Annotated in this window: 192 protein-coding genes, 11 tRNA genes, 1 pseudogene and 1 riboswitch (1 of these 205 only partly in view); of the genes and pseudogenes, 126 read left to right on the top strand and 78 right to left on the bottom strand. The window is 35.8% G+C overall.

Annotation, left to right across the window (positions count from 1 at the left end):
* The first annotated feature begins 83 nt into the window (after positions 1-83).
* The 30 genes from plsX to pyrD all read left to right on the top strand — a co-directional run bounded on the left by plsX (position 84) and on the right by pyrD (position 41,414).
* Positions 84-1,115 carry a phosphate acyltransferase PlsX gene (plsX, locus tag ACPUVN_RS09225; protein ID WP_426356907.1) on the top strand — a complete coding sequence of 344 codons (1,032 nt, stop codon included), beginning with the start codon at positions 84-86 and terminating at the stop codon, positions 1,113-1,115.
* Between the two features lie 61 nt (positions 1,116-1,176).
* The gene (gene fabD, locus ACPUVN_RS09220; RefSeq protein ID WP_426356908.1) at positions 1,177-2,112 is read left to right on the top strand and encodes an ACP S-malonyltransferase; all 936 of its coding nucleotides are present in this window, start codon (positions 1,177-1,179) and stop codon (positions 2,110-2,112) included.
* Positions 2,113-2,121: 9 nt separating this feature from the next.
* Complete coding sequence (fabG, locus tag ACPUVN_RS09215; RefSeq protein WP_426356909.1) at positions 2,122-2,856, top strand: 3-oxoacyl-ACP reductase FabG; 735 nt, start codon at positions 2,122-2,124, stop codon at positions 2,854-2,856.
* A gap of 152 nt (positions 2,857-3,008) precedes the next feature.
* Complete coding sequence (gene acpP, locus ACPUVN_RS09210) at positions 3,009-3,242, top strand: acyl carrier protein (RefSeq protein ID WP_426356910.1); 234 nt, start codon at positions 3,009-3,011, stop codon at positions 3,240-3,242.
* Positions 3,243-3,372: 130 nt separating this feature from the next.
* Positions 3,373-4,605, top strand: coding sequence for a beta-ketoacyl-ACP synthase II (gene fabF / locus ACPUVN_RS09205; RefSeq protein WP_426370502.1), 1,233 nt, complete (start codon positions 3,373-3,375; stop codon positions 4,603-4,605).
* 478 nt (positions 4,606-5,083) lie between these two features.
* Complete coding sequence (gene pabC / locus ACPUVN_RS09200) at positions 5,084-5,884, top strand: aminodeoxychorismate lyase (protein ID WP_426356912.1); 801 nt, start codon at positions 5,084-5,086, stop codon at positions 5,882-5,884.
* On the top strand, positions 5,884-6,888 hold the full coding sequence (gene mltG / locus ACPUVN_RS09195) for an endolytic transglycosylase MltG (RefSeq protein ID WP_426356913.1): 1,005 nt from the start codon (positions 5,884-5,886) through the stop codon (positions 6,886-6,888). Before pabC ends, mltG begins: the two co-directional genes overlap by 1 nt.
* 102 nt (positions 6,889-6,990) lie before the next feature.
* Positions 6,991-7,632, top strand: a complete 642-nt coding sequence (gene tmk, locus ACPUVN_RS09190) for a dTMP kinase (protein ID WP_426356914.1) — start codon at positions 6,991-6,993, stop codon at positions 7,630-7,632.
* A gap of 136 nt (positions 7,633-7,768) precedes the next feature.
* On the top strand, positions 7,769-8,737 hold the full coding sequence (locus ACPUVN_RS09185; protein ID WP_426356915.1) for a hypothetical protein: 969 nt from the start codon (positions 7,769-7,771) through the stop codon (positions 8,735-8,737).
* Positions 8,738-8,740: 3 nt separating this feature from the next.
* On the top strand, positions 8,741-9,067 hold the full coding sequence (locus ACPUVN_RS09180) for a PilZ domain-containing protein (protein WP_426356916.1): 327 nt from the start codon (positions 8,741-8,743) through the stop codon (positions 9,065-9,067).
* Positions 9,068-9,140: 73 nt separating this feature from the next.
* Positions 9,141-9,914, top strand: a complete 774-nt coding sequence (locus ACPUVN_RS09175) for a TatD family hydrolase (RefSeq protein WP_426370501.1) — start codon at positions 9,141-9,143, stop codon at positions 9,912-9,914.
* Positions 9,915-10,647: 733 nt separating this feature from the next.
* Positions 10,648-11,877 (top strand): nucleoside recognition domain-containing protein, encoded by a 1,230-nt coding sequence (locus tag ACPUVN_RS09170; RefSeq protein WP_426370500.1) that lies wholly within the window; start codon positions 10,648-10,650, stop codon positions 11,875-11,877.
* Between the two features lie 299 nt (positions 11,878-12,176).
* Complete coding sequence (locus tag ACPUVN_RS09165; protein ID WP_426370499.1) at positions 12,177-12,872, top strand: GntR family transcriptional regulator; 696 nt, start codon at positions 12,177-12,179, stop codon at positions 12,870-12,872.
* A 25-nt stretch (positions 12,873-12,897) separates the two neighbouring features.
* On the top strand, positions 12,898-13,788 hold the full coding sequence (gene prpB / locus ACPUVN_RS09160) for a methylisocitrate lyase (protein ID WP_426370498.1): 891 nt from the start codon (positions 12,898-12,900) through the stop codon (positions 13,786-13,788).
* Positions 13,789-13,888: 100 nt separating this feature from the next.
* Positions 13,889-15,013 carry a bifunctional 2-methylcitrate synthase/citrate synthase gene (prpC, locus tag ACPUVN_RS09155; RefSeq protein ID WP_426356921.1) on the top strand — a complete coding sequence of 375 codons (1,125 nt, stop codon included), beginning with the start codon at positions 13,889-13,891 and terminating at the stop codon, positions 15,011-15,013.
* A gap of 184 nt (positions 15,014-15,197) precedes the next feature.
* Positions 15,198-17,813 carry a Fe/S-dependent 2-methylisocitrate dehydratase AcnD gene (acnD, locus tag ACPUVN_RS09150; RefSeq protein WP_426370497.1) on the top strand — a complete coding sequence of 872 codons (2,616 nt, stop codon included), beginning with the start codon at positions 15,198-15,200 and terminating at the stop codon, positions 17,811-17,813.
* 309 nt (positions 17,814-18,122) lie between these two features.
* A complete protein-coding gene (gene prpF / locus ACPUVN_RS09145; RefSeq protein ID WP_426370496.1) occupies positions 18,123-19,301 on the top strand; it encodes a 2-methylaconitate cis-trans isomerase PrpF in 1,179 nt (392 codons plus the stop codon).
* Between the two features lie 162 nt (positions 19,302-19,463).
* Positions 19,464-19,940, top strand: coding sequence for a GAF domain-containing protein (locus ACPUVN_RS09140; protein WP_426356923.1), 477 nt, complete (start codon positions 19,464-19,466; stop codon positions 19,938-19,940).
* Positions 19,940-20,221, top strand: coding sequence for a hypothetical protein (locus ACPUVN_RS09135; RefSeq protein WP_426356924.1), 282 nt, complete (start codon positions 19,940-19,942; stop codon positions 20,219-20,221). The genes ACPUVN_RS09140 and ACPUVN_RS09135 overlap by 1 nt, the downstream gene beginning before the upstream one ends.
* 22 nt (positions 20,222-20,243) lie before the next feature.
* A complete protein-coding gene (gene proQ, locus ACPUVN_RS09130; protein WP_426356925.1) occupies positions 20,244-20,885 on the top strand; it encodes an RNA chaperone ProQ in 642 nt (213 codons plus the stop codon).
* A 14-nt stretch (positions 20,886-20,899) separates the two neighbouring features.
* Positions 20,900-22,942: a carboxy terminal-processing peptidase gene (gene prc, locus ACPUVN_RS09125; protein ID WP_426356926.1), complete on the top strand. Its 2,043-nt coding sequence runs from the start codon at positions 20,900-20,902 to the stop codon at positions 22,940-22,942.
* Positions 22,943-23,175: 233 nt separating this feature from the next.
* Complete coding sequence (gene nhaC / locus ACPUVN_RS09120; protein ID WP_426356927.1) at positions 23,176-24,624, top strand: Na+/H+ antiporter NhaC; 1,449 nt, start codon at positions 23,176-23,178, stop codon at positions 24,622-24,624.
* Positions 24,625-24,802: 178 nt separating this feature from the next.
* On the top strand, positions 24,803-27,376 hold the full coding sequence (gene pepN / locus ACPUVN_RS09115; RefSeq protein ID WP_426370495.1) for an aminopeptidase N: 2,574 nt from the start codon (positions 24,803-24,805) through the stop codon (positions 27,374-27,376).
* 12 nt (positions 27,377-27,388) lie between these two features.
* The gene (locus ACPUVN_RS09110) at positions 27,389-27,604 is read left to right on the top strand and encodes a DUF2835 domain-containing protein (protein ID WP_426356929.1); all 216 of its coding nucleotides are present in this window, start codon (positions 27,389-27,391) and stop codon (positions 27,602-27,604) included.
* A gap of 318 nt (positions 27,605-27,922) precedes the next feature.
* Positions 27,923-29,962 (top strand): DUF1302 domain-containing protein, encoded by a 2,040-nt coding sequence (locus ACPUVN_RS09105; protein WP_426370494.1) that lies wholly within the window; start codon positions 27,923-27,925, stop codon positions 29,960-29,962.
* Positions 29,963-29,973: 11 nt separating this feature from the next.
* Complete coding sequence (locus ACPUVN_RS09100; protein ID WP_426356931.1) at positions 29,974-31,347, top strand: DUF1329 domain-containing protein; 1,374 nt, start codon at positions 29,974-29,976, stop codon at positions 31,345-31,347.
* Between the two features lie 318 nt (positions 31,348-31,665).
* Complete coding sequence (locus ACPUVN_RS09095) at positions 31,666-32,691, top strand: WD40/YVTN/BNR-like repeat-containing protein (RefSeq protein ID WP_426356932.1); 1,026 nt, start codon at positions 31,666-31,668, stop codon at positions 32,689-32,691.
* Position 32,692: 1 nt separating this feature from the next.
* A complete protein-coding gene (locus ACPUVN_RS09090; protein WP_426356933.1) occupies positions 32,693-35,032 on the top strand; it encodes an efflux RND transporter permease subunit in 2,340 nt (779 codons plus the stop codon).
* Between the two features lie 332 nt (positions 35,033-35,364).
* Positions 35,365-40,206, top strand: coding sequence for an NAD-glutamate dehydrogenase (locus tag ACPUVN_RS09085; RefSeq protein WP_426370493.1), 4,842 nt, complete (start codon positions 35,365-35,367; stop codon positions 40,204-40,206).
* 197 nt (positions 40,207-40,403) lie between these two features.
* Positions 40,404-41,414: a quinone-dependent dihydroorotate dehydrogenase gene (pyrD, locus tag ACPUVN_RS09080; protein WP_426370492.1), complete on the top strand. Its 1,011-nt coding sequence runs from the start codon at positions 40,404-40,406 to the stop codon at positions 41,412-41,414.
* A 71-nt stretch (positions 41,415-41,485) separates the two neighbouring features.
* Here the strand turns inward: pyrD and ACPUVN_RS09075 are convergent, their stop codons facing one another.
* Positions 41,486-42,322, bottom strand: coding sequence for a glycosyltransferase (locus ACPUVN_RS09075; RefSeq protein ID WP_426356936.1), 837 nt, complete (start codon positions 42,320-42,322; stop codon positions 41,486-41,488).
* Between the two features lie 93 nt (positions 42,323-42,415).
* Entirely contained in the window at positions 42,416-43,075 is a 660-nt protein-coding gene (queC, locus tag ACPUVN_RS09070) for a 7-cyano-7-deazaguanine synthase QueC (RefSeq protein WP_426356937.1), read from the bottom strand.
* Between the two features lie 86 nt (positions 43,076-43,161).
* Between queC and queE the strand changes: the two genes are divergently transcribed.
* Complete coding sequence (gene queE / locus ACPUVN_RS09065; RefSeq protein ID WP_426370491.1) at positions 43,162-43,839, top strand: 7-carboxy-7-deazaguanine synthase QueE; 678 nt, start codon at positions 43,162-43,164, stop codon at positions 43,837-43,839.
* A 337-nt stretch (positions 43,840-44,176) separates the two neighbouring features.
* Complete coding sequence (locus tag ACPUVN_RS09060) at positions 44,177-45,586, top strand: TonB-dependent receptor (protein ID WP_426356939.1); 1,410 nt, start codon at positions 44,177-44,179, stop codon at positions 45,584-45,586.
* Between the two features lie 128 nt (positions 45,587-45,714).
* Here ACPUVN_RS09060 and ACPUVN_RS09055 read toward each other — a convergent pair whose 3' ends face one another.
* The 3 genes from ACPUVN_RS09055 to ACPUVN_RS09045 all read right to left on the bottom strand — a co-directional run bounded on the left by ACPUVN_RS09055 (position 45,715) and on the right by ACPUVN_RS09045 (position 50,401).
* Positions 45,715-47,349: a methyl-accepting chemotaxis protein gene (locus ACPUVN_RS09055; protein ID WP_426356940.1), complete on the bottom strand. Its 1,635-nt coding sequence runs from the start codon at positions 47,347-47,349 to the stop codon at positions 45,715-45,717.
* Positions 47,350-47,731: 382 nt separating this feature from the next.
* The gene (locus tag ACPUVN_RS09050) at positions 47,732-49,366 is read right to left on the bottom strand and encodes a methyl-accepting chemotaxis protein (RefSeq protein ID WP_426356941.1); all 1,635 of its coding nucleotides are present in this window, start codon (positions 49,364-49,366) and stop codon (positions 47,732-47,734) included.
* Between the two features lie 174 nt (positions 49,367-49,540).
* On the bottom strand, positions 49,541-50,401 hold the full coding sequence (locus tag ACPUVN_RS09045; RefSeq protein ID WP_426356942.1) for an NAD(P)-dependent oxidoreductase: 861 nt from the start codon (positions 50,399-50,401) through the stop codon (positions 49,541-49,543).
* A 202-nt stretch (positions 50,402-50,603) separates the two neighbouring features.
* Here ACPUVN_RS09045 and ACPUVN_RS09040 point away from each other — a divergent pair, with 202 nt between their 5' ends.
* Together ACPUVN_RS09040 and ACPUVN_RS09035 are read left to right on the top strand one after the other, a co-directional pair.
* On the top strand, positions 50,604-52,025 hold the full coding sequence (locus ACPUVN_RS09040) for a PLP-dependent aminotransferase family protein (protein WP_426356943.1): 1,422 nt from the start codon (positions 50,604-50,606) through the stop codon (positions 52,023-52,025).
* Between the two features lie 77 nt (positions 52,026-52,102).
* Positions 52,103-52,936, top strand: a complete 834-nt coding sequence (locus ACPUVN_RS09035; RefSeq protein WP_426356944.1) for a M48 family metallopeptidase — start codon at positions 52,103-52,105, stop codon at positions 52,934-52,936.
* Between the two features lie 127 nt (positions 52,937-53,063).
* Here ACPUVN_RS09035 and ACPUVN_RS09030 read toward each other — a convergent pair whose 3' ends face one another.
* Positions 53,064-54,392: a Na+/H+ antiporter NhaC family protein gene (locus tag ACPUVN_RS09030; RefSeq protein ID WP_426356945.1), complete on the bottom strand. Its 1,329-nt coding sequence runs from the start codon at positions 54,390-54,392 to the stop codon at positions 53,064-53,066.
* A gap of 453 nt (positions 54,393-54,845) precedes the next feature.
* Between ACPUVN_RS09030 and ACPUVN_RS09025 the strand changes: the two genes are divergently transcribed.
* From ACPUVN_RS09025 to greA, 6 genes are all read left to right on the top strand, one after another.
* Positions 54,846-55,469 (top strand): FKBP-type peptidyl-prolyl cis-trans isomerase, encoded by a 624-nt coding sequence (locus tag ACPUVN_RS09025; protein ID WP_426356946.1) that lies wholly within the window; start codon positions 54,846-54,848, stop codon positions 55,467-55,469.
* 95 nt (positions 55,470-55,564) lie between these two features.
* A complete protein-coding gene (locus ACPUVN_RS09020; RefSeq protein WP_426356947.1) occupies positions 55,565-55,996 on the top strand; it encodes a hypothetical protein in 432 nt (143 codons plus the stop codon).
* Between the two features lie 42 nt (positions 55,997-56,038).
* Positions 56,039-56,842 (top strand): 4-hydroxy-tetrahydrodipicolinate reductase, encoded by an 804-nt coding sequence (gene dapB / locus ACPUVN_RS09015; protein WP_426356948.1) that lies wholly within the window; start codon positions 56,039-56,041, stop codon positions 56,840-56,842.
* A gap of 272 nt (positions 56,843-57,114) precedes the next feature.
* On the top strand, positions 57,115-58,260 hold the full coding sequence (gene carA, locus ACPUVN_RS09010) for a glutamine-hydrolyzing carbamoyl-phosphate synthase small subunit (RefSeq protein ID WP_426356949.1): 1,146 nt from the start codon (positions 57,115-57,117) through the stop codon (positions 58,258-58,260).
* Between the two features lie 25 nt (positions 58,261-58,285).
* Positions 58,286-61,504, top strand: coding sequence for a carbamoyl-phosphate synthase large subunit (carB, locus tag ACPUVN_RS09005; protein WP_426356950.1), 3,219 nt, complete (start codon positions 58,286-58,288; stop codon positions 61,502-61,504).
* Positions 61,505-61,761: 257 nt separating this feature from the next.
* Positions 61,762-62,238 (top strand): transcription elongation factor GreA, encoded by a 477-nt coding sequence (greA, locus tag ACPUVN_RS09000; protein ID WP_426356951.1) that lies wholly within the window; start codon positions 61,762-61,764, stop codon positions 62,236-62,238.
* Positions 62,239-62,376: 138 nt separating this feature from the next.
* Here greA and ACPUVN_RS08995 read toward each other — a convergent pair whose 3' ends face one another.
* Complete coding sequence (locus tag ACPUVN_RS08995; RefSeq protein WP_426356952.1) at positions 62,377-62,643, bottom strand: hypothetical protein; 267 nt, start codon at positions 62,641-62,643, stop codon at positions 62,377-62,379.
* A gap of 302 nt (positions 62,644-62,945) precedes the next feature.
* Between ACPUVN_RS08995 and ACPUVN_RS08990 the strand changes: the two genes are divergently transcribed.
* From ACPUVN_RS08990 to rlmM, 4 genes are all read left to right on the top strand, one after another.
* A complete protein-coding gene (locus ACPUVN_RS08990) occupies positions 62,946-63,857 on the top strand; it encodes a transcriptional regulator GcvA (RefSeq protein ID WP_426356953.1) in 912 nt (303 codons plus the stop codon).
* A complete protein-coding gene (locus tag ACPUVN_RS08985; RefSeq protein WP_426370490.1) occupies positions 63,847-64,527 on the top strand; it encodes an alpha/beta family hydrolase in 681 nt (226 codons plus the stop codon). The genes ACPUVN_RS08990 and ACPUVN_RS08985 overlap by 11 nt, the downstream gene beginning before the upstream one ends.
* Complete coding sequence (locus ACPUVN_RS08980) at positions 64,514-64,921, top strand: DUF423 domain-containing protein (protein WP_426356955.1); 408 nt, start codon at positions 64,514-64,516, stop codon at positions 64,919-64,921. The genes ACPUVN_RS08985 and ACPUVN_RS08980 overlap by 14 nt, the downstream gene beginning before the upstream one ends.
* 70 nt (positions 64,922-64,991) lie before the next feature.
* Positions 64,992-66,077, top strand: a complete 1,086-nt coding sequence (rlmM, locus tag ACPUVN_RS08975) for a 23S rRNA (cytidine(2498)-2'-O)-methyltransferase RlmM (RefSeq protein ID WP_426370489.1) — start codon at positions 64,992-64,994, stop codon at positions 66,075-66,077.
* Positions 66,078-66,584: 507 nt separating this feature from the next.
* Here the strand turns inward: rlmM and ACPUVN_RS08970 are convergent.
* The 5 genes from ACPUVN_RS08970 to queF form a co-directional block, all read right to left on the bottom strand.
* On the bottom strand, positions 66,585-67,118 hold the full coding sequence (locus ACPUVN_RS08970; RefSeq protein ID WP_426370488.1) for a 5'-3' exonuclease H3TH domain-containing protein: 534 nt from the start codon (positions 67,116-67,118) through the stop codon (positions 66,585-66,587).
* Positions 67,111-67,383, bottom strand: a complete 273-nt coding sequence (locus tag ACPUVN_RS08965; RefSeq protein WP_426370487.1) for a hypothetical protein — start codon at positions 67,381-67,383, stop codon at positions 67,111-67,113. Before ACPUVN_RS08965 ends, ACPUVN_RS08970 begins: the two co-directional genes overlap by 8 nt.
* A gap of 3 nt (positions 67,384-67,386) precedes the next feature.
* Entirely contained in the window at positions 67,387-68,733 is a 1,347-nt protein-coding gene (gene ppnN, locus ACPUVN_RS08960) for a nucleotide 5'-monophosphate nucleosidase PpnN (protein WP_426356958.1), read from the bottom strand.
* 107 nt (positions 68,734-68,840) lie between these two features.
* The gene (locus ACPUVN_RS08955; protein WP_426370486.1) at positions 68,841-70,445 is read right to left on the bottom strand and encodes a GGDEF domain-containing protein; all 1,605 of its coding nucleotides are present in this window, start codon (positions 70,443-70,445) and stop codon (positions 68,841-68,843) included.
* Positions 70,446-70,679: 234 nt separating this feature from the next.
* Entirely contained in the window at positions 70,680-71,528 is an 849-nt protein-coding gene (gene queF, locus ACPUVN_RS08950) for an NADPH-dependent 7-cyano-7-deazaguanine reductase QueF (RefSeq protein WP_426356960.1), read from the bottom strand.
* Positions 71,529-71,607: 79 nt separating this feature from the next.
* Here queF and syd point away from each other — a divergent pair, with 79 nt between their 5' ends.
* Positions 71,608-72,186, top strand: coding sequence for a SecY-interacting protein (syd, locus tag ACPUVN_RS08945; RefSeq protein WP_426356961.1), 579 nt, complete (start codon positions 71,608-71,610; stop codon positions 72,184-72,186).
* A gap of 31 nt (positions 72,187-72,217) precedes the next feature.
* On the opposite strand, the gene ACPUVN_RS08940 is transcribed toward syd, so the two are convergent.
* The gene (locus ACPUVN_RS08940; protein ID WP_426370485.1) at positions 72,218-72,559 is read right to left on the bottom strand and encodes a hypothetical protein; all 342 of its coding nucleotides are present in this window, start codon (positions 72,557-72,559) and stop codon (positions 72,218-72,220) included.
* A gap of 255 nt (positions 72,560-72,814) precedes the next feature.
* Between ACPUVN_RS08940 and tnpA (ACPUVN_RS08935) the strand changes: the two genes are divergently transcribed.
* From tnpA (ACPUVN_RS08935) to ACPUVN_RS08895, 9 genes are all read left to right on the top strand, one after another.
* On the top strand, positions 72,815-73,273 hold the full coding sequence (tnpA, locus tag ACPUVN_RS08935) for an IS200/IS605 family transposase (RefSeq protein ID WP_426370012.1): 459 nt from the start codon (positions 72,815-72,817) through the stop codon (positions 73,271-73,273).
* Positions 73,274-73,385: 112 nt separating this feature from the next.
* Entirely contained in the window at positions 73,386-73,766 is a 381-nt protein-coding gene (locus tag ACPUVN_RS08930) for a DUF3192 domain-containing protein (RefSeq protein WP_426370484.1), read from the top strand.
* Positions 73,767-73,939: 173 nt separating this feature from the next.
* Positions 73,940-74,575: a GNAT family N-acetyltransferase gene (locus tag ACPUVN_RS08925; RefSeq protein WP_426356964.1), complete on the top strand. Its 636-nt coding sequence runs from the start codon at positions 73,940-73,942 to the stop codon at positions 74,573-74,575.
* A gap of 197 nt (positions 74,576-74,772) precedes the next feature.
* Positions 74,773-75,216: an IS200/IS605 family transposase gene (gene tnpA, locus ACPUVN_RS08920; RefSeq protein WP_426357338.1), complete on the top strand. Its 444-nt coding sequence runs from the start codon at positions 74,773-74,775 to the stop codon at positions 75,214-75,216.
* A 343-nt stretch (positions 75,217-75,559) separates the two neighbouring features.
* On the top strand, positions 75,560-77,077 hold the full coding sequence (locus ACPUVN_RS08915; protein WP_426356965.1) for an FMN-binding glutamate synthase family protein: 1,518 nt from the start codon (positions 75,560-75,562) through the stop codon (positions 77,075-77,077).
* A gap of 161 nt (positions 77,078-77,238) precedes the next feature.
* Positions 77,239-78,147, top strand: a complete 909-nt coding sequence (locus ACPUVN_RS08910; RefSeq protein ID WP_426356966.1) for a YeeE/YedE thiosulfate transporter family protein — start codon at positions 77,239-77,241, stop codon at positions 78,145-78,147.
* A 236-nt stretch (positions 78,148-78,383) separates the two neighbouring features.
* Positions 78,384-79,706: an exonuclease subunit SbcD gene (sbcD, locus tag ACPUVN_RS08905; RefSeq protein WP_426356967.1), complete on the top strand. Its 1,323-nt coding sequence runs from the start codon at positions 78,384-78,386 to the stop codon at positions 79,704-79,706.
* A complete protein-coding gene (locus ACPUVN_RS08900; RefSeq protein WP_426370483.1) occupies positions 79,703-83,446 on the top strand; it encodes an AAA family ATPase in 3,744 nt (1,247 codons plus the stop codon). Before sbcD ends, ACPUVN_RS08900 begins: the two co-directional genes overlap by 4 nt.
* A gap of 218 nt (positions 83,447-83,664) precedes the next feature.
* Positions 83,665-84,237, top strand: coding sequence for a glutathione S-transferase family protein (locus ACPUVN_RS08895; RefSeq protein ID WP_426356970.1), 573 nt, complete (start codon positions 83,665-83,667; stop codon positions 84,235-84,237).
* Positions 84,238-84,382: 145 nt separating this feature from the next.
* On the opposite strand, the gene ACPUVN_RS08890 is transcribed toward ACPUVN_RS08895, so the two are convergent.
* Complete coding sequence (locus tag ACPUVN_RS08890) at positions 84,383-84,931, bottom strand: acyloxyacyl hydrolase (protein ID WP_426370482.1); 549 nt, start codon at positions 84,929-84,931, stop codon at positions 84,383-84,385.
* Positions 84,932-85,253: 322 nt separating this feature from the next.
* On the opposite strand from ACPUVN_RS08890, the gene ACPUVN_RS08885 reads away from it, so the two are divergent.
* Together ACPUVN_RS08885 and ACPUVN_RS08880 are read left to right on the top strand one after the other, a co-directional pair.
* On the top strand, positions 85,254-85,583 hold the full coding sequence (locus tag ACPUVN_RS08885; protein ID WP_426370481.1) for a hypothetical protein: 330 nt from the start codon (positions 85,254-85,256) through the stop codon (positions 85,581-85,583).
* A 243-nt stretch (positions 85,584-85,826) separates the two neighbouring features.
* Entirely contained in the window at positions 85,827-88,226 is a 2,400-nt protein-coding gene (locus ACPUVN_RS08880) for a TonB-dependent receptor (RefSeq protein WP_426370480.1), read from the top strand.
* Positions 88,227-88,377: 151 nt separating this feature from the next.
* Here ACPUVN_RS08880 and ACPUVN_RS08875 read toward each other — a convergent pair whose 3' ends face one another.
* The 4 genes from ACPUVN_RS08875 to ACPUVN_RS08860 form a co-directional block, all read right to left on the bottom strand.
* The gene (locus tag ACPUVN_RS08875; protein ID WP_426370479.1) at positions 88,378-89,649 is read right to left on the bottom strand and encodes an O-acetylhomoserine aminocarboxypropyltransferase/cysteine synthase family protein; all 1,272 of its coding nucleotides are present in this window, start codon (positions 89,647-89,649) and stop codon (positions 88,378-88,380) included.
* 136 nt (positions 89,650-89,785) lie between these two features.
* Complete coding sequence (locus ACPUVN_RS08870) at positions 89,786-90,460, bottom strand: DUF2982 domain-containing protein (RefSeq protein ID WP_426370478.1); 675 nt, start codon at positions 90,458-90,460, stop codon at positions 89,786-89,788.
* 138 nt (positions 90,461-90,598) lie between these two features.
* On the bottom strand, positions 90,599-90,895 hold the full coding sequence (locus ACPUVN_RS08865) for a hypothetical protein (RefSeq protein ID WP_426356975.1): 297 nt from the start codon (positions 90,893-90,895) through the stop codon (positions 90,599-90,601).
* An 84-nt stretch (positions 90,896-90,979) separates the two neighbouring features.
* Positions 90,980-91,195: a DUF6500 family protein gene (locus tag ACPUVN_RS08860; protein WP_426356976.1), complete on the bottom strand. Its 216-nt coding sequence runs from the start codon at positions 91,193-91,195 to the stop codon at positions 90,980-90,982.
* A 443-nt stretch (positions 91,196-91,638) separates the two neighbouring features.
* Here ACPUVN_RS08860 and gnd point away from each other — a divergent pair, with 443 nt between their 5' ends.
* The 3 genes from gnd (at position 91,639) to ACPUVN_RS08845 (ending at position 94,942) form a co-directional block, all read left to right on the top strand.
* The gene (gnd, locus tag ACPUVN_RS08855) at positions 91,639-93,105 is read left to right on the top strand and encodes a decarboxylating NADP(+)-dependent phosphogluconate dehydrogenase (protein ID WP_426370477.1); all 1,467 of its coding nucleotides are present in this window, start codon (positions 91,639-91,641) and stop codon (positions 93,103-93,105) included.
* A gap of 558 nt (positions 93,106-93,663) precedes the next feature.
* A complete protein-coding gene (gene yfbV / locus ACPUVN_RS08850; protein ID WP_426356978.1) occupies positions 93,664-94,092 on the top strand; it encodes a terminus macrodomain insulation protein YfbV in 429 nt (142 codons plus the stop codon).
* 343 nt (positions 94,093-94,435) lie between these two features.
* On the top strand, positions 94,436-94,942 hold the full coding sequence (locus ACPUVN_RS08845; RefSeq protein ID WP_426370476.1) for a YdcF family protein: 507 nt from the start codon (positions 94,436-94,438) through the stop codon (positions 94,940-94,942).
* Positions 94,943-94,976: 34 nt separating this feature from the next.
* Here the strand turns inward: ACPUVN_RS08845 and rlmA are convergent, their stop codons facing one another.
* The 4 genes from rlmA to ACPUVN_RS08825 all read right to left on the bottom strand — a co-directional run bounded on the left by rlmA (position 94,977) and on the right by ACPUVN_RS08825 (position 99,139).
* Complete coding sequence (gene rlmA / locus ACPUVN_RS08840; protein ID WP_426356980.1) at positions 94,977-95,798, bottom strand: 23S rRNA (guanine(745)-N(1))-methyltransferase; 822 nt, start codon at positions 95,796-95,798, stop codon at positions 94,977-94,979.
* 12 nt (positions 95,799-95,810) lie between these two features.
* A complete protein-coding gene (gene xthA / locus ACPUVN_RS08835) occupies positions 95,811-96,617 on the bottom strand; it encodes an exodeoxyribonuclease III (protein ID WP_426356981.1) in 807 nt (268 codons plus the stop codon).
* 294 nt (positions 96,618-96,911) lie between these two features.
* A complete protein-coding gene (ilvN, locus tag ACPUVN_RS08830; protein ID WP_426370475.1) occupies positions 96,912-97,409 on the bottom strand; it encodes an acetolactate synthase small subunit in 498 nt (165 codons plus the stop codon).
* Entirely contained in the window at positions 97,409-99,139 is a 1,731-nt protein-coding gene (locus ACPUVN_RS08825) for an acetolactate synthase 3 large subunit (protein ID WP_426356985.1), read from the bottom strand. Before ACPUVN_RS08825 ends, ilvN begins: the two co-directional genes overlap by 1 nt.
* A gap of 556 nt (positions 99,140-99,695) precedes the next feature.
* Here ACPUVN_RS08825 and ACPUVN_RS08820 point away from each other — a divergent pair.
* Entirely contained in the window at positions 99,696-100,193 is a 498-nt protein-coding gene (locus tag ACPUVN_RS08820) for a hypothetical protein (RefSeq protein WP_426356986.1), read from the top strand.
* 64 nt (positions 100,194-100,257) lie between these two features.
* Here the strand turns inward: ACPUVN_RS08820 and yfbR are convergent, their stop codons facing one another.
* The 3 genes from yfbR to ACPUVN_RS08805 form a co-directional block, all read right to left on the bottom strand.
* A complete protein-coding gene (yfbR, locus tag ACPUVN_RS08815; protein ID WP_426356987.1) occupies positions 100,258-100,854 on the bottom strand; it encodes a 5'-deoxynucleotidase in 597 nt (198 codons plus the stop codon).
* Positions 100,855-100,861: 7 nt separating this feature from the next.
* Entirely contained in the window at positions 100,862-102,079 is a 1,218-nt protein-coding gene (locus tag ACPUVN_RS08810) for a pyridoxal phosphate-dependent aminotransferase (RefSeq protein WP_426356988.1), read from the bottom strand.
* 275 nt (positions 102,080-102,354) lie between these two features.
* Complete coding sequence (locus ACPUVN_RS08805; protein WP_426356989.1) at positions 102,355-103,248, bottom strand: gluconeogenesis factor YvcK family protein; 894 nt, start codon at positions 103,246-103,248, stop codon at positions 102,355-102,357.
* A 378-nt stretch (positions 103,249-103,626) separates the two neighbouring features.
* Between ACPUVN_RS08805 and ACPUVN_RS08800 the strand changes: the two genes are divergently transcribed.
* The 6 genes and pseudogenes from ACPUVN_RS08800 to ACPUVN_RS08775 all read left to right on the top strand — a co-directional run bounded on the left by ACPUVN_RS08800 (position 103,627) and on the right by ACPUVN_RS08775 (position 106,098).
* Positions 103,627-103,702 (top strand) — tRNA-Ala (locus ACPUVN_RS08800).
* Positions 103,703-103,824: 122 nt separating this feature from the next.
* Positions 103,825-103,900 (top strand) — tRNA-Glu (locus ACPUVN_RS08795).
* A gap of 123 nt (positions 103,901-104,023) precedes the next feature.
* Positions 104,024-104,099 (top strand) — tRNA-Glu (locus ACPUVN_RS08790).
* Between the two features lie 139 nt (positions 104,100-104,238).
* Positions 104,239-104,314, top strand: a tRNA-Glu gene (locus ACPUVN_RS08785).
* 89 nt (positions 104,315-104,403) lie between these two features.
* Positions 104,404-104,479 (top strand) — tRNA-Glu (locus ACPUVN_RS08780).
* A gap of 666 nt (positions 104,480-105,145) precedes the next feature.
* Positions 105,146-106,098 (top strand): annotated as a pseudogene (locus tag ACPUVN_RS08775) (IS30 family transposase).
* A gap of 516 nt (positions 106,099-106,614) precedes the next feature.
* On the opposite strand, the gene ACPUVN_RS08770 reads toward ACPUVN_RS08775, so the two are convergent.
* Positions 106,615-107,232 (bottom strand): arylesterase, encoded by a 618-nt coding sequence (locus ACPUVN_RS08770; protein ID WP_426356991.1) that lies wholly within the window; start codon positions 107,230-107,232, stop codon positions 106,615-106,617.
* Here ACPUVN_RS08770 and ACPUVN_RS08765 point away from each other — a divergent pair.
* The 3 genes from ACPUVN_RS08765 (at position 107,231) to ACPUVN_RS08755 (ending at position 111,745) form a co-directional block, all read left to right on the top strand.
* Positions 107,231-108,019: an ABC transporter ATP-binding protein gene (locus tag ACPUVN_RS08765; protein ID WP_426356992.1), complete on the top strand. Its 789-nt coding sequence runs from the start codon at positions 107,231-107,233 to the stop codon at positions 108,017-108,019. The genes ACPUVN_RS08770 and ACPUVN_RS08765 overlap by 2 nt on opposite strands.
* On the top strand, positions 108,007-110,535 hold the full coding sequence (locus tag ACPUVN_RS08760; protein WP_426370474.1) for an ABC transporter permease: 2,529 nt from the start codon (positions 108,007-108,009) through the stop codon (positions 110,533-110,535). Before ACPUVN_RS08765 ends, ACPUVN_RS08760 begins: the two co-directional genes overlap by 13 nt.
* A 166-nt stretch (positions 110,536-110,701) precedes the next feature.
* Positions 110,702-111,745 (top strand): AI-2E family transporter, encoded by a 1,044-nt coding sequence (locus ACPUVN_RS08755; protein WP_426356994.1) that lies wholly within the window; start codon positions 110,702-110,704, stop codon positions 111,743-111,745.
* A 101-nt stretch (positions 111,746-111,846) separates the two neighbouring features.
* Here the strand turns inward: ACPUVN_RS08755 and ACPUVN_RS08750 are convergent, their stop codons facing one another.
* The 6 genes from ACPUVN_RS08750 to ACPUVN_RS08725 form a co-directional block, all read right to left on the bottom strand.
* The gene (locus tag ACPUVN_RS08750) at positions 111,847-112,287 is read right to left on the bottom strand and encodes a hypothetical protein (protein ID WP_426356995.1); all 441 of its coding nucleotides are present in this window, start codon (positions 112,285-112,287) and stop codon (positions 111,847-111,849) included.
* A gap of 146 nt (positions 112,288-112,433) precedes the next feature.
* The gene (gene rlmF, locus ACPUVN_RS08745; RefSeq protein WP_426356996.1) at positions 112,434-113,426 is read right to left on the bottom strand and encodes a 23S rRNA (adenine(1618)-N(6))-methyltransferase RlmF; all 993 of its coding nucleotides are present in this window, start codon (positions 113,424-113,426) and stop codon (positions 112,434-112,436) included.
* 15 nt (positions 113,427-113,441) lie between these two features.
* The gene (locus ACPUVN_RS08740) at positions 113,442-113,915 is read right to left on the bottom strand and encodes a DUF2947 family protein (protein WP_426356997.1); all 474 of its coding nucleotides are present in this window, start codon (positions 113,913-113,915) and stop codon (positions 113,442-113,444) included.
* A gap of 160 nt (positions 113,916-114,075) precedes the next feature.
* Positions 114,076-115,167, bottom strand: a complete 1,092-nt coding sequence (gene ychF, locus ACPUVN_RS08735; protein ID WP_426356998.1) for a redox-regulated ATPase YchF — start codon at positions 115,165-115,167, stop codon at positions 114,076-114,078.
* 81 nt (positions 115,168-115,248) lie between these two features.
* Positions 115,249-115,833 carry an aminoacyl-tRNA hydrolase gene (gene pth, locus ACPUVN_RS08730; protein WP_426356999.1) on the bottom strand — a complete coding sequence of 195 codons (585 nt, stop codon included), beginning with the start codon at positions 115,831-115,833 and terminating at the stop codon, positions 115,249-115,251.
* 20 nt (positions 115,834-115,853) lie between these two features.
* Positions 115,854-116,480: a 50S ribosomal protein L25/general stress protein Ctc gene (locus tag ACPUVN_RS08725; RefSeq protein ID WP_426370473.1), complete on the bottom strand. Its 627-nt coding sequence runs from the start codon at positions 116,478-116,480 to the stop codon at positions 115,854-115,856.
* A gap of 476 nt (positions 116,481-116,956) precedes the next feature.
* Here ACPUVN_RS08725 and tnpA (ACPUVN_RS08720) point away from each other — a divergent pair, with 476 nt between their 5' ends.
* A complete protein-coding gene (tnpA, locus tag ACPUVN_RS08720) occupies positions 116,957-117,400 on the top strand; it encodes an IS200/IS605 family transposase (RefSeq protein WP_426370472.1) in 444 nt (147 codons plus the stop codon).
* A 292-nt stretch (positions 117,401-117,692) separates the two neighbouring features.
* Here the strand turns inward: tnpA (ACPUVN_RS08720) and ACPUVN_RS08715 are convergent, their stop codons facing one another.
* From ACPUVN_RS08715 to lolB, 3 genes are all read right to left on the bottom strand, one after another.
* On the bottom strand, positions 117,693-118,643 hold the full coding sequence (locus tag ACPUVN_RS08715; RefSeq protein ID WP_426370471.1) for a ribose-phosphate pyrophosphokinase: 951 nt from the start codon (positions 118,641-118,643) through the stop codon (positions 117,693-117,695).
* Positions 118,644-118,741: 98 nt separating this feature from the next.
* Complete coding sequence (gene ispE, locus ACPUVN_RS08710; protein WP_426370470.1) at positions 118,742-119,641, bottom strand: 4-(cytidine 5'-diphospho)-2-C-methyl-D-erythritol kinase; 900 nt, start codon at positions 119,639-119,641, stop codon at positions 118,742-118,744.
* A gap of 10 nt (positions 119,642-119,651) precedes the next feature.
* On the bottom strand, positions 119,652-120,341 hold the full coding sequence (lolB, locus tag ACPUVN_RS08705; protein ID WP_426370563.1) for a lipoprotein insertase outer membrane protein LolB: 690 nt from the start codon (positions 120,339-120,341) through the stop codon (positions 119,652-119,654).
* 439 nt (positions 120,342-120,780) lie between these two features.
* Here lolB and hemA point away from each other — a divergent pair, with 439 nt between their 5' ends.
* The 7 genes from hemA to kdsA all read left to right on the top strand — a co-directional run bounded on the left by hemA (position 120,781) and on the right by kdsA (position 127,827).
* Positions 120,781-122,049, top strand: a complete 1,269-nt coding sequence (hemA, locus tag ACPUVN_RS08700) for a glutamyl-tRNA reductase (protein ID WP_426370469.1) — start codon at positions 120,781-120,783, stop codon at positions 122,047-122,049.
* 157 nt (positions 122,050-122,206) lie between these two features.
* Entirely contained in the window at positions 122,207-123,289 is a 1,083-nt protein-coding gene (prfA, locus tag ACPUVN_RS08695; protein ID WP_426370468.1) for a peptide chain release factor 1, read from the top strand.
* A gap of 35 nt (positions 123,290-123,324) precedes the next feature.
* Entirely contained in the window at positions 123,325-124,212 is an 888-nt protein-coding gene (gene prmC, locus ACPUVN_RS08690; protein WP_426370467.1) for a peptide chain release factor N(5)-glutamine methyltransferase, read from the top strand.
* A 101-nt stretch (positions 124,213-124,313) separates the two neighbouring features.
* On the top strand, positions 124,314-124,676 hold the full coding sequence (locus ACPUVN_RS08685) for a SirB2 family protein (protein ID WP_426370466.1): 363 nt from the start codon (positions 124,314-124,316) through the stop codon (positions 124,674-124,676).
* 127 nt (positions 124,677-124,803) lie between these two features.
* Positions 124,804-125,607 (top strand): tetratricopeptide repeat protein, encoded by an 804-nt coding sequence (locus ACPUVN_RS08680; protein WP_426370465.1) that lies wholly within the window; start codon positions 124,804-124,806, stop codon positions 125,605-125,607.
* Between the two features lie 42 nt (positions 125,608-125,649).
* Positions 125,650-126,924 carry a DUF819 domain-containing protein gene (locus tag ACPUVN_RS08675; RefSeq protein WP_426370464.1) on the top strand — a complete coding sequence of 425 codons (1,275 nt, stop codon included), beginning with the start codon at positions 125,650-125,652 and terminating at the stop codon, positions 126,922-126,924.
* Between the two features lie 60 nt (positions 126,925-126,984).
* The gene (gene kdsA / locus ACPUVN_RS08670; RefSeq protein ID WP_426370463.1) at positions 126,985-127,827 is read left to right on the top strand and encodes a 3-deoxy-8-phosphooctulonate synthase; all 843 of its coding nucleotides are present in this window, start codon (positions 126,985-126,987) and stop codon (positions 127,825-127,827) included.
* A 139-nt stretch (positions 127,828-127,966) separates the two neighbouring features.
* Here kdsA and ACPUVN_RS08665 read toward each other — a convergent pair whose 3' ends face one another.
* Positions 127,967-128,812, bottom strand: coding sequence for a spondin domain-containing protein (locus ACPUVN_RS08665; RefSeq protein WP_426357011.1), 846 nt, complete (start codon positions 128,810-128,812; stop codon positions 127,967-127,969).
* A gap of 270 nt (positions 128,813-129,082) precedes the next feature.
* Here ACPUVN_RS08665 and ACPUVN_RS08660 point away from each other — a divergent pair, with 270 nt between their 5' ends.
* Together ACPUVN_RS08660 and ACPUVN_RS08655 are read left to right on the top strand one after the other, a co-directional pair.
* Positions 129,083-129,793: a ZIP family metal transporter gene (locus ACPUVN_RS08660; protein ID WP_426357012.1), complete on the top strand. Its 711-nt coding sequence runs from the start codon at positions 129,083-129,085 to the stop codon at positions 129,791-129,793.
* Between the two features lie 37 nt (positions 129,794-129,830).
* Positions 129,831-130,247 carry a GFA family protein gene (locus ACPUVN_RS08655; RefSeq protein ID WP_426357013.1) on the top strand — a complete coding sequence of 139 codons (417 nt, stop codon included), beginning with the start codon at positions 129,831-129,833 and terminating at the stop codon, positions 130,245-130,247.
* Positions 130,248-130,361: 114 nt separating this feature from the next.
* Here the strand turns inward: ACPUVN_RS08655 and ACPUVN_RS08650 are convergent, their stop codons facing one another.
* Positions 130,362-131,642: a leucine-rich repeat-containing protein kinase family protein gene (locus ACPUVN_RS08650; protein ID WP_426370462.1), complete on the bottom strand. Its 1,281-nt coding sequence runs from the start codon at positions 131,640-131,642 to the stop codon at positions 130,362-130,364.
* Between the two features lie 189 nt (positions 131,643-131,831).
* On the opposite strand from ACPUVN_RS08650, the gene ACPUVN_RS08645 reads away from it, so the two are divergent.
* Positions 131,832-132,374, top strand: coding sequence for a TrmH family RNA methyltransferase (locus ACPUVN_RS08645; RefSeq protein WP_426357015.1), 543 nt, complete (start codon positions 131,832-131,834; stop codon positions 132,372-132,374).
* A gap of 134 nt (positions 132,375-132,508) precedes the next feature.
* Here ACPUVN_RS08645 and ACPUVN_RS08640 read toward each other — a convergent pair whose 3' ends face one another.
* The 8 genes from ACPUVN_RS08640 to ACPUVN_RS08605 form a co-directional block, all read right to left on the bottom strand.
* Positions 132,509-133,366 carry a spondin domain-containing protein gene (locus ACPUVN_RS08640; protein ID WP_426357016.1) on the bottom strand — a complete coding sequence of 286 codons (858 nt, stop codon included), beginning with the start codon at positions 133,364-133,366 and terminating at the stop codon, positions 132,509-132,511.
* Positions 133,367-133,382: 16 nt separating this feature from the next.
* The gene (locus tag ACPUVN_RS08635; protein ID WP_426370461.1) at positions 133,383-134,192 is read right to left on the bottom strand and encodes a spondin domain-containing protein; all 810 of its coding nucleotides are present in this window, start codon (positions 134,190-134,192) and stop codon (positions 133,383-133,385) included.
* 484 nt (positions 134,193-134,676) lie between these two features.
* The gene (locus ACPUVN_RS08630) at positions 134,677-135,579 is read right to left on the bottom strand and encodes a radical SAM protein (RefSeq protein ID WP_426370460.1); all 903 of its coding nucleotides are present in this window, start codon (positions 135,577-135,579) and stop codon (positions 134,677-134,679) included.
* A 112-nt stretch (positions 135,580-135,691) separates the two neighbouring features.
* Positions 135,692-136,609 carry a DUF6178 family protein gene (locus ACPUVN_RS08625; RefSeq protein WP_426370459.1) on the bottom strand — a complete coding sequence of 306 codons (918 nt, stop codon included), beginning with the start codon at positions 136,607-136,609 and terminating at the stop codon, positions 135,692-135,694.
* 79 nt (positions 136,610-136,688) lie between these two features.
* Positions 136,689-137,336 carry a hypothetical protein gene (locus tag ACPUVN_RS08620; protein WP_426357020.1) on the bottom strand — a complete coding sequence of 216 codons (648 nt, stop codon included), beginning with the start codon at positions 137,334-137,336 and terminating at the stop codon, positions 136,689-136,691.
* 388 nt (positions 137,337-137,724) lie between these two features.
* Positions 137,725-138,195 (bottom strand): hypothetical protein, encoded by a 471-nt coding sequence (locus ACPUVN_RS08615; protein ID WP_426357021.1) that lies wholly within the window; start codon positions 138,193-138,195, stop codon positions 137,725-137,727.
* Between the two features lie 60 nt (positions 138,196-138,255).
* Positions 138,256-138,516, bottom strand: a complete 261-nt coding sequence (locus ACPUVN_RS08610) for a DnaJ domain-containing protein (protein ID WP_426357022.1) — start codon at positions 138,514-138,516, stop codon at positions 138,256-138,258.
* 238 nt (positions 138,517-138,754) lie between these two features.
* Entirely contained in the window at positions 138,755-141,142 is a 2,388-nt protein-coding gene (locus ACPUVN_RS08605) for a TonB-dependent receptor (RefSeq protein WP_426370458.1), read from the bottom strand.
* Positions 141,143-141,505: 363 nt separating this feature from the next.
* Between ACPUVN_RS08605 and ACPUVN_RS08600 the strand changes: the two genes are divergently transcribed.
* Positions 141,506-143,068 carry an amidohydrolase family protein gene (locus ACPUVN_RS08600; RefSeq protein ID WP_426370457.1) on the top strand — a complete coding sequence of 521 codons (1,563 nt, stop codon included), beginning with the start codon at positions 141,506-141,508 and terminating at the stop codon, positions 143,066-143,068.
* Between the two features lie 138 nt (positions 143,069-143,206).
* Complete coding sequence (locus ACPUVN_RS08595; protein ID WP_426357025.1) at positions 143,207-143,668, top strand: RidA family protein; 462 nt, start codon at positions 143,207-143,209, stop codon at positions 143,666-143,668.
* Positions 143,669-143,777: 109 nt separating this feature from the next.
* On the opposite strand, the gene ACPUVN_RS08590 is transcribed toward ACPUVN_RS08595, so the two are convergent.
* A complete protein-coding gene (locus ACPUVN_RS08590; protein WP_426357026.1) occupies positions 143,778-145,034 on the bottom strand; it encodes a Y-family DNA polymerase in 1,257 nt (418 codons plus the stop codon).
* Positions 145,022-145,435 carry a LexA family protein gene (locus tag ACPUVN_RS08585; protein ID WP_426357027.1) on the bottom strand — a complete coding sequence of 138 codons (414 nt, stop codon included), beginning with the start codon at positions 145,433-145,435 and terminating at the stop codon, positions 145,022-145,024. The genes ACPUVN_RS08590 and ACPUVN_RS08585 overlap by 13 nt, the downstream gene beginning before the upstream one ends.
* Before the next feature lie 251 nt (positions 145,436-145,686).
* On the opposite strand from ACPUVN_RS08585, the gene ACPUVN_RS08580 reads away from it, so the two are divergent.
* Both ACPUVN_RS08580 and ACPUVN_RS08575 read left to right on the top strand, forming a co-directional pair.
* Positions 145,687-146,766, top strand: a complete 1,080-nt coding sequence (locus tag ACPUVN_RS08580; protein WP_426357028.1) for a site-2 protease family protein — start codon at positions 145,687-145,689, stop codon at positions 146,764-146,766.
* Positions 146,767-146,845: 79 nt separating this feature from the next.
* Complete coding sequence (locus tag ACPUVN_RS08575; RefSeq protein WP_426357029.1) at positions 146,846-147,271, top strand: hypothetical protein; 426 nt, start codon at positions 146,846-146,848, stop codon at positions 147,269-147,271.
* Between the two features lie 182 nt (positions 147,272-147,453).
* On the opposite strand, the gene ACPUVN_RS08570 is transcribed toward ACPUVN_RS08575, so the two are convergent.
* From ACPUVN_RS08570 to ACPUVN_RS08560, 3 genes are all read right to left on the bottom strand, one after another.
* Positions 147,454-147,978 carry a RidA family protein gene (locus ACPUVN_RS08570; protein ID WP_426357030.1) on the bottom strand — a complete coding sequence of 175 codons (525 nt, stop codon included), beginning with the start codon at positions 147,976-147,978 and terminating at the stop codon, positions 147,454-147,456.
* 63 nt (positions 147,979-148,041) lie between these two features.
* A complete protein-coding gene (locus ACPUVN_RS08565; protein WP_426370456.1) occupies positions 148,042-149,376 on the bottom strand; it encodes an aminotransferase class V-fold PLP-dependent enzyme in 1,335 nt (444 codons plus the stop codon).
* A 369-nt stretch (positions 149,377-149,745) separates the two neighbouring features.
* Entirely contained in the window at positions 149,746-152,937 is a 3,192-nt protein-coding gene (locus ACPUVN_RS08560; RefSeq protein ID WP_426357032.1) for a TonB-dependent receptor, read from the bottom strand.
* A gap of 326 nt (positions 152,938-153,263) precedes the next feature.
* On the opposite strand from ACPUVN_RS08560, the gene ACPUVN_RS08555 reads away from it, so the two are divergent.
* The 13 genes from ACPUVN_RS08555 (at position 153,264) to ACPUVN_RS08495 (ending at position 169,701) form a co-directional block, all read left to right on the top strand.
* A complete protein-coding gene (locus tag ACPUVN_RS08555; RefSeq protein WP_426370455.1) occupies positions 153,264-154,775 on the top strand; it encodes a tryptophan halogenase family protein in 1,512 nt (503 codons plus the stop codon).
* Between the two features lie 181 nt (positions 154,776-154,956).
* Positions 154,957-156,471 carry a tryptophan 7-halogenase gene (locus tag ACPUVN_RS08550; RefSeq protein ID WP_426370454.1) on the top strand — a complete coding sequence of 505 codons (1,515 nt, stop codon included), beginning with the start codon at positions 154,957-154,959 and terminating at the stop codon, positions 156,469-156,471.
* Positions 156,468-157,985 (top strand): tryptophan halogenase family protein, encoded by a 1,518-nt coding sequence (locus ACPUVN_RS08545; RefSeq protein ID WP_426370453.1) that lies wholly within the window; start codon positions 156,468-156,470, stop codon positions 157,983-157,985. The genes ACPUVN_RS08550 and ACPUVN_RS08545 overlap by 4 nt, the downstream gene beginning before the upstream one ends.
* Positions 157,986-158,010: 25 nt before the next feature.
* On the top strand, positions 158,011-159,510 hold the full coding sequence (locus ACPUVN_RS08540) for a tryptophan halogenase family protein (protein ID WP_426357036.1): 1,500 nt from the start codon (positions 158,011-158,013) through the stop codon (positions 159,508-159,510).
* Positions 159,511-160,202: 692 nt separating this feature from the next.
* A complete protein-coding gene (locus tag ACPUVN_RS08535; RefSeq protein WP_426370452.1) occupies positions 160,203-161,342 on the top strand; it encodes an SIR2 family protein in 1,140 nt (379 codons plus the stop codon).
* On the top strand, positions 161,339-163,162 hold the full coding sequence (locus ACPUVN_RS08530) for an ATP-binding protein (protein WP_426370451.1): 1,824 nt from the start codon (positions 161,339-161,341) through the stop codon (positions 163,160-163,162). Before ACPUVN_RS08535 ends, ACPUVN_RS08530 begins: the two co-directional genes overlap by 4 nt.
* Positions 163,163-163,262: 100 nt before the next feature.
* Positions 163,263-164,447 (top strand): hypothetical protein, encoded by a 1,185-nt coding sequence (locus ACPUVN_RS08525; RefSeq protein WP_426370450.1) that lies wholly within the window; start codon positions 163,263-163,265, stop codon positions 164,445-164,447.
* The gene (locus ACPUVN_RS08520) at positions 164,438-165,247 is read left to right on the top strand and encodes a hypothetical protein (protein ID WP_426370449.1); all 810 of its coding nucleotides are present in this window, start codon (positions 164,438-164,440) and stop codon (positions 165,245-165,247) included. Before ACPUVN_RS08525 ends, ACPUVN_RS08520 begins: the two co-directional genes overlap by 10 nt.
* 202 nt (positions 165,248-165,449) lie before the next feature.
* The gene (locus ACPUVN_RS08515; RefSeq protein WP_426370448.1) at positions 165,450-165,647 is read left to right on the top strand and encodes a helix-turn-helix transcriptional regulator; all 198 of its coding nucleotides are present in this window, start codon (positions 165,450-165,452) and stop codon (positions 165,645-165,647) included.
* A 333-nt stretch (positions 165,648-165,980) separates the two neighbouring features.
* Positions 165,981-166,178 carry a hypothetical protein gene (locus ACPUVN_RS08510; RefSeq protein WP_426370447.1) on the top strand — a complete coding sequence of 66 codons (198 nt, stop codon included), beginning with the start codon at positions 165,981-165,983 and terminating at the stop codon, positions 166,176-166,178.
* A 48-nt stretch (positions 166,179-166,226) separates the two neighbouring features.
* Positions 166,227-167,318 (top strand): tyrosine-type recombinase/integrase, encoded by a 1,092-nt coding sequence (locus ACPUVN_RS08505; protein WP_426370446.1) that lies wholly within the window; start codon positions 166,227-166,229, stop codon positions 167,316-167,318.
* Positions 167,319-167,655: 337 nt separating this feature from the next.
* A complete protein-coding gene (locus ACPUVN_RS08500; RefSeq protein WP_426370445.1) occupies positions 167,656-168,339 on the top strand; it encodes a hypothetical protein in 684 nt (227 codons plus the stop codon).
* 213 nt (positions 168,340-168,552) lie between these two features.
* Positions 168,553-169,701 (top strand): hypothetical protein, encoded by a 1,149-nt coding sequence (locus tag ACPUVN_RS08495; protein ID WP_426370444.1) that lies wholly within the window; start codon positions 168,553-168,555, stop codon positions 169,699-169,701.
* A 139-nt stretch (positions 169,702-169,840) separates the two neighbouring features.
* Here the strand turns inward: ACPUVN_RS08495 and ACPUVN_RS08490 are convergent, their stop codons facing one another.
* From ACPUVN_RS08490 to ACPUVN_RS08480, 3 genes are all read right to left on the bottom strand, one after another.
* A complete protein-coding gene (locus ACPUVN_RS08490; protein WP_426370562.1) occupies positions 169,841-171,082 on the bottom strand; it encodes an integrase domain-containing protein in 1,242 nt (413 codons plus the stop codon).
* 166 nt (positions 171,083-171,248) lie between these two features.
* Positions 171,249-171,325: transfer RNA gene (locus ACPUVN_RS08485), tRNA-Val, on the bottom strand.
* A gap of 127 nt (positions 171,326-171,452) precedes the next feature.
* A complete protein-coding gene (locus tag ACPUVN_RS08480; protein ID WP_426370443.1) occupies positions 171,453-172,784 on the bottom strand; it encodes an MATE family efflux transporter in 1,332 nt (443 codons plus the stop codon).
* A 242-nt stretch (positions 172,785-173,026) separates the two neighbouring features.
* On the opposite strand from ACPUVN_RS08480, the gene ACPUVN_RS08475 reads away from it, so the two are divergent.
* Positions 173,027-173,686: a riboflavin synthase subunit alpha gene (locus ACPUVN_RS08475; RefSeq protein WP_426357038.1), complete on the top strand. Its 660-nt coding sequence runs from the start codon at positions 173,027-173,029 to the stop codon at positions 173,684-173,686.
* A 14-nt stretch (positions 173,687-173,700) separates the two neighbouring features.
* The gene (locus ACPUVN_RS08470; RefSeq protein WP_426370442.1) at positions 173,701-176,277 is read left to right on the top strand and encodes a prolyl oligopeptidase family serine peptidase; all 2,577 of its coding nucleotides are present in this window, start codon (positions 173,701-173,703) and stop codon (positions 176,275-176,277) included.
* Positions 176,278-176,442: 165 nt separating this feature from the next.
* Here ACPUVN_RS08470 and rrtA read toward each other — a convergent pair whose 3' ends face one another.
* Positions 176,443-177,036 (bottom strand): rhombosortase, encoded by a 594-nt coding sequence (gene rrtA, locus ACPUVN_RS08465; RefSeq protein WP_426357040.1) that lies wholly within the window; start codon positions 177,034-177,036, stop codon positions 176,443-176,445.
* 141 nt (positions 177,037-177,177) lie between these two features.
* Here rrtA and ACPUVN_RS08460 point away from each other — a divergent pair, with 141 nt between their 5' ends.
* Together ACPUVN_RS08460 and ggt are read left to right on the top strand one after the other, a co-directional pair.
* On the top strand, positions 177,178-177,855 hold the full coding sequence (locus tag ACPUVN_RS08460; RefSeq protein ID WP_426370441.1) for a tRNA-uridine aminocarboxypropyltransferase: 678 nt from the start codon (positions 177,178-177,180) through the stop codon (positions 177,853-177,855).
* An 80-nt stretch (positions 177,856-177,935) separates the two neighbouring features.
* Positions 177,936-179,705 carry a gamma-glutamyltransferase gene (gene ggt, locus ACPUVN_RS08455; protein WP_426370561.1) on the top strand — a complete coding sequence of 590 codons (1,770 nt, stop codon included), beginning with the start codon at positions 177,936-177,938 and terminating at the stop codon, positions 179,703-179,705.
* Positions 179,706-179,812: 107 nt separating this feature from the next.
* Here the strand turns inward: ggt and ACPUVN_RS08450 are convergent, their stop codons facing one another.
* The 9 genes from ACPUVN_RS08450 to ACPUVN_RS08410 form a co-directional block, all read right to left on the bottom strand.
* Entirely contained in the window at positions 179,813-180,244 is a 432-nt protein-coding gene (locus tag ACPUVN_RS08450; protein ID WP_426357043.1) for a hypothetical protein, read from the bottom strand.
* A gap of 108 nt (positions 180,245-180,352) precedes the next feature.
* Positions 180,353-181,321, bottom strand: a complete 969-nt coding sequence (gene cysK / locus ACPUVN_RS08445; RefSeq protein WP_426357044.1) for a cysteine synthase A — start codon at positions 181,319-181,321, stop codon at positions 180,353-180,355.
* Positions 181,322-181,832: 511 nt separating this feature from the next.
* Complete coding sequence (locus ACPUVN_RS08440; protein ID WP_426370440.1) at positions 181,833-183,470, bottom strand: HD domain-containing phosphohydrolase; 1,638 nt, start codon at positions 183,468-183,470, stop codon at positions 181,833-181,835.
* A 6-nt stretch (positions 183,471-183,476) separates the two neighbouring features.
* Positions 183,477-185,690 carry a CHASE2 domain-containing protein gene (locus tag ACPUVN_RS08435; protein WP_426357046.1) on the bottom strand — a complete coding sequence of 738 codons (2,214 nt, stop codon included), beginning with the start codon at positions 185,688-185,690 and terminating at the stop codon, positions 183,477-183,479.
* A 34-nt stretch (positions 185,691-185,724) separates the two neighbouring features.
* Complete coding sequence (locus ACPUVN_RS08430) at positions 185,725-186,597, bottom strand: MBL fold metallo-hydrolase (protein WP_426370439.1); 873 nt, start codon at positions 186,595-186,597, stop codon at positions 185,725-185,727.
* A gap of 168 nt (positions 186,598-186,765) precedes the next feature.
* A complete protein-coding gene (locus ACPUVN_RS08425) occupies positions 186,766-191,517 on the bottom strand; it encodes an Ig-like domain-containing protein (protein WP_426370438.1) in 4,752 nt (1,583 codons plus the stop codon).
* A 65-nt stretch (positions 191,518-191,582) separates the two neighbouring features.
* Positions 191,583-192,860: a FecR family protein gene (locus tag ACPUVN_RS08420; protein ID WP_426357049.1), complete on the bottom strand. Its 1,278-nt coding sequence runs from the start codon at positions 192,858-192,860 to the stop codon at positions 191,583-191,585.
* A gap of 11 nt (positions 192,861-192,871) precedes the next feature.
* The gene (locus tag ACPUVN_RS08415) at positions 192,872-194,197 is read right to left on the bottom strand and encodes a hypothetical protein (protein WP_426370437.1); all 1,326 of its coding nucleotides are present in this window, start codon (positions 194,195-194,197) and stop codon (positions 192,872-192,874) included.
* A gap of 300 nt (positions 194,198-194,497) precedes the next feature.
* The gene (locus ACPUVN_RS08410; RefSeq protein ID WP_426370436.1) at positions 194,498-196,873 is read right to left on the bottom strand and encodes a sugar-binding protein; all 2,376 of its coding nucleotides are present in this window, start codon (positions 196,871-196,873) and stop codon (positions 194,498-194,500) included.
* Positions 196,874-197,336: 463 nt separating this feature from the next.
* Here ACPUVN_RS08410 and ACPUVN_RS08405 point away from each other — a divergent pair, with 463 nt between their 5' ends.
* From ACPUVN_RS08405 to ACPUVN_RS08330, 16 genes are all read left to right on the top strand, one after another.
* Positions 197,337-198,062, top strand: coding sequence for a DUF599 domain-containing protein (locus tag ACPUVN_RS08405; protein WP_426357052.1), 726 nt, complete (start codon positions 197,337-197,339; stop codon positions 198,060-198,062).
* The gene (locus tag ACPUVN_RS08400; protein WP_426370435.1) at positions 198,055-198,543 is read left to right on the top strand and encodes a DUF2919 family protein; all 489 of its coding nucleotides are present in this window, start codon (positions 198,055-198,057) and stop codon (positions 198,541-198,543) included. Before ACPUVN_RS08405 ends, ACPUVN_RS08400 begins: the two co-directional genes overlap by 8 nt.
* A gap of 25 nt (positions 198,544-198,568) precedes the next feature.
* Positions 198,569-199,291, top strand: a complete 723-nt coding sequence (gene dnaQ, locus ACPUVN_RS08395; protein WP_426357054.1) for a DNA polymerase III subunit epsilon — start codon at positions 198,569-198,571, stop codon at positions 199,289-199,291.
* A 20-nt stretch (positions 199,292-199,311) separates the two neighbouring features.
* Positions 199,312-200,634, top strand: coding sequence for a TIGR03503 family protein (locus ACPUVN_RS08390; RefSeq protein ID WP_426370434.1), 1,323 nt, complete (start codon positions 199,312-199,314; stop codon positions 200,632-200,634).
* A 153-nt stretch (positions 200,635-200,787) separates the two neighbouring features.
* Positions 200,788-200,864 (top strand) — tRNA-Asp (locus tag ACPUVN_RS08385).
* Positions 200,865-200,913: 49 nt separating this feature from the next.
* Positions 200,914-200,990: transfer RNA gene (locus ACPUVN_RS08380), tRNA-Asp, on the top strand.
* 57 nt (positions 200,991-201,047) lie between these two features.
* Positions 201,048-201,124 (top strand) — tRNA-Asp (locus ACPUVN_RS08375).
* A 46-nt stretch (positions 201,125-201,170) separates the two neighbouring features.
* A tRNA-Asp gene (locus ACPUVN_RS08370) sits at positions 201,171-201,247 on the top strand.
* A gap of 810 nt (positions 201,248-202,057) precedes the next feature.
* A complete protein-coding gene (locus ACPUVN_RS08365) occupies positions 202,058-203,878 on the top strand; it encodes an acyl-CoA dehydrogenase C-terminal domain-containing protein (RefSeq protein ID WP_426370433.1) in 1,821 nt (606 codons plus the stop codon).
* 347 nt (positions 203,879-204,225) lie between these two features.
* Entirely contained in the window at positions 204,226-205,239 is a 1,014-nt protein-coding gene (gene galE, locus ACPUVN_RS08360; RefSeq protein ID WP_426370432.1) for a UDP-glucose 4-epimerase GalE, read from the top strand.
* Between the two features lie 227 nt (positions 205,240-205,466).
* Complete coding sequence (locus ACPUVN_RS08355) at positions 205,467-205,817, top strand: HIT domain-containing protein (RefSeq protein ID WP_426357058.1); 351 nt, start codon at positions 205,467-205,469, stop codon at positions 205,815-205,817.
* 286 nt (positions 205,818-206,103) lie between these two features.
* A riboswitch (TPP riboswitch) is annotated at positions 206,104-206,227 on the top strand.
* Positions 206,228-206,272: 45 nt separating this feature from the next.
* Positions 206,273-208,399, top strand: a complete 2,127-nt coding sequence (locus tag ACPUVN_RS08350) for a TonB-dependent receptor (RefSeq protein ID WP_426370431.1) — start codon at positions 206,273-206,275, stop codon at positions 208,397-208,399.
* A gap of 149 nt (positions 208,400-208,548) precedes the next feature.
* Positions 208,549-208,815 carry a hypothetical protein gene (locus ACPUVN_RS08345; RefSeq protein ID WP_426357060.1) on the top strand — a complete coding sequence of 89 codons (267 nt, stop codon included), beginning with the start codon at positions 208,549-208,551 and terminating at the stop codon, positions 208,813-208,815.
* A 23-nt stretch (positions 208,816-208,838) separates the two neighbouring features.
* On the top strand, positions 208,839-209,108 hold the full coding sequence (locus tag ACPUVN_RS08340; RefSeq protein ID WP_426370430.1) for a nicotinamide mononucleotide transporter family protein: 270 nt from the start codon (positions 208,839-208,841) through the stop codon (positions 209,106-209,108).
* On the top strand, positions 209,053-209,463 hold the full coding sequence (pnuC, locus tag ACPUVN_RS08335) for a nicotinamide riboside transporter PnuC (RefSeq protein ID WP_426370429.1): 411 nt from the start codon (positions 209,053-209,055) through the stop codon (positions 209,461-209,463). The genes ACPUVN_RS08340 and pnuC overlap by 56 nt, the downstream gene beginning before the upstream one ends.
* Positions 209,464-209,468: 5 nt before the next feature.
* Positions 209,469-210,425, top strand: coding sequence for a phosphotransferase (locus tag ACPUVN_RS08330; RefSeq protein WP_426357062.1), 957 nt, complete (start codon positions 209,469-209,471; stop codon positions 210,423-210,425).
* Between the two features lie 200 nt (positions 210,426-210,625).
* Here ACPUVN_RS08330 and pyk read toward each other — a convergent pair whose 3' ends face one another.
* Both pyk and ACPUVN_RS08320 read right to left on the bottom strand, forming a co-directional pair.
* Positions 210,626-212,077, bottom strand: a complete 1,452-nt coding sequence (gene pyk, locus ACPUVN_RS08325; RefSeq protein ID WP_426357063.1) for a pyruvate kinase — start codon at positions 212,075-212,077, stop codon at positions 210,626-210,628.
* Between the two features lie 50 nt (positions 212,078-212,127).
* The gene (locus ACPUVN_RS08320) at positions 212,128-212,976 is read right to left on the bottom strand and encodes a MurR/RpiR family transcriptional regulator (protein WP_426357064.1); all 849 of its coding nucleotides are present in this window, start codon (positions 212,974-212,976) and stop codon (positions 212,128-212,130) included.
* A 327-nt stretch (positions 212,977-213,303) separates the two neighbouring features.
* Between ACPUVN_RS08320 and zwf the strand changes: the two genes are divergently transcribed.
* The 5 genes from zwf to ACPUVN_RS08295 are packed head-to-tail and all read left to right on the top strand — an operon-like array spanning position 213,304 to position 218,931.
* Positions 213,304-214,773, top strand: a complete 1,470-nt coding sequence (gene zwf, locus ACPUVN_RS08315) for a glucose-6-phosphate dehydrogenase (protein ID WP_426357065.1) — start codon at positions 213,304-213,306, stop codon at positions 214,771-214,773.
* Complete coding sequence (pgl, locus tag ACPUVN_RS08310; protein ID WP_426357066.1) at positions 214,773-215,465, top strand: 6-phosphogluconolactonase; 693 nt, start codon at positions 214,773-214,775, stop codon at positions 215,463-215,465. The genes zwf and pgl overlap by 1 nt, the downstream gene beginning before the upstream one ends.
* A gap of 2 nt (positions 215,466-215,467) precedes the next feature.
* On the top strand, positions 215,468-217,291 hold the full coding sequence (gene edd, locus ACPUVN_RS08305; RefSeq protein WP_426370428.1) for a phosphogluconate dehydratase: 1,824 nt from the start codon (positions 215,468-215,470) through the stop codon (positions 217,289-217,291).
* Between the two features lie 2 nt (positions 217,292-217,293).
* A complete protein-coding gene (locus ACPUVN_RS08300; protein ID WP_426370427.1) occupies positions 217,294-218,268 on the top strand; it encodes a glucokinase in 975 nt (324 codons plus the stop codon).
* 9 nt (positions 218,269-218,277) lie between these two features.
* A complete protein-coding gene (locus tag ACPUVN_RS08295) occupies positions 218,278-218,931 on the top strand; it encodes a bifunctional 4-hydroxy-2-oxoglutarate aldolase/2-dehydro-3-deoxy-phosphogluconate aldolase (protein WP_426357069.1) in 654 nt (217 codons plus the stop codon).
* Between the two features lie 60 nt (positions 218,932-218,991).
* Here the strand turns inward: ACPUVN_RS08295 and ACPUVN_RS08290 are convergent, their stop codons facing one another.
* The 4 genes from ACPUVN_RS08290 to gap form a co-directional block, all read right to left on the bottom strand.
* Entirely contained in the window at positions 218,992-219,249 is a 258-nt protein-coding gene (locus ACPUVN_RS08290; RefSeq protein ID WP_426357070.1) for a glutaredoxin family protein, read from the bottom strand.
* 9 nt (positions 219,250-219,258) lie between these two features.
* A complete protein-coding gene (locus tag ACPUVN_RS08285; protein ID WP_426357071.1) occupies positions 219,259-219,927 on the bottom strand; it encodes a cupin domain-containing protein in 669 nt (222 codons plus the stop codon).
* A 119-nt stretch (positions 219,928-220,046) separates the two neighbouring features.
* A complete protein-coding gene (locus tag ACPUVN_RS08280; protein WP_426357072.1) occupies positions 220,047-220,619 on the bottom strand; it encodes a TetR/AcrR family transcriptional regulator in 573 nt (190 codons plus the stop codon).
* 254 nt (positions 220,620-220,873) lie between these two features.
* Positions 220,874-221,878, bottom strand: a complete 1,005-nt coding sequence (gene gap / locus ACPUVN_RS08275) for a type I glyceraldehyde-3-phosphate dehydrogenase (protein WP_426357073.1) — start codon at positions 221,876-221,878, stop codon at positions 220,874-220,876.
* Between the two features lie 289 nt (positions 221,879-222,167).
* Here gap and msrB point away from each other — a divergent pair, with 289 nt between their 5' ends.
* Positions 222,168-222,545, top strand: coding sequence for a peptide-methionine (R)-S-oxide reductase MsrB (msrB, locus tag ACPUVN_RS08270; protein ID WP_426357074.1), 378 nt, complete (start codon positions 222,168-222,170; stop codon positions 222,543-222,545).
* Positions 222,546-222,642: 97 nt separating this feature from the next.
* Here msrB and ACPUVN_RS08265 read toward each other — a convergent pair whose 3' ends face one another.
* Entirely contained in the window at positions 222,643-223,452 is an 810-nt protein-coding gene (locus ACPUVN_RS08265) for a DUF2989 domain-containing protein (protein ID WP_426357075.1), read from the bottom strand.
* A 156-nt stretch (positions 223,453-223,608) separates the two neighbouring features.
* Here ACPUVN_RS08265 and ACPUVN_RS08260 point away from each other — a divergent pair, with 156 nt between their 5' ends.
* Positions 223,609-225,057 (top strand): glyceraldehyde-3-phosphate dehydrogenase, encoded by a 1,449-nt coding sequence (locus tag ACPUVN_RS08260; protein ID WP_426357076.1) that lies wholly within the window; start codon positions 223,609-223,611, stop codon positions 225,055-225,057.
* A 156-nt stretch (positions 225,058-225,213) separates the two neighbouring features.
* Positions 225,214-225,420, top strand: a complete 207-nt coding sequence (locus tag ACPUVN_RS08255; RefSeq protein ID WP_304368061.1) for a hypothetical protein — start codon at positions 225,214-225,216, stop codon at positions 225,418-225,420.
* Positions 225,421-225,657: 237 nt separating this feature from the next.
* Here ACPUVN_RS08255 and ACPUVN_RS08250 read toward each other — a convergent pair whose 3' ends face one another.
* The 6 genes from ACPUVN_RS08250 to ACPUVN_RS08225 all read right to left on the bottom strand — a co-directional run bounded on the left by ACPUVN_RS08250 (position 225,658) and on the right by ACPUVN_RS08225 (position 228,574).
* The gene (locus ACPUVN_RS08250; protein WP_426357077.1) at positions 225,658-225,996 is read right to left on the bottom strand and encodes a TusE/DsrC/DsvC family sulfur relay protein; all 339 of its coding nucleotides are present in this window, start codon (positions 225,994-225,996) and stop codon (positions 225,658-225,660) included.
* Positions 225,997-225,998: 2 nt separating this feature from the next.
* Positions 225,999-226,295, bottom strand: a complete 297-nt coding sequence (gene tusB / locus ACPUVN_RS08245; protein ID WP_426370426.1) for a sulfurtransferase complex subunit TusB — start codon at positions 226,293-226,295, stop codon at positions 225,999-226,001.
* Between the two features lie 25 nt (positions 226,296-226,320).
* Complete coding sequence (gene tusC, locus ACPUVN_RS08240; RefSeq protein ID WP_426357079.1) at positions 226,321-226,686, bottom strand: sulfurtransferase complex subunit TusC; 366 nt, start codon at positions 226,684-226,686, stop codon at positions 226,321-226,323.
* Positions 226,686-227,075, bottom strand: a complete 390-nt coding sequence (tusD, locus tag ACPUVN_RS08235; RefSeq protein ID WP_426370425.1) for a sulfurtransferase complex subunit TusD — start codon at positions 227,073-227,075, stop codon at positions 226,686-226,688. The genes tusC and tusD overlap by 1 nt, the downstream gene beginning before the upstream one ends.
* Positions 227,076-227,179: 104 nt before the next feature.
* A complete protein-coding gene (locus ACPUVN_RS08230; protein WP_426357081.1) occupies positions 227,180-227,845 on the bottom strand; it encodes a Bax inhibitor-1/YccA family protein in 666 nt (221 codons plus the stop codon).
* Between the two features lie 132 nt (positions 227,846-227,977).
* Positions 227,978-228,574, bottom strand: coding sequence for a DNA-3-methyladenine glycosylase I (locus tag ACPUVN_RS08225; RefSeq protein ID WP_426370424.1), 597 nt, complete (start codon positions 228,572-228,574; stop codon positions 227,978-227,980).
* 147 nt (positions 228,575-228,721) lie between these two features.
* Between ACPUVN_RS08225 and ACPUVN_RS08220 the strand changes: the two genes are divergently transcribed.
* Positions 228,722-228,812 (top strand) — tRNA-Ser (locus tag ACPUVN_RS08220).
* A gap of 271 nt (positions 228,813-229,083) precedes the next feature.
* Here the strand turns inward: ACPUVN_RS08220 and ACPUVN_RS08215 are convergent.
* Both ACPUVN_RS08215 and ACPUVN_RS08210 read right to left on the bottom strand, forming a co-directional pair.
* Complete coding sequence (locus tag ACPUVN_RS08215; RefSeq protein ID WP_426370423.1) at positions 229,084-230,502, bottom strand: sulfatase family protein; 1,419 nt, start codon at positions 230,500-230,502, stop codon at positions 229,084-229,086.
* A gap of 31 nt (positions 230,503-230,533) precedes the next feature.
* Positions 230,534-230,686, bottom strand: partial view of a hypothetical protein gene (locus ACPUVN_RS08210; RefSeq protein WP_426370422.1) — the 3' portion only. Its footprint extends 66 nt past the window's final position; the window shows 153 of its 219 coding nt (coding positions 67-219); its start codon lies beyond the right edge, outside the window — the gene reads right to left on this strand; its stop codon occupies positions 230,534-230,536.

Raw genomic sequence — 230,686 nt, 5'->3', positions numbered from 1 at the left:
TTTGGAATGTTCTAGTGTTTCTAACTTTTCCATATAAAAAGTAATGAGTACTCTAATGTTTAAATTAAACAAAATAGCATCTTATGAATAGTGATTTTAATCTAACTATATCGTTAGATATTATGGGGGGCGATAAAGGCCCCTTAATAACAATTCCTGCTGCAATTATGGCTGTTCAAAAAATGCCTAATTTGCATCTTATACTTTGTGGTGATGAATCCTTCATTACGCAACAACTCGCTAAACATAATCAAAAACATAATCCACAACTCTCTATTTGTCATTCAACTGAAATTGTTGCAATGGACGAACTTCCTGCAAGCGCTTTAAGAAACAAAAAAGACTCATCAATGCGTAAAGCTATTGATCTCGTTAAGAGTAATACGTCTCAAGCTTGTGTGAGTGCGGGAAATACAGGTGCATTATTTGCAACTGCTCACTATGTTTTGAAAATGTTACCAGGCGTTGAACGTCCTGCACTTATTTCTGCTTTACCTACCCATGACGAAAATAAACACGTTTTCATGTTAGATCTTGGCGCAAATGTTTTTTGTGACTCAAACGTGCTTTATCAATTCGCTATTATGGGTTCTGTATTAGCAGAAGAAGTGGATGGTATAGAAAGCCCCAAAGTTGCACTCCTTAATATGGGGACCGAAAATATTAAAGGTAGCGATCATATTAAATATACTGCGGCTCAGCTTACTGAGAACCCTTATATTAATTATATTGGTTTTGTTGAAGGCAATGATATTTTGTCTAATAAAGCTGACGTTATCGTATGTGACGGTTTTGTGGGAAATGTTGCACTCAAAACATGTGAGGGGGTAGCATTAATGGTTTATAGCAAATTTAAAACAGTTTTATCTAAACGTTTATTAACACGTTTATTAGGAAAGTTTTTTGCTGCACCCATTAAAAAATTATTCAAGTCATTGAACCCTGACCAGTATAACGGCGCAAGTCTGATAGGATTACGCGGCATTGTCGTTAAAAGTCATGGAAATGCGAGTTCATTGGCATTTTTAGCCGCTATTATGGAAGCGGCTAGAGAAGTGGAGCGACAAGTTCCAGATAAAATTAGAAAAAAACTTGAGCAAAGTTTAGCTGATTAATTTTTTATAATGTTATATATAAAATAAAAACATTCAAATAGAACATAAATAGGTATTAATAATGCAAAATAATTTAGCGTTTGTTTTCCCAGGGCAAGGATCTCAAACTGTATCTATGCTTGCCGACTTTTCAGAAGAAAGTGTTGTACAAGAAACCTTTAAAGAAGCCTCTGAAGCTTTAGGTTACGATGTATGGCAACTAGTATCTGAAGGTCCTGCTGAGAAATTAAATCAAACCAATTTTACCCAACCAGCTTTATTAACAGCCAGTGTTGCTTTATGGCGATTACTTGCTTCAAAAACAGATAATAAGCCTGCTACATTAGCAGGTCATAGTTTAGGTGAATATTCAGCTTTAGTTTGTGCTGAGATTATTAGCCTTGGCGATGCAGTGAAACTTGTTCAAAAGCGTGGCGAACTTATGCAAGCTTCAGTTCCTGAAGGTGTTGGTGCTATGGCTGCTGTTATAGGTTTAGCTGATGACGCTATTATAGCTGCATGTGAACAAGCTAAAGAAAACGAAGTGGTATCAGCTGTTAACTTTAATTCTCCTGGTCAAGTTGTTATTGCAGGTAATAAAGCGGCAGTAGAACGTGCAGGCGCTTTATGTAAAGAAGCTGGCGCAAAGCGTGTTTTACCTCTTCCTGTTAGTGTTCCTTCTCATTGTGCATTAATGAAAGGTGCTGCAGATGAGTTAGCCAAAGAATTGGAAAAAATTACATTTAATACACCAAGTATTCCTGTTATTAATAATGTTGATGTTGCTATTGAAACCTCTGAAGAAAAAATTAAATATGCATTAGTAAGACAGTTATACTCTCCAGTACGCTGGACAGAAACTATTGAATTATTAGCTAAAAATGGTTGTACACAGGTTTTAGAAGTAGGGCCAGGTAAAGTATTACAAGGCTTATTAAAAAGAATTGATAAATCAATTTCATGTGAATCGGTTAATGATAATGTATCATTAACTAAAGCATTAGAATTAATTAAGTAAGGTTTAAATATGTTTTCATTAGAAGGTAAAGTTGTTTTAGTTACTGGCGCTAGCCGTGGTATCGGTAAAGCAATAGCGAGTCAATTACAAAGTTTAGGTGCAACGGTTGTTGGTACTGCTACATCTGCAAGTGGCGCTGATAAAATCAGTGAATACTTAGGCGAAGGTAATGGCATGGTATTGAACGTAACAGACAACGACTCAATCGCTGCTTTATTTGAAGCAATTAAAGAAAAATATGTTGCTGTAGATGTACTTGTAAATAACGCAGGTATCACTAAAGACAACATCTTTATGCGAATGAAAGATGAAGAATGGCAAGATATTATCGATACAAACCTTTCATCGGTATTTAAGCTAAGTAAAGCGGCTATACGACCTATGATGAAGAAACGCAACGGTAGAATTATTAACATTGGTTCTGTTGTGGGTAGCATGGGTAATGCAGGTCAAGTAAACTATGCAACAGCTAAAGCAGGTCTATTAGGCTTTACTAAATCTTTAGCTCGAGAAGTTGCTTCTCGTGGTATAACTGTTAATACAGTTGCACCTGGTTTTATCGATACAGATATGACACAAACGTTAACTGATGAACAAAAAGAAGGCATTTTTTCACAAGTACCAGCAAATCGTTTAGGAAAACCTGACGAAATTGCTAGTGCAGTTGCTTTTTTAGCATCAGATAATGCGGCATATATTACTGGTGAAACATTGCACGTTAATGGCGGTATGTACATGTTATAGTTGATTTTATAATTTATAAAATCTAATATTTTTATACAATAGCAACAGGTTTGACCAGTAATAAAAATAAAATTAGTTACTTGCAAGCTAAGCTTTTGACGAATACACTACATACAATTTGAAAAATAGCATTTTCTAGTAAAGGAAAAAAAATGAGTACTATCGAAGAACGCGTAAAAAAAATCACTATAGAGCAGTTAGGTGTAAGTGAAGCAGAAGTTAAAATTGAATCATCATTTGTTGACGATTTAGGTGCTGACTCACTTGACACTGTAGAATTAGTTATGGCGTTAGAAGAAGAATTTGATACTGAAATTCCTGACGAAGAAGCAGAAAAAATTACTACAGTTCAAGCAGCTATTGATTACGTTAACGCTAATCAGTAATTGTTAATATATTTAAGGCGGTTTTTACACCGCCTTAAATATTTTTAAATCAGTGTTCGTAATCTTATAGATTCACTATTTACGAATAACCCCCTTTCAAAATTCTTTTCTATCGGAGGCAACTCATCCTATGCGGCGTGTTGTAGTTACCGGTCTTGGTATGTTAAGCCCTTTGGGTAACAATCCAGAAACAACTTGGCAAAATTTACTACTTGGTAAAAGTGGTATTAGCGATATTCAACATTTTGACACAACTGAATATACAACTAAGTTTGCAGGATTGATCAAAGATTTTAGTGCTGAAGACTATATGGCTCGTAAAGAAGCCAAAAAAATGGATCTCTTTATTCAATATGGCGTAGCTGCAGGTGTGCAAGCAATTAAAGATTCAGGTTTAGAAATAACTGATGAAAATGCTATGCGTGTTGGTGTTGCAGTTGGTGCTGGTATTGGTGGTTTAGGTCTCATTGAAGAGAATTTCGAGAAAATGCTTAAAACAAGCCCTCGAAAACTATCTCCTTTCTTTGTGCCTTCTACAATCATTAATATGATTGCTGGTCATTTATCTATTATGCATGGTCTGAAAGGTCCTAATATTTCTATTGTTACTGCTTGTACAAGTGGTGTGCATAATATTGGACATGCAGCTCGAATGATAGCTTACGGCGATGCAGATGCTATGCTTGCTGGCGGTGCAGAAAAAGCCTCAACTAAAATGGGTATGGGCGGATTCGGTGCAGCAAGAGCATTATCTACACGTAATGATGACCCTCAAGCAGCTTCAAGACCTTGGGATAAAGATCGAGACGGTTTTGTATTAGGCGATGGTGCTGGTGTTATTATGCTTGAAGAGTATGAACAAGCTAAAGCACGTGGCGCTAACATATATGCTGAATTAGTAGGTTTTGGTATGAGTGGAGATGCTTATCATATGACATCTCCTCCTGCTGATGGTGCTGGTGGTGCTTTAGCAATGGGTAATGCAATTAATGATGCGAAAGTTGATGTATCAAAAATTGGTTATATCAATGCTCATGGTACTTCTACTCCTGCAGGTGATATTGCTGAAACTAATGCTGTTAAGTCGGTTTTTGGACAACATGCTGATAAAGTAATGATGGGTTCAACTAAATCGATGACAGGGCACTTATTAGGTGCTGCTGGAGCGGTTGAAGCAATATTCAGTATTCAAGCTTTAGTTAATAATGCTGTTCCACCGACAATTAATTTAGACAACCCTGATGAAGGGTGTGATTTAGATTATATTGCGAATACTGCTAGAGATGTATCTTTAGAATATACTTTATGTAATTCGTTTGGTTTTGGCGGAACAAACGGTTCATTGATTTTCAAAAAAATGTAAATTGATGTAGCGTAGCATTAAGTGTTATTAACGCTTAAATCAAAACAATAAAACCTGAATACTTGTTTACAATTATTCAGGTTTTTTATTTTACGCCATTTAATTTTAGCGCTGCATTTCAACTAAACCTATTTTTAGTGTTATACCAAACGGATTAATTTATTGAGCAACTTAGAGCTACATTAGCAAGCTTAGAACAAGCAAAATTGATTAAACATAGTTATTCTATATTTTTTTAATTTTGTGATGTTATCAGTTTACTAATGAGCTCCCGAAGGGCGAGAATTTAAAGGCTCATATGCCGCGTTATTGATTTTGACAAGGGAATAACCATTCTCTTCAATCAATGCCTTGCCTCTAAGCCTTTAAATTCTCGCTAAGTGAGCAATAAATAAATCCGTTTGGTATTATTAATTTCTAATAAATAATAAACTACACCCTTTATCTATATTCGACCAAGCTAAGTGTTTAAATAACTATGTATTTTCAATCTGTTAATGGACAACAAGTTAATCACATATCTATTAATGATAGAGGTTTAGCGTATGGCGATGGTATCTTTACAACAGCTAAGGTCAGTCAAGGTCAAATAGAGCTATTACATCTTCATATAAAACGTTTACAAACAGGCTGTCGTTTATTTAAGATTTTAGATGTTGATTTTTCTGCCTTACAAAATGATCTGATTGAATGCTGCAAAGGTTATAAGTTAGCAGTACTTAAAGTCGTTATCACATCAGGTGAAGGCGGTAGAGGTTATTCTCGAGTAGGTGTTAGTCGTCCAAACATTATCATCAAAATTTCTGAATTTCCGAACAAATATCTTGAATGGCAAGCTGCAGGAATCACCTTAGCAAACTCATCTATTAAGTTAGGTATTAATCCACTATTTGCTGGTGTTAAACATTTAAACAGATTAGAGCAAGTATTGATCAGAGATGAGTTAGATCAAACGAATTACCATGATTTGCTTGTATTGAATCTATTTGATGAAATTATAGAAACCACATGCGCAAACATTTTTTGGTTTGATAATGACGAGCTTTTTACACCAGAAATAAAAGATAGTGGTGTAGCAGGTATTCAACGCTCTGAAATTTTAAGAAAATACCCTGCTACCAAAATAGTTAAAGCAAAGATCTCTGATATTCAAAGAGCGCAGTCAATTTTCATCACAAACTCTATAATGGAAATAGTGCCAGTAATAAATTATGCGGGTAATGAACTTGATATTAAACAAGTTCATCAATTTAAAGCACACATAGCGAACATTAATTAATGTTAAAAAAGTTACTCTTCTCTGCCATTTTAATTGCTGTATTATTTATTGTTACTTTATATGGCTATATGAATCAGCAAGTAAATAAGAAAATCCCTCTGATTGAACCTGAACTGATTACGATTAATAAAGGCGCAACTGTAAGCTCATTTTCCCGAGAACTTGTAAAAAGAGGCTGGATAAATACTAATGTTTGGTTAAAAGCTTATATAAAATTAACACCAGAACTTAGTGCTTTAAAGCAAGGTTCATTTCTTATCCCTACAGATATAACCTACGTTGAACTAATCAATTTACTTGTTAATGGTAAAGAGCATCAATTTGCCATTACCTTTATTGAAGGTAGTACACTAAAAGACTGGTTGATTGCTCTGTCGAACGATATAAATTTAGCGCAAAAAGTACCTGATCTTACTGTGGATAATGTTGCCGAGTATTTAGGCCTACAGCATGTAAACCCTGAAGGACTCTTTTTCCCTGATACTTACTTTTTTACTTCAGGTACGTCGACAATAGATATATTGCGCCGAGCAAATAATCGAATGAATAAAGAGCTAAGCTCTCTTTGGAATAATAGAGACGCAGACTTACCTTATGAAAATGAATACCAAGCCTTGATCATGGCTTCAATTATTGAAAAAGAAAGTGCCTTACAAAGTGAGCATCCCGTTATAAGCTCAGTGTTTGTTAATCGATTAAATAAAAAGATGCGTTTACAAACAGACCCTACTGTTATTTATGGATTAGGTGAAAGGTACAAAGGCGATATTAAGCGTAAGCATTTACGTGAAAAAACAGCTTATAATACGTATCGTATCGATGGTTTACCGCCTACACCTATAGCTATGCCTGGGAAACTTGCGATTACTGCAGCAATGCATCCTGATACAACAGACTATTTATATTTTGTTAGTGACGGTTTTGGAAAACATGTATTTTCAAAAACATTAAAAGAACATAACAGAGCAGTAGCAGACTATTTGTCAGCGACTAAAAGTAAATAGGTAGTAAAGCTATAGAGTTCAACCGCTGGCTTAGTTATGATGTACCAGACTTTAGAAGTAAATTTTAATAATAGATAAAACAATGTACTGCGAGATAATTTAATGAATAAAGGCTTTATGCTTGTTTGCGATGGAAGTAATGGCGCAGGCAAAACAACCGTAATAAAAACAATTGAGCAGTATCTAAAAAATAAAGGTTTAGATGTTATTGTAACTAGAGAGCCTGGTGGCACACCTATAGGTGAAAAAATCAGAGAAGTTATACTCGATCCAACAACACCTGAAATGTGTAACCTTACTGAGCTTATGTTATTTGGAGCAGGTAGAGCACAGCATATTAATGAAAAGATACTGCCAGCATTAGCGGCAGGTAAAGTTGTTATTTCAGATCGTTTTGATGCAGCCACATTCAGTTTTCAACATTATGCTAGAGGCATAGATTTAGACACCATCTGTAAAATTAATAATATGGCATTGAATGGTTTTTCTCCTGATATGAATATTATTTTAGATCTTGATCCTAAAATAGGACTTGAACGTGTAATGCAGCGTGGTGAAGGTTTAGATCGAATGGAAGATGAAAAAATGGAGTTTTTAGAAAGAGCAAGAAACGGCTATTTAATTCAAGCAGAACAAAATCCGAGTAAATTTACAGTAATTGATGCATCACAAACGCAATCAGAAGTTGCTGATCAAGTTATCGCTGTTATCGATAAGCTTATTGAAAATCAATCAACATCTTAATTTTGGTAGTAATATTTATGACTTAACTTGATAGATTCAGGTCTTAATTATAGCTTATAGTTAATAATCGAGCCTGAAAGCACTAACTCAAGCAACAACACATAGCATTAATTTACAGTATGAATAGGTTATTTACATGAAAAGCTGGTTAGCTAAAGAACAAGCCTTATTTTCTCAACATATCACTGCAGGTAATTTACCGCATGCTATTTTAATTAGTGGTGTTAAAGGTAGTGGCAAAGAGGAACTCGCTAACTGGTTGATTCAAGTGATCCAATGTAACCAAGTTGTTCAAGACAATTCACCAGACCAATCACAAGGCAATATTCTTCAACCTTGTCATCAGTGTAAGCATTGTAAATTATTATTAAAAAATAACTATCCAGACCATTCTACTGTTGTAGCTGAAAAAAACTTATTAGGTGTTGATAGCGTTAGAAAAGTCAGTGCTTTTTTCGAAAGAACAGCCCAGATAGGGACTATTAAAACAGTCTTAATTCCACAAGCCGACATAATGACAGTGGCTGCTGCTAATGCTTTATTAAAAACACTAGAAGAGCCAAGTGATAATAGTATTATCGTTTTACTTTCTGGTGAGCGAGATACACTTCTACCGACTATAATTAGCCGATGTCGTTTATTTGAAATACGACCTCCTTCAGGTGATATTTTAGCGCAGCATATTAACGTGAGTGCTAATAACACAAATGCGTTTACTAATTTAAGCCATTTACCTGAATTGAGTAGTGCAGACGTCGCACAAGAATACGAAACATTTGAACGAACTTTCTTTAATTACATCACTAAAGGTGAAGGTCGCTCTCAAATTGTTAAAATGTCACTCGCTTCTCCTTACGGGCTACGTTGGTTAGAAAAAGCGACGACACATGCAATGCGAGGTGCTAATGGATGGAGTAATCAAGCTGATTCAACAGAAAGTTTCTCTACTTTATTAAATAAAGATACTTTATGGCATATTTACAATAAAATAACGGCTACAATAAATAAAAGTAAAACATTAAGTCAGGTGAATATTCAATTTATACTTGAAAAACTTATTGTTGATATCGATAATATTTTAATTCACGAGAAATCTCAGGAGTAAGCATTGAAAAGCATATATGTAGAATTTTTTTCAGAAAGAGACTTATACCAAGCTTACATGCCTTTTTTGAAAAACGGCGGACTTTTCTATAAAACCAATTCTCGTTTCGAATTAGGTACAGAAGTTATGCTTGAAGTATCGCTTCCTGATGCTTTAGAACATGCCGAAGTAAAAGGTGAAGTTTGTTGGTTAACGCCTATTGGCTCTCAAAGTGGTACACCTGCAGGTGTTGGTGTTAGCTTTGTTGATGATCCTGAATTAGTAAAAAATCAAATAGAGAAATATATTGCACGTTTCTTAAATTCTTCAGATCCTACCTTAACTATGTAAATTAAAGGCTTATGCCAATAGTTTAACGCTTTTCTTTTTATTTAATAATATTCACATTTTGTTGGAGTTACCTTTGTTTATAGATTCACATTGTCATCTAGACCGTTTAAAACTTGAAGAATTTGACAATAATTTAGATAACGTAATAAATGCTGCGAAAGAAGTACAAGTAGATCATATGCTTTGTGTCAGTGTTACGTTGAAAGACTTTCCTGCAATGGCAGCTTCCACTGAAAAATATAAAAACGTTTCCTTATCATGCGGAATGCATCCTTTAAATCAGGAGGATGAAGTCGATGAAGATGAATTACTTCAACTATCGCAGCATGAGCGTGTTATCGCAGTAGGGGAAACGGGTCTTGATTACTTTTATGCACCAGAAACTAAAGAGGTTCAATTAGACTCTTTTATTAAACATGTTCGAGTTGCAAACAAAATCAATAAGCCACTGATTATTCATACGCGTGCTGCCCAAGAAGATACTTTAAAAGTATTGCGCGACGAGAATGCTCAAAATGTTGGTGGTATTTTACATTGCTTTACTGAAGGCTGGGAAATGGCAGAGCAAGCCATCGAGTTAGGCTTTTATATTTCTTTCTCAGGTATCGTAACTTTTAAAAATGCTGCTGAGCTAAGAGAAGTCGCGAAGAAAATCCCTGACGATAGAATACTGATAGAAACAGATTCCCCATATTTAGCGCCTGTTCCTCATCGAGGTAAACAGAATCAACCTGCTTATGTTGTTGAAGTTGCAAAACATCTTGCCAGTATTAGAGGGCAATCGGTTGAGCACATAGCTGCAATATCAACGCAAAATTTCAATACATTATTTAAGCTTAATAAATAACCTGAAAACTGGATAAGCAATTATGCCTAATATTGTTATTTAACCGTCTATCTGCGTTGATTTTATTACTAATAGCCAGCTATTAGTACATAAAACCGTCTTGTTATACCGGCTAAATCTCAACATTAGGAGAAAAACAAATGATATTTTTGGTAAAATCATCTAACCTTAACCTTGGTTTTAGATTTTATTAATCAATGAGTTAAAAAATTCATTATCCAGAGTTCAGGTTAAATAAGCCTATTAAGGTGTTATTTCGTTTTAATGTAATATTCTGTTCGAACTGACACTTTTTGAATAGTTGAAGGTAGTGTTATTCATTTTTCTGGTGAGATAATAAATAATAGGCAAAAAAATAGCCCTAAACTATTACTAGTAAAGGGCTTAGGGGTTGGTTCAAATGAACCAGTGCTAATAAAACTAACCTAGAGAAATAACAAAGCAGCGAGCAAGTATTTTTCTGTTTTTAAAGTAAACTAAACTTTATATTAATTAAGTGTAGTGCAAGATTTTAGCAATGCTAATTTATTTTTCTTTATTTTTGACTTTTTTTATAATTATTTGATAAACAAAGGCTAATGGATTTATTTTTATCTTTCTTTATAAATGTTAAACCCTATTTTCTTATGTTTCATGCACACCTTATCAACCGCTTGTGGAATAGCTAAGTGAACTGTTATTGTCACCTTAATTATGCCATCATCTTTTTACTCACTTTAATGAAAGTATACTTGTGTTAAATCGCCTCTGGATCAGCTTCTTTTTTATTGCCTTTATTTCTTCAATATACCAATGGGGAGTGATGGGTGATGCGCTCGTTTTTGAAAAAATCATACAATCCCTTTTTAAAATGTCTTCAGTCACTGTCGATATAGCGATTGGTTTAATCGGTGTTTTAGCTTTTTGGTTAGGTATGATGAAAATAGCTGAGAATGCTGGTCTTATTAATAAATTAGCTATAGCTATTTCTCCTTTATTTTCAAAGTTAATGCCGGAAGTACCAAAAGGTCATCCTGCCATTGGTTCAATGACGATGAACTTATCGGCTAATTTTTTAGGTATCGATAATGCTGCAACACCTTTAGGTTTAAAGGCGATGCAAGATCTACAAACATTAAATCCAAAAAAAGATACAGCAACAAACGCGCAAATCTTATTTCTTGTTTTAAATACTTCATCGGTGACTTTATTTCCTGTTGCTGTTTTTGTTTACCGAGCGCAGCAAGGCGCTGTAAATCCTACCGATGTTTTTATCCCTATAATGCTTGCAACTTTTGCCTCAACATTCGCTGGCTTATTAGCTGTCGCGAGTGTACAAAAAATTAAATTACATCATCCTATTGTTTTATTATATTTATCAGCGGCTATCGCATTTATTGGTGGAATAACCGTATATTTTGCGACTTTAACTTCTCAAGCGTTAGCAGAGCAATCCTCACTATTCGGTAATATATTGATCTTTACCACCTTGATTATTTTTATCGCGGCAGCAGTACGTAAAAAAATTGATGTATACGACAGTTTTATAGAAGGTGCTAAACAAGGCTTCGAAACCAGTATTAAGCTTATCCCATATTTATTAGCTATGTTATGCGCCATTGGTGTGTTCCGAGCTAGTGGCGCTTTAGATGTAGTTGTCGACATATTTAGACAATCAGCTGTATTTTTAGGTATGGATACACGTTTTATTGATGCATTACCTACCGCTATGATGAAACCATTGAGTGGTTCAGGTTCAAGAGCCATGATGATTGAAACTATGAACGCCCACGGTGCAGATTCATTCGCTGGTAGATTAGCATCAATTTTTCAAGGCTCTACCGAAACAACATTCTACGTGCTTGCTGTTTACTTTGGCTCTGTAGGTATTAAATACAGTAGGCATGCCGTTAGCTGTGGTTTAATTGCTGATGCTGCAGGCATTGTTGCTGCTATAGGTGTTTGTTATTGGTTCTTTGGTTAATCTTTACCGTCCACTTTTAATTACTACTCATGCCTTTCGGATTATTTATTCACTTCTCTAATAGAGCCTGAAGGGCAATTTAAAACTAATCTCTAACTTCTCTACTACTTAATTACCAAATAAAAATCTATTTGACGCTCTTCTGCAAAAAAACTCTACCTACTATCTACAAAATAGCCTTATTTTTCATACATCCGTATCAATAAAATTAATATTGTCGACAATTTATTGTGTTTACTGTTGAAATATTATTAATAGTGCTTATAATCTTTGCATGTTTTTAAATTTGTCGACAATATATGCCTTTAGAGCTTAATACTTTAAATAACCCAACTCACTTAGCGGCAGTCACTACTGCAGATAAAGTTTATGAGCAACTGCTTCAGCAAATTGTGAACGGAACTATCGCTCCTGGTAGTAAGATTAGTGAACCTGAATTATCTAAAAAATTTGAAATTAGTCGCTCTACCTTGCGTGAAGCTTTAAATAGATTAGAAAAATGTCACTTAATAGAACGTAAAGCTAATGTAGGCTCTCGTGTTGTAGATTGTTCAATAGAAGGTTTGTTAGAGCTATACATTACACGTGAAGCGTTAGAAGGTATGGCGTGTAGACAAGCTGCAATGAACATGACTGATGATGAAATTTTAAGCATGAAACAAATGCTTAAAGATCACAGTAATCAACAAGATTTAAAAGACGGTATTTCATATTACCAAGAAGAAGGCGATGTAGATTTTCATTACAAAGTTATTCTAGGTAGCCATAACCAACAGCTTATCAATATTATTTGCGGGCAGCTTTATCATCTTGTGCGCATGTATCGAATTCAATTTGGTATGAAAAGCTCTCGAGCTAAACGTGCCTTTCAAGAACATTCTCAAATTATTCAAGCAATCGCAGACCGAGATGGTGAATTAGCGGAGCTATTAATGCGTCGTCATATTGCAGCATCTCGTAAAAATATAGAAAGAAAAATAACTGAACAAACTTAATTTATTCATTCAGATGGAGATAAACGTGGCTTCAATACAATCACCTGGCAAAAAATTTAGACAGGCATTAGAAAACAACAAACCCCTTCAAGTGGTAGGAACTATAAACGCTTACTGCGCAATGATGGCTGAAAAGTTAGGACATCAAGCTATCTATCTTTCAGGTGGCGGTGTGGCTAATGCTTCTTACGGGTTACCTGACTTAGGCATGACATCGTTAAATGATGTAGTTGCTGATGTGCAACGTATAACGTCAGCATCAAGCTTACCTTTACTTGTTGATATTGATACAGGCTGGGGCGGGGCGTTTAATATTGCTAAAACCATTCGTGATATGGAAAAAGCAGGTGCTGCTGCGGTTCATCTTGAAGATCAAGTAGCTCAAAAGCGTTGTGGTCATCGTCCTAATAAAGAAATTGTTTCTATTGAAGAAATGGTTGATCGCATTAAAGCTGCTGTTGATGCGCGCACAGATAAAGACTTTTTTATTATGGCTCGCACAGATTCTTTTGCTCAAGAAGGGTTAGAAGCTGCTATTGCTAGAGCGAAGGCTTATGTTGCTGCAGGTGCTGATGGTATTTTTGCTGAAGCTATTAAAACGGAAGAACATTATCGTGCTTTTTCAGAAGCTTTAGATGTTCCTATTCTTGCCAATATTACCGAGTTTGGACAAACAGAACTTTGGAATAAAGAGCAATTAGGTGAGTGGGGCTGTGCCATGGTGCTTTATCCTTTATCAGCATTTAGAGCCATGAATAAAGCCGCAGAGTCGGTTTATAAAACATTGTTAGCAGATGGTGACCAAAAAGCTGAAATAGATAATATGCAAACGCGTATGGATTTATACGACTACCTTGGTTATCACGATTACGAACAAAAGCTAGATAGCTTATTTGCTGAAGGCAAAAATAAATAAAAATAATAATAAAAAATAAAATTACAATTTTAAATAATTACTAATAATAAAACTTTTAAAGATTACTAATACATACAACGAGTTAGTTAAGGAACATATTATGGTTGATAAAAAATTAAGTGGTGCAGGTTTACGTGGTCAAAGTGCAGGCGAAACAAAGTTATGTACAGTTGGCAAGTCAGGTAGTGGTTTAACGTATTGTGGTTACGATGTTTCTGATTTAGCCGATAACGCGACGTTTGAAGAAGTTGCTTACCTTTTATTTAATGGCGAATTACCAAACCAAGAACAACTTGGTGCTTACAAAATTGAATTGGAAGCAATGCGTGATTTACCACAAGCATTAAAAGAAGTTTTACAGCGCATTCCAGCAGAAGCTCATCCTATGGATGTTATGCGCACTGGTGCCTCTTTTCTTGGTAACTTAGAGCCAGAAGCTGATTTTTCACAAGAACGCCAAGCCGCAAACCGTTTATTGTCAGCTTTCCCAGCAATCATGTGTTACTGGTACAAATACTCACACGATGGCGTTGAGATTGACTGTATGACAGATGAAGACTCTTTAGGCGGCCATTTCTTACGTTTATTAAACCAAGAAGAGCCTTCAGAGCAGCATAAACGTGTGATGGATGTATCATTAATCTTATACGCAGAACATGAATTTAATGCTTCTACTTTTACTGCGCGTGTTTGTGCATCTACATTATCAGATATGTTTTCATGTATTACAGGCGCTATCGGTACTTTACGTGGTCCACTGCATGGTGGTGCAAACGAAGCCGCTATGGATATGATCCTTAAATTCAAATCTCCTGCAGACGCTAAAGAACAAATGGCAGGTATGTTAGAGCGTAAAGAAAAAATTATGGGATTTGGTCATGCTATTTACCGCACTTCTGATCCACGTAATGTTGTGATCAAAGAATGGTCTGAAAAACTTGCAGCAGAAAATGGCGATACGTCACTATATGATATTTCTGTAGCTTGTGAAGAGTTTATGTGGGACACCAAAAAACTATTTTGTAATGCTGATTTCTTCCACGCGTCTACTTATAACTATATGGGTATACCAACAAAACTATTTACACCTATTTTTGTGTGTTCACGATTAACAGGCTGGGCTGCACATGTAATGGAACAGCGCGTAAATAACCGTATTATTCGTCCAAGTGCTGATTATACAGGTGCTGAACCGCGTAAGGTTGTTGCTATCTCTGAAAGGTAGTTTGACTGGTTATTTTTAATTATTTCTTCGTTAGAATGTTCTCGCATAGGAAAACTATGCGCCCAACATTCTGCCTTGAATTAATAAAAAACTCCTGTGTCAATAACTCGAATATATTAATAAGGGATCGCATTAAGTGAATAATTGGTTTCACTTCTTCTCCCTTATAAAAGTGGAATAAATTATGAATTACGATTACCGAAAACCATTGCCTGGAGCAAATATAGATTTCTTTGATACGCGTGCAGCGGTTGAAGCTATTACTCCAGGTAGCTATGCAAAATTACCTTATACCTCTCGCGTATTAGCCGAGCAGCTTGTACGTAAATGTGCTCCTGCAATGCTGACTGATTCGTTAAAGCAGCTTATCTACCGTAAGCAAGAACTCGATTTTCCTTGGTATCCTGCTCGTGTGGTATGTCATGATATTTTAGGGCAAACCGCCTTAGTTGATTTAGCTGGCTTACGTGATGCTATTGCCGAACAAGGTGGTGATCCTGCAAAAGTGAATCCTGTTGTACCTACACAATTAATTGTTGATCACTCATTAGCAGTGGAACATGGTGGTGCGGATTCAGAAGCTTTCGATAAAAACCGCGCGATTGAAGATCGTCGCAATAAAGACCGTTTTAAATTTATTGAGTGGAGCAAAACCGCCTTTAAAAATGTTGATGTTATTCCTGCTGGTAATGGCATTATGCATCAAATCAATTTAGAAAAGATGTCTCCAGTTATTCAGTCACGTGATGGGGTGGCTTTTCCTGATACTTGTGTTGGTACTGACAGCCATACACCTCATGTAGATGCTTTAGGTGTTATCGCAATTGGTGTAGGTGGTCTTGAAGCTGAAACTGTTATGTTGGGTCGTCCATCTATGATGCGCTTACCTAATATTGTTGGTGTAAAACTAACAGGCAAAAGACAAGAGGGCATTACAGCTACCGATATCGTATTAGCGATTACTGAATTTTTACGTAATGCTAAAGTGGTTTCTGCTTATTTAGAATTTTATGGTGAAGGTACAAAAGACTTAACCATAGGTGACAGAGCAACCATTTCAAATATGACACCTGAATATGGTGCTTCTGCTGGTATGTTTTATATCGATCAGCAAACCATCGATTATTTAAATTTAACGGGGCGTGAGCCAGAGCAAGTTGCGTTAGTTGAAACCTACGCTAAACATACAGGTTTATGGGCAGACGATTTAGTTGATGCTGAATATGAACGTGTACTTGAGTTTGATTTATCCAGTGTTTGTCGCAACATGGCTGGACCTTCAAATCCGCATCGTCGTTTAGCTACATCTGCTCTTACTTCTAGTGGAATAGCTAAAGAACTTTCTGCATGTAATGAACAAGAAAGCAAAGGTCAAATGCCAGATGGGGCTGTAATTATTGCAGCTATTACCAGTTGTACAAATACATCTAATCCACGAAATGTTGTAGCTGCAGGACTTGTAGCTAAAAAAGCAAACAAATTAGGCTTAATTCGTAAACCTTGGGTTAAGTCGTCATTTGCTCCAGGTTCTAAGGTCGCTAAACTTTACCTAGAAGAGTCGGGTTTATTGCCTGAGATGGAAAAACTAGGTTTTGGTATTGTCGGATATGCTTGTACAACCTGTAATGGTATGTCGGGCGCACTTGATCCTGAAATACAAAAAGAAGTGATTGAACGTGACTTATATTCAACAGCTGTATTATCAGGTAACCGCAACTTTGACGGACGTATTCATCCTCACGCGAAACAAGCTTTCTTAGCATCACCACCATTAGTTGTGGCTTATGCAATTGCGGGAACAATACGTTTTGATATTGAGCGAGACATTTTAGGTACCGATAATCAAGGTAATCAAATAACCCTAAAAGATATCTGGCCATCAGATAAAGAAATTGATGACATAGTAAATACCTTTGTTAAACCTGAGCAATTTATAAAAATATACACACCTATGTTTGATTTAGGTGCATTCGAACCTGCTGAAAGTCCATTATATGATTGGGACCTAACGAGTACTTATATTCGTCGACCCCCTTATTGGGAAGGTGCTTTAGCGGGTAAGCGTACCATGAAAGGTATGCGTCCTTTGGCTGTGCTGGGTGACAATATCACGACAGATCATTTATCACCGTCTAATGCTATCCAACTTAATAGTGCGTCGGGTGCCTATCTAGAAAAGATGGGCTTACCTGTAGAAGATTTTAACTCGTACGCAACACATCGTGGTGATCATGAAACAACACAACGCGCAACGTTCGCTAATCCTAAACTGTTTAATGAAATGTGTCGTGACGAAAATGGCGCAGTTAAACAAGGCTCATTAGCACGTATTGAGCCTGAAGGTACTGAGTCACGTATGTGGGAAGCTATTGAAACCTACATGAAGCGCAAACAGCCATTAATTATTATTGCTGGCGCCGATTACGGTCAAGGTTCATCACGCGACTGGGCTGCAAAAGGTGTTCGCTTAGCGGGTGTTGAAGTTATTGTCGCACAAGGGTTTGAACGTATTCATCGTACTAATTTAGTTGGTATGGGCGTGTTACCGTTGGAGTTTATTAATGGTGAAACACGACAAACTTACAATATTGACGGTAGCGAAACATACGACGTAGTGGGAACTACTTCTCCAAGTGCATTGATGACTGTTGTAATGACACGTCAAAAAGGTGAAAACAGCGGAGAGGTTATTGAAATACCTGTGAAGTGTCGTTTAGATACCGCAGAAGAAGTTTCCGTATACAACGGTGGTGGAGTTTTACAAAAGTTTGCTACTGACTTCTTGAAGTCGAATTCATAATTGATTTTTAGTATTTTATCTACGTTGAAAGTGCTCATTGACGTTCGTCAACTCCGCGCTTCAGCCTTGTTAAAACACTAAAACTCTTTTTATGAAAATCGACTTTGTATGATGAGATAATACAAAGCAGCAAAAGAGTAATCTAATGCTGCTTTTTTAGATTAGAAACGATTAATTAACTCTTAGAAAACCGCGAATAAAAAATGTGTATTAATAAGGCGAATAAAAGAAACACAGACTTTTAGGTAACGTTATTCAAACCCTTAAAAACACATTTTAGCAAGCGGAACTAATAGTATGGAGATAAACATGTCGAATGTTCCACAAGTGAAAATTCCCGCAGTGTATATGCGTGGTGGTACATCAAAAGGTGTATTTTTCAATTTAACCGATTTACCTGAATCTTGTCAGGTAGCAGGTGAAGCACGTGACAATATGCTTTTACGCGTTATCGGTAGTCCTGATCCTTACGGTAAACAAACCGATGGTATGGGTGGAGCAACATCTAGTACGAGTAAAACCGTAATTTTAGCGAAAAGTGATGTTGAAAATCACGACGTAGACTACCTATTTGGACAAGTAGCTATTGATAAAGCCTTTCTTGATTGGAGTGGTAACTGCGGAAACTTAACGGCAGCAGTTGGTTCATTCGCTATTTATTCAGGCTTAGTTGAGCAAGAAAGAATCCCTAAAAACGGTGTTTGTACCGTGCGTATTTGGCAAGCTAATATAAAGAAAACGATCATAGCTCAAGTGCCTATCGTAAATGGTGAAGTGCAAGAAACTGGTGACTTTGAATTAGATGGTGTGACTTTCCCCGCAGCAGAAGTTCCTGTTGAATTTATTGAACCTGTTGATCCATCTGAAGCCATGTTTCCTACAGGTAATGTTATTGATGAACTTGAAGTGCCTGATATTGGAACCTTTAAAGTGACTATAATAACTGCTGGCATTCCTACTATATTTTTAAATGCTGAAGATATTGGTTTTATAGGTACAGAACTTCAAGATGATATTAATAATGACGATGAAGTTTTAGCTAAGTTTGAAAAAATCAGAGCTTATGGCGCATTAAAAATGGGGCTTATTAAAGAGCTTTCAGAAGCTGAAGCTAGACAACACACGCCTAAAGTTGCGTTTGTTTCTCCAGCTAAAAGTTATCAAGCATCAAGTGGCAAGAAAATTGAATCAAGTGATATCGATTTAAATGTTAGAGCTCTTTCTATGGGCAAACTACATCATGCAATGATGGGTACTGCCGCTGTTGCTATAGGTGCAGCTTCAGCTATTCCTGGTACTTTAGTTAATTTAGCTGCTGGCGGTGGTCATTGCGCATCGGTGACTTTTGGTCACCCGTCAGGTACATTAAAAGTAGGTGCTGACGCCAGTTTAGTAGATGGGAAATGGACGGTAAACAAAGCAATAATGAGCCGTAGTGCACGCATATTAATGGAAGGTAATGTGCGAGTACCTGGTGATTGTTTTTAGTTTTTTATAAATAAATCTCTATAAACACTAAGTCGGCATTTATGTCGGCTTTTTTTATGCCTTAACAAATATAGATAAAAATCGTCTATTTACATCGATATTCCTTTAAATTGAAGCACTATACCTGTATGTTATGCGTTTTTTACGCATTCGATGTTTATTATGAACAAACTTGAAGAATATAGTCTTACACTAAAGCAAATTGAAGCTATTATTAGTGATGAGTCTGATATTATTGCCAACATGGCTAATATTAGTGCTTTATTATTTGAAAGTTTACACGATGTGAATTGGGTTGGTTTTTATCGCGTTCTTTCAGAAGATCTTGTATTAGGACCTTTTCAAGGTAAAGTTGCTTGTATACGTATTCCTTTTGACAAAGGTGTTTGTGGCGCAGCAGCAAAGCAAAACAAAACGATGCGAATCGCTAATGTTCATGATTTTTCTGGGCATATAGCATGTGATTCAAACAGTAACTCAGAAATTGTTATTCCATTGTTTGTTAATGGTAAAGTGATCGCTGTTTTAGATATAGATAGTCCTTCTTATGATCGTTTTGATGAAAATGATCAAACAGGATTAGAAAATATAATAAATGTATTTGAAAATATCATCATCAAGCATGGCGTGTTAAACTAATGAAAGAAATTGTTGTTATTCATGATTATTTGGTCTCTGAAGCAGTAGTTGGAGACTGGGATGGTGATGAGGAACTCGTCGCTGAGCGTATTAATGAAATTTATCATTTAATATACGACTTAGCAGAAGAAGATATTGCACCAGAGATTTTAGAAGGCTTATTAGATTTGGTGTGGGATACTTGGATCGGGCAAGATGCTTTGCCTGAATTAGAAAGTGAAGATATTTATGACTGGTGCCGACATTTGTTGGAAAACCGTGAACAGTATCTAGAAAATTAGATTATTTGTGAAAAGTTGATTTATGGAAACTAAACGTACTAGTACTAAAGAAATTATTGCTTATTTAGCTGAGAAATTTCCAGCTTGTTTTTCTATTGAAGGACCAGCTAAACCATTAAAAATAGGTATATTTCAAGATTTAGCCGAAAAGCTAACCGATGATGAAACCGTTAGTAAAACACGTTTAAGACAAGCGCTTAGACATTACACAAGTAGTTGGAGATACTTGAAATCGGTTAAAGTTGGTAGCATTCGTGTGGATATCGACGGTAACGATGCTGCAGAGATTGATCAGGTACAAGCTGATTATGCAAGCAAAACGTTAAAAGAAAGCCAAGAAAAATTTGGTAACAATAAACCTAAAGAAAACAACACGAAAAAGCAGTATAAAGATCGTAAGCCAGCTAAAGATCAAAATGCTAAACCAGATCAAAAAGCTAAATTTAAGGCTGTTAAGTCAACCAAACGATCAAGTGTTAAGACTGAAGTTAAACTTCAACCAGTTTCAGCAGAGTCTATAATTGTAGGTAAGAAAGTTAAAGTACAATTAAGTAACTCTCCAATGAACGCTACTATTACCGAAGTATCAGGTAAAGATATTACTGTTCAACTTGATTCTGGGATGGTTGTTAAAACTCAAGTTAAAAACATATTTACTGAATAATCGGAGTTTAATGCATGCAAAAGTTTTGTCGTGTCGCACTTGCTGTGTCTATTTCTTTATCAAGTTTACTTGTTAATGCAAATGAGAAAAAAGTAGAAGAACTTTCTTTACCTATTTTAGCCCCAGAAGAGCAACATGCAACATCCAGTAAACGGATAACGGCGCAATTTACGCGTGCACATTACAAGCAAGTTAAAATGGATGATGATCTGTCGATGCAAATCTATGACAGATATATCAAACAATTAGATTATGCTCGTAATATATTTACTCAAGCCGATGTTGATGGCTTTGCTAAATATAGACTCGATTTCGATACCGTGATTTCTCGCGGTAAATTAGATAAAGCTTATGAAATTTATAACCTAAACCTGCAAAGACGTTTAGAACGTTATGAACATGCTTTAACTCTTCTAGAAACAGAAAAACCTTTTGATTTCACTTTAGATGAATCATATAACTTTGACCGTGAAGATGCTGCTTGGCCTAAAGATAAGGCTGAACTAGACGAATTATGGCGTTTAAAAGTTAAATATGATGCACTTAACTTAACCCTAGCGAGCAAAAAATGGGAAAAAGTTACTGAAGTTTTAGGTAAAAGATATCGCTACGCCATCAAACGTTTAAAGCAAAGTGAAAGTGAAGATGTATTTCAAATTGTAATGAACAGTTTTGCACGAGTTGTAGAGCCTCATACCTCTTATTTATCTCCAAGAAATGCTGAACGTTTCCAAATGGAAATGAATCTTTCATTAGAAGGTATTGGTGCTGTTTTGCGTGCAGAAGAAGATTACACCGTTATTCAAAGTGTTGTATCTGGTGGTCCTGCAGATAAATCTAAAGAACTTAAGCCTAAAGACAGAATTGTAGGTGTTGCTCAAGCTGAAGAAGACTTTGTCGATGTAATTGGCTGGCGTTTAGATGACGTAGTTGAATTGATCAAAGGTCCTAAAGGCACACAAGTTCGTTTACAAGTGCTGAGTGGCGAATCTGATGATGATGCTAATGCAAAAATAGTTTCTATTATACGCGATACTATTAAGCTAGAAGATAGAGCAGCTAAATCTGAAGTTTATTATGAAATTCAAGATGATAAGACAAGTAAAAAACTTGGTGTTATCACTATTCCAAGTTTTTATAACAACCTTTCTCGTGATGTTAAAGTTGAATTAAAAAAACTTGAAGATGAAAACGTAGAAGGCGTTATTGTTGATTTACGTGGTAATGGTGGTGGTTCTTTAACTGAATCCACTTTACTAACGGGATTATTTATCGACAAAGGACCTGTTTCTCAAGTACGTAATGGTGCTAATCGTATAGAAGTTAATAGCGATAGAGATGGTGTTAGTTTTTATAATGGTCCGTTAACCGTAATGGTTGATCGTTACAGTGCTTCTGCTTCAGAGATCTTTTCTGCAGCTATTCAAGATTATGGTCGTGGTGTTATTATAGGCGAGCATACTTTTGGTAAAGGTACGGTTCAACAGCACAGAGGTTTAGGTCGTGTTTACGATTTATACGAAAAGCCTTTAGGTAGTATTCAATTTACTATTGCTAAGTTTTACCGCATTAACGGTGGCAGTACTCAACATCGTGGTGTTTTACCTGATATCTCTTTTCCATCTGCAATAGACCCAGAAGACTGGGGCGAAAGTAAAGAAGAGAACGCACTACCTTGGGACAAAGTCCCTAAAGCTGAATACAAAAAATTAAAAGAACTAACCAGTGATTTTGCTAACTTACAGTTGTTGCATGACGAACGTATTAAAGAAAACACTGAATTCAATTATTTACTTGATGATATTGAAATTTACAAAGCTGAGAAAGACGACAAAACTGTTTCTTTAAACTTAGCTATTCGTAAAGCAAAACGTGAAGAGCGTAAAGCAAAGCAATTAATCAGAGTAAATGAAAGATTAGTTAAATTAGGTAAAGAGAAAATAGAAACACTTGAAGACGATTTACCTGATGAATTAGATGAATTAGACCCGTTTTTAGATGAAGCGGCTAAAATTACATTTGATTTAGCTTCTTCTGGTCGAATGGCAAAAAAATAAATAATTTAATTATTTATAAAAAAAAACCGCTTAATCAGCGGTTTTTTTATGCCTTGTAAATAGTGAATAACCATTAAGTATTTAATCAGTATAAGTGAATAGTTATTTTGCAAATGGTTGTTTTTAAAGAGCTGTAGGCGATATTTTATTAACAAAAAACTTGCACTATTTTTTAATAGAGGGCATGTTATCAGCATAAAAAGTAATATGAATAATAATAAGGCACAATTTCTATGACTGAACAGTCAGAACATAAAACCCCTAGTATGCTTGATGCGTTAATACCTCTAATAGCGCTTATATTCATGCTATCTGGCGCAGTATTCTATTTTGGTGATAATTCAACAGGTGGACCTAACCAAATCGCATTATTGATAGCGACAGGTATCGCTATTGTTATTGGCCTTAAAAATAATTATAACTGGGCTGACATAGAAAAAGCCATGATCAACGGTATCTCTATATCAATGGGGGCTATTTTTATTCTTTTAGCTGTTGGTTCTCTTATCGGTTCATGGATGTTGTCGGGTACTGTACCTAGTATGATTTACTATGGTTTAAAAATACTCGACCCAAGTTGGTTTTATGCTGCTACTTGTATTATCTGTTGTATTGTTGCCTTAAGTATTGGTAGCTCGTGGACCACAGCAGCTACAATCGGTGTTGCTTTAATGGGAATATCGACTGGTTTACAGTTAGATCCAGCAATTACCGCAGGTGCAATTATTTCGGGCGCATACTGTGGAGATAAAATTTCACCTCTTTCAGAAACAACCAACTTAGCGCCTGTCGTTGCAGGCTCGGAATTGTTTGCTCATATACGTTACATGATGTGGACGACTATCCCATCAATCTCAATTAGTTTGGTTATCTTCACCTTTTTAGGTTTATCAGCTGAAACTACAGTAACACTTGAAGCCGTCGAAAATATTAACAAGCAGTTAGATGCTAATTTCAATATTACTCCGTTAAATCTTATTCCTGTATTTTTATTATTAGCCATGGCGATTAAAAAAGTGCCAGCATTTCCAGCTGTTGCTATTGGTGCCTTGTTTGGTGCTGTTTGGGCTGTATTTTTTCAACCAGACTTAATTAAATCTTTAGCTGATAACGGTATTGATACATTAACAGCAAATATTACCGTGGTTTGGGGCGCTTTATTTGATGGTGTTACTATCAGCTCTGGTGATTCTGACTTAGATAGCTTGTTAAGCGGTGGTGGCATGAAGAGCATGTTAAACATTGTTTGGTTAATTATGTGTGCCTTAATGTTCGGAGCTGTTTTAGAGCACTTCGGTATGTTGAAAAAGTTTGTTCAAGCCATTTTAGGTTCTGTGAAATCTGTTGGTGGTTTGATCACAAGTACAGTTGCAACATGTATCGGTACTAACTTAGTTACAGCAGACCAATATATTTCTATCGTAATGCCTGGTCGCATGTATAAAGAAGAATATAAAAGACGTAATTTAGACCCACTTGTATTGAGTAGAACGCTGGAAGATTCAGGTACCTTATCTTCACCACTTATTCCTTGGAATACTTGTGGTGCATTTATGTTTGGTGTTTTAGCGTTAACCAATTATGAATACATTTTTTACTGCTTCTTTAACTTCATTAATCCTGTATTAGCTATTGCTTATGGTTACACAGGATTTAAAATTAAAAAGTTAGTTGCTGAATAAATTATCTCGCTAATTTTTATCATTAAAGCCTGTTTCTACAGGCTTTTTTTTTTTAAATCTGTTAAACTTTTATAAAATATTTGAGCTGTTTTATTTTTACTTTGGTAGCGAATAAAACTCCAACAAAAGCAGCAATATATTATATATACTTTATTTTCATCGAATTGTAGGAACCTCCATGACTGAATTTACTGCCCGTTATTTATCTGATTATAAAAAATCTGCATTTAATATTTCTACTATCGATTTAACATTTCAGTTGGACGATACACAAACGCTTGTAACTAACGTGATGTCAATTACTCGCACAAGTGACGAAGTTGAACCTTTAATATTACAAGGTGAAGAACTAGAGCTCGTTTCAATAACTGTTAATGGACAAGCATTACCAACAGAATCTTATGTTCAAACAGCAACGCAATTAGAAATAAATGTAGCAGAAACAGATTTTGAATTGGTCATTGAAACCCAAGTTAACCCTGTTAAAAATACATCGTTAGAAGGCTTATTTAAATCAGGTGGTGCTTTTTGTACGCAATGTGAAGCTGAAGGTTTTAGACGTATTACTTACTACCTTGATCGCCCAGATGTTATGTCTATTTTCTCAACTAAAGTGATTGCCGACAAAGCTAGTTATCCATTCTTACTATCTAATGGTAATAAAGTTGACTCAGGTGACTTACCTAACGGATCTCACTTTGCAAAATGGCAAGACCCATTTCCAAAACCTTGTTACTTGTTTGCACTTGTAGCAGGAAGTTTTGATTTGTTAAGTGATACTTTTACTACCTGTTCAGGTAGAGAAGTTGTATTAGAGATTTTTGTTGATAAAGGAAACTTATCTAAAGCCCATCATGCTATGGCATCTTTGAAACATTCAATGAAATGGGACGAAGAAACCTTTGGCTTAGAATACGATTTAGACATTTACATGATAGTAGCCGTCGACTTTTTTAATATGGGCGCAATGGAAAACAAAGGTCTAAACGTATTTAATAGTAAGTTTGTATTAGCTGACGAAACTACAGCAACCGATGTTGATTATTTTAATATTGAAGCGGTTATTGCACACGAATATTTCCACAACTGGACAGGTAACCGCGTTACTTGTCGAGATTGGTTTCAGCTAAGTCTTAAAGAAGGTTTAACTGTTTTTAGAGATCAGCAATTTAGTGCTGACCTTAACTCAGCAAGTGTTACCCGTATTCAAAATGTAAGAGTATTAAGATCATTACAGTTTGCTGAAGATGCAGGTCCAATGGCACATCCAATTCGTCCTGAAAAAGTAATGGAGATGAATAATTTCTATACTTTGACTGTATATGAAAAGGGTGCTGAAGTGATAAGAATGTTGCATACCTTATTGGGGAAAGACAATTTCAGAAAAGGTATGGATCTTTACTTTAAGCGTTTTGATGGCATGGCAGTAACTTGTGATGACTTTGTTAACGCTATGGCTGACGCATCAGGTATTTCTTTAGAGCAATTTAAATTATGGTATATACAAACAGGCACGCCTGTTTTAACTGTAACTGAAGAGTATAACCAAGAAGATAAAACTTATACTGTTCATCTTAAGCAAAAAAATAGCAGAGTAGAGCATGCAACTCACGCTTTACATGTGCCTGTGAATGTTGAGTTAATTTCAGCTCAACCAAATAATGTAATAAGCTCTCAAAGCCATTTAGTCGAATTAACGCAATTAGAGCAAAGTTTTAGTTTTAATGGTTTTGATGAAAAACCCGTACTTGCCTTTTTAGGTAACTTTAGTGCGCCAGTAAAAGTTGATTTTGAACAAGCTGATCATGATTTAGAAAAAATTATGGTTAACGCTCAAGACGAATTTTGTCGTTGGGATGCAGGGCAACAACTTTTAAAGAATACGATTAAAAAATTAATAAATAACCCATCAGAAGTGTTATCTGAAAATGTAATAGCCTCTTTTAATCACATATTAACAAGCTCTATCGATCCAGCATTAAAAGCTGAGCAATTAACGTTACCTACATTTGATGAAGTTGCAGACTCTATTGAAAATGTTGATGCCGCAGCATTAGTTGACGCAATAGACACGATTAAAAAGCAATTAGCACAAGGTTTAGCCGATACATTTAAATCGCTTTATACACAATTGAATAAAGGTGTGTTCGCCATTGATGGTGCAAGTGTTGCTAATCGTTCATTGAAAAACGTATGTTTATCTTACTTAGCCTTAATTCCAAGTGAAACTGACCTTGTTGATGCTCAATTTACTGCTTCTGACAACATGACCGACACACTTGCTGCGCTTTCATGTAGTGCCGATAATAATATGGCAGAATTTGATACTCAGATGAAAACATTCGAAACTCAATGGAGCGATACCGTTTTAGTAATGGATAAATGGTTTGTCTTAGCGGCATCTATAAAAAGTGATGATATTTTTGAACGTTTAGAAAGGTTGTCAGCACACCCGTTATTTAGCCTAAATAATCCTAACAGAGCGCGTTCGTTAATTGCTGCTTTTGCGGCTAAAAATCCAAAGTATTTCCATTGCTTGAGTGGTAAAGGTTATCAATTCTTGTCTGATCAAATCATTAAATTAAATGAAATCAATCCGCAAATTGCTTCACGCTTAATTACGCCTTTGATCCAATTTAAAGGGTTTGACCAAACCAGACAAAAATTGATGAGAGCAGAATTAGATAAATTAAGTCAGTTACCTAACTTATCTAAAGACTTAAAAGAAAAACTGGATGCGGCACTTAAATAAAAACCTACTATAATGAAATATTATTTCAACATTAATATATCGTACGATGATTTCCTACCTTATTACCAAGGTAAAGTTACAACTATCGTGGTAATGAGTACGGAAGGGCAGCGTATACAGTTTCCAGCAATGCATATAAGGAAGTACTTATTATCAACAGGTATTAAAGGACTTTTTTGTATGCAGACAGAAAATAATAAATTTTTATTATTAGAAAAAATTCGTTGATTAGAGTTTCTGCTTTAAACGGTGGTCTGACCATCTCTGTTCAAGGTTCGCCTTCTCAGAGTAGATACAAGCTACTGAAAGTAAGGCGCTAATAGTTAATATGAATGATGTTTTAAACAAGTGTTTTAAACGTTAGTTTTTAAGTGGTCTGATCTTCTTTATAAGTCACTAAAAACAAGAGGAATAATTAGGTTTCTTAACGCTTGATAGTTTTCAGAAATGATGCAATTATTGTTTTATCCCGTTTAAGGGAACATAACAATAAACGTATTATTATAATAAGTAAGCACTCTATTTTTAGATCTGGGGAGAACATAAATGAAAAATAGCTCTCGCGGCTGGGTTCAATTGAAACCTGTAGCTGCAAGTATAAGTATTGCTTTATTATCATTATCTGCACCACCGATACACGCCAAGAATTTTCAATTGGGTGATTTTGATATAAGTTTTGACTCTACATTCTCAGCTGGAGGCAGCTGGAGAGTAGAAAATCGTGATTGGAATGCGAGCGTAGGTAAGTCAAACAATGTAAATAATGGTTTTGATTTCTCTGGATATCATCCAAGCTTAAACGTTAGTCCTGATGCGGCTACAGTTTGGAATGGTGCTGGTAACTATTCAACCAACAGTGATAATGGAGATTTGAATTTCGATTCTGGCGAAAGTTTCTCAAAAATTATCAAAGGTACCCATGATCTTGAAATTAGATATGAAAACATCGGGCTATTTGCTCGTGGTACATATTTTTACGATTTTGAGATGATGGACAGTGACCGAGCTTGGACTAATCCTTCTTCAAATACAGTAAACAATCCTTGTCGTGATGACGAAGCTCGTGAACAAGTTTGTCGTGATATTCGCTTATTAGATGCTTTTGTATATGGTGATTTTGATTTAGGTGAAATGCCTTTATCTGTTCGTATTGGTCAACAGGTTATCAGTTGGGGTGAAAGTACCTTAATTTCACATGGTATTAGTGAATTAAATCCAGTAGATATTGCACGCTTAAAAGCGCCAGGTGCTGAACTTAAAGAAGCCTTTATTCCTTTTGGCGCTGTTTGGGCTTCAATTGGTATTACAGACAACTTTGACGTAGAAATGTTCTATCAATACAGCTGGGAAAAAACAGTATTACCAGCGCCAGGAAGTTATTTTTCAACGAATGATTTTGCAGGCGATGGTGGGCACTTTAATAATGTTCAGCTAAATTTCGCTAGTAATCCTGATATGGATTTAGATTCATTAATTACTAACTTAAATATTCTAGGTGACACTATTCGTTCTGGTGCTATTACCGTAGAGCAAGGTGCAGCTGCCTACTTAGGTGGTTTCCCTACTAAGCTAACCCTTAGACAAGAAGATGCAGAAAATGATCCAGAAGATGGTGGCCAATATGGTATACGTTTATCTTGGTATTTACCTGCACTTAATGAAACTGAAGTCAGTTTGTACTACATGAACTACCACAGCAGACGTCCTGTATTTTCAGGTGTAACGGCTGACTTTTCACAAGTAGGTACTGATGTAGCAAAAATAGCATCGGGCGAAATAACCTATGAAAATTATACTGATTTAGCTTCTTTCTCACGTGTTGAAATTGATTACGCTGAAGACATTCAATTATACGCGTTTAGTTTTAATACTACTGTAGGTGAAACTTCAGTAGCGGGTGAAGTCACTTATCGTCAAGATGAACCATTGCAAATAGATGATGTTGAGTTACTTTATTTAGCTATGCCACAACAGTTAGCTAATGCAGGAATTCGACCTGATTTAGATGGTGTTTCGCAAATACCGAATGTAGGTTTAGGTGAAAGAGTAGATGGTTTTATATTATCAGATACTTTACAAGCCCAAATGACATTAACGCATTTATGGGGACCATCATTTGGTGCCAATCAATTCACTACTTTGTTTGAAATCGGTGGTATTGATATCAGAGATATGCCATCTCAAGATGTGTTACGTTTGAATGGACCAGGTACAGCTAGAAATGGAGGTATTGCGGTTAGTCCAGGTTTAGAGCTTGCCTTACAAGATGGTGTAGAAGCTAATCCTTTCCCTGATGATTTCGCTTGGGGTTATCGTGCAGTTGCAAAACTTGATTACAGTAACGTATTTGCTGGAATTAATATTTCGCCAAAAATTGTATTTTCTCATGATGTAGAAGGTATTACACCAGATCCATTATTCTTGTTTATAGAAGATAGAAAGTCTGTAGCCTTAGGTGTTGGATTCGACTACCAAAGTCGTTGGACAGCTGATGTTAGCTACAACAGTTTCTTTGACGGTGTAGGCACTACTAACCAATTATCTGATCGAGATTATATTTCTTTCAGTATTTCGTATTCAATTTAGGAGCTGTTTTGATGAGAAAATTCACAAAAACAACTATGATATCGTTAGCCGTGTCTCTAGTGTTAACTAGTGGTAGCGCGTTAGCAAAAATTACAGCAGAAGAAGCTAAAAAGTTAGGTAATGAATTAACTCCTATGGGAGCAGAACAAAAAGCCAATGCCGATGGTTCTATCCCAGAATGGACAGGTGGTATAACTAAAGCGCCTGAAGGTTATGTTGTAGGAGAACATCACGTAGATCCTTTTGCTTCTGATAAAAGCTTATTTACCATAACGTCAAAAAATTTAAATGAGTACAAAAGCAATCTAACACCAGGTCAAGTTAAGTTATTTGAAACTTATCCTGATACTTACACAATGAATGTTTACCAAACGCGACGTTCAGCATCGTTTCCTGCACATGTATATGATGCAGTAAAAGAAAACTCGACGCGCGCAGAACTTGTTGAAGAAGGTAATGGTATTACACAAGCTTCAGTAGGTATTCCATTTCCAATGCCTAAAACGGGATTAGAAGCAATCTGGAATCATATTCTTAGGTATCGTGGTGAGCAGGTTAAGCGTGAAGGTGGTCAAGTGTCACCAACAGCGAGTGGTGATTATACTTACTTAGGTTTTGAAGAAAGTTTAATACTTCCATATAACGTACAAGGTGCTAAGCCTGAAGACTTGCAAGAAACAAATATTTTATTCAAGTTTAAGCAAAAAGTTACTGAACCAGCACGTTTAGCTGGTACCGCGTTACTTGTGCATGAAACAATGGATCAAATAAAAACACCTCGTCAAGCTTGGACTTACAACACAGGTCAACGCCGAGTTCGTAGAGCACCAAACGTTGCTTATGATACGCCAGGTACAGCGTCAGATGGCTTAAGAACAACAGATGACTTTGATATGTACAACGGTGCTCCTGAACGATATACATGGGAATTAAAAGGCAAACAAGAATTATATATCCCATATAATGATTATCGCTTACATAGCAATGAGTTAAAGTACGAACAAATTTTACAACCAGGTCATATTAATCCACAATATGTACGATATGAAAAACATCGTGTATGGGTTGTTGAAGCGAAGCTTAAATCGTCTACTCGACACATTTATAAGAAACGTGTGTTTTTTATTGATGAAGATAGCTGGCAAGTTGCTGTAACTGATATTTATGATAATCGTGATGAATTATACCGTGTAGGTGTAGCGCATGGCTTAAATTACTATGAAGTTCCAACGCAATGGTCTACGCTTGAAGTCTTTCATGATTTACAGTCACGTCGTTATATCGCGATGGGGTTAGATAATGAAGCAAACATGTATGACTTTATGACTGAACAGAGTGATTCTGACTTTACTCCATCAGCATTAAGAAGAGAAGGACGTCGTTAATCTTAATTACATGATGAGACGGCTGGCTTTTGCCAGCCGTTTTTGTTTGAAACAAAGGCGTTTGAGCTTTTAATTTATAGTTTTATTTACTTAAATACGTGCTAAATCAGATTTAAATGAATAGCGTTGATGACTGTTTAATATAGTTAAAGTACTATTGTACTCAAGTATAAATGAGGTTCTTACATAAAGGCTCAAGCCAAGAACACCAAAACAATTTTCTTCACTTTGTTATTTTAAATTTAGTTGTAGTCAAAACTTAAATTAAAAACAACAGACCCTAATATAAAATTAAATAAATTGGAGTTTTAATTTTTTATGTTACGTATTTTAATCATTTTATTCAGCTGTATTTGTATCACTAATACAAGTGTGGCTAATGAAACCTCTGCTTCCGTTCTTGCACCTTTAGCTGAAAAGTCATTGTTGCTTGATATCGTCAATATTCAGCAAAAAAAATTGGTCGCTGTAGGTGAAAGAGGTCATATATTACTTTCAACTGATGGTAATAACTGGCAACAAGTTATCGCGCCGACTCAGGCAACATTAACAAGTGTTTTTTTTATTAATAATCTTGTTGGTTGGGCTGTCGGACATGACGCTACTATTTTAAAAACTACAAATGGTGGTAATAATTGGCATATCCAATATTCAAATCCTGCGTTAGAAAAACCTTTATTAGATATCGTTTTTAAAGACCCGTTTCATGGTGTTGCTGTTGGTGCATACGGACAATTCCTTAGAACTATTGATGGTGGTAAAACCTGGTTATCAGAATTTCATGAAGAATTTTTACATGAAGAAGATAAAGAGTTTTTAGAAGAGCTTAGAGTTGATGATGAAGAAGCTTATTTTGATGAAAGAGAAAGCATACTTCCTCATTTTAACCGTATTGTTTCTGATGGTAGAACAACTTACTTAGTTGGTGAAGTCGGCTTAATTGCTAAAAGTAATGATTTTGGTCTTACTTGGGAATCTTTTGATGAAATATACCGAGGTTCATTCTTCGACTTATCAAGAACCAATGAAGGTAACTTGCTTGTTGTTGGGCTTCGCGGACATGTTTTTAGAAGCTTAAAAAACGGTACACCTTGGATGGTAAGAGAAACAGGCACTACAGCCTTACTTAATTCAATCGTATTATCAGATGAAGGTAGAATTTTTATTTTAGGTAACAATGGTGTTGTTCTTGAGAGTAAAGATGATGGTCATACGTATACGTTAAAAATGCAACCTGATGGCAAGTCTTTAATTGCAGGTGTATGGTTTAACAACAAAATAGTAGCGGTTTCAGACGTTGGAATTAAAAACATTTCTATGGATTCTTCAGGGTTTAATTATTAATATGGCTAATAACTCATCAGTGAACCGTCTTGTAAGTAGCTTATTTAAAGTGCGTTCTGCAGTACTTATGGTATTCGCGATTGTAACGGCATTTCTACTTTTTCAAGCAACTCAAATCAAATTAGACGCATCGTTTACTAAGAATATTCCACTTAAACATAGTTACATGCAAACCTATTTAAAACATCAAGAAAACTTTGGTGGCGCAAACAATATCTTAATTTCTGTTTGTGATACTGAAGGTAATATCTTCAACGAACCTTTTTTCAATGCTTTAAAAGGTGTGCATGACCAGCTGTTTTTTATCCCGGGCATTGAACGAACGCAAGTAAAGTCATTGTTTTCACCTAGTACTCGATTCGTTGAAATAGTTGAAGATGGTTTTGCTGGTGGTCCAGTAATACCAGCAAGCTTTGTTCCAGATAAAGCGGGTTTGAATACGGTTAAAGGTAATATTGAAAAAGCAGGTATTGTTGGTCGTACTGTTGCTGATGATTATAGTTGTGCCATGGTTAACGCATCATTAATGGAAGTTAATCCTGATACAGGCGAAAAGCTTGATACTATTCACATTGCTGAACAGCTTGAAACACAAATTCGTGAAAAATTCGAAAATGCTAATACCAGTATTCATATCATTGGTTTTGCTAAAATGGTGGGCGACGTTGCAGACGGCGCAAAAAGCGTTGTAACCTTTTTTGCTATGGCAATTGCGATAACAGCCATCATGGTTTATTTCTTTTGTTATTCAATTAAATTAACGGTATTACCTATTTTATGTTCTTTTGTTGCTGTTATTTGGCAAATGGGAATGCTGTCTACTTTAGGTTTTGGTTTAGACCCTATGTCTATTCTTATCCCGTTTCTTATTTTCGCCATTGGTGTAAGCCACGGCGTTCAAATGATCAATTCAGTTAAAAAATTAGTCTCTAAAGGTAATACAAGCTTACAAGCCGCGAAGATCAGTTTTGCCGCTTTGCTTATTCCTGGTGGCGTAGCTTTGCTCTCTGACACAGTTGGCTTTTTAACTCTACTTTCAATTGATATAGGCATTATTAGAGAACTTGCTATCGCTGCTTCTTTGGGTGTAGCTATGATCATATTAACTAACTTAGTGTTATTGCCTTTGCTAGTGTCTTTAATTACTATTTCTGTAAAACCAGAAAGCGATGAAGTCAAAAAAGTTAGAGGTAGAGACTTTAAGTATCATCAAAAATTAACGGTATGGGATTACATCGCAAACTTTGCGACTAAAGGTCCTGCAACCATTATTCTTATTGTTACAGCATTTATCTTTGCATTAGGTTATGTCAATTCACAAGATATGAAAATAGGTGAGTTACATGCTGGTGCACCTGCATTACATGAAACCTCCCGTTATAATCAAGACACAGCGTTAATTACTAGTCGTTACGCCATCAGTGTTGATTACATGTCGGTGATTGTTGAAACAGTGCCTGATGCTTGTACCCGTCATGAAATTATGGATGTTATTGATAATTTTCAGTGGCGTATGGAAAACATACCAAGTGTACAATCTGCTATTAGTTTGGCTTCAGTCGCAAAAGTTGTTAATGCAGGTTATAACGAAGGTAATGCTAAATGGCGCGTACTTTCTAAAAACCAACAAACCTTAGTTCAATCAATTGCACGTGTACCTTCTTCAAGTGGTTTATTGAATAATAACTGTAGTGTAATGCCTGTTATTTTATTCTTAGACGACCATAAAGCAGAAACTATCACGCGTGTGGTAGACGCTGTTAAATTAGCGGCAAGTGAATTGAATAACGAGAACCTAACCTTTAAATTAGCTTCAGGCCCTGTAGGTGTTATGGCTGCTACTAATGAAGCAGTTAAAGAAGCACAGTTACCTATGATGCTTTATGTATATAGTGCAGTGATCATATTATGTTTACTAAGCTTTAGAAGCATAAAAGCCACTATAGCCGTTGTTGTACCACTTTATATTGTATCAACACTAGCTCAATGGTTGATGACCAGCTTAAATATTGGTTTAACTGTATCTACCTTACCTGTAATCGCATTAGGTGTAGGTATAGGTGTCGATTATGGTATTTATATATTATCCACTATGAATGCAGAATTGAAGAAAGGACGAAACGTTAAAGAGGCATACCATGCTGCATTAACGGAAAGAGGTAGTGCTGTTATTATTACAGGTATTACTTTAGCCATTGGTGTTTCTACTTGGTTATTCTCTGATTTGAAGTTTCAAGTTGATATGGGAATTGTATTAACCTTTATGTTTTTAGTTAATATGTTAGCTGCGGTTGTTATTTTACCTGCAATAGCTGCATTTCTCTGGAAAGACAAAAAATAAATGTAATTATTTTTAAATTGAATATTTGAATAATTAATTAAAAAAATGACCGAAAGGTCATTTTTTATTTATAGAAAGTGAATAAAGCTTTTCATTAAATTCAGTATTATTTGTAACCAAGTATAAAACCTTTCACTCCTCATAAAATTATCTCGCAATTCCCTAAAATTACTAATAAAATTCTAAATATCATCTATTATAAATATAGATATAAAAAATATAGAGCGTAATTAAACTGCATCACTTTAATAATGGTTTAAGAAAGCGTCGTAATAATTATAAAAAATAAAATTACATTCAATAAAATGTTTGACTCAAAAGGAAAGAAAGTCATGGCGTTAGTCAATGGTTTACCATCAGTTATACTTGATAATGTAGCTGAATTAATACATCAAAAAGTTCCTAAAGCTTTAGCTCCGTTGGTACACAAATTTTCTCAATTACTTTATGGCAATATATCGACATTAGATTTAAATAATCGTAATGACAGCGATATGTATGGCGCGACGCTAAGTTTATGGAATACCCTTAACGAGCACAAAGATCAGCATCCTATCATTAAAGTATTCAATCCGCAGGTATCGAAGCACGGGTGGAAATCAAGCCATACGGTTATCGAAGTTATTGTGCGTGATATGCCATTCTTAGTTGATTCATTAAGGATCGCTTTAGGTCGCTTAGGCCTAACGCCTCATTTAATGTTGAATAGCCCGATTAAAATCATCAGAGATAAATCGAATAAAATAATCGACTTGTCAGCCGCTTCAGATACGAAGTTTAAAGAAACAATTATCGAAACTGCTTTTTTTATCGAAGTTGATCGTATTACAGAGCAAAGCTTACTTAAAAATATTGTTAAAGAATTAGATTCAGTTGTAAGCGATATTTCATTAACGGTTACCGACTGGAAACCAATGAAAGACAAGCTTAGTGAAACCATCAAAAGTATTAAAAAAGCATCGTTTGCTTGTTCTAAAGAAGAGCATGCCGAAACGTTAGAATTTTTGAGCTGGCTTCAAAACGACAATTTCACTTTTATGGGGTATCGTTCTTACGATATGGACTCTATTAAAGGTGATGTTGTATTAAGTGCTAAAAACGATACTAGCCTTGGTTTAATGAAGCAGTCTACAGGCACTAAAGAAAGACTGATGTCTGAATTAGGTGAAGAAGCAAGAGAAGTGGCTTTAGGTAAAAACATATTAGTTTTAACCAAGTCAAACTCTCGTTCTCGTGTACATCGTCCTGCGCTATTAGATTATATCGGCGTAAAACGTTTTGACGATAAAGGCAATGTGCTAGGTGAAGAGCGCTTTATTGGCTTATTTGGTTCTGCTTATTACACTAACAGCGCATTAGATTTACCACTCATTAAATCGAAAGTAGCAGCAGTTTTATCAACGTCAGGGTTTGCACAAAATACCCATGCTTATAAAACCTTAATTAACATTCTTGAAACGTATCCAAGAGACGAGTTACTGCAATCGAACACCACCACATTATTAAATAATGTTTTAGGTGTATTTCAAATGCAAGAACGTGATTACTCAGGTTTGTTTGTTCGCAGAGACACCTTTGATCGTTTCTATTCTTGTATGGTTTATGTGCCAAGAGAGCGTTATAACACCAAGTTAAGAATACAAACTCAAGCGCTTTTAAAAGAAGCCTTTGGAAGTGACGAAAATGTTGAATTTACAACATATTTCTCTGAATCAGCGCAAGCTCGAACTCACTATATTGTAAGAGTTAAATCCACTAAAGCGGATATTAATGTGAAAGAAATTGAACGTAACCTAAATGAAGCAGCTTGTAGCTGGGACGATAAACTTGCTGGCGCACTTAATTCTAATAAAGGTGAAGCGTTAGGAAAAACCCTTGCTAGAAAGTACGTGCACTTTCCTCAGTCTTACAAAGATGAAGTTTTACCTGGCACTGCTTTAGTTGATATTGATAAATTTGAACGCTTAACACCTGATAATGACTTAGAAATGTTGTTCTATCAGCCACAAGAAGAAAGTGCTGAAAGTCGCTTAGTTAAACTAAAACTATTCCACTCAGGCGAGCCAATTCACTTATCTGATGTTTTACCTATTTTAGAAAACTTTGGGCTAAAAGTTATTGGTGAAAGCCCGTATGCAATTAAAACAGCTAACGGCGAAGTTTACTGGATACTTGATTTCTCAATGTTGCTTACTGGTAAAGGCAAATTCAACTTAGAAAAAGTACAAAACTTATTCCAAGACGCTTTTGCTAAAGTATGGTCAGGAAAGCTTGAAGACGATGGTTTCAACCGACTTATTTTAGGTGCTGAACTTGGTGGTCGTGAAGTTTCTATTTTAAGAGCCTTTGCTAAATACGAGCGCCAAATAGGTGGTACGTTTAGTCAAAGTTATATTGAAGATACTTTCTCGCGTTACCCAAGCATTGCCAAATTAATTATTAAATTATTTAATTTAAAATTCGATCCTAAAAAGAAAACGTCTGAAAAAGCTATCACTAAAGTTGAAAGCGATATTGAAACGTCTTTAGATAATGTTGCTAACTTAGATGACGACAGAATTATTCGTCGTGTTGTTGAAATGATTGCTGCAACTATTCGTACTAACTATTTCCAAGCAGATACGAATAACGAAGAAAAACCGTATATTTCTTTTAAGATTCAACCTAAATTAATTAGTGATATTCCTAAACCTGTTCCAGCATTTGAAATATTTGTTTATTCGCCTCAAGTTGAAGGTGTGCATTTACGTGGTGGTAAAGTCGCTCGTGGTGGCTTACGTTGGTCTGACAGACGTGAAGACTTTAGAACAGAAGTGCTAGGTTTAGTTAAAGCTCAACAAGTAAAAAATACCGTAATTGTTCCTGTAGGCGCTAAAGGTGGTTTTGTTTGTAAACAACTTCCTCAAGGTACAAGACAAGAAATCTTTGAAGCAGGTAAAGAATGCTACAAAACCTTTATTCGCGGTTTATTAGACATTACAGATAACATAGTTGCTGGCGAAATCGTTCCGCCGCCAAGTGTTGTAAGACTTGATGAAGACGACCCATATTTAGTGGTTGCAGCAGATAAAGGTACCGCAACTTTCTCTGATATCGCTAACGGAATTTCAGAAGAATATAACTTCTGGATGGGAGATGCTTTTGCTTCCGGTGGTAGTGTAGGTTACGACCATAAAGGTATGGGTATTACCGCTAAAGGTGGGTGGGAATCTGTTAAACGTCACTTCAGAGAAATGGATATCGACTGTCAAACCACCGACTTTACCTGTGTTGCTATTGGTGACATGGCGGGTGATGTATTTGGTAACGGCATGCTGTTATCTAAGCATATTCGTTTACAAGCCGCTTTCAACCATTTACACATTTTTGTAGATCCAAATCCAGATGCTGCGACTACCTATGTAGAGCGTGAGAGACTATTTAATTTACCTGGTTGTAGCTGGGAAGATTACAATAAGTCGCTTATGTCTGAAGGTGGAGAAATCTACAGCCGTTCAGCTAAGTCTTTAAAGCTTACACCGCAAATTATGAAAATGCTGGGTACTAAAAAGCAAAGCATGGCACCAATCGAGTTGATTCAAGCGCTATTAAGTATGCCGGTAGATTTGTTATGGAACGGTGGTATAGGAACTTACGTTAAAGGCTCTTCTGAAACGCATTTAGAGGTAGGTGACAGAGCTAACGATGCATTACGAATTAATGGTAAAGATCTAAAAGCCAAAATTGTAGGCGAGGGTGGTAACTTAGGTTTTACTCAACTAGGCCGTATTGAATATGCGGCTCACGGTGGACGTATTAATACCGATGCTATTGATAATGCAGGCGGTGTAGATTGTTCAGATAAAGAAGTAAATATTAAAATTTTACTTAACACTTTAGTTCAAAACGGTGATTTAACGGTTAAGCAGCGTAACAAATTACTTTACGATATGACCGACGATGTATCTGTTAAAGTGCTAGAAGATTGTTACCGTCAAACACATTCATTGTCTATTACCGCAATGCGTGGTGGTAGTCAGTTAAAAGAGCAGTCACGTTTTATTCATGAACTTGAACGCACAGGTAAGCTTGATCGCGCACTAGAGTTTATTCCTAATGATGACGAAATTGCAGACCGTTTAGTTAAAGGTGTTGGCTTAACTCGACCTGAGTTATCGGTATTACTTGCCTACAACAAAATGGTATTGAAAGACGATTTAGTTTGTCCTGAAATCACGGGTAATTCATATTACGATAAGTTTTTAGTTGAATATTTCCCTCAAATGCTTCAACAAAAATACTTAACTGAAATGCAGAGCCATCCGCTACGTGCCGAAATTATTGCGACACAACTTGCTAATGCAATTGGCAACGACATGGGCTTTAACTTTGTTAATCGTATGTTTGAAGAAACAGGCGAAACAGTGGCTGAGATAGCTAACTGTTATACAGTGGCAAGTAATGTGTTTGGTATGGCTGATATGTGGAAGAGAATTGAAGCTTTAGATAATCAAATACCAACAGCTGTTCAAACAGAAATGTTATTTCAAATACGTCGAACAGTAAGACGAGCAACACGTTGGTTCTTACGTCATCGTAATAAAGCTTTAGATGTTGCAGAATCAATTAAATTCTATCGCTCAACCTTTATTGATTTAACAACAAACTTATACAGCTACATGACTGAAGACGATTGTGAACAGTTAAAAAGTGCTGAAGCTGAATTAATTAATTCGAATGTACCTGAAGATGTTGCAAGCTACGTTGCTAAACTTAGCTCTATTTTCTCAACCATGGATATTGCCGAGTTAACTGCTGAAGACAGTCGAGATGTTAGCATAGTAGCGACTGCCTATTTTGAGCTTGGTGCTCGATTAGACTTACATTGGTTTTTAGATCAAATAACACGTCAGCCTGTTGCTAATCATTGGCAAGCACTTGCTAGATCTTCTTACAGAGAAGAATTAGATTGGCAGCAACGTTCTCTTACCAGCGTAATTTTACGTGCAGATTGTAAGAGTAAGAAAACAGACGAGTTATTAGATCATTGGTTTAAAGAAAATAAACAGTCACTTGGACGTTGGAAACATATCTTATCTGAGTTTAGAATTGGTGAGACTCATGAGTTTGCTAAATTCTCAGTCGCGTTACGTGAATTAATGCTACTTAGCTTAAAGTGTGATCCAGATAAGTAGAATATTTAGGGTCTGTTGATCTTTCAGGGTTAAATTAATTAAAGTGCCTTTATTGGTTAATCTTTAACTGATAAAATCCCCACCATTGTGTGGGGATTTTTTATTTCAGTAACATTAAAAAGTCAGCTACTTTCTGAAAACTAATAAATACCAAACTAATTAACCCAATAATTTTTTTGCTAAAACCCTGAGGTATTATGTTTTATTCTGCAATTCGTAAAGTGTTTTTTAAGTTTGACGCTGAAACTATTCATGAAATGACTATAAAAGCGTTAAAAAGCACAGGTACTACACCTTTAAGAGCGTTATATTGTCAAAACGTACCTTCTAAACCCGTTACGGTAATGGGGATCGACTTTCCTAATCCCATTGGTTTAGCTGCAGGGTTAGATAAAAATGGCGAATGTATTCCTGCTTTTGGTGCTATGGGGTTTGGTTTTGTAGAAGTCGGTACAGTAACTCCTCGCCCACAACCAGGTAACGAAAAACCACGTATTTTTAGATTACCTGAAGCTAATGCAGTCATTAACCGTATGGGCTTCAATAACAAAGGTGTTGATTACCTAGTAGATGAAGTACGTAAAGCACAGTTCAAAGGTGTTTTAGGCATTAACATAGGTAAAAATAAAGACACACCTGAAAAAAATGCAAAAGATGATTACATTATTTGTATGCAAAAAGTGTATAACTTTGCATCGTACATCACGATTAATATCTCTTCACCGAACACCCCTGGTTTACGTTCATTACAATATGGTGATGCATTAAACGAGTTACTTTCATCACTTAAAGCTGAGCAAACTGTTCTTGCTGAAAAGTATGGTAAATATGTACCACTCGCTGTGAAAATTGCACCAGACTTAACAGAACCAGAAGTTGAATCTATCGCAGAATGTTTAATTGCTAATAACATCGATGGTGTAATCGCAACGAATACGACACTTTCTCGTGAAGGCGTTGAAGGTTTAGAACATGGCGAAGAGATGGGTGGATTAAGTGGTGCGCCAGTAAAAGAAAAAAGTACACAAATTATCAAGTTATTGGCAAAAGCGTTAGATAATAAATTACCTATTATTGGTGTAGGTGGTATTTCAAATGGTGCTGACGCGAAAGAGAAAATAGATGCAGGAGCTAAATTAGTACAAGTTTACACAGGCTTTATTTATCAAGGACCTGATTTAATTAAAGACGTGGTTAAAGCGCTTTAGTTTAATTTTAACGTTGGATTAAGCTGCCTACTTATTTTTAATTTAATTAGGCAATTTAATTATAGTATAGATTAAAGGCTTAACTTTCGTTTTAGTAGTTTAGAGCCTACCTTCCATGAAGTCTTAATTTGATTTTGAAAGCTTGATTTTTTCCAACTTTCAAATGAAACCATTTCAGCCTTTAGATCATCTAACACATTCTTATTTATATTGAATTTAGATGCTTCTTGCCAATCTACATTCCCAAAGCCATGAAAATCATTTACTTTGTTCTCCATGTGGATCACAGACATCCACATAGGTTTATTTCTAATCGGTGTCACTTTTTTTGTTTTCGACCAAGCACCATGTCTATCATTTGCCCAAATTGTTTTAAAACCTTCACTTTTTTCAATCAAACTTAAAAATGGGTTATGCACATGTGAGCGTTTAGCGAATCTAACTTGAGGTGCTATTTGCAAAGTAAACCCATCAATAAAATCAACAGCCATAAAATCTTGTTGATTAAAATTAGCCTGAACTTCTTTTACATAATCTTGGTGTAAAGCATCATCGTTATCAAGTCTTGATGTAATAAGGTACGGCTGAGTAAGACTAGCTTGTATTTCCTTTTTTATAGATGGATAAAAAGCGTTCATACCATCGATATATATAGGAGTGAATGCCGTAAATTCTGCATCTAATCGACTAATTATTTGGCGAAATTCTTCTGGTGTACTTGTATCAAAGAAAACTAACCACGTAAAGTTTTTCTCACTTTGATGCTTAAGAGATGAAAAACAATAATTCTCAAATAATTCAAGACGATTCCTCATCCACTCATCAGTTAATACTTTTGTATTTGTTTTGGTGGTATTCCAGTCTTCTTTACGCAAATTAAAGCGTGTTAATATGTAATGTTGAAACATAATATCCTTAATAGTAATGCTATAATAGCTGCTTTGTCACATAGTGCTTTACTTGTGACATAACACTATTGTCCATTTGAATTATTTGATTATTTAAGCTTCATAAGCAATAGGGTCAGTTACGTTGTTTTCTTCAAATGCTTCTAACCTTTCTTGGCAAGCACCACATTTTCCACAGGCTTTTTCACGACCGTTATAACAAGTCCATGTGTGGCTGTAGTCTAAGTTCATGCTGATGCCGTCAGTTAAAATAGCCGTTTTGTTAACATTTAAGTACGGGCTAAATATTTCAACTGCTTCGTAGTTTGCAATTTGACAAACGTCATTCATCTTCATCACAAATTCAGGTCTACAATCAGGGTAAATTGCATGGTCACCAGAATGTGCGCCGTAATAAACTTGCTCAGCACCTACTGAAACTGCATAGCCAACGGCTAATGAAAGTAAAATCATGTTGCGATTTGGCACAATAGTCGACTTCATGTTTTCAGCTTCGTAGTGACCTTCAGGAATATCTATATCATCAGTTAATGATGAACCTGCTAATAACTGGTTGATAGCTGAAATATCAATAACTTTATGATGTACATTAAGTTCTCCACAAACATGGCTTGCACACTCAAGCTCTTTTACATGTCGTTGTCCGTAATCGAAAGAAAGTGCAAACACTTCTTTTCCATCTTTTAAAGCGCGATTAAGTACGGTGAATGAATCCATGCCGCCTGAATAAATAACAACAACTTTGTTAGCCATTTCTAATGTCTCTTGAGGTATAATAATGATTGGAATAGTAATCGCGCGCATTTTACTAGAAAATCAACACAGGCTAAAGCATAAAAGTGAAAACAACTTGCTATAAAATTAATGAGTTCTTCGAAACCATTCAAGGTGAAGGGTCTTTTACAGGTCAACCTTCTATTTTTATTCGTCTACAGGGCTGTCCTGTAGCGTGTTCTTGGTGTGATACTAAACACACATGGGACATAAATCTTGACGATTCAGTTAGCACTGAAATTATGGCAAGTAAAAATGAAGAAACGACACAATGGGCAAACATGTCTGTTGAACAGATCCTCGCTTGGGTAAAAACCAAAGGCTATCAAGCTAAGCATATAGTTATTACTGGTGGTGAACCTTGTATGGTTGATTTAACACCTTTATGTGAAGGTTTTGAAGTACAAGGTTATAGTTGTCAGGTTGAAACATCAGGTACTTTTGAAATACAAGTGACGGATAAGTGCTGGGTTACGGTGTCACCGAAGATTAATATGAAAGGCGGATATAAAATTCTACGTAGCGCTTTAGATCGTGCTAACGAAATTAAACATCCTGTCGCGACGGAACATCATGTTGAAGAGTTAACTAACTTATTAGCTGAACATGAAGTAACTGATACACCTATTTATTTACAGCCTATTAGCCAAAAACAACGCGCGACTGAATTAGCCATTGAAACTTGTATTAAAAACAACTGGCGTTTGTCTATTCAAGTGCATAAATATATTGGTATTGAGTAGATTCAATTAGTTTTACTTGATTTTTTTGAAACAGAAAAATAACTCAACAAGGTAAGTTTCATTATTTTGTCCATTCTTACATCCCTTTTATGGGAAATCTAACAGATAAAATTTGCCTTTAAAGTTCTTATTATCCCAGTTTTGAGCCTTATTTATACTATTCCCTTTTATATAGTTGTTAAGGAAAATAATATTTAATAACAAAGTCCTAAGAAGTCGTTATAATATATATAATTAATAAAAACTATATCCTTACATGTTGCTTATTTTTAACCTTACTTAATTGAGTTTAGTTAGATAAGCTATTGTGAACCTCTTGATGAAGTTTGGAGAACTCATGGACAAAAAAGTTAGCTCGCGCAGTACTAGTAACAAAGCCTTACGTCTAAACCTTGATGAAAAAAAGTACGGTACTATTGTTGAAATTGGTGCAGGTCAAGAAGTTGCTAGGCAATTCTTTTTAGCTGGAGCAGCTGCAGGTACTATCGCTAAAACGATGTCTGCTTACGATATGAAGTTTTCTGACGCTATTTATGGTGTACAAGAAGATAGGCGTTATGTAAGTAAAGCTCGTGTAAAAGCAATGATGACTCAAGAGTTTGACTTGGTTGTTGACCGAGTAGGGGACATACGCTCTAAATCGTCACGCTATTTCTCTTATGCAGCAACTGTTGCAGCAAAAAGTTTTAACCGTAAAAATGAATGTCATGCTTGGTGTGGTGTTCGAGTTCAAATGTATCCAGGCGCTGAGCCATCAAATATCACTATTCATGTACGTATGCATGATGAAAATGCTGAGTTACAACAAGCTGCATTAGGTGATTTAGGTGTAAATTTAATATATGCCGCTTATTATTATTTTGAAAATCCTAAAAATATTATTGATTCGTTAACAGACAATATTGGTAAAGATCGTATAGAAATTGATGCGATTGAGTTCGAAGGACCTTATTTTGAAGATATCGATAACCGTGCCATCAACCTTCACTTAATTCGTAGCTGGAAAACGCGTGCCATTATGTTCAAACCTGATGGCTCAGTTACTGTTCCAGCTGATATGTTATACAAGAAGAATGTATTAACAATTCGTGGTTCGTTTAAGCCTGTAACTAAATTGAATGTTGATATGATTGAGCAAGGTAAAAAATCTTTCAATGCACTTAATAATTTAGATGGGAAGAGCACTATAGCGATAGCTGAAATATCGCTAAATGACCCTCACGGTAACGACGCTAAAGTACCTGAGGCGGATATTATTGCTCGAGTACGACTACTTAACTCATTAGGCTATAGCGTAATGATTTCAGATTATACTCGTTACTTCTCTCTTCGTGCTTACTTCCGCCAATATACACAATTACAAATTGGTATTGTTGTGGGTATGATGAATATGCGACAAATATTTGATGAACAATATTATCGTGGCGTAGAAGGTGGAATTCTTGAAGCTTTTGGTAAGTTGTTCCCAGATAATACTCGTATGTTTGTTTATCCTGAACTTGATGATGTAGGTGAGCTCACTGATTTTTCAAAAGTAAGAGTGCCTGATCACTTACGTTACTTATATAAGCATTTATTAGAGAATAACTTTATTTCAGGTATTGAATGTAGCGATACTAACTTATGTCGTATCTACTCAAGAGAAGTATTAAAACAGCTAGCGTCTGGTTCTGATGGTTGGGAAAGTTCTGTTCCTGAAGCAGCAGTAGAAGAAATTAAAACGAACAAATTGTTTGGTTGTAAATAAATATTTTTAGCTTTTATTACAATGCTGTAATTTAATTTATAAGTTAACTTACTATGAAAAAAATGCTCAACTACTAAGTAGTTGAGCATTTTTTATTTCATCTATTTAAGTTAAAGAACCTAACTGTATTAACTCACTTTGAAAGAGCTGAGCTTCTGCAATAAGTTTTCCCCCATATCATTCAACTCTGAAGAACGTTGAGCTGCAGATTCAGTTCCTTCTAAAGACTCATGCGATAAGGTTGAAATACGCTGTACACTTTCGTTAATTTCATTGGCTGATAACGATTGCTCCTCAGCTGCGGTGGCTATTTGCATATTCATGTCATTAATTCGTTGTATAACTTCTGAAATTTTATATAACGCATCATTGGCTTGGTTAACATGAGAGGTTGTTTCAATAGCTTTTACCGCACTTGATTCAATAACTGCTACGGCAGAGCTACTGCCTTGTTGCAGTTTATAAATCATTTTTTGTATTTCTTCGGTAGATTGTCCCGTTCTACTCGCTAAAGTTCTTACTTCATCAGCGACTACGGCAAAACCTCTGCCATGCTCTCCAGCTCTAGCAGCTTCAATAGCTGCGTTAAGTGCGAGTAGATTCGTTTGGTCAGCTATACTTCTTATCACATCTAATACTGTGCCTATGCTTTCAGTTTCATCAGCAAGGGTTTTAATCACTTCAGAAGCTTCTTGAACATTTACCGATAAGGCTTCAATTTCTTTTACGGTGTTAAGTACAATATTTTGTCCTTCATTTGCTAAATCTTTCCCATCATTTGTTTCATGTGCAGCACATTCTGCATTCTTAGCTATTTCATTAATTGTGGTTTGCATTTCTTGCATTGAATGTTCAAGTTGACCTGTTTGATCATTTTGTTGTTCAGCCAATGATTTAGCTTTTTGGTTTAAGTTATCTAAAAATTTTGCATTATCTTTAACTTGAACCGCACTTGAATCTACATCCGTCACTAAGCGACCTATTTTTTCAGAAAACATATTAAAGCCACGGGTTAAACTCGTAAGTTCATCGTTTCCTTTAACTTCTAAACGTCTAGTGAGATCTCCTTCACCTTCACTAATATCTGTGATCATTTCAACAGTTTCATTCAATGGTTTAAGGATAGAACGTTGAATAAATACAGTGAAGACTGCAAAAACAAAGAATGCAATTGATCCAATACTTGAAGTTAAAATAGCCATAGAAGAAAATTCAGCATCAACATCATCAAGATAAATACCTGAACCTACAATCCAACCCCATTGGTTGAAGCCTTTAACATAACTAATTTTAGCTACCGGTTTTTCGCCTGTATTTTTAGCCCAGTAATAAGGAACAAAACCTTCATTTTGTTTTTTTACAATATTTACCATTTCTTGAAATAACATTAAGCCGTTTGGATCTTCAAATTTAGATAGGTCTTTACCATTTAATGCGGGTTTGATCGGATGCATTATCATGGTTGCTGAATAATCATTTATCCAGTAATAATTTGTTTTATCGTATCGCAGAGCATTTATGGCACTTTTAGCTAATTTTTGTGCTTCAAGTGAACTTATACCTTCAGATTTTATTAAGCTAAAGTTATGCTCAATAATTTCATAAGCGACTTCAACTAGGTTTTGAGTTTTTTCATATTTTTGCTCTAAAAGTGATGATTTGAATGCATTTAGGGTCAAAAATATGAAGGTAATGAAAGAGATAAATACAATAACTAAATTAAGCTGTAAACGACGTTTTATTTTGAGGTTTCTAATATTCATATTAAGCCTTAATTATTTAGATCAGCTTTTTTAGCTGATTATATATAAATATAAGCTATGGATTGATTTTTTTCCATTTTGTATATCATTTGAAATCTACTTTTCTTATTAACAAGCAAGTATTACCTTAGAGTCAAGCTGTTAGATTTTCTGGGTCTAATCATTCAAAATAGATACACAGTAGATTAGTGTTTAAAACCAGATAAACTTTATAAGGAAAGGGGTGTGTGTCGAGTAATAAAAAGTTGATTGATACATTTTATATGTAGGATCTAAGTCAATTTTGTTATTTGATAATTATACGCTGAAAATGAATTTATTTAAGGAAGCGAGTTATTAGCTTACTGCAATAACTCGCTTTTACTTACTGTAATATAGGCTATTAATTGACTTTAAAAGAGCTGAGCTTTTGTAATAAATTTTCTCCCATATCATTTAACTCTGAAGAACGTTGAGCTGCAGACTCTGTACCTTCCAAAGACTCATGCGATAAAGTTGAAATACGTTGCACACTTTCGTTAATTTCATTAGCTGATAATGATTGCTCTTCTGCCGCTGTCGCTATTTGCATATTCATGTCGTTAATTCGTTGTATAACTTCTGAAATTTTATATAACGCGTCATTGGCTTGATTAACATGAGTGGTTGTTTCAATAGCTTTTACCGCACTTGATTCAATAACGGCTACGGCAGAGCTACTGCCTTGTTGTAGCTTATAAATCATTTTTTGTATTTCTTCGGTGGATTGTCCCGTTCTACTCGCCAAAGTTCTTACTTCATCAGCGACTACGGCAAAACCTCTGCCATGCTCTCCAGCCCTAGCGGCTTCAATAGCTGCGTTAAGTGCGAGTAGGTTAGTTTGGTCAGCTATGCTTCTTATTACATCGAGTACTGTACCTATGTTCTCTGTTTCATCAGCCAGTGTTTTAATAACTTCAGAAGCTTCTTGAACATTTACTGATAAGGCTTCAATTTCTTTTACGGTATTAAGTACAATATTTTGTCCTTCATAAGCTAAATCTTTACCTTGATTTGTTTCAAGCGCAGCATATTCAGCATTTTTAGCTATTTCATTAATCGTAGCCTGCATTTCTTGCATTGAATGTTCAAGTTGACCTGTTTGATCGTTTTGTTGTTCAGCTAATGATTTAGCTTTTTGGTTTAAGTTATCTAAAGATTTGGCATTATCTTTAACTTGAACCGCACTTGAATCTACATCCGTCACTAAGCGAGCTATTTTTTCAGAAAACATATTAAAACCACGAGTTAAACTTGTAAGTTCATCGTTTCCTTTAACCTGTAAGCGTCTGGTGAGATCACCTTCTCCTTCACTAATATCTGTGATCATTTCAACAGTTTCATTCAATGGTTTAAGGATAGAACGTTGAATAAATACAGTGAAAATTGTAAAAATAATAAAGGCAATACCACCAATACTAGAGGTAAGTATTGCCATGGAAGCAAATTCAGCATCCACATCATCAAGATAAATACCTGAACCTACAATCCAGCCCCATTCCTTAAAGCCTTTAACATAACCGACTTTTTCTATAGGTTCTTCTCCTGTTTGCTTAGCCCAGTAGAATGATAAGAAACCTTCATTTTGCCTCTTAGCAACATTTACTATTTCTTGAAATAATTTTAAGCCGTTAGGATCTTTAAACTCTGATAAATCTTTTCCAATTAATGCCGGTTTAATTGGGTGCATTATCATGGTTGCTGAATAATCATTAATCCAATAATAATTTATTTTATCGTAGCGTAATGAATTAATAGTACTTTTAGCTGCTTCTTGTGCTTCTTCTGTGCTTATTCCTTCTAGCTTTATTCGAGAAAAGTTATATTCAATAACATCATATGCAACGCCAACTAAATTTTCAGTCTTCTCATATTTTTGCTCTAAGAGTGATGATTTAAATGCATTTAGGGTTAAAAGAATGAAAATGACGAAAGAGATAAATACAATGACTAGATTAAGCTGTAAACGACGTTTTATTTTTAGGTTTCTAATGTTCATATAAAGCCTTAATTATTCTGAGCAGCTCTTTTAGCTGATTACATGTAAATATAAGCTATAGATTGTTTTTTTCCATTTTGTATACACTTTTGAAGAGCATTCGATTTTACTTTTTACCTGATCATATTACTTTCGAGTTAAGTTTAGATCAGGTATAGCATAGATTAGTATTTATTACTTAATATCTTTAATCAATACAGAAGTATCGCAACGGTTAAAGCCTTGTTGCTGTAGACGTTCGTAAGAGGCATCTACCATTTTTGCGACAGGTAAATTTACATGCAGTTTTTCGGCTTGTTCAAGACATATGGCTAGATCTTTTCTCATCCAATCTATAGCAAAACCAAAATCAAATTCATCTGCTGCCATGGTATGGGTGCGTTGCTCTAGCTGCCATGATTGCGCGGCGCCATGTTTAAGAACATCTCTTACCGTGACTAAATCTAGCCCTGACTTTTGTGCTAATGTTAAACCTTCTGATAGCCCTTGTAATATACCAGCGATACAAAGTTGATTAACCATTTTACATGTTTGACCTGCACCTACTTCACCTAATCGTGTTACTTGTTTAGCGTAGATATTAAGCGTGCTTTCTATTTGTGTAAATTTTGCTTCATCACCGCCTACCATTATGGTTAATGCGCCGTTTTGTGCGCCAATTTCACCACCTGATACAGGTGCATCTAAAAATTCATTGTTTTGCTTGAGGCAAGCAATAGATATTTCTTTAGCAACTTCAGCTGATGTGGTTGTGTGGTCAACTAAAATAGCTCCAGCTTTTAATCCTGCTAATATGCCATTTTCACTGAAGCAAACATCACGTAAATCATTGTCGTTACCTACACAGCACATAACTAGTTCAGCATCTTTTACTGCTTCTTTAGGTGTAAGGGCAATAGCACCGTTATATTCACTTTGCCATGCAAGTGCTTTCGTTTGTGTTCTATTGAATACGGTAACGTTTAAGCCACTATTTTGTAAGTGACCCGCCATAGAATATCCCATTGTACCTAAACCAATAAATGCTACTTTCATTTAAAATACTCCGCTAAAAATATGCTACTAAAATAAGATAATTATTTAATCAGTAATTAGCGAAAGAAGCGATTTATTGTGAAGGTATTCAGCGTTTTTATGAGCATTAACGTGAAAAAATTTAAGCTTTTATCACTGCGAGTAGTACAATGTGTAGATTGTACTACTGTTGCTTGTTTTACTTATTCATTAAGGGAGAGGAATGTCTGAATCATTACATTGGCTTGATGGCATTGATCACAAGAAAAGTAAGTTAACGTTACATCAAACGCTCCTTTTACAGCTAAGTTCAGCCATTGAACAAGGCGTATTAAAAGCAGGTGACAAACTGCCTACTCACAGAGAGCTCGCTTCAATATTATCAATTGCTATTGCTACGGTTACTAAAGTCTATAAAGAAGCTGAACGCAAAGGGTTAATTAGTAGCAAAGTTGGCAAGGGGAGTTTTGTTTCATCATGTCCTGTTTTACCTCAAGCGATTAAAGCGAATGATCTTAAAAGTATTAATCTTTCTATCATCAAGCCACAAGTTAATATTGCTAATCAGCAAATTACCGAGCAAATAAAACAGCTTAGTGAACAATCTCAGTTATCTGATTTAATGGACTATAACGTTGCTGGAGGTAGTTTAACGGATCACCAAGCTGCGCATCATTGGCTTAGCACTCAAGGTATATTATTGGATGATAAAGGTGTTTCGTTATGTAGTGGTGCTCAACATGGTCTGATGGTACTGATTAATACGCTCACTGAATATGGCGATAGTATTGCTGTAGAAGCGCTTTGTTACCCAGGTATTATCTCGTTAGCTAAACAGTTTGGTAGGAAACTTATTCCTATAAGTATGGACGAAGAAGGAATGAGTCCTCAGTCATTAGAAGCTGCTATTGAACAGCACGACATTAAGCTAATAATTGTGGTTGCTTCTCATCAAAATCCAACGGCATCTGTTATGCCCATTAGCCGCAGGCAAGCTATTGCTGACATAGTGATAAAAAACAATATTTGGATGATTGATGACGATGTGTATGGTTTTTTGAGTCCTGAACTACCAGCCATATCTAACTTTGCACCTAAGCATGGTTTTTATTTAAGTAGTTTATCTAAATGTATCTTTCCTGGATTACGCGTTGGTTTTATTGTGTTTCCCGAAGCGTTTAAACAGCGAATCGAGGCGACTATACGTAATACAATATGGATGCCTGTGCCAATGACTTTAGCTATAGCCGCTAAACTCATATTTTCAGGACAAGCATTAGCTATTCAACATCAACAAAGTGATATTGCTCGTAAGCGTCAAACTATTGCCCGACAAATACTCAAAGCTGAGGAGCTATCGGTAAAAGTTATCTCACAGATAAATAGTTTTCATTTATGGTTAACTTTACCTGATAAATGGACAAGTGAAGCTTTCAGTAAAGCGCTAGAGAAAAGAGGTGTATTAGTCTCAAGTGCTGATTATTTTATGGCGGATGAAAATATTATTAAAAGGAAACCTGCTAAGGTTAAAGCTTGTGATAGTTTTGCTAGTCAATCGGCTGTAAGAATATCTTTAATGGCTGCAAAGTCTGAAGATGAGTTAAAATTCGCATTACATATTATTAAAGAACTTTTAAAAGACTGAATTGAAAGGTCGATCTCACGCTAAAATTTGAATATTATAAACATATCTTCAATTAGATGATTGAATTAGGAATTTTCATGAAAAAATTATTACTGAGTGCTGTAGTCGCTCAATTATTACTAAGTGCTTGTAGTACATCTTCTTCAGGAAGAAACCAAATTATGCTTTATTCAAATACAGAATTAAGCAAAATGGGAGCAACATCTTTCGAACAAATGAAAGCAGAAGTTAAAATTAGTAAAGATCCTGCGACAAACCAATTTGTACAATGTGTGGCTGATACTATTACAGTTAACGTTCCTAAATCAGCACATGATGGTGATTGGGAAGTGGTAGTATTTGATTCACCACAAATTAATGCTTTTGCTTTACCGGGTGGGAAAATTGGGGTTTATACTGGCATTTTAAATGTTACTGAAAACCAAGACCAGCTTGCTGCAATTATGGGACACGAAGTAGGGCATGTTATAGAACATCACTCTAATGAACGTTTATCTTCAAACCAAGTGGCGCAAGGTGGATTAGCATTAGCGGGTGTGGCACTTGCTATTCAGCAAAATCAAAATCAAGCACTTTGGATGGCTGGCTTAGGTTTGGGTGTTCAATACGGCGTATTAATGCCATATGGCAGAACCCATGAAAGTGAAGCTGATATTGTAGGCCAAGACCTTATGGCTAAATCAGGTTTTGAACCAAGTGCAAGTATTAGACTATGGGAAAATATGGCGAAAAACTCTACCTCATCTCAGCCTGAATTTTTATCAACGCATCCTTCAAATACAACCCGTATAAAGCAACTAACTGATCATTTAGCCGAATCTAAAAAGTTAATGGCAGGCACTAAAGCACCAACTTGTGTAAAGCCTAGTTATATACCTATTTCTGAAGTAGCAGAAACACCAAAAAGTTAACTTGTCGTTAATACGAGTTAAAATTAGCTAATCTATACATTCTTAGATGCAAAAAGGGCGTAAAACTTAAGGTTTTACGCCCTTTTTTATGTATTCATTTTAGTTGATAGCAGGTGATGTAATGGAGTTACTTTGTTGCTCGCCAAAAAGCATAACCACCGACAAAAAATAATACCATAGGATAGAAGGAACTTAGCACCACTTCAACGGGCGATATTTTAAGAGTAGCACCTAATAACAGGGCTTGAGCGCCATAAGGTAAAAGTCCTTGGCTGATACAAGCATATATATCTAAAATACTGGCGGAGTGAGCTGGCGGTAAATCACCATCAGTGGCTAAGTTTTTAGCTGCTTCACCCGTCACTATAATAGATACGGTATTATTTGCAGTGAAGAAGTTACAAGCAAAAGCTAAACCCGCAATACCAATACCCGCTGATCGCTTTTTATTGTTTGGGCAAAGTTTATTAGCTAAAGATTTTACACCCGAAGTTAATGCGGCTAATCCACCTTGCTGTTTAATTAATTCACTTAAACCACCAATAAATAAAGCTAATATCATAGTATCTTGCATGCCCGAGAAGCCCGCGTTTATATCATTAACCCAAGTGGATAATTGATAATCATTACTCAGCATACCTATAGCGGCAGCTAAAATAATTCCGACAATTAACACAACAAACACATTAACACCTGATAAAGCTAATATTAGAATTACTATATAAGGAATAAGACCAATCAAAGAAATGTCTGTAGCTTGTTCAAATGGAATATCTTCACCAATAATAAAGAATATAACTAAACAAATGAGTGCGGCGGGAATGGCAAATTTAAAGTTAACCTTAAACTTATCGCTCATTTTAGCGCCCTGACTTCGGGTGGAGGCTATTGTTGTGTCAGAAATAAAAGATAAATTATCACCGAATATAGCACCTGAGATAATACAACCTGCCACTATACCTGCGTCTAAATTGGCGGTTTCTATAAAGCCTAAAGCAATAGGTGCAATCGCTGCGATGGTACCCATTGACGTGCCCATGGCAGTAGATAAACAGGCCGCAACAATAAATAAACCAGGTAATAGTAGGTAATCAGGAAATACTGATAAGCCAAGCTGCACACTTGCATCAACACTCCCTGTAGATTTAGCAACTGTGGCAAAAGCTCCTGCTAGTAAGTAAATAACACACATGGTAATAATGTTGTTATGACCTGCACCATCAATAAATTGGTTAATTTGCGTGTTTATTGAAGCTTTACCTAAAAATATAGCAAAAAGAATTGCTGGAATTATCGCTATGCTTGCTGGTAATTGATAAAAAGCAAAATCGACACCATTTAAGGTTAAAACAATACCTGTACCTAAAAATAATCCTAAAAACACACCAAAGGGTAATAAACTGATTAAGCTTTTTTCTTCTGATGTTTGTGTATGTGAATTGCTGTTTGACGTCATAATCTAATCTAATAAGAATGCAGGACAGTATTATTAACTTTATTGCCCAAAGGCTCAAGCTTTAGGAAATCTAATCAAGCCAGCTTAGCTCACCAATATCACTGTACTGGCTCTGTCTTTGGCCTATGCTTATCTGTTTTTTAAATAACGCAGAACTTTTAAGTCTAACGGTAAACTGTCGAGTGAACATAACACCGCTATATAATGATTGAACTGGGCGTTGAATTATTCATTAACAATATCACTCAACATTCGTCCCATATTCAAAGCTAAAACGTCTATCTTGAAGTGGCTTGAATATATGTTTTGTGCTATTATTTCGCGCGAAATTTATTTAAAGCGGATCTGTGTTTAAAAGTTGAACAATTAGCCTCAATGTTTATATAAACGAGTTAATTGTGAGTAAGTTATTTAAATACAGAAAAGCAAAGCTGATATAAAAGAGACCCAATAATGTCTGAAAACAAATTTGATTCAATCGAAGCACGTGTAAGTTACGGTGTAGGTCGTCAATTAGGTGACCAATTACGTAACAACCCATTTAAAGATTTCGACGTAACAGCAGTACAAGCTGGTATAGCTGACGCTATTGCAGACGTTGCAAGCCAAGTAAGCGAAGAAGACTTAAATGAAGCTTTTGGTATTATCTCTAAAAAATTACAAGAGCAAGAGCAAGAAGCAGCTAAAGAATTAGCAGCTGAAGGCGAAGCATTTTTATTAGAAAATGCAAAGCGTGATGAAGTATCTGTTACAGAATCAGGTTTACAATACGAAGTAATCGCAACAGGCGAAGGCGAAAAGCCATCAGCTGAAAGCACTGTTCGTGTTCATTACCACGGTTCATTAGTTAGCGGCGATGTTTTTGATAGCTCTGTTGATCGCGGTCAACCTGCTGAGTTTCCAGTAGGCGGTGTTATCGCTGGTTGGACTGAAGCATTACAACTAATGACTGAAGGTTCTAAATGGCGTTTATTCATTCCATTTAACTTAGCATACGGCGAGCGTGGTTCTCAAGGAGCTATTCCTCCATACGCAACCTTGATATTTGAAGTTGAATTATTAACTATCGTTAGTTAGTTATTATTTTAAAGCCCTCCGTTGAGGGCTTTTTTATATCTGCACAATTTACAGTACGTACATTGCTAACAGGCATCTATTAGGTAAACAGATTAATGAATGTAGAACACGAGTTGAATGAATTATTTACCCGCTACATTAATGCATTCAAAGCATACGATATGGCAGCCGCATTAAGTTGTTATCATTTACCTTGTACATTACATACACCTGAAAAGATTGCTTACTTACAAAATGAAGAACAATTTAAACAAGAATTTATAGATATATTTACTATTTTAAAGCATGCCAATATTTCTCGTATAGTTGCAGATAAATCCAGCTATCAATATTGTCAAAAGAACACTTTAGATGTATGTATAAATTGGTTGTTTTATGATGAAAATAACGAGTTGTTTACCGATTTTTCTGCGTTTTATCATATCGCGAATGATGAAAGCTCAGAAAGTATAGGGAAAATAGTGAGTGTTGTTTCACACGAAATAGAAAATGCTATTGAATTAGCTCAGCCTTTCAAAATAACGTAAAACATTTTAGATATTTGATTTTAAGAAATAAAGAGACAAAGAATGAAAGTAAAAGTAGCTATATTAGGATGTAGTGGTCGAATGGGCCGCAATTTAATTCAAGCAGCAATCGAGCATGAATCAATTGAATTAGTAGGCGGTAGCGTTAGAGCATCGTCTTCATTTGTTGATTTTGATTTAGGTGAGCTAGCTGGTATTGGTGCTATAGGTTCTAAAACCTCTGTTGATCTAAATGAACTACTTGAAGCTGATGTATTTATTGATTTTACCTCAATAGAAACCACACTAGAGAACATAAAATGGTGTCAGCAACATAATAAAGCCTTAGTTATTGGTACTACAGGCTTTAATGACCAACAAGTCGATGAAATTAAACAATCTGGTGAAACTATCCCAGTGATACTTGCGCCTAATACAAGCGTCGGTGTTAACTTATTATTTAAGCTATTAGAGATCACCGCGAAAGCGATTGGTGAACATACTGATATTGAAATATTTGAAGCTCATCATAGATTTAAGAAAGACGCACCGTCTGGAACCGCTGTAAAAATGGGACAAGTGATTGCAGACACCCTAGGCAGAGACTTAAATAAGTGTGCTGTTTATGGTCGAGAAGGCATCACAGGTGAGCGCGATAAAGAAACCATAGGTTTTGCTACTGTAAGAGCTGGCGACATAGTAGGGGAGCATACTGCATTTTTTGCTGATATTGGCGAACGTTTAGAAATCACCCACAAAGCCAGTTCACGTATGACATTTGCTTTAGGTGCTATGCGCGCCGCATTTTGGTTGAGTGAAGCTGATAATGGCTATTACGATATGCAGGATGTTTTAGGTTTGAAATAAAAGTTTTTTTAAGATAACTGCTACTTTTGGCAGTTTTGAATAAAAATTCAAATAAACACTTGTTTTTTTACATTTTTGACTAGACGAATATACAATACAAGCGTAAAATAAGTGGATTTTGTCAAAAATTCAGGTCTTTTAGTACTCAGGACGATTTTTTGGCATTTTTTATATCTAACATTTAGTAAATATATTAGATGTTACTTTTATACTTAATAATAAAGTTTTAGTTATTTATTGTTAAGTTTGTTTTCTTCTTTACGGAGGTTAAATTGACTAAATCTGCCATTTTAGTGCTTGAAGACGGCACTGTATTTAAAGGCACCGCTATTGGTGCAGATGGGGCGGCTGTTGGAGAAGTAGTATTTAATACTTCAATGACTGGTTACCAAGAAATTCTTACTGATCCATCATATGCAGAACAAATTGTTACGCTTACTTACCCACATATTGGTAATACCGGTACAAATTCAGAAGATGAAGAGTCGGGTGATATTGTAGCAAAAGGTTTAGTTATTAGAGATTTACCTTTATTAGCAAGTAACTTCAGAAATGAAGAAAACCTAAGTGATTACTTAGCTCGCAATAATATTCTAGGTATTGCTGACATTGATACACGTAAGCTCACACGTATATTACGTGAAAAAGGTGCTCAAAACGGTTGTATCATTGCTGGCGACCTTGCTGAAGGCGAAACACTTGATGAAGCAAGTGCATTAGCTCAAGCAAAAGCATTTCCAGGGCTTAAAGGTATGGATTTAGCAAAAGTTGTTTCTACTAAAGAAAAATACGAATGGACAGAAGGCAGCTGGGTTTTAGGTGAAGGCTTTGTAACGCCAACTGAAAAACCATTTCATGTTGTTGCATACGATTTTGGTGCTAAACGTAACATCTTACGTATGTTAGTTGACCGTGGTTGTAGATTAACTGTTGTACCAGCCGAAACTCCTGCATCAGAAGTTTTAGCTATGAACCCAGATGGCGTATTTTTATCTAATGGCCCAGGTGATCCAGAGCCATGTACTTACGCAATTGAAGCGATTAAAGAAATTTTAGCCACTAACTTACCTGTATTTGGTATTTGTTTAGGGCATCAGTTACTTGGCTTAGCCAATGGCGCTTCAACAATTAAAATGAGTCTTGGTCATCACGGTGCTAACCACCCGGTTAAAGATTTTAAACGTGATGTTGTGATGATAACTTCACAAAACCACGGTTTTGCTATTGATGAATCAGGTATGCCAGCAAACATTGAAGTAACGCATAAGTCGTTATTTGATGGAACTATTCAAGGCATTCATTTAACTGATAAGCCTGCATTTAGTTTCCAAGGCCATCCTGAAGCGAGTCCAGGGCCACATGATGCGGCACCTTTGTTTGACCACTTTATTGATTTAATCAAAGCTGCTAAAGCTTAAGCTAAGACAAGAGAGAGAAAAGAGAATGCCAAAACGTACCGATTTAAAAAGTATCTTGATCTTAGGCGCTGGACCAATTGTTATTGGTCAAGCATGTGAATTTGATTATTCAGGTGCACAAGCTTGTAAAGCGTTACGCGAAGAAGGTTACCGAGTTATTCTAGTTAACTCTAACCCAGCAACGATAATGACTGACCCTGAAATGGCTGATGCAACTTATATCGAGCCAATTCACTGGGAAGTTGTTCGCAAAATTATTGAAAAAGAACGTCCTTGTGCTGTATTACCAACAATGGGCGGTCAAACTGCACTTAACTGTGCATTAGAATTAGAAGCTAAAGGTGTATTAGCTGAATTTAATGTTGAAATGATTGGCGCAACTGCTGATGCAATCGACAAAGCTGAAGACCGTAGCCGTTTTGATAAAGCAATGAAAGCGATTGGCTTAGATACGCCACGCGCTGAAATTGTTCACACCATTGACGAAGCACATGCTGCAAGTAAAAACTTAGGTTTCCCTTGTATCATTCGCCCATCTTTTACTATGGGTGGCACAGGTGGCGGTATTGCATATAACATCGAAGAATTTGATGAGATTTGTACACGTGGCTTAGATCTTTCTCCAACATCTGAATTATTGATTGATGAATCATTAATTGGTTGGAAAGAGTATGAAATGGAAGTAGTTCGCGACAAAAATGATAACTGTATCATTATTTGTTCGATTGAAAACTTTGACCCTATGGGTATTCATACGGGTGACTCAATCACTGTAGCACCAGCACAAACACTTACAGATAAAGAATACCAAATCATGCGTAACGCTTCTATTGCGGTACTTCGTGAAATTGGTGTTGAAACAGGTGGTTCAAACGTACAATTTGGGATATGCCCTGATACAGGTCGTATGGTTATCATTGAAATGAACCCACGTGTTTCGCGTTCATCAGCATTAGCCTCTAAAGCAACAGGTTTCCCCATTGCTAAAATTGCAGCCAAGCTTGCTGTAGGTTATACCCTTGATGAATTACAAAATGATATTACAGGTGGTGCAACTCCAGCATCATTCGAACCAACAATTGATTATGTTGTTACTAAAATCCCACGTTTTAACTTTGAAAAGTTTGCGGGCTGTGAAGACCGTTTAACAACGCAAATGAAATCTGTTGGTGAAGTTATGGCTATCGGTCGTAACCAACAAGAATCAATGCAAAAAGCATTACGTGGCTTAGAAGTTGGCGTGAATGGTTTTGACTCTATCGTTGATGTTACTAAGAAAGGCGCTAAAACTAAAATTATGCATGAGCTTCAAGAAGCTGGTGCAGACCGTATTTGGTATATCGCTGATGCATTTCGTTTAGGTTTAACTCTTGATGATGTTTTCAATGCAACTAAGGTTGATCGTTGGTTCTTAGTACAAATTCAAGATTTAGTACTTGAAGAGAAGGAAGTAGCTACAGGTGGTATGAAGTCATTAACACCTGAACGCTTACGTCAGCTTAAACGTAAAGGTTTTGCTGATTCTCGTCTTGCTGATGTTATTGGGGTTAACGAATCTGAAATCCGTAAGAAACGTCATGCAGCTAAAATATTCCCAGTGTACAAACGTGTAGATACTTGTGCTGCTGAATTTAGTTCAGACACAGCTTACATGTACTCAACGTACGATGAAGAATGTGAAGCTAACCCTACTGATAATGACAAGATCATGATCTTAGGTGGCGGACCAAACAGAATTGGACAAGGTATTGAATTTGATTACTGTTGTGTTCACGCGGCATTAGCGCTACGTGAAGATGGCTACGAAACTATCATGGTTAACTGTAACCCTGAAACTGTTTCAACAGATTATGATACATCTGACCGTTTATACTTTGAATCAATTACTTTCGAAGATGTACTTGAAATTGTACGTGTTGAAAAGCCAAAAGGCGTAATTGTTCAATACGGTGGTCAAACACCTCTTAAACTAGCTCGTGCATTAGAAGCTGCAGGCGTACCAATTATTGGTACATCTCCAGACGCGATTGACCGTGCAGAAGACAGAGAACGCTTTCAACAAGCGGTTGACCGTTTAGGTTTATTACAACCTGAAAATGCTACTGTAACTTCAATTGATGAAGCGATGGCTAAAGCTGAAGCGATTGGTTTCCCTCTTGTTGTACGTCCTTCATATGTATTAGGTGGACGTGCAATGGAAATTGTATACGACCTAGATGATTTACGTCGTTACATGACTGAAGCTGTAAGCGTTTCTAACGATTCTCCTGTATTACTTGATCACTTCTTAGATGATGCGATTGAAGTAGATATTGATGTGATTTGTGACGGTACTGATGTTGTTATTGGCGGCATCATGCAGCACATTGAACAAGCGGGTGTTCATTCAGGTGACTCAGCATGTTCATTACCTGTTTATAGCTTGAGCCAAGAAGTTCAAGACGTTATGCGTAAGCAAGTAACAGATTTAGCGTTTGAGCTAGGTGTTATTGGTTTAATGAATACGCAAATGGCTGTTAAAGATAACGAAGTTTACCTTATTGAAGTAAACCCTCGTGCTGCTCGTACGGTTCCATTCGTATCAAAAGCAACAGGTGTTCCTCTAGCTAAAATTGGCGCACAAGTTATGGCAGGTAAAACCTTAAAAGAATTAGGTATTACTGAAGAAATTATTCCACCATACTTTTCTGTTAAAGAAGTTGTTATACCATTTAACAAGTTCCACGGCAGTGACCCATTAGTTGGACCAGAAATGCGTTCAACAGGTGAAGTTATGGGCGTAGGCGATACATTTGAAGAAGCTTTTGCTAAAGCTAACTTAGGTGCTGGCGTTTCTGTTCCTAAAGATGGTCGTGCATTAATCTCTGTTCGTAACAGTGATAAAGGTCGTGTACTTGATTTAGCTAAGAAAATGGTTGAATTAGGTTACGAGCTCGATGCTACTCACGGTACTGAAATTATTTTACGCGAAGCAGGTGTTCCTGTTCGTCGTGTAAATAAAGTACAAGAAGGGCGTCCACATATTCTTGATAGAATTAAGAACAGTGAATATAGCTACATCATTAACACCACTGAAGGTCGTAAAGCGATTGAAGATTCTAAAGTGTTACGTGGTGGCGCATTACGTTATAAAGTAGCATACACAACAACATTGAATGCCGCTTTTGCAGCTTGCCAAGCTCATGCAGCCGATGATAGAAACACGGTTACCTCTATTCAAGAGTTACACCTTCGTTGTAAGTAGTTATTGCTAAGATAATATCTAGCTAGCTTTATGTAGAGTAGTGATTTACTATGTTAAATTACTACTCTACATGTCTTTTCTCAAATAAAGCCATTGCGATTATTATTATCCATAGAGTAAAATTTATTTTAAAAGTGGTGTTTCTAACGAAAGACCACTTTTTTATTTTTTGCTAAACAGTTTAATTAATCAACCCAAAATAAGTGAAAGCTTAACCAAGTTGATTAATATTAATAAGAGATTTAAGAAGAAATAAAATGACTAAATACCCAATGACACTTCTTGGTGCTGACCAGTTAAAAGAAGAGCTTAGAGTTTTAAAAATGGAAAAGCGCCCACGCATAGTAAAAGATATTGCTGATGCGCGTGAACATGGCGATTTAAAAGAAAATGCTGAATACCATGCAGCGAAAGAAGAGCAAGGTTTTTGTGAAGGTCGTATTCAAGACATTGAAGGTCGTCTTTGTAATGCTCAAGTTATTGATGTTACAAAAATACCTAACCACGGCAAAGTGATCTTTGGTGTTACAGTAACTTTATTGAATATTGATACTGAAGTAGAAGTTAAATACCAAATTGTTGGTGATGATGAAGCTGACTTTAAAACAGGTCGTATCTCATTAAACTCTCCAATAGCGCGTGGCTTAATTGGTAAAGAAGTTGATACAGAGATTGAAATAACAACTCCTGGTGGCGTTGTAGAGTATGAAATTATTGCTGTCGAACATATCTAATATTGTTAATAGCAATTTTAGATACTAAAAAAGGTGCTTAAAGCACCTTTTTTTATGGTTGGGATTTAATCTTTTACACAAATAACATTCGCGTTGTTTATTAGTTATTAGCCCTAGAGAAGCCAATAGATAATAGTATTACTCAGCTACTGCTACTAATGTGTCTAATTCAATTGAATTGAACTGTTCGTCGCTTTGAGTAATAAGAATTTCTTGAGCAGATTTTTCAACATTTAACGTTAATGTGTTCATGCTTTTTAATGATTGAGCTAACTCAGTATTTACGTTGATTGCTAAACCATTGCTATTAAAATCTTCTACTTGTACTAACTCGATGGCTTGAACTGAAGCTGATGCAGCTAAAGTAAGTGCTATTGTTGTTATAAACATTTTTACGTTTTTCATTTTTGGACCCTCTAAAAAATAATACATTAATTTACGTATAGATTTTTTAGGACCTATTTTCTCAATACTAATTGTAATCTGTACTTTACAATTTTTCTATAACCCATCCAATTATGGGGTTGAGATGAAGTCCTTCATCTATATTGCATATAATAAGGTAATACCTTCAACATTAAAAACGACTATAATTAATGTTAATCATTAGAAAAACTAATGGATACTTGTGGTTGCTTTAGTTACTATGCTTACATTAAAAATAAGTTTATTAACTTAACAATTATCAATTTAAGTGAAATGTTATAATGGCAAGTAAATTACCGCCTCTAAACGCATTGCGGGTGTTTGAAGCGTCTGCAAGACGTCTAAGTTTTACTCGTGCGGCAGAAGAGCTTTTTGTTACGCAAGCTGCGGTTAGTCATCAAATAAAAGCATTAGAAGAATTTATTGGTCTTAAACTATTCATGCGTAAAAATAGAGCACTTCTATTAACCGAGGAAGGGCAGTCTTACTATTTAGATATTAAAGATGTTTTTAACAATATTCAGGAAGCCACCGAAAAACTATTCGCCCGAGGCGACAAGGGTGCAATAACGGTTAGTTTACAGCCGAGTTTTGCTATTCAATGGTTAATTCCTCGACTGAATGCTTTTAGTCTTGAACACCCTGATATTGATGTAAGAATAAAAGCTGTAGAACAAACTGATAACTTGTTAACTGAAGATGTTGATGTCGCTATTAACTACGGACGTGGTGACTGGGGCGATTTACATACTGAAAAACTTCATCAAGAATATTTAATTCCTGTTTGTTCTCCACTTATTTTTACACAAGGTAAACCTCTGAAAAAGATCGAAGACTTAGCCAATCACACTTTATTACATGATACTTCTCGTAAAGATTGGACCTTATGGTTTAAAAAAGTGAAAGTTAAAGGTGTGAACGTAAACCACGGACCTATCTTTAGTCATTCGGCGATGGTTGTTCAAGCGGCTATCCACGGACAAGGTGTCGCATTAGCGAATAGTGCATTTGCTAAGCCAGATATCGATTCAGGACGTTTAATCTGTCCATTCCATGAAGTTTTGGTGAGTAAGAATGCTCACTATATGGTTTGCCGCGAACATCAACGTGATTTAGGTAAAATAGCCGCCTTTAGAGAGTGGGTATTAGAAACTGTAGCGTTAGAGCAGGAAGAAGATTTATATGACGATTAATATAGAAAATAAAATAGCTCCAGCAGAAGCTAGCCAGTCTTCAGTTATTGAAAATTTTGTTAAGCAACCAAAAGCTTTATTTATATTTGCCCATGGTGCAGGAGCTGATAAAAGTCACCATTTTATGGAAAACTTTTCTACCGCATTAAATAACAAAAATATTAACGTAGTGCGTTTTAACTTTCCGTATATGGATAAGCGTTTAGTGGATGGCAGAAAATATCCGCCAAACAGAATGCCATTGCTGCTTGAGTGCTACCAAGAGGTGGTTGATAAATACTTACAAGATAACTCAAATGGATTACCTGTTTTTATTGGCGGTAAATCGATGGGAGGGCGCGTAGCTGCAACTCTCTCTTCTTCGGGAGTTGCTGTAAAAGGTACTGTTTGTATTGGTTACCCTTTTCATCCTCAAAAAAAGCCAGAGAAACTACGTTTAGAGCCCTTACAAGAAACCCTTTTACCTATACTTATTTTGCAAGGCGATAGAGATACTCTAGGAGATAAAAGTGAAATAGAAAACTATGATATTTCCCCCTTATGCGAAGTGTTTTATTTTGAAGATGGCGATCACAATTTAAAGCCTAGAGTTAAATCAGGCTATACTCATGCCCAACACTTAAAAACCGCTGTTGAACAGCTAGTCAGGTTTATTCATGAACAATCTTAAATTGATACGCTTATTATTGTTTTTTGTTGGTATAAGTGGCGCTTTTTCAGTATTATTCGGCGCTTGGTTTGCTCATGCTGGGCAAACATTATCTGTTATTGATAAAATGCGAATCGAGAATGCGCAGTTTTATCAGTTTATTCATACACTTGCTTTGTTTGTGTCGATTGTTTGGTACACAAAGTCAGCCTCTAAATGGTTGCTAAGTTCAGCAGTATGTTTCAGTTTAGGTATTTTGTGCTTTAGTGGTAGCTTATATGTGAAAACATTTTTTGCGCTGACAAGTATCGGAGCTGTTATCGGAAAATTAGCACCTGTTGGTGGTATGTTATTAGCTTTAGCTTGGTTGTGTCTTATATTTGTAAGCAAAAAATCGCTTGAATCAAACAACTAAAATACTGTGTTCATGATCCCTTTTAGGTAAATCACTAATTCATTAAAAGTAAATAAGAAAGTAAATAAATATGGCCTCTATTATATTATATTGTCGCCCAGGCTTTGAAAAAGAGTGTGGTGCAGAAATTCAAGAAAAAGCAGCGTGGAATGAAGTTTACGGCTACTTAGAATTGAAAAAAAATCAGGGGCTCGTTTACTTTCACTTAAATGTGGCAGAAGAGGGCGATAAGCTGTTAAATGAAATGCCTTTACGTCGTTTGATCTTTGCTCGTCAATGGTTTTTATCAGTAACAGATAAGCTTGACTTACCTGACTACAATCGTGTTGAAGCGATTACTGAAGCGCTTGGTAGTGATTTTCAATATGCTGACTTGCGCATGGAAATGCCTGATACCAATGATGGTAAAGAGCTTTCTAAGTTTTGTCGTAAACTAGCGGTTCCATTAAGACAGTCGCTAAGAAAGTTAGGTTCTTTAACTGAGAAAGGTGATAACGAAGGCGCTATTTTACATGCTTTATTTTTAAGTGGTAACGAAGTTATTTTAGGTTATTCGTACGCACATAACAGTTCTGTGCATGTAATGGGTATTCCGCGTTTAAAATTCCCAAGTGCTTCACCGAGTCGTTCTACCCTTAAACTTGATGAAGCGTTTTTACACTTTATTCCAAGAGATGAGTGGGATGAACGTTTAACGTCAGGTTTGAAAGCTGTTGATTTAGGTTCTGCTCCTGGTGGTTGGACTTATCAGCTTGTTAGACGTGGCATGATGGTTACTGCTATCGATAATGGTCCAATGGCTGAGTCTTTGATGGAATCAGGTCAAGTTAAACACAAAATGATGGATGGCTTTAAATACACACCAATGAAACAGAATAACTATTGGTTAGTGTGCGACATGATAGAAAAGCCTCAACGTGTAGCTAAACTAATGGCTGAGTGGTTATTAAAAGGCTACTGTAAAGAAGCTATGTTTAACTTAAAACTTCCTATGAAAGGGCGTTACCAACAAGTTAATGACGATCTGCAAACAATGAAAGATATGTTTAGTCACTACAATGTTAAATATGAGTTGTTCGCTAAGCATTTATATTACGATCGTGAAGAAATTACAGTACACGCAAGATTATTATCTCCGTTACCCTTAATTGAATAACAGATTGAGTAATTAACTAAATCTCTAACTGATAATACGGTAAGTGATGTCAACGTATAAAAACATTAAACCCTGAGCTTTTTGCTTGGGGTTTTTTATTTATAAATCTGAGGTATGAGGTTATACCAAACGGATTAATGTATTGAGCAACTTAGAACTACATTAGCAAGCTTAGAACAAGCAAAATTGATTAAACATAGTTATTCTATATTTTTTTAATTTTGTGATGTTATCAGTTTGCTAATGAGCTCCCGAAGGGCGAGAATTTAAAGGCTCATATGCCGCGTTATTGATTTTGACAAGGTTCCTACATGGATGTAGGACATTAGGGTAACGCAGGAGCAGTTACCGAGAATAACCATTCTCTTCAATCAATGCCTCGCCTACATGGATGTAGGTGCTTAGGTTCAGTCTGGAACTATGAACCTGTGCCTCTAAGCCTTTAAATTCTCGCTAAGTGAGCAATAAATTAATCCGTTTGGTATTATATTTTAGGGCTTTCTAATCTTACTGATAACGAATATCTTTTAAGTTGAAGCCCAATGGGATGTCATCTTTTAAGGTGAGTAGCTTACTGCTTAACTCAATAGTATCGGTATGCTCTTCTAACTTTTTAGCCATACTAGCTTTCAAATCTTCAGCTGCTGTAATTGCTGATAATGTTCCATACTCATTTAATAAACTAGCTGCTGTTACTTGGCCTATACCTGCAACGCCTGGTATTTTATTGGTGCTATCGCCTGTCAGCGTCCAAAAGTCGACAAGTTGTTCTGGTGCGACATTAAACTTCTCTAAAACATAAGCTTTGTCTAAATAACGTTTATTGAAATAATCGTAAACATTAATGTGTTCGTTCAACATCGACAAGAAGCCTTTGTCTGTTGAAACTATGGTGACATTTTTACCTTTAAGCGCGACTTTTTGAGTGAGGGTAGCGATAAGATCGTCAGCTTCATCTGTTTCAGATATTAACGAGTCAACTTTCATCATCATTAACTCGTCTTGAATATAAGATAATTGCTGCGCTAAGTGCTCAGGCATTTTTTTTTCTTCCCTTTTTATAATCAGGGAAGATGTCATAGCGCCAACAAGAATTTTTACTATCGAACACCGTTAATATATGGGTAGGTTGTAGTAGGTCTATTATTTTTTTGATGGCGTTAACTGTAGCTTGTTGGGTATTGAATAATACTTGTTGTTTTGTGCTTTCTGCTAATTCATTATTCAGCAAAAACGGGCGCTCTTGTACCGCATAAATTCTTCTAATTAAGTTTAAAGCATCTATAAGTACAAGATGTGCGCTCATTCGTTATTCTCCGATAACTCTGTAACAAGGTTGATATTTGGTGCCAGGTAACTTCATACGTTCTTGTTCAACAAAAGATTTTAAGAGTTTGTCCATCAGCGCCATTATCTTTGGATCGCCTTTTATATCAAATGGTCCATTTTCTCTTACTTCTTTTATACCTGAAGCTTTAACATTACCCGCAACAATACCTGAAAATATTCGTCGTAAATTTGCAGCAAGCGTTGACGTTTCTTGATCAAAGCTTATGTTTTGATTTGCCATGCTTTCATGATCTGGCTCAAAAGGGCGTTGAAAGTCAGGCTCTATCACTAAAGACCAATTAAAATGATAAGAATCACCCACTTCTTTTCTATAGGTAAGAACATCTTCTAATTTTACTTTGAGTGTTTTGGCTACTTTTTCAGAGTCACCAATAATTATTTCATACAATGCTTGAGCTTTCTCACCTAATGTAGCACCAATGAAGGCATCAATCTCTTCAAAATACGCTTTACTTTCAACAGGACCCGTTAAAATGATAGGTAATTTTTGTGCTTGGTTTTTAGTGTTAAGCATTATGCCTAATAAATAAAGCAGTTCTTCAGAAGTTCCTGCGCCACCAGGGAAAATAATAATGCCGTGAGATATTCGAACAAATGCTTCTAATCTTTTCTCAATATCAGGCATTATTACTAGTTCGTTAACTATTGGGTTTGGTGGCTCAGCAGCAATAATACTCGGCTCAGTTAAACCAATATAACGGCCAAAGTTGTTACGTTGTTTAGCATGGCTAATCGTGGCACCTTTCATCGGCCCTTTCATTGCACCAGGTCCACAACCTGTACAAATGTTAAATCCACGTAAACCTAATTGATACCCTACTTCTTTGGTATATTTATATTCAATTTGGTTGATTGAATGACCACCCCAACAAGTAATTAAATTAGGATCTGTTTCGGGTTTTATCACATTAGCATTACGTAAAATATCAAAGGTTACATGTGTTATTTCACTAGAGTCGTCACTAATGTTTTGGTATTTGGTATTCGTGAACAATATATCTCGTAACACGGCCGATAAATGTTCTTGAATCCCTTTAATAATAACACCGTCGACAAAGGCATGTTGAGGAGGGTTTTGTAAATCTAATTTAATACCACGTTCGCGGCGGAGTATTTTTATTTGAAAGTCTGGCGATAATTGGTAAATTTCTTCGGCATTATCCGTATGGCTACCCGCATTTAATACAGCCAAAGAACAATTACGGTAAAGCTTATATAAATCACTAGTGGCCGATTGTTGAAGTTTGTCTACTTCCATAGGAGAAAGTAGCTTCATGTTTCCTACAGGGTCGAGTTGTGTATGCATATTAAATCCTTTTCGGGAATGAGGGAGGTATCCTGACATAACGGTAATAATAGATAGTTCTTATGTCAGGATATTGGAAGTTAAAAGATTATTGTTCGAAGAAAAAACTATACATATATTACTTGGTTTTTACCTTCAGCCTTGGCTTTGTATAAAGCTTCGTCAGCACGTTCAAATGCGGTATGAGTGTTATCATGAGGATTAACATGTGTTGCACCTACTGAAACGGTAATACTCACTTTGTCGTTTTTAAATTTAAAAGGTAATCGAGATATATGTTGTCTTAATGTATTTAATCGTTGTTTAAGTTGTTCTTCGTTTACATGAGACATAATCAATACAAATTCTTCACCACCGTAGCGAGCTACAAATGCATTTTCGCCAATGTGTTTTTGTAACGTATTTGCTATAACTTGTAATGTCTTATCGCCAGCAGTATGTCCGTAAGTATCATTGATACGTTTAAAGTCGTCTAAGTCGAGAACCACTATGACTAATTCAAAATTTTTGCTGTGATATTTCATTAATGATTTTGCATAGTAATCATCAAAGCAGGCTCTATTAGCTAACTTAGTTAACGCATCTTGCATACTACGAGCTTGTTGCTCTTGAATACGCTTTTCAAAGGTTCTGCTTTCTTCTTGAAGCGCTTCAACTTTAGATGCCATATCTTTCATTTGAGATTGTAATAAACTATTTTGTTCAACTTCAAATTCAGACTTTTTCTGTAATGTGCTAGCAATGCGTTTTAATTTCTCATTAATGTCATTCTTTATGCTTGATAGGGAAGTAGCGTTGCTAATTTCTGTCGCCATTTCACCCACTTGCTTTTGTAGAATAATATTGAGTTTTTCGTGTTTCGAGCCTGATTCTGCGCTAACAGCTAATGTGGTTTTGACTGCAGATTGAACTGTAGATAAGGTTTCACTTAGCGTTGATAAAAATACTTTTGCTGTGTTTCGTTCATTTTTTAAATCTTCAACAATCACATCAAACACTTCAAAGAAGCGGTCTAATAAATTGTCGTTAGACATATCAGGTTTTATCTTAGCTTTTACGGTTGATAGCTGTTTCGTATTAATATCTGATAAGGCTAATTCATTCAATATAATGGAAAATTTATCGATGAAGGCTTTATTTACAGGCTGTATCGTTGAAGTTTCGGCAGTAGGAATTGGTAACTCTTGAGTCGATTTATTCGTGCTTTTATCGGTGTTTGCATTAACTTTACTGGCTAGCGCCATGGTATAAAAAGCAATTAATTTATTTAAAATAGGGACGTATTGAACAACGGCATCTTTTTCATCTTCAGCGCTTTCTATTAACGCGCGTAAATCTCGTCTTAAGTCTCCAGGTAAACCATTAATTTTTTGTAAGGCTTTTCCTGCAGATAAAAAATCTGTATGTAGTGATTTTATATTGGCAGCATTGGTGCTTGAATGTTTTTGTAAAAGCTGTGAAACGAAGGTTATTTGTTTTTCTATATCTGTTAATGGGGCCGACTTTTTAAGTAAAGAGCGTAAGTTTGCTAATTTATTATCAAGTGTTTTATCTTGACCTTTACAGGTTTGAGTTAACTTTCCAATAAATTCGATTAACATGGAAGATTGTGTTTTTAAATCATTTTCCAATAAGGCACGTGAAGAAATAGCAGCTTCTAATTTCTGTTTTAATTGAATAACTTGCGCATCAGATGAAGATTTATCGCTCATAAAAGTAATTACGTCCTACAGATATAATAATTAACTCTTTAATATTATTTTGGAAGATATATTAAAGTGATTTTTAAATTAAGATGAATGTTTTAACTTATATTAATTTGAGTATATATCAAAGTTCGGCATATCGCCGAATTTTTCAATCGAATTATATAAAGCTAAGTATCTAGTAAATATTAATATTTACTAGATACTTACAAATTTAATAATGTCGCAATCAGAAATTATTTATTGGCGTAGGGTACGTAATGCAGGAGCGTGACTATTGTCAGTAGATCGGTATGGGTTTATGTCTAAACCGCCTCGGCGTGTGTAGCGAGCAAAAACACTGAGTTGAGTTGGTTTACAGTTAGCCATTATATCGGTAAAAATCCTTTCTACACATTGCTCGTGAAACTCATTATGTTGTCTAAATGATATCAAGTAGCGTAATAATGCAGCTTCATCGATTTTAGATCCTGAATAAGTAATATATACACTTGCCCAGTCAGGCTGATTAGTGATCAAACAATTAGATTTTAACAAATGGCTGATTAATGTTTTATTTTCAACTTGTTGATTTGTATTTGAAAGGGCTAATAAGCTTGAATCAATCTCGTATGTTTCAATCGATACATCTAATTCATCAATACAGCTTGCTGAAATTGGCGCAATAGCCAAAGGTGCACATTCATCAACACGGAATAAACTTACTTTTGCTTGTGTACCCGATGTTTGAGAAAGATCGTGCGTTAAGTGTTGTTCTACTTCATCCCAAGTTGAGAATTTACTTTGATTAAAGCTATTTAAATATAGCTTAAAAGATTTAGATTCAACAATATTAGGGCTTGTACAATCAAACCTGAATTCAGCCACTGCAACAACAGGTTTTCCTTTGCTATTAAGCCAGGATAACTCGTAGCCATACCAAACATCTTCACCTTTAAATTTAAGGTCATTCGCTTTTATTCCTAAACCATCACGGTTTAAAGAACGCGGTACAGCTTGTAATAAATTAGGATTGTATTCACTACAGTATTCGGTTGGTTTACCAAGAGATAAATCATTTAGTTCGATAGAATTTTTGTATAAAGTCATAAAGGGCTTGTTATCAAGTTTATGTTAACGTAATTTGCACGCTGAATATTTTAGCCATTTTAAAGGATCTTTCTCTGATATGACATTACCAAATAACTTAGTAAAGAATACATTACTTGCTTTTACCGCTTCATACATTGAAAACTATCAGAGTACTCATCAACATTTACCTCACGTTGACGTCGATAAAGACTGGATCTCACCTTGTGAGGTTGGGAAGTTTAATGATGACAAAATTCATTGGCAACCTGTAGAAATTGATGAGCAATTAAATTTTGAGAACGTAGGGCAAGCATTAGGCCTAAGCATTCATCAAGACATACAAGATTACTTTTCTTGTGTTTATAGTGAATCGATTGATGCTGAATCTGAAGACGGTAAGTTGTCGTTATTATTACCTTGGAATAAAGATGATTTTGAAAGGCTGCAACAAAACCTAATTGGTCATATCATGATGAAACAAAAGCTAAAACAAAGTATTACGTTGTTTTTTGCTGTTACTGATGAAGACGATATGATTATCTCACTTGATAATGAGTCAGGTGAGGTATGGGTAGAGCAGGTGGGTTGTGTACCTCATAAAAAGTTAGCGAATAATTTAGTTGAGTTTTTAGAGAGTTTAACACCAATAGCTAACTCTCTAAATGAAGAGGCTTAATTTAGTTTAGGTCAATTATTGTAGACTGGCCTTACTTAATACTCGCCTGTTTAAGTTGTTGTAACTGAGCTTTAACCTCAGCCAATTCAGCTTTAATAGGCGCCAATGCACTTTCTATAGCTGCATTTATCTGTTCAACAGACAATGTTACATCTGCCTCCATTTTATCTTCACTCGTTTTAATATTTTCAACGATCTTCGGTTCTGGAAATACACAGTTTTCTGGCTCATGACTCCAGCTTTTTAAAGCACCTATCATTTGTGGGAGTGGAACAGGGTTTGGAAGCTTCGCTTTAATTAATGCTACGGTCGGTTTTTTTCCGTCATTCGCTAATTGATTAGCAATAATTGTGATTTTTTCAAAGTTAGTCATTTATCTAAACCTAATAATTTATTCACTAAATTTTAGTGCATTTTACTAATTAAAAATATGTTTTTCTATTTATTTAAATATTAAGTAAACAAAATCAATTAATTAGATTTCTGGTTTGGTATTTGCTAAATAATTAAGATGTAATACCAAGTTGAGCGATTAATTATTCAAATTGGTACGAAATATCTTTTAATCTCTTTGGGGTTTAATTCCCCGCAGCTTGCTGCGATTTGGGATAAGCGCTAAAGTATTAGGATGAGTATATTTCTCCATAAAAGTCATAATGTTTCAGTTCTAATGTATCATCTTGTTTGTCCAGCTAAATATCGCAAAGTGATATTTACTGATGAAGTTGATCAGGTACTGAAAGGTGTTTGTGAAGAAATATCTAAAAGGTATGAAATTGCGTTCATAGAAATAGGAACAGATAAAAATCATGTTCATTTTTTGATTCAATCAGTCCCGATGTATAGCCCTAAAAAAATAGCGCAAATAGTTAAAAGTATTACGGCAAGAGAGATTTTTAAGAAATGCCCATTTGTTAAAAAGGAATTATGGGGAGGGGAGTTTTGGTCAGATGGATACTTTATTACCAGCGTAGGTAAGCATGGAAATGAGTCAATAATAAAAGATTATGTGAAGAATCAAGGAGATGATTCTTATAAAAAACTTAAGCGAGAATCAATAACAGATGATCAATTCCAACTATGGTGATAGAGGGTTAATTAATACCCCGCTTTCACGTAGTGAAAGACGAGCCTAAGCGAGACAGCTTGCTGCGGGGTTTTTTACTTAAAAATACATTTATAACTCTTTAAGGATAATTATGAGAAAATCATTACTGGCATTATTTATTGTCGCTCCTATCACATTTGGATTAACAGGTTGTGTTATTGCTATTGATGGGGATAAGGATGAGCATAGCTTTCAAAAGAAACATAGCAATGAGTTTGAAAATCGCAAAAATATTGAGAGTTTAGCCTTAAATAGTGAATATACTCAGGCATCTACTTTACTTGGTGTTGCAGACTTTACTGAGTCTTACCAAGTAAAAGGTAAAGAGATAAAAGTAATATATTATAGAACTCAACGTTTACACAAAGATGGTGTTACTAGTAAAGATGAATGCACATATTTACAATTTGAGAATAGTATTCTCACTGAAGTAGGTGCTGGTGGAAGTTATAAACGTATTGAAGCGATTTAATCTGATCTCGTTCTTTCATGCTTAATATTTGCTCACTATAAAATATGCTGATATTGTATATAATCGATAATTATATGGGTCTTATAAGAATAAATAAGCGCTAAATCTTAGTTATTTTAAAAATTAAACCTATAATAAATAAAATATATATAAGTCAAAATGAGGGAATTTGGATGAATGATACAATATCTGCAAAAACTGATTTAGAAGTAAGGGCTGAGTATTTAGCGCCTGAAGATTTAAAACTTGCGGCTTCTTTATTGTATCAAGCCTATCATGACGACCCTGTATTTTTAGATATTTTTAACGGTGACAAACCTGATTACGAGCAAAGACTAAGAACTTCAATTCGTGAAGAACTTAATGGCTTCTGGAAAGCTCAACAACCTATGGTTGGGCTTTATTTAGGTGAAAGTATTGTTGGTGTCGCGTGCCTAAATAAACCCGATGTAGGCATGGGCTCAGAACGTTTTTGGCATTGGCGTTTAAAAATGTTGTTAGGTGCTGGTTATTACAGTACTAAGCAAATGATTGAGAAAGAAGAAAAAATACTGGCAGCAGTGCCTTTAAAAAAATTCCACATGCTGTCATTCATCGCTATACATCCACTCCATCAGCATCATGGCTTTGGTCATTATTTAGTTGCCGCAATTAATACTATTTTAGAGGAAGACGCTGAAAGTGAAGGTGTTGTGGTTTATGTCACCACTAAAAAATATCAAGACTTTTTCAATGACGTTGATTATCAAACATTCTCTGAAGTAAGTGTGGGTAATGTTTCTGGAACGTTAATGGTTCATCGTCGTTAATTTTTAGTTTAAAAATCAAATTTTTATTCGAATAAAGTCTTTAATTTAGATTCAAAATAGTAAGGCAGTTTATCTGCCTTTACTCAAAACTTCTTAATATCCCTTTCTTGCTTTAACTAGCGAAGCGTAAATCTCGGGGGCTTGCCCCGTGCTGGATAGTGTATACTGGGGGGACCCCAGTAAATGCTATTCTTCATATGGAACTTCAAAGAAATACACATCATGTCTTTAGATTAATGTACCACTTTGTGTGGATACCAAAGTATCGACACAAAGTCTTCATTGAACCTTATCGTTCAACAATGAAAGCAATTATTCAAAAAGTAGGATATGACTACGATATTGATATCGTAGAGTTAGAAATTCCGAGTGACCATATTCATATGGTTATTAGAGGGATCCCTAAACAGTCGCCAAGCGATGTTATGCAAATAATTAAAAGTATAACTGCTCGTGAGTTTTTTAGAATTTATCCTGAAATTAAAAAGCAGTATTTCTGGGGCGGTAAATTATGGACACAAAGCTTTTTTGTTGAAACGATTGGTAACGCAACAGAAGAAGTTATCAGGAAATATGTTCAAGAACAGTTAATCGAATTAGATGGTAAAGAAATTAATAGCGATCAACTGAACTTGTTTTGAAACTCGGTTGCTTGCGGCCGAGAATTTTATACGTTTTTTAACGTAAATAAACCTTTTAAAATTATTTTCATAGTATTTAACAAATATTTAATCTCGATATTATGAGTTTATAATTTCTTGATTTGTATGTCGTATTCAATTTCCTTTTATCGTTAATCATTAATAAAGCCTATCAATTCTCTTTTTGTCATGAAATTTAATCATCTAAGACCGTGTCTTATTCCTCGAAAATAAAAACAATAAATAGAATTAAATTTACAAAGAGGAATATTACTTTATGACTATGCGTCAAATTTTCATAGTATTCATGATTACATCGATTATATTAATTCTCGGTTTATCCATGTTATCTATTACTTGGTTGTGGGCTTTTGCTATTTTAGGACCTGTGATCTTAATTGGTTTGTATGACATCTTACAAACTAAACATTCTATCCGTCGTTTATATCCAGTATTCGGACGATTCAGGTATTTACTAGAAGCTGTTAGACCTGAAATTCAGCAATATTTTGTTGAATCTGATACCAGTGGAACTCCTATTTCTAGAGAATTTAGATCTTTAGTTTATCAACGTGCGAAAGGTGATCGAGATACTCGACCTTTTGGTACTATTTTTGATGTTAACCGTGCTGGCTATGAGTGGATTAATCATTCAATGCAACCTAAACATCTTACTGATTTTGATCCTCGTATTAAGTTTGGTGGTCCTGACTGTACAAAACCTTATATGTCAGCATTATTGAACATTTCAGCCATGAGTTATGGCGCATTAAGTAAGAATGCCATTATGTCACTTAACCGTGGCGCTAAACTTGGTGGTTTTTCACATAATACGGGCGAAGGTAGTATGAGTCCTTATCATTTGGAGCACGGTGGTGACATCGTATGGCAAATAGGTACGGGGTATTTTGGTTGTCGTAATGACCAAGGAAACTTTAATCCTGAAACATTCAAGGAAAATGCGACTAAAGATGTTGTGAAAATGATAGAAATTAAACTATCTCAAGGTGCTAAACCAGGCCATGGTGGTATTTTACCTGCTGCTAAGTTAACTGAAGAAATTGCCGCTATTCGTCATGTTCCTATGGGAGCTGATGTTGTTTCACCTCCATCACACAGTGCCTTTTCAACACCAACAGAATTATTACTTTTTGTTAAGCAGCTAAGAGAATTATCTGGAGGAAAACCTATTGGGTTCAAACTTTGTATAGGTCGTCATGATGAGTTTTTAGGGATTTGTAAAGCGATGATAGAAACAGGTATTACACCTGATTTTATTACTGTTGACGGCGGTGAAGGCGGAACAGGTGCTGCACCAACTGAGATGACAAACTCTGTAGGAACCCCAATAAAAGACGCATTGATTTTTGTTAATAATGCTCTGATTGGATTCGGTCTTCGAGATAAAATGCGTATTATTGCATCAGGAAAAATGTTTTCAGCATTCCATATCTTAAGAGCCATGGCTTTAGGTGCTGATACGGTTAACTCGGCGCGAGGAATGATGCTTTCATTAGGTTGTATTCAAGCACGTACTTGTAATACGGACCACTGTCCTACAGGTATCGCTACTCAGAATCCATCACGAAATAAAGCGATTATCGTTACAGATAAATCACAACGTGTTGCTAACTTTCAACGTGAAACTGTTAAAAACCTAGTGGAGTTAGTTGGCGCTGCTGGTTTAAATAGTGTTGAAGAACTTGAACCTAAGCATTTGAATCGTAGAGTTGAAGGTATAAATATTAAAACCTATGAACAACTTTACCCGACAATAAATGTCAATGTTTTGTTAGATGAAGTTGTTATACCTGAAAGTTGGCGTTATGACATGGCACAAGCTAATGCTGCCTCTTGGTAATAAATAGCTAAACCAAACTAGAATTAAAAGGGGCTAATTGCCCCTTTTGTGAATATAAAAAACAATATCATTTTAATCATCCCTTAAAGCTGTGTATACAGAATGAATAAAAGGGGTTATACGTTTATAAATGATATTTATGTTAGACGACAGGAAAAAACATGTTGTTTTTTGGCGTTGCTATATGTGTTTTCTTTTTAGGGTATTTAGCCCAAACAACTGGCTTATGTATGGTCAGGGGTGTAAACGAGTGGAAGGCAGGCAATAAAGAGTTTTTATTAGCTATTATTTTCAGTGGCGTTCTGGCTTGGGTTGCCGCTTATTTCTCTCACCTTATAGATATAAAATTTAATTTTTGGACACACGCGTTAAGTGCTTGGTTTGTCTTAGGTGGTTTTATATTCGGTTTAGGCGCAGCACTAAATAAAAGTTGTGGAGTTTCTACATTAAGTCGATTATCTCGTGGTGATCTTCGAATGCTCGCTACTATTTTAGGCTGGTTAGTGGGATGGGTTATTCTTGCTTGTTGGCCTCCAAAAATAGAAGTGGTTAGAAGTTCTTTACCAGGCGAAATTAGTTACTTACCACTTATTATTATCACCTTAGCTATTTCTGTATGGGCATTATTAGGCGATAAAAAAAGAAAGAAACTCTGGTTTGGTATGATGGGTATTGGACTTCTGTCTGGGTTTATTTACTTATATCAACCTCGATGGCCACCCAGTACTTTATTGCAACAAATTAGTACAGCCCTGATTGAAGGAGGTGCAAGTAGTTGGCCTTCGTTAGAACAATATCTGTTTTTTGTTGCTCTGTTGTTAGGTATGTTTTTAGCCGCATGGAGAACAAAAAGGTTTAGTTTTATTCCGGCTAATTTTAAATACCTAGCGGAACATTTATTTGCTGGAACATTAATGGGGATAGGAGCATCTATAGCGATGGGAGGAAATAGCGTTCAGTTATTACTTGCATTACCGACATTATCACCTTCGGGATTTGGTGCTGTGGCTGGAATGTTATTAGGCATTTGGGGCGGGCACTATATAATAAAATGTTTTAAATGGAATTGATGAGTAGGAGTGATTTCTTACTACATTAAGCTTAATTTAATAGACTATTGATCTAAATAGTCATCTGTTTCTTTAGAACTTTCTCGAACGATTTATTAGTACATCGTTCGAGAAAACATATCATGTTTTTCTTCACATTATTTTTTCATTAGATTATGTTTGAAACCTGCATTATTTCTCAATGAAATCGGGTAGAATCAACAACCTAGTTCATCTTAATCACTCGCTATAATTTTATGAAAATACTGCACACCTCCGATTGGCATTTAGGGCAACACTTTTACGGAAAAAGTCGAGCTAAAGAACATCAACATTTTCTTCATTGGTTACTCAAACAAGTTAAAGACAATGAGATAGATGCCGTGATTGTGGCTGGTGATATTTTCGATACAGGCACTCCGCCAAGTTATGCGCGTGAAATGTATTTCGACTTTATTAGTCAAATGCATATTTTAAAATGTCAGCTTGTTATTTTAGCGGGTAATCACGATTCAGTTGCTATGTTAGGTGAATCTAAAACCTTACTAAAAAGTTTATCAACCACTGTTATACCAGCCGTTAGCGATAATATCGACGAGCAAGTTTTTACATTAAATAACAAACAGGGTGAAGCACAAGCCGTTATATGTGCTATTCCTTTTATTCGTCCGCGCGATGTTATTAAAAGTAGTGCAGGGCAATCAGCTTCTGAAAAACAGCAATCATTGCAACAAGCTATCAGTGGTCATTACCAAACCTTATTCGATCAAGCTCAAACATTATCGCAAGGTAAATATCCTATTATAGCGACAGGGCATTTAACTACCGTGGGTGTAACTACGTCTGAATCTGTGCGTGATATTTATATTGGTACACTCGAAGCCTTTCCAGCAAATGCTTTTCCTGATGCCGACTATATTGCTTTAGGGCATATTCATCGAGCACAAAAAGTCGCGAAAACCGAACATATTCGTTATTGCGGATCTCCTATTCCTTTAAGTTTTGATGAAACTAGTCAAACTAAACGCATTGTTATGGTTGAGTTTCTAACTTCTGATAAAGCTGATGGTTTTGAACGTGTTATTAATGAAATTGAAATACCATGCTTTCAGCCTTTAGTGACTTTAAAAACAAATTTAGAATCGTTGAACAAAGATATCGCTCCGTATTTATCTCTCGCCGAAACAAAAAATCCGACTGACAATACACAAGACTTAACCCCTGAACAAACCCTCAACCCAATAAAAATCTGGTTAGATATCGAAGTTAACAGCGCAGAATATTTACAAGATTTATCGGCTCGTATTGAAACCCTTATTGAAGATTTTCCAGTAGAAGTACTTCTGATCAGACGCAGTAAAAAATCGCGTGAATCAATGCCAAGTCATCAAAAGAAAATCACTCTAAATGAACTCTCGTTAGATGAAGTGTTTGAAAGTCGTTTAGCGAATGAAAACTGGGAAACAGAAGAACAAAAAGAACGTAAAACCCGTATTACCCATTTATTTCAACACGCCGTTGAACTAGCCAAAGAAGAACTGAATAGTAAAGTTGTGAAAAGTGTGGAGAAAGCGCAATGAGAATTTTAAGTTTACGCTTTCAAAATATTAACTCGTTAAAAGGCGAGTGGAAAATTGATTTCACCCAAAGCCCTTTTAAAGACAATGCTTTATTTGCTATTACAGGTCAAACTGGTGCAGGTAAAACTACGATTTTAGACGCGATATGTTTAGCCCTTTATCACCGAACTCCACGCTTAACGGTCTCTGATAATCAAAATCAATTAATGACGCGACATACAGCAACTTGTTTGGCTGAAGTTGAGTTTGAAGTAAAGGGTAAAGGTTACCGTGCTTTTTGGAGCCAACGTAAAGCCAAAGGTAAAGTCGATGGTAATTTACAAGCCGCGAAAGCTGAGTTAGCCACACTAGATGGCGAAATATTAGCTGAAAAACTACAAACCGTACGAACTGAAATTGCAAATATAACAGGTTTAGATTTCCCTCGATTTACAAAATCTATGATGTTATCGCAAGGAGACTTTGCTGCATTTTTAAATGCTCCAGCGAAAGACCGAGCTGAACTATTAGAAGAACTAACGGGCACAGAGATTTACGGTATTGTTTCTCAAAAAGTATTCGAACAACACAAAGCTGAAAACGATGCATTAAAGCTATTACAAGCACAGAGTAAGGGCGTTACGTTACTATCAGACGATGAAATATCGGCGATTGAAAAAGACATTCAAACCAGTAACAACAAAGAGTTTGTGCTTCAACAAGAATTCGCTTTGTCTCAACAAGCTAAAACGTGGGCAACTAGCTTTAACGAAACCACATTAAAATTAACAAAAGCCACTGATCTTTTTACTCAAAGTGAAGCAAAAGAAAAAAGCTCACAGCATGAATTAGCACAATTAAAAGCCTCAGAGCCTGCAGAGCGTTTACGCACATATCATGAATTAAAAGAACGTACTGTTAAACAATTTGTTGCGCAAAAAGCGGCTAGAGAAAAGCTAAAGCATCAACTCGCTTTTGCACAAAAAGACGCTAAGCATACTGAAAGCCAACTTGAGGATTTAAAAACACTTCAACAAAAAACAGAAGCTGAGCGAGTAGCAACTGAAAGTTTGATTGTTGAAAAAATTATCCCTCTTGATGGTGAAATAGCGCAAATTACTAAACAAGGTGAAAGTGTAAGTAAAAAGCTTGAAGAATTTGCTTTAACCCTTAATAAACAAAATAACGAACGTCAAACACATGAAAATCAAGTAACAGCTTTTAAAGAAAGTATTAGTGTTTCGTCACAGTTTATTGAAGAAAACTCATCATTAAGTACCTTGCCTGAAAAGCTTCCGTTATGGAAAAATCAATTTCAGCATATTAATAGCGTAAACAAAGCCATTGCAGAATTGACTCAACAGCAGAAAAATAATGTTGAGCAAGCAGAACTGTTTTTAGTACAAAAAGACAACCAAGTACAAACTAACCAGCAAGCGAATAATAAATACAATGAGGTTAGAACGAAGCTTGAACAAGTAATACAAAACAAATTCGAGTTACTACAACAAAACCCGAAAACACAAGAAGCGGTTACTAACAGCAATAATCCGATTGAAGAGGGTGAACAGCTTTTAAATGAAAGATTAGGTTTTTTACAAAACAACCAAAATGTTCAAGCGCAAATTATGCAATGTGCACAACGTTTTTCGGTGTTGCAACAAACTATTGAACAAGTACTTCAAAGCAAGCAAGGCTTTAAACAATCTATAAGTAATTTTGATGTTCAGTTAGTGCAATTAAGAATTGAATATAAAAATAAAAACCGACAATTTAAAGATGTTGAAACCATTTTAAATCAACAGAAAAAAATTGTAGAACTAACCGAACATCGTAATAATTTACAAGCAGGTGAAGCTTGTCCGTTATGTGGCTCGTTTGAACATCCAGCCATTGAACAGTATAAAAGTATTGAGCAAAACGAAACGCAAGCACGCTTTAATCAATTAAAAATCGCGGTAGAACAAGTTAAAGACAGTGGAACACAACTTAATTTAGAAAAAGCCAAAATCGAAACTAACTTATCCTCAGCTGAAAAAGATCTTGCTGATAAAGTAACAGAGCAAAATGCATTAATCGATCAATGGTCTAAACAACGCATGGCTATTGGCCTGATGTGTGAGCTAAAAGATTATCAAGTGATTGAGCAAACCCTTAATAATAACGATGCTGAATTACAACAAATAAGTCAGTTAGTTAATCAGCTTAATCAACTTACTCAGTCATTCAATTCAATTCAGAACGAATTACATACGTTAGAAAAACAGCAGCTTGAAGGTACGGGTGCGTTAACGGCTTTAGATAAAAAAATAGCTGATCACAGCGAAAATAAATCAGTACTTAATCAACAAATATCTCAACAAAACGACAACGTAAATCAAAGCTTACAAGCCTTGAGTGTCGACTTTAATTCAATAGGGTTAACATTGCCTGCGATTGAACAAGTAGAAGCTTGGTTAATCACACAATCAGAACAAGTATCTGTTTATCAACAACATGTGTTGCAAGTAAATCAAACAAAAGAACAACTGAGTGAATGCGAAAAGCAAATCGCTATAGTGAACGGCCAACAGCAGCAAACACAGCAAGAACTTACTCAGTTAACCACTCAAAAAGAAGCCTTGCTAGAAGAGTTTACAAAAGCTTCAGAGCAGAGAATATCTTTATTTGCAAAGCAAGCGGTTAGCCAAGTTAGAGGCGAGATCGCAGAGCAACGTAAGCTTGAGCAAGTTGCTTTTACTGAGTTACAAACTAAATATAATGACTTCGTTAAAAAGTTCCAGAGTATTGAAGGTGAATACAAAGCCAGTAATGAGCAATATGCGCTATTAGACATTGAACAAAAAGCAGCGATAGAAACCTTTGTATTAGCCCTTGAAAAAAGTATGTTTGAAGATGAAACCGCCTTCAAAAATGCGTTAATGACAGAAGAACAACGTAATACTTTAGTTGAGCTTAAAGAAATTTTACAGCGAGATAAGCAGCAGTCACAAATTTTAATGAGTCAACATAACGAAACATTAGAAGAGTTGAATAAACAAAAAGCTGAATTGCTAGAAAAAGGCATTAAAGACTTTGATAGTGAAAAAGTAGAACAAGAACTTGCACTATTAACTGAACAGTTGAAGCAAACCCAATTGTTACTGGGCCAAAAAACTGAGCATTTAACACAAGACAAAAAACTTAAAATTCAGCAACAAGCTTTATTAGACGAAATTATAGAGAAACAAAAAACTGTTGATGATTTAGCTCACTTAAATGGTTTAGTTGGTTCAAGAGATGGTGGTAAATTCAGAAGTTTCGCTCAAGGATTAACTCTTGCTCACTTGGTGTACTTAGCTAATCAACAACTCGTTAAGCTTCACGGACGTTATCAGTTACAGCGACAAGAGCAAGATACCTTAGCACTTGAAGTTATTGATACATGGCAAGCTGATACAGTGCGTGATACTAAAACGTTATCAGGCGGTGAAAGCTTCTTAGTAAGCTTAGCTTTAGCCTTAGCTTTGTCTGACTTAGTTAGCGCTAAAACAAGTATCGATTCACTGTTTTTAGATGAAGGTTTTGGCACGTTAGATAACGATACGTTAGAAATGGCGTTAGATGCTTTAGATAACTTAAATGCTAGTGGAAAAACCATAGGTGTTATCAGTCATATTGAAACACTTAAACAACGTATTGCCGTACAAATTGAAGTGAAGAAAGTTAGTGGTTTAGGTATCAGCGAATTAGATGATCAATTTAAGTTTTTACCCAATTAATATTACCAGAGGATTAATTGAGAGATTATTAATCGATGGACTATTAACTGATTTTGTTGAACAATCAATCAAGGTCAAATCGACATATAAACTAACGTACTTTACATGTCGATTTGAACCCGATTTTAATTGAGCTTAACTGAGTTAAGCTCAAATTAACTAAAGAAGCATAACTTCTTATTCATTCTTCTATCTCATTCTATAATTAAGGTAAAAATATGATCTTGTATGGCAGCTACACATCACCGTTTGTAAGACATTGTCGCATTGCTTTATTAAGCGCTAACATCGATTTTGAATTTGTTGATACCGACTATGCAAGTAGTAGTGAAAAGTCACCGGCAAAGAAAGTGCCTTTTTTACAAGATGGTGATTTAACGTTATCTGACTCAAGCAGTATTTTACTGCATATTAAACAAAAGAGTGGTCAAGCGGGCTTTGTTGATGTTGCAGACTTTGATTTATTTGCGCTAGCTAATACAGCGCTTGATTCCGAAATTAATTTATTTATTCTTGGCAACAGTGGTGTTACGCCTGAAAATAACGACTACATGTTACGCCAAAAAAACCGTGTAAATGCGTGTTTAGAAGAACTTAATACAATCATAAGTTCAACAACTATTGCTGAGCACAAATACTCTGACGGACAACTTCGCTTAGCGTGTTTCTTAGCTTGGGGTGTATTTCGTAAGCGTTTCTCACTAGAAGCGTTTTCAGCTTTAAATGAGTTTTTATCGACGATTCATACTTGGGAATTGTTTGATGCAACAAGCCCCGATAAAACTAGCTAGTTAAGTTGTAAGCTACACTTTAAAAACCTAAAAATCTAAAAAACGAATACAAGTTAATCTTGTGTTCGTTTTTTTGTATTTACCTAATGACTTACTGAGACAGGTGATCACTGCAATCAAATATGACTTTAACAGCTTACGTGACTTATATTGTTGTACTATATGAAAAGCTTATAAAATCCAATCCTGGGTTAGGGCTTTTAAAGCACGCATTTGAGTAATGTAAATAACGTAAGGCAATACTGTCTTTTCTACTTTTACCAAATTTATAAACTAAACCTAACCTGTCTTCAAATTGATAATGGGTACTTACATTTTTTCCTGCAAATTGCGTATCGTCGAGTAAAGATATACCTATACCAAACTCAGCATAAAGTGGATTGTTATAAGTGCTACTTATTTGATAACGTACTACTGGCGACATAGCTAAAACGAAGTTTGTATCATGTTTGTTTTCAGCACCATATTCCCAAAAGTTTATACTCGTTTCGAAGTAAAGATTTAGCTTTGAAGAAAACTGCTTTAAATAGTCGATATGTCGTTGATAAGCGATTTTAATACCGTCTACATCGCTTTCGCCATGAATATAATTCACAGCAATGACATTGCTATTTGCTTGTACTGTAGGTGATTGCAAACCTGTTGCTATAAGTAATGCCAAGATTGTTAATTTTATTGCTTTTAAGGTGTTCATTTTCTTTTTCTAATATGTAGGTAATTTCATTGTGGAAATTATATAAAGAGATATGAGTTTAAATACGTCTAAACGTCTCCATTTTGGAGCTAATCGTCCAGCAATACATGAAGGCTATAAATTATTAGTAGATATTTTTAGTAAATTTTTTTTAATATGTAAACAAGAGGGGAAATGACTAAAACTATATCAAAAACTGAAGTGCTTAATAATCGCCTATGAGTGTTCACATTATTGTAATAAAAGGCACACAGTACTTGTGATATTATAACGTATGTTATAGTATCACATTCAAATTATAGACCTTAAATTTACTGCTTTGATGAACCAATTCCTAAACTCATTAAATAAGATACAACGCATTAATACGCGTCAGGTTTTTGTACCTGCGTTATTAGTTTTTGCGATGCTATTTTCATTTATTAGTCATGGAGAGCATTACAATTTAGCTAAAGGTGATGTATCGAATATTGCTGCGGAACAACATTGTAGTTTATGCCAACAATATATCGACGATATTGATAATAATATAGGAATAAGCCAACAGTTTATCTCTCGTTATTCTGCATATGTACCACATGTTTACCCGGTTACCTTTCATGCAAACAATTCAGTAACACCTCCCTTAAGAGCACCTCCTGTTTACTCGTAGTTTCACTGTATAACTACAGTGACCATCATGTTTTTTTATATTTTCCATGTCAGTTTATGTGACATGTTAATACTAATTTTATAATTATTTGAGCAGTAATACGTGTTAAATCACGTAGTTCAAATTGAGCTTTAATGCCTATGGCTTTTGCTATTGTGTATTTCATCTCAGTTTTTATTTTAACAAACACAAAATATTATGAATTTGGTGCATTATTAATTTTCGAGTTCACAGGAACATCCAATGACATTTTTTAATAAACGTAGCGCAGCTTTTAAGTTGTCGTGTTGTACTATCGGTATGCTAGTTATACCTCAAACTTTCGCACAAACAATTTCAGGTAAAGTCATTAACTCGCGTGGCAAACCTGTGATTAATACTGAAATTAGTATTAATCACACTAACAAAAAAGTACTTACCGATGAACAAGGTGGCTTTGAGTTATTAAGTGTTGATGCGGGTGAATATGAGCTACATATTGCAGCCAAAAACTACAGTCATTCTTCAGAATATGTAAGTGTTAAAAGCGACAACGTATCTGACTTAGTTTTTACTTTAAATAATAGCGTTATGGAAAATATAGATGTTTATGCAACACCATTACATGCATCTTCCATTGAATCAGCACTGCCTATTAATGTTTTATCAAGTGATGAACTGCGATTAAAACAAGCTTCAACACTTGGCGATACTTTGAAAGGTGAGTTAGGTATTCATTCTAGCTATTATGGTCCAGTTTCAAGTAGTCCTATTATTCGTGGTTTAGATGGACCCCGTGTAATGATCACACAAAATGGTTTAGATGTAGGTGATGCATCACGTGTAGGACCAGACCATGTTGTTTCGGCTGATGCCAGTACCGCAACACAAATTGAAGTATTACGTGGTCCTGCGACCTTATTTTATGGAAGTGGAGCTATTGGTGGTGTAGTGAATGTTGTTGATAACAGAATACCAACAAACACTGACAATCAAGTAGATTACTTTGTTAAACATAATGATGTGGCTGACGAAAATGAAGCTTCTATTAACATTAATACAGGTGTTGATCTTGATAATGATGCAGCCGTTGCTTTTCATGTAGATGCTTTTTATCGTGAATCTAATGATTATAATCTACCTTCTTCTTTCAGTAATGAAGAAGAACATGAAGAAGAGGAAGATCACGAAGAAGAGCAATCTGATACTTTAGATAATTCATCTTCAAGAGCTAAAGGCTTCACTGTTGGCTCTAGCTATATTGTTGATAATGGCTTTATTGGGTTCTCTTACGGTTATTTAGATCGTAAATATGGAATACCTGGCCATGAACACCATGAAGAAGAAGGTGAAGACGATCACGAAGAAGAAGAGCATGAGGAAGAAGAAGTTTTTAGCCAGGTTGAACAAGACAGATACCAAATTCTTAGTGATTTAACTTTTGATAATAAATGGGTACATCGTCTTACAAGTAAATTAGCTTATACCGACTATATGCATCAAGAAATTGAAGATGGTGAAATAGGCACTACCTTTAAAAATAAAATGTTTGAATCGCGTTTCGACCTTTACCATTCACCAATCAATGATTGGAAAGGTGCTCTGACTTTTCATTATAAAACATCAGATTTTGAAGCCATTGGCGAAGAAGCATTCACACCTCCTTCCGATACAACTATGTTGGCTTTAGCTTGGTTAGAAGAAAAACATTTTGATGATGTATTAATACAAGTGGGAGCAAGAGTAGAGCATGTTAATCTTGAAGCTGGTTCATTAGACAATACTCTTGAACTAACAGATGATTTGAGTGATCAATCTTTTACACCTGTAAGTACTTCTTTAGGCGTAGTGTGGAATTATACGCAAGGGTATAACCTAGGTGTATCTTTTGGTTATTCTCAACGCGCACCTTCAGCGAGCGAAGTCTTCTCAAATGGCGCACATATAGGAACAAGTACTTATGAACTTGGCGCTTTATATCAAGTAAATGAAGCAAGTGGTCAAGTTGAATTATCTGGCAATGACATTGACCTTGAAACAAGCTTAAGCGCTGATTTAACCTTCAGAAAATTTGAAGGAAACTTAGGTATTGTTGTTAGTGCTTTTTATAATCGTATAGATGATTACTACTATCAACGTAATACAGGTTTGACTAGTGAGATCTTTGAAGAAGATGATCATGATGAAGAGGGACATGATCATGAAGATGATGCCTACCCAATCTATGCATACGAGCAGTCAGACGTAGATTTATACGGAATTGAATCAGAATTGATTTATCAAGTAACGCCTAACTTTACAGCTAAAGTTTTTGGTGATTATATTCGCGCTAAGTTAACTTCAGGTGACAACTTACCAAGAATCCCACCACTACGTTTAGGTTCTGAATTTAGTTATACGGGTGAGAAATTCTCAGCAACACTAACTGCACAGCGTTATTTTGATCAAAACAAAATTGCTGAAAATGAAACATCTACTGACGGTTACAGCATGATAGATGCAAACGTTAATTATTATGTAGATGGTATAGGTAATGATTTTGTTGTGTTCTTAAAAGCCGATAACATTACAGATGAAGATGCGAGAGTGCATTCATCATTCCTAAAAGATAGTGTTCCTTTGCCAGGCAGAGGTTTTAGCTTTGGGGTAAGAGGAAGCTTTTAACTTTTAATTGTTAGCATTGAATTTGAGTTTAAGAATTGGATTAATGTAAACGAATATAAATACGATATAAAAAAGCTCAAAACCATAAAGTTATTATGTGTTTTGAGCCTTTTTTGTTTCTAATTAAATAACTGTCTTGTAAAAATAACGATTAAGCTTTTTCTAGCGCCTGTTCAATATCGGCGATAATGTCGTCAATATCTTCAATACCAACGGAAATACGCACTAAGTCTTCAGAAACTCCTGCAGACTTAAGCTCTTCAGCATTTAATTGACGATGTGTTGTTGATGCAGGGTGACAAGCTAAAGATTTAGCATCACCAATGTTTACTAAACGTAAGATCATTTCTAGTGCATCAATAAAACGACCGCCAGCCTCGCTACCACCTTTAATACCAAAACTTAAAATACCTGAAGATTTCCCGCTTGTGATCTTATGACATAAGTCGTTATATGGGCTGGTAGGTAATGCTGCGTAATTTACCCAATTTATTTTGTCATGATTTTTTAAATAGTTAGCTACTTTTAAAGCGTTCTCACAATGACGTTCCATACGTAAACAGAGGGTTTCTAAACCTTGCATAATTAAAAATGCACTGTGCGGAGAAAGAGCTGCACCAGTATTTCTTAGAGGTACAACACGACAACGACCAATATAAGCTGCTGCGCCTAAAGCTTCGGTGTAAACCACGTTATGATATGAAGGATCAGGTTCATTCAACATAGGAAAACGTTCTTTGTTAGCAACCCAATCGAATTTACCTGAATCGACAATAATGCCGCCAATACTTGTACCATGGCCGCCAATATATTTAGTTAGAGAATGAATAACAATATGAGCACCAAGCTCAATAGGACGACACAATACAGGGCTAGCAACCGTGTTATCAACAATAAGCGGTACGCCATGTTTATTCGCTATTTTAGCTAAAGCTTCTAAATCAACAATGTTACCTGCAGGATTACCAATTGATTCACAGAAAATAGCACGCGTGTTGTCGTCAATTAAGTTTTCAAATGCAGCTAAATCGTCAGCAGAAGCAAATTTAACATTTACCCCTTGTCTAGGAAGTGTATGAGCAAAAAGGTTATAAGTACCGCCGTATAGCTGGCTAGTACTTATAATGTTATCGCCCACTGAAGTAATCGCCTGAATAGCATAAGTAATCGCCGCCATGCCTGAAGCTACAGCTAATCCTGCTAAACCACCTTCCATCGCTGATACACGTTGTTCGAGTACATCCGTTGTCGGATTCATAATGCGTGTATAAATATTGCCTGGTACTTTTAAATCAAACAAATCAGCGCCATGCTGAGTGTTATCAAAAGTGTAAGAGGTGGTTTGATAAATAGGAGTAGTGGCTGCTTTTGTAGTGGCTTCAGACTCATATCCATGATGTAAAGCTAAGGAGGCTAACTTCATTATATATTCCATTTTTAGTTATAATAAATAGGGGATATATTTATAGCACTTATTCAAAGCTTGTTAAATTATTGTTCTATTTTTATGAAGATGTTTTTGGAATATATTAAGAACAATATCTGAGCTGAATTTTATTCTATATCGTATTGGCGTATTCTTTACATTGTTTTAGTAACGTCAAAAAGTCACCTAATTTTCTGTCAAATCCACTATCAGGTAGAAACAGGTGGTAGCCATAAACCTGATGTAATTGTTCGGTTCTAAAAAGCCAAGCGGCGATAGGGCCTTTGTAAACTTTATTATTTAAGGTGAAAGGTTCAAAGCTAATAAGACCGCTTTCTAGTTTTATCTCGTTATTTCTTACTGCTAGTATCAATAACTCTCGTTGCTCATGGATTAATTTATTTGCTAATCGAGGTGAAATGTTATCAGCGATGAGAGCCATATCTTTAAGCTTTATGCCGATGTAAGGTAAGTTGATGTTTTCGAAAATAGTATTGGCACTCGGTTGACCAAGGCGAACAATACTTTCCCAGTTTAGCTGCCAGTTTCCATTTCTATGATAAAGGCAGAGTTGCTGGCGTGTTAGTTTATAACTAACTTCAGGCTCAGAATATTTTAATATGCCTGTTAATAACACAATACTGCAGGTTAAAAATAACAACATTAATTGAATTTTATATTCGTCCCAGAACAGCAAGTTAATAAACATACTGATAAAAATTAATAACACGCCTAAAAAGATAAGAAAAAGTCCGTTATTCTTAGTTTTAGGTTTAATGGTTATTTGTTCTTCTACTGGGTTTTGCAAAAAACTAACCTCATACGTTAATCATAAAACATTGCTACAGTGTGTTATTCACAGAGTATTTGTTACGGGTATTAGTCATACAACATGAGTTACGGAATGTTAATTTCACAATCAGAGTATTCATACTTTATGTTAAGTTTATAACTCTTGAATAAATACTAAGTTGTGGCTTGAATTTTTTAGCACAATACCTTGTTTAAAAAGCAGTCGATGAAGCTTTTTTTGATAAGTTACTTCCTGGCTTTTCGCTTGAACTAAGTTTGTATCTTTATCAAAAGTACAATGCATTAATAAGCTGTTAGGAAAATTATCATATTTAACGACATAGTTAATATCAACGAAGCCCGCTAATTCTTCTGCCAACAATATTTTCATTTTTTCAATCGTCGCAATTAATCTATTTTCAAGCTTTTGAGTTGTTTTAGAGTGTTTCATTATTTAGGTTCTTCGAGTTATTTGATATTAATTTATAAATGATGTGTATCAGGAGATATAACCATAAGTTTATAGGTTAAGTTGTTATAAAGCTTGAATCATTTTCTTTATTTTAACGGCTTTTTCAAAGTGATCTAGTTTCTCTGTCATAATCCACCAAGTTGCGACTTCCATGAGTAATTGTGGCTCTGAATTTTTATTTTTGAAAAAAGCATAGAATGACAAGCCGACATTATCACCTTTTTGTTTGATTTTTTGATCACACACATCAATAATTTTTTCTTTAATAGATTCATTCATAAGGGTTATTTTCTCGATATAGTGTTTGTAAAAGGTTTTATTTTTTCATCATCACCGCTAATAATAATATATTCAATAAAAACAATTGTATTTAAAAGAATATGTATTTATTCGTGATAAATACTTTTAAAAAAGCAGCAATAACATGTAAATACTGGTAAACTCCGATGCCATATTTAGACCTAAATACGTCAGAAATACTATCTGTAAAAGGTTTGAAGTAAACCGTTTTAGTTTAATGCTAATTCATATATTCCTAAAAGCCATAAGAAATGTATTAATATAATTATCCGTTATATTTTTATCTGGTATCTTAGTGGGTAAATATGTGTAGTTAGTTTATGTGACAGTTATTCCATTTACATCCCATTATATTCACTCGCGGTATATTCGGATGTAAGAAATGTAATGAAACTCGATAAAATTATTTCTCTGGAGAAAACATGAAATCAAAATCAGATATAGGTGTTGTTGGCCTAGCAGTTATGGGCGAAAACTTAATCCTTAATATGGCAAGTAAAGGGTTTACTGTAACAGCATTTAACCGTTCATATAATAAAGTGGAAAACTTTATTAATGGTCGTGCTAAAGATAAAAGTATTCGCGGTGCTGATTCAGTTGAAAGCTTAGTTGCTTCATTAGAAACTCCTCGTAAAGTTATGCTTATGGTTAAGTCTGGGCAACCAGTAGATGATTTTATTGAAACACTTATTCCTCTTTTAGATAAAGGCGACATCATCATTGATGGCGGTAACAGCCAATTTGAAGATTCAAACCGTCGTACACATTACTTACGTGAAAAAGGTCTTCTTTACATCGGAACAGGTGTTTCTGGTGGTGAAGAAGGTGCTTTATTAGGCCCATCAATTATGCCTGGTGGCGCTAAAGAAGCATGGGAACATGTTAAGCCTATCTTCCAAGGTATATCAGCTAAAGTTGCAGACGAAAATGGCGACTTAACGGTTCCATGTTGTGATTGGGTTGGTGATGACGGTGCAGGCCATTTTGTGAAAATGGTTCATAACGGTATCGAATACGGCGATATGCAACTTATTTGTGAAGCTTACATTTTAATGCGTGACTTACTTGGTATGTCTGCTGATGAAATGCAAGCCGTGTTTGCTGATTGGAACAAAACAGAATTAAGCAGCTACTTAGTAGAAATTACTGCTGACATTTTAGCGTATAAAGAAGACGGTAAAGCATTAGTTGAAAGCATTCTTGATACTGCTGGCCAAAAAGGTACAGGTAAGTGGACAGGTGTTACAGCCTTACATTTAGGTGTTCCATTAACATTAATTGGCGAAGCAGTATTTGCTCGTTGTTTATCAGCAATTAAAGAAGAACGTGTTCAAGCATCTTCTGTTATTTCTGGCCCAACGCCAGTATTTAATGGTGATAAAACCGCATTTATTGAAAGCTTAAAACAAGCATTATTAGCATCTAAAATTGTTTCTTATGCTCAAGGTTATGCAGTAATGCGTGAAGCAGCTAAAGAATACAAGTGGGAATTAGATTGTGGCGCTATCGCTCTTATGTGGCGTGGTGGTTGTATTATCCGTTCAGTATTCTTAGATAACATCAAAACAGCTTTTGATAAAAACGAAAACTTATCAAACTTATTGCTTGATGATTACTTCAACGGCGTTGTAAGTAATGCACAGCAAGGCTGGCGTGAAGTTGTAGCTACGGCTGCAATGCAAGGTATTTCAGTACCTTGTTTGTCATCAGCACTTAGCTACTTTGATGGTTACCGTACGGCTAACTCTCCTGCGAACTTATTACAAGCGCAACGTGATTACTTTGGTGCTCACACTTACGAGCGTACAGATAAGGCACGTGGTGAATTTTTCCATACAAACTGGACAGGTAGAGGTGGTGACACTTCTTCAACAACTTACGACGTATAATTACCTTGCTAATCGTTGAAATCTGTTTGTATAAAAGCTGAGTTTATCTCAGCTTTTTTGTGCCTAAAAGTTATTTATATAGGTGTTTTAATCAAACAGAATTGAATGTTATCTTATACAAAACGGATTAATTTATTGCTCACTTAGCGAGAATTTAAAGGCTTAGAGGCACAGGTTCATAGTTCCAGACTGAACCTAAGCACCTACATCCATGTAGGCGAGGCATTGATTGAAGAGAATGGTTATTCTCGGTAACTGCTCCTGCGTTACCCTAATGTCCTACATCCATGTAGGAACCTTGTCAAAATCAATAACGCGGCATATGAGCCTTTAAATTCTCGCCCTTCGGGAGCTCATTAGCAAACTGATAACATCACAAAATTAAAAAAATATAGAATAACTATGTTTAATCAATTTTTCTTGTTCTAAGCTTGCTAATGTAGCTCTAAGTTGCTCAATAAATTAATCCGCTTGGTATTACAATTAAAAGCTTAAATTACATTCGATAAAATGAATTTTATGCTATATTCAATTTATGGTACTTAGAGTATTTTACCCATGGAATTAAACCTTTTAGACATCATTAAGCTAGGTCGAAAATACATCAGCCTTTGGCCTGAGCGTATTGAACTCGCCCAATACTTTAAAGATTATCGAACCGTTCAAATAGCACGTTTTACTTGTAAGTATTTACCTGCAATGGCGGTTTTCGTTTTTATTATGCAATTGTATTTTGGCGGTTATGAATTATTACCGCAGGCTTTAGTGTACGGATTATTTATTTTAAGCATGCCTGTACAAGCTTTGGTTGTTTCAGGTGTAAAAGCCGATAAATTTTTACCTCCTGCTTTAGCTTCTTGGTATAAAGAGGGTGTAGCTAAGTTTAATCAAAGTGGTGGCGACATTAAGCTTTCGGTGAACAAACCTCGTTATATTGACTTAGCTCAACTACTCAATATTACCTATCGAAGTATGCCAATAAAGTAGCTAGTTTTTATTAAGATATTAAAATCTATTGAATGAGCCCATAATCCGTTATGGGCTTTTTTGTTTTTATAAATGTATTTAATAATCTACTAACTAATCTGAGCTCGACTTAATATATTCTTCTCTAACAGCTACTTTTACTTGCTTCATCGTTAAATTTATTTGCAGTAGGCTAGCTATTGACGCGAAACTTACCTCGAAGAAAGAAAAACTATCAAGCTAGAGTATAAGTTAAATTTTATTAGTAATAATTTCAATGAATTAAAAACATCTTAAACCGTGTTCAGGTTAACTAAACCTGAAATAGCAATAATGCTAACAATAGACTAGAAGATAAGGACATATGAGCACTGTAATCGTTATTTTAGGGCACCTAAATGATGAACAGGGAAACTTGTCGGCTATCGCAAAGTTAAGGTGTGATATGGCTTTGACTGCTTCGTGTTTGTTGAAGAAAATACATGACGTTAAAATATTATGTACAGGTGGGTTCGGTGAAAGTTTCAATACAACGCGAACTTCACATGGTCAGCATCTTAAAAATTATCTCAGGAATAAAGGTGTGTCAAAATCAGTATTTATAGATGTGGCGTTAAGTACTTATACGTTTGAAGATGCGCTTTTGTCTAAACCCCTACTAGAAAAAAACCTAATAAATCAAGTGGTGTTAGTGACGTCTGATTTTCATATGGAACGTGCGAAGTTAGTATTTGAACATGTTATGCCTAATAGTAAGTTCGCATACGCTGAAGCGATAACATGTATTGGTGAGTCGGTATCACAACAAGAACTAACACGTTTAATAGAACATGAAAAACAGGCAATTAAACGTGATAGGAATTGTTGTTAAAATAGTTTATGACTTAACATGTAGAATCTACAGATTAGATCTTTTGATATAACCTAATTTGAAAATCTGCTTGGCAAGAAAAGCTTTGTTTGCTTTTAAGCTCTTCAATAACGTCAGTTGAAGCTTTGAACGCAAATGGCGTCATGGACAGTAAGTTAAGAATGTCGTCAGACTGAGTGAAGTCCATCGTGTAATTTAACTTTTCTTCACTCACTAAGGTCAAATGTTCAATAGGATCTTTTGACGTATCGTGTTCTTTAGCATCAATATAAATTAACGACTTCAATTCTATCAAATGCTTTTCTGCAGGCGTTACTGTAAGTAAATAACCTCCATTTTGTAACACACGACTAAATTCATTTTCTAAAATCGGTGCATAAATAGAATTTATAAACCCTATCGAACTATCAGCAAAAGGTAAGTGAGACAGAGTTCCTACACTGAAGTTACAATCTTTATAACGCTTAGCTGCAATTTTTACTGCCGATTTAGAAATATCGATACCGTAAACTTGATTTTTGTCGCTTTTATATTGATGAGTATAAAAACCTTCACCACAGCCAGCATCAAACACGGGTAGGGTGCTTGTTGCATATTGATGATACAAAGCCATTAACTTGTCGATTAACGGCTGGTAATAACCATTATCTAAAAATGATCTACGTGCATTTACCATATCAGCATTATCGCCTGGCGATTTAGAGTGCTTATGCTGAACAGGTAAAAGGTTTACGTAACCTTCTTTCGCTTCATCAAAACAATGGTTTTTACTGCATCGATAGGTTTTGCCCGTTAGTAATAAGTTTTCATTACATAAAGGGCAAAGGTAATCCGCTGTGGGTTTGTTATGGGTCATGTTTATTTATAGTTACTCGAATGTTGACCAAATAGGCGCATGATCAGATGGTTTTTCTATGCCACGTAATTCGTAATCTATATCAGATTCAACACAAGTTTTAGCTAGCTCAGGTGTTGCTAAAACAACATCTATGCGTAAACCTCGGTTATCAGGAAAACCTTTTGAGCGGTAATCAAACCACGAGTATCTTTCTTCACGCGTAGGATGTAGTTCTCTAAAGGTGTCTTTAAAGCCCCAATCCATTAATGTTTTAAGCCATTCACGCTCTTCTGGTTGGAAGCTACATTTACCTGTTTGTAACCAACGTTTTTGATTTGGCGCGCCTATACCAATATCTAAATCGGTAGGTGATATATTAATATCGCCCATCACTACAACATTTTCATCAGGCGTGTGATGTTCATTTAGGTAAGTCATTAAATCTTTATAAAATTGACGTTTGTACGGGTATTTAGTTTCGTGCGAAATGTTGTCGCCTTGTGGGAAATAACCATTTAGTACAGTTACTTTCTCACCTTTTTCATTGGTGGTAGTCACCATGATCATTCTTTTTTGCGCTTCTTCGTCATCAGTAGGAAAACCTTTTTGCACGCTATCTGCAGGTTTTTTACATAACATAGCAACGCCGTAATGGGCTTTTTGACCATGAAAATAAACTGAATATCCCATGGCTTCTACATCGGCTAACGGAAAAGCTTCATCATGAACTTTAATTTCTTGTAAACCGATAATGTCAGGTTGATGCTTGTCGATAATAGCTTGTAATTGATGTAAACGCGCGCGAAGGCCATTGATATTAAAAGAGATGATTTTCATGAATTTTACCCATAGTTAACTTGGCGATAATGCTAACAGAAGTGGCAAATAGAGTGAATGTAAAAGTGCCTGTTTATAGATAATTATTGTAAATAGTCATTTAAGCGAAAAGGGGAGTTACATGATGAACGCCCCTTTATTTATATAATGTAATACTTAATGATTAAAGATAATTTAACCTGAACTAGGTTTAAGATGTTTTTAATTCATTGAAATTATTACTCATAAAATTTAACGATGAAGCAAGTAAAAGTAGCTGTTAGAGAATAATATATTAAGCCGATCTCAGGTTATTTAAACTCTTAGGGCTTTCTCGCCACGAGCGATACCCACACAGCCTGAACGAACAGATTCTATGATTTCAGTTTCGTTGCCTAAAGTCTCAATAAAAGCATTAATCTTGTCTGCGTTACCTGTTAACTGAATAGTATAAGTTTGCTTACCGATATCAATAATAGAACCTCTAAAAATATCAGTAATACGTTTAACTTCAGTTCGCGACTTATCGTTCATAGCTAATACTTTTATTAATATTAGTTCGCGCTCAACGTGTTCACGATCTGTTAAGTCAGTCACTTTTATTACGTCAATAAGCTTATTGACTTGTTTAAGTATTTGCTCAAGCACTTTATCATCGCCACGTGTAGCTATGGTGATACGTGATAGTGAAGCATCTTCAGTTGGAGCAACGGTTAAGCTTTCAATGTTAAAAGCACGTTGTGAAAAAAGGCCAACAATTCGTGATAATGAACCTGGTTCGTTTTCTAATAATATTGCTAGGATACGACGCATTATGCTTTAACTCCTTTTTTCAGCCACATTTCATCTATTGCACCTGTTTTAATTTGCATTGGGTAAACATGCTCTAGTTCATCAACTAATACATCAACAAACACTAAACGATTTTTGATAGCAAAAGCTTCTTCAAGTTTTAAATCAAGCTCAGCTAATTCATTAATTTCGATGCCTACGTGACCATAAGCTTCAGCTATTTTAATAAAGTTAGGTAGTGACTCCATGTAAGATGATGAATGTCGACCGCCATAAACCATGTCTTGCCATTGTCTTACCATACCTAATGAACGATTATTTAAAGTAACAATGACTACAGGTAAGTTGTACTGCAAACAGGTTGAAAGCTCTTGAATGTTCATTTGAATAGAACCATCACCTGTGATGCAGATTACGTGCTTATCTGGAAAGGCTAATTTAACACCCATAGCTGCAGGTAAACCAAAGCCCATGGTGCCTAAGCCACCTGAGTTGATCCATTGTCGTGGTTTTGCAAACGGGTAATATTGCGCGGCAAACATTTGATGTTGACCTACATCAGAACATACATAAGCTTCACCATTAGTTATGCGGTACATAGATTCAACCACATGTTGCGGTTTGATCTTTGCGCCTTTTTCTTCAGGTACATAACTAAAGCTTTTCGCGGCACGCCATTCGTTTATTTGTGCCCACCATGCTTTTAAAGCGTCTTCATCAGGTTGGTAATTGGTTTCTTTTAATTCATCAAGTAACTGTTGAATAACAATATCCACTAAACCAACAATAGGTACATGAGCGTTTATAGTTTTAGAGATTGACGTTGGGTCTATATCAACATGAATTATTTTTGCATTTGGGCAGAATTTTTTAACATTATTCGTAACGCGATCATCAAAGCGAGCTCCTAACGCTAAAATAACATCAGCATTCGCCATGGTTTTGTTAGCTTCTAAGCTACCGTGCATACCTAACATACCGATAAAGTTCTCATGAACGCCTGAAATGCCGCCCAAACCCATTAAGGTATTTGTGATAGGAGCTTTTAAGGTTTCTACTAACTCGGTAAGTAGGTCGGCAGCATTCGCTATAACAATTCCTCCACCTGAATAAACGACTAATTTTTTAGCTTCTGAAATCAGTTTAGCGGCTTTTTTTATTTGTTTAGGATGACCTGTAACCGTAGGGTTATATGAACGCATGTCGACGTTAATATTGATTGAGTATTTCGCTTTCTTTTCAGGAATTAATAAGTCTTTAGGTAATTCAATAACAACAGGGCCAGGGCGACCTGAATTAGCAATATAAAAGGCTTTAGCAATAATATTAGGGATTTCTTCAATCTTACGACAGTTAAAGCTATGTTTAACGATAGGTCGCGAACAACCAATAATATCGGTTTCTTGGAATGCATCATCGCCAATTAATGTTGTAGCAACTTGACCCGCTAAAACAACCATAGGGATTGAATCCATATAAGCCGTCGCAATACCTGTAACACAGTTGGTAGCGCCAGGTCCTGATGTTGCTAGTACCACACCAACTTCACCTGTTGCTCGTGTGTAACCGTCTGCCATATGTGTTGCGGCTTGTTCATGGCGTACTAGGATATGTTCGAAGTCATCTTGTTGAAAGATAGCATCGTAAATATCGAGTACTGAGCCACCTGGATAACCAAATACATATTTAACATCAAGTGCAGATAGCGCTTTAACTACCATTTCAGCACCTGTATATAGCTCTGTTGTCATATTATTGCCCTTTGTCTGATGTTACATTTGAAAAGTTATAAATAATAAAAAACCCTCGGTCTAAGTAAGAGCGAGGGTTTAATAATAGTGTGGTTTATTCATTATATTTTTTACACTAAAAATCCTCGCGATGGTCTGACAACCATAACGACTACGAGGACAACATTGTGTAATTTTTTTAATAACATAATTGTGTTTTTTTATTTGGCGTTAATTATTTTAAACGCGTGTTATTGGAATAAACTATGACTGTATTTTTAAAGGGTTTGTATTAAAGTGTCAATAGTTAATTATTATTTTAAGCGCTTTAATTAAAATTAAATCATTTGAGGTAAAAATAACTATTTATGAACCATACTGATTGATATTACTTGTTGTGATTTAAGTTCATTAATTTGAATTTATTATTATTAATTTTTAAAACCTTTGTTTTAAAAGATTTTGTTTTAAAACAATTATGAATGAAACAACTATGATGAACGGTCTAGTAAGAATGTTAGGCGTTATGCTTATCTCGAACTTAGGTTATAAATATAAAACATATTGAGGAATTGAATTGAATAGTCGACTTATATTATCTGGCGTTGTGTCATTTGTTTTTTACTTTGGTTGGGCATATTGGGCGAATAGTGCAGATAATATTCCTGAGTCAGTAACGCTTCAGGCTGCTTTGGTTCAAGGCTTATATAGTGGTTTTGTTACTTTGTTTTTTACTTTTATTTTAGAAAGGGTGGTTAATAAGTATCGAGCTAGTTGTTTGTCTTTAGCTTTTGTAACGCCTATTTTATGTATGTTTCACTCTAAAACACCTCAGAATGTTGCTATACGCCAAAGTTTTAATAATGCCATTAATTTATCAGCGTCTTATTTCAAAGGTAAAAAGGTAGCGGGAACTTTGTTTGCTCCTATTATGCCTATTGCGGTGCAATCAAGTTTAGTGCTTTTGGTGAATGTGATTAATCAAACACCTAATTTATTCTTAACCGTTGCACCGAGTATTGTTTTTACAACTTTATACGCCTACACGTATATGTTTGCTCTACTTAAAAAATAAGTGCTGATACTCGCATGAGATGGGGTCTTAGGCTTAATACTAAGGAATAAGCCTAAGGGGTTATTTATTTTTGCGTGGAAAGTTTATCTACAGTTGCAGAACATGCTTGTAAAAACATATCCATAAAGTATTTAACTTCTGGCATGTCTTGTTGTATTTGTTCTATCTTTTTACCTAAACGCTCTTCAACGTGATCAAATTCATGATTCTGATGATTTAACTCATCCAGCGCTTTGATATAAGCCACGAGAATATCTGCCGCTTTTACGATGCTTTTATATTCTGCTTCAACATTATCTTGCACGATAAGATCAGCAAAAATATCTTGAAACTCTTCAGGTAAAGACGCTAAACATTCTTGCTCAGCAAGGTATTCTATCTTTTTAAATTCACGTGCAATTTCAGGGTTAGCATACTTAGTTGGACTCACTATATCACCGTAACGAGTCTCGCTGGCTTCATGATACAAGGCGACTGTTGCTACTCGGTCTGCATTTACACTGCCATTAAATTTTTTGTTTTTAATAACTGCCAATAAATGAGCAACAATAGCCACTTGGTGTGAGTGCTCTGCTACGTTTTCAGGTTTGACACAAAACATTAATGCCCATCGTTTGATGAGGGGCATTCTAAACATCCAAGCTAAAAACGTACTTTGCATAATTTTCCTATAATTGACTGTAGGTACTAAAGAAATTCTTTAACTTAGCCATTGCCTGAATTAATTCATCAGTATGTGGAAGGAAAACGAGCCTAAAGTAATTTTTTTCTACGATGTTAAAAGCGCTACCGTGAACAAGCAGTATTTTCTCTTGTTTAAGTAGGTCTAATATCATTTTCTCATCGTTTGTAATATTGAACTTTTCAGCATCAACTTTTACGAATAAATACAAGGCACCCATCGCAGGGTTACACGATAAACCATCAATCTCGTTAATCAATTTGTGAGCTAGATTTCGTTGTTTGATAAAACGTCCGTCATCTTTAATCAACTCATTAATACTTTGATAGCCGCCTAAAGCTGTTTGAATAGCATGTTGGCAAGGTACATTGGCACAGAGGCGCATTGAAGAGAGTATATTTAAACCTTCTAAATAATCTTCTGCGTGGAGTTTAGGCCCTGTGATCACCATCCAGCCAGCTCTAAAGCCAGCAATGCGATAGTTTTTAGATAAACCACCCATGGTAATAATTAACACGTCTTGCGCTAAACTCGCTGTAGGAATATGCACAGCGTCGTCATATAAAATTTTGTCGTAAATCTCATCACTAAAAACAATTAAACTATGTTTTCTAGCGAGTTCTAAAATATCGAGGAGTAGTTCTTTTGAATAAACAGCACCTGTAGGGTTGTTAGGGTTTATTAATACAATCGCACGGGTATTTTCATTAATCTTACTTTCCATATCAGCAATATTAGGAAACCACTGATTTTCTTCATCACATTTGTAATGAACAGGTACACCACCTGATAATGCGACAGAGGCTGTCCATAATGGATAATCAGGCGCAGGAATTAATACTTCGTCTTCATTGTTAAGCAAACCTTGCATCGACATAACGATAAGTTCACTTACGCCATTACCAATGTAAATATCATCAACGTTAACGTCTTTAATATTGTTTTGCTGAAAGTACTGCATAACAGCAACACGTGCCGAATATATACCTTTTGAATCGCTATAGCCTTGGGCTGTTGGTAAGTTACGAATTACATCTTTCAAAATATCATCAGGGGCTTCAAAACCAAATGGGGCAGGGTTACCAATATTCAGTTTTAAAATTTTATGACCATCGTCTTCTAATCGACGAGCTTCTGCTGCTATTTGTCCGCGTATTTCGTAACAGACGTTTTTTAGCTTTGATGATTTATTGATCTTTTTCATTAATACGATTCTTCTCGATATTTGATGTTATAGATAAGTGCGATTCATACATTTTTTCGTTTTACATAGCTAGTAAATTTGGAGATATTTATAGATAAACTATCTGTAAAAATTAGTTTTGTTATAAAAATCTCTTAAGTTAGATAATCTAATTATTAGTAGCGTTTGTACAGTAAAACATAAGATTAGTTTTATAACATTAAATAAGCACTTATGTATTTAATGTTATTAGTATGTTTGATTGCTTATAGGAGGTAAATTTAGGAAGGTAAAATCTAAAAAAGATTGTTTTGTTTCGCGCAAGCTTCAATCGCTTTGATGAGTTTTTCTTGATCGTGATAATGTTTTACATCACTGCTTTCTAAATCATTATAACAAACGTTTACTTTCTCTGAAGTAACTGACTTATCTTGGCAAATAACACTATCAATAGGTAAGCTACCTAAGTTTTCTTCAATCCAATCAAGTTTTTCATCTAATGTTAAACTCGCTGACGGACTTTTTTCGGCAACAAGGTTTTCAATAAAAATACAGTGACCTTTACGATCTCTTAATGCATTAGATATATCTCTAACAAGTAGAGGAGGGATGATACTTGTTAAAAAGCTACCAGGACCTAAAATAATTAAATCGGCATCCTCTATCGCTTTAATACATGCGGGTAATGTTTTAACTAAAGGCGCTAACATTAAGTTTTTTGGCATAATTGGCATTTCATCAACTGAAAGTTCACCAACACGACATCTGCCTTCAGGATAAAAAGCCATTAAGTCTGTAGGGGTTTCAGACATAGGTAATACAGCTGTTTTTACACCGAGTATGCGTCTAACTAATTTTATTGATTCAATTGGACGTGTTTGAATTTGACCTAATGAATATAAAATAAGGTTACCGAGGTTGTGGCCTCCTAATTCATCTGCACCATTAAATCTAAAATCGAATAATTGGCTACCTATAGAATCTTTATCGACTAATTGCGTTAAACAGTTGCGTAGGTCTCCCCATGCAATAGAGCTGCTACGCTTTCTTAAACGGCCAGTAGAACCACCATTATCTGTAGTGGCAACAATACCTGTTAATTGATTACCTAAGAAAGAGAAGGTTGAAAGCACTCTGCCTAAGCCGTGACCTCCACCAATAGCAACTACATTCAGATTTTTTAACGACATAGAATATTTCTATAAATATAAGTACAAAAAGATTACCTGCAATTATACTAAAAAGAAAGCAGAATTACTGTCAGGGCAAGCTATATAAGCTGTATCGTTCATTTTTAAGACTTTATTCATACTTCACTCTATAATGTATTTTAAAAGAGGGCGATAATTAACCAGTGTAAATCTTATTATATTCAAAATTTGAGCAAGTTGTTTGTTAAGTAAACACTTAGCGCAAATACTTATAAAAATACGCTTTTTTTATTAAAAAAGTGTTGACAGTATCGGGGTCGCTGCTTAGAATGCGCCTCGCTTTCAACAAGTCCTTAACGTTCTTGTTAGATGCGTAAAGTTATAAGGTATTAGGCCACTTTATAGTTTTACAAAAGCGGGGCTATAGCTCAGCTGGGAGAGCGCTTCGCTGGCAGCGAAGAGGTCTGCGGTTCGATCCCGCATAGCTCCACCAAGATTTAATTGTTTTGTTGAAGTTTAACGAAATAGTAAAAATAAAAAGTTAGTGTCTTATGAATTTATTCATAGCACTGAAATAATAAAGTAGGAATATTTACTTTATTACCAAGTTTTAGTGTCCCTATCGTCTAGAGGCCTAGGACACCGCCCTTTCACGGCGGTAACAGGGGTTCGAATCCCCTTAGGGATGCCAACTTTTTAAAAGAAATGAGTATGTGTTTTTTGACACTCACTTTAAATGTGTAATATATTTTGCAACTCACTAGGCTAGAGTTTCTTTACAAGTATATTTACGTTAAGCGTTTTAAGTTATTGTGTCCCTATCGTCTAGAGGCCTAGGACACCGCCCTTTCACGGCGGTAACAGGGGTTCGAATCCCCTTAGGGATGCCACTCATTTTTATAGTTACAATACAGGTTTAATGGTTATTTTAGACACAAGTATTTAAGAACTAATATTGTTGTTTAGCTCACTAGGCTAGAGCTAATGTAAATAATAATATTGTTAGGTTGTTTTATATGTTTATATTGTGTCCCTATCGTCTAGAGGCCTAGGACACCGCCCTTTCACGGCGGTAACAGGGGTTCGAATCCCCTTAGGGATGCCACCATTAAATTAATACAAGTTTTCTTGTATGTGTAGAGTAATAGATAGTAACTACTTGATTTAATTTTTAATTAGTTAACAAGTTTTAGTGTCCCTATCGTCTAGAGGCCTAGGACACCGCCCTTTCACGGCGGTAACAGGGGTTCGAATCCCCTTAGGGATGCCACTTATTCTGCTTTGCATACTAAGTGTAAAAGTGAAATAAACAAACCGACTTATGTCGGTTTTTTTATGTCTGAAATTTGATGATTTATATGTTTTTTGTTTAGCTTAGCTAGTTCAAGTGAGTTAACTTCAATTAAATATTCAAATTACACCAACCAGCTTAGTCAATAAACCACTATCAATAAAATTAATTCAACGCTTAACTGCACTTTAAACTATTCTTATAACAACTCTTTAAGTCATTCCCATGGCTAGTTTTACACATCGTGATGTCTTTAGTTTTTATTTATAAAATATAGTAGGGCAGTAGGAGAGGGTGTGTATTTAATATGTAATTAAATAAATTACTAGGCGTTAGGGTCTGTTGACCTTTCGAGATTACTTTTACAGCCAAGGTGTTTGGTGTTTAGACAAGGCAGAGTATGTGACGTGTAGCTGGCTACTCGAACATATGATAACGCCCAGTCTATCCAAAGTTAGGAATTTCAAACACATGCTGCCCTCTGGGTTCATTTAAAACGAATTTACTCATTGCTGCCTACATGGAGTCCGTACTTGGGTTATGTTGTAACGGCCGAATTCATATACTAAGTGCGACACCCAATTTAATAAAAACGATGAACTGCTATATTCTTAGTTTTTTGCTCCCGCCAAGAAGTAAAACACTATGAAATACAAGCAGCTCACCGAAGGTGATAGATATACGTTAGCCGCCTTAAAAAGGCAAGGCCTAAGCTTTACTAACATTGCAAAAGCAATGAATAGAGACCGAAGTACGATTTATCGCGAGATAAATCGTAACACTTGTTGGCATCAAGACGGCTCATATCGTCCCATAAAAGCACAGCGACGGACAAGAGCACGGTGCAGTCGTTCAAGGCGAAATCAGCATTTTACTGAAAAAGATTACGCGATTGTACGACAGCTTTTACGTAAACAGTGGAGTCCTGAACAAATTACCGGTCACTTGAAACGACAAGGGTTGCGTTGCTTTAGTCATGAAACTATTTACCGATATATTTGGCGTGATAAAAAGAAAGGTGGCTTGTTATGGAAGCAATTGCGCTGCGCTCAAAAACGAAGACGTAAACGTTATAAGGCTTATGATAGCCGCGGCAGACTTGCCGATAAACGCAATATAGCTGAACGCCCTAGCGAGGTAGAAACGCGTAAAAAAAAGGTCATTGGGAAATAGATACTGTCATGGGAAAAGGCTCTAAACATTGTATCGTTACACTGGTTGAGCGAAAAACTGGCTACACCTTAATAGGCCAATTAAACGATAGGACAACCAAGTCAACCAATAAGCGAACGATAAAACTAATGAGTAATATGCCAGAGCAATTTAAAACCATCACATCAGATAACGGCACCGAGTTTCATCAATATAAGAAAGTTGAAGAAGCAACTAACTGCCCTTATTATTTTGCTAACCCACATCACTCCAGGGAGCGTGGAACCAACGAAAATACTAACGGGTTAATTAGACAATATTTGGTAAAAGGAACATCAATGAAAGGATTAACTCAACAGCGATGTAATATCATCGCTGCTAAATTAAATGCAAGACCAAGGAAGCGACTTGGTTATAAAACACCGGAGGAATGTTTTTATGAATAACTACTTTTGTTGCACTTCAAACTTGATACTAAGACGTATAACCCAAGTTCGCTTTTTTAATACGACTGCATGGATGCAGAAGGTAGGGCGACTCAGGAGACAAAGCCGAGAATAACTATTAGACAAAGCTCACATCGCGATTAAATTCGTTTTAAATTGAATAAAATTTAATCCTGAAAGATCAACAGTCCCTCTAACGCATGAAATTTATTTGTGGGGATTATGTTCATTAGCAAGTTAGCGTATGTGAATTATACTTGTGTGAAATAGTTCGTGGCTTATCGTAATGGTGAGTGGTGACTAGAGTGTAAAGTGTGACTTATTATGAGTAAATTACAGTGAATAACTTATAGTTCGTGATTTGTTGTGAAAGATAAATGAGTTACATTAAGAAAATTAAAGCAGGGAATTACAGCAGAGAACTAAATAGTACAAACCTGAAGAGTAGATTTGTATTATAAGTTGCTCGATAGCATTTAATCTTGCCTGATAGAGCAACTTATAAATAATACGTTATTATTCTAATAACTTTCTTAAATCTTCTCTAACTATATCGGCAATAAGAGGTTGAGCTTCTGCATTAGGATGAATACCATCGGCTTGCATTAACTCGGGTTTAACTGCAACAAATTCTACAAAGAAGGGGATCAGCTCAATCGACTTTTCATTTGCTACTGTTGAAAATACATCTTCGAACATTGTTGTATACCTAGGTCCATAATTAGGTGGGATTTTTATCGAAAATAGCGATACTGGGATGTTTTTACTTTGCGCTATGTCGATCATTTGTAACAAATTATTTTTAATAAGTTTAGGAGGAAAGCCTCTTAAACCATCATTACCGCCAAGTTCTATGAGTAAATGGTCAACTTTAGTTTTGCTTAATATGCTCTCTAGCCTAGACAGACCGCCAGTTGTTGTTTCTCCGCTGATGCTAGCGTTAACAATTGAGTAAGGTGCATTTTGCTCGTCTAATTGCTTATTGAGAAGGTGTACCCAGCCCTCATTTTGTTGCATACCATAACTTGCACTAACACTATCACCTAAGAGTAAAATAGAATCTTTAGCAGAGACTGTTGTAACACTTAGCAGATAACATAAAAATACTAACGTAAATATTGGATGTTTTTTCATGAAGGTAAATTCCGAATCTATATTAAAAGTCAATGGTTTAACTAAGTCTGTTCAGCTAGAAGGCAAATCACTGTCATTATTACAACCTGTAAATTTACAAGTTAATGCAGGAGAAACATTAGCGATTGTTGGCTCTTCTGGCTCAGGAAAAACAACGTTATTATCCATTCTCGCGGGGTTAGATTTACCAACCTCGGGTGAAGTTTATATTAAAAACCAACCATTACACCAATTTAATGAAGAGCAACGTAGTCAAGTACGTGCTGAGCATGTTGGTTTTATCTTTCAGCAATTCTTGCTTATTAACAGTTTAACGGCGCTTGAAAACGTAATGTTACCTGCCGAACTAGCGAATATAGATAACGCTAAAGAGAAAGGTATGAAACTACTCGATCAAGTAGGATTAGCTGATCGGTTAGATCATTTTCCTTCTCAGCTGTCGGGTGGTGAACAACAACGTGTTGCCATTGCAAGAGCCTTTATTTCTCAGCCTGATATTTTATTTGCTGATGAACCTACGGGTAACTTAGACACGAAAACAGGTAAATATATTGCAGATTTACTTTTCGATTTAAATACTCGACTTGGTACAACCTTAGTTTTAGTGACACATGATCCAAAACTTGCTGCTCGATGTAATCGACAAGTGAGAATGGATAGCGGTGTTTTAACTGAAGTGATCACTGATAATGAAACACAAGATCAAAGTAATCTTGATAGCACAATTGAAAACCAGAATATAAGCAATGAGGTTGAGCTAGGCGAGGGACAAACATGTCCAAACTAACAAGCGCTACTTGGTTTAAACAATCTATACGATTGCTACATCATGAGTTACGCAAAGGCGAGCTTACCATTGTATTTTTGGCTATTGTTTTAGCCGTTGCTACTGTTTTCTCTTTAACGGGATTTTCTGATCAAGTTAAACAAGCATTAACCACCAATAGTGTTAATACTTTAGCTGCTGATCGTGTTTTAAGAACAAGTACACTTATTCCTGCAGAAATTAAAGCTGAAACTGAGCGTTACGGTTTCGATTATGCTCAAAAAGTTCAGTTAAAGTCTATGGTGTTTTCAAGCGACAACATGCTATTAACTGACCTTGATATTGTTACAAGCGATTATCCTTTAAGAGGAGACTTGTTAGTATCCAAATCAAGTGACTTACAAAACGCTATAGCCGTTAAGTCGCCCGATGTTGGAGAAGTGTGGGTAGATCAAGGCGTTTTAGGACGCATGGAAATAGCTATTGGCGATCAAGTTGAAATTGGTGTTGCTTCATTCACCATCGCAGGGGTTATTGTTAATATTCCTGATAGATCGTTTGCCAGTATTTTTTCTAACCCTACCATCATAATGAATATTTCTGATTTAGATAAAACAGAATTAATTCAACCGGGTAGCCGAGTATTTTATAAATACTTATTTGCTGGTGACAATGATGATCTGATTGAATTTGGTGAATGGATAAAGCCTAAACTAAACGAATCGCAAGACTGGGTTGATGTTAAGTCGAGCCAAAGTCGAATTGGCAGAACCTTAGATACAGCAGAAAAATTCTTATCACTTGCTAGTATGTTAGGTATTGTTTTAGCGGCAATTGCTGTCGCTGTTGCAAGCAGACGATACGGACAACGTCATAAATCTACAGTTGCTGTTTTTAAAGCGCTGGGTGCAACAAATAAACATATTCAAAAAGTGTACGTATTACATTGGTCGTTACTAAGCGTTATTAGCATTTTAACGGGCTTACTTGTTGGTTATGGATTATTGCAATTAGGTGCTTTTGGTATTGAAAAATACCTGTCGTTAACCTCAAGTACGTTAACATTACGCCCGTTTACTATTGCTGTAGTTACAGGCTTAATCTGTGCCGTTGCTTTTGCTATTCATCCCATTTCTAAATTAATAGCGACATCACCTATTGCCGTTATTAAAGGTTTTGAAGAAAAATCATCAAGTAAGTTAAATATCTATCAAGCTATCCCATTATTGGCTTTATTTTTATTACTTTATATTTTTAGTAATGACTTAGTAATGAGTGCGTCGCTGTTATTTGGCGGCATTGTTGTGTCAGTTATTCTATTATTTGTTGGTAAGTTTTTAATGGGGCTAGGCAGAACGGCTGGTACTAAAGCGGGTAAGTCGATGCATCTAGCTTTTGCTAACTTAAAACGTAGAGCTAACGAAAATAGTGTTCAGTTAGTTAGTTTTACTTTAGCGATTAAATTACTTTTATTGATCACAGTAATGAAGAGTTCTATTTTGTCTGAATGGCAGCAACAAATGCCAGAAGGAACACCGAACCATTATTTAATTAATATAACAAATGATGAAGTGCCTAAAATAGCTAACTTTGCTGAAGAAAACGACATTGTTACTCAAGGTTTCTTTCAAGTATTTAGAGGACGATTATCTGCGATTAATGGCGAAGCTACCGTTAAAGTTGATAAAGGATCAGATAAAGCTGATGAAGAAGAAACAGAAGGTCGAAGAGGTGTAGGCAGAGAGTTAAGCTTAACTTGGCAAGAAGAACTATCACCATCAACAGAAGTTGTTAAAGGACAATGGTGGGACGTGGGCGATGAAACGCCACAAGTTTCTGTTGAAGCAGATATTGCTGAAAAGCTAGCGATTGAACATGGCGATCAACTGACTTTTACTATTGGATCTGATGAATTTACAGTGCCTGTAACAAGTATTCGTGACGTTAACTGGCAAAGTAGGCAGCTTAATTTCTATATGATATTTAATAAGTCGACGTTTAGTGAAATAGATAGCACGTCAATTTCAGCTTGGCGAGTGGCTGAAGAAATTAAACCGTTAATGTTCGACTTCTTATCGCAGTATCCTAGTATTTCAATTATTGATATTGACGCCATTATGAAGCAATTAACCAACATGATAGATCAAATGTCGATTGCGATAGAGCTTATCCTCGTACTTGTAGTGCTTGCGGGTAGTTTGGTGCTTGTTGCTCAAGTACAGGCCAGTATGGAAGAGCGAGAGCGAGAACTTGCGATATTAAGAACATTAGGTGCTAAAGGCTCACTCTTACGTAACAGTGTATTATTTGAGTTTGTTGCTTTAGGCGCTATTGCAGGTTTAATGGCAAGTATTGCGATGGAAATAGCGGTGTTCTTTTTACAAACCCAAGTGTTTGATATGGATTTTAATCTTCACTTAGAGTTTTGGCTGATTGGTATTACTGCAGGTGCTGCTTTTGTGGGTGTTATTGGCATGCTAAGTTGTTGGCGTTTATTGAATTTATCGAGTGTTACCTTGATAAGACGAACAATGTAAAAGGATAATGTATAAGTGAGTAAACCAGACAAGTATTAAGTTTTAGTACTTGTCTTTTTATTCTTATTCCAAGGCTATTTTTTTGTGATATTCGTTTCATGCTTTAGTGAAGCGAGTATCGTATACTGTTCTTTATTATGACTTAAAAATTAAACAAGGCTTCTGGATGAGCTTATTAGAAAAAACTGGAAAAATGAATTCTCAAGGTGTTGTAAAAGCCTTGCTTGTTACTGCTTCGCTATTTGTTGTATTTGCAGGTTTAAAAATTGCAGCAAATATTGTTGTACCTTTTTTATTATCTATTTTCATCGCGATTATCTGTAACCCCCTTATTGTTAAAGCTGCCAAATATAAAATACCTAAGCCTGTCGCTATTGTTGGTATTATTGCCACTATTATGATGTTGGTTTTGCTACTTGGTGGGCTTGTTGGGCAATCAGCGCAAGAATTATCAGAATTATTACCTCAGTACAAGGCGCAACTGAAAGAGGAGTTTGTTTGGTTAACGTCTAGACTTGCCGAATTTAATATTCATATTTCTTCAGATGTTCTTATTGAGTATCTCGACCCTAGCGCTGCTATGGGATTTGCTGCAAGTTTATTAAGTGGTTTAGGCGGAGTAATGGCTAATCTATTATTAATCATTATTACTGTTATTTTTATGTTGTTTGAAGCACCGTCATTACCACGAAAAATTCATCATGCATTAGATGATCCTGATATGAAAATGAACCAAATCGATCGCTTTTTATCTTCAGTAAATAATTACCTCGCTATTAAAACTTTAGTGAGTATTGCTACAGGTGTTTGTGTTTCATTAATGCTTTGGTTATTTGGACTTGAGTTTTACTTATTATGGGGCGTGTTAGCCTTTCTACTGAATTATATTCCTAATATAGGGTCAATGATCGCTGCAGTACCTGCAGTGTCTCTAGCTGCGTTACAGTTAGGTTTAGGACCTGCTGGAGCTATTGGTTTAGGTTACGTTACTATTAATATGGTCATGGGTAATGTAATAGAGCCGAAATATTTAGGTAAAGGCTTAGGTTTATCAACTTTAGTGGTGTTTTTATCGTTAATTTTTTGGGGATGGCTTTTTGGTACTGTAGGTATGTTGTTATCTGTACCTTTAACGATGATCATCAAAATAGCGTTAGAAAATTCTGAAGAAGGGCGTTGGTTTTCTATTTTATTATCTAACGAATCTTAATACTTTTGGTTAGTTGAATACTCAACTAACCTCATGCCATACCAGCATTAGGTAAAACTCATTAGTTTAACTCTTTTTTCTTAAACAGATTAAATTTGAGTTTAAGCGAGTATGCGTTTTATTTTATTAAATAACCTAGTGATGAAGTTTTCAGTTTGCGGAGCTTCAACATATTCATAAGGTGTTTCTAATAAAGTTAAACGTAACGATAGCGTAGAACCGTGACCCCAAGGCCATAAAAGTGAAACAACAGTCTTTTCATTCTCAGTTGGAGAGTTAGTAAAAACACGCTGCTCTTTTACAAGTTTCGCGTAACCACCTAATTCTTGAGTGACGGTATTAGGCGCATATTTAATTGATTTTCTGTTCCATTCATCAGCGTAGTATTTATTTAATATAGCGACGACTTTATCTGTTTTACCGCTAGCAAATTCAGCTAATAAAACATGCTTATCTTCTTCCCAGTGCCACGTTAATAATTCACCAAACGCTTCAGTTAATTGAGTTGCAGCACTTCTAATTTCTTGTTCTGTATATGACATCTTTTTCACTTTCTAAAAATATAATTAATATGGGTTAATGTATACGTTACTTAACCTGAAATTTGGGTAATGAGTTTTAAAGTACTGATTTATAATGCTCGATAAGTAGTACGATTATTAAACATAACTACTTATTCAGACCGAAGTTACTTATTAAATCTTTCAGCTTGCCATTGGCTAACATCATCAGCTGATAAAAAACTCCATGCAATAAAGCGGCTTATCTTTTGACCTTGTTCCATTTTTACGACTTTAACCTGAGTACAATTGGCTTTCTTAAGAGCTAATTGTACTGTCCGTAAGTGTTCTTTTTTAGAAACTAAGCAAGTAAACCATAAAACCTGTGATGAAAATAAGCGGCTTTCTTTGATCATTTTATGAATAAAACTCACTTCGCCACCTTCACACCATAATTCATTACTAGTTCCACCAAAATTTAATGGACTATTAAGAGTAGACTCAGTCTTTTTATTTTTATTCAGATTATTTCTTTTACGATGAGAAACCTTAGTCGCTTCTTCTTCAGATGAATGAAAAGGTGGGTTGCATAAAGTTAAATCGTATTTTTCATGTGCTTGTATCACACCCTTAAAAATAGAATGTGTAGACAGCTGTTTTCTTATTTCTACTTTGTTTATCAGAGAATCATTTTGCTGAACAATTTTTTCTGCTGATGTTATTGACGAGTCATTAACATCGGTTCCTACAAATTCCCAATGGTACTGAGAAGTACCAATAATCGGGTAAATACAGTTAGCTCCTGTACCTATGTCTAAAACCTTTATGGTTTCTTTATGTGGAATTTTATTGTGATTAGTTTCTTTTAATAAATCCGCTAAGTAATGAATGTAATCAGCTCGCCCAGGAATAGGTGGGCACAAACTTCCTTTAGGAATATCCCAAAATGAAAGTCCATAATTGGCAATTAATAAGCTTTTGTTGAGCAGTAAAACCGCTTCATCATTTGAAAAATCAATGGTTTCATTATTATATTCATTGGTAAAAACATACGACTTTAACTCAGGCGTTAATGAGCATAACTCAGTAAAATCATAATTGTTTTTATGTTTGTTTCTTGGATGCAGCTTGTTTTTAGTTTTAGAAACTGTTGCTGCAAGGCTGTTAGCATTATTGGTCACGTTATTGATAATGTTCTATCCCTTAGAGCCAATTTTAAAAGTACCATTTGATAAGAACTGCACTGTTTCTTTTCTTTTTTTACCCATTAAAATTGTACCGTCATCCATAAATAAAAAGTTTTTCCAACAGCGTTTGAAAATCGCCCATGTTGTTTCAATAATATTGTTTCGAGCACTACAGAAATAAACAACGGTATTATTATCCCATGTTATATATTCTAGAATTAACTCAGGTAGTTCTGTTTTTTCGCTATCCCAATCACGTTCCCAATTTGCCGTATCAATCCAGTTTGCTTGGTTAAATGCCCAATCACCTTTTTTGAAAAAGTCTGGATGGTCAACTTGCTTACTAATAAAAGTATCCCATAACGTATTTGCTCGGGTGGCTTGCATAGGTTTAATTTTATTTAAGTCAGCTGGAGCAAGAGGTAAACTTTTATGTTTAAAGATCCAAGCGTTTTTTAATTCTTCAAGAGGGGTATAGTTCATAAGGTTTATTTTTTTGAGTGAGTACCGAGCAATTAATCAACTTAGCATTATACAGACATTCGAGTGATCTGTTAATCAACTTGGTATAATAGCGAGACCTGAAAATAGGCATAAAAAAACCAGCCGTTAGCTGGTTTCTGTTTTTAATTGGTAATTACAATTAAACGTTAAATCTAAAGTGAACAACGTCACCATCTTTAACTCTGTATTCTTTACCTTCTAAACGCCATTTCCCAGCTTCTTTAGCGCCTGACTCACCGTTGAATTCAATGAAATCATCATAGGCAACAACTTCAGCACGGATAAAGCCTTTTTCAAAATCGGTATGAATAACACCCGCTGCTTGAGGCGCTGTAGCATTTTGTTTAACGGTCCATGCTCTTACTTCTTTTACACCAGCAGTAAAGTAGGTTTGTAAGTTAAGTAAAGAATAACCTGCATTGATAACACGATTAAGTCCAGGTTCTTCTAACCCAAGATCAGCCATAAATTCAACACGGTCTTCATCATCCATTTCAGATAATTCACTTTCAATTTCAGCACAAACAGCAACTACAATAGCACCTTCGTTGTCAGCTATCTTTTGTACTTGATCAAGGTAAGGGTTATTTTCAAAACCATCATCATTTACATTAGCGATATACATCGTAGGTTTAATTGTTAAAAAGTTAAGGTAGTCAACAGCGGCTTTTTCTTCTTTAGATAAATCTAAAGAACGCACCATATTGCCTTCTTCAACATGCTTTAATATTTTTTCTAATACAGGCATTTCAAATTTAGCGTCAGCATCGCCGCCTTTAGCTTTTTTAGCTAAACGGAAAATGGCACGCTCAGCTGTATCCATATCAGACAAAGCTAATTCAGTATTAATTACTTCAATATCATCAAGAGGGCTGATTTTATTCGCAACATGAATAATGTTGTCATTATCAAAACAACGAACAACATGACCAATAGCATCTGTTTCACGAATGTTAGCTAAGAATTTGTTACCTAAACCTTCACCTTTTGATGCACCAGCAACTAAACCCGCAATATCAACGAATTCCATTGTGGTTGCTAATACACGTTCAGGTTTTACGATGGCAGAAAGTGCATCTAAACGAGGATCAGGAACAGGTACAACACCCGTGTTTGGCTCAATAGTACAAAAAGGGAAGTTTGCTGCTTCGATACCAGCTTTGGTTAACGCATTGAAAAGGGTAGATTTACCTACGTTTGGTAAACCAACGATACCACATTTAAATCCCATGAGATTATTCCTATTAAAGTTTGAATGCTGTTTTATGTTTATTCTATAACTGATTATTTACCGTTATAGAATATAAATTATTTATAGTGCTTTGAAAGAATGTAGACGATTTTGTGCTTTTTTAAGATCGTCTTTTAACCATATTTCAAAGCATCGGCTTGCTTCATCAACACATTGGTCGATTAAGCTTTGCTCGTTTGCTGGCGCTTTGCCAAGCACATGACCTGTTACGCGCTCTCTATGACCAGGATGGCCAATACCAAGACGTAAACGGTAGAAATCTTTATTATTAGCCATACAAGAAATTATATCTCGTAAGCCATTATGGCCGCCATGGCCACCGCCTTTTTTAATTTTACAAGCACCAGGTTCCATGTCTAATTCATCGTGAGCAACAAGAATATCTTCTACGGGAATACGATAAAAATTAGCAAGAGGTGCAACTGCCTGACCACTTCGATTCATAAAAGTCGTGGGAATAAGTAAATGAACAAGTTGTTCACCTATATAACCTTTGCCGTAAAGGCCAAAGTATTTTTTTTCAGGTCTTAAAGATATGTTGTAACGAGATGCAAGTTCTTCTACAAACCATACACCGGCATTATGGCGGGTTTTAGTATATTCGGGGCCTGGATTACCCAGGCCCACCACTAACTGAATAGTCATCTAAGGATAAGTCCTAAGAATTATGATTCAGCTGGTGTTTCTTCAGGTGCTGCTTCTTCGTCTTCATCAGATGCGCCTTTAGGTGCATTTGAAGTAACAACAGCTTGGTCATGGCTTTCGCCTTTAGTTAATTCATCAGAAGTAACACCTTTTGGAAGTGTGATATCTGATAAATGTAACGTTTGACCAACTTCAAGAGAAGCAAGATCTACTTCAATGAATTCTGGTAAATCACCTGGTAAACAAGTTACTGCGATTTCGTTGATGTGATGAGCAATTACGCCACCTTTCTTCGCTGCTTCTTCTTCGTTTAAGAAGTGAATAGGCGTGTTAGATTGAACAGCGTGAGTTGCATCAATGCGTAAGAAATCTAAGTGCATTACTACTTGCTTGAACGGATGACGTTGCATGTCTTTAATTAAACATTCAACTGGCTTGCCGCCAATGTTTAATGTAATTACTTGCGTGTAAAACGCTTCTTCTTGTTGTGCACGGAAAACATTTTTGTGCGCTAACGTTAAAGAAATTGGATCTTTACCTTCACCGTATAGAATTGCTGGAACTTTGTTCGCGTGACGTAGGCGGCGGCTCGCACCTTTCCCAAGGTCTGTACGTACTTCAGCATCTAAAGTTAATAAATCAGTCATATTATACTCTTTATAAAATAAGTTAATTAGGTGTTATTTTTTGCGACCAAAAATAACGATATTCCTTTTTTATCTCAATGATGAGTGAACATCACCTAAAAAAGGCGCGCAATAGTAACATTTTGAGTAAGGCAAAGCCAAGCTTATATATAAGAAAACCTAGCTTTATAATGCACTAACTTACTTGCCCTATAAATTAAGCTTATTTTTAGGTTTTGAGACAGGATATAACATTGAATTTAGATTTATACCAAACGGATTAATTTATTGAGCAACTTAGAGCTACATTAGCAAGCTTAGAACAAGAAAAATTGATTAAACATAGTTATTCTATATTTTTTTAATTTTGTGATGTTATTAGTTTGCTAATGAGCCCCGAAGGGCGAGAATTTAACTAGCGAAGCGTAAATCTCGGGGGCTTGCCCCCGTGCTGGATAGTGTATACTGGGGGGACCCCAGTAAATGCTATTCTTCATATGGAACTTCAAAGAAATACACATCATGTCTTTAGATTAATGTACCACTTTGTGTGGATACCAAAGTATCGACACAAAGTCTTCATTGAACCTTATCGTTCAACAATGAAAGCAATTATTCAAAAAGTAGGATATGACTACGATATTTATATCGTAGAGTTAGAAATTCCGAGTGACCATATTCATATGGTTATTAGAGGGATCCCTAAACAGTCGCCAAGCGATGTTATGCAAATAATTAAAAGTATAACTGCTCGTGAGTTTTTTAGAATTTATCCTGAAATTAAAAAGCAGTATTTCTGGGGCGGTAAATTATGGACACAAAGCTTTTTTGTTGAAACGATTGGTAACGCAACAGAAGAAGTTATCAGGAAATATGTTCAAGAACAGTTAATCGAATTAGATGGTAAAGAAATTAATAGCGATCAACTAAACTTGTTTTGAAACTCGGTCGCTTGCGGCCGAGAATTTTATAAGCTCATATGCCGCGTTATTGATTTTGACAAGGGAATAACCATTCTCTTCAATCAATGCCTTGCCTCTAAGCCTTTAAATTCTCGCTAAGTGAGCAATAAATTAATCCGTTTGGTATTATTTAGCACATTGAATATTTGCATAATTGAGTCGAAAAAAGTTAATAAATATATGAAGAGTTATAAATTAAAAGAGTTAACTCAAACTGCAGAGCTAAAAAAAGCGCTTAACGCGCTTTTAAATTGATGTTTATTTTAATGATTTATTTCTCATCAAACATCGCTGATATTGATTCTTCATTACATACACGACGAATAGCTTCTGAAAGCATACCGCTTAGTGTAAGTTGGCGAACAATACCAAGTGCTTTGATTTCATCTGTAAGAGGAATTGAGTCAGTTACAACTACTTCATCTAACATTGAATTTTTAAGATTTTCAACAGCGTTACCCGATAAAACAGGGTGAGTAGCATAAGCAATAACACGTTTTGCGCCATGTTCTTTTAATGCTTCCGCTGCTTTTGCCAAAGTGCCACCCGTATCAATCATGTCGTCAACAATAATACAATCACGACCTTTAACATCACCAATGATATGCATAACTTGAGCAATGTTAGCTTTTGGACGACGTTTATCGATAATCGCTAAATCAGCATCATTTAATAGCTTAGCAACAGCACGAGCTCTTACTACACCACCAATATCTGGAGACACAACAATAGGATTATCTAATTCACGGTTTCTCATGTCTTCCAATAAGATAGGCGTACCAAATACGTTATCTACTGGTACATCGAAGAAGCCTTGAATTTGTTCTGCATGTAGGTCTACCGTTAGTACACGGTCAACACCTACGCTTGAAAGGAAATCAGCAACAACTTTAGCTGTAATTGGTACACGAGCACTTCGTACACGTCTATCTTGGCGAGCATATCCAAAGTAAGGTATAACCGCAGTTATACGACCCGCAGAAGCTCTACGTAATGCGTCAATCATAACGATAAGTTCCATTAGATTATCGTTAGTTGGAGCACAAGTTGATTGAATAATGAATACATCCGCACCACGCACGTTTTCAGTTATTTCAACACTAATTTCACCATCACTAAAACTACCAACTTTCGCTTCGCCAGGAGTAATGTAAAGGCGGTTAGCTATTTGTTTGGCCAGTTCAGGGGTGGCGTTACCCGCAAATATCTTCATGTCAGGCACAGAGAGTTCCTTAGAAACTTTTGACATTAAAATTACAACGCTGCATTTAAATAAATGTCAGCAAACTATGTTATTTAACCAGAATAGTGGTTAAAGCATTAAAATTCATATTTTTCATTGACTAAATTATTTACAACATCAATTAGTGGAGATTGATTAATGCCTTTAGCAACAAAAGATTCAATACCTTCAGGAAGTTTAGATTGCACCACTCGCGCCTCACTTTCAGAGCTAAATCGCGAAAAAATACAAGCACCTGTACCAGTCATTCTTGACGGCGCGTATTCTACCAACCAAGCCAGTAGCTTGGCAACCTTAGGATAGTTTTTTATTACGATAGTTTCACAATCGTTATGGCAGTTTTGTATATTTATTTCATCTGCTAAATTGCTACTTGTGTTATTTAATAAGAGCTTAGGCGTATTTCTTACTAAGTCTACTGAGCCAAATACGTCTTGGGTTGAAATACTGCAATCAGGCTTAGCAACTAAATACCAATGCTCAACAGGATTAATTGGTGTTAACACTTCACCTATACCTTGAGCAAAAGCGGCATAACCATGAATAAAAATGGGGACATCCGCGCCTAAAGATAAACCTAATTCAGCTAGCTTATGAATAGGTAAATTAATTCCCCATAGTTTGTTCAATGCTAACAATATAGTCGCAGCATTGGACGAACCTCCGCCTAAGCCACCACCCATAGGGAGTATTTTATTGATTTTGATTTTAACTCCACAATCGAAGTTGATTTGATCTTGTAATATTTTAGCGGCTTTATAGATCAAGTTATCGGTATTTTTTACACCGATAATAGGCGTTAAAATATCAATGTTATTATTGAGCTTATGGGTACTGAGTTCGATTGTGTCGCCATAATTCAGAAATTGAAATACGGTTTCTAATTCGTGATAACCATTAGGGCGCTGTCCAACTACATGTAAGAATAAGTTGAGTTTTGCTGGTGACGGAAATGAAATAAAGTTGTCTTGGCTCACTATTTTTTCTCTATATAGTCCAATGATTAATGGCAATGTTGATGGTTAAATCTGATGAGGTTATTTTAATTTTATTAGGTACAGCTATTGTTTTTTCACCTTTTTGAATGGTTTGGTAAGAAGCATACGTAATCAACCAATTATAACCATTGTAATGACTGCTTAACGTTAAAGGTAATTGTGAGTCGGAATTAAAGGTAAAACTGTCGTTGTTATTATATGGAATAGCTTTTATCCAATATGATAAAGCTTCAGTAGGGAAGCGCATATCAACTAAAGATTCAATTAAGCTGTCTAAATCATTGTCTAGATAAGTTTTACCATCAACTTCGATAGTATGATTGCCTTCATCAGAGTTTAACTTAAGTACATTAATACCCAGGTAAGTGGTTAAGTTAAGTTGTTGCTTGGTATTTGATTTATTCCAGTATAACGAAGCGCTTTTTCGTTCTTCACTATTAATAAAGGCTATTTTTCCTTTTACTTGCCACGTTGTTAATTGTGCCAACATCTGTTCTCTTTTAATAATATCGCTGGTATAACCTGGTTTTATATTGTTAACAGGTTGGGTTGTTGTACAACCAGCCAGAAAAGTGACAAACAATATCAATAAAATATTAGATTTTTTTGCAGCGTGCTTTTTTAAAGAGTACTTAAACAAACAATAAAGGGTAGTGAAAAGTGTAAAACTGGGAAACATCTTTTTAAGAAGCATAATGGTCCTAAATGGATTTTTATTACTTAACCTAAATACATAAAGTGGCTTTGTAATATATTCGTTAAGTATATTTGACCACAAATAGGAAGGTGCTTTCAATGAATCTCTACCTTTCGTGAAATTTAACGATATGTTGCTGTTAATTTGAGCACTTGATAAAAGTCATCGCTGTTTATACATAAATAAGCTCTATTAGCTCAGTATTGCTGAACTTTGTAAAAGCATCATTCTAAAAAATTAATGACTAATATAACTAAAATATAACGCAAATTTGGTGCCGATTAGTTATAATAAAAACCTATTATCTTTTTTATCACTGTGTTTCATAAAAAGAATAAACGCTTTTCTATAAAGCAGAAGAGAGAATAGTTAATCAAAAGTTTAATCAAATTTTCTAATTAAGGCCTTAATATATAGCGTTATGTCTATTGTTGCTGTTGGTATAAATCATAAAACTGCTCCTGTATCGGTTAGAGAGAAAATCTCTTTTAATCCCGATGCATTGTCTACTGCGCTACAAAGTATGTTAGATACAGTAAAATGCAAAGAAGCGGTTATTTTATCCACCTGTAATCGTACTGAATTATATTTAGTACAAGATGAAGCTATAGATGTAACACAAGAGCGCCTTATCAATTGGCTTGAGCAATATCATAATGTTCCAGCTTCTACTATTTTACCTAGTTTATATATACACCAAGATCAACAAGCTGTTAATCATATGATGCGTGTTGCTTGTGGTTTAGACTCTCTTGTTTTAGGCGAACCTCAAATATTAGGTCAAATGAAGCAAGCTTATGGGCAAGCAAAAGCTGCAGGTTCCATGGCTTTAGTGATGGATCGCTTATTTCAACGTACTTTTGGCGTAGCTAAGCAGGTGAGAACCGAAACTGAAATTGGTGCAAGTGCTGTTTCTGTAGCATTTGCCTCAGTTAATTTAGCTAAACATATATTTGCTAATTTAGAAAAGGTTCGTGTATTACTGGTTGGTGCAGGCGAAACGATTGAGTTAGTGGCTAAACATCTTTATGAAAATAAAGTAGGTAAAATAACCGTTGCTAACCGAACTATAGCAAGAGCCGAAGTGATGGCTGAAAAGTTTGGCGGTAAAGCTATTACACTCGCACAAATACCAGAACAAATGGCATTGTCAGATATCGTTATTACTTCAACAGGCAGTACCTTACCGCTTATAGGTAAAGGTATGGTTGAAGGCGCTTTAGCTAAACGTAAGCACCAACCTATATTTATGGTTGATTTAGCTGTACCTCGAGATATTGAAGAGCAAGTTGCTGATTTAGAAGATGTATTTCTTTATACGGTTGATGATCTGCAAGGCATTATTGCTAAAAACATGGAAAATCGGAGAAGAGCGGCAGTTGAAGCTGAAAGTATTGTAAATACGCAAGCCAATAGCTTTATGTCTTGGTTACGTGGCTTAAATACACAAGATACTGTGGTCAGTTACCGTAAACAATGCTTAGAAGAACGAGACTTGTTACTTAAAAGAGCACTTCTACAGTTAGAAGGCGATAAAAATCCTGAAGCAATAATGGCTGAATTGGCAACAAAGTTAACCAATAAGTTCATGCATGCTCCTACCAGTGCTTTGCAAAGTGCAGCGCAAGGTGGCGAGTTAGACAAGCTTATTTATTTAAGAGATATTTTTGATATAGATAAAAAACCTTAGCTAGTTTCCTCATTGTAATATTTATTTTTGTTCAAAAAAACACAAACCATCGTACATTTACTTAATTTTAGTCATAAAAAATTTACTGTCAGTTTGATAAGCACTAGAATACTGCAACTTTAGCTCGACTAAATTTTCCCAATAAAAGAATAATTTAATGAAAAACTCAGTTTATCAAAAGCTTGAAATTATTTCTGAACGTTTTGAAGAAGTTCAAGCGTTACTTTCTGATCCTGCAACTATTTCAGATCAAGAAAAGTTTAGAGCCTTATCTAAAGAATTTTCACAGTTAGAAATTATTACTAACGCTTTTAACGCTTATAAAGATGCCGTTGACGATTTTACAACAGCAGAAGAAATGCTAAAGGATGATGATCCTGATATGCGTGAAATGGCACAAGAAGAATTTAAAAGTGCTAAAAAAGCGGTTGAAGAAAAAACTGATGAAATACAAATATTATTACTACCAAGAGATCCAAAAGACGACAATAACTGTTTCGTAGAAATACGAGCGGGTGCTGGTGGTGATGAAGCCGCTATATTTGCAGGTGATTTATACCGCATGTATACACGCTATGCTGAAAAGAAAGGTTGGAGAATCGAATTAATGAACTCTAACGAAAGTGAGCAGGGCGGCTTTAAAGAAATAGTTATGAAAGTTGATGGCGAAGGTGTTTACGGGCACATGAAATTTGAATCAGGCGGACATCGTGTACAACGCGTTCCTGAAACTGAATCTCAAGGTCGTGTTCATACCTCTGCATGTACTGTTGTAGTTATGCCTGAAATACCAGAGTCTGAAGCCATTGAAATTAACAAAGCTGATTTAAAAGTTGATACTTTTAGAGCATCAGGTGCAGGTGGACAGCATGTTAACAAAACCGATTCAGCCATTCGTATAACGCATATACCGTCAGGTGTTGTTGTTGAATGCCAGGATCAGCGTTCACAACATAAAAACAGAGCGCAAGCCATGTCTGTTTTACAAGCACGATTACAACAAGCTGAAGATGAAAAACGTAGAAGTGCAGAAGAATCTTCTCGTCGTAACTTAGTGGCAAGTGGCGATCGTTCAGAGCGTATTCGTACTTATAACTTCCCACAAGGTCGTATGAGTGATCACAGAATCAACTTAACCCTTTATCGTTTAAACGAAATTATGGAAGGCAACTTACAGTTGATCATGGAACCTATTATGCAAGAAAACCAAGCTGATTTATTAGCAGAAGTTTCTGATTAATTTGTTTATCTGTTCACTCTATAAAAGATCTGCTAATGCTAACTGAAAAAAATAGCATAAAAACGCAAATAGAGCTTGGCACTGAATTACTTGAAAAAGTATCTGACAGCGCCAAGCTTGACTCTCAAGTACTACTTGGCTTTGTTTTAGATAAAGAAATAAACTACTTATATACTTGGCCTGAAAAAGTTTTAACAGCTAGCCAATACGCTTCCTATTCAGCTTTACTTCAAGAACGTTTATTAGGTAAACCTATCGCTTATATTACAGGCGTTAAAGAATTTTGGTCTTTAGCGTTTTATTGTGATGCATCAACCCTAATTCCACGTCCTGATACTGAAGTCCTGATTGAACAAATATTGGCGGAAGTAGAAGACAACCTAGAAAATAAATCATCAGATACTGTAAGTAATACAATAAGCTGCATTGATTTAGGTACAGGAACAGGTGCGATAGCACTTGCATTAGCCTCTGAAAAGCCAAACTGGGAAATTGACGCGATTGACTACAGTGAAAATGCTGTTGCATTAGCGCAAAAAAATGCCAAGCACTTAGCAATAAATAACGTTAATATTTACCAAAGTGATTGGTTTCTAAATGTAGATACAGATAAACGCTTCGATGTTATTATTAGCAATCCACCTTATATTGACGAAAACGATATTCATTTATCGCAAGGCGATGTGAGGTTTGAACCTTTAAGTGCATTAGTAGCCCAAGATGAAGGCTTAGCTGATATAACAAAAATAGTTAATCAAGCTATACCTTATTTAAAGCAAGATGGTTTCCTCTTCTTTGAACATGGTTATAACCAAGGTGAAGCTGTTAGAAATATTATGCAGGCATCGGGTTTTAGTAAAGTTAAAACAATACAAGACTATGGTGAAAATGATCGTGTTACTTACGGTGCTTTTCATCAATAAAGCATAATAATATAAAAATTTATTATAAAATTAATTCACTCAGTGATTAAATGGCACAATAGAACGTTAATTAATCATTCAAAATATAATCAAGGATTTCCATGAAACATTTACACATGACATTGGCTTTACTTAGTGTTCTTTTATTAACATTACGTTTTGCTTGGTTATTGATGGGCTCAGCCCAATTGAATAAAAAATGGGTAAAAATAGCACCACATGTTATCGATACTTTTTTACTTGCTCTGGGCATAACAATGGCCGTTAAATTATCGATTAACCCTTTTGAACAACTATGGTTAGGTGAAAAAATCCTTGCTGTTATCGCTTATATCTTTACTGCGTTCTACACTTTAAAATTGGCTAAAAACAATACTATGCGAATTATTGGTTATTTAGGTGCATTAGGCTGGATCATATTAGTGGTTAGAATTGCAATAAGCAAACAAGGTGTTTTCTTTTAATTACCCCTTTTAAAACGATAATTTTCACCCCATATAAAGGCATTAATATTTAAATGCCGAAAGTGTATATAGTTGTGTAAATAGCTATATACACAGTCAACCTAATTATTGGAAACATATAACTATTTTGAACAATGAATTGTTGTTATCTGAATTACAGTCAGACGAAAAAAGCTTACTTGACCTATTCTTATTAATTGAAGAATTTGTATTTGAAACGAGCGATACGTCAATTCAGAACATTGAAGATATTATTGAAAGCTGTCAATCAGCCATAGTCGATGTTGAAAACCCATTAGAACAAGTGGAAATTTTAATAAACGAATTGTTTGTTGAGCAGATGTTCATTGATAAGCAAAAAGCTTTTTGGCCTGTAGTGAGTTTTCATATAGAAACTTCGGTAGACTATCGTGTGGTAGCACCTACGTTAAAAGCGGTTATTCTGCAATATATTGTAGAAAGCTGCGGGTTTGAAACTGACATTGTTTATGTACCTGATCATACTATGCTCAGAGTTTCTTGTGACGAGCATTATGCCATTATATTTGAACCTGTTACTGGCGAATCGATAGATTGGCATCAACTAGATGATCGTATGGACGACATAGAAGGCGATCCAAGTGATATTGAGCTATTACCAATAGAAAACACAGCATTAATTAGTGAACATTTAACCGCACTTAAAAACTCTTTAATAAAAGAGACTGGCTTTAATCAAGCATTAAAGTGTGTTGACTTACTGATTGGTTTGCGCCCAGAAGATCCTTTTGAAAGAAGAGATCGAGGCTTTTTATTACACCAATTAGATTGCTTTAAGGTAGCATACGACGATTATCAATATTTTGTTGAACAGTGCCCTAAAGATCCTGCAGCACAATTACTCAAAATGCAGTTAGAAAAAATAACGGTTGTTGATAACACTCTTCATTAGGTGGTAATAAACGAACGTATTTAATTTACTATTGGAGAATGTATGTTACAGCAAGCAGTGCAAGTAACCGCTGAAACACATCAAGCCCTAGTCACTAATGATGCAAGCATTTTAGGCTTTTTAGCTATTATGCTTGGAACCATTTTTTATACTGCCAGTAGCTCACACCCTTTCTGGAAAAAATTCTACACAATAGTACCTGCCGTTTTACTTTGTTATTTTATACCTTCGTTATTAAATACTTTTGGTGTTATTGATGGTGACGAATCTCAGCTTTACTTTGTTGCATCGCGTTATTTACTACCAGCCTGTTTAGTACTTCTAACCATTAGTGTTGACCTTAAAGCTATTGCCAAACTAGGCAATAAAGCTATTATTCTATTTTTTACTGGCACGATAGGTATTGTTATTGGTGGTCCTATTGCGTTATTGATCGTATCCGCTTTATGGCCTGAATTATTAGGTGTTAGCGGTCCTGATGCTGTATGGCGAGGTATGGCGACTGTTGCTGGAAGCTGGATTGGTGGTGGTGCTAATCAAGCTGCAATGAAAGAAATTTATGGTGCTGGCGATCAAATATTTTCGGCAATGGTAACGGTAGATGTAATCGTTGCCAATCTTTGGATGGCCGTACTACTTATTATGGCGGCTAAAGCTAAAAGTATTGATGCAAAGTCGGGTGCAAATACACAGGCGATTGAAGCATTAAAAAATAAGGTTGATAAATTTAACGCAGAACACAGCCGTATCCCACAACTTTCAGACTTAATGATTATTTTGGGAGTAGGGCTTGGAGTTACCGGTTTTGCCCATTTATTCTCAGATTTTATAACGCCTTATTTTATTGCTAATTACCCAGGTACCGCGCGTTATAGTTTTCATAGTAAGTTTTTTTGGATGATTGTATTTGCGACTACGGTTGGTATTATTCTCTCATTTACTAAGGTACGTAATTTAGAAGGTGTTGGTGCCTCGAAAATAGGATCATCATTTTTATATGTATTAATTGCCACTATAGGCATGAAAATGGATATTCGTATGATCTTTGATACACCTATCTATTTTGTTTTAGGTTGTATTTGGATGTTAGTACATGCAGGATTAATGTTGATCGTGGCTAAAGCTATAAAAGCACCATTATTTTATATGGCAGTAGGCAGTCAAGCGAATGTAGGTGGCGCGGCATCGGCTCCGATTGTAGCTTCAGCTTTTCATCCGTCTTTAGCTCCTGTAGGTGTATTGCTTGCTGTACTAGGATATACCGTAGGAACATATATGGCTTGGTTATGTGGGCAAATTTTACAAAGCCTTGCGTAAAGTCTGATAAACTCTCCAATAAGATAGTTAAAATTAAACGTAATAATTTAAGGATTTATAATGGCGTTATCGTCTATTCAGTTAAACAATATTGAAATATCAAACGACAAACCGTTTACGCTATTCGGTGGTATGAATGTACTTGAATCTCGTGACCTAGCCATGAGTATTGCTGAACATTATGTAGAAGTTACGCAAAAGCTAAACATACCTTATGTATTTAAAGCCTCTTTTGATAAAGCTAACCGTTCGTCAGTTAATTCGTATCGTGGTCCTGGTTTAGATGAAGGTTTAAAAATCTTTGAAGAAATAAAATCTACATTCAATGTTCCAATTATTACTGATGTACATGAATGTTATCAGGCACAGCCAGTAGCTGAAGTTGTTGATATTATTCAATTGCCTGCATTCTTAGCTCGCCAAACTGACTTAGTTGTTGCTATGGCTAAAACGAATGCCATTATCAATATTAAAAAACCACAGTTTTTAGCGGCACATGAAATGCGTCATATCATTACTAAATTTGCTGAAGCAGGTAATGAAAAAATGATCTTATGTGAACGTGGCAGCTGCTACGGTTACAACAACCTAGTTGTAGACATGCTTGCGATGGACGAAATGAAAAGCTACGCACCTGTAATTTTTGATGCGACACATGCCTTACAAAAGCCAGGTGGTAGAAGTGACTCTGCTGACGGCAGAAGAGCACAAGCTGCTCAGTTAGCTAGAAGTGGTATGGCAATTGGTATTGCCGGCTTATTTATTGAAGCGCATCCGGATCCTTCTCAAGCTAAGTGTGATGGACCATGTGCATTACCACTTGATAAACTTCAACCTTACCTAGAGCAAATGAAAGCTATTGATGATGTTGTTAAAGGTTTTGAACCACTTATTACAGGTTAATAAACTACTTAAGTAATTTAGCTTTAAAGTAACATAAAAGATAAAAATAAAAGGGTGATAGAGAAATCTATCACCCTTTTTTATAAGTCTTAAATGCTAAATATAAAGTTCAAATGTTAGAACTTTATAGCTAGCCGTATTAAGCAACTTTTACTGAAGTCTTACGGCGTTTGAAACCAACTAAAGCCACCATACCAATCGCGAATAAACCTGCACTTGCTGGCACTGGAACTTGTACTTGGTTTACTGTAATACGCGCTACTTGAAAACCTTGTGCGGTAAAGTCAGCCGCTGCTTGGTCAATTGAATAACCTGCTGGCGTATCACCCCCAAAAATAGATAAACCACCCGCTAAAACAGTTAAACCAGCATGTTGACCCACTACGCCGTTTTCATCTTGTCTTTCTTCTGCATCAGCACCTACTAAGAAAGGAGAGCCATAGCCTCTATTTAATTCTGTACCTGAATCCCAAACATCTGAACCTAATACTAAAATATCTAATCCAACAAACTCATTATTCATATCAAATAATGAATAAGCTGTTGCACTATCGTTGCCAATAAAAGCATCGTTAGTAGGAATTAACATAGACAAGAAACTGAAGTAGCCATTGTCGGTTGCATTGATGTCAAATATTGCTGATGTTGCCGTTTCCCCAGGTTCAAATACTGGAGCACCACCAAATCCTTCAGGAGCAAGCACTGCACCTTGCTGTCCAGTTGCATTACTTGCCATAAAGTCAGAAGAAATACCTGAAAAGTCACCGCCTTCTGCTAATGCTTGTAACGAAGCTGAAGATGTAGAGCCAGCATCAAATGAATCAAAAGACCCATCGTGAAAACCAACCCATACAGGTGTTAGTGCTAAACCGCCTGTATTGAATAAGTTACTTACTTCTACTTCAACCATTGCTGCTTGTGATGCACCAGATAGTAAAGCGCTACCCGTTAATGCTGTTAACAATGCTGTTTTTATTATTTTCATGCTAATTTTCCCCAAAGTATAAATTACGTGTCCCTATGCTAATTACAATTAATTAGCACTTGATTAACATGATAAGAAGCAGTTATCACAGAGTTATCACGAAGTCATAACAAAAGGCTCAAGATATACTTGTTACCAATCAGTATAGGTATATACATAAGGTAGGGTTATCATCATAATGTTAAAAGTTTTTAATGAATGATTTTTTATTTAAATCACTCATAATTAAGTGAAATTTAAGTACTACCCATTATATTATTGGAGAATTGTGTGACCTTATTGTTTGTTGTTATTGCATCAACATTACTGGCTGGATTAGGTATGACGGTAGGAGCTGCATTAGCTTGCTTTAAAATGCGTTGGATAAATAATGAAGTACAACACGGTATTGTTGCTTTTGGGGGCGGGGCGTTATTGTCTGCAGTGGCTTTAGTATTGGTACCTGAAGGAATGGAACATACAACACCATTTACCGCCTGTGCTTTTTTTATCTTAGGTGGCTTATGTTTTATGTATCTCGATATTTTTCTTAAAAAGAGAAATACACCTGCTAGCCAACTTGCGGCAATGGTTTCTGACTTTGTTCCTGAATCAATCGCATTAGGTGCTGCATTTGCTACAGGAAGTAACGGGGCATTTTTACTTGCGGGCTTAATTGCATTACAAAATATACCCGAAGGCTTTAGTGCTTATCGTGAGTTAAATGAATCGCCGTCTTTTAATACACGTAAAATACTTATTATATTTACACTATTAGCCCTTTTAGGCCCTGTTGCGGGTGCATCTGGCTACCTCTGGCTTTCAGGTTACCCAGTAGTTATCGCATGTATTATGTTATTTGCTTCAGGCGGTATTCTTTACTCAATATTTCAAGATTTAGCACCCAAAGTTGTATTGAAAAATCACTTAGCTCCACCGATGGGAGCCGTGTTAGGTTTTGTATTTGGCATGTTCGGTTTTATGCTTACTGCTGCTTCGTAAGCTTAAGATAAAAATGAAAATAATTTAGAGAGAATTTATGACATATCCAATTAAGGGTACTTGCCAATGTGGCAATATCAGTTACACAATAAAAGCTAAACCTACAAAGGTTATGGCTTGCCATTGTCAAGAATGTAGAAAGTTATCTACTAGCGCATTTAGCATAACAATCGTTGTTGACACTAATGATATCGAGTTCAGCGGAACTTTTAATGAATGGGTTCGTATTGCTGATAGTGGAAATAAAAATCACGCTAAATTTTGCGTTGGTTGTGGCAATAGAGTTTATCACTACAACCCTGATGACTTATCTAGCATCAGATTAAAATTACAACCGATTGATGTCGCAGACGATACTATTTTTCAACCTAGTGTTCATGTATGGGTAAGCGAAAAGCTCAGTTGGTTTGTTATTCCAGAAAATATAACCGCTTTCCCAAAACAAGCGTCTTAATAAGCTGAGACATGAGTACCTGTTAATATTCATCTATTCATTCAATTTTACATGCTTATTTCACTGTAATTGAATGAATAGCTATCCCATCAAATATCATTAGAAACTAAATGTTTAGCCTACTTTTTTGAGTGATTTTTTATAAACTTCACTGTGTTTATCTTGCTCACAGCAAACACTCAATAGATCATCAATAAAGTGATTTAAAGCACGCGCTTCAATCTGTTGCATTAATAGCTGCTGTTCGCTTGTTAGCATGTGGTACATGGTTGCCGCGCCAAAATCACCAAATATAATATTCGCTTCATCATCAAATAAGGTGTTATGAGCATACAAATCGCCATGAGAAACTTGGTTGCTATGTAAGTGTTCAAACACGTCTTGCATCTGCGACACTATTTTACTTATTTGATGAATACTTAAAGTGAAGTCAGTGGGAAAAGTATCTCGAGTACAGCTTTTCAAAGAGGGTGGTAAGCCTAAATTATTATAACCTGCAGGTATCAATCCCATAATAAGCGCTAAATAACCGTCTTCGTTTACTTGGGCTAAAGAGCGAACAATATTTTTGTGGTTACCTGTTTTTAAACAAACTTGTAATTCATCTTTTGGATAACCGTCACTCGTTATTTCGCCTTTAAATACTTTTACAGCGATCTCATTAGGAAACTTTGATTGATTTTCTTTCCATACGGCGCGTGAAATAACACCTGATGCACCGCGCCCAAGTTCTTCTTGTAAGACGTAACTAGAAGATGGGACTAAAGGAACGGAAGTCTGAATGTTTGCTTCATTCAAAACAACTTCATCAAAGCTAGTAGTATCTGTTTGAGCTTTGCTAAAAGGATTACCTGAAAAAGCCAGCCAAGCAAGCTTAGGTAGTTGTAATAAGTGAGTAGGGCACTCGTTGAGTTGGTTAGCTGAAATACGCACTAACTCAAGATTTTTCAGCTTCGCCATGGTGAGTGGCAGTTCAGTTAATTGATTGCCTGCAACCATGAGTTTTTGTAATAGAGTGCATTCGCCTAAAGTATCAGGTAAAAGCTTAATACAATTATCCGTTAATATTAACCAACGTAACTTTTTAGGTAAGGCATTTGCAGGTACCGTTCTAATTTTATTCGCTTTAAAGCCGACCATTTCTAAACTTTCACATTGTCCAAGTACTTCAGGCAAAGTGGTAAAAGGATTATCAGAAGCAAAAAACATTTTGAGTTTAGTTAATTGAACTAACTCTTTAGGTAAAGAGGTTAATTGGTTATTCGATAAATCTAATACTTCTAAGCTGTCAGCCAAACTTAAAATTTCGAGAGGAAATGAAGTTAAGTTTTCAGAAAGTGCTAAGCGTTTAACGCCCAGTAAGTCACCATTTTTTAATTGAGATAGAGTCTGCATAGAAGTTTTACTGCTTTTAGATAATATAAGATAATTGTCGCGGTGTAGTTTACTTCAAGCCAAAGCTTATTGCTGAATAAATTAAGAAATATTAAGAATGGTTTCAGTCAGTTCCAACGAATCTTGATATAATCTGGTCAATAGCAAACATAAGCCCAGTAATACCAAAGCGTTAACAGGATATATATCATGCATTCAGCAATGCAAATGAACAAAGACGACCTCAGAAAAACCAAACCTAGTAGAGACGAGTACCTCCAAAAGCCAAAACTGCCATTAATTGTGGTGTTAGACAATGTAACCAATAGCTACAATATTGGTTCTTTTATTCGATTAGCTGATGCTTTTGCGATAGAAAAAATAATAGTCTGTGGTGAATTAACTATCTCTGATAAGAAGTTACGAAAAGCATCTCGCAATGAAGCTAAATGGGTAACGGTTGAATATAGTGATAGCACCACTACAAGTTTACAAGCCTTATTAGATGAAAACTATACGGTGTTTAGTGTCGAGCTTTGTCACGAATCTGTTGATTATAAAGAAGTGAGTTATCCTCAGGCGAGTGTTTTAGTCTTAGGTAATGAACGCAAAGGTGTCAGTGAAGCGGCATTAAAATTAAGCCATCATCAAATACATATACCTATGTTTGGTATGGGAAATTCTTTGAATGTATCTACGGCTGGTGCGATTGTTTTAGCTGAATGTGCGAGCCAAGTACGTAAGTTAGGTTAATAGCGTTTCAATCAAAAATTAATATTTAAAAACACATATTAAAAAGCCTCTAATTACATTGCGTAAAAAGAGGCTTTTGCTTCGAAGAGTTAACTTCTTTAATCTAACTTAAATTAACTTCACTCAAATTTAATTTAGCGTGTACGAGTAATAGTTATCTTTGCTGTTGGATTGTTCCAACGATGACTTTCATCTAATACAGACGAACTTAAACCTTCCATACTTGCATCATCAGCGTTAGCATTTGAAACTACACCACTGTGAAAGTGAACACGGTCAAATAAATCGTCACGAGCAGCATTAAAGCCTGCTGAAGCTCCACCGCCACCAGCTGCACTTGCTGCAGGACCTGGAACTGTTGATGCTGACTCAAGATTTAATTCTGTACCTGCATCCCAAGTTGGCGCCATAAATGAAGTAGAATCGCCTACAGCCATGCCACTTACGTCCATAGCATTTAAGCCCGTAAAGCCATCGTTAGTATTACCTAACATACTTGCAAAACTAAGACGTAGGTTATCAACATCAAGGTCTGGAACAACTAACGTTGCTGCAGCACTAGTCGATCTTGGGTTTGTACCTGAACCTGTTGAAGCTGAGTCAAGGTAATTAGCAGAAGCTGTTGCTTCACTGATTAACATAGCAGGGTCAGCAGCTTCAGCTAACATTTCAATACCTACACTAGCAGTTTCGCCATCTACAAAAGCATGGTAGCCAGGTTCATGTAAAATAACGGCAGCAGGGCTCATCGGTTGATTAAACGTTAGGTTGTTAAAATGAACAGTATAAACGGCTGAATTACCATTTGTACCCGGAGCACCATCTTCACCGTCCACACCATCTAGACCGTTTGTACCATCGGCACCTGCAGTGCCAACAACACCCGCAGCGCCAGCTGCACCTGTAGCTCCATCATCACCATCGAAGGTACAAGCGGAAGTTATAGTAACTAACATTGCTAGTAAACTTACTTTGAATAATTGATTTTTCATATTGAGTTTCCTTCGATTAAGACGCTGGAACTGTAATAGTTACACGAGCAACAGGGTTTAACCAACGGTGAGATGTTGAGTCTAAATCACTTGCTCCACCTGTAAGGCTAGTATCACCTAAAATACCTCTGTGAATATGTACTGGACCGTCTGTACCATCTTCAATTTCACCATTTTCGATTACAGCGCCAACACCTGTTCCGCCAACACCTAAAGGTACTGGAGAAGCGCCAACACCAGCAACACCTGGTAAACCATAACCGCCTAACGCGTTACCTGTTCCAGCTTCTACAACATCTGTACGAGTACTGTTTATTTCATCATTTAATTCTGTACCAGCATCGTATGCATGTAACGTGTAAGTATAAGTTCCAGCTTCTGTAGGAATTTCTATACTATCTAAGCCAGCAAAAGTATCGTTAGTTGGAACTAACATAGTTAATAGTGATAAGTAAGGCTTATCCATAGTATCAAACGGGTAGCTTAAAGAAGCAGATGGACCTAAAGTTCCACCAAATCTGTGCCATGTGTTAGCACCATTGTCTGTATCAACAGGACCAAGCTCTGCTTCAAAGTTTTGGCCACTAGAATCAGCATTCTGTGCATCATCAATAACACCCGCTTCAGCTAACCATGCAAGTGCAGTAGAAGCATCTTGACCCGCTTCAAAAGCGTCATAAGTTGCATCATGAGCAATAACTAAACGTGGAGTAAATGTTTGAGCGTGAGTTAGGTTTGTAATTTGTACGTCTACTACAACTGCATTTGCAGAACCTGATGCTGCCATTGCTAAAATTGCAGCAGAAGCTAATTTTGTTAATTTCATTTTGTTTTCCTTTATTATTTTGGGAGTGCAAGTTGTTGAACTGGGTACAATATAAAGTTTGCCCTAAAGGAATACCTCACGAATTCATCACAATTCCATAACAAGTATTTATTGTGTTTTATTTCATAGGTTTAGGTCGTTTTTTATTTTGAATAAAGGCTAGGTTTATGTTTTATGTGAAATGATAATCATCAGGTAAGAGAGAAACAGCTTAATAATTCAACGTTTAAAACCAAGGTATTATGTATTGATGATTTTTAGTTCTGCTTGGGCTAGATAATGGTGAAGTAGGGTGAATCGTTTGTTGTGTTCAATGTTGAAGCAAATAATAAAGTATTTTTTTAGCTCTTATATAATATTTTATAAAAGCTGAGAATTGAATTCTGTATATAGGAGGGCTTACGCATATTATCTAGCTGTGACTTCTCAGACAGAAGTACACAGCCTTAGCACATAATTCTTATTACCTAGCTCTAAACTAATACTACAAGCCTCTTTGCCATTCTTGTCGTAGTGGAATATGAGTAGACTTGTCTATCGCCATTTGTACGGTATTAACCAGTGTTGCTTTGTCTTTACCTAACACGCCTTTTAATACAAGGTAGTTTGAGGCGTGGTCTGATCTAAAAATGGTTTTTTCTAATTCGAGTTCTGATAACAGTAACTTCATTTCTTGAAAAAGCTCCTGCTGTTCTAACAAGCGAAATGGCTGATGGTTATTTTCTATAAAGTTTTTAGCAAAACGCTCTTCACCTAAAGGGAAGCTGACCACTAAGGTTGATAAAAAATCAGGTTGAGCTGCATTCATTAACCTAGCTGAATTAATTGCATGTTGCTTTGATAATTCAGGTCCGCCTAAACCATTTAAAATCATCACCGAACTTTTCATACCTGCTTGTTTAATTTTATTTAAGGCGATTAGAGAGCTCTTGTAGGTTTCGCCTTTTTCAATTAACTGCAAAACTTCATCATCGCCACTTTCACAACCAACATAAACTAAGGTTAAACCTAACGCTCTTAGCTCGGTAAGTTGCTCTACGGTTTTATTGGTCAAGTTTCTTGGTAAGCAATAACTTGAAACGCGGGTGACTTGTGGTAAATGCGTTTTAATGAGTAGAAGAATTTCTTTTAAGCGATTGAAAGGTAGCATCATGGCATCGCCATCGGCTAAAAACACACGACCTACAGGTAAGCCAGAAGCAACTATTTTAAGTAACTCTTGCTCGATTACATCTGTTTTTTTAGGTTTGAATTTTTTGTTGTCAGCTGTATACATGTCGCAAAAGGTACACTTATTATAAGAACAGCCATTAGTGACTTGTAATATTAAACTTTTCCATTCACTTGGTGGACGAAAAACGGGTTCTATATAATTTAATGGGTACATAATGGGCTCAATGTTTTAGCTTATTTCTTTGATATATTACTGAGGACTCTACTGCTTAATACTTTTAGTAGTAGAGTATTAGAGCTGCTATTGAAAGCAGCCCTAGCGTGTTTTATTTATCGTCTAATAGGTAAGCTAAGTCTTCATCGTCATCTGCATGGAAGTCGTAACCACCATCAAAATCATCGTGTAATTCATTCATTACAGAAACGGGAAGTTCTAATATATCAGGGATGAAAATTGATATATCCATCTGCTGTTCAATTAAACCTTTAAGATCGCTAAATTCTAATAAATTCAGTTCATCTAAATAATTTCTGGCAGCAACAGGTAGCTGTTTACTTATGTTTTCTATACAAGTTTCAAGCTTATCAAAAATATCTACCTGATCGCTTGTTGTAAGGTACGAGATTAGCTCTTCGTATAAGCTATTGGTGTATTTCTTTTTGTCAGTGTCTATTAATAATAAAGTCACCGCAGAGTTTAAGAATTTTTGTATTTCAAACTGTAGGATGTCTTCATCATTATCAACAAGAATAGTATTAGCACAATAAACCGAGGCAATGCTTTTATAAATGTTCAATAGCATTGCGCTTTCGTTACCTGTTTTTTCTATCGCGTTATGCATTAATCTGATATCAGAAGTATCGTTAACGGATAGGGCATAATTGGTGATAGATACTTCTTCAAAGTATGAAGGAGAAATTTCTTTCAATTTTGCATACTTTGCCCAGCCAGCTCTAAAGCAATAAACAATCCCTTGGGTTTGTAATATTTCTTTGGCTTTTTCGGTATCGTTATCGCAAAGATCTAACAAACCTAAATTACTCATACCGAGTACAATTTCACAGCCTTTTCTAATCTGATCAGCATAAATAATTGATAAATTGTCTGACGCTATACGTAGCGACATATCAGACAGTTGCTGCTTAGCTTTATGCATATATTCTGGCGTAAAATAGCCTTCACTTTCTCCGTCTTTTAATACTAAAAGGAGAAAGGGATGATTACGTAACTCTGCTATTTTCATTAATGATTCCTAATCAAATAATACTGATGATAATATGTTGGTTTCTCTATAAAACTTTAAATATTAAATGCTTATATAATTAAAGTGGTGCGAACATATCGTCGGTATCCATTTCAACAGCGGTAACGCGTTGTTTGTTCGCGTTTTGTTTTAATGATTTTTCAATGTTTTCAAGTGTACCATTTGTACTTACTGTCATTACTTCACGGTAGGCTTCTTCACTTAACGATTTTATCTTCATTAATAGCTCTTCAATACTGCCCGAAGTTTGTTCTTCGTCTTCTTCTATTTCTGAAAAGTCGTGACCAACAAACGGTAAAGACAAATATAAAAGTCCGAAGTCGTCGTGATAAATAGCGTTTAATACTTCAAGCTGTTTTTCTTCATCATCAGACGATAAGAAAATTTGCGTTAACAAACTATGTGCTTCAGTTTGTGCACAAAACACCTCGTCTTCTTCCATGTTTTGCCAATAAGATGGTTCAACATTAAGTAGCTGTTTAATTGATTCAGCATCCATTAACCAAGTCGCAATTGATGGGATAGTTGCATCGTGCTCTCGCACTATTTTAGCAACAGTTAAAATATCCATCTCCGTTAATACGGCAAGCATAGTTTCGTCACCTTGTTCTGAAGCTATTGCTTCTAAAGATGTGCCAGCGCGTCTACCGCTTTGTTGTGCTTGTTCAATAATATCGGTGGCTAGAATTAATGCATTTTTAGTCAAAGGAATTCCTTAAAGCTTTTGTTTGTTATTTTATTTATACCCAACGAACTAATTTATTGCTCACTTAGCGAGAATTTTAAAGGCTTAGAGGCACAGGTTCATAGTTCCAGACTGAACCTAAGCACCTACATCCATGTAGGCGAGGCATTGATTGAAGAGAATGGTTATTCCCTTGTCAAAATCAATAACGCGGCATATGAGCCTTTAAATTCTCGCCCTTTGGGAGCTCATTAGCAAACTGATAACATCACAAAATTAAAAAAATATAGAATAACTATGTTTAATCAATTTTGCTTGTTCTAAGCTTGTTAATGTAGCTCTAAGTTGCTCAATAAATTAATCCGTTTGGTATTAGTTCGTTTATTTGATGCTTATCGAGATTATATTTTTAATAGTTCTCATCATAATCGTCGGATTCATACCCGTTAGAACCATAATCATCGTCGTCATCATTTTCTTCAGCTTTCAACGGTGTTGCATCGTAGCTGTTATAAAAATGAATTAATAAAATAGCGTTTTTCAAATCTTGCTCTGCATTTTCCATTATTTCAGTTATGCAGGCTCTCGCATCAGCATGAACACCAACAAAAGCTTTTACTTCAGCCCATGAAGGGTCTTGAGAAAAATCAACTTTGGCTAAGTTTTCACTGTCGATTCTTACTTTAGTAGAAATCGCCATAGCAAGTTGATCGGGCATGCCTGTAAACAGTAACGGCATTGCTTGCAATTGCTTGAACAAATTAGATAAGTAATTGCTTAACAGATCAGGATTTTCAGGATCTGCTAAAGAGGTCATGTTTTCTAGATACATAGAAAAATCACCGCTTAAATATTCAGGTATGCTTACTTGGGTTTGCATTTATTATTTCCAGTTGGAGAGTCTTAATAAAATCGTTAATTTATATTATTAAATAAGTGCTTAACTTAATGCACCATTCCAAAATGCATCAGCCACTTCGCGTGGATCTGTGATTATGGTGTAGTTACTTTTTAAATATAAAGCACGCTTTTTAGGATCAACAATCGCATCGTAAGCTTGTTGAATTAATTGGAATTTTTCTTTGGCTTCTTCACCATCATTTCTGTCGGGATGATATTTATTAGCAAGCTTGCGATAAGCTTTTTTAATTTCAACGGTAGTTGCTGCTCTACCTACACCTAATAGTTCAAAATGATCCATAAATATACTGCTACCTTTTGCCAGACAACATTTAAATGCGTGTTGTTATAATAAGGCTAATTCTACCTTCGCAGCTGTATTATTCAAATCATTATGTTTGCTTATTTTCGATTAGGCGTCGATCTGCCACTTATTTAAGCGACTTGGTGTGTAAAAGGCATCGAAGTGAATTTCTAAACTTCGATACCTATTTGTTATAGACCACACAAAAACTGCAAAATTAAGCTTAAAGTATTAACTAAAAATTATAAGTTCCTGTGATTGTGTAGGTGCGTGGTGGATCTATCGACACCCAGTAAGCGAATGCATTACCAGGTAAATCTTGTGATGAACGTACTACTTGTTCGTCTGTTAAGTTTTTAGCTAGAAGGGCAACACTCCATTTCCCATCGTTTGCATCACTTAGCCCGATACGAAAGTTAAGCTTAGCAAATGAATCTTGCTTCGATTGTTCATCTAAATCTGACGCGGTGTAAAACGATGAAGAGTAGCTCACCGATAAGTTACTTGATAACAACACTGAGCTTGTTAGTTCATCGTCGTAATTTAATGAAAAACTCGCTGTAACCTCAGGAGAGTATACGCCACGTCTACCTGTTAAGTTTTGTCCGCCTAAGCCTTCTACTTTATCTTGCCATACAGTAGCGACACCGTTTTCGAAGCTATCGTATTCAAAATCTAAATAAGCTGCTGCGCCTGATACATAAAAGTAATCGTTTAATATAAAGGTGAAGTCTGTTTCAAGCCCTTGCACGATAGACTTTGCTGCATTATCTACAACATAACTTTGTCCGTCCCATGCGGATACTTGCATATTATCAAATTGGGTATAGTAGTAAGCAACATTCACTCTACCTCTGCCATCTAAAATGTCTGACTTTAAGCCTATTTCGAATGCAGTTGCCTCTTCATCTTCATATTCAAAAGAGTCTGAAGGAATAACCGCAGGATTGAAGTGATTATACGGGTCGCCAGAAGGTGAGCTTGTGCCCATAATACCCGTGTTATTTAATAAGGTTCCGTCGAACCCGCCACCTTTACTACCAACCGTTGCGCTGGCGTAATACATCAGATTCTTATTTTCTTGATAGCTTAATTTTAAACTAGGCGAGAAATGAGTTTCGTCACGTTCTTCATCAAGACGATGATTACCTGCACCAAATGCCGCTAAAATTGAATCTGCTATACCTAGTGCGTTAGCTTCGGGTATGCCAAGGTCTGCGGTGAAGGTTTCTTGAGATGAAGTAACGGTTTTGTTTTCTTTATCAACGCGCAAACCTAAATCAAGTTTTAGCTTTTCATTTACTTGCCAGCCTATTGAGGTAAACGCGGCAATACTCCATTCATCTAAAGCAAAGTCAGAAAGTAAGCCATAACGACTGTCTGGAATAGGCACTGACGGAAATTCGAATATGTCAGCATTTTGGTTAAGGTCTAGGTTTTGACGGGTATAAAATAAACCTGCAATATAATCGACCCCTCCAACATCAGCTTCAGGCGTTACAAAGCGAAATTCTTGCGTTAACTGATCAAAGTTTTCAGTTCTATCAAGTGCTATCCAGCTTTGTTCAGAATAAGTAGGATCGTAAGCATTATTCCATGTGTAATCTTGATAACTGGTTATTGAGGTAAGCGTGTTGTTACCTAAATCGTATTCCAACGTTAAAACAGCGGTATCGCTTTCGAAGTTGTCGTTAAAAGGAGATTGGTCGCCTGCAGTATCATCAAACTCTACTCGTTGATCTATTATCGCGTTAGGGTCTAATAAAGCGGTAAGTCCAGGTGAATGACCTTGATCAATCGCCGCAGCTAGCGCTTCGTTATCTACATAATATTGTCGAGAACTTAATTCAAAGTCTGATTCTGAATGTTCAACTTTAAGACCAACCGATAAACCATTATCTAAGTTGCCTTGTAGCGAAAGTCTTACGCCAGAATTTTCTTGTCCGTCTATATGGTCTACGCCTCGAATATCGTTGTTGTCGAGGTTGTTATCCATAAAGCCATCGGTAGTTTTAAGTACACCAGCAATACGAGCAGACCAATTATCATTAATCGCGGTATTGAACATACCTTCAAGACTGAGAGTAGAGTGAGAGCCATAACTTGCACTGAACGAACCTTCTGTATCGTTAATTGCGCCTTTAGTCATGGTTGAAATAACACCTGCTGTGGCGTTTTTTCCAAACATAATACTTTGTGCGCCTTTAAGCACTTCAATTCTTTCTACATCAAATACAGGGGCTCTAGCCATAATAGCTCGACCCATATAAATATTATCTTTAAATTGTGCTACCGATTGCTCAAAGCCGTAATTAATACCTGCGCCTATGCCTCGCATATATATTTGCGGCATTGAACTGGTACTCGATATTTCTACATTGGGCATCATGTCTGAGGCATCAACCAAGCTTGTAATATGATTGTTTTTTAGCTGTTCACCTGTAAACGCACTGACTGAAACAGGTACTTCTTGAATATTTTGCGTACGTTTTTGTGCCGTTATCTCTATTCGCTCAAGCTGATTATTTTCAACTTCTGTAGTGTCTTGTGCGTAACTTTGTGCAGATAAAATGGTGATGATGGCTGTAGATAGTACCTTGAACCGAAATTTTCTTGCTTCCATGTTAAAACTCCCCAGTTATTTTTACTTAAACGGCTTTAATTTGTTATATAGATTAATAATAGTACAGATATGAACATATCCATGTGTTTTTAGCTAGATAACTATTTATTAATTACCTGAGTGTTTTTATATTTTCTAGTCACTTGAAAAGCAAGTGTTTAATATTAACGAACGCTAAATTTGCTTTATTCGCTTTTAGCTGATTAAGTGACTTATTTAAGCATGCTAAAACTATATTTAATAAGAAGACCGCCTATACTCTTGTTACGTAAGTAAAGGTTAAACAGATACACATTAAGCAAGGACACATATTACGCGTTTAAATAATATTCATAAAAACCAAGTAGTAGCTGAGGATAAATAATGGAAATATATAGAAATAAATTGATCACATCGCTTGTTATGGCAACCACCATAAGTTTTACGTCTGTCAGCTTGGCTGAAAATTACGATGTAGTGATAAAAAATGGACGAGTAATAGATCCTGAAACAGGATTAGACGCTAAACGCTGGGTAGGTATTTCAGCAGGAAAAATCGCTAAAATATCGGAATCGTCTATCAAAGGGAAAAAGATCATTGATGCAACAGGTTTAGTGGTTTCTCCAGGGTTTATTGATTTACATGCTCATGGTCAGCTATTACCTTCTGCACGTTTACAAGCATTTGACGGTGTAACAACCGCATTAGAATTAGAAGCAGGTGTACTCGAAGTTGATAAGTTTTACAGTAACATAGCGAAAGAAGGACGACCTATAAATTATGGCGCTTCAGCTAATTGGTCGATGGCGCGCGCTATGGTGTTAGATGGTGCAACCTTTAATGGTATTCCAGGAGAAGCCCTAGGTGTGTTTTCTTTACCTAACTGGAGCTCAAAGCTCACTACTAAAACACAACAAGATGAAATTATAACAATTGTTGAAAAAGCAATTAATGCTGGCGCATTGGGTGTGGGTATTTTGTCGGGATATAGCCCTAATTCCAATAGAAAAGAATATTACCAACTACATAAACTAGCCGCTAAACATAATGTGTCTACCTTTAACCATATTCGTTTTGCTAGTGCAGAAGAGCCAAACAGTGCATTTGAAGCTTACCAAGAGCTGATTTCTGTTGCGGCAAGTACGGGTGCTCATGCGCATATTTCTCATTTAAATAGCACAAGCGCACGTGATATTGAAGATGTAGCTGAGCTGGTATTAAATGCACAAAAGCAGGGTGTTAATATTTCGGTTGAAGCTTATCCTTATGCTGCGGCGAGTACGGCTATTGGCGGACAAATGTTTCGTGGCGAAAATTGGAAAGAGCGATTAGGTAACGCTAGTGAAAGTGATTTTTCATATAATGGCAAAGTGCTTAATGCTACAACTTTTAAAGAGTTACAAGATAAAAATCCTAGAGCTATTATCATTTTTCGTTATTTAGATCCTGAACATTCAGAGTCAGATCAACATTTATACAACATCTCACAGCTATTTCCTAACGGTGCGGTTGCTTCAGACGGTATGCCATTAATTGATTCTAAAACACGTAGAATGGTAACTGGTGATGTTTGGCCTATACCTGAAAGCGCTAAAACACATCCAAGATCTGCGGGTACTTATTCACGCTTCATTAGAGAGTTTGTTAAAGAAAGTAAAAAAGTATCGTTAAGCGAAGCCATCAGAAAAATGTCGTTAATACCTGCACAAATTTTAGAAGATAGTGTGGCTCAAATGAAATTTAAAGGCCGTATTCAAGAAGGTGCAGATGCCGATATTGTTATTTTTAATTTTGCTGAATTAACTGATAGAGCAACATTCGCACAACCTATATTAACGTCTGCAGGCATGAGAACCGTTATTGTAAACGGCACGCCTATTATCGAAAATGGTGAATTAATAAGAACAGCTATGCCAGGAAAAGCGATTAGAAGAGAAGTTAAATAGGGAAATGAAATAGGTAGGTAAAATAGAGAGTTCAAATAGATAAATAAAAGTTAACTTTTTATTATCATCAATCACGAACAACTCAATGTTAGTTCTTATTTTTAGGAGCTAACATGAACAATAAACAAAGGAGATAAAATGAAAAAATTATCAACAATTATTACGCTGGCTACACTTTTATTCACAAGTCATCTTTATGCAGGTTCAAGCGCTAAAGTTGAATATTTAGATACAGGCAGTGTGTTTCCTAAATCAGCGAATATGCCATTTTCAGAAGCTGTTCGTGTTGACAATACACTGTATATTTCAGGTCAGCTTGCCGTAACTCCAGGCACACTTAAGCTTGTTGAAGGTGGTATTGATGCTGAAACCACACAAACCATGAATAACATTAAAACAATACTTGCTGCTCACGACTTAACCATGAAAAATGTTGTTAAATGTACGGTTATGCTAGCTGATATGAAAGACTGGCCGCGTTTTAACGAAATTTACACCTCATTTTTCAGCAAGCCATATCCAGCACGTAGTGCTTTTGGTACAAGCGGATTAGGTTTAGGCGCAAAAGTTGAAGTTGAATGTATGGCTGTTTTTAGTTAATTACAGACTTTCTCAAAAAGGTATCAAGGGTAAAACAAGTTTTTGCTTATTTGATACCTCTTAATTAATACCTTGGCTAGTAAATTAATTAGCATATTAGGTGATATTACTAACAACCTATTTTAGGAATATCACGCCAACTACTTGTATATTGTGGCGATAAAAAGCTGCGTCGCATTTGCCACTTATCTGTTTTGCCTTCACTCGCTAAAGTTATTGCCCCTTGGCCATATCGGTTATTTACCTTATCGAAACAATCCATAATTAAAGGGCTAGGTTGTATCGGCGAGAATAAGTCGGGTTGCTGATATTGCTCACTTTCTAAGGTAACAGCACCTACACCGCAGCGATAAAAGTGAATACCTGTTTTGAATATTTCACGTAAAAGAATATTAATGGCAGAGGCTATTTGGCTGTTGTTATTGGTGGCTACCTGAAATTCAAAAATCAGAGATCTTTTATAATACTGTGTATCGTGTGGCGAACTAGCAGCAAAAACTAATAAACGTTTTACTAAGGATCCTTGCCTACGTAGCTTTTTACCCACAATAACGCCATGAGTGACTAAGGCAAACATGAGCGTTTCATAATCAGTCACTCGTTCACCAAAACTCCGTGTAGAGAATATCTCTTGCTTAGGCGCTTTAACTTTATCCCAAGACAAACAAGCAACGCCATTTAGCTCATTCACCGTTTGTTCAACCAATACGCTAAACTGTTTTCGCATGTGCTGAGGCGACTGTTGAGCTAATTGTTGTGCTGTGTTTATGCCTAACAAATTAAGCTTTTTACTTAACCTGTTGCCAATACCCCATACATCGGTAACTTTCATTTCTTGTAATATAGGCAAGCTTGATTGTTGGCTATCAATCACAGCTACACCGTTAAACCCCGCTAACTTCTTGGCTGCATGATTAGCGGCTTTTGCTAATGTTGGCGTTGTGCCAAAACCGACACCCACAGGTAAGCGCGTTTCTTTCCAAATGGCTCTACGTATTTCGTGTCCGTATTTATGCCAATCATTAATTAAACCATCGTATTGTTTAAACTCTAAAAAAGACTCATCAATCGAATAGATATATTGGTTGTCGCAGTAACGGGCAATCACATTCATCATGCGCTCGCTTAAATCGGCATATAGCTCATAATTTGACGAGCGAACAACAACGCCATGCTTACTTAAAAAGTCTTTAATTTGAAAATAGGGAATAAACTTAGGAATACCTAAACGTCTTGCAATAGGACATACCGCACAAACACAGCCGTCGTTATTGGTAAGAACTACAACAGGTTTGTTACGTATACTGGGATCGAATACTTTCTCTGCACTGGCATAAAAAGATACTGCATCAACTAGTGCGTACATAAAGTAATTTCAGGCGACTTTTGATGTAGCCGAATTGAGCGCGTGACTATACCTTCTAGTTGAAACTCATCTTCAGGTTTAATGTGCACAGGCGGATGATCGCTTGAAGCCGACAACAAGCGCGCTTGTGTTTTATCAATAAGCTTACACACAAAACAGCCATTGTAATTAGCCACAATAATGTCGCCATTTTTTGCCGTTAACGATCTATCTACAATCAGTAAATCACCATTAAAAATACCTACACCTTGCATAGAATCACCATTTGCTTGACCAATAAACGTCGCATTAGGGTGCTTAATTAATAATTGATCTAACGACAAACCTAATTCTTTATATTCTGCCGCTGGCGATTCAAAACCACTAATGCCAGCTTCTGCAAATATCGGAATAACTTTCATAAAACATCTATACCTTTTACAAAAAACTAAATACTGTATTTTTATACAGTATAGTTGTCGTTATTCAAAATAGAAAGATAAAAACCGACTATTCTCTACCAGATAACAAATCGCTCCCTAACAAATAACTAACAAACACCTAGTAGAGTGTTCAATTAAAAGCCGAATACTGGAATAGTTTCGATAAACCTTGAAGCATCAGAAAATATAGCGATAATCGTGCAAGGTTTTATTTTTATTGAGTTTATAAAGTGCAATTATTAGAAACACAATGTTTAGGCAAAACATTACGCCTAGAAGGTTCAATGGCAGGGTGGCAGCAACTATTTTGGGACGATCAATGTGTATCACAAATAGATGCCAGTGCCGAAAACAACAACTTTGTACATAAGTTTCCTCTGCAAAATGCACAAGGCGAACTTCACGTAGAGCTTAATGGTTCATTAGAATGGCAGCCATTTGATCTGCAATTCAAACTACTCATTAACGACGAACTTGTTGAAGAAAACAGCCTCCACGAAAAAGACATAGAACAACGCGACGTTAGCCAAAACAAAAAACAGCCTTTTAAATTCAGCTTTGTAGGCATGGCAGGCTTAGGCTTAAAACTCCTTAAAAGCGCAAAAATTGTTAAAGTATTATTTGCTGCAGGCAGCTTGGCAGCTTACAGCTGGTTGTTTTCAATTGAATTCGCCATCGCACTAATTCTTTGTTTAGTATTTCACGAATATGGTCATATTAAAGCCATGAAATACTTTGGACTAAAAACCAAAGGCATTTACCTTATTCCTTTTGTGGGCGGTTTAGCACTTAGCGACGACAAAATTAACACCCGCTGGCAAGACGTTGTTATATCCATCATGGGACCATTTTTTGGTTTAATCCTCTCGGTAGCTGCGTTAATTGGCTATTGGATAACCGACATAGAAATACTGGCAGGCATCGCTGTATTTAACGCACTACTTAACTTATTTAACTTACTGCCTGTATTGCCGTTAGATGGCGGACACGTACTGAAAAGCATCGCATTCTCTATAAATTCACGCATTGGTTTAGTGGCATGTATATTAGGCGCAGCACTCGGTATTTACATCAGCTACCAGTTTGGCTTAGCACTGTTAGGCTTTTTACTCGCTATTGGTTGTGTTGAAATATTTTTTGAATACAAACGCCGACACTTAAGCCAACTACTACCACTTAATCGCTATGCGCAAATCGTTTCAGGTGTGTGGTATGTATTAACAGTAGGTGGTTTAAGCGCGATTATTTGGTTAGTAGGGCAAACAGATAATGGAGCATTGTCGTTACCACTTAAAATATTGAATAGTTAGGTTGTAGTTTAATAAGCGTTAACTTAAATGGTTTTCAAAGATTAAATAACAAAAGGCTTTCATATCTCTAGGAATAACAGTGTTTGATCCTTATAAATTTCTTACATGGTACGCTCATAAAGAAGGTCGAATTCTTTTGGCGGCCATTTTTATACCTTTGATTATAGTTACCATTTGGGGAAGCTATCCTGATTACCAATATAAGAAAAAAACTGAGGAGTTAAGCGAGTATTTTTTCAAAGAAAACTTAACCTTTATTATTTCTCACCGCTCTGGCAATGGAGTGTTCATAAAGCTAAATTATTCTGACGGAAATCCTAAAAGAAATAATACTGATCAAATCAAGCAAGACTATAGAAAATTCATAATCCAAAAGGTTTGTAACTATCCTCATTATATTAAGAAGTTAAAAAATGGTAGGTACATTTCAATTGACCTTATTGATAAAGATAACTTTAAACCTTTTTTTAATTTAAATATCAAATCTGATGATTGTGGGATATAGCTAATACCCCACTGAGACATATGTATGAAACCAAAAGAAGCGTATGCGTTATACATTCTGAATAACTTGAACAGTAATGGAATAGTTGAACTTGCAAATGAATGGCTAACTTATAAGTTTATAAAAAACAGAAGTCTCTACTAAAGAACTTCTGGTTTTTTTTGTTAAAATTAAAGTTAAATCTACTTCAATTCTACAATAGTACTTATTTCAACTGCCCAGTTAGCGGGTAAGCTAGTCATTCCTACAGCGGCTCTTGCAGCCTTACCATCGTCGCCAAACGCGGTAACAAACATGTCTGAGAAGCCGTTAATCACTTTAGGGTGATCGGTAAATGAAGAGGTGGCGTTTACCATGCCTGAAATTTGTAATACTTGTTTCACTTTAGACAAATCACCTATGGCAGATTTTATTGTTGCTAATGCACATAAACCTACTTGTTGTGAGGCTTCATATCCTTGTTTTACATTAAGGGTGTCGCCAAGCTTACCTAATACACTTTTACCTTCACAAGCTCCGTGTCCTGATAGATATAAGGTTTTACCAGACAGTCGCCATGTTACGTAGTTACCAATAGGCTTAGTGGCTTCAGGTAATACAAAACCCGCTTTTTCAATACGCTGCTCTGGCGTTGTTGATTGAGCACTTACACTTAATGGTAGAACTAAGGCAGCAGATAACATTGAGCAAAAGATAAGTTTTTTCATAGTGTTCCTAATTTTATTGAAGGTAATGGTTATTTATTTAAGTGACGATTTATTAAAGTATTTTTAAGCAAGCGCTTTCATAGCTTTTACTAGTTGTTGCACTTCTGTAGCAGATATAAATATTTGTGGTGTGATACGTATACAACAGCCACTAGCTAGGCCTTTACGTAAAACGGTAAATACACCAAATTGATTCTCTAGTCGTTTTTGTAAATGCTTGGCGTCATCTAGCGATGTTTTTCCTTGTAAGCGAAATGAGCACATACCGGTAGATGATTCTTCATCTAAACCACCGAGTACTTCGATGTGAGGCATGTTTTTAGCTTCGCTTGTCCAGAGTGAACGTAAGTGTCGTAAACGAGCTTCTTTATTTGCTGGTCCGATAGATTGATGGAAGTTAATCGCAGCAGGTATGGTTAAAATTGAGGCGAAGTTTGTTGTAGCTGTATGAACTCTGGTACTGGCATTTGTGTTGTTTGCATCGTGTTCTCCTGGGTAGGGCGATATTTTTTCCAGTGAGCCTTTTTTCATATAAAGCGCACCAACACCTACAGGCGAACCAATCCATTTATGTAAATTGAAACCCGCCCAATCTACACCGAGGTCGGTTATTTTAAAGTTAAGTAAACCCCAAGATTGAGCACAATCACAAATAACATCAATTCCTCGTTGTTTTGCAATTTTAGCGATTTTTTTAACAGGTAAAACTAAACCGTGCTGATTACTCACATGGGTAAGTAACATGAGTTTTAGGTTAGGGTGTTTATCAAAAGCTTGAGTATATAAGTCTATAATTTGTTGTTGGTTAGCTTGTGCAGGAAGTACAACTTCTACCGCTTTTTGGTTTCGTGAGCTGGCTAACCATTGCATGGTTTCTTTAAAACTAGGGTAGTCGATATCGGTGAACAGCACTGTGTCGTTTTCTCCCAGATCCTTGTATTGCCTAATTAAATTGTGAACAGATTCTGTAGCATTACGGGTGAGAACAATTTCTTCTGCTTGTGCACCAAGCGCTTCAGCAACTTTTATTGTGCTTTTTTCTGTGTCTTTGTTGTAGCTTTTACGGGCATAAAACGACAGTTGGGTGTTAACCATCTTGGTGGCTTCAATAAAACTAGATTGCACAGGAAGAGACATTTTTCCCCAATACCCATGCTCAAGATTCACAATTCCCTGTGCTTTGTCATAAAGTTGTGCAACTTTAGCCCAAAATGATTCATCTTGGGCTAATAACTCAGGTGAAAGACCTGCTGGGATTTTAGGGAAATTAACATCGTTAGTTGCGTTTATTTGTGTACTAGCATGAGTTAATCCTGAAGCTGTTATCGAGTATGCCCCGACAGCCCCTAAGGTTTTGAGTACATTTCTACGACTTAATACTTTGCTTTCTTTGCTCACCACAATAATTCCTTTTTTGATGTGTATTTATATAGTTAGGTATTTTTTATAGTAAAGTTGTCGTAGATAAAGCATAAGCCGAGCCAATAGAATAAAAAGAGCGTTTTGTAATGTAAGTAAATGTTATGGGTTTATGGTTTGGGTTTTACGGTGTTTGATCACTTTCGCGATAGAGCAGAAGTAGAATTTAAATTTTGTTGGTGGGATGGTTAGTAAGGTAAAGCTTGAAGGTATTATGGTGGTGCTGCTGTAGGGAAATGGTTGGATTGTGTATTTTGCGTTTATTACTGAAGGTTTAAATAAAAACATAAGTAAAGGGAGAGGTTAACCTCTCCCTTTTTTGCTTAAATATGCCAATAACTGTTTAAGTTAAAACTTGTAAGTTAATCCTACTTGCATACGACGGTCATTCAAGAAGCTAGAGCGTTGGTAACGAGTACCCGCTTCATCAATTTGCGTTTCTGACTTGTTTTTCTCGTCAGTGATGTTTGCAATTAAAAAGTTTGCCGTTAGGTTGTCATTAAAGTGATATCTAACAGACGCATCAAAGAATCCAGTAGGTTTTTGGAAAACTGGATTACCCGTTACAAAGTCACGATATGAATTCAGATATTCTGAACGATAGTTATAAATTAAACGAACTTCTAACTTATCATCTTGATAAATACCAATTAGGTTAGCTGTGTGCTCTGATTGACCAAGAAGATTATCTAAGCCAAAACGGAAAGTAGTATCAGCTGAATCAGGTACTCCATCATCATTAGCATCTAAAAACTGTGGCGGTGGCGTGGCCGATGCCTCAACAAAGGTATAGTTGGCTTGAATACCCAAATTTTTCCATATACCTGGTAAGCTAGTAAAGAAATCTTGATAAGCAACTTCAAAACCTGAAACTTTGGCTTCAGCTAAATTAAGTTGACCGTTGAAGTTAACATTAACTTGTGTGTTGTCTAAGGTAATACTATCAACAGGTTTAACACCATATTGTACGATGTTTTCAATATCTTTTTTAAACACACCAAAGGTAATAAAACCAGTTTCGAAGTACCATTCATATGAAATGTCATAACTGTTCGCTGTGGTTGCTACAAGGTCTGGATTACCACCATTGATACGAACATTTTGTAAGGTACTGCTTACTAATCCACGTTCTCTCTCAACATCTGGGTCAGTTGGATTTGGAAAACGAACTTCACTGGTTTTGGCGCTTATTGTTTGAGTAGCACTCAGGTCTGACATATTTGGACGAGTAACACCTTTGCTCGCGCCAAAACGGATGAGCATATCGTCGTTCAGGTTTAATTTAACATTTAACGAAGGTAACCAATGCTCATCTTCAACGTCGACTTTTCTTACAGAGTCTAATGTTTGTAAATAGGCTTCTGTTTCAGGCAAAAAATCATTTTTTTCATCACGATCTTCCAGCTCTTGCGTGTAATCTGGATATTGCTCGGGATCTTCAAGTTCCTGTACATCTACAGCAAAGTTGTCATAACCAAGTCGACCATTTGAAGTCAATGTATTTTTAACATAACGTAAGCCTACATTACCTTCTAGCCACATTCCATTGTCAAAGTCTTGAGCAAATTTGACCATAGCATACAAGTTGAACGTTTCTTCAATAACATCTGAAACACCACTGGGAGCATAAATTTTACTATAACTACCATCATTTGCACGACGTCTCAGATCTGAATTAGCAGGCTCTTCGCCAAGATTAGTATCACCCGCGAATGGCGAATAGAATGATGTTGCGAAATCAGGTTCAGCCTGTAAATAATCGTAGAATAACTCTGGGTTACGCAATAGGTCTTTATTAGCAAAAAGTAGCGTGGTATTTTCACCACCGACTACACCACCACGAAAGAAATCACTAAGATCCACAGCTTCGTAAATATTTTTATCTAACGAATTTAATGGTGCTACGCCTCCGCCCCATAATGGGGTGACTCCTTTCCAGTTACTACCTGCTTCTTTGTTGATTTGTTCACGTTCTGAATAACGAACACCCATTTTTACAGACTGGAACCAGCCGTCTGAGTCGTCAAATTCATATTCAACGTCAAGCTTGGCTGCTTGTAAATCGCCTTCGCCTTCCTTGAATGAGTCGTTTGCAAAACCAACATAAGAACCCGATGGATCTGACGGACTAGTAGGCGCTGAGTACGGAACTTGAACCGTGCCACCATCCTGGCGGTTGCCTTCATTTATGTTAGTGCGAGGATCAACAGAAAACTCTAAATATGGGTTATCTAAACTAGGACGAGAAAACACGTTTAAAAATGTATTTACACCAATCCATTGCTCTTCGAAAGACGCTTCGGCTGTTGTTTTATGAGCATCAAATTCAACAATCAATTGGTCTGTGGCACGCCATTTAACATTAATGCTAACATCATCAGTTTTTGAGTGTTCTTGCTTACCTATACCTAGGTTAGATACTCGCAATCCGTACGCGCCAGCCCAACTTCTAAAATCATCTGTTATCAGTCCTTCTTCCATTAAGCCGCTAACAGGGATTAGCTCATCACATTCGCCAGCAAACTCTTCGTTAGTACCATTACATTTAGGGATACCGTCTGACGTAAATGGTGACACAACCAAATCACTAATTTCGACACCTCCAGATCTCACCGTCTCAGCGTCATTAAACCATTCAGAGGTGCGTTCAAGACCATTCACTTCATTTTCTACGGTTACGTATTTAACTAATACTTCAAGATTTTCATCAGCACTGCGCCATTGCCCAGAAAGATAATAACTCTCTCTTTCACGGTCAACTTCGTTTGTACGTAAATTGAAACCAGGAGCCAAAGCCACATTGCCTACAGGGTCTGTTGCTTCTTGACCATCAGCAAAATTAGAGGCTGATATATTATCGCGAGGAGTAAGAGAGCCTGTTTGATACCCATTAATGTCTGACTGTAATTCAGATGAAGAAAATGAGCCTACAAAGCCAAACTTGCCGTTATCGGTAGTAAAGTTTTTACCAAATATACCACTGTATGTTGGGCTGTATTCTTCACGTATATCTGTATAAACAGTATCAATAGCAATTTGTGCTATTCCGTCTTCATTATCGAATGGTGCAAGTGTTTGTAGGTTAATTGTTCCACCAATACCACCTTCAATTAGGTCAGCTTGTTGGTTCTTGAAAACGTCTACACGCCCTACAAGTTGTGTAGGTACGGCAGACCAATCTAAAGCTCTACCGCCGTTTGCTGAAAATGCATCGCGTCCGTTAAATTCTGAACGAATAAAACCAAGACCACGAATTAAGTTACCTGAACCTTCAGGAGAAGGAAAATCGCCGTTAGTTCCACCAGCGGTAAATCGAGAAACTGTAAGGCCTGGTATACGTGCCAAAGCTTCTGCAACTGACAAATCAGGAATGGCCGATGCGTCAGATGCGGTAATTGAGTCTACAAATGTTGATGATTCACGTTTGATTTCAGCTGCGTTGGCTAGTGCGCCACGAATACCGGTAACTTGGATGACCTCAACTTCTTTTTCGGTGGCTACTGTAGCTTCTTCAGCATACCCCATAGTTGATACGCTCATTGATCCTAGCCCAGCTAAGATGCAAGTAGTTAATATCTTTTTATTAAACATTTAAATAAATCCCCTGAATTTTTATATTTATTCTATTATAGTCTAAATGACAATTATATTTTTAACACATTATATTCAATATGACAATAAGGTAATTTAAGAAAGGTCAACCTTATAATTTACGATTTTATTTACAATATATTATATGTTACCGTTAAAATGTTAGCGTTAACATATAATTAATAGCATCATGTCACATTTATTAATAATATTTTAAATTTTGCGGTAAATATGAAAACAAAAGCGAAATTTAGTGATAATAAACAGGTCGGATTATGCACTTATGTATAGTGGGAGGGGGCTCTGCTGGATGGATGACGGCGGCGGCACTTGCCAAGAAATTTTCAAGACAAAAACTTCAAATTACCCTGATCGAATCTGAAGAGATTGGTACCGTTGGAGTTGGTGAAGCCACTTTGCCACATATAAGATTCTTCAATCAGACTTTAGGTATAGACGAACGCGATTTTATGCGTAAAACCAAAGCAACATTTAAACTAGGCATCGAGTTTGTTGATTGGGGAAGAAAGGGGCAGCGTTATATTCATCCTTTTGGTGACTTTGGCGAAAAAATAAATTCAGTCGACTTTTACCAGTATTGGTTGTTAGCTCAGAAAAATAAAGACCTAGGCAATTTAGAAGGCTATGCATTTGGTATTGCTGCCGCAAAGTATAACAAATTTAATATACCAGAGATGGGAGCACTCGATTTAAAAAACTCTTTTGGTTATGCCTATCAATTTGATTCAAGCTTGTATGCTAAATACTTACGCGAATTTTCATGCAAACTCGGGGTCAATAGAATAGAAGGTAAAGTCGTTAATACCTCATTAAATGAGATAAATGGAAATATTTCAGAATTAAAACTGGAGAATGGCCAACGTATTCGTGCCGACCTATTTGTTGATTGCTCAGGCTTTCGTGGTTTACTGATTGAGCAAAGCTTAAAATCAGGCTATCAAGATTGGTCTAACTGGTTACCCTGTGACCGAGCTATTGCTGTGCCTTGTGAACGTACAGAACAGCTCACTCCATTTACGCGCTCAACAGCTAAAGAAGCGGGTTGGATATGGCGAATTCCGTTACAGCATCGTACTGGCAATGGTCATGTTTACTGCAGTCAGTTTATTAGTGACGATGCAGCTCAAAACTCACTTTTAGAGCAATTAGACGGTAAAGTGTTAGCTGAGCCTCGTAAACTTCAGTTTAAAACAGGGCGTAGAAATCACTTTTGGAAAAACAATGTTATTGCTATTGGATTATCGGCAGGTTTTTTAGAGCCACTCGAATCAACATCTATTCATTTAATTCAAGAAGGCATTACTAAGTTAATTGAGCTATTTCCAGCGATTGATGATCAAAAAACCACCTCAGAAACAGTGATAATAGATGAACTAGATATTACTGAATACAATGCTCAGATGGGCTTAGAATATGAGCGTATTCGAGATTTTCTGTTATTACACTATGTAGCAAACGACCGCAATGATAGCCCTATGTGGGCATATTTTAAAAATATGACATTACCCGATAGCCTACAAGAAAAACTAGATTTATGGATGCATCGAGCCTACATTCAACGCTATGAAATAGGCGCGTTTTTACCGCCCAGTTGGGTTGCCGTTTTACTTGGACAAAACTTGATACCACACAATGTCGACCCTAGGGTACGAGCGTTTGATATAAATGATATACGTTCTAAAGCAAATGCGATGCGCGAAGATATCAAGCTAGGTTTACATCAGGCTAAAGATCATCAAACCTTTTTAAATCGATATGTATCATGACTTGGTCAACGTATATCCCCGTCATCCTTGAAACTACTCCTCTACCTTTTAAGTTGGCGGCTACATTCCTTCGCCCTAATCATTTAGTAGGTCTAAGCTCATGGTGTCTCATTCATGTACTGGCACTCTATAATTCTAATAATTTTGAGTATCGGAAGGGATGTAGTAAGGAATATTGTAAATGATTAAAAATGAAGTGCATGAGGTCAACGCCGCAAGTACGTCGAATCCCAAAAACCTAGATATAGTGATATATGGTCATAGTATTGCTGCTTTTGTATCTGCTCTGACAATTCATAACACACTTGCAGATCAAGTGTCGCTTTCACTGATATTACCTGCAGACCAAGCGCATAGTGATTTGTTGTATGGTGGTACAACTGCGCCTGATGCTTATAACCTTCATTTGGCTATGGATATTTCTGAGCCAGAGTTACTGCAACAAACTAATTCAAGTTTTTCGTTTGGTACCTATTATAAAAATTGGACTGGAGAAAAATTTGACTGGGTGCAAGCGTTTAGTTTGCCGTTTACTTCGCAGTACAGTATGGACTTCCATCAGGTCCTGTTAAAGCATGAACAAAACTTGCAAGATTACTTGGTGGGTGCCCAATCTGTATTGCATGAAAAGTTTGCTCATCCACCGCAAAATCAACCAGCTTCACCATTGTCTAGAGCTGAATATGGCTATAATTTTGATTATCAAAACTATGCACTGTTTTTGCTAAATAAGATTAAGCAGAGAAAAATAAAACTGATTCAATCAGATCTTTTAGACGTCAAAGTTGCGAATGAGCATATTACTAGCTTGCGACTAGATGATGACTCGAGTATTGAGGCTGATTTATTCATTGATTGTTCGGGCACTGACGCTAAATTAATGAGCGCTTTAGGCGTGAAAAAATCCGTGCATTCGCACATAAACCTGTCGTTATTAACTAACGAAAATGACACACAGATGAAACCATGTAACATAGTTTCAGGTCATGCTGATTCTTGGCAGTCGACGCTTTATTTACAAAATTCTAGTCAGATATTACAGGCTGTTAATGTTAAAGATACGTCGGCAGATAATAAAATCTCTGCCAACACCATTGCATCAATTAGCGCTGATATTGGTGAAAAAGAGCAAGCTTGGGTAGGTAATTGTGTTGCAATCAGCCTGAGTGCAGCTGTTCTTGAGCCATTTTCAAATGCACCGTTTAGATTGCTTAAGCTTGATGTCGAACGCCTTCTAGTGCTAATTCCACTCTCGAATAATATGCGCCTTGAACAAAAAGAGTACAATCGGCGCTATCGGTTAGACGTTCAACACGGCAGACTATTTAACTTGGCATTGGCCGATACAAGGCATTTTTTACAACATGAGCATGCCACGAAAAATCAGTTTCTTGCTAGTGATGATGCCAGTGATACGCAGGCATTACTTGACAGAAAATTAGCACAATATTTGCACCGTGGATTAATGGTTTCCTACGACTATGAGCCTTTTAATACCGAAGACTGGGTAATACTTCACTTTGGTATGCAGCGTTTTCCAAGACGCCTCGATAGTTTATGCGACAACATCGACAATTCAGATGTTAAACAACATTTATTACAGTCAAAAAATGCAATAGCAGCTATGGTGCCCAAAATGCCATCCTGTTCACTATATACACAAAAGTTTTTGAATTATTTAAAGAGGCAGTCATGAATCAGTCATCACCCAATCGTATCCGAAAAATTGTTATCGCTGGTGGCGGAACAGCAGGTTGGATGTCTGCAGCGGCACTTTCAAGCATGCTAAGGGCTGATGACGTACAAATTGTACTGGTAGAATCTGAAGAAATAGGAACGATTGGTGTAGGCGAAGCGACCATTCCGGATATTATAAGCTTCAATCGTATGTTGGGCATTGATGAAGCGGAGTTTTTAAAAGCTACCAACGGGACTTTTAAGTTGGGCATAGAGTTTAGAGACTGGGGTAAAATTGGCGACAAATACTTCCATCCATTTGGTAACCACGGCGCAGACATGAACGGTATTGATTTTCATCAATATTGGCTACATACCAGGCTAGCTGGTAACACCAATAATTTAGAAGAATACAGCATGTGTGCGGTAGCCGCTAAAAGTATGAAGTTTGCACTACCTAACGATAATCCTCGCTCGCTTTTATCGCAAATTGGTTATGCTTACCATTTTGATGCCACTGCATACGCTTTGTTTTTAAGAAACTACGCCCAAAAGCGTGGCGTAATAAGAATAGAAGGGCGTATCGATCAAATTTTACTTAATGAGCAAACTGAAAATATTTCTGCACTTGTTATGCAAAACAATGAGCGTGTTGAGGGTGATTTCTTTTTTGATTGCACGGGTTTTAAATCTAAGTTATTAGGCGAAACACTGGGCGTACCTTTTCACGATTGGTCAAAGTGGCTGCCATGCAACAGTGCTCAAGCGGTTCCAAGTGAACGGCGGGGTGAATTACTCCCTTACACTAAGTCGATGGCCAAAACTGCTGGTTGGCAATGGCGTATTCCGACTCAGCATAGAACTGGAAATGGCCACATATATAGCACTGATTTTATGGATGATCAGCAAGCTAGCGATGTTCTAATGCAAGGGCTTGATGCTCCTGCACTTTCTGACCCACGTACCCTAAGATTTACCACAGGGTGTAGAGATAAATTCTGGCACAAAAACTGTGTGGCAATTGGTCTTGCTAGTGGTTTTTTAGAACCTTTAGAGTCGACTTCTATTTTCTTAATTCAACAGGGGATCAGCCGTTTTATTTCGTTATATCCGTCTTTAACCCCCGCCGCTAAGGTAGTAGAAGAATATAACCGTTTAATGACTCGTGAATTTCATCAGGTTAGAGATTTTATTATATTGCATTACAAAGCGACACAACGCACAGACAGCGAATTTTGGCGCTATTGTAAAAACATGTCGATACCTGACTCTCTGCAACACAAAATGGAATTATTTCAGTGCGCTGGACGAGTATTCAGAGATGACCACGAGTTATTCTCAACGTCTAGCTGGGTAGCCGTGATGATGGGACAAAACATCTACCCCGAAACAGCTGAACCCATGTTGCTTGGGGTGCCGATACAAAACATTGAAAAGAGCTTACAAAGTATGCAACGAGCAATGCAGCAAACAAGCTTAAAAATGCCAACACATGCCGAGTTTATAAAAAACTATGCTAGCTCTTCGATTTAAATTCTAATTTTAAACAGGTAATTTTATGCAAGGTATGGATGTTAAAGATATCGTCATAGTCGGTGGTGGAACTGCAGGGTGGATGTCAGCTGCAGGCATGTCGAAACTACTCGGTAGTAAAAAAATAAATATACGAGTAATCGAATCTGAATCGATAGGCACAGTAGGGGTGGGTGAAGCCACCGTCCCGCATATCCAGTATTTTAATCGGCTGTTAGGCATTGATGAAAATAGTTTTATTAAAAAAACAAATGCGACCTTCAAATACGGGATAGAATTTGTTGACTGGCATAAAATTGGTGAGTCTTATTTTCATTCATTTGGCCCTTATGGTATGGATATGGAAGGTATTCATTTTCATCATATGTGGTTACGCCAACAAAAATCGGGTACTGCCAAACCTATCGACGAATTTAATCTACAGATTCAAGCAGCCAAGGCAGGCAAATTCATGCGTGCACGCACTGAGTTGCAGGGTAGTCCATTAAGTGCGCTTTCGTACGCGTTTCAATTTGACGCGGCATTATATGCTGCGTTTTTACGAGATTTTTCCGAAAATAATGGAGTTACTAGAACCGAAGGTAAAATTGTTAACGTCACCCAAGCAGCAAGCACTGGCCATATTGAATCGGTCACATTGGAAGATGGCGAATGTATTAAAGGTGACTTGTTTATTGATTGTTCAGGCTTTAAGGGATTATTGATTGAGGAAACGTTAAAGACGGGGTATGAAGATTGGTCACATTATTTACCCTGTGACAGTGCAGTCACGCGCCTGAGCGAACGTATGGCCGAGCTTCCTCCATATACCCGTTCGACGGCTAAAACTGCAGGTTGGCAGTGGCGTATTCCACTACAATCGAGAACGGGAAATGGCTATGTATACTCAAGCCAATTTTTAAGTGATAACGACGCAATAGAAAGCTTAAATAAAGACCTTGATACCAAGCCAATCTCTGAACCGCGCAAGCTGAAGTTTAAAACGGGTATTAGAAAGCAGCCGTGGAACAAAAATGTGGTCTCGATAGGTCTTGCTGCTGGTTTTTTAGAGCCTCTTGAGTCAACATCGATTCACTTAATACAAACGGCTATTGCAAGGTTAATGACTAACTTCCCAGATAAGTTATTTAATCAAGCCGATATTGATTTCTATAACGCGTCCACTCATAAGGAATACGTGCAGGTTAGAGATTTATTGATTTTGCACTATAAAGCCACTACGCGTAACGACAGCCCGTTCTGGAACTATGTGCGGGAAATGGATATACCTTTGTCTTTAGAGAAGCGCATCGCTATTTATAAGGAAAATGCGCGCTTGTACAGTGAAGACAAAGAGTTTTTTAATCATAGTAGCTGGTTTGCGATATTTAATGGTCAAGGTATTCACCCTCAACGTTATCATCCTATCGCCAATTTGTTAGAAGAAAAAGAGATGGAAAGGCGTATGACAGAAATTCATACCGTGACACAAAAATGCTTAAACATCATGCCATCGCATGAAGATTTTTTAGCGAAGCTACCTTAGTTTTTCAAATTGGGTTTCAAAGAACTTGCATCCTTACCGGGTACCTAGCGAGAATGTTTATTTAAGATACAGTGAAAACTATATAGTTTCGAACTGAGCAACGGAAAAGTAATTACTATGCATCGTGTGAGTGGTTAGATATTAAATACTTAACCGAAAATAAGGTGAATTGATGTATTTAAGGAGTACTGCAGGTTACTTGATTTGTCTGGTACCGCTTTTAGTACCGCTAAAAAGATAAATCAAACATAATAATATTGATATTCAGCAGACATAAAAAAACCAGAAGTCTTTATTACTAAAGAGTTTCTGGTTTTTTTAGGTTCTAAGAACCCTGATTTGGTGCCGCTACTGGACTCGTCTCTGGCTGATATCTTATTGTTAATTATAAGTTTTGTAGTGTTGTATTTTTATCGGTACTACCTTTGGTACTACTAAAAAGTAAAGTCACTCTATTTTTATGTTAGATTTTAGCTGTTTTGTAATGTTTACAAAATGGATAATCAAAGCTTAAAGCACAAGTAAATATTATTACAATAATTTTCTTCTGCAATTAGAAATATTCTAAGTGGTTAAATTACTCGAAGCTAGATATTACAGCGTTATATACCCTCAGGTCATTATAATTTAATCTGTTGTTTTATTTAATTTATCAGTCAGTTAGTATGGCTATTCAGATAAAAAGGATTTATATGGCTAACTTTAAGCAGTTTCTACCTAAAGATGAATATTTCATTGAGTACATGGCAAGAGTTTTTCAATCTTCAAATATAAATATATTACTTGGTTCGGGTGCTTCCAATCCCGCTATTTCAGTAGCTGGTGATATTGAGTCTAAGCTACAAGAGCTATATGATAAAGGTGATATAGAAGGTGCCTTGGAGTTGGAATATGACTTTATTGGTAAAGTACAAGAACCTACAAATCGATTAATTCATGGTTTCCCTATTTTTGAGCCAGTTCTACCATTGTTGACTAGTGAAAAAACTCAACAGGTTGTTACTAACAGGCCATATCAACCAACAGAAAATGTGCCATTAAGTATTAAAGTAGAAAATGTACTAATTCAATATGAGACATTAGTTTCTCATTTACTGCTTATGTTACAACAACGAAAAACCCAACTATTACCCAAAAAAGTTAATATATTTACCACCAATTATGATCTTTTTGTTGAGAAAGCAGCGTTAAAACATAAAGGGGTTGTGCTTAACGATGGTTTTCAGAATAGATCTTCACTGTGTAATGAGTATCAGTATGATACAAGAAGTTTTAGTCGTGTATTTTATGAATCAAGTGCAGTCTATGACTATAAAGTTGAATTACCTGTTTTAAACTTAATTAAAATGCATGGCTCTTTATCTTGGAAGTCTGGTAAAGAAAAAAAGAATAAAGATAAGATAGTTTATAATGTTGAACACAAGGGGATTTATGAAGATATTGATTTAGAGCAGAAAAAGAAACTGGTAGATGAGTACACTTTAATATTTCCTAAGAAAGAGAAATTCAAAACAGTGTTATTAAACCATACATATTATGATTTAATGCGCCTCTACTCTAATGAGCTTGATAAAGAGCAAACAACTCTCGTTGCCTTTGGTTTTTCCTTTGCTGATGAACACATTTTAGATCTTACCAAAAGAGCATTAAGAAATTCTACTTTAAAAATTATGATATTTGCTTATGATGAAGCAGCCTCACAGAGCTTGATTCAAATATTTGACCGATATAATAATGTTGATATTATTTTCCCTGAAAAGAACGAAACACTTTGTTTTGAACAATTTAATGAAGCTATTAGCTGTTATTTAAGTGTTGAGAGGTCATCTTGAATAATCAAGTAATGGATTCAGTACTAAAGGTAGGCGAAGTTTGCGAAGTCCAAGGGCGAGTTATTTCTGTAAGAGTTGATAAAAATAAAAACCTTTCAGAGTTATTTTACAACGGTACAATTATTAAAAATGTTTCGGTTGGCAGCTTTATAGAGATCCGAAAAGGCTTTATTAGCCTTATTGGTAAAGTTGAAGGTGAAAAAATAATAGAAGACAAAAATAAACCTTATTCATCAAATGAAACTATCGCTACTTATCAACGTTTTCTAACTATTTCATTATCAGGCTTTATTAACCGAAAGAATAAATTTATTGGTGGTTCAACTGAATTACCTCTAATAGGTAATGAAGCTTACGTACTAACTTCTGATAAAATTAAAATAATTCATAATATTGGTGATGTTAAAGAAAATAAATCGATAAATATAGCTGAAACTCATTCAGATAATCTTTTAATATCATTACCTATTGATGGGTTAATGAATACTCATATGGCTATTTTTGGTAATACAGGGAGTGGGAAATCTAATACATTAACATCTATTTATAAAGCCGCTTATTCAACTATTGAGGGTCAATTAGGTAAGTCAAACTTTATTGAAAAATGTAAGTTTTTACTTTTTGACTTTAATGGTGAATATACGGCAGATACTTGTATTACAGAGAATAAACACGTTTATGATTTGAAAACTAGCGGTAAAGGAGGTTCTCGTATTCCTCTATCAGGTAAAGGGATATTGGATCTTGAAGTATTATCAATAATATGTGAAGCAACAGAAAAAACTCAAAAACCATTTTTAGATAGGGCACTAAAAAAATATAGTAAAGTTAAAGGTGCCCAAGATCCAAATGAGTATACTAGAAATATTTTAAATTCACAGCTAACCAATCTTTTAGTTATATCTGATAAAGCGAAATTTTATACTATTATAAATTATTTCCACTCCATTCTTCAATGCGATGATGATATAGCCAAAGATTTAGAAATGTACTCTTCTGGTAATGTAAAAGTTAATGCTCAAAATACAACTAATAATGGCTGGGTAAATAATACTAATAGCGATAACATACATAAAACTACACTCGCTAATTTTATAAGTAAGTTCTCGCTCGGTAATAATGATTTTGATAACTTTTTAACTTTTATTTACATTCAGCTAGTGGAAGATTTAATTTTTGATAAAGCTGTTAATGAGCATGTCCGACCTGTTATAGGCAAGATAAAACAAAAGCAAAAATATCTTGATAAAGTATTAGATTTTTCAGGCGCGGATAAAGACTTTTGGAACGGAGGTAACTTTGTTGTAATCTCTTTAGATAAAACAAATACTGACATTAAAAAGCTAATACCACTTCTTGTTGCTAAGACTGAGTATGATAAGAAAAAAGGTTCTCGTAATAACACCTCACTAAATATTATTATAGATGAGGCGCATAATATTCTTTCAAATGAATCATTTAGAGAAACGGAGAGCTGGAAAGATCACAGGCTAGAAACATTTGAGGAAATAATCAAAGAAGGTAGGAAGTTTGGAGTTTTTTTAACAATATCTAGTCAAAGACCTAACGATATTTCGAATACAATAACGTCGCAAGCACATAACTACTTTATCCATAGGTTAGTTAATGAACGTGATCTAAGCGCTATATCTAAAGCTGTTTCATACATCGATAAAATAACTGAAGAATCCATACCTACATTGCCAACGGGAGTTTGTATTTTTAGTGGTATCTCTACTCAAATTCCATTGAAACTTAAAATAAAAGAACTTAACGAAGTTGATCAACCCAATAGCAAAACATTTAAGTTTTTCCTTTAACTAATTAAATAATGCTAAGTTGATTAAGCGATTACCTTTTCCTATGAGGTGTTAACTGGTACAGTTTGTTGTGTCTGAATTTTGAACAAAAGGAACTTGGATGGCAGAGCCGTATTCACCAAAGCAATTTTTTAGAAATGTGTACAATATATTTTTGCTTCAATACTTCGAAAAAAACAAGATTGATTTCCCTTTAGATCTTTATGCAATAAAGGAAAATAATGCAGATACTATTTTTGAAGCATTTTTAACTTTAAGTGATGATACCCGCCATAGAATAGATTCAGACTTTCAAAAAGTTCATGCTTTAGCCACTGATGCTGGCATTATTTCATTAATTGAAGAAGCTAAAGAATTTGTAAACCACCAGTTTATTGATAGTTTACAAGCAATTTCTGGTTTACATGGTAAAGCAATGTGGGCGTTCCTTGATAGCCCTGAATATTGGCAAGGTGCGTCAATGTTATATCAAACTAGAATCATCCCTTCATCTTATTGGACAAAAATAAATCAACTTCCAATATTAGAACAACATTTTAGTGATAACGATATTGAATTGTTAGCTCAAGCGATAGGTGAATATTTTTTTAAGAATGAAGGACGTGGTAAACAGTGTAAAATTGATCACTATAAACGGGGAAAAAATGATTACTTTTTTGCTTTCCCTGAAGACTTTGCCAAAACAGCTATAGAGTGGGTTGATAATGACTTACAAAGTTTACCGCATCAAATGGCCTTTGAAATAGTTTTTGTATATTGTGAACACACGGCAACATTAGATTTATATGCAAGGAAAAACGCTAAAAACATTCCTCATTTACAAGAGCTTTTTGCTTTATATATTTTAAAAGCTAAATTAACTAACTTTACTCCCTACGTTGAAAATAAAAGCTATGATCTTGAACCTATTTTTGAAGCTGGCTTTGAGTTTGATATTCCCAATGAATCAGATATTTATACAGTTCAAATATTATCAGCAGAGCTTACATGTAAAAATAACCCTTCAAGCCATGTAACAGTGTGTATATCCCCAGATAAAAATAAAGACGCTGTACGTGATAGATTGTTAAAAATACGCTTTCAAACTGAATATATTAGTGCCGTAAAGTTAAAAGTATTTTTTAAGCCTAATGCTATGAGAACGAAACCAGCTAAAGTTGTATCAATATCAATGCCTGATAAATGTAACTTAGGCTGTAGTGATGACGATATATTAATTAGTGAAATTTTAGCCGCTTCAGGCATTGAAGCACTGCCATTAAACTTGAGCTTACCATGCATGTAGATCAAGTTTTATTATTGCTATTAAACTCGCTAACGCTAAAGAGCCATAAGCTTGTTTTAAGTTGCTTTTCGGTTAACTTATGGCAAGAGCAAGCATTTACCTTAATGCTGGACAATAAGCTGATAACGCCAATTTCAACAGCAAAGAACATTCAATGCAGATATTGTGAAAAAAATTGTACTCTTGATGTAATACCACATTCATACCCTAATAAAACTCGTTATTATGCTGTTTGCGAAGATCCAATTATGCATGAGCAAGTGGGACGAATGACAATACCGCCTGAACAGCTTAAACAGTGGCAAATAAGCATTAAACAACTGGCGGTACTTATTGCTGAATTATTGGGTTTATCTTCTGATATTAGCTATAAAGCTGATCAAAAGAGCATTTCACTAGGTGCGTTATCAAGTAAAGCAGGGCGTAAAAGTGTTGTTTTAAATGTTGAACCGCTAACACTGGTTGTTAATCAAAGTATATTACCTATTAATGAGCTTTTATATTTTGAAGGTGACAAGCTTTTGCTTGATAGAGATAAAATAGAACATGCGCTCAATATTAAACAACCGCCAGCCACTAAAAATTACAGTCCAAATATTGATAAAAAAGAATTACGAAAAGCTAAAACTCAAGCCATGTATCAAAGCTGGCAAGAAGAGTACGAAAAGCTTCAACGTGAAAACCCTCATAAACCAAATCAACCTAAAAAAACTAAAGGCTGGTACGCTTATCAAATATCAAAAATGCCTATTGCACAGGGCGGAAGTGCTGCAAATATCACAAGAATTTTAAAAAATTAACGAAAGTTAGGGGAAAACTTTCCCCCGACAGAACACACCATCCTTTATGCTCTAGCGCCAAAAAAAACAATTCAGCTAAAAAAACATAAATTATTAAAGCCATGTTAAACGTGGCTTGCGTGTGTTTAATGCCCGCATTATATCCCCTAAATCCCCCCGTTAAGCTCTCGGTTCATTCATTGCACAACTAAGAGTACTTAACATGTCTAACAAAATTAATCGTTTACCAGTAGTAATAGATAAAACAGGTTTATCACGTAGCAGTATTTATTTACGCATGAGCAAGGGAGAATTTCCGCAAAGTATATCATTAGGGGATCGTGCCATTGGTTGGCTTGAAGCCGATATAGAACAATGGCTAGAAGATAAAATAGCAGCTAGTAAAAGCGCAGAGGCTTAATTATGAATAGCCTGAACTTAGTAATACTTAAACTTATGCGGTGCATGCAATGTTTACCGCTAGAGCTGTATTTTTTATTCATTATTCTCTGGGGGATTTATGGCTAAGCGATATAACCCAAACAAATGCAAAATTAACCGAAATTATTCAGTTAGTGAAATAGCCTTACTTTATGAGGTGCATAAAAGCACTGTTAAAACGTGGCTTAGAAGAGGGTTAAAGCGGATTGATAACCAACGACCGTATATTATTTTAGGTACTGATTTAAAACAGTTTATTAAAGACCTTAGATGTATTAATAAGCGCCCTTGTGAGTTAGGTGAAATCTATTGCATGAAATGCAGATCACCAAGGAATCCACTTCAAGATTCAACTGTTTTTGAAACGGAAAATTCAAGGTATGGACGGATAAAAGCAAGCTGCAATGTTTGTCATTCATCAATGAATAGATACTTTAAATTAACTGACTTAGGTGTATTACAGCGACATTTCGCGGTGATCTTACCGTTGCAACAAAAACGATTAGGTTAGTTGTTTAATAACCCCGTAAACAGTGCTTTAAATAATGAAGGTATCAGCATGACAAACCACAATATAAATAATGAAAGAATGAAGCGTAAATATTTTACTTTTATGAAGGAGGCAAAGCGTCATAGCGAAGCATCAATTGACTGTATTGCTAAAGCTATAATTCGCTTTGAACAATACAATAAATTTAAAGATTTTAAAGCCTTTCACTTTAATCAAGCGGTAGGGTTTAAAAATAACTTACTGACACAGAAAAGTTTAAAAACAGGTGAAAATTTAAGTAAATCTACAATCAATGGTACATGTAATCATTTAAAGGTTTTCTTTCAATGGCTGGCGCAACAAACAGGCTATAAATCACGTTTTAATTATACAGATGCTGATTACTTTAACCTGTCAGAAAAAGATACGCGAATTGCTGGAGCCAAACGTAAAAAACCCGTCGCGACACTAGAGCAAATAATTCATGTGCTCAATAATATGCCTAGTACTACAGACATTGAAAAACGGAATAGGGCGTTAATGGCATTTACTTTATTAACAGGGGCAAGAGATACGGCAATAACATCATTTAAAATTAAGCATGTTGATTTAGTCAATGGTTCAGTGTTTCAGGATGCAAGGGAAGTTAAAACCAAGTTTAGTAAGACATTCACTACTTACTTTTTTCCTGTAGGTGAATTGCCAGTTCAGATATTAACTGAGTGGGTAGAACACTTAAAAACAGAATTGTTATTTAGCCATGATGATCCGCTATTCCCTAAAACTAAAGTAGCCAATACCAACGATAAGAAGTTTAGTGCTTGTGGTTTATTAAAAGAACACTGGTCTACCGCTAACCCTATTCGTGAACTATTTAAACGTGCTTTTGAAAAGGCAGGGGTGCAATATTTTAACCCACATAGCTTTAGAGACACCTTAGTTAGAATAGGCGAGCAACTGTGCCAAAGCCCTGAAGAATTTAAAGCATGGAGCCAAAACTTAGGGCATGCTGGCGTATTAACTACTTTGTATAGTTATGGAGATGTGCCTGATTATAGGCAAGCAGAGTTGATTAAAAAACTTAATCAACCAAGGACTGATCAAAGCCCTGAAATGCAAATAGCATTTGAGAAAATGTTTAAAAAAATGATGGATAAATAATAGTAAAAAGACATTGCAGTTGCGTCCGTAACTGCAATGTCAAAATTATACGCTAAGGTGACATTAGCAATAAATATATTTGCCATATATTTTCTCATATTACTGAAAAGTTTACATAATCTAAATTTATGCACTTATCAACCATTCTCATATTGACACACTTCATCTTATCAATTAAGTTGACTTTTCTAGGCGCTAAATGTAAAGTTTAGCGGCGTCTATAGCTCAATTTGGTAGAGCGCATACGTCTCTGATGTATGAGGTTGTCGGTTCGATTCCGGCTAGACAAAATGCATTAGATTTAGTGTATTTTGTCTAGTTTGAATTGGAGCTTTAAGTGGCAAAAAAACCAAAAGTGATGTCCCCTCAAGAAATACATAAAATATTCGAAGCTCAAACTCAAAATGTAAAAGAACTCAATGGTGCTTGGAAGCATATTAATAGAACAATTAATGGTGCTTACCGTAATGACGACCTAATGCTAGTTGGCCTGCAGACAAGAATGCTAGGTTTAGTATTTAGTGCATATGCCGAAGCTACATTTTCTAAGTTAATCCACACTCCTTGTTGCTTTAACGGCCTAGAAATCAATCAAATCAAAGCTGCAGGAAAAAAAGATATAATCAAAGCTTGGCATGAAAGTGTTAAATTGGGTACAAGGAAAATATCATCAAAACGCTCAAGTCATATTCCCAATATTAAACAATCAATTAATAGGCTTATAGATACTTACATTAAAGAACCAAGTTTAATTCGAAATAAAGTTGCACATGGGCAGTGGAAAGTATCCTTAAATAGAGAAAATGATTCAATTAATACTGAAATGACTTCAAAGATAAACTCTTTGGATGTTGTTGAGTTATATAGGTATAAAGTGGCATTTGATAAGCTTAGCGCAATAGTTGAAGATATTATTGAATCGCCAAATAAAGCTCATTGGAAGTTTTACTGGGATCATGTTTCCAAATTTGAATCTGAACAGAATAAAATGTCTAGTTGGACAGTAGAAAAAAAAGATTGAACAAATGAAACTGAAGACTAGTTACTACAAACACGCATAAAAAATAATAATAGGTGTCGCGCAGTCGTCACCTTATTCGGCTGTTGGGAAAGCGGGAAAAAATACAGTTGGCTGTATTCTTTCCTCAACATTTTAGTCAAAAGAATTTCGTCCGTTAACAGGCTCGTTAGGCGAAACTCTATGTTAGTGTGCATTTAAAATTAAGGGAGTTTTATGGATTTATTCACACCTTTGGTAAAAGAAAGTCGGCTTCATCCATTATTCAAAAGGATAATTAGAGAGGAAAGTTATAAGCCTACAATGGCTGTTATTAACGAATGGTCAACAGGTCTTTTAGGTAGGAAACAAGAAGCAAATAAATTCATCAAAGAGTTTCAAACTACCTTTAACTCTTCTCTTTGGGAGTTATATCTTAATAAATCGTTTGTTGAACTAGGATTTGAGATCGACTATTCACACGAAAGTCCTGACTTTAATTTAAAGCACCCATCAGGAAAGTATATTAACGTAGAAGCAGTCACAGCTAATAATCAATCGAACGAAAGTGAAGAGTACTACACTCTAAAATCATTTAATGAGTCTGTTGCTATTGAAAATCAATATTTTTTAGACCAGTCAACCATAAAATTGATTGGAAAGATCAAAGACAAAAAAGACCTATTTATTGGCACAAAGAATAAAAAATATCCTTATTCATCGTCAGAGTGGGTTAAGGGTAATCCATTTGTAATTGCAGTGGCGCCATTTGATAACCATTTATCTTTCACGCAAAACAATATGGCTATCAATAGAGTACTTTATGGCATAAACCCACCTACAGGTAAAAGCCCGAGTGAAATGGTAAGTGAAAAAATAACCCATATTATAAATCATAATGGCAAACGTATTGATTTAGGTATTTTTACAAATGATAGTTATAAAGAGATAAGTGCAGTTATTTTTTCCACTACAGGGATGTTCGGAAAAGCAGTTGTCCAAAGTGGTATTAGCAATTTTATTCGGGCAACTAAGTATAGACAAATGGAACGCTCTGTTTTTATAGAAACAGAAGGTGTAAAAAATCTAGGTACCTCACATACTCAGTTGGGTAAAGGTAATGATCTCTTTTCTATGCGATTTCCTGTTGGTGATTTAGTTTGTGGATCAGATATGCATTTATATGATTCGTCACACCATATAGAAAGTCATTTAGATGGTTTGCATGTTTATTACAATCCATTTGCAGAAATCCCCCTTGATAAAGAACTATTTTCTGCGTACGAATTAACACAAAATAACTATGATATTGAAAGTGGTGAAATGGTTTGTATGCACAATGATGGTTCCCTTGTATCAAGACAAACCTATACGTCATTTGCCTAACAAGGACATAAATCAGTTGGTTTTTTGTCCTTCGTCGCTTATTCTAGCCAACAATTTTAAGCCTGTTGTTTAGGCGTTGGTATACGAAACCTAATCTGAAGCATTATTTAGTGCTTATTATCTAATGTCTGCATAATGATCATACCGTTTTAAACAGTTTAATATTATTAGTTTTTGATATTTTACCCGTTGCTGCTCCTTCAATATGATCTGACCACCAACACATTAGTACGCGTCTACGTTCAAGGTATTCAGCACGATTATAAGCTCTACGTACTTCATTCTTATCTACATGGGATAGGGCGGCTTCTATAACGTCTGGATCATGGCCTTGTTCATTTAGCGTTGTACTAGCTAAAGCACGTAAGCCATGAGCCACCAATTTGTTTTTATAACCCATACGACTTAATGCTTTATTTGCTGATTCAACATTACAATGCTTGTGGTGATCGATATAAGAAGGGAATAAATGTTTTCTGTCTCCACTGAGTGGTTTTAATCGGGCTAATATTTCAATCGTTTGAGGTGTTAAAGGGACTTTGTGCTCTAGTCTCATTTTCATTCGTTCGGCTGGTATAGTCCAAAGCTTATTTTCAAAGTCTATCTCAGACCATTGAGCTTTAGCACTTTCACTAGGGCGGGTCATGGTATGCAATTGCCATTCGATTAAACACCGAGTTACTAGCTTAATACTAGCGTAGCTAATATCATTCATTAGCTTACCAAGTTCATTAGGTCTAATGGTTGCCATATTGGTAGCTTTGGCTGTTTGAAATGCGCTACGAATACCCGTTAAAGGGTTATGATGTAATATCCCCGTATTAACTGCATGATCCATTACATTGTTTAAGTGACCGATGATTTTACCCGTAGTTTCTAAGTTACCTTTTGCTGCCAACGGCTTTAATGCTTCAATAGCTTCAGGTGCTAAAATTTTATCTATTGGCCTGTGACCTAGTTTGGGGAACACATGGTTTTCAAACTTACGCCATAAGCTTTTAGCGGTATTTTCTGCAATAGTAGTCTTCTTAATGGCAAACCAATCGGTAGCGACACTTTTAAAGGTATTGCTGGCGTAGAGTAATTGTTCACGATGTTTATCGTCTTTATGTTCTTTAGGATCTATGTCTTTGGCTAAAAGCTCTCTTGCGGCTACACGTTTTTTTCTAGCTTCAGCTAATGAAACTTCAGGGTAAGTACCAAAGCCCATTGAACTACGCTTTTTAGTAATAGGCTTAAAGTAATCAAATAACCAAGACTTTGAGCCAGTCGGCTTAACTCTTAATTGTAAACCGCCACCGTCTGCGAGCTTATAAAGCTTATCTTTAGGTTTTGCTTGTTTTACTTCAGTGTTAGTAAGTGGAGTAACGCCTCTAGCCATTTTAGTAGTACCGCTTTGTTGTATTTTCAACTGGTACTACTGACAGTACTACTAAAAAGCGTGGATTTCAAAGAACGGCATAAAATAGCTTAGGACATAAAAAAACCCGAGAAGCTTAATATTAAAGGCTTTTCGGGTTCTTTTAGTGGGTTATTAAACCCTAATTTGGTGCTCGCTACTGGACTCGAACCAGTGACACCTTGCATGTCATGCAAGTACTCTAACCAACTGAGCTAAGCGAGCTTTTGTTTAAACAACTAACTATATAAGTTATATAGTGTGTTCGAACGAGGCGATATGTTAGCGAGGTGTTTTGTTAGTTGCAAGCAGTTTGTTGATTTCACATTAAAATATAGAGTTTAATGATTATTTAAGCAGCAACTTGCGCTAACGCTATACGGTTTTGTACTATTTTTAAGCGCCAGCCAAGTAATATAGCCGCTAACGTTAAACCTGTAATAAAGCCTACCCAAAAACCACCAGCGCCCATGCTTGGAATTATCCAATCTGTTAGGCCTAATATTAGCCCTACACTTAATCCTACTATCCAATATGAAAAGAAGGTGATGTATAAAATGGCTTGCGTGTCTTTGTATCCTCTTAAAGCGCCAGCTGAAATAACTTGTATGGCGTCTGAGAACTGAAATAGGGCAGCTAAAAACATTAAGCTCGATGCTAAGGTGATAACTTCTATATTGTTGGTGTAAATTTGTGATACTTGGGTGCGAAACATAAGTGTTAAGCCTGCGGTAAATACGGCAATAATCAAACCTAATATAATGGAGTACTTACAAAGTTCTTTAGCTTCTGCAAAGCTATTTTTACCAACAGCAAAGCCTACTTTAATCGTTACAGCCATACCTAAAGATAAAGGCACCATAAATACGATACTAGAGAAGTTAAGCGCTATTTGATGGCTTGATACAACTGTGGGCCCAAAGGGCGCTAAAATTATTGCTACTACAGCAAATAAGCTAACTTCAAATAATAACGACAGTGAAATAGGTACACCAATCGATAATATGTTTTTTATTTGTGACCAGCTAGGTGCATAAAACTTGGCGAATAACGGCGTATGAGCAAAAGCTTTGGCGAAGTAGGTGTATACCAAAGTACATACAAACATTAACCAATAAACTAGTGCTGTGGCTATACCACAACCTGCACCACCAAATGCAGGTACTCCAAATTCACCGTAAATAAAGATATAGTTCGCTGGAATGTTTACCAATAAGCCTATTAAGCTAATAATCATGGTGGGCTTGGTATGAGACAAACCTTCTGAGAAGTTACGTAATACTAGGTATAAGAAGTAACCTGGCGCTCCCCAAATGATGTAACTAAGGTAATCAAATATTAACGTTTTGAATGTAGGCTCTAGGTCTATGCTGTTTTGTGCTATTGGCGCAACAATAAAGAATAAGCCAATAAACAAGATACCTAAAATGGCAGCAATCCAACCTGTTTGATGAGTAGCTTTAACCGCGTCTTCAAACTTATTTGCACCAGCATACTGCGACACTATACTCGCGAGTGCCATGATTAACCCAAATACAGTTAATACAATAGGTAACCAAACGCTACTTGCTATGGCTACCGCAGCTAAATCTGTAGGACTTACTCTACCTGCCATTACCGTATCAGCAAAACCCATTAAGGTTTGCACTAGCTGTGCAATTAAAATGGGGTAAGCTAGTTTCATTAAGCTTTTAGTGCTTAGTACAAATTTGGTCACATTCATTTAGTGTTTATGTCTCGGTGCTTATGTTGTTGAGGTTGCTATTCGTATTTAATTAGGTGCCTTTTGAGGGGCTTATTTTAAAAGTTAATTCGCAAAAAGTAACTCGATAAAAGTACTATATTGTGAGTACTTATGTCTTGAACCTTATCTCTTTAAGAAGAGTTTGATATTATGCGAATTATAATAAATTTCATGGATCATATATGTTTACAGGTATTGTGCAATCTCAAGCTGAAGTTATTTCTATAAATACTGAAAATCAGTTAAGTCGATTAATGATTTCAGTAACGCCTTCTCTTGTTTCTCACTTAGAAATAGGCGCGAGCATTGCGATAAACGGTGTGTGTTTAACTGTGGTGGAATTCCACGAACACCTTGATAATGCTTACGCTATAGCGTTTGATGTGATCGCAGAAACGTTACGCGTTACAAGTTTAGGAGATTTATCTGTTGGCTCTTGGGTGAATATAGAGCGTTCATTAAAATTTGGCGATGAAATTGGTGGTCACATTGTTAGTGGGCACGTTCAATACAAATCTACCTTGATAAAAAAACAAGAAACACCTACAAATACGACTTTATATTTTGAATGTGCGGCCGCTTGGTTAAAGTACATTTTTGATAAAGGTTTTATTACCGTTAATGGCGCAAGCTTAACGGTTGGAAAAGTTGAAACTATGACGCTAGGTGGCATAGAGAAAAATTGTTTCAGTGTGCATTTAATTCCTGAAACGCTGAGCCGTACAAATTTAGGAAAACTGAATGTGAGTGATGCTGTGAATCTTGAATTTGATCAGCAAACTATCACTATTGTGAAAACAATCGAGCGCTTAAATCTAAGCCATTTAAACATCACACAATAAATTATGGAAAAAGAATGAAATTTACATTACTAACTGTGGTATTAAGTGCTGTTTCAATGTCGTGTGCTAATACGTCTACTTTACTTGAAACAGGCAATGCTTCAGAAACAAACAATAAAAGCGTTATTGCTAATGCTGCACAAATTAATTCAGCTGCTCCACATAGTGACAGCGTAGATTCAAACCTTAATGCTGACAGTGTTTCTGATAATGATCAGAACAGCAAAGAGATAGAAATTACGTTAGAGCAAATTATGTCTGATCCTGATTGGTTTGGTCGTCAGGCTGAATCTTGGTATTGGGGCGATAACAGCGATACCTTGTTTTATAAGCAAAAGCGCGAAGGTAATAATTTACGCGATTTATTTGTACAGCCTATTTCAGGTGCAAACAAAGGCGCTGAAAAAGTAAATTTAGCTGAGTTACATAAAGTGTTAGATCAAAATGCAGTGCTTAACGACGCTAAAACTCAAGAAGTGTATACCTTTGAGGGTAATGTGTTTGTTAAAACCTTAGCGACAGGCAATGTGCATCAGTTAACTTATACATCAGCTGTTGAAAGCGATGCTATGTTTTTAACAAACGGCGATGTGGCGTATAGAGTCGATAATGTTTTTTATCGTTTTGACAGTAAAAACAAACAAATTAAAGAACTCGCTAACATCGTGATGAACGAAGATAGTAGCCAAACGACTAAAGAAGATGGCTATTTAGCGAAAGAACAAAACAAGCTGATCCAATATGTGGCTTTGCAGGCGAAAAATGCTCAGTTAGAAAAAGACCAAAAGCGTGATTTTCGTGTAAATAATAAATCTATTACACAAACTAACTTTTACTTCAGTAAAGATTTAAAAGTTGTGCATGCGAGTTTATCGCCATCAGGCACTAAAATTCTGGTGAGTGTAACGGATAAAGACGACAGCATTTATGGTAAAGCTGAAAGCAGCGATGTAATGCTTAACTATATTTCTGATTCAGGTAATATTTCAATCATACCAGCACGCAGCCGAGTTTCAGCTAACAGCCAATATCATGAATATATGTATGTGCTTGATATTACCAATGGTACTAAAGAGTATTTAGCTTTTGATGCGCTACCAGGATTTAATGAAGATGTATTAGCGAGTGTGCGTAAAGAAAACTACAAAGCACAAGGGCATACCTACAAAAGTGAGAAGTCAGCGCGATACATTCATGTAATGGAAGCGAATAATCCTATTCAATGGAATAAAAACGGTGACAATGTCGCAGTTTTATTTGAAGCATGGGATAACAAAGACAGATGGTTAGCAACAATAGACTTTGATGCTAAGAAACTCGTTTCTCAACATAGATTACATGACAATGCTTGGATCAACTGGTCGTTTAATGAATTTGGTTGGTTAAACAAAGCATCAGTTGATACGGCACAAAGTAACGATGCTTTATATTATTTATCAGAAGAGTCGGGTTACTCGCATGTTTACGTTAAGCCATTAAACGGCAAGGCTAAGCAATTTACGTCAGGTAAGTTTGAGGTGAATGATGTAACTTTGGCTAGCGATGAGCAATCATTATTTTTCCGTGCGAATATCAAACATCCTGGCATATATGAGATTTATGAATTAGCTTTAGATTCAGCTGATATTACTCAGTTAACTGACTTAGGCGGCGATAACTATTATCAGTTAAGTCCTAATAACACTAAGTTACTTATTTCTCATTCAACTATTAATATGCCTCCTGAGCTTTATGTTGAAACAGTAGATGCTACTCCTGAAGCCACACGTTTAACGTATACGGTTTCAGAACAATTTTTAGCTATGCCTTGGTCTATGCCAAGTGTTGTGGCTATTGAATCTAGTCATCAAGCGGCGCCAGTTTATTCTAAAGTGTATTTACCTGAAGGTTATGATTCGTCTACAAGTAAAAATAAAGCTGTTATGTTTACTCATGGAGCCGGTTACTTACAAAACTCTCATTTAGGTTGGTCTGGTTATTTTAGAGAATATATGTTCCACAGCATGCTGGTTCAAAAAGGTTATGTTGTGATTGATATGGACTACAGAGCTTCAGCAGGTTACGGACGAGATTGGCGTACTGCGATTTATAGACACATGGGTAAGCCAGAAGTTGAAGATATGCGCGATGGCGTTAACTGGTTAGTAGATAATGCTAATGTAGATCGCAACCGTGTAGGTACTTATGGTGGCTCTTACGGCGGCTTTTTAACCTTAATGTCGATGTTTACCCAGCCTGATCTATTTCAGTCGGGTTCGGCTTTACGTTTAGTGTCTGACTGGGCTTATTATAATCATGGTTATACTTCTAATATTTTGAATACACCTTTTGATGATCCTATTGCTTACGAGCGTAGTTCACCGATTTATTTTGCTGAAGGGTTACAAAAGCCATTGTTGATTAATGCACCTATGATTGACGATAACGTGTTTTTTCAAGATACCGTGCGTTTGGTTCAACGTTTAATTGAGTTAGAGAAACAAGACTTTGAAACGGCGATATATCCTGTAGAGCCACATGGTTTTATACAACCAAGCTCTTGGTTAAATGAGTATCGTAGGATCTTCAAATTGTTTGAAACAACACTTTAAGCTGAACTTGAACTAAGTTTGCGTTAGCTTAACTTAGCTTTAAATAAAACAAAGAAGATTGAAACAAAGCAGCTGTAATGGCTGCTTTTTTATGAGCTTTGAAAAGTGCAGGTTTTTAAAGAGATGAAGCTGTAGAAGCATGAACTGAAAGAGGAATGAACCGAGTTATACTTTTCCTGATTTATAATAACGCAGTAAGCTAAACACGCCGATGAACATGCCACCAAACATTCCCCATAAATGCGCATCTATCGCTACATTGGCAGAGATAAGTGATGTAACACTGTCGCTGGCGCCATTAACTTGCTCGTGTATTACTTTACCAATAACCGCAATAAGTAAGATGAAGCCTGTTTTATCGTTATGCTCAATGTCTTTGATCGCTCCCCATATAAATATGCCATGTAAAACGCCAGACAAACCAACATATTGGGTAATTTCAGGTGAATATAAGTAAACACCAAAGCTTGTAGTGATCGCAGATACAACAAAAACTACTGAGTAATTGAGAAAGTTATAATATTGCCCATGTAATGCCCACAGTAAAACCACAGCGCTTATGTTTAACGCGTAGTGATTAAAATTAGTATGTAAAAAGTGCCCAGTAAAACCTCGCCAAAATTCACCTTGTATAAATAAATCTCGATTAAAAGGTAAAGCGTCTGAGTCGAAGAAAAAAGCTAAGGTCGATAAAACTATAACCAACAAAGGCAGGGCGACTTGATGCTTTTTTATAGGAAGTGATTTAATAGTGAGCATATAAAGTTTTTAGGTTCATTTTTAGTATTCTTTTTGTATGAATGAATACAGTAAGGGGAAATTAATTTGATAGTATACCTATTATATTTAAAATACGCCTGTGAATGAATGGGTGTTATGTGGAATTAAAGTACTAATACGATGAAACGACAATGTTGCAGTGTGTGTTTAAGGGCAAAAGTAGGTTGTATTTGTCATTTATTTACCGAAATTAATAATGAGATCCATGTTGTTGTGCTTCAGCATCCAACTGAAGTAAGCCAAACCAAAGGTACCGTAACTTTGTTGGCTAATTCATTAACAAATTGTGACATTATTATAGGTGAAAATTTTTCGGGCAACGAAGCCTTTGTTGATATTCTATCTCGCTATGAAAATGATATAGTACTTTTATATCCAAGTGAAAACGCTGAAGTTATTGCTTCAACTGAGTGTGATCCTTCGGTACAAGATTGTGCGGTATCAGATTCAAATACGCTTGATGCAGATAAAGCTAAAAAGCAGAACTCTGAGAACACTGAGAACAATAATGCACGCTCACCTAAGTGTATTATTTTGATCGATGGTACATGGAAGAAATCATATAAAATGTACATGCTAAATGAGGCTTTACACCATATTCCTCATTTAACATTACCTGATCATATTCAAGGTGATTACCGTATTAGAAAAACTCAAAAAGAGCAGGCTTTATCTTCATTAGAAGCCTGTACTTACGCGTTACTCTTATTAGAGAATGATGCAAATAAATACCAACCCTTACTCAATAGTTTTAGCCAGTTTAATGATTTTCAATTGTCGTTTAAGCCAAACAATTAGCTCATTAATCAAGTCGTTCATTAATAAGGAAAGTTATGATTTCACCATTTAAACAATCACTTATCGTTAGTGCGCTTTTCATGATCTCGTCATGTGGTAGCCATAGTGATTCAGCTCAAAACACCTCAGAAAGTTTAGCCACTCAGGTTGCACAAAATGTAGCAACAAAACTGGTTAGAGAAGATCGTGAGCCAGAAGCTGCAACAGGGTTAATTGAAAACAACGATGTATTTACCAAAAAATTTATGGTGTCTGCAGCAAATCCTTATGCAAGCCGAGCAGGATACAATGTATTAGCCAAAGGCGGCAGCGCTGTTGATGCAGCTATAGCTGTGCAATTAGTGCTAACGCTAGTTGAACCTCAGTCGTCAGGTATTGGTGGTGGAGCATTTATTTTACATTGGGATAAATCGAATAAAAATTTAACTACCTTTGACGGTAGAGAAACAGCACCTGAAGCTGCGACGTCTGATTTGTTTTTAGATGAAAATGGTGAAGCTGTTCCATGGATAAAAGCCGTAGTAGGTGGACGCTCTGTTGGTACACCAGGTGTTTTGGCTGCTTTATATAAAGCTCATCAACAATACGGAAAATTAGCTTGGAGCGAGTTGTTTGATGATGCAATTAAACTAGCAGAAGATGGTTTTATTGTTTCACCACGCTTAGCCAAGTTGATTGATTTAGCTTACAACCCTGGTGTGTTGAAATTACCTGAAATACATAATTACTTTTATCCTAATGGAGAAGCTATAAAAGCAGGGGACTTATTAAAGAATCCTAAGTTAGCAGCCGTGTACAAAAGCATTTCAGCTGAAGGTATTTCTGTTTTTTATGACGGGTGGATAGCGAAGAAGATTGTCGATAAAGTGCAAAATTCTGAAATTGCTCCAGGTCGTTTAGCGCTTAGTGATTTAAGCCGTTACAAACCTAATCAAGTTGATGCAGTATGTGGTGCTTATAAAATATATAACGTGTGTGGTATGGCTCCGCCGAGTTCGGGTGGTGTTGCTATTATTCAAATGTTAGGTGTTTTAAGTCATTTTGATTTAGCGAACCAAGCTCCAAATAGCATTGAAGCTCTACATTTATTTACGCAAAGTTCAAAGCTGGCGTTTGCTGATAGAGAAAAATATATTGCTGATCCCGCCTTCGCAGATATTCCTGTTGCTGGATTAATTGATGCGAGCTATTTAGCAGAGCGCGCTAAGTTAATTAGTTTAGATAAAGATATGGGCAAAGCCAAAGCAGGTGAACCAAAAGGTGCGCTAGCAATGGGGTTAGATAACGCTATTGAACGCCCGAATACGAGCCATGTTTCAATTATTGATGGCGAAGGTAACTCAATATCGATGACCACAAGCATCGAAATGGCTTTTGGCTCAGCGGTCATGGTTGAAGGTTTTATTCTAAACAACCAGTTAACTGATTTCTCATTATCACCAAAGCAAGATGGGAAGTGGGTAGCAAACCGAGTTGAAGCCTTTAAGCGTCCAAGAAGTTCAATGGCGCCAACTATGGTATTTGATCAAGACAATAACTTGAAATTAGTGATTGGCTCGCCAGGTGGTAGCAGAATTATCAACTATGTAGCCAAAGCTATTGTAGGTGTTTTAGATTGGGACTTGTCGTTACAAGAAGCGATTAACTTACCCAATGTTACTAATCGTAATGATACTACAACCCTTGAAAGAGGAACTTCGATAGAAGCCTTAGCACCTACTTTACAAGCGATGGGACACAAAGTTGCTATACGTGACTTAAATAGTGGTTTACATGGCATTAAAGTACTTGATAATGGATTACAAGGCGGAGCAGACCCTAGACGTGAAGGTAAAGTGTTAGGGCAGTAGTTTTGCTATTAGTTCATTTAAGCTAGTAATTTTCTAAACCAATAAAAAAAGCTCGAACATAGTGTTCGAGCTTTTTTGTATTTGGAAAACCTAAAAATAATTAATATTTAAAAAGGGTCTTTTAGGATCTTATCAATAATCCATTTATCATCAATTTGAACAAGGGATAAGCGTTTAACGTCTCTTACCTTATTTCCTAAGTAAGTACCTGAGAAGTATACTGTGATTGTTGCTGCGTCTTTAAATTGCTCTCGTACTTTAACGCCACTATCATCTGGAGATATTTCTACTTTATCAAACTGCATATTGAATAAATGTCTGCCCACGGCTTGGCTTGATTTGTAGTGCAGTATTATTCTAGATAATTTAGGTGCACATACACTGGCCGCTTTTTTAACATCTTTTTCATTATATAGCGCATCAAAAAAGGCAATGGTCACTAATTCAGGATTGTCGATAACGGTTATATCGTCTTTGTTTTGATTACATCCAGCAATTAATACGGTTAAACCTAATAGGATATATTTTATAAAACTCATAATGTCCTTATGGGAAATGAGAAGAAAGATAAATCATTGTAGAGATATTTATGGCAATAAAAAAGGCGCTTTCGCGCCTTTATCAATAATAATTAAATAGGTTAAATATTATTGAACAAGTTCTTTATCAGAAAATGTATCAGTAAATAATGCACTAGATAAGTAACGTTCAGCTGAGCTTGGTAAAATAACAACAACGTTCTTGTCTTTATTTTCAGGTAATTCAGCTAATCTTTTCGCTGCTACAACTGCTGCACCTGAAGAAATACCCGCTAAAATACCTTCTTCTTTCATTAGACGATGCGCCATTGCCATAGCATCTTCGTTAGATACTTGTTCTACAGCGTCCACAATATCTAGGTCTAAGTTACCAGGAATGAAACCAGCACCAATACCTTGTATTTTATGAGGACCAGGCTTTAATTCTTCGCCCGCTAATTTTTGTGAAATAACTGGTGAGTCAGTAGGCTCTACAGCTACAGATAGAATAGGCTTGTCTGATACACGTTTAAGGTAACGACTTGTACCTGTAATTGTGCCACCTGTACCTACACCTGCAACAAAAATATCAACGTTACCGTCAGTATCTTTCCAGATTTCAGGACCTGTAGTTTTTTCATGTATCTCAGGGTTTGCTGGATTATCGAATTGACCTAAAAGAATCGTATTTTCAGGATCTGCATCTCTGATTTCTTGTGCTTTAGCTATTGCACCATTCATACCTTTAGCGCCGTCAGTTAATTCAACTTTAGCGCCTAAAGCGGCTAAAAGTTTACGACGTTCTAAACTCATTGTGCTTGGCATTGTAAGTGTGATGCCATAACCACGAGCAGCTGCAACAAATGCTAGTGCGATACCTGTGTTACCACTAGTTGGCTCTACAATGTTTTTACCAGGGGTTAATAAACCTTTTTTCTCTGCATCCCAAATCATATTTGCGCCAATACGACATTTAACGCTGAAGCTTGGGTTTCTTGCTTCTATTTTTGCGAAAACATTACCAGTTGTTACACGATTAAGTCTTACAAGTGGTGTATTACCTACTGCTAGCGAATTATCTTCAAATATATTTGTCATGCTATTTCCTATCAATGTGGCTTTAAGTTTTAATACTGACTTAACAGCGCTTTATTTGGTATTAATTTAGATACTTAACGAATAATGTTATTCGTAAAAAGTTACTTGCTAAGACTATATGCTTATGAATAAAAAAGAAGTGATATTTAGTTATAAGATATACGGGATAAATTGAATAGATATATATGATGATACATAAAGTATGAATTCACACCTTATGTATCGCGATAAAACCTATTTATGGGTATCTGTTTGTAGCTATCTATTTAACCTGATCTCGGCTTAATATATTCTTCTCTAACAGCTACTTTTACTTGCTTCATCGTTAAATTTACTTGCAATAGGCTAGCTATTGACGCGAAATTTGCCTTGAAGAAAGAAAAACTATCAAGCTAGAGTATAAGTTAAATTTTATTAGTAATAATTTCAATGAATTAAAAACATCTTAAACCAAGTTCAGGTTATTTAAGTAATATTCATGATTAATTATTATAGATACTAGGCATACCTGCTAGGTATAGGTAATTAATCCTGGAATACTCTCAAGATCAAAATCATCAAGTTGTTCTGAGTTCGCAAATTTGTTGATGTATTGTTCATAAACTTTTGAACGAACAAAAATAGTAAAGATATCAGCATCAAGATGATTTCTTTTGACTAAATTACCCATGATGGTTAAACATTCACTGACTGGTTTTGCTTTTTTATAAGGTCTATCTGAAGCAGAAAGGGCTTCAAAAATGTCAGCAACTGCCATTAACCTAGATGGAACCGACATTTGTTCTTTAGTTAAACCTTTAGGATAACCTTTTCCGTCCATGGTTTCGTGATGGCCCAATGCATATTCAGTGACATTAGTAAGATGTTTCGGGAAAGGTAGTGCTTCTAAAATATTACTGGTTACAACCATGTGGTGCTGAATAATCAAACGTTCTTCATTATTAAGTGTACCGCGCTTAATAGAAAGGTTTTGTATTTCATCTTCAGTCAGTAAAGGTTGTGTTACCCCATTAATTTTAATGCTGTATCGAGTTAAAACGTCTTTAATTTGACTCTCTTGCTCTTCAGATAAAAACTCACCACCAATATTCACTTTTTGTATAAAGGCTTTATCTAAATTCAGTTGTTTATGTTTTACCGTACACATTCTTTCAAGTTGTGAAACCTCAATAGTTTTACCTACTTTTAAAGCCGTTATTACTTTTTCTTGATGTTGTAAATCTATATCTCGGCTAGCAATTTCGAATTTGGTATCTATGTAGTTAATACGATCAAAAATGGTCTCAAGTTTAGTCGACTTATCGATAATGTGATCGGGTGTCGCAATTTTCCCACAGTCGTGTAACCAACCTGCAATATTAAGTTGATGTCTTTCTTGTGGTGTTAATACAAAATCAGCAAGTGGACCTTTATTTTCTGCATGAACGGCGTCTGCTATTAATAACGTGAGCTCTGGTACTCTTTTACAATGACCACCTGTATGAGGTGATTTTTCATCGATAACAGCAGCAATTGTTTTCGCGAATGATTCAAACAACAACTCCATATTAGATATTAAAGCTTTGTTGGTTAGGGCAATTGCTCCTAAAGACGCGAAAGCTAATATTTGCGCTTCAACATCTGCAGAAAACTCAACGGTTTCTAATTTACCTTCAGGCGTTTCTTGCTGTGCATTGATAATCTGGATAGCACCTATGGTATCGCCAATATGATCTTTTAATGGAAAGGTGAGCATAGATTGGGTTCGGTAACCCGTGTCTTTATCAATTCTTCGTGCGGCACTTATATCGTAAGGTAGTTCGTCGTATACATCTTTAATGTTAATAACTTTTCCGCTATTCACGGCATGAGTAACCATGGCAGATTTATTGGGTTCGTTATCTATATATAAGGGAATACTTGGGAATGTTATAGGTTTGTCAGAGCTACCGCCTAAATGCATGTTGAGGCTTGTATTGATGATAGTACGAAACTCAATTTCTTTTGATTCGTTAACCATATAGATTGAACCCGCATCAGCATTAGAAATAGTCATTGCTGCAATAAGAATTTTTTCCATCAATACTTCAGTGTTTTCTTCACTACTTAATTCAATACTAATTTTAAGCAGGTGTTGGAAAACTGTCTCGTCTAAAACTTTTTTATTCATAAGTCACTATTTTGATTGATGGGTGTATGTACCATCCCATTCCTTAGGAGGATCATCTTTTAATAACGCTAACCTGTTTAAATATATATCATAAATAGCAGTGGTACAAAATTCATTTTGTTTTAATTGTTGAAAAATATGGCTTGCTTGATCCCATTGACCTAAGTTGTAAGCATTAATTCCTTCTTGATGGAGACGAAGGTTTTGTTCGGTTTCTGGATTACTTTCTTCTGCAAGGGAAAATGGTTGAAATACAGTTACTGCTTGAGTTTTCCCTTTCACTCTAATTTTATCAATTTGTCTGCATACAATTTTGTTAGGCGATAATTGATTTAAAGTTTTTTCTGAAATTAAGATGTCTACACCGTAGAACTTAGTTAATGACTCAATACGAGATCCTAAATTAACTTCATCGCCCAGAACTGTATAAGCTTTACGGTATGTAGAGCCCATATCACCAACGTTCATATCGCCAGAACTAATACCCACGCCAATATTGACACTTGGCCAACCTCTCTCATTAAATATAACAGATAATTTTTTAGTTGCTTGAATCATTTTCAAAGCAGTAATAACAGCGTGCGTTGCATGGTCTTCGTCATCAAGTGGTGCATTCCAAAATGCCATTACCATGTCGCCTACATATTTATCAATTGTGCCTTGGTTTTCAAAAATAATAGAGGTGACGTCAGTTAAGTAAATTTGCATAAATTCAGTTAACTCTTCAGGTGTAAAGTTTTCTGATAAATCGGTAAAGCTTCTTATGTCGGCGAACAATACTGACATATTTCTTTTTTCACTTTTTAGCTCTAAGTTTTTACCCTGTTTGATAAGTTTATCTATGTAGGCTGGAGGTACATATTGGTTAAACATACCTTTAATGTTTTTACGTTTGTAACTTTCTATCATAAAACCAATAGCTGCATAATAAAGGGTTAACAAGGCGATAAGTAATAGGTTTTGAAATAAAGGTAAGCTAACTTTTAAAGCACTCCACAAGTACCAATTAATACTAATGTGTATGATAATAAATACTAAAAAAATCAGTACTATATTACCGGGTGTTTGCTTGGTCATTGAAAAAGAAAGAATGATACCTGTAAACGCCAACATTAATAATGACAGTGCTAAGCCGATGTCAGGTTCTACAGGAATGATTTCCGGATGAATTAAGCTTTCAAACACGTTAGCGTGTACTTCAACTCCAGGGTATTGAACACCTACCGAAGTTGTTCGTAAGTCAGCTAAACCAACCGCTGATGTGCCGACAAAGGCAATAGCACCTTCAAGGTAACCTTCAGCTAATCTTTCATTTAACACGTCGGTTGCCGAAATATATTCAAAGCTACGTGCTTCACCTCTAAACGGGATGATCACTTGGCCTTTTTCGTTGGTTGGAATTATATGTTTACCAAAACTTAAACCTTGTAACCAAGAGATATTTTGGCTTGACTCTGTAATTGCATTTATTGAATCGTTAAGTGTGTAAACACGTGCTGCTTCGAGTGCTAATGAAGGATATAAAGTGTTGTTATAGTTAAGTACGAGTGAGGCCTTTCTGATAAAACCATCACTTTCTGGTAATGAATTAATAAAACCGGCACCAATCGCCGATGTTTGTAGCTGTTCTATATTCCCCAATACTTTATCGAAAGATTCTACTTGGGATGTGTCGTATTGATTTTTTTGCCAAACGATTGAGGTCTCAGGTAAGTAACCAATGGTTTTTGCTTCATTATCAAATAAGAAGCCTAAAATAACTTCAGAATCGCTTAAGGTGTTTGAAAATATAGTGTCGGCGTCAACAGAGTCGGATAGGGCGGTTATTTGATCGATTAATTGGTTGTTTAGTGCTTTATTTTTATTGAGTATTTCATTAACAGGATTGCGCTCTGGTTCAGCAAAGAATATATCGAATGCGATAACTACAACGCCCGCTTCATGAAGCTTTTCAACTAACTGGGCCACTTTACTTCTACTCCAAGGGTAGCGACCTTGTTCTTGCATGCTTTTTTCGTCGATATCAATAATAACTATTTGTTCATCAAACTGACGTTCATTGGTATTGAGTGTTGTATTTAAACGCATGTCGTAAAGCATGCCTTCAATACGTTCTAAAAAACCTTGTACTTGCGATAGGTTAATAAATTGAAGGCCAATAACTAAACAGGTTATACACATCCCCATAAAAAAACGGGTGGTGTAAAATCTTGAACGCATAGATTGGTATAGGTTAATAAAGAACATGAAGGTTTTATTGAGCTCTTATAGCTGTGATTGTACTAAAGGCTTGAGTGTCTATTAAATATGAACATCCTTCTTTTGCCCAAGTGATGTTGAGTTTATGACTTGATTTTTGTTGTTGCTCTTTTTCATGTCTCGCTAATTCAGAGTCTGTTGCTGAAGGATCGTGACTAATAAGAAACACCTGTTTTACATTTGCTTGCATAGCAAGTTCAGCTACTTGTTCGTAAGTGCTATGACCCCAGCCATGTTTTAACGGCATATCTTTATTGTTGTATTGCGCATCGTGTATGAGTACATCGGCATCTTTAATAAACGCTACCCATTCATCCCAGGTGCTTGATTCTGCATAAGGTGGTTTAAGTTCGTTATCTGTTACGTAGGCAACTTTTTGGTTATCACCTGTTAAGCAATAAGCTGTGCCACCGTCGGGGTGGTTAAGTGCTTGTGTCGTGACTTTAAAAGTATTTAGTGAAAATTCTTTCTGGTGAGCAAGTTCGGTATTTAATGTGATTTTTGAAGGGAGTTGGTCGTATTTCACCGGATGATTAGTACCTGACATTTGCTTTAATATCATATCAGTGTCATTACTATCGGTGATGCCCGTTATTATTTCAATTGTTGTGTTTTCACTATAAATTGGCGCGAAATAAGGAAAACCTTGAATATGATCCCAGTGATTATGGGTAACTAATAAATGGATAGGGCGTTTGTAACTTTTAAATTTGCCGTTAAGTTTTGCAATGCCTGTACCTGAATCTAAAATAACATTGTTACCGTTACTTAATTCAAGATAGACGCACGAAGTATTACCGCCATATACAACGGTATTTTCTCCGGGAGTTGGCATTGAACCTCTAACGCCATAAAATTCTATTTTCATTATGTTAATACCATTAATTATTCGTCATGGTTATTATGGCTAAAAAGTTACACTTATTTTCTAGATAGGTAAGCAGTAGTCTATCCTTCTAGTGTTTCGCCATTATAAAATATTTATATTTAATCTTTTTTTATTATTACTCATTCCCTGAACTAAACTTTACAATGCTTAATCATCATCATCATCATCATCATCATCAGTTACTATTATGTGAACAATAGCAGAAGATGTAGTTATACCCGTATGTGAAACTGAATAAATAAATGTATCTTCCCCTACAAAGTCATCATCTGGTGTATAAGTAAATTCACCATCACTGTCTAGTATCAAAGTACCATGCTCAACATCTTGTTGTTGCGTTACTATAAATGGTAATTCGCTTATAGTTATTCCAAGTAAGACTATGCCTACAGCATCGTCATTATCTAGTATTGAACTTCCATTTAAAGTCTCTTCTTCTTCAACAGTGTAATAATCATCACGAGCAAAAGGCTGTAAGGTGGTTGAGGTATTAGGCTCGACCACCAAAGTAACTACTCCTTCAGTTTCACCACCATTATTATCAATAGCTTTATAAGAAAAAATATCTGACCCTACATAACCTGAGTTTGGTGTATATGTGAATGTTCCGTCACTTTCAAATACAACGCTTCCATTTAGAGGTGAAGATACAAAGTTAGTGTCTATACTTAGGGAGTCGCTATCAGCGTCAGTATCGTTATTAAGTACACTTGTGCCATTGAGTGTGGAGTATTGAGTAAGGGTGAAGGAATCGGTAACAATACTAGGCGCTGCATTTACATTAAGAATTGTAATAGTAACCGTTGCTATATCAGTATTTCCGTTACCGTCAATTATCTGGTAAACAAAACTATCAGTACCTACATAATCAGTGTCTGGTGTATATTTAACAAGGCCATTAGCTTTTAATTTTAATGTGCCATGTTGTGTATCTGTAACAGGTGTTTCGTTAACTTCTAGCTCGCTACCTTCAGGATCACTGTCATTATTTAATATAAAAGAAGTATAATTGTTATTTGTGTTTTCGTTTATAGTCCAAGTATCGTCAACCGCGATTGGAGGTAAATTCCCTAATGGATTTTCTGAAGGTACGGTTACCGTTATAGTTACAGTGGCTACGTCGCTATTACCGCCATCATCGATAAGTTGATACACGAAACTGTCTACACCAATAAAGTTGGTGTCTGGTGTATATTCAAACTCACCATGTTTATCTAAGATTAGTTTACCATTTTGAACATCTGTAAAAGGTGTTTCATTGATGTCTAAATGTTCATCTTCTGGATCAATATCGTTATCAAGTAAAAAATCACCTTCATTTATACCGCTGTTCATTTCTACTGTAAAAATATCATCTACAGCTATAGGTGCATCATCTATTGCATTAACAGTTAAGTTAACTGTTCCTGTGGCAGACTTATTGTAAATGTTAGTTACTTTGTATTCAAAAGTGTCGTTACCGAAGTAGTTAAGGTTAGGTGTATAAGTGAATGAACCATCATTATAAAGTATAAGTGTTCCATTACTTGGTGCTGTAACTGGAGTAGGAGATACTGTTAATATAGTGGTATCAGAATCTTTATTTTGGTTAACAACATCATTATTTAATAGGCTAGTCTCCATTAATGAAAAATCTTCATCAACTTCATAATTATCAGTTCTTGCTAATGGATTACCTTGAGCATCAGGATCAGCTGATATTGTTATATTAGCTAATCCTTCGTCTTGACCACCATTGCCATCATCTACCATGTAGGTAAAATTATCAGCACCAAAGAAATCAATATTTGGGGTGTAAGTAAATGTACCGTCTGTTAAGAATACAACAGTGCCGTTAAATGCCCCTGATAGAAATGAAGTATCTAGACTTAACACATCATTATCAGCATCTGTATCATTATCAAGTACAGTCTCACCATTTAAAACATTACCTTGGATCATGTTGTAATGATCTGGAATTGCTTTAGGAGCAGCATTTACATTAACAACTGTAATAGTTGCTGTACCGGTTACAGAACCTCCATTGCCGTCTTCTAATTGGTAGTTAAAGCTGTCAACACCAACAAAGTCATCATCTGGTATATAAGTAAATTCACCATCTGTATCAATAGATAAAGTACCAGATGCAGGATTTGAGCTTGCTGCAACATTGACTGTTAAAGTATCGCCATCATCATCACTATCATTCGCTAATAAAGCATTAAAATCTGTAGCTATGACTGTGAGGCTAGTGTTTTCTAACATAGAGTATGAGTCTAAATTAGCTATGGGAAAATCATTCAAAGGATTAACTGTTAGGGTGACTTGGGCACTAGTAAAACCACCTTGGTTGTCTGTCAATCTGTAAGTAAAACTGTCAGTACCATTAAAGTTAGCTTTAGGAGTGTATGTGAAGGTACCATCTGAGCCTAAAATCAAAACACCATTAGAAACGTCATTTAAAGGTGTTGTTAATATAGATAAAGTTCCACCATCAGAGTCCGTATCATTATCCAATAAGGTATCAATTGTTAGCTGGGTGTCTTCGGTCAATATATAAGTATCGGGAGTAGCAATAGGAACACTGTTTAGTGAACTTATTAGATTAACTGAAACTAGAACAGTTGCACTACTTTCAATACCTTGAACATCTGCAATTGTGTAGTTAATTAAAGCTACACCACCGAAAGTTGTTAATGGTGTATAGAATAAAATGTTACTTACAGTATCTATAGATACAGTGCCAAACTCTGCTTCAGTTGAAGCTGATATTATTGTTAAAGTATCACCATCAACATCTATATCATTACTAATAACATTAATAGCGAGTTGTGTTTCAGAGTTCGTTTGTGCGTTGTCATTCACTGCTTGAGGTGCATCATTAATTGCGTTTATTGTAATACTTGTTTGTGCGGTAGATGTATGGCCGTTTGTATTAAGTATTTGATAACTAAAAGTATCTAACCCTTGAAAATTACTGTTAGGTGTATAAATAAAACTACCATCTACATTTAATAAAACACTGCCTTGTTGAGGAGTAACAACCGGAGACGTATTTATTTTTAACGTTCCGCCATCAATATTTGAATCGTTAGCTAATAATCCTTCATCTGCATTTACATCAAGAATGTTATCTTCATCTATTTGATAGTTATCATTATTAGCCAATGGGATATCTGCAATAGGTTTTACTGCAATACTGACAAAAGCTTGTGAGGTTTCACCTAATGTATTTACTACTTCATACTTAAAATCATCAAGACCATAAAAATTAGTATCGGGTATATATGTAAAAGTACCATCCACACTTAAATTTAATTGTCCATGTGAAGTTGTTTTAATAAGCGTGGTATTTAAAGTGAGATCAAATCCATTTGGATCCGTATCATTATTTAAAATACTATTTGTAGAGACTAAAACAAGGTTTTCGTCTTCGTTAATTTCGTAACTGTCGTTTGCTGCAGCAGGTATTGTGTTCTCACTTGAAGTTAATAAAGTTACTTCTGCTGTACTTGTACCGCCTTTGTTGTCGGTAACTTGGTACTGAAAGCTATCATTTCCTGCAAATGTTCCGTTATCTACATAAATGAAACTACCATCAGAATTTAGCTGTAAAGTGCCGTGTAATGGCTCTGATATTGCGTCGATGTTAACAAAAAGAAAGTCACCATCAATATCATAATCGTTAACAATCAAAGCACCTGAATCTGATGTAAGTGTATTATCAGCATCAACACTGAAGATATCATTCGCTGCAATAGGCGCATCATTTACATTATTTACAACGATAGATACAGTAGCTTGAGCTAGGTTGTTTTCGTCATCAGAAATTTGATAAGTAAAGCTGTCATTACCATTAAAATTGCTATTAGGAGTGTAAGTAACTTCACCATTCGGTTGACTTGTTAAGACGCCATTAAATGGTTGAGTTAAAATAGCGGTGAGAGTAAGTTCGCTATTTTCAGGATCTATATCATTTACTAATACATTTGAACTAATTGAAGAATCTTCATCAATCTCAATTAGGTCCGTTACTGCATAGGGGGCTTGATTTGGTACAACAAGTGTTGAAGCTATTTTTATAGGGACATTTAAACCACTTTCACCATTCTCATCAATACCTGTAATCAGCACGTAATAACTTTGTGCAGGATCTTGATCTTCTATTTCTACACTTGTTTCTTTTATAGAAAGTTGTTGCACACCATGCTCTAGAGTAAGGGCATTAAGTGGTGTTAAATTTGGATCTGTAGCGGCATAAACATTGTAACGTTCAAGAGACGCCTCGCCATTCCAGTTTATAGCTAACTTGTCATTTTCACGAGTGATGTTTATCCCTGAAATACTAATAGGGCGCCAGTTGACACTTTGTGCATCTAATTTTGCTGTGTTTTGCGCACTATCTGTAACGAATAATTCTATTCTTAGAACACCTTCAGATAATCCGTATAGCTGAGGGTTATAACCGATAATATTCTCGCTGTATTCGGTGCCACAGTCTTGAGAACAAATAACAATCGTTCTTTGTACATCAGGTAAATAAATAGATATATCTGTTATTCCATCTGGATCACTTACGTTTAACGCGAAAGTTATATTACCGATAATATCTGTTGTATCTCCTTTATAAACAAATTCACCGATCGCATTTGAAAATTCAGCATCCACAATAGCGTTTTGCTGTTTAATTACACCACTAACTTTCTGAAATTTTATTTCTTGTTTACCTAATACACCTATTAGAGATATTGAGTTATTATCGGTTGTAACGGGTTCGCTTTGATCGTTTGTCGTGGGAGAAGTAACTTCTGAAGAAGGAGTCGTAACTGCTTCAACTGAATCGCTTTCACCACCACCACAGCCAGCAAGAAGTAAACTTGATGTTATGAGTGTTCCGGTAATAATACTAAATTTGCGCATTGGGTAAGTCCTAATTTTAAATCATTGAGCTGAATAGAGTTCTTTATGTTTACTTATGTATTGAGTTACTTAAGCTGAAAAGAACCTTCAGTTGAAATTGATGTATCATCAACTTCTTGCAAATTAAATTGACCTGTAATTTCGTCTAATCCATCTGAAAAAATTGCGGTAATATCACCGACTGCACGTTTGTTCGCATGAGAAGCGAAGTTAATATTAAGTTCTAATTGATCAACATTAATTAGTCCCGAATATGAAGCAAACCATTCACCTTGATTATCAGTTAAGCTTAATGAGCCGCCAGGAACGGTTCCATTGTCAAAATCGACAGCTAAGTTAAGAGATAAATCGCCTGCATTTCCTACCGATGAAGTTACGTCGCTTTGGATGATTTCTGCGTAATTAAAAGTACCTGTACGCTCAGAGATAAGCTCTGCGATAGTTTGAATATCTTCTATATCCACAATCTCTTCAGATACACTATCTATGTCTTCTGATACCAAATCAGTATAAACATCAGAGGTTACTAACTCTTCGCTACTATTATTTTCTGTGTTTGATGCATCGACTGTTGTTGTGTCTGTAATAACATCAGTTGATGCAACATCTGTTACAGGGATTGCGTTACTTTCTTCATTAGAAGTATTTTCAGCTGGTACATCTTCCGAGCTTTCTGCTTGCGAAGTGTTATAGCCTAAGGACAAAATCTCAGGTGCTTTGGTAAATGGAGTAATTGCTCCTGATTGACTAACAGATGCAAAAGCAAAACCCTCGCTAACACCTAATGAAAGTGTTTGGTCATTGTCTAACTCTATATCTATATTGCCGCTATAAACGCCAAAATATACATCGTCGCCTGATACTTCTACAGCAAAGTGAGTTCCGCGAATACCAATCGAGCCTACAGGGGTTTTAACTTGATAGTCACCACCTGTTTTTTTGATCAAACCACTGATTGAACGTAATCCACCACTAATCACTTCCAAAGTAGCGGAACCTTGTTGTGTTTCTTCATCAAATACGTAATGGCTAACGTTAATCTCGGTGTTTTCTTTAAGTGTAATTAATCCACCATCAGACATACTAAATTGAGCTTTACTGTTTTCACCTGTAGTAATGTGCTCTACAGACATTATTTTAGAACGACGCTTTAAAGAGCGAGTAGCATTTGTTTCTGGATTAATCGCTTTAACATTACCTTTAGCTAACAGTGTTTTTCCGGCGACTATTTCTTCAGTAGTTGCATAGCTAGTACCAACGTAGCTCAAACAGCTAAATAATATTAGCGTAGGCGTGGTTTTTGTTAATAAAGCTAAAGTGTTTGATTTACTAAGTATTCTCATATCAATTACCTCTAAAAGTTCATATTAGCGGTTAAGCTAATATCTGAACGTTGATAAGAAAAGAGTGACAAATTGCTGTCTTTATCTTGTGCGTTAATGTTTAGATTGTATGACCAGCGTTTAGATTGATTGTATTGCAGACTTGCTGATGCGAGCCACATATCATCATCTCGTTGTTCTAGAAAGAAAGGATGTGAGTCTTGATATTTTTTTTCCTGAAAAGCAATCATACCGCTCGCGATCCAAGCGTTATTGATAAGCCATAAATTTGAATAACTTACTGTTGCTATTTTTTGACTGTTGTAATCGTAGATGTCTTGATCACTTTTCTCATCTGAGTAACTTAAACCTAAAGAGTGTTTAACGTTATTCGAGAAATAATGGGCAGCGAGACTCACGGAAACATTATCAGTATTTAATGCATCACTAATTTTATTATTTGTTTTTCCGATGTTTAGTCCGGTAGTCATTAGCCACTTAGAGGTTAATTGCTTTTCGAAATTGGTGGTTAGGGTTGTTCTTGTTCTATATAACTCGTCATCTAACCATAAAGGGGTAAACTTGAGTCCAACGGATATTCGGCCAAAATCAAAAGAGTGTTGATATTGAAAGGCTAGGTCGGCAAACATTCGGTTGTATTGAGATTCATCTTGAAAATTATGTACTGTGCCTTTCCCAGAAAAGATAATTTTTGAAACTTGAGAAAAGATCTTACTGCCAGATGCTTGATAACTAAGCGCACCATAATTATCGCTAACTTCTTTACTCTCATCATTTAAGAGAAAAGTATCACCCGTTGAAGGGATAAAAATGTTGTCTTCTGTGGTACCCGAATTAATGTTTGAGTCGTGCCCTAAGCTTAATGATACACGTTGTGATAGATAGAAAGATTGTTTATCTAATTTAGACTGAGATAAGTTTAATAGCGTATTTGCAGACTCTTTTAACTTCTCTGATGTTTTAGGGTTGCTTAATAATAACTGACTTGTTGTTATCGCCCCTTGGTAATTTGCAATTTTGTAGTTAGCTTTAGCTAATAGATATTGTGCGTCTAACCATTCTGGCCTATTAGCGGTAACGCGTTCAAATGCAAAAACAGCATATTCTGCCTGATCGTTTGCTAATGCAGTCACACCATATAAAAAATCAAATGCGGGATCACCTAAATATTCATCTTTAAGAGTTTGAGCGGTAAGCCAAGCAGAATCAAAAGCGCTTTCGCTTACTTCTTTTTTTAACTTATTTAAATTTGAATCACCTTTAGTTGTATCTGCTAATGCTCCATGCGATATACAGCAAAGTGATAAGAATAAAGGAAAAAGTGTTTTTTTAATCATAATTACCTGCAGCTAAAAAAGAGTACTTATTTAAAGATAAAATTACATCCCAAAACATCTAGAATATGAGTGATAATTCAAAGCTAAATGCGACTAATATTCAGTCTTTTTAAGTGTGATATTTGTTCTAAAATAGATTACAAAAATTTTGTTTAGAGGATATCGTACCCCCAAGACGGGGATAAGATCAACATAAATAGAGGTGATTTAGGGCTTTAGGAGGAGATATTATCTATTTGATTTTAATGAATAAAGTTTGCAATGTTTGGTTAACGTTATACACATTTCTCATTAACATTTTTATAACGACCATGCATAACTGATTTTAGTAAAAAATGTTTTTTCTGCACGAGATAGCTTCCTCAAATAGTCATCTTGAAAGCTATTGTCAGAGTAGCCTAAAAAGAAGACTGTTTGAGGGTTTAATTTATAGGAATATATGAGCTGTGTAGATAAGTCTTTATTTATACTACTTGGGGCAATAAGTGGGTTATTATCTAGATTATAATCAACATCTATGTAAGCTAAGCTAAGTTTTAAGTAACTTTCTACACTAAATTGATAGGATATGCGTAAGTTACTCAAGTTAGCGATAAAAACATCGTCATTTGAAAGTGTGGTTACATGATCTGCCTTAAGCTCACTGTAAGTGTGATTAAACTCAACAAATAAGTGGTCAGTAATATTACTCGTAATATCAATATAAACTTCGTTAAAACTACCTAAACGATTATTGTTATAGTCAATCTTATCGCCAAAGTCGTAGCCGATACCTGTAAATAGTCGATTAAAAGGTTTAAATTCTGCATAAAGCTTTACCTGTTGCTCATCAAATAAAGTGGTATTGTTCGCTAGGATTAATAATGAATCATCATGCCTTAAGCCTGTTTTTGTTGCCTGTACTATATTTAAACTTAACAATGATAACTTAGGACCAAATAACTCTATACCACCGTCAAATGAACGTTCAAGAAACTCACCATTATCATTCTTCGTATTATACCAAGTGGCAAAGTAGAGTGTTTCTGACCAAAAATCGTCAGCTTCACCATAAAATAAACGCGAAAACCCCAATTCATTTTTTTGGTAATCTACTTTTGTCATAAAACCTAAGTCAGCTCGAAAAAGGTTACTGATCTTTTCATGTGATGCTTTGAAGTCCCAAAGTTCGGTCTTAAATTGATAATCTATGGTGTAAGCATTATCACTAAACTCGTCAGTTATTTTTGTTCGGTTAACTTGTTCTGTGAATTGACAGTTTCCAAATAAGCATTGGTTAGTTGTTGCTTCACAAGAGTCGCCTAAACAAAAGCTTTCGTATAACTCTTCAGGGTATTCAGTATCAGAATAAAGGTATTGTGCGTTAACGGTATGAGAGTCATTGAATTTGTACTTTGCATCAACTCCTGCAACTGCGTTGTGATAATCGTCTGCGCTTCTTAAGGTTGATATTAAACCTAAGGTAAGTTGTTCATTAAAATTATAACGGTAGTTAAAAGCAGCCGAGTGACTTTCAGTATTTAATGTGGCTATATCATCGCTAACATTACCAGGAACAATAAAATTAGTTTGTTGGTCGTTGGTAACAAATATACCGTAGCTGTATTTATCTGTTCTGCTGGTGAGTTTAGCGCCATAATCTGGATCAGCAATATTACGTGTATATACAAGATCGTAATTACTACTGAAGTAGTCTGAGTTTTCTAGAAAGAAACTACGTTTTTCATCGAAGTATAATGAATTAATATTATTAACACTTAATTGCCCTGAATCCGATTCTACTGTTGAGAAGTCGGGATTAATTGTTGCGTTAAGTAATGTATTGGGTGTTACTCCCCAACGAATATCTATGCCCGCATCTATATCGTTAGCTTTTGACCAGTCAGAATTATTATCATATGGGTCTTTTTGTTGATTATTGTTAGCAACCATTGATGGGATAACGGTTAGGTTTTTGCCTTTAGTTAAATGTTCAAATCCTGTTATCTCTGATATTTGGCATAACCAACAGTCATTGTCTTTATCGAGTTGAATATGCGAAATGCGAAGGCGTTCATCTCGAGGATAAAACCTTACAAATTCAATTCCCCATGTCTTTTCACTGTTTTTATCGTCAAAATTAAGAATGTTATAAGGGATGGCCATTTCTACTTGATAGCCTGTTTCAGTTTTTTTACCAAAAGATTGCCAGTTACCATCCCATAATCGGTTTTCATCTCCGGTTACTTCATTTGAAATAGAATCGTTTTGAACACCGAAAGGGTTAACAAAAAAGTTATAATTTAATTGTTTGCTATTGAAGGTGTCTAATTTGATACCAACGAGATCATCTCCCCAAGTGCTGTCTCTATCACCGAGAAAACCATGGATTTTATTAGGCTCTGGATCTAAAGCAAGAAAAGATATGTAGATAAATTTACCATCTTCAATGATTTTTGCTTTGGTTTTGACTGGACTGGCTAAATTATCCCAAGGGCTATTTACAATATCTAAAGAAATACTGAGAGCATTTTTCCAGACCACATCGTCAAGATCGCCATCGATAATGATTGATTGATTGGTATTGGGGATAACTAACTTATTACTTTTATTAAGCGGTTGTGCTGATGTCAACATTGATATTAATAAGAATAAACTAGCTGCAAAATATAAACAGCTATTCCTTAGCTTTACCATTTGATCTCCGAATTTATTTATTATTTATTATGAAGGATTTGTTCACATTTTATATGTGCATGTTTTAAATTGTTACAAATATAATTCGTTTATACAACTTATACTTAGGCTCTTTTTAATCTCATTGTTAAATATTTTTCTAGATAAAAAACACTGAATAGCTTCAGGTATCATATAGCCTAGTCTCTTGAAGATATGATGGGACGAATAGTGTCGCTTTTTATTTTAACCATTTGGACAATATTTCTTCAAAGTGGATGATTTATTATCGAATACTATGAGAATTCATTGATTTATGACACTAATTGAACAGTACAAAGATAAATATCACGCAATTATTCAATTAAATTTATGTTTTTATAATTAACCAATGCTTTTATTTGTTTTTCTCCCGTTTAAGGCTCGAATCTTTTCGGCCTCTCCTGCATAATATAAACAAAACCTGCATACCGAAATCAAGAAAATGTCTTTATATGTACTAAACTGCCTCGCTTTATTTTGTTTTATTACCTTTTGGGTTGGATACACTGTATTTGCTCGTAAGAAAGCTAAAACAACAGACTGTCTTGCGCGAAGTTTAAATTATCATCGTATTTATTGGATGTATGGTGTTATTAAAAGAAGTAACCGTGTAGGTGAAGCTGCTCTTATCTCAAACCTTGAACGTAATATTGCTTTTTTTGCCTCCACAACTTTATTAGTTTTAGCGGGTGTTTTAACTTTATTTAGCCGCACAGAACAGCTACAAGAAGTTTTTCATGCAATACCTTATGCTGCTTTATCTGATGTAGCTATGTATCAACTTAAGCTTAGTATTTTAGCTCTAATATTTATTGTTTCTTTCTTCAAGTTTACTTGGTCGATGAGACAATATGGTTTTTTAAATGTGATGGTGGGTGCCGCGCCAATTGATGAAGACGGTTTAAATGAAGATCTTAAAGCTTATGCTCGTCAAATGGCAAAGGTGCATGATCAAGCAGCACATTCTTATAACTATGGCTTACGTGCATACTATTTCTCTATTCCTGTTATGTGTTGGTTTTATCATCCGTTGCTATCTATTTTTGCCACAATCTTTGTTGTTCACACCTTATATAATCGTGAATTTAAATCTAAAGCTGTTATTGCTATTACTCAAGCGAAAAAGCATTTAGAGGATAACCGAGCAAAAAACTTTCCTGATGAATAAACAGTTATATTCTCAGTATTCATTAAAAGACTTTAATAAGTTTGACTGTTTAAAGCTCTCAATAGGGATTTATGCTTTATTAGCCTTTGTTACACGAGGTTATATTGTATGGATCATGTCTATTTCAAATATGAATAACCAAACTGATACGATTCAAATGATTTTTCCTGATCCTAAAATGTTTTATCTAAGTTTAGGCTCTGGAGCGTTAGGCTTATTTGTATTTTTGATCATTACTTTAAGACGACCTAACGCACCTTCATGGATAAAATATTGTTGGCAGCATATTAGAAAGTTTTTACTTTGTGCACTAGTTGTTGATTTAGCGATAAGCCTTATGGGCTATTTTTACTTGTCGCTTTTATCTTTTACATGGCTATTGATACAAGTAGTGATTACATTAGTCTTAGTGGTTTTCCTCTATACTAATAAAAAAGTAAAATTAAATATTCAAGAATTCCCAGAAGACATTGAAAAATAAAATATTCAGTTAAAAGGCGTTACACGTGAGCGATATTGAAAAGCAAGACGAACGATTAATTATTCTAGATACTGAAACAACGGGTATTAATCCACGGGAAGGGCATCGCATAGTTGAAATAGGCTGTGTTGAAATGGTGAATCGACAATTAACAGGTCGTATTTACCATGCTTACATCAATCCATTATTTATAATGGAACAAGAAGTTATCAATATACATGGTTTAACCAATGACTTCTTACAAGACAAGCCTATATTCTCTCAAGTAGCCGATGACTTTATTAAGTTTATAGATGGCGCTGAATTAGTTATTCATAACGCGAAGTTCGATGTTGGCTTTATGGATCATGAGTTTTCAATGCTCAATAAAAAAGTACCTATGACATACGACATGTGTACCGTTATAGATACATTGAAAGTATCTAAAGATGAGTTTGGCTCGCCTAAAACGTTAGATTACTTAGCTAAATATTATAAAGTAGATAAGTTGGTCGACCGTACTTATCACGGGGCATTAATCGATGCTCAGTTGCTTGCGTTTGTATATGTAGAGATGACGCGTAAGCAAGCTGCTTTTAATTTACTTGCTGGTGATGGTGAAAATGGAAACTCTGATGAGATCAGAAGACTTGATCCAAACAGAAGTAAATTAAAGATTATTGGTGCAACTGCCGATGAAGTTATAGCGCATCAAGAACGTTTAGCTATTATCGAGAAAAAGGGCGGTTCAGCAATATGGGGAAAATGAAAATGAGGAAAAATAATAGAATGCTAAATATCCTATTCAATATAAGTGCGGTATTTATTATTTTACCTTTATTTGTTTTTGCCGAAAGTAATATTCCCGACATTAAGTATTACAAACCTGACAATGTAACCAATCAAATACCTTATTTCGATAATCGTTTTAGAATCGACTCTGAGATAGAAGAAGTAAAACTCATCTTCTATCGTAAACTTGGTTCACAACCTATTATTTTGGTGAAACCTGATGGGACTAAACTTAAAATAAATAGTTTACCTGATGATAATAGCGTGGAATGGTTTGATGATCGTACTTACGACCTGATCAAAATTAAAAATCCAATGGCAGGACCTTGGCAAGCTATTGGACAAATACAACCTGATAGCCAAATTCTTGTAGTAACAGATGTACTTATTGAAGTTGAACCTTTACCTAAAATATTACTTGCAGGTGAAACACTCAAAGTTACAGGTAAGCTTTTAAATGGAGAAAAAGGCTTAAGTGACCCTTTATTTAGAGCTGTAGTGAACTTAGATATAGATTTTTTTAGCTCTAATAATAAGTTATACGATAACTTTGGCTCTGCACCCGTTAAATTAGGCTCATTTCTTGATGATGGCTACGACTATGACGAGAAGTCAGGCGATGGAGTATATACAGGGGAATTCGTTTTAAACTTCGCTCCAGGGGAATGGCAGCCTATTTATTATGTAAAAATGCCAATGATGAGTAGAGAATTAAAGCCTGACCTTATCGTTATTCAAAGATCTCCTGTTACATTATCTGTTAAAGCAAGTGATGAAGAGGGTGTAAACCACCTTGCTACTTTTACTATTGATCCAACCTATGTAGACCCTCAAAGTATTATCTTACAGGGAAAAATAACCTATCCCGATAAACAAGCGGTTGAATTTTCTTTGCTTGAAGAAGATAAAGGCCTTCGGATGAATGAGTTTGAATATACTGAAGCTGGCATCCATCGTATTACTGTTGATGTATTTGGTAGAACCATAGATGAGCGTGAATTTGTTTTAACTTTACCGCAATTTACTTTTAACGCAGAAAATAAAAATGGCATGCTAATCTCTTCTATTGATGCAGATGGCAATGAAATTTTAATTCCTAGAAAAACTGCAGCAGAATTATTAGCCGAAAAAGAAGCTTTAGCTGCTGAAGCATTAGCTATTGAAATGGCAAGAATCAAAGCAGAGGAAGAAGAAAAGCAAAAACAAATGTATATAACCATAGGAATTATTAACGCAATCATCATTATTTTAGGTATTTGTATTTTTGTTTTTATCGCTTTACGTAAAAAGAAAGCCTTGAAAACTAAACTATCCATCTAAAATATGGCGAGTTTTCCTACGTATTGGTTATCAATTATCCATACAGTAAATTATATGTAAATTATATTAAAAAAGTGGTTGACTGACACTCTTCATAACCGTATTATCTCCGCCGCATTCAACGACATGTTGTTGATTGCGCGATTGATGTGTGGAGTGGTAGTTCAGTTGGTTAGAATACCGGCCTGTCACGCCGGGGGTCGCGGGTTCGAGTCCCGTCCACTCCGCCAATTAATCTAAGGTTAAGAATCCTGAAAAAAATCTGAAAGGCAATATAGCGGAGTGGTAGTTCAGTTGGTTAGAATACCGGCCTGTCACGCCGGGGGTCGCGGGTTCGAGTCCCGTCCACTCCGCCAATTGTTTTTCAAATATAGAATAGGTGAGACCTATAAAATCTCAGATAAAGTTACAGCGGAGTGGTAGTTCAGTTGGTTAGAATACCGGCCTGTCACGCCGGGGGTCGCGGGTTCGAGTCCCGTCCACTCCGCCAATTTTATTTGTATTTTCTCATCATTCTATAGCTATTTAAAAATAGCGGAGTGGTAGTTCAGTTGGTTAGAATACCGGCCTGTCACGCCGGGGGTCGCGGGTTCGAGTCCCGTCCACTCCGCCAATTTTTAAAATAGTTTTTTACCATTATCCTAATAATGGTAGTGTAAAAAATTTACATATACCCCATATGTAAATTTTAAAATGTTAATACAGCCTCATTTAAAATCATTCCAAATAAACAATTTTTTTTCTTAATATATTTCATGAACTTTTAATAATCGTTATAATACCAAACGGATTAATTTATTGAGCAACTTAGAGCTACATTAGCAAGCTTAGAACAAGCAAAATTGATTAAACATAGTTATTCTATATTTCTTCAATTTTGTGATGTTATCAGTTTGCTAATGAGCTCCCGAAGGGCGAGAATTTAAAGGCTCATATGCAGCGTTATTGATTTTGACAAGGTTCCTACATGGATGTAGGACATTAGGGTAACGCAGGAGCAGTTACCGAGAATAACCATTCTCTTCAATCAATGCCTCGCCTACATGGATGTAGGTGCTTAGGTTCAGTCTGGAACTATGAACCTGTGCCTCTAAACCTTTAAATTCTCGCTAAGTGAGCAATAAATTAATCTGTTTGGTATAAAACTTTAAAATAAAATGATCATATCAATCATTTAAACATTCTTAATCTACTCCCATAACAACACAATCTATTTATAGCCTTCAATCCACTAGAATCACTCACTTTATTAACTTTTATATACAACCATTTATTCCATGGGAAATCTGATTGTCTAGAATCCTCTCTAAATTCTATTGAATTTTTATCCTTAAAAATAAGAGGTACGACCAGTTGACATGTTCTTAAAGTTATTGTCTACTTACAGGCAATAGTTTTATTTAAATTTTTAGGAGCATGTCTGATGCTAAGTTACAAAGCGCCGATTAAAGATATAAAGTTTTTGCTTGAAGATGTTTTTGATTACTACGGACATTATGGAAAAATACCTGAGTATGAAGAAGCTACTCCAGATTTGGTTGATGCCATTATGGAAGAGTGTGCAAAATTTTGTGAAGGCGAGCTATTACCATTAAACCAAAGTGGTGATAAAGAAGGTTGTACATTCAATGAAGGCAAAGTAACTACTCCTAAAGGTTTTAAAGAAGCTTATCAGCAATATGTTGATGGTGGATGGCAATCTCTATCTCATCCTGAAGGTTATGGTGGTCAAGGCTTACCTTCTTCATTAGGCATGGTTAAGTCAGAAATGATGGGAACAGCCAATTGGTCGTTTGCTATGTATCCTGGTTTAAGTCACGGAGCTATGAACACGATTCACGAGCATGGTACAGATGAGCAGAAAGAAGTTTACCTTACCAAGCTAACAGAAGGCGTTTGGACGGGCACCATGTGCTTAACAGAGCCTCAATGTGGTACTGATTTAGGACAAGTAAAAACTAAAGCTGAACCTAATGATCATGGTTCTTATAACATCACAGGTACTAAAATATTTATCTCAGCAGGTGAGCACGACTTAACTGACAATATTATTCATATTGTATTAGCTCGTTTACCTAACGCTCCTGCGGGTACTCGTGGTATTTCTTTATTTATCGTACCTAAAATGCAAGTTGACGAAGCCGGTAATATAGGCGAACACAACAATGTAACTTGTGGTTCTATTGAAGAGAAAATGGGTATTAAAGCTTCTTCAACTGCAGTTCTAAATTTTGATGAAGCAAAAGGGTATCTTATTGGCCCTGAAAATAAAGGTCTTGAATGTATGTTCACGTTTATGAATACCGCACGTGTAGGTACTGCACTACAAGGTATTTGTGCTGCCGAATTAGCGTACCAAAACTCGCTTTTATACGCGAAAGAACGTCTTTCAATGCGTTCGTTAACAGGTAAGAAATTTCCAGATAAAGTAGCCGATCCTATTATCGTTCATCCAGATGTTCGTAAAATGCTGATGACACAAAAAGCTATATCTGAAGGTGGGCGCGCCATGATTTACTATGCAGCTAAAATAGTTGATCAAATTGATGTAGCTAAAACTGAAGAAGAAAAGCAAATTGCTGATACGAAACTTGGTTTTATTACACCTATTTTAAAAGCCTTTTTAACAGAGTTAGGTTTAGAAAGTGCTAATCATGGTCTGCAAATTTTTGGTGGTCACGGTTATATTAAAGAATGGGGTATGGAACAAATTGTTCGTGATACTCGTATTGCTACACTTTACGAAGGTACTACAGGCATACAAGCTTTGGATCTATTAGGTCGTAAAATATTATTGTCTAGGGGCAGCTCATTAAAAGACTTTAGCTACGAAGTTTTGTCTTTCTGTAAAGAGAAAAGCATTATTTCTAGTAATCCACATAAACGTCAAATGAATAAATTTATCTGGCCATTAAGTAAAGCGATTGCTAACTGGCAACAATATTCATTCAGATTAGCGCTAAAAGCTAAAAAGGATAGGGATGTTGTAGGTTCTGCTTCTGTAGACTACCTAATGTACTCTGGCTATATTGTTATGGCTTACATGTGGGCAAGAATGGCGCAGTCAGCTTATGAGAAATTAGCGGGTGAAGTTGAAAACCGAGATTTTTACCGAGCTAAAATTAAAACTGCAGAGTTCTATTTCGAGAAAATGTTACCTCGAACTAAATCACTTGCTGCGACTATGATGGCTGATCCTAAGACATTAATGCAGCTAGACGAAGAGCTATTCTCTTTCTTATAAACGTCTCTTAAAATATAGGGCCACACCCCCAACCGTGGCTCTGTATTCTCTTCTTTCTTTGATTAATCTCTTCTTATTTTGCATCAACTTTTAATTCTTTCTTGCTCTACAAAATTTATACTTATTTGAAGCATAAATTTATTAGTGTTGTATAAAATTCAAAAATTATAAATCTTGCTGATACTAACCTTCAAATAACATGTATAATTTAGCGCGTTAGTAAAATCAGAATGCATTGATGTATGCAGATTGTTTTTTCATTAATTTTTTATAGTTCTCTATTCCATTTGATTTTTAGTGAATGAAAAGCTTAATGAAAAAATTATTAAACTTAAGGGACGTTTATCATGAAAATATTAGTAACAGGTGGCGCAGGATATATAGGTTCACACACTTGTATCGAATTATTAGCATCAGGCCATGAAGTGGTTATTGTTGATAATTTAAGTAATAGCAGCGAAGAGTCTATGAGCCGAGTAGAAAAAATCTCGGGCAAAAAAATGGCTTTTATTCATGCTGATATTCGTGATGAAGCTGCTTTAGACGCTGCTTTTTCTCAACATAAGGTTGATGCAGTTATTCACTTTGCAGGTTTAAAAGCTGTAGGTGAGTCAACTGAATTTCCATTAAAATATTACGACAATAATGTGAGTGGTTCTTGTGTGTTAATGCAAGTAATGGATAAGCATAACGTTAATACATTAGTTTTCAGTTCTTCAGCAACAGTTTATGGAGATCCTGCTACGGTTCCAATCACTGAAGATTTCCCATTAACTACAACTAATCCTTATGGTCAATCTAAGCTAGTTGTAGAGCAAATGTGTCGTGAGACTGTTATCGCTAACGATAACTTATCTGTAGTTCTACTGCGTTACTTTAATCCTGTTGGTGCCCACATATCAGGTACTATAGGCGAAGATCCAAAAGGTATTCCAAATAACCTAATGCCATTTATCACTCAAGTTGCTGTTGGCAAACGTGAGTTTTTATCTGTGTTTGGTGATGACTACGATACGGTTGATGGTACAGGCGTACGTGATTATATTCATGTAGTTGATCTCGCTAAAGGACATGTTAAAGCGATTGAAAAATTACATGGTCAAGCAGGTTGTCACACATTCAATTTAGGCACAGGCCAAGGTTATTCTGTTTTAGAAATGGTTGCTGCATTTTCTAAAGCTTGTAACAAAGAAGTACCTTACAAAATTATCGAACGTAGAGCAGGTGATATTGGTCAATGTTATGCAGATCCCGCTTACGCTAAATCTGTTTTAGATTGGCAAGCTGAAAAAACATTAGACGATATGGTGAATGACTCGTGGCGTTGGCAATCAAATAACCCTGACGGTTACAGCAGCTAAGCATTATTTATCTATAATGATGAGTTAATCAAAGTACATATTATAAAGCCAATTATTGAAAAGTAATTGGCTCTTTTATATCCTCGTATTTATAACTAATTTCGAATACAGTAAATCAAGATATAGTGATGATTAAGTCCTTCTTTAAATATCGCTAATTATCACTAATATCTAATAAATACTGAGTAAAATAAACTAATCCAATTACGGGTTACATAGGAAGTAAAATGCCAGAAGAAACCATATTTTCTAAAATTATTCGTCAAGAAATCCCAACAACGCTTTTGTACCAAGATGATCTCGTGAGTGCCTTTAGAGATATTTCACCACAGGCAAAAAGCCATATTCTTATTATTCCTAATAAACTTATTCCAACGGTAAATGATGTTACTGAAGACGACGAGTTGGCTTTAGGAAGATTGTTTACTGTTGCACGTAAATTAGCAAAAGAAGAAGGCATAGATGAAGATGGCTATCGCTTAATTATGAACTGTAATAAGCATGGCGGCCAAGAGGTTTATCATATTCACATGCACCTAGTGGGCGGAGAGCCTTTAGGTAAGATGCTATCTATTTAACGATGAAGCAAGAAAAACTATCAAGCTAGCGTATAAGTTAAATTTTATTAGTAATAATTTTAATGTTTTAAAAAAACATCTTAAACTGAGTTCAGGTTATTTAGAATGTTTTTAAGTATTGACCTGCTTATATTTAAAGGTATTCATTCAGGTTAAAACTCTTCTTAGCCGGACTTCTTAGCTTTTTCTTATAGCATTTTATTATGAGTTACATAATAAAATGCTGAATTATCTTCATCTTATCTCGATATTTCCTGTACATTCGGTTAGAAATTGTTACTATTCACGCGAAACCAAGGGGTGCGAATACACGTTAACTGATTGTTAATGTATTTGCTGAGATGTGTTAAGCACAAACCCTAGAACCTGAACTGGATAATGCCAGCGTAGGAATGGGAATAGAACAACAGCCATTAATTGCGCTGGTTCCATATTTTTATTTATATGAGAACCAAATGACAAACAAAGTATCTACTATCGCCTTAGCGATATCTTCAATTCTCTTTACTACTCAAGTTATTGCTGATGACACATCAGTGATGGAAGTGATCACCGTTAAAGGTGATTTTAGAGAAACCAACATCCAAACAATTCCAAGTGCTGTTAGCTTATTATCAGAACAAGATATTAAGCGTCGAAATGCACAGAATCTAGAAGAAATTTTAGCTTTAGCACCTAACGTAAACTTTTCAAGTGGTTCACAACGTGCGCGTTATTATCAAATACGCGGTATAGGTGAGCGTAGTCAATTTCAAGAACCTATTAACCCATCAGTAGGTATTATTATTGATGAAGTCGATTTTACCGGTATTGGTAGTGTTTCATCGATGTTTGATGTTGAGCAAACAGAAGTGTTTCGTGGTCCACAAGGCACACGTTTTGGTGCTAATGCGTTAGCAGGTATTGTCAATATTACTACAAACTCTCCATCTGATACCTTTGAAGGTGCTATTAAAGCCACTGCAGGGAATTATGGTAGTAAAGGTTTAGGTTTAGTTGTATCAGGTCCCGCGGCTGAAAAAGTTAACTATCGTTTGGTTGCAGAGCAATACAAAAGTGATGGTTTCATGGAAAACCTTTTTTTAAATCGTGACGATACAAGTAATCGTGATGAATTAAGTCTTAGAGGCAAGCTGGCAATTGAAGCAAGCGATGATTTAAGTATTGATGTAACGGTTATGCATTTTGATTTTGACAACGGTTATGACGCATTTTCATTAGATAACAATCGTAATACTTATTCCGATGAACCTGGTTTTGATACACAAAAAACTACAGCACTCGCGACCACTTTTAATTATAGCGGCTTCAATCAAGCAGACGTAAAACTTATAGCAAGTTATGCTGATAGTGAAATGGCTTACGGATACGATGAAGATTGGGCTTTTGGTCAATACGATTGGGAAACTGGCGCTTGTACTTTGGAAAGCTGTTTAGCTGAGGCTTATGGCTACTCATCAACAGATTACTACTTCCGCGATAAAAAAACACAAACCTTAGAGCTACGTGCTACGTCAAAAGAAGGTAATGAAATCTTTGATGGTTCTACTTCATGGGTAGCGGGTGTTTATTTCAAAAACGATGAATCAGATTTAACTCGAATTTATACATGGGATCCTGACTTTTTATCAAACTTTGAAACTACTACAACAGCGGTTTATTTTGAGCTATCAACACTTTTATCTTCGCAGTTAACCTTAACAACAGGTTTACGTTTAGAGAATCGTGATGCCGATTACACTAACAGTACTGATTTTACAGCTTCTCCGTCAGATACTATGGTAGGTGGTAAAGTGGTACTTGCTTATCAACTTGATCCGTCATCTATGGTGTACGCCTCCGTAAATCGTGGTTATAAAGCAGGTGGTGTAAATACCGATGGTTCTTTATTAGATGAACAGCGTGAATTTGAACCTGAATACTTATGGAACTACGAAATAGGATATAAAACGACATTTCTTGATGATGCCGCATACTTTAGAGCTGCAGCTTTTTACATGGACAGAGATGACGTTCAAGTGAAAATCTCCTATCAAAAAGAAACATCAGCACCAGGTGAACAAGGCGAGTTTATCGAGTTTTTAGATAATGCCTCATCAGGTTCTAACTTAGGACTTGAGCTAGAAGCTGGTTGGAACATTAATGATAATGTTGAAGTGTATGGTTCTGCAGGTTTACTCGACACAGAATACAAATCTTTTGATTATATAACTGAAGCAGGTGCAGTTTCTTTATCAGGAAGAGAGCAAGCACATGCTCCAGCTTATCAATTTAATTTAGGTGTTAACTACTACATAAACGACAATTGGTTGTTTAATGTATCAGTAGAAGGTAAAGATGAGTTCTTCTTCTCTGATAGCCATAACGAAAAATCAGAATCTTATGAATTATTAAATGCTTCACTAACTTATTCGACTACCGATTGGGATGTTGTACTTTGGGGTCGTAATTTAACTGATGAAGACTACCAAACTCGTGGTTTCTTCTTTGGTAATGATCCCCGAGATGGTTATGTAGATAAAGCTTATTTTCAATTAGGTGAGCCAGCAGTATTTGGTGCGACATTTAATTATAATTTTTAATTTATTCAGAAGGTGAGTTATAAACATTGTTAGTTTATAACTCGTATATAAATATCAAAACTCTTGATAAAAAATGATAGCTAGTTAGCTTTTGAAGTCAGTATTAGAATCAGTATCAAGAGTTTAATTTAAAATATGAGGTGAGTAGCATGGAAATTTCTATAGAGATCAGTTTATATCCACTGGCGGAAGAAAACTTTAAAAAAGACATATGGAATTTCATCAAAAAGCTTCGTTTAGTTGATGGACTAGAGGTTGTAACTAACGGCATGAGCACTCAAGTTTTTGGTGAGTATGACCTTACCGTTAAACATGTCATGGCTGAAATTAAACATGTTCATGAAACGGTTGACTCTGCTGTGTTTGTTTGTAAATTTATTGGTGGAAATAGATCAGAAGTAGAACCTGAACTGTAATTCAAACTTGTAAGGGCTGTGTGATGGAAGATCTTTTAAATTATTATTTAACTTTACCATTTTTAGAAATAATTGCTGTTTTAAGTTCATTACTTTATGTCATTTTAGCGGCTAAAACTAACGTATGGTGTTGGCCTGCTGCTCTTGTTAGTACCGCTATTTATACCTTTTTGTTTTATAAGTTTTACTTGTGGATGGACAGTTTTCTGCAAATTTATTACATGGGGATGGCTTTTTATGGCTGGTATTGTTGGAATAAAGATACCGAAGCGTTTGATGAAAAAAAAAGTTAAACTCAAAGCGTATAAATTAAAAACTCACGTAATCATGATTACTGGCTTAAGTGTTACTTCATTTGTTGTTGGTATTTTGATGGATAAATACACACCAACTGACTTTCCTTATTTAGATAGCACGACAACTGTATTTGCCGTTTTCGCTACTTATTTAGTTGCACAAAAGGTGGTAGAGAACTGGCTCTATTGGATAGTAATTGACGCGGTATCTATTTATTTATACGTAGAAAAAGATCTAATGCCAACAGCTTTTCTATTCACTGTATTTATTGTTATTGCCGTTTATGGATATTACAAATGGCGACAAGAATATAAAGGCTACAATGATTTAAATGCGAGTTTAATAAGTTAGTACTGATGAATGTAGACAAATACGCTCAGCTGTGTGAAAAAATAAAACAATTGCCTTGTTTCAATTTACGTGACGATGAAAGCCTGTTGATCACTAAAATTGAAGCAGGGCAGAGTAGCTCGTGTTTTGATGTATCAATAACAAATAATAAAAATATTACATCTGATAATGTTTTAATCACCTCAATCACGCAACGCTATTTTGTTAAATACGATAGTAACGCTAGTTTTTTTGAAAATGAATTGAAAACGTCTCAAGCTGCTTCCAACATTAATCTGTCACCTCATGTTATTTATGCTGAGAAAAACTGGTTGGTGAATGAGTTTATCTATGCTGAAAGTTTAGATAGCACGACCAGTAACATAAAAAGCAAAATAGAAATTGCTATTAAATTGATGCAGCAATGCCATACCTTAGACGTTTCACTTCCTGAGTTGAATATCAATGAGATCATTACACAAATTATCGCCAGTAAAAGCTTCTCTATAGCTCAGCGAGAGCATATTCAACTTTTATTTACTCATATGTCTACTATTGGAGATAAACCTCAGAGCCATTCAGTGGTTTGTCATGGTGATATCAACTTTTCTAATATTATTACAGCGAACAACAAAGCATGGTTGATTGACTTTGAATGTGCCTGTTTAGCGGAAAAAGAATTTGAACTCGCAATGTTCATGGCAATAAACTTCATGAATGCAGATGAACAGGCTTTGACTTTGGCATATTACGAAAAATTGAATAATGCGAATGATATTAGAATAGATCAGAACAAATTAGATCAATATCTTAGTTATTCATATCTGATCAATGGTTTATGGTACTTTGAAAAAGTAAAGGGTATGCAAGGTACTAACCAAGGTAATAAAAAGGATGTTTTTTATGATCTTGCCATTAAGCAGTTAACCTTATTTGATGAGGTGAACCCAGCCCAGACAGTGTTAAGTCAGTTATTAATCTAGTATTTTTGAGCCATTGTATCTTCGTAATGCCTGCAGCATATTTTTAGAAAACTAACTCTATAATTTATTTTTATAATTCTTTTCAGCAACTTCTTTCTACTACTTATTCTACTCGCCAAAATGTTATTTATATGCAGAAAAACAGGCAATAAAAAAGGTAGCCATTTAGCTACCTTTTTCGTTTTAACTAGATTACTTAATTAGCTAAAGTGCTTGTCTTGTACAGTTAAGATTTTAAGTGTATTTGCAGCACCAATAGTTTCCATTGAGTCACCTTGAGTAAAGATAACTTTATCGCCAACTTTTAGCTCAGACTTACCGATAACAATTTTAAGTACTTCTGATGATAATGCATCACTTGCACAAGAAGTAGAGTCAAATTGAACAGGGTAAACACCACGGTACATTGCAGATCTTGTTAACGTTTTATTATGTCTTGAAACAGAATAAATTGGTAAACCTGATGTAATACGCGACATTATTTTACTTGTATGTCCAGACTCAGTAAGAGCGATTATTGCTGCAACACCGTCTAAATGGTTAGCTGCATACATAGCCGATAAAGCAAGTGTTTCTGAAATTTCAGTAAACTTAAGTTCTAATCTGTGATTTGAACTATTAACAGAGCGATGAGCTTCAGCACCAACACAAACAGAAGCCATAGCTGTAACTGTTTCTACAGGGTATTTACCCGCAGCAGTTTCAGCAGAAAGCATTACCGCATCAGTACCATCTAAAACAGCGTTTGAAACATCCATAACTTCCGCACGAGTTGGCATAGGTTGTTCAATCATAGTTTCCATCATTTGAGTTGCAGTAATTACAGCTCTGTTTAATTGACGGCTTCTAGCGATAATATGTTTTTGCTTACCAACTAATGCAGCATCACCAATCTCAACGCCTAAGTCACCACGAGCAACCATAACAACGTCAGATGCTAAAATAATATCATCTAATACTTGGTCATCGTTTACAGCTTCAGCACGTTCAATTTTAGATACTAATAACGCATCACAACCAGCTTCAACAGCAAGAGAGCGAGCTAAACGCATATCAGCAGCATCACGTGGGAATGAAACAGCTAAGAAATCAACGCCAATTTTAGCAGCAGTTAATATATCAGCTTTATCTTTTTCAGTTAATGCAGGAGCTGTTAAGCCACCGCCTTGACGGTTAATACCTTTATTGTTTGATAAAGGACCGCCAACAGTTACTTCAGTAAATACAACAGTATCAGTAGCACTTAATACTTTAAGTTGAACACGACCGTCATCAAGTAATAAAATATCACCAACGTTTACGTCTTGAGGTAATTTCTTATAATCGATACCCACTTTCTCTTGAGTACCTTCACCTTTACCAAGTTCAGCATTTAATTCAAATTTATCGCCAACAGCTAATTTGATTGGACCATCTTTAAATGTAGATACGCGAATTTTAGGACCTTGTAAATCACCTAAAATACCAACATAAACACCTAACTCTTTAGATATTTCACGAACCATTTCAGCACGGTCGATATGATCTTGAGCAGTACCGTGTGAGAAGTTAAGTCTTACAACGTTAACACCGGCTTTAATTACATCTCTTAATACTTCTCTACTTTCTGTTGCTGGACCTAACGTGGCAACTATCTTTGTTCTTCTAGGCATTTTAATCCTTAATTTTTTTAAATTAAATTTAATTGGTAAAGAGTAAGTCTTTATTCTTTTCGGTCAAATCGCGAACTTCTTAAACTGTCTTTTACTTTTTTGAGGTTATCTCTAAACTTCGTACCTCGTCTTAATGTAAAGCCAGTTGCCAATATGTCGATCAACGTTAATTGAGCAATACGTGACGCCATAGGCATATATAAATCTGTATCTTCTGCATCATCTATAGATAAAACAATATTACATTCTTTAGCTAATGGAGAGCCTGCAGCAGTTATACCAATAACTGTCGCATCATTTTCTTTTGCTAAGCTTGCTACTTCTACTAATGATTTTGTTCTACCCGTATGAGATATAACAACAACAACATCACCTTGACGGCTATTAATAGCACTCATACGTTGCATTAATATGTCATCGAAATAAACCACAGGAACATTGAATCTAAAAAATTTGTTTAAGGCATCGTGGGCAACAACAGCAGAAGCACCTAGACCGAAAAATGAAATTTTATTAGCTTGGGTAAGAATATCTACAGAGCGGTTTATTGATGAAGTGTCTAAACTTCTACGAGCAAGCTCAAGGTTAGCCATGGTTGATTCGAATATTTTAGTTGTATATTCATCAGCTGAATCGTTTTCATCAACATGTCTATTTACATAAGGTGTTCCATTAGCAAGACTTTGAGCCAAATGTAATTTAAAATCAGGGTATCCTTTAGTATCTAACCTACGGCAAAATCTATTGACTGTTGGTTCACTAATACTTGCTTGTTTTGCTAAAGCAGCAATACTTGCATGTATAACTGTTCCAGGTGAAGAAAGTATTACATCAGCAACTTTACGTTCTGACTTACTAAAGGTGTCTAGTTCATTGGCGATTTTTTCTAATATATTCATTAATTACTAACCCTAGATCTTAAACGTTATAAACGAATTGTAATTTATTTTCGCCATGATAACAGAAAAAATGAAATTTTATTTCATAATTGTGAATAATATAATTAAAACGACGTTTTTTGGCAAATATTTAATTGAAAATTTGCGTTATTATTTAAATAATTTGATAAAAACTTCGGTAAACCGGTTTAACTTAAACATATTCAGATATTGTGTAATAAAATTACAGAAAGTCCTTTACTGATGGACTAGCACACGCTAAATTACACTATATATGGTGTTTCCCAGCTATAAACAAATTTAAAATAAATTTAGAGAAATAATATTATGAGTACTTTTGATAGCCAAGCTCCTAGTGAAGTTGTTATTTTCGGAGCATTAGGTGATTTATCTCGACGTAAATTATTACCTGCCTTATACCAGTTAGATTGTGCGGGCTTATTAAATCCTGCAAGTCGTATCGTTGGTGTTGCTCGCCAAGAGCATGATTTAAAAGAATTTGCGACAATAGTAAATGATAACCTTACTAAATTTGTTAAAGAGGCATTAGACCCTCTCGTATTAGAGCGCTTTTTAAATCGTTTGGTTTATCAACAACTAGACTTTAAAGAAACAACATCATTCAACAAGTTATTTAAAACCTTAAAGGGTGCCAATGAAACCCGCGTTTATTACTTCTCAACAGCTCCGGCTATTTTTGGTGATATTTGTGACGGTTTATATGCGGCTAACTTAATTACAGAGAAAGACCGTGTTGTAATGGAAAAACCAATTGGTCATTGTTTAGAGTCATCTAAAGTAATAAATGATCAAGTTTCACGTTTTTTCAAAGAAGAACAAATTTACCGTATCGATCATTACTTAGGTAAAGAAACTGTTCTTAACCTATTAGTATTACGTTTTGCCAATTCCTTATTTACAACAAACTGGGATAGAAACAGTATTGATCATGTTCAAATTACTGTTGCAGAAAGTGTTGGTATTGAAGGACGTTGGGGATTTTATGATGACGCAGGTCAAATGCGTGATATGATCCAGAACCATTTACTTCAAGTTTTATCTTTATTAGCGATGGAACCGCCTGCCGATTTAAGCGCAGATAGCATTCGTCTTGAGAAGTTAAAAGCGATAAAAGCGCTTGTACCTATCGACAGAATGAATATAAAAGATAAAACAGTTCGTGGCCAATATGCTGATGGTTACCTTAATGGTAATCCAGTACCTGGTTACTTGAACGAAGAAGGCGCTAAAGAAAATAGTAATACAGAAACATTTGTTGCTATTAAAGCTGAAATTGATAACTGGCGTTGGGCTGGCGTACCATTTTACCTAAGAACAGGTAAGAGAATGCCTGCTAAACACAGTGAAATTGTTGTTCATTTTAAAGCGCAGCCACATAATATATTCAAAGAAAGTTATTCTGAATTACCTGCAAATAAATTAACGATTCGTCTGCAACCAGACGAAGGTGTTGAATTGCAAATGATGAATAAAATTCCTGGTATAGCTTCTCAAATGCTTATTCAAGAAAATAAACTTGATTTAAGTTTCTCTGATACTTATGAAAATCAACGTGTTGTTGATGCTTACGAGCGTTTAATGCTTGAAGTGATTAACGGTAACCAATCGTTATTTGTAAGTCGTGATGAAGTAGAAGCTGCTTGGACATGGGCTGATAGTATTATTGAAGCATGGAAAGAAACCAACGAACCACCTAAGCCATATCCAGCGGGATCTTGGGGACCAGTTTCTTCAATTTCATTAATCGCACGTGACGACAGACAGTGGGTTGAATAATGTACCAATTAAACGATTTTAATACCCGAGAAGCATTAGACGAAGCGTTAGCGAATAAAGTGGCTAACGAGCTGACTCAAGCTATTGCAGCTAAAGGTAAAGCAAGTTTAGCTGTTTCTGGTGGTTCAACGCCTAAAGGCTTTTTTACTAAGCTTTCTCAATTTGATCTAGCTTGGGATAAAGTTACTGTTACATTAGCTGATGAACGTTGGGTTGAGTTTGAAAGTGATGCAAGTAATACTCGTTTAGTACATGAAAGTTTATTACAGAATAATGCAGCTAAAGCGACTTTCTTTCATTTGAAACGTGGCGAGTTTACAGAAGAAACATTAGCAGAATTGAATACAGAAGCTAAGGCGGCTGTATTACCTTTTGATGTATTGATTCTAGGTATGGGTGAAGACGGACATACAGCGTCGTTATTCCCATGCAGTGATCAAATCAAACAAGGTTTAGATGTATCAAATAAAGATGCATTAATGAAAGTTGTACCTAAAACAGCACCAAATGATCGAATTACTTTTACTTTTTCTCAGTTAATTCAAAGTAAAAACATTATTCTTCATGTGTGTGGCGATAATAAAAAAGTAGTACTCGATAAAGCTAACGCTGGTAACGACTTTTTTGAAATGCCAATTAGAGCTTTCTTACAAAACCAAAACATTCAAACGCAAGTTTACTGGGCTGAATAATCATGAAAAAAGAAATTGTAGATATAACTCAACGAATTATTGAACGTAGTAAAGGACCTAGAAGCGCTTATTTAAAAAAGATTCGTGCGGCTAAATCAAATACGGTTCATCGTGCAGGACTGTCGTGCGGTAACTTAGCTCACGGATTTGCAGCTTGTGGTAAAGAAGACAAAGATAAATTACGTGGTTTAAACCATTCTGATATTGCAATTATTTCAGCATATAACGACATGCTTTCTGCACATCAGCCGTACCAAACGTATCCAGATATTATTAAAGCTGCTGTTTCTGAAACAGGTGGCGTAGCTCAATTTGCTGGTGGTGTTCCTGCAATGTGTGACGGTGTTACACAAGGTCAGCCAGGTATGGACTTAAGCTTAATGAGTCGCGATGTTATTGCAATGGCAACAGCTGTTGGTTTATCACATAACATGTTCGATGGCGCACTAATGCTAGGTATATGTGACAAAATCGTACCAGGATTAATGATCGCGAGTATGACTTTTGGTCATTTACCTACCGTATTTGTTCCTGCAGGGCCTATGCCTTCAGGTATTCCAAACAAAGAAAAAGTACGCGTTCGTCAAAAATTTGCTAAAGGCGAAGTGGGTAAAGAAGAATTATTAGAAGCTGAATCAGCTTCATATCACACTGCTGGTACTTGTACTTTCTTCGGAACAGCTAACTCAAATCAACTTGTTGTTGAAGTCATGGGCTTACATCTTCCAGGCGCTTCATTTGTTGCTCCTAATGGTGCGCTTCGTGAAGAATTAACGAAAGCAGCTGCACGTCAGGTAACACGTTTAACTCAGCAAGCTGGCAATTATATGCCAATTGGTGAAATGATTGATGAACGTTCAATTGTTAATGCGATTGTTGGTTTAACGGCAACGGGTGGTTCAACTAACCTAACCATGCATATTATCGCATTTGCACGTGCTGCTGGTATTATCATCGACTTCCAAGATTTCAATGATATTTCAGATGTAGTACCACTTATTACACGTATATATCCTAATGGTCATGCTGATATTAACCAGTTTGAACAATCGGGTGGTATGGCGCTTCTATTTAAAGAATTAATAGAAGGTGGTTTAGTACATGAAGATGTTGAAACTATTTGTGGACGTGGTTTAACACGATACACGAAAAGACCAATACTTGATGAAGAAGGCAAGCTAATTTGGGTAGATGGCGCAACAGAATCAGGTGATACAGAAGTTATTGCTACTGCAGCTAAACCCTTTAAAGCCGATGGCGGTTTAAAAGTATTAAAAGGTAACTTAGGTATATCAGTTATCAAAACGTCTTCACTACGTCCAGGGTGTGACATTGTTAAAGCACCAGCGGTTGTTTTTGAAGATCAAAACGACCTAGATGCTGCGTTTCAATCGGGCGAGTTAGATAAAGATTTTGTTGCTGTAGTTCGTTTCCAAGGGCCAAAAGCTCGTGGTATGCCTGAGCTACACAAGTTAACTCCGCCATTAGGTGTGTTACAAGATAAAGGCTTTAAAGTTGCTTTATTAACTGATGGCCGAATGTCTGGTGCATCAGGTAAAGTTCCTGCTGCTATTCACTTATGTCCTGAAGCGTTAGATGGCGGCTTAATAGCTAAAATCAAAACAGGCGACATGATTTTACTTAACGGTGAAACGGGTGAGTTATCACTACTAGTCAGTGAAGAAGAGTTAGCACAACGTGAAAATGCACAGTTTGAAGTGAATGGTCATCATCAAGGTTTAGGGCGTGAGCTTTTCGGCTTTATGCGTAAATCATTAAGCTCAGCTAATACTGGTGCTTGTTCATTATTTGACGAAGAAATATAAAAATGACTTCACCTATTAATTTAGTTGCTGATATTGGTGGTACTAATTTAAGAATTGGTACTACGGATGATACAGGTGCTATTAACAATATTGCTTTATATCAATGTAATAAATTTTCAGGTTTAGCTGAAATCATTCACGATTACTTGTCAAAAATTGATACAAGTAACGCCGAACTTAACGCTTGTTTTGCTATTGCTTGCCCTGTAGATAATGACTTGATTTCGATGACAAATTTACCGTGGAAGTTTTCTAAAAAAGAACTTCAACAAACGTTAAATTTAACGAAAATGTATTTCATTAACGACTACACCGCTATTGCTCATGCTGTTCCATTTTTAAATGATGAACAGAAAGTACAAATTGGTGGTGGTAATGTTGTTGCAGGAAAGCCTATTTCAATCTGTGGCCCAGGCACAGGCCTAGGTGTTGCTAATGTTGTTAATGTAAACAATCAATGGGTAAGTTTAGGCGGTGAGGGCGGTCATGTAGATTTTGCTCCTACCGACGAAACAGAAATAAAAATACTTAACTTCTTACTGACTAAGTACAAGCACGTTTCTTACGAGCAAGTACTTTCAGGTTTAGGTATTCAACAAATTTATCAAGCATTAATGTCTATTAAAGGTGAAGAGCCTGAAGCATTAGAAGCAAAAGATATTACACAAAGAGCTGTGAATAATGAATGTGATGTGTGTAAAGCAAGCTTAGATAAATTTTGTGAAATTTTAGGAAGCTTTGCTGGAAACTTGTCGTTAACATTAGCAAGTTTTGGCGGAGTATACATTGCAGGGGGCATTGCTCCTCGCTTTATCGAATTTATTAAAACTAGTAACTTTAGAAGAAGTTTTGAAGCAAAGGGAAGGTTTGAAGCATTTAATCAAGCGATACCAACTTTTGTGATCATTGAGCCACAACCTGGCTTATTGGGCGCATCTGCTTTTCTTACACAACAATTAACTTCTACAAATGCATAAAGAGGAATTATGACGTTATCAAAATCAAACAACTGGAAACTACAGCCTAAAGATCTATTTGCTATGGGCCCAATCGTTCCCGTTCTTGTTATTAAAGATGTGGCAGATGCTTTACCTATCGCTGAAGCACTTTTAGCTGCTGATGTAAAAGTATTAGAAGTAACTTTAAGAACACCTGCTGCATTAGATGTTATCAGCATCATTGCAAAAGAGTTACCTGAAGCTATTATTGGCGGTGGTACTATTACTAACAGAGCAATGTTACAACAGTGTTATGATGCAGGTGCTAAATTTGCAATCAGCCCTGGTTTAACAAAAGATTTATTACTAGCGGGTCAAGAAGGTAACATGCCTCTAATCCCTGGTATTTCTTCTATCTCTGAATTAATGGATGGTATTGATTGTGGTTACGATCACCTTAAATTCTTCCCTGCAGAAGCTTCTGGTGGCGTTAAAGCGCTACAATCTATCGGTGGTCCATTCCCTGATATTAAATTCTGTCCTACGGGTGGCATCAACATCAAAAACGTGCGTGATTACTTAGCACTTTCTAACGTTGCTTGTTGTGGTGGTTCTTGGTTAGTATCAGACGAAATTATTGCAAACAAAAACTGGTCTGCAATTACTGATTTAGCAAACCAAGCATTAGCTCACGTAAAGTAGTATTTACTTGAGTAATAAAAAAACCAAGCATTGCTTGGTTTTTTTGTTTCTAGATTTCACTTAAATCGACGAGTTTCTTAAAAAATCTATTATCTCATCCGATTCATATAGCCATATTGGCGCGCTATTACTTTCTACAATCTTTAAGCAAGGGACTTGGCGTTTACCACCTTCTTGGATCAACGTTTTATTGTGCTTCTCGCTCTCATTAATATCTTTGTAATCAACTTCGACTTTTAAACTTTTGATTACTTTCATCGTTTTAATACAATAAGGACATGTGTCCATTTTATATAAAGCTAATGTGGTTTTTTTCATATTCATTTCCTAAATGTGCAGGTGACCTGTTTTAACATAAATAATAGCGCCATCGTTTTTGGTAAACGGTGTATGCCTGCTTAAGTGAGGACTTCTAATCCATGTCCCTTGGGGGTAGCTTCCATGCTCATCATAAAAAGTGCCTTCAAGTACGAATATTTCTTCACCACCCCAATGTTGATGAAGATTAAAGGTGGTATTGGGTTCCCATTTAACAAGAGCAACGTGTTCATGTTCAAACCCATGCAATGGCATAACAGATAAACCCTTTACTAAACCTGGTAACCAAGTTTGTTCTGTGGTTTTGATAAACTTCTGTTCACTGTCGTTTGCTTCAAATTGATGTAACTTAACAAAGATAGTCGCGCCTTCAGCACCTATTTTGGGCGTATGCTCTGTACCTATGGGATTACGCACGTAACTGCCTTTAGGGTAGTCATTGTGCTCATCAGAGAAAACACCTTCTAATACATAAAACTCTTCACCACCTGAATGTAAATGCGATGAAAATTCACTGTGAGGTGCGTAACGCACTATCGTTGTTGCTCGAGCTACTTCATCACCTACACGATCTAACATTTTTCGAAAGACATTCGGCATAGGTGAAGGGATCCATTCTAAGTTGTCAGCAGAAACAACAACTCTTGCATTAAAATCATCATTTATTCTTAAACTCATTATATTTCCTTTTAGGTATCTATTAATAGATAGATACCTTTGTTAAATAAAAAGCCAATTAAATCATATCTTATAAGCATCAGATTATGCACTATAAACAGAAACGTTGGCTTATCTTGTTAAGCTTTTAATTGACCAATAGTGTTATTTATTACGCTAATTAGATGCTCTGGTTCACCTTTAGCTCGCGCAATTAACATTGCACCTTCTATTACTGAAACAAAGCCCGCAGCTGTTGCTTTAGCTGGTATATCTTTTTTGATCAGGCTTTGCTCCTGACCCAATGTTATTGCTTCCTCAACCCAGTTTTGTACAACGTCGAAAAAGAAAATAAGTTTCGTTACAGATGCATCACATATAGAGGTTAACTCGCTGGCTAACATGCCACACATACAAAACTTATTTTGTTTTACCACATTAATGTAGACTTCTGCCATATTCTGTATTTGATCAACACCTGAAGGGTATTGATCACGAATATTCAATAAAGCGATTTGAAAATTATTAACATAACGTTCAGTCATCGCTAGCGCTAAATGCTTTTTAGTAGGAAAGTAATAATGAATACTTGAGGTTTTAATGCCCATTTCAGTTTGAATATCTTTATAACTAAATGCATTGTAGCCTTTAGTTTGAGTGAAAAACTCAGCGATATCTAATATTTTATGGGCTGTATCATTTAACTTTTGCATAGCGTGTCTCTTAGTAATATGACGTTATTATGCCTAGTAATCAGAATAAGTCAAGATTTACCTACTTGTAGATAGGTTGTGATTTATTGCAGGCGTTTATTATTGTAGGTAGGGCTTTATCTAGATCGCACTACGCTTTATTTAATAAGCTTTATTTAGATGGAGGAGGGAGTGTGATACAAAATCTAGACACAAAAAAGCCAAGCAATGCTTGGCTCTTATTTTACTATTTTGTACTTAAATTACAAAATAGATTACTTTTTAAAGTTTGCTACAAACGCTGCAAGGTCAAGAACCTTGTTTGAGTAGCCAATTTCATTATCGTACCATGAAACAACTTTTACAAAAGTATCAGTTAATGCAATACCAGCATTAGCATCGAATACAGAAGTACAAGTTTCACCAACAAAGTCGTTAGAAACAACTTGGTCTTCAGTGTAACCTAAGATACCTTTTAATGGACCTTCAGCAGCTTCTTTCATTGCAGCACAGATTTCTGCGTAAGTTGCAGGCTTCTTCAAGTTAACTGTTAAATCTACAACTGAAACATCTGGAGTAGGAACACGGAAAGCCATACCTGTTAATTTGCCGTTAAGCTCAGGAATTACTTTACCTACAGCTTTAGCTGCACCAGTAGATGATGGAATGATGTTTTGACCAGCACCACGACCACCGCGCCAATCTTTAGCAGAAGGGCTATCAACAGTTTTTTGTGTTGCAGTAGTCGCATGAACTGTAGTCATTAAACCGTCAGCAATTCCCCACTTGTCGTTTAATACTTTAGCAAGTGGTGCTAAACAGTTAGTTGTACATGAAGCGTTAGAAACAATGTCTTGGCCATCGTACTTATCGAAGTTAACACCAGAAACAAACATTGGCGTATCATCTTTAGAAGGAGCAGATAAGATAACTTTCTTAGCACCAGCTGTAATGTGCTTACGAGCTGATTCGTCTGTTAAGAATAAGCCTGTAGACTCAATTACAACGTCAACATCAATCTCGTTCCATTTAAGCTCTTCAGGGTTACGAACAGCAGAAACACGGATAGTGTTACCGTTAACAATTAAATTGCCGTCTTTAACTTCTACAGTGCCATTAAAGCGACCATGTGTTGAGTCGTATTTAAGCATGTAAGCCATGTAATCAACATCAATCAAATCGTTAATACCAACAATCTCAATGTCATTTCTTTCTGCAGCAGCTCTAAATACGAAGCGACCGATACGGCCAAACCCGTTAATTCCAACTTTAATAGTCATAGTAAAAATCCTAAATATAAATAATGTAGTAAAATTACACCATTCTGAAAATAATTCAAGTTAAACTTACATTATATCCAATAAAAGTTGTTATATTTTATATGTTACAGAATAGCTATTTACATCTGGTTTTTCGTATGTTTGTAATGTGTATTTACATTAGGGTGTTTTAATTGCTTTGGCTCAATAGAAAGTGATTCACTATAATGTGGCCCATATAGAAAATGAACTCGGCTTTTTGCTATAGTGATTTTAGAGTACCCCTATTCGTTAATAAAAGGTGTTTCAAATGAACGATGATATATATAAAGACAAATTAAGCGATGAAGCTTTTAAAGTGTGCAGGCTGGCTGCTACAGAGAGACCATTTACAGGTATATATAATGATCATTGGTTAGAAGGCACATACTTATGCGCATGCTGTGACGTGCCTTTATTTTCATCTGAACATAAATTTAATGCAGGATGTGGTTGGCCAAGCTTTTATGAGTCGGTTGCCGAGAAAGTGAAATATAATGTTGATACTTCTCATGGGATGCAGCGGACAGAAATTGTTTGTGAAGCTTGCGATTCACATTTAGGGCATGTATTTGATGATGGACCTAAACCAACGGGTAAAAGGTACTGTGTAAACTCTTTAAGTTTATCGTTTAAAAATAAAGAGTAAAGACAGTTCAATTATCAACTTTGTAATTAATTTACTAAAACAAGACAAAACAAACAAATCAAGCCTAAACATTGTTAATCAGTGTTTAGGTTAAGTACTAAGGTGTTTTGAATTGTCCGTTTACAATGCTATCAAGAGTTTTAAGTGCGATCGTATCTAAAAACTCTTGATCTAAATTAAATGTTTGCGCATAAGATTGTAAATTTACGTGTTTAATGGATTCATCTTCAGGTGAGTGTGTCGCTAAAATCTGAGACCATATATAAACTTGAGTGTATTTCTTTTTATCTGCAAATATAGTCGCAATAGATTTAAATATTTCTGTATTAATAACGTCGTCTTTCTTACTAAGCTCTAATGAATGATACAACAGCTTTAAGGTTTTACTTTGATCACGTTTAGCATAATAGGTTGCTAAGTTAAACTGTAAATCAGGTGTTTCTAATTTATTGGTGCTTTCTAAATCTAGAAATGTTTGTAAGGCATCTTTATTTAAATATCGGCTCCAATGATAATACAACAGGCTAGGGTGTTTTGAGTTTTCTGTAGCTTTTGATATGTCTTTTATTTTCTGCTTCGCTTTAACAACATTTGTTATGCGCATTGTCTGTTTTTCTTTAAACTTTATATGCTCAATTTTAGACGCATGGTTCATACACTGCGCGTAATTTTCATAGCCTATTAATTGATTAAATTTTTCAATGTCACCAGCATTCGCTTGGTGCGCCAAATTAGCAAAGCCTACTTCAATTCTTTCTTTTTTACACCACGAGTCTTCTTTGAATTCATTACATATTTGTGGATTGTCACTACACAGATCAGCAAAGCTAGGCGCTTTATCACAAGCACTGATGAGTAGAGCCAAACTTAATAAAGAAGGTATAGCTACAAAAAGATTTTTAGGCATATTTCAAATGTTTTCATATTTATGAAAGTTATTATATGTAACCTATGGTGAAAGTTTTTATAATCACTTACAATATATATGAGTTTTCTTATATCAATTAGTTAGTAACTAATCATAGCCTATAGTGCATTCAACAGAAATAAAAAAGGTTTAAAAATGACAAGCAATCTTGAAATAGAATATCAGAATAGTTGGCAAGAACGACAAACTTTAGCCGAAAATATGCAGCCTATTATCGGTCAATTGTTTAGAAATAAAGGCATTGAAATATCTATCCATGGTCGTCCTTTAGTTAATGCATCAGCTATCGATATTATTAAAGCTCATAAATCAGTTGCACTTCACGAAGAAACTAAATTAAGACTTAGAGAAAGTTATCCGTTTATTGAAGCATTAAACAAGCTCCCACTTTCAGCTGCACGTATTGATGTAGGTAAATTAGCTTACCGTTATTTATTTAAAGGTGAAGCAAACGGCTTAAGTATAGAAGAGTTCTTAAACCAAGAATTAAATACTATATGTAATAATGCTCCAGCTGCTAAAGCTCAAGACGTTGTTTTATATGGTTTTGGTCGAATTGGTCGCTTGTTAGCACGTTTACTTATTGAAAGAACAGGGCCAAGCAGTGCATTAAGCCTTAAGGCTATTGTTATACGTCCAGGTAAATCAGACGACCTTGAAAAACGCGCAAGTTTGTTACGTAGAGATTCTGTACATGGTGCATTTAACGGCAGCATTACTATAGATAAAGAAAACAATGTAATTAAAGCTAACGGTGCTTTTATTCAAGTTATTTACGCTAAATCTCCTTCAGATATCGACTACACTTCTTATGGTATTAATAATGCTTTAGTTGTTGATAATACGGGGATTTGGAGTGATGAAGAAGGTTTAGGTCAACACCTTAAATCTAAAGGGGTTAGTAAGGTTTTATTAACAGCTCCTGCCAAAGGCGATATTAAAAACGTGGTTTATGGTGTTAATCACAAAATGATTTTACCTGAAGACACTATTGTTTCAGCGGCTAGTTGTACAACAAATGCTATTACACCAGTACTTAAAGCCCTTAACGATAAGTTTGGCATTAAAAATGGTCATGTTGAAACTGTGCATTCATATACTAATGATCAAAACCTAATTGATAACTATCATCCAGCGCCTCGCCGTGGTCGTAGTGCTCCATTAAATATGGTTATTAGTACAACAGGCGCTGCTAAAGCTGTCGCTAAAGCATTACCTGAGCTAGCTGGTTTGTTAACAGGTAACGCAATAAGAGTTCCAACGCCAAACGTGTCTATGGCGATAATGAATTTAAATCTAAAAGAAAGCACCACTAAATCTGACTTGAATGATTATTTAAGACAAATTTCATTAAACTCAGAATTACAAAACCAAGTTGATTACACGGCTTCAACTGAAATTGTATCTACCGACTTAGTAGGCTCACGTTACGCAGGTGTTGTTGATTCACAAGCAACAATTGTTGATGGCGATAGAGCTGTGTTATACGTTTGGTACGATAACGAGTTTGGTTACAGCTGTCAGGTTGTTAGAGTGATGCTTGAAATGGCGGGTATTGAAATACCGACATTGCCTAAGGTGTAAAGACTCTAATTAATATTTAGCTGAATTTGGTTAGATAATAATTAAAAGCAGTTTATCGCAAGATACGCTGCTTTTTTTATGCATCTTCTACAAATACAGTCTATAGTTATAACTCGATCTGAGTTTAGATAACTGAATACGTTTAGGACTTACATTATGTCGATCACAATGAACACATCAAATAGCTCGTTGTTTTTACAAACGGAAACGGCTCAAGGTTTGAAAACCATGGGAGTAGCTAAAAATCAGATGGAGTTAGAAGGAAAAATGGCTCTACAATTAATTCAATCTGCCAATGTTGTCGCACCTCAACAGTCGTCGAGTTCTAGCACGTTAGGTGGGACTGTAAATATAAGCGTATAGTTTTTTTTAAAGCTTATTCAGTTGAGTAGATAACTAAAATGCTAACCTCATTTTTAGTGATTAGCTACTTAGCCCTTCAGCGATAAGCTTAGTTTCTAAGCTGCAATGCCTCACGCCAAACAGCTTTTCTCATCTAATCACTTGGCTGGTAACACCATTCTGTATTTATCTTTTTTATTAAAGCTTGTTACACCACTTAACTTATAATCAGATTGATTATCAACAATAATTTGTTCGTTATAAACAACGAGCAGGTTTAGGTAAGCCCGCATATTTTGTTGCTTGCTTTGCTGGTCCATCTGGAAACAATCTAAACAAGTATCGGCTACTGGCTTTATCTTCACCAAACTTAGTTTTTAAGGCTTTTGTTAGCGCTCTGATCGCAGGAGAAGTGTTGTAAGTTAAGTAAAACTCACGCACAAACCGAACTATCTCCCAATGAGCTTCTGTTAATTCCATATTGTCAGATTGAGCCAAAAGTGGCGCTATTTTTTCAGACCACAATGTAAAATCAATTAAGTATCCATGCTTGTCTGTAGGAATAACCGTTCCGTTATATTCTAATGCTGTTGTCATTTTTACTGCCACGTTATCGTTGAATCATATTCAAAGGTTAATTCAACCAATTGCGCCATAGCGATTGGCTGTGATTGTGAATTTATTATTTTAATTGCTCTAGCTTGAGCGTGTTCTTGAATGTGAAATACCTTAACATCAGCATGTAGGCTCTTAAGTGTATTAAACAATGAATGAGTCACATTGTAGCAACCATCATCAATAAGCACCAAAGCATCATTAGATTGAACAGTAGCAACACATTGAGCGAAATCATTTTTATAGAAAGCAGACGTTCTTTGTATATGTAAAATAGTCATATATAAATATTAAAACCTTTAAGTATTAGAATCTCAAAATAACTTGATGTTGATGTAATGCTTCTGAAAAATCGTCAGGATTTAATGCTTGAACATTATCTAGATGAAACTCTTCGCGTAAACCTCGTTCAGTAAGTGAGGCTTTGCAGGCATATATATTTTCAATATCGTAAAACTCTAATGCGGCCATCGTTTTTAAATAATCTTTTATGCTAACCATTTCTACATTCTGATTATTGAGTAACTGTCGAACACCTTCACCTTGAAAGAATAAAGACGTTGCTTGTTCGTACGAACCATAAATTAACGCCGCGTCTAATGCTTCTTTACTCGCTTCATTAATGGTTGATGAAGCATTTAAAATAGCTATTTTTTTACTTGAATCTAACATTAAAATTGCACCACTTTATCAGCTCTTGCTGTTAACTCTACCAATTCGCCTAAGCCTGAAACGGTGAAGTATTGGCTAATATTACTTAGACTTATTTGACCATTTGGCTCACTAGCTAAATCATCACTTAGGCCTCTTTTTTCACATGCAGTAATACAAACATGTAAATTAATAGCATGTTTCTCATTGAGTGTTTGCCATTTTTTATGTGTTTGATATTCATCGTTAGGGATAGAAATGTTTGCACTCGCGTTTAACACGCCATCTTGATAAAAGAATACACCAACTACATCAATCCCTGCGTCAATTGCACAATTAATGTAATCAATAGCTGTAATGGTTAAATAGCTAGAGGGTGGTGTAGTAATAACAACGGATAATGATCGCACAAATATTTCCAAAACTTAAAAGTAAACTAAATAATAACGTAAAAAAAAGCCTCGCATTGCGAGGCTTTCATTATAAACTGATAATCATATTAAATTAATGATTATTAATCGTCGCTACCAAAAACACCTAAAAGACTAAGTAAGTGAACAAAAATATTATAAATATTTAAGTACAAAGATACTGTAGCTCTAATGTAGTTAGTTTCACCACCATGAATAATACGGCTTGTATCATATAAGATTAAGCCAGACATAATCATAATAACTGCAGCACTTATTGCTAAAGATAAAGCAGGGATTTGGAAAAAGATGTTAGCAACCATAGCAACAACTGCCACGATAAGACCAACCATCAAAAAGCCACCCATAAATGAGAAGTCTTTCTTACTTGTTAATGCATAACCAGATAAAGCGAAAAAGATTAATGCTGTTCCACCAAGTGCTTGGAAAATTAAAGAACCACCATTAGGCATAGCTGCATAATAGTTTAACATTGGTCCTAAAGAAGCTCCCATTAAGCCAGTGAAAGCGAAAATCCAGTAGATACCGCTTGCTTGGTCAGCTTTTTTGTTAACAACAAATAATAAACCGAAAGCGCCTAATGTCATTACCAATGCAACCATATGAGATAATCCCATGGCCATTGATACACTAGCAGTAACAGCACTAAAGGCTAATGTCATTGATAACAACATATAAGTATTTTTTAATACTTTATTAATCTCAATTGCAGAGCTTTTGCTTGCATTTAAACTAATATTTGATTGCATACTAATTCCTTAAAAAACGTAGTTATACTTCTTAGATATGGTCATTCTAATGAAGTTCAAGTATTTATTACTACAAATCTTCGATAAACCATTGTGACATATTATGGCACGGGTTTTTTTAAATTGCTATGGTTAACCTTGCTGATATTCATTAATAATTTGTGAACGTTTGTAACAATCAATACTGTGGTCATTTACTAAACCGCAAGCCTGAATAAATGCATAACATGTTGTAGAACCTAAAAATTTAAATCCACGCTTCTTTAAATCTTTACTTAATAAATCTGATAGGGGAGAAGTAGCTGGATAATCTTCTTTCTTGCTCCAGCTATTCACTACAGTTTCATTATTCACAAACCCCCATAAATAATGACTAAACGAATCAAACTCTTTTTGTATTAACATAAAGCACTTTGCATTATTAATAGTGGCTTCAATTTTACCTCTATGACGAATAATTTTATCATTAGCTAAAAGCTCATTCACTTTATCAGTAGTAAACTGTGCGACTTCTTTAATATTGAATTGGTTAAACGCTTCTTTATAACTCTCTCGTCTTTTAAGAATTGTGTACCAACTTAATCCTGCTTGCGCAGACTCTAAAGTAAGGTATTCAAATAACTTTTGATCATCATGAACAGGAACTCCCCATTCTTCATCGTGATATTTTACGTAATCAGGTTTCGTTGTATCTAGCCAAGGGCAACGACATTTTACATTTTTAGGCATGGATTTCTCTTTTGCGGTATAAATAGAAAGCAAACTGATTAATTACTCAGCAAACAAACACTTAATGTAAATTAATACTTTACAAGTAATTTCCTACACTTTAATATTCGGCTCGTCTTAAGGCAATTAGTTGCTTTATTACATTCAGGTGAGATGGCTGAGTGGTCGAAAGCACCGGTCTTGAAAACCGGCAAGGGTTTGTAGCCCTTCTAGAGTTCAAATCTCTATCTCACCGCCACATTATAGAAAAGCCCGTTAATTCGAAAGAGTTAACGGGCTTTTTGCTATCTCAGTGTTTAGTTTTATAAAAAGGGTTTGTAGCGCTAATCCTTCGAGTAGAGTTCAAATCTCTATCTCCAGGTTTTTATTACATCCCTGTAAAACCACATAACTTCATCCTTGAAGTTAACCGAAACATTAAGAGAAGCCCGCTAATTCGTAAGAGTTAGCGGGTTTTTTGCATTTATAGCCTTTATCTAAGTAAAAAAATGTCAGAAATAAGTTAAGAACTAATTTTTAGCTACTTCAAGTGAAGTAAGGTAGTTATCCCACCAAATTAAATAATCTTCGTTACTGATGTCAGTTGATAAGCCACGAAGTGCCATTTGTGTTGTGTAGTGTTTTTCAAAAAATTCGTCCCAATAAGCGATTACTTTAGGATCTTCATCTATCATACCTAGATCTTTAGTTTCTAATTGCCATCTCTCAAGCTCGGCTCTCATTCGAAGTAAGTTTGAATGGTATTTAGGATTTGCAGCTAAGTTAGTCGTTTCTTCAGGATCGTTTTTAATATCGTAAAGCTCTTCAATAGGGCGTGTTTTAGCAAAAAACTGATCTTGCATTGGCGATAGCTCACCTGCGTCGTGCATTTTCTGCATTAAGGTCAATACAGGGTAGTTAAGCTTTTTATAGGCATTAAATTGCGTATACGGCTGTTCAGGCTTGAAATTTTTGATGTACTTAAATTGGTGATCTCGAACGGCTCTTATACGGTCATCTGTTTCATCACAGCGGTCTCGTTGGGCATATATGTATTCTCTGATAATTTTATCTTTACCTAAAATTACTTTGCCTTCCATATAGGCTGGAACAGGTTCGCCAATTAAAGACAAGCTGGTTGGCGCTAAGTCAATTAAACTGACTAAGTCATTATTTACTGTGTTGGCTTCAATGCCTTTACCCCAAGCAATTAATGGTACTTGAATACCACCATCGTATAGCCATTGTTTATCTCTTAGCATTGCGCGACCGTGATCACCAAATATAAATACTATGGTATTCTCTAACGCTCCTGCTTGTTCAAGTTCGTTGAAAAGGACGCCTATTTTTTTATCAACATGTTGAACTGTTTCAAGATAAAGCGCCCAATCACGTTTTACTATATCGTGGTCAGGGTAATAACTTGGTGGCTTAACTAATGATGCATCTATTGGGTCTTCAACATCGTTAATAAAAGTACGGTGTGTTTCGCTGTAATTAATTTGTGCAAAAAACGGTTTACCTTGTCCCTGTTTTAAATATTTTTGCCAAGCGGGTTTATTTAAAATACTTTCTTTAACAGGGCCATGGGTATAAGCACCGCCTGAATATTGTATTTCACCATCCATTGCATCAAAGGGCTCTACACGAGTAGCAAAATTAAAATCAGTTTTTTGTTTAGGCCCCATCAATAAATTGAAATATCCCGCTTCGCGCGTATATTCGGACAACATTTTTACCTGCTCTGGTAATTGATAGTTATCGGTTAAATGACTACGGTGATGATGAGCACCTATCGAAGTAGGGTGCATGCCAGTAAAAAATGCTGAACGTGTGGTAGAACAAACAGACGAGGTGGCAAAGGCATTATTAAATCGCATGCCTTCTTTAGCTATTTTGTCTAAATTAGGGGTTTTAACTAATGGGTGGCCATAGGCGCCAAGATCCAAGCTAATATCTTCTAGTACAACCCAAATAACATTAGGTTTCCCTGTTTTGTTTACGGCTTGCGGAGTTATAGCCTTTTTTTTCTACGGTAGTTTCATTCATTGGCTTACTGGCATTATTATCGGCATAGTTACCGGCAAAGTTACATGCGGTTAAAGTACTTAATGTGATTGTTGTACAGATCAA

Origin of the sequence: Pseudocolwellia antarctica (assembly GCF_049933045.1) — a bacterium.
Taxonomy (GTDB): Bacteria; Pseudomonadota; Gammaproteobacteria; order Enterobacterales; family Alteromonadaceae; genus Pseudocolwellia.
Note: the sequence above shows the minus strand (reverse complement) of the source record. Positions and strands in the feature narration are given on the sequence as shown.

Excerpts from the sequence above, each read along its gene's own strand:
- ACPUVN_RS08345 (WP_426357060.1), top strand. The coding sequence starts at position 208,549 with ATGGAAATTTCTATAGAGATCAGTTTATATCCACTGGCGGAAGAAAAC.
- ACPUVN_RS08880 (WP_426370480.1), top strand. The coding sequence starts at position 85,827 with ATGACATTTTTTAATAAACGTAGCGCAGCTTTTAAGTTGTCGTGTTGT.
- ACPUVN_RS08585 (WP_426357027.1), bottom strand. The coding sequence starts at position 145,435 with ATGAAAGTTATTCCGATATTTGCAGAAGCTGGCATTAGTGGTTTTGAA.
- ACPUVN_RS08980 (WP_426356955.1), top strand. The coding sequence starts at position 64,514 with ATGAACAATCTTAAATTGATACGCTTATTATTGTTTTTTGTTGGTATA.
- ACPUVN_RS08650 (WP_426370462.1), bottom strand. The coding sequence starts at position 131,642 with ATGCAGACTCTATCTCAATTAAAAAATGGTGACTTACTGGGCGTTAAA.
- ACPUVN_RS08655 (WP_426357013.1), top strand. The coding sequence starts at position 129,831 with ATGACATATCCAATTAAGGGTACTTGCCAATGTGGCAATATCAGTTAC.
- ACPUVN_RS09055 (WP_426356940.1), bottom strand. The coding sequence starts at position 47,349 with ATGAATATTAGAAACCTCAAAATAAAACGTCGTTTACAGCTTAATTTA.
- ACPUVN_RS08540 (WP_426357036.1), top strand. The coding sequence starts at position 158,011 with ATGCAAGGTATGGATGTTAAAGATATCGTCATAGTCGGTGGTGGAACT.
- ACPUVN_RS08590 (WP_426357026.1), bottom strand. The coding sequence starts at position 145,034 with ATGTACGCACTAGTTGATGCAGTATCTTTTTATGCCAGTGCAGAGAAA.
- fabF (WP_426370502.1), top strand. The coding sequence starts at position 3,373 with ATGCGGCGTGTTGTAGTTACCGGTCTTGGTATGTTAAGCCCTTTGGGT.
- ACPUVN_RS08290 (WP_426357070.1), bottom strand. The coding sequence starts at position 219,249 with ATGAAAAAAACCACATTAGCTTTATATAAAATGGACACATGTCCTTAT.
- ACPUVN_RS08805 (WP_426356989.1), bottom strand. The coding sequence starts at position 103,248 with ATGTCGTTAAAAAATCTGAATGTAGTTGCTATTGGTGGAGGTCACGGC.
- ACPUVN_RS08825 (WP_426356985.1), bottom strand. The coding sequence starts at position 99,139 with ATGACAACAGAGCTATATACAGGTGCTGAAATGGTAGTTAAAGCGCTA.
- ACPUVN_RS09185 (WP_426356915.1), top strand. The coding sequence starts at position 7,769 with ATGAAAAGCTGGTTAGCTAAAGAACAAGCCTTATTTTCTCAACATATC.
- ACPUVN_RS08970 (WP_426370488.1), bottom strand. The coding sequence starts at position 67,118 with ATGCCTGAGCACTTAGCGCAGCAATTATCTTATATTCAAGACGAGTTA.
- edd (WP_426370428.1), top strand. The coding sequence starts at position 215,468 with ATGAAAAAAGAAATTGTAGATATAACTCAACGAATTATTGAACGTAGT.
- ACPUVN_RS08330 (WP_426357062.1), top strand. The coding sequence starts at position 209,469 with ATGAATGTAGACAAATACGCTCAGCTGTGTGAAAAAATAAAACAATTG.
- ACPUVN_RS08925 (WP_426356964.1), top strand. The coding sequence starts at position 73,940 with ATGAATGATACAATATCTGCAAAAACTGATTTAGAAGTAAGGGCTGAG.
- ACPUVN_RS08755 (WP_426356994.1), top strand. The coding sequence starts at position 110,702 with ATGAGCTTATTAGAAAAAACTGGAAAAATGAATTCTCAAGGTGTTGTA.
- ACPUVN_RS08910 (WP_426356966.1), top strand. The coding sequence starts at position 77,239 with ATGTTGTTTTTTGGCGTTGCTATATGTGTTTTCTTTTTAGGGTATTTA.
- tnpA (WP_426370012.1), top strand. The coding sequence starts at position 72,815 with ATGAGTATATTTCTCCATAAAAGTCATAATGTTTCAGTTCTAATGTAT.
- ACPUVN_RS08545 (WP_426370453.1), top strand. The coding sequence starts at position 156,468 with ATGAATCAGTCATCACCCAATCGTATCCGAAAAATTGTTATCGCTGGT.
- ggt (WP_426370561.1), top strand. The coding sequence starts at position 177,936 with ATGATCTCGTCATGTGGTAGCCATAGTGATTCAGCTCAAAACACCTCA.
- greA (WP_426356951.1), top strand. The coding sequence starts at position 61,762 with ATGACTAAATACCCAATGACACTTCTTGGTGCTGACCAGTTAAAAGAA.
- ACPUVN_RS08740 (WP_426356997.1), bottom strand. The coding sequence starts at position 113,915 with ATGAACTATACCCCTCTTGAAGAATTAAAAAACGCTTGGATCTTTAAA.
- zwf (WP_426357065.1), top strand. The coding sequence starts at position 213,304 with ATGAGTACTTTTGATAGCCAAGCTCCTAGTGAAGTTGTTATTTTCGGA.
- ACPUVN_RS08440 (WP_426370440.1), bottom strand. The coding sequence starts at position 183,470 with ATGAATAAAAAAGTTTTAGACGAGACAGTTTTCCAACACCTGCTTAAA.
- yfbR (WP_426356987.1), bottom strand. The coding sequence starts at position 100,854 with ATGCAAAGTACGTTTTTAGCTTGGATGTTTAGAATGCCCCTCATCAAA.
- tnpA (WP_426357338.1), top strand. The coding sequence starts at position 74,773 with ATGGAACTTCAAAGAAATACACATCATGTCTTTAGATTAATGTACCAC.
- ACPUVN_RS08515 (WP_426370448.1), top strand. The coding sequence starts at position 165,450 with ATGTCTAACAAAATTAATCGTTTACCAGTAGTAATAGATAAAACAGGT.
- ACPUVN_RS08915 (WP_426356965.1), top strand. The coding sequence starts at position 75,560 with ATGTTATCTATTACTTGGTTGTGGGCTTTTGCTATTTTAGGACCTGTG.
- syd (WP_426356961.1), top strand. The coding sequence starts at position 71,608 with ATGACATTACCAAATAACTTAGTAAAGAATACATTACTTGCTTTTACC.
- ychF (WP_426356998.1), bottom strand. The coding sequence starts at position 115,167 with ATGGGATTTAAATGTGGTATCGTTGGTTTACCAAACGTAGGTAAATCT.
- ACPUVN_RS09050 (WP_426356941.1), bottom strand. The coding sequence starts at position 49,366 with ATGAACATTAGAAACCTAAAAATAAAACGTCGTTTACAGCTTAATCTA.
- ACPUVN_RS08685 (WP_426370466.1), top strand. The coding sequence starts at position 124,314 with ATGAAACATTTACACATGACATTGGCTTTACTTAGTGTTCTTTTATTA.
- ACPUVN_RS08475 (WP_426357038.1), top strand. The coding sequence starts at position 173,027 with ATGTTTACAGGTATTGTGCAATCTCAAGCTGAAGTTATTTCTATAAAT.
- xthA (WP_426356981.1), bottom strand. The coding sequence starts at position 96,617 with ATGAAAATCATCTCTTTTAATATCAATGGCCTTCGCGCGCGTTTACAT.
- ACPUVN_RS08425 (WP_426370438.1), bottom strand. The coding sequence starts at position 191,517 with ATGCGCAAATTTAGTATTATTACCGGAACACTCATAACATCAAGTTTA.
- galE (WP_426370432.1), top strand. The coding sequence starts at position 204,226 with ATGAAAATATTAGTAACAGGTGGCGCAGGATATATAGGTTCACACACT.
- lolB (WP_426370563.1), bottom strand. The coding sequence starts at position 120,341 with ATGTTTCCCAGTTTTACACTTTTCACTACCCTTTATTGTTTGTTTAAG.
- tmk (WP_426356914.1), top strand. The coding sequence starts at position 6,991 with ATGAATAAAGGCTTTATGCTTGTTTGCGATGGAAGTAATGGCGCAGGC.
- ACPUVN_RS09135 (WP_426356924.1), top strand. The coding sequence starts at position 19,940 with ATGAAAGAAATTGTTGTTATTCATGATTATTTGGTCTCTGAAGCAGTA.
- ACPUVN_RS09085 (WP_426370493.1), top strand. The coding sequence starts at position 35,365 with ATGGCGTTAGTCAATGGTTTACCATCAGTTATACTTGATAATGTAGCT.
- ACPUVN_RS08525 (WP_426370450.1), top strand. The coding sequence starts at position 163,263 with ATGGCAGAGCCGTATTCACCAAAGCAATTTTTTAGAAATGTGTACAAT.
- pth (WP_426356999.1), bottom strand. The coding sequence starts at position 115,833 with ATGACTATTCAGTTAGTGGTGGGCCTGGGTAATCCAGGCCCCGAATAT.
- prfA (WP_426370468.1), top strand. The coding sequence starts at position 122,207 with ATGAAAAACTCAGTTTATCAAAAGCTTGAAATTATTTCTGAACGTTTT.
- ACPUVN_RS09025 (WP_426356946.1), top strand. The coding sequence starts at position 54,846 with ATGTCTGAAAACAAATTTGATTCAATCGAAGCACGTGTAAGTTACGGT.
- gnd (WP_426370477.1), top strand. The coding sequence starts at position 91,639 with ATGAAATCAAAATCAGATATAGGTGTTGTTGGCCTAGCAGTTATGGGC.
- ACPUVN_RS08405 (WP_426357052.1), top strand. The coding sequence starts at position 197,337 with ATGTCTTTATATGTACTAAACTGCCTCGCTTTATTTTGTTTTATTACC.
- fabD (WP_426356908.1), top strand. The coding sequence starts at position 1,177 with ATGCAAAATAATTTAGCGTTTGTTTTCCCAGGGCAAGGATCTCAAACT.
- ACPUVN_RS08410 (WP_426370436.1), bottom strand. The coding sequence starts at position 196,873 with ATGGTAAAGCTAAGGAATAGCTGTTTATATTTTGCAGCTAGTTTATTC.
- ACPUVN_RS08895 (WP_426356970.1), top strand. The coding sequence starts at position 83,665 with ATGATCTTGTATGGCAGCTACACATCACCGTTTGTAAGACATTGTCGC.
- ACPUVN_RS08645 (WP_426357015.1), top strand. The coding sequence starts at position 131,832 with ATGCATTCAGCAATGCAAATGAACAAAGACGACCTCAGAAAAACCAAA.
- tusC (WP_426357079.1), bottom strand. The coding sequence starts at position 226,686 with ATGTTAGATTCAAGTAAAAAAATAGCTATTTTAAATGCTTCATCAACC.
- ACPUVN_RS08990 (WP_426356953.1), top strand. The coding sequence starts at position 62,946 with ATGGCAAGTAAATTACCGCCTCTAAACGCATTGCGGGTGTTTGAAGCG.
- acnD (WP_426370497.1), top strand. The coding sequence starts at position 15,198 with ATGAATTACGATTACCGAAAACCATTGCCTGGAGCAAATATAGATTTC.
- ACPUVN_RS08845 (WP_426370476.1), top strand. The coding sequence starts at position 94,436 with ATGAGCACTGTAATCGTTATTTTAGGGCACCTAAATGATGAACAGGGA.
- kdsA (WP_426370463.1), top strand. The coding sequence starts at position 126,985 with ATGGCGTTATCGTCTATTCAGTTAAACAATATTGAAATATCAAACGAC.
- ACPUVN_RS08865 (WP_426356975.1), bottom strand. The coding sequence starts at position 90,895 with ATGAAACACTCTAAAACAACTCAAAAGCTTGAAAATAGATTAATTGCG.
- ACPUVN_RS08430 (WP_426370439.1), bottom strand. The coding sequence starts at position 186,597 with ATGAAAATAGAATTTTATGGCGTTAGAGGTTCAATGCCAACTCCCGGA.
- ACPUVN_RS08460 (WP_426370441.1), top strand. The coding sequence starts at position 177,178 with ATGAAACGACAATGTTGCAGTGTGTGTTTAAGGGCAAAAGTAGGTTGT.
- ACPUVN_RS08365 (WP_426370433.1), top strand. The coding sequence starts at position 202,058 with ATGCTAAGTTACAAAGCGCCGATTAAAGATATAAAGTTTTTGCTTGAA.
- pabC (WP_426356912.1), top strand. The coding sequence starts at position 5,084 with ATGTATTTTCAATCTGTTAATGGACAACAAGTTAATCACATATCTATT.
- prpF (WP_426370496.1), top strand. The coding sequence starts at position 18,123 with ATGTCGAATGTTCCACAAGTGAAAATTCCCGCAGTGTATATGCGTGGT.
- pyrD (WP_426370492.1), top strand. The coding sequence starts at position 40,404 with ATGTTTTATTCTGCAATTCGTAAAGTGTTTTTTAAGTTTGACGCTGAA.
- rlmA (WP_426356980.1), bottom strand. The coding sequence starts at position 95,798 with ATGACCCATAACAAACCCACAGCGGATTACCTTTGCCCTTTATGTAAT.
- ACPUVN_RS08480 (WP_426370443.1), bottom strand. The coding sequence starts at position 172,784 with ATGAAACTAGCTTACCCCATTTTAATTGCACAGCTAGTGCAAACCTTA.
- ACPUVN_RS08760 (WP_426370474.1), top strand. The coding sequence starts at position 108,007 with ATGTCCAAACTAACAAGCGCTACTTGGTTTAAACAATCTATACGATTG.
- ACPUVN_RS08225 (WP_426370424.1), bottom strand. The coding sequence starts at position 228,574 with ATGCCTAAAAATGTAAAATGTCGTTGCCCTTGGCTAGATACAACGAAA.
- ACPUVN_RS08300 (WP_426370427.1), top strand. The coding sequence starts at position 217,294 with ATGACTTCACCTATTAATTTAGTTGCTGATATTGGTGGTACTAATTTA.
- msrB (WP_426357074.1), top strand. The coding sequence starts at position 222,168 with ATGAACGATGATATATATAAAGACAAATTAAGCGATGAAGCTTTTAAA.
- acpP (WP_426356910.1), top strand. The coding sequence starts at position 3,009 with ATGAGTACTATCGAAGAACGCGTAAAAAAAATCACTATAGAGCAGTTA.
- ACPUVN_RS08280 (WP_426357072.1), bottom strand. The coding sequence starts at position 220,619 with ATGCAAAAGTTAAATGATACAGCCCATAAAATATTAGATATCGCTGAG.
- ACPUVN_RS09140 (WP_426356923.1), top strand. The coding sequence starts at position 19,464 with ATGAACAAACTTGAAGAATATAGTCTTACACTAAAGCAAATTGAAGCT.
- ACPUVN_RS09075 (WP_426356936.1), bottom strand. The coding sequence starts at position 42,322 with ATGTTTCAACATTACATATTAACACGCTTTAATTTGCGTAAAGAAGAC.
- ACPUVN_RS08860 (WP_426356976.1), bottom strand. The coding sequence starts at position 91,195 with ATGAATGAATCTATTAAAGAAAAAATTATTGATGTGTGTGATCAAAAA.
- ACPUVN_RS08495 (WP_426370444.1), top strand. The coding sequence starts at position 168,553 with ATGGATTTATTCACACCTTTGGTAAAAGAAAGTCGGCTTCATCCATTA.
- tnpA (WP_426370472.1), top strand. The coding sequence starts at position 116,957 with ATGGAACTTCAAAGAAATACACATCATGTCTTTAGATTAATGTACCAC.
- ACPUVN_RS08640 (WP_426357016.1), bottom strand. The coding sequence starts at position 133,366 with ATGAAAAATCAATTATTCAAAGTAAGTTTACTAGCAATGTTAGTTACT.
- ACPUVN_RS08630 (WP_426370460.1), bottom strand. The coding sequence starts at position 135,579 with ATGTACCCATTAAATTATATAGAACCCGTTTTTCGTCCACCAAGTGAA.
- ACPUVN_RS08510 (WP_426370447.1), top strand. The coding sequence starts at position 165,981 with ATGAAATGCAGATCACCAAGGAATCCACTTCAAGATTCAACTGTTTTT.
- ACPUVN_RS08675 (WP_426370464.1), top strand. The coding sequence starts at position 125,650 with ATGTTACAGCAAGCAGTGCAAGTAACCGCTGAAACACATCAAGCCCTA.
- ACPUVN_RS08230 (WP_426357081.1), bottom strand. The coding sequence starts at position 227,845 with ATGCAATCAAATATTAGTTTAAATGCAAGCAAAAGCTCTGCAATTGAG.
- ACPUVN_RS08765 (WP_426356992.1), top strand. The coding sequence starts at position 107,231 with ATGAAGGTAAATTCCGAATCTATATTAAAAGTCAATGGTTTAACTAAG.
- queC (WP_426356937.1), bottom strand. The coding sequence starts at position 43,075 with ATGGCTAACAAAGTTGTTGTTATTTATTCAGGCGGCATGGATTCATTC.
- ACPUVN_RS08985 (WP_426370490.1), top strand. The coding sequence starts at position 63,847 with ATGACGATTAATATAGAAAATAAAATAGCTCCAGCAGAAGCTAGCCAG.
- ACPUVN_RS09045 (WP_426356942.1), bottom strand. The coding sequence starts at position 50,401 with ATGAAAGTAGCATTTATTGGTTTAGGTACAATGGGATATTCTATGGCG.
- ACPUVN_RS08420 (WP_426357049.1), bottom strand. The coding sequence starts at position 192,860 with ATGAGAATACTTAGTAAATCAAACACTTTAGCTTTATTAACAAAAACC.
- ACPUVN_RS08930 (WP_426370484.1), top strand. The coding sequence starts at position 73,386 with ATGAGAAAATCATTACTGGCATTATTTATTGTCGCTCCTATCACATTT.
- rrtA (WP_426357040.1), bottom strand. The coding sequence starts at position 177,036 with ATGCTCACTATTAAATCACTTCCTATAAAAAAGCATCAAGTCGCCCTG.
- ACPUVN_RS08250 (WP_426357077.1), bottom strand. The coding sequence starts at position 225,996 with ATGACAACAGCATTAGAATATAACGGAACGGTTATTCCTACAGACAAG.
- yfbV (WP_426356978.1), top strand. The coding sequence starts at position 93,664 with ATGGAATTAAACCTTTTAGACATCATTAAGCTAGGTCGAAAATACATC.
- ACPUVN_RS08770 (WP_426356991.1), bottom strand. The coding sequence starts at position 107,232 with ATGAAAAAACATCCAATATTTACGTTAGTATTTTTATGTTATCTGCTA.
- dapB (WP_426356948.1), top strand. The coding sequence starts at position 56,039 with ATGAAAGTAAAAGTAGCTATATTAGGATGTAGTGGTCGAATGGGCCGC.
- ACPUVN_RS08600 (WP_426370457.1), top strand. The coding sequence starts at position 141,506 with ATGGAAATATATAGAAATAAATTGATCACATCGCTTGTTATGGCAACC.
- ACPUVN_RS08750 (WP_426356995.1), bottom strand. The coding sequence starts at position 112,287 with ATGTCATATACAGAACAAGAAATTAGAAGTGCTGCAACTCAATTAACT.
- ACPUVN_RS08265 (WP_426357075.1), bottom strand. The coding sequence starts at position 223,452 with ATGCCTAAAAATCTTTTTGTAGCTATACCTTCTTTATTAAGTTTGGCT.
- cysK (WP_426357044.1), bottom strand. The coding sequence starts at position 181,321 with ATGACAAATATATTTGAAGATAATTCGCTAGCAGTAGGTAATACACCA.
- queF (WP_426356960.1), bottom strand. The coding sequence starts at position 71,528 with ATGACTTTATACAAAAATTCTATCGAACTAAATGATTTATCTCTTGGT.
- rlmM (WP_426370489.1), top strand. The coding sequence starts at position 64,992 with ATGGCCTCTATTATATTATATTGTCGCCCAGGCTTTGAAAAAGAGTGT.
- pepN (WP_426370495.1), top strand. The coding sequence starts at position 24,803 with ATGACTGAATTTACTGCCCGTTATTTATCTGATTATAAAAAATCTGCA.
- ACPUVN_RS08570 (WP_426357030.1), bottom strand. The coding sequence starts at position 147,978 with ATGAAAAAACTTATCTTTTGCTCAATGTTATCTGCTGCCTTAGTTCTA.
- ACPUVN_RS09040 (WP_426356943.1), top strand. The coding sequence starts at position 50,604 with ATGTCTGAATCATTACATTGGCTTGATGGCATTGATCACAAGAAAAGT.
- tusB (WP_426370426.1), bottom strand. The coding sequence starts at position 226,295 with ATGACTATTTTACATATACAAAGAACGTCTGCTTTCTATAAAAATGAT.
- pgl (WP_426357066.1), top strand. The coding sequence starts at position 214,773 with ATGTACCAATTAAACGATTTTAATACCCGAGAAGCATTAGACGAAGCG.
- ACPUVN_RS08355 (WP_426357058.1), top strand. The coding sequence starts at position 205,467 with ATGCCAGAAGAAACCATATTTTCTAAAATTATTCGTCAAGAAATCCCA.
- pyk (WP_426357063.1), bottom strand. The coding sequence starts at position 212,077 with ATGCCTAGAAGAACAAAGATAGTTGCCACGTTAGGTCCAGCAACAGAA.
- ACPUVN_RS08890 (WP_426370482.1), bottom strand. The coding sequence starts at position 84,931 with ATGAACACCTTAAAAGCAATAAAATTAACAATCTTGGCATTACTTATA.
- fabG (WP_426356909.1), top strand. The coding sequence starts at position 2,122 with ATGTTTTCATTAGAAGGTAAAGTTGTTTTAGTTACTGGCGCTAGCCGT.
- prpC (WP_426356921.1), top strand. The coding sequence starts at position 13,889 with ATGGTTGATAAAAAATTAAGTGGTGCAGGTTTACGTGGTCAAAGTGCA.
- ACPUVN_RS08885 (WP_426370481.1), top strand. The coding sequence starts at position 85,254 with ATGAACCAATTCCTAAACTCATTAAATAAGATACAACGCATTAATACG.
- ACPUVN_RS08255 (WP_304368061.1), top strand. The coding sequence starts at position 225,214 with ATGTCGATCACAATGAACACATCAAATAGCTCGTTGTTTTTACAAACG.
- plsX (WP_426356907.1), top strand. The coding sequence starts at position 84 with ATGAATAGTGATTTTAATCTAACTATATCGTTAGATATTATGGGGGGC.
- ACPUVN_RS09105 (WP_426370494.1), top strand. The coding sequence starts at position 27,923 with ATGAAAAATAGCTCTCGCGGCTGGGTTCAATTGAAACCTGTAGCTGCA.
- ACPUVN_RS08560 (WP_426357032.1), bottom strand. The coding sequence starts at position 152,937 with ATGAGCGTATCAACTATGGGGTATGCTGAAGAAGCTACAGTAGCCACC.
- ACPUVN_RS08285 (WP_426357071.1), bottom strand. The coding sequence starts at position 219,927 with ATGAGTTTAAGAATAAATGATGATTTTAATGCAAGAGTTGTTGTTTCT.
- ACPUVN_RS08550 (WP_426370454.1), top strand. The coding sequence starts at position 154,957 with ATGATTAAAAATGAAGTGCATGAGGTCAACGCCGCAAGTACGTCGAAT.
- ACPUVN_RS08665 (WP_426357011.1), bottom strand. The coding sequence starts at position 128,812 with ATGAAAATAATAAAAACAGCATTGTTAACAGCATTAACGGGTAGCGCT.
- ACPUVN_RS08505 (WP_426370446.1), top strand. The coding sequence starts at position 166,227 with ATGACAAACCACAATATAAATAATGAAAGAATGAAGCGTAAATATTTT.
- gap (WP_426357073.1), bottom strand. The coding sequence starts at position 221,878 with ATGACTATTAAAGTTGGAATTAACGGGTTTGGCCGTATCGGTCGCTTC.
- proQ (WP_426356925.1), top strand. The coding sequence starts at position 20,244 with ATGGAAACTAAACGTACTAGTACTAAAGAAATTATTGCTTATTTAGCT.
- ACPUVN_RS08595 (WP_426357025.1), top strand. The coding sequence starts at position 143,207 with ATGAAAAAATTATCAACAATTATTACGCTGGCTACACTTTTATTCACA.
- ACPUVN_RS08260 (WP_426357076.1), top strand. The coding sequence starts at position 223,609 with ATGACAAGCAATCTTGAAATAGAATATCAGAATAGTTGGCAAGAACGA.
- hemA (WP_426370469.1), top strand. The coding sequence starts at position 120,781 with ATGTCTATTGTTGCTGTTGGTATAAATCATAAAACTGCTCCTGTATCG.
- ACPUVN_RS09035 (WP_426356944.1), top strand. The coding sequence starts at position 52,103 with ATGAAAAAATTATTACTGAGTGCTGTAGTCGCTCAATTATTACTAAGT.
- ACPUVN_RS08535 (WP_426370452.1), top strand. The coding sequence starts at position 160,203 with ATGGCTAACTTTAAGCAGTTTCTACCTAAAGATGAATATTTCATTGAG.
- ACPUVN_RS09165 (WP_426370499.1), top strand. The coding sequence starts at position 12,177 with ATGCCTTTAGAGCTTAATACTTTAAATAACCCAACTCACTTAGCGGCA.
- ACPUVN_RS08400 (WP_426370435.1), top strand. The coding sequence starts at position 198,055 with ATGAATAAACAGTTATATTCTCAGTATTCATTAAAAGACTTTAATAAG.
- ACPUVN_RS08605 (WP_426370458.1), bottom strand. The coding sequence starts at position 141,142 with ATGGAAGCAAGAAAATTTCGGTTCAAGGTACTATCTACAGCCATCATC.
- ACPUVN_RS08415 (WP_426370437.1), bottom strand. The coding sequence starts at position 194,197 with ATGATTAAAAAAACACTTTTTCCTTTATTCTTATCACTTTGCTGTATA.
- sbcD (WP_426356967.1), top strand. The coding sequence starts at position 78,384 with ATGAAAATACTGCACACCTCCGATTGGCATTTAGGGCAACACTTTTAC.
- ACPUVN_RS08810 (WP_426356988.1), bottom strand. The coding sequence starts at position 102,079 with ATGAAAAAGATCAATAAATCATCAAAGCTAAAAAACGTCTGTTACGAA.
- ACPUVN_RS08900 (WP_426370483.1), top strand. The coding sequence starts at position 79,703 with ATGAGAATTTTAAGTTTACGCTTTCAAAATATTAACTCGTTAAAAGGC.
- ACPUVN_RS09110 (WP_426356929.1), top strand. The coding sequence starts at position 27,389 with ATGAAATATTATTTCAACATTAATATATCGTACGATGATTTCCTACCT.
- nhaC (WP_426356927.1), top strand. The coding sequence starts at position 23,176 with ATGACTGAACAGTCAGAACATAAAACCCCTAGTATGCTTGATGCGTTA.
- ACPUVN_RS09020 (WP_426356947.1), top strand. The coding sequence starts at position 55,565 with ATGAATGTAGAACACGAGTTGAATGAATTATTTACCCGCTACATTAAT.
- ACPUVN_RS08490 (WP_426370562.1), bottom strand. The coding sequence starts at position 171,082 with ATGGCTAGAGGCGTTACTCCACTTACTAACACTGAAGTAAAACAAGCA.
- pnuC (WP_426370429.1), top strand. The coding sequence starts at position 209,053 with ATGGCTGGTATTGTTGGAATAAAGATACCGAAGCGTTTGATGAAAAAA.
- prmC (WP_426370467.1), top strand. The coding sequence starts at position 123,325 with ATGCTAACTGAAAAAAATAGCATAAAAACGCAAATAGAGCTTGGCACT.
- ilvN (WP_426370475.1), bottom strand. The coding sequence starts at position 97,409 with ATGCGTCGTATCCTAGCAATATTATTAGAAAACGAACCAGGTTCATTA.
- ACPUVN_RS08955 (WP_426370486.1), bottom strand. The coding sequence starts at position 70,445 with ATGAGCGATAAATCTTCATCTGATGCGCAAGTTATTCAATTAAAACAG.
- ACPUVN_RS09060 (WP_426356939.1), top strand. The coding sequence starts at position 44,177 with ATGGACAAAAAAGTTAGCTCGCGCAGTACTAGTAACAAAGCCTTACGT.
- ACPUVN_RS09090 (WP_426356933.1), top strand. The coding sequence starts at position 32,693 with ATGGCTAATAACTCATCAGTGAACCGTCTTGTAAGTAGCTTATTTAAA.
- ACPUVN_RS08555 (WP_426370455.1), top strand. The coding sequence starts at position 153,264 with ATGCACTTATGTATAGTGGGAGGGGGCTCTGCTGGATGGATGACGGCG.
- ACPUVN_RS08390 (WP_426370434.1), top strand. The coding sequence starts at position 199,312 with ATGCTAAATATCCTATTCAATATAAGTGCGGTATTTATTATTTTACCT.
- ACPUVN_RS08435 (WP_426357046.1), bottom strand. The coding sequence starts at position 185,690 with ATGCGTTCAAGATTTTACACCACCCGTTTTTTTATGGGGATGTGTATA.
- ppnN (WP_426356958.1), bottom strand. The coding sequence starts at position 68,733 with ATGCATACACAACTCGACCCTGTAGGAAACATGAAGCTACTTTCTCCT.
- carB (WP_426356950.1), top strand. The coding sequence starts at position 58,286 with ATGCCAAAACGTACCGATTTAAAAAGTATCTTGATCTTAGGCGCTGGA.
- ACPUVN_RS08450 (WP_426357043.1), bottom strand. The coding sequence starts at position 180,244 with ATGAGTTTTATAAAATATATCCTATTAGGTTTAACCGTATTAATTGCT.
- ACPUVN_RS09030 (WP_426356945.1), bottom strand. The coding sequence starts at position 54,392 with ATGACGTCAAACAGCAATTCACATACACAAACATCAGAAGAAAAAAGC.
- mltG (WP_426356913.1), top strand. The coding sequence starts at position 5,884 with ATGTTAAAAAAGTTACTCTTCTCTGCCATTTTAATTGCTGTATTATTT.
- ACPUVN_RS08610 (WP_426357022.1), bottom strand. The coding sequence starts at position 138,516 with ATGGATCATTTTGAACTATTAGGTGTAGGTAGAGCAGCAACTACCGTT.
- ACPUVN_RS08635 (WP_426370461.1), bottom strand. The coding sequence starts at position 134,192 with ATGAAATTAACAAAATTAGCTTCTGCTGCAATTTTAGCAATGGCAGCA.
- ACPUVN_RS09095 (WP_426356932.1), top strand. The coding sequence starts at position 31,666 with ATGTTACGTATTTTAATCATTTTATTCAGCTGTATTTGTATCACTAAT.
- ACPUVN_RS08615 (WP_426357021.1), bottom strand. The coding sequence starts at position 138,195 with ATGCAAACCCAAGTAAGCATACCTGAATATTTAAGCGGTGATTTTTCT.
- ACPUVN_RS08725 (WP_426370473.1), bottom strand. The coding sequence starts at position 116,480 with ATGACTGATTTATTAACTTTAGATGCTGAAGTACGTACAGACCTTGGG.
- ACPUVN_RS08625 (WP_426370459.1), bottom strand. The coding sequence starts at position 136,609 with ATGAAAATAGCAGAGTTACGTAATCATCCCTTTCTCCTTTTAGTATTA.
- ACPUVN_RS08295 (WP_426357069.1), top strand. The coding sequence starts at position 218,278 with ATGACGTTATCAAAATCAAACAACTGGAAACTACAGCCTAAAGATCTA.
- ACPUVN_RS08995 (WP_426356952.1), bottom strand. The coding sequence starts at position 62,643 with ATGAAAAACGTAAAAATGTTTATAACAACAATAGCACTTACTTTAGCT.
- ACPUVN_RS09100 (WP_426356931.1), top strand. The coding sequence starts at position 29,974 with ATGAGAAAATTCACAAAAACAACTATGATATCGTTAGCCGTGTCTCTA.
- ACPUVN_RS08940 (WP_426370485.1), bottom strand. The coding sequence starts at position 72,559 with ATGACTAACTTTGAAAAAATCACAATTATTGCTAATCAATTAGCGAAT.
- ACPUVN_RS08875 (WP_426370479.1), bottom strand. The coding sequence starts at position 89,649 with ATGAAGTTAGCCTCCTTAGCTTTACATCATGGATATGAGTCTGAAGCC.
- prc (WP_426356926.1), top strand. The coding sequence starts at position 20,900 with ATGCAAAAGTTTTGTCGTGTCGCACTTGCTGTGTCTATTTCTTTATCA.
- ACPUVN_RS08350 (WP_426370431.1), top strand. The coding sequence starts at position 206,273 with ATGACAAACAAAGTATCTACTATCGCCTTAGCGATATCTTCAATTCTC.
- ACPUVN_RS08320 (WP_426357064.1), bottom strand. The coding sequence starts at position 212,976 with ATGAATATATTAGAAAAAATCGCCAATGAACTAGACACCTTTAGTAAG.
- ACPUVN_RS08965 (WP_426370487.1), bottom strand. The coding sequence starts at position 67,383 with ATGAGCGCACATCTTGTACTTATAGATGCTTTAAACTTAATTAGAAGA.
- ACPUVN_RS08470 (WP_426370442.1), top strand. The coding sequence starts at position 173,701 with ATGAAATTTACATTACTAACTGTGGTATTAAGTGCTGTTTCAATGTCG.
- ACPUVN_RS08520 (WP_426370449.1), top strand. The coding sequence starts at position 164,438 with ATGCATGTAGATCAAGTTTTATTATTGCTATTAAACTCGCTAACGCTA.
- ACPUVN_RS08340 (WP_426370430.1), top strand. The coding sequence starts at position 208,839 with ATGGAAGATCTTTTAAATTATTATTTAACTTTACCATTTTTAGAAATA.